The 226513-nt window shown below is 72.7% G+C and carries 208 protein-coding genes, 2 tRNA genes and 1 pseudogene (1 of these 211 cut by a window edge); 105 read left to right on the forward strand and 106 right to left on the reverse strand.

Translation table 11 applies throughout. The features are described 5' to 3' along the window. Positions 1 to 147: 147 nt before the first annotated feature. Genes CXY01_RS07110 through CXY01_RS07125 form a run of 4 tightly spaced genes read left to right on the forward strand, consistent with a single transcriptional unit; the run spans position 148 to position 5019 of the window. Positions 148 to 1371 (forward strand): glycosyltransferase, encoded by a 1224-nt coding sequence (locus CXY01_RS07110; protein WP_146926521.1) that lies wholly within the window; start codon positions 148 to 150, stop codon positions 1369 to 1371. Then, positions 1368 to 3386, forward strand: a complete 2019-nt coding sequence (locus CXY01_RS07115) for a PfkB family carbohydrate kinase (protein ID WP_146926523.1) — start codon at positions 1368 to 1370, stop codon at positions 3384 to 3386. The genes CXY01_RS07110 and CXY01_RS07115 overlap by 4 nt, the downstream gene beginning before the upstream one ends. After that, positions 3383 to 4087 carry an SDR family oxidoreductase gene (locus tag CXY01_RS07120; RefSeq protein ID WP_146926525.1) on the forward strand — a complete coding sequence of 235 codons (705 nt, stop codon included), beginning with the start codon at positions 3383 to 3385 and terminating at the stop codon, positions 4085 to 4087. Before CXY01_RS07115 ends, CXY01_RS07120 begins: the two co-directional genes overlap by 4 nt. Further along, positions 4084 to 5019, forward strand: a complete 936-nt coding sequence (locus CXY01_RS07125) for a glycosyltransferase family 9 protein (RefSeq protein ID WP_246125136.1) — start codon at positions 4084 to 4086, stop codon at positions 5017 to 5019. Before CXY01_RS07120 ends, CXY01_RS07125 begins: the two co-directional genes overlap by 4 nt. Here the strand turns inward: CXY01_RS07125 and CXY01_RS07130 are convergent. Beyond that, positions 5011 to 5997, reverse strand: coding sequence for a UDP-glucuronic acid decarboxylase family protein (locus CXY01_RS07130; RefSeq protein WP_146926527.1), 987 nt, complete (start codon positions 5995 to 5997; stop codon positions 5011 to 5013). The genes CXY01_RS07125 and CXY01_RS07130 overlap by 9 nt on opposite strands. A gap of 223 nt (positions 5998 to 6220) precedes the next feature. Here CXY01_RS07130 and CXY01_RS07135 point away from each other — a divergent pair, with 223 nt between their 5' ends. The 5 genes from CXY01_RS07135 (at position 6221) to CXY01_RS07155 (ending at position 10235) form a co-directional block, all read left to right on the forward strand. Beyond that, the gene (locus CXY01_RS07135; RefSeq protein WP_146926529.1) at positions 6221 to 6472 is read left to right on the forward strand and encodes an acyl carrier protein; all 252 of its coding nucleotides are present in this window, start codon (positions 6221 to 6223) and stop codon (positions 6470 to 6472) included. A gap of 139 nt (positions 6473 to 6611) precedes the next feature. Continuing rightward, complete coding sequence (locus CXY01_RS07140; RefSeq protein ID WP_146926531.1) at positions 6612 to 6881, forward strand: hypothetical protein; 270 nt, start codon at positions 6612 to 6614, stop codon at positions 6879 to 6881. Position 6882: 1 nt separating this feature from the next. Further along, positions 6883 to 7734: an SDR family oxidoreductase gene (locus CXY01_RS07145; RefSeq protein WP_146926533.1), complete on the forward strand. Its 852-nt coding sequence runs from the start codon at positions 6883 to 6885 to the stop codon at positions 7732 to 7734. A 16-nt stretch (positions 7735 to 7750) separates the two neighbouring features. Continuing rightward, positions 7751 to 9346 carry a RecQ family ATP-dependent DNA helicase gene (locus CXY01_RS07150; protein ID WP_146926535.1) on the forward strand — a complete coding sequence of 532 codons (1596 nt, stop codon included), beginning with the start codon at positions 7751 to 7753 and terminating at the stop codon, positions 9344 to 9346. 91 nt (positions 9347 to 9437) lie between these two features. Next, on the forward strand, positions 9438 to 10235 hold the full coding sequence (locus CXY01_RS07155; protein WP_146926537.1) for an SDR family NAD(P)-dependent oxidoreductase: 798 nt from the start codon (positions 9438 to 9440) through the stop codon (positions 10233 to 10235). 59 nt (positions 10236 to 10294) lie between these two features. On the opposite strand, the gene CXY01_RS07160 is transcribed toward CXY01_RS07155, so the two are convergent. From CXY01_RS07160 to CXY01_RS07185, 8 genes are all read right to left on the reverse strand, one after another. After that, the gene (locus CXY01_RS07160) at positions 10295 to 10513 is read right to left on the reverse strand and encodes a DUF2188 domain-containing protein (RefSeq protein ID WP_146926539.1); all 219 of its coding nucleotides are present in this window, start codon (positions 10511 to 10513) and stop codon (positions 10295 to 10297) included. Between the two features lie 16 nt (positions 10514 to 10529). Then, positions 10530 to 10664 (reverse strand): hypothetical protein, encoded by a 135-nt coding sequence (locus CXY01_RS21300; protein ID WP_281285299.1) that lies wholly within the window; start codon positions 10662 to 10664, stop codon positions 10530 to 10532. Next, positions 10661 to 10807, reverse strand: coding sequence for a hypothetical protein (locus CXY01_RS20785; RefSeq protein ID WP_186813318.1), 147 nt, complete (start codon positions 10805 to 10807; stop codon positions 10661 to 10663). The genes CXY01_RS21300 and CXY01_RS20785 overlap by 4 nt, the downstream gene beginning before the upstream one ends. 111 nt (positions 10808 to 10918) lie before the next feature. Beyond that, positions 10919 to 11782, reverse strand: coding sequence for an SDR family oxidoreductase (locus CXY01_RS07165; RefSeq protein ID WP_146926541.1), 864 nt, complete (start codon positions 11780 to 11782; stop codon positions 10919 to 10921). Between the two features lie 91 nt (positions 11783 to 11873). Continuing rightward, positions 11874 to 12572, reverse strand: a complete 699-nt coding sequence (locus CXY01_RS07170) for a GAF and ANTAR domain-containing protein (protein WP_146926543.1) — start codon at positions 12570 to 12572, stop codon at positions 11874 to 11876. Further along, on the reverse strand, positions 12569 to 13312 hold the full coding sequence (locus CXY01_RS07175; RefSeq protein ID WP_186813319.1) for an ANTAR domain-containing protein: 744 nt from the start codon (positions 13310 to 13312) through the stop codon (positions 12569 to 12571). Before CXY01_RS07175 ends, CXY01_RS07170 begins: the two co-directional genes overlap by 4 nt. 103 nt (positions 13313 to 13415) lie before the next feature. Continuing rightward, complete coding sequence (locus CXY01_RS07180) at positions 13416 to 14099, reverse strand: GAF and ANTAR domain-containing protein (RefSeq protein ID WP_146926547.1); 684 nt, start codon at positions 14097 to 14099, stop codon at positions 13416 to 13418. Positions 14100 to 14187: 88 nt separating this feature from the next. Further along, positions 14188 to 14631, reverse strand: a complete 444-nt coding sequence (locus tag CXY01_RS07185) for an SRPBCC family protein (RefSeq protein ID WP_146926549.1) — start codon at positions 14629 to 14631, stop codon at positions 14188 to 14190. Positions 14632 to 14713: 82 nt separating this feature from the next. Here CXY01_RS07185 and CXY01_RS07190 point away from each other — a divergent pair, with 82 nt between their 5' ends. The 10 genes from CXY01_RS07190 to CXY01_RS07235 all read left to right on the forward strand — a co-directional run bounded on the left by CXY01_RS07190 (position 14714) and on the right by CXY01_RS07235 (position 23500). Further along, positions 14714 to 15157 (forward strand): hypothetical protein, encoded by a 444-nt coding sequence (locus tag CXY01_RS07190; RefSeq protein ID WP_146926551.1) that lies wholly within the window; start codon positions 14714 to 14716, stop codon positions 15155 to 15157. A gap of 79 nt (positions 15158 to 15236) precedes the next feature. Then, the gene (locus tag CXY01_RS07195; protein ID WP_146926553.1) at positions 15237 to 15908 is read left to right on the forward strand and encodes a DUF6766 family protein; all 672 of its coding nucleotides are present in this window, start codon (positions 15237 to 15239) and stop codon (positions 15906 to 15908) included. Positions 15909 to 16041: 133 nt separating this feature from the next. Further along, a complete protein-coding gene (locus CXY01_RS07200; protein ID WP_146926555.1) occupies positions 16042 to 17010 on the forward strand; it encodes a carbohydrate ABC transporter permease in 969 nt (322 codons plus the stop codon). Further along, the gene (locus tag CXY01_RS07205) at positions 17010 to 17939 is read left to right on the forward strand and encodes a carbohydrate ABC transporter permease (RefSeq protein ID WP_146926556.1); all 930 of its coding nucleotides are present in this window, start codon (positions 17010 to 17012) and stop codon (positions 17937 to 17939) included. Before CXY01_RS07200 ends, CXY01_RS07205 begins: the two co-directional genes overlap by 1 nt. A 100-nt stretch (positions 17940 to 18039) precedes the next feature. Further along, positions 18040 to 19413, forward strand: coding sequence for a type 2 periplasmic-binding domain-containing protein (locus tag CXY01_RS07210; RefSeq protein ID WP_146926558.1), 1374 nt, complete (start codon positions 18040 to 18042; stop codon positions 19411 to 19413). Positions 19414 to 19727: 314 nt separating this feature from the next. Then, positions 19728 to 20525: a hypothetical protein gene (locus tag CXY01_RS07215; protein ID WP_146926560.1), complete on the forward strand. Its 798-nt coding sequence runs from the start codon at positions 19728 to 19730 to the stop codon at positions 20523 to 20525. Further along, positions 20522 to 20935, forward strand: coding sequence for a phage holin family protein (locus tag CXY01_RS07220; RefSeq protein ID WP_146926561.1), 414 nt, complete (start codon positions 20522 to 20524; stop codon positions 20933 to 20935). The genes CXY01_RS07215 and CXY01_RS07220 overlap by 4 nt, the downstream gene beginning before the upstream one ends. Continuing rightward, a complete protein-coding gene (locus tag CXY01_RS07225; RefSeq protein WP_146926563.1) occupies positions 20932 to 21585 on the forward strand; it encodes a DUF3618 domain-containing protein in 654 nt (217 codons plus the stop codon). Before CXY01_RS07220 ends, CXY01_RS07225 begins: the two co-directional genes overlap by 4 nt. 83 nt (positions 21586 to 21668) lie before the next feature. Beyond that, on the forward strand, positions 21669 to 22634 hold the full coding sequence (locus CXY01_RS07230; protein WP_146926565.1) for a manganese catalase family protein: 966 nt from the start codon (positions 21669 to 21671) through the stop codon (positions 22632 to 22634). 71 nt (positions 22635 to 22705) lie between these two features. Continuing rightward, positions 22706 to 23500, forward strand: coding sequence for an endonuclease/exonuclease/phosphatase family protein (locus tag CXY01_RS07235; protein ID WP_146926567.1), 795 nt, complete (start codon positions 22706 to 22708; stop codon positions 23498 to 23500). 79 nt (positions 23501 to 23579) lie between these two features. On the opposite strand, the gene CXY01_RS07240 is transcribed toward CXY01_RS07235, so the two are convergent. Next, a complete protein-coding gene (locus CXY01_RS07240; protein WP_146926569.1) occupies positions 23580 to 23783 on the reverse strand; it encodes a hypothetical protein in 204 nt (67 codons plus the stop codon). 58 nt (positions 23784 to 23841) lie between these two features. After that, positions 23842 to 24549 (reverse strand): ZIP family metal transporter, encoded by a 708-nt coding sequence (locus tag CXY01_RS07245; RefSeq protein ID WP_146926572.1) that lies wholly within the window; start codon positions 24547 to 24549, stop codon positions 23842 to 23844. Positions 24550 to 24744: 195 nt separating this feature from the next. On the opposite strand from CXY01_RS07245, the gene CXY01_RS07250 reads away from it, so the two are divergent. The 5 genes from CXY01_RS07250 (at position 24745) to CXY01_RS07270 (ending at position 29524) form a co-directional block, all read left to right on the forward strand. Further along, positions 24745 to 25521 (forward strand): SDR family NAD(P)-dependent oxidoreductase, encoded by a 777-nt coding sequence (locus CXY01_RS07250; protein WP_146926574.1) that lies wholly within the window; start codon positions 24745 to 24747, stop codon positions 25519 to 25521. A gap of 135 nt (positions 25522 to 25656) precedes the next feature. Next, positions 25657 to 26613, forward strand: coding sequence for an ATP-binding cassette domain-containing protein (locus CXY01_RS07255; RefSeq protein ID WP_146926576.1), 957 nt, complete (start codon positions 25657 to 25659; stop codon positions 26611 to 26613). Further along, entirely contained in the window at positions 26610 to 27455 is an 846-nt protein-coding gene (locus tag CXY01_RS07260) for an ABC transporter permease (RefSeq protein WP_146926578.1), read from the forward strand. The genes CXY01_RS07255 and CXY01_RS07260 overlap by 4 nt, the downstream gene beginning before the upstream one ends. Before the next feature lie 21 nt (positions 27456 to 27476). Beyond that, positions 27477 to 28853 carry a sensor histidine kinase gene (locus CXY01_RS07265; protein ID WP_146926580.1) on the forward strand — a complete coding sequence of 459 codons (1377 nt, stop codon included), beginning with the start codon at positions 27477 to 27479 and terminating at the stop codon, positions 28851 to 28853. After that, positions 28850 to 29524: a response regulator gene (locus tag CXY01_RS07270; protein WP_146926582.1), complete on the forward strand. Its 675-nt coding sequence runs from the start codon at positions 28850 to 28852 to the stop codon at positions 29522 to 29524. Before CXY01_RS07265 ends, CXY01_RS07270 begins: the two co-directional genes overlap by 4 nt. Before the next feature lie 66 nt (positions 29525 to 29590). Here CXY01_RS07270 and CXY01_RS07275 read toward each other — a convergent pair whose 3' ends face one another. Next, a complete protein-coding gene (locus CXY01_RS07275; RefSeq protein ID WP_146926585.1) occupies positions 29591 to 30205 on the reverse strand; it encodes a CG0192-related protein in 615 nt (204 codons plus the stop codon). 119 nt (positions 30206 to 30324) lie between these two features. Beyond that, positions 30325 to 31263 carry a hypothetical protein gene (locus CXY01_RS07280; RefSeq protein WP_146926587.1) on the reverse strand — a complete coding sequence of 313 codons (939 nt, stop codon included), beginning with the start codon at positions 31261 to 31263 and terminating at the stop codon, positions 30325 to 30327. Positions 31264 to 31646: 383 nt separating this feature from the next. Here CXY01_RS07280 and CXY01_RS07285 point away from each other — a divergent pair, with 383 nt between their 5' ends. The 3 genes from CXY01_RS07285 (at position 31647) to CXY01_RS07295 (ending at position 34237) form a co-directional block, all read left to right on the forward strand. Next, the gene (locus CXY01_RS07285; RefSeq protein ID WP_146926588.1) at positions 31647 to 32507 is read left to right on the forward strand and encodes a universal stress protein; all 861 of its coding nucleotides are present in this window, start codon (positions 31647 to 31649) and stop codon (positions 32505 to 32507) included. A 55-nt stretch (positions 32508 to 32562) separates the two neighbouring features. Next, positions 32563 to 33210 carry a hypothetical protein gene (locus CXY01_RS07290; protein ID WP_146926590.1) on the forward strand — a complete coding sequence of 216 codons (648 nt, stop codon included), beginning with the start codon at positions 32563 to 32565 and terminating at the stop codon, positions 33208 to 33210. 151 nt (positions 33211 to 33361) lie between these two features. Beyond that, positions 33362 to 34237, forward strand: coding sequence for a universal stress protein (locus CXY01_RS07295; protein WP_146926592.1), 876 nt, complete (start codon positions 33362 to 33364; stop codon positions 34235 to 34237). Between the two features lie 11 nt (positions 34238 to 34248). Here the strand turns inward: CXY01_RS07295 and CXY01_RS07300 are convergent, their stop codons facing one another. Continuing rightward, entirely contained in the window at positions 34249 to 35271 is a 1023-nt protein-coding gene (locus tag CXY01_RS07300) for an aldo/keto reductase (RefSeq protein ID WP_146926594.1), read from the reverse strand. A 304-nt stretch (positions 35272 to 35575) separates the two neighbouring features. Further along, positions 35576 to 36262, reverse strand: a complete 687-nt coding sequence (locus tag CXY01_RS07305; protein ID WP_146926596.1) for a helix-turn-helix domain-containing protein — start codon at positions 36260 to 36262, stop codon at positions 35576 to 35578. 170 nt (positions 36263 to 36432) lie between these two features. On the opposite strand from CXY01_RS07305, the gene CXY01_RS07310 reads away from it, so the two are divergent. Further along, positions 36433 to 37641, forward strand: coding sequence for a vanadium-dependent haloperoxidase (locus CXY01_RS07310; protein ID WP_146926597.1), 1209 nt, complete (start codon positions 36433 to 36435; stop codon positions 37639 to 37641). A gap of 168 nt (positions 37642 to 37809) precedes the next feature. Here the strand turns inward: CXY01_RS07310 and CXY01_RS07315 are convergent. From CXY01_RS07315 to CXY01_RS07375, 13 genes are all read right to left on the reverse strand, one after another. Further along, a tRNA-Pro gene (locus CXY01_RS07315) sits at positions 37810 to 37883 on the reverse strand. A gap of 27 nt (positions 37884 to 37910) precedes the next feature. Further along, entirely contained in the window at positions 37911 to 38954 is a 1044-nt protein-coding gene (locus tag CXY01_RS07320; RefSeq protein ID WP_146926599.1) for a hypothetical protein, read from the reverse strand. Continuing rightward, the gene (gene der / locus CXY01_RS07325; protein WP_146926601.1) at positions 38951 to 40426 is read right to left on the reverse strand and encodes a ribosome biogenesis GTPase Der; all 1476 of its coding nucleotides are present in this window, start codon (positions 40424 to 40426) and stop codon (positions 38951 to 38953) included. The genes CXY01_RS07320 and der overlap by 4 nt, the downstream gene beginning before the upstream one ends. A 56-nt stretch (positions 40427 to 40482) precedes the next feature. After that, complete coding sequence (locus tag CXY01_RS07330) at positions 40483 to 41295, reverse strand: class I SAM-dependent methyltransferase (RefSeq protein WP_146926603.1); 813 nt, start codon at positions 41293 to 41295, stop codon at positions 40483 to 40485. After that, on the reverse strand, positions 41295 to 41981 hold the full coding sequence (locus tag CXY01_RS07335) for a lysophospholipid acyltransferase family protein (protein WP_146926605.1): 687 nt from the start codon (positions 41979 to 41981) through the stop codon (positions 41295 to 41297). Before CXY01_RS07335 ends, CXY01_RS07330 begins: the two co-directional genes overlap by 1 nt. Continuing rightward, complete coding sequence (gene cmk, locus CXY01_RS07340; protein ID WP_146926607.1) at positions 41978 to 42688, reverse strand: (d)CMP kinase; 711 nt, start codon at positions 42686 to 42688, stop codon at positions 41978 to 41980. Before cmk ends, CXY01_RS07335 begins: the two co-directional genes overlap by 4 nt. Then, on the reverse strand, positions 42670 to 43779 hold the full coding sequence (locus tag CXY01_RS07345) for a prephenate dehydrogenase (protein ID WP_146926609.1): 1110 nt from the start codon (positions 43777 to 43779) through the stop codon (positions 42670 to 42672). Before CXY01_RS07345 ends, cmk begins: the two co-directional genes overlap by 19 nt. Continuing rightward, positions 43776 to 44522: a pseudouridine synthase gene (locus CXY01_RS07350; RefSeq protein WP_146926611.1), complete on the reverse strand. Its 747-nt coding sequence runs from the start codon at positions 44520 to 44522 to the stop codon at positions 43776 to 43778. Before CXY01_RS07350 ends, CXY01_RS07345 begins: the two co-directional genes overlap by 4 nt. Positions 44523 to 45160: 638 nt before the next feature. Continuing rightward, positions 45161 to 45823, reverse strand: coding sequence for an SMC-Scp complex subunit ScpB (gene scpB, locus CXY01_RS07355; protein WP_146926613.1), 663 nt, complete (start codon positions 45821 to 45823; stop codon positions 45161 to 45163). After that, positions 45820 to 46761 carry a segregation and condensation protein A gene (locus tag CXY01_RS07360; protein ID WP_246125137.1) on the reverse strand — a complete coding sequence of 314 codons (942 nt, stop codon included), beginning with the start codon at positions 46759 to 46761 and terminating at the stop codon, positions 45820 to 45822. Before CXY01_RS07360 ends, scpB begins: the two co-directional genes overlap by 4 nt. Further along, entirely contained in the window at positions 46730 to 47545 is an 816-nt protein-coding gene (locus CXY01_RS07365) for a ParA family protein (RefSeq protein WP_235523205.1), read from the reverse strand. Before CXY01_RS07365 ends, CXY01_RS07360 begins: the two co-directional genes overlap by 32 nt. Positions 47546 to 47648: 103 nt before the next feature. Beyond that, the gene (locus CXY01_RS07370; RefSeq protein WP_222594507.1) at positions 47649 to 48590 is read right to left on the reverse strand and encodes a tyrosine recombinase; all 942 of its coding nucleotides are present in this window, start codon (positions 48588 to 48590) and stop codon (positions 47649 to 47651) included. A gap of 2 nt (positions 48591 to 48592) precedes the next feature. Continuing rightward, positions 48593 to 49501, reverse strand: a complete 909-nt coding sequence (locus CXY01_RS07375; RefSeq protein WP_246125138.1) for a heme o synthase — start codon at positions 49499 to 49501, stop codon at positions 48593 to 48595. Positions 49502 to 49895: 394 nt separating this feature from the next. On the opposite strand from CXY01_RS07375, the gene tkt reads away from it, so the two are divergent. The 5 genes from tkt to pgl all read left to right on the forward strand — a co-directional run bounded on the left by tkt (position 49896) and on the right by pgl (position 57170). Further along, positions 49896 to 52067 (forward strand): transketolase, encoded by a 2172-nt coding sequence (gene tkt, locus CXY01_RS07380; protein ID WP_146926617.1) that lies wholly within the window; start codon positions 49896 to 49898, stop codon positions 52065 to 52067. A 63-nt stretch (positions 52068 to 52130) separates the two neighbouring features. Further along, positions 52131 to 53273 carry a transaldolase gene (gene tal, locus CXY01_RS07385; protein WP_146926619.1) on the forward strand — a complete coding sequence of 381 codons (1143 nt, stop codon included), beginning with the start codon at positions 52131 to 52133 and terminating at the stop codon, positions 53271 to 53273. Continuing rightward, entirely contained in the window at positions 53270 to 54811 is a 1542-nt protein-coding gene (gene zwf / locus CXY01_RS07390; protein WP_146926620.1) for a glucose-6-phosphate dehydrogenase, read from the forward strand. Before tal ends, zwf begins: the two co-directional genes overlap by 4 nt. After that, positions 54808 to 55725 carry a glucose-6-phosphate dehydrogenase assembly protein OpcA gene (locus tag CXY01_RS07395; protein ID WP_146926622.1) on the forward strand — a complete coding sequence of 306 codons (918 nt, stop codon included), beginning with the start codon at positions 54808 to 54810 and terminating at the stop codon, positions 55723 to 55725. The genes zwf and CXY01_RS07395 overlap by 4 nt, the downstream gene beginning before the upstream one ends. Continuing rightward, positions 55722 to 57170 (forward strand): 6-phosphogluconolactonase, encoded by a 1449-nt coding sequence (pgl, locus tag CXY01_RS21375; RefSeq protein ID WP_146926624.1) that lies wholly within the window; start codon positions 55722 to 55724, stop codon positions 57168 to 57170. Before CXY01_RS07395 ends, pgl begins: the two co-directional genes overlap by 4 nt. 57 nt (positions 57171 to 57227) lie before the next feature. On the opposite strand, the gene CXY01_RS07405 is transcribed toward pgl, so the two are convergent. The 9 genes from CXY01_RS07405 to uvrC all read right to left on the reverse strand — a co-directional run bounded on the left by CXY01_RS07405 (position 57228) and on the right by uvrC (position 66272). Beyond that, positions 57228 to 57575: an RNA polymerase-binding protein RbpA gene (locus tag CXY01_RS07405; RefSeq protein ID WP_055914815.1), complete on the reverse strand. Its 348-nt coding sequence runs from the start codon at positions 57573 to 57575 to the stop codon at positions 57228 to 57230. A gap of 11 nt (positions 57576 to 57586) precedes the next feature. Then, entirely contained in the window at positions 57587 to 57829 is a 243-nt protein-coding gene (gene secG, locus CXY01_RS07410) for a preprotein translocase subunit SecG (protein WP_146926626.1), read from the reverse strand. Between the two features lie 165 nt (positions 57830 to 57994). After that, the gene (gene tpiA / locus CXY01_RS07415) at positions 57995 to 58789 is read right to left on the reverse strand and encodes a triose-phosphate isomerase (protein ID WP_146926628.1); all 795 of its coding nucleotides are present in this window, start codon (positions 58787 to 58789) and stop codon (positions 57995 to 57997) included. A gap of 3 nt (positions 58790 to 58792) precedes the next feature. Next, positions 58793 to 59992: a phosphoglycerate kinase gene (locus CXY01_RS07420; RefSeq protein WP_146926630.1), complete on the reverse strand. Its 1200-nt coding sequence runs from the start codon at positions 59990 to 59992 to the stop codon at positions 58793 to 58795. Positions 59993 to 60109: 117 nt separating this feature from the next. Further along, entirely contained in the window at positions 60110 to 61114 is a 1005-nt protein-coding gene (gene gap / locus CXY01_RS07425; RefSeq protein ID WP_146926633.1) for a type I glyceraldehyde-3-phosphate dehydrogenase, read from the reverse strand. 193 nt (positions 61115 to 61307) lie between these two features. Further along, positions 61308 to 62288, reverse strand: coding sequence for a DNA-binding protein WhiA (gene whiA, locus CXY01_RS07430; protein WP_056027735.1), 981 nt, complete (start codon positions 62286 to 62288; stop codon positions 61308 to 61310). Positions 62289 to 62338: 50 nt separating this feature from the next. After that, on the reverse strand, positions 62339 to 63316 hold the full coding sequence (locus CXY01_RS07435) for a gluconeogenesis factor YvcK family protein (protein ID WP_146926635.1): 978 nt from the start codon (positions 63314 to 63316) through the stop codon (positions 62339 to 62341). Next, complete coding sequence (gene rapZ, locus CXY01_RS07440) at positions 63313 to 64257, reverse strand: RNase adapter RapZ (protein ID WP_146926637.1); 945 nt, start codon at positions 64255 to 64257, stop codon at positions 63313 to 63315. Before rapZ ends, CXY01_RS07435 begins: the two co-directional genes overlap by 4 nt. Continuing rightward, on the reverse strand, positions 64254 to 66272 hold the full coding sequence (uvrC, locus tag CXY01_RS07445) for an excinuclease ABC subunit UvrC (protein ID WP_146926639.1): 2019 nt from the start codon (positions 66270 to 66272) through the stop codon (positions 64254 to 64256). Before uvrC ends, rapZ begins: the two co-directional genes overlap by 4 nt. Before the next feature lie 73 nt (positions 66273 to 66345). On the opposite strand from uvrC, the gene CXY01_RS07450 reads away from it, so the two are divergent. After that, on the forward strand, positions 66346 to 66858 hold the full coding sequence (locus CXY01_RS07450) for an OsmC family protein (RefSeq protein ID WP_146926640.1): 513 nt from the start codon (positions 66346 to 66348) through the stop codon (positions 66856 to 66858). A 34-nt stretch (positions 66859 to 66892) separates the two neighbouring features. Here the strand turns inward: CXY01_RS07450 and uvrA are convergent, their stop codons facing one another. Then, complete coding sequence (uvrA, locus tag CXY01_RS07455) at positions 66893 to 69784, reverse strand: excinuclease ABC subunit UvrA (protein WP_146926642.1); 2892 nt, start codon at positions 69782 to 69784, stop codon at positions 66893 to 66895. Positions 69785 to 69890: 106 nt separating this feature from the next. Between uvrA and CXY01_RS07460 the strand changes: the two genes are divergently transcribed. Then, positions 69891 to 71714, forward strand: coding sequence for a glycoside hydrolase family 15 protein (locus tag CXY01_RS07460; protein ID WP_246125139.1), 1824 nt, complete (start codon positions 69891 to 69893; stop codon positions 71712 to 71714). Positions 71715 to 71741: 27 nt separating this feature from the next. On the opposite strand, the gene CXY01_RS07465 is transcribed toward CXY01_RS07460, so the two are convergent. Genes CXY01_RS07465 through CXY01_RS07475 form a run of 3 tightly spaced genes read right to left on the reverse strand, consistent with a single transcriptional unit; the run spans position 71742 to position 75152 of the window. Further along, on the reverse strand, positions 71742 to 73433 hold the full coding sequence (locus CXY01_RS07465; protein WP_146926646.1) for an AMP-binding protein: 1692 nt from the start codon (positions 73431 to 73433) through the stop codon (positions 71742 to 71744). 29 nt (positions 73434 to 73462) lie between these two features. Further along, positions 73463 to 73987, reverse strand: coding sequence for a GNAT family N-acetyltransferase (locus tag CXY01_RS07470; RefSeq protein ID WP_146926648.1), 525 nt, complete (start codon positions 73985 to 73987; stop codon positions 73463 to 73465). Between the two features lies 1 nt (position 73988). Further along, positions 73989 to 75152, reverse strand: a complete 1164-nt coding sequence (locus CXY01_RS07475) for an acyl-CoA dehydrogenase family protein (RefSeq protein ID WP_146926650.1) — start codon at positions 75150 to 75152, stop codon at positions 73989 to 73991. Positions 75153 to 75190: 38 nt separating this feature from the next. Here CXY01_RS07475 and CXY01_RS07480 point away from each other — a divergent pair, with 38 nt between their 5' ends. Further along, a complete protein-coding gene (locus tag CXY01_RS07480; RefSeq protein WP_146926652.1) occupies positions 75191 to 75475 on the forward strand; it encodes a YciI family protein in 285 nt (94 codons plus the stop codon). A gap of 4 nt (positions 75476 to 75479) precedes the next feature. Here CXY01_RS07480 and CXY01_RS07485 read toward each other — a convergent pair whose 3' ends face one another. From CXY01_RS07485 to CXY01_RS07515, 7 genes are all read right to left on the reverse strand, one after another. Further along, positions 75480 to 76487 carry a TerC family protein gene (locus CXY01_RS07485; protein ID WP_146926654.1) on the reverse strand — a complete coding sequence of 336 codons (1008 nt, stop codon included), beginning with the start codon at positions 76485 to 76487 and terminating at the stop codon, positions 75480 to 75482. A gap of 10 nt (positions 76488 to 76497) precedes the next feature. Continuing rightward, positions 76498 to 77508 (reverse strand): TerC family protein, encoded by a 1011-nt coding sequence (locus CXY01_RS07490; protein ID WP_146926656.1) that lies wholly within the window; start codon positions 77506 to 77508, stop codon positions 76498 to 76500. A 202-nt stretch (positions 77509 to 77710) separates the two neighbouring features. Further along, positions 77711 to 79816, reverse strand: coding sequence for an excinuclease ABC subunit UvrB (uvrB, locus tag CXY01_RS07495; protein WP_146926658.1), 2106 nt, complete (start codon positions 79814 to 79816; stop codon positions 77711 to 77713). Between the two features lie 36 nt (positions 79817 to 79852). After that, positions 79853 to 80491 carry a pyroglutamyl-peptidase I gene (gene pcp, locus CXY01_RS07500; RefSeq protein ID WP_146926661.1) on the reverse strand — a complete coding sequence of 213 codons (639 nt, stop codon included), beginning with the start codon at positions 80489 to 80491 and terminating at the stop codon, positions 79853 to 79855. Beyond that, positions 80488 to 81117: a dephospho-CoA kinase gene (gene coaE, locus CXY01_RS07505; protein WP_146926663.1), complete on the reverse strand. Its 630-nt coding sequence runs from the start codon at positions 81115 to 81117 to the stop codon at positions 80488 to 80490. Before coaE ends, pcp begins: the two co-directional genes overlap by 4 nt. Before the next feature lie 95 nt (positions 81118 to 81212). Then, complete coding sequence (gene rpsA / locus CXY01_RS07510; protein ID WP_146844947.1) at positions 81213 to 82718, reverse strand: 30S ribosomal protein S1; 1506 nt, start codon at positions 82716 to 82718, stop codon at positions 81213 to 81215. A 266-nt stretch (positions 82719 to 82984) separates the two neighbouring features. Further along, a complete protein-coding gene (locus CXY01_RS07515; RefSeq protein ID WP_146926665.1) occupies positions 82985 to 84010 on the reverse strand; it encodes a 6-phosphofructokinase in 1026 nt (341 codons plus the stop codon). 104 nt (positions 84011 to 84114) lie between these two features. Here CXY01_RS07515 and CXY01_RS07520 point away from each other — a divergent pair, with 104 nt between their 5' ends. After that, the gene (locus CXY01_RS07520) at positions 84115 to 84933 is read left to right on the forward strand and encodes a class I SAM-dependent methyltransferase (RefSeq protein WP_146926667.1); all 819 of its coding nucleotides are present in this window, start codon (positions 84115 to 84117) and stop codon (positions 84931 to 84933) included. A 24-nt stretch (positions 84934 to 84957) separates the two neighbouring features. On the opposite strand, the gene CXY01_RS07525 is transcribed toward CXY01_RS07520, so the two are convergent. The 3 genes from CXY01_RS07525 to polA form a co-directional block, all read right to left on the reverse strand. After that, positions 84958 to 86631, reverse strand: a complete 1674-nt coding sequence (locus CXY01_RS07525; protein WP_146926669.1) for a monocarboxylic acid transporter — start codon at positions 86629 to 86631, stop codon at positions 84958 to 84960. Then, a complete protein-coding gene (locus CXY01_RS07530) occupies positions 86628 to 86978 on the reverse strand; it encodes a DUF485 domain-containing protein (RefSeq protein WP_146926671.1) in 351 nt (116 codons plus the stop codon). Before CXY01_RS07530 ends, CXY01_RS07525 begins: the two co-directional genes overlap by 4 nt. A 141-nt stretch (positions 86979 to 87119) precedes the next feature. Continuing rightward, the gene (polA, locus tag CXY01_RS07535) at positions 87120 to 89879 is read right to left on the reverse strand and encodes a DNA polymerase I (protein ID WP_146926672.1); all 2760 of its coding nucleotides are present in this window, start codon (positions 89877 to 89879) and stop codon (positions 87120 to 87122) included. Here polA and CXY01_RS07540 point away from each other — a divergent pair. Beyond that, positions 89878 to 90282 carry a PaaI family thioesterase gene (locus CXY01_RS07540; RefSeq protein WP_146926674.1) on the forward strand — a complete coding sequence of 135 codons (405 nt, stop codon included), beginning with the start codon at positions 89878 to 89880 and terminating at the stop codon, positions 90280 to 90282. The genes polA and CXY01_RS07540 overlap by 2 nt on opposite strands. Here the strand turns inward: CXY01_RS07540 and CXY01_RS07545 are convergent. After that, positions 90198 to 90914: a GNAT family N-acetyltransferase gene (locus tag CXY01_RS07545; RefSeq protein ID WP_246125143.1), complete on the reverse strand. Its 717-nt coding sequence runs from the start codon at positions 90912 to 90914 to the stop codon at positions 90198 to 90200. The genes CXY01_RS07540 and CXY01_RS07545 overlap by 85 nt on opposite strands. Before the next feature lie 328 nt (positions 90915 to 91242). Here CXY01_RS07545 and CXY01_RS07550 point away from each other — a divergent pair, with 328 nt between their 5' ends. The 4 genes from CXY01_RS07550 to CXY01_RS07565 are packed head-to-tail and all read left to right on the forward strand — an operon-like array spanning position 91243 to position 95499. After that, positions 91243 to 92691 carry a branched-chain amino acid ABC transporter permease gene (locus CXY01_RS07550; RefSeq protein WP_246125145.1) on the forward strand — a complete coding sequence of 483 codons (1449 nt, stop codon included), beginning with the start codon at positions 91243 to 91245 and terminating at the stop codon, positions 92689 to 92691. Positions 92692 to 92703: 12 nt separating this feature from the next. Then, on the forward strand, positions 92704 to 93690 hold the full coding sequence (locus CXY01_RS07555; protein WP_146926679.1) for a branched-chain amino acid ABC transporter permease: 987 nt from the start codon (positions 92704 to 92706) through the stop codon (positions 93688 to 93690). Continuing rightward, a complete protein-coding gene (locus CXY01_RS07560; protein ID WP_146926681.1) occupies positions 93680 to 94609 on the forward strand; it encodes an ABC transporter ATP-binding protein in 930 nt (309 codons plus the stop codon). Before CXY01_RS07555 ends, CXY01_RS07560 begins: the two co-directional genes overlap by 11 nt. Next, on the forward strand, positions 94606 to 95499 hold the full coding sequence (locus CXY01_RS07565) for an ABC transporter ATP-binding protein (protein WP_146926683.1): 894 nt from the start codon (positions 94606 to 94608) through the stop codon (positions 95497 to 95499). The genes CXY01_RS07560 and CXY01_RS07565 overlap by 4 nt, the downstream gene beginning before the upstream one ends. Here CXY01_RS07565 and CXY01_RS07570 read toward each other — a convergent pair. Next, the gene (locus tag CXY01_RS07570) at positions 95496 to 96140 is read right to left on the reverse strand and encodes a nucleotidyltransferase family protein (protein WP_146926685.1); all 645 of its coding nucleotides are present in this window, start codon (positions 96138 to 96140) and stop codon (positions 95496 to 95498) included. The genes CXY01_RS07565 and CXY01_RS07570 overlap by 4 nt on opposite strands. A 59-nt stretch (positions 96141 to 96199) precedes the next feature. Here CXY01_RS07570 and CXY01_RS07575 point away from each other — a divergent pair, with 59 nt between their 5' ends. Further along, positions 96200 to 96961: an endonuclease/exonuclease/phosphatase family protein gene (locus CXY01_RS07575; RefSeq protein WP_146926686.1), complete on the forward strand. Its 762-nt coding sequence runs from the start codon at positions 96200 to 96202 to the stop codon at positions 96959 to 96961. Between the two features lie 65 nt (positions 96962 to 97026). Here the strand turns inward: CXY01_RS07575 and CXY01_RS07580 are convergent, their stop codons facing one another. Next, entirely contained in the window at positions 97027 to 98292 is a 1266-nt protein-coding gene (locus tag CXY01_RS07580; RefSeq protein ID WP_146926688.1) for an ABC transporter substrate-binding protein, read from the reverse strand. A gap of 240 nt (positions 98293 to 98532) precedes the next feature. Then, positions 98533 to 99219: an ANTAR domain-containing response regulator gene (locus tag CXY01_RS07585; protein ID WP_146926691.1), complete on the reverse strand. Its 687-nt coding sequence runs from the start codon at positions 99217 to 99219 to the stop codon at positions 98533 to 98535. 124 nt (positions 99220 to 99343) lie between these two features. Here CXY01_RS07585 and CXY01_RS07590 point away from each other — a divergent pair, with 124 nt between their 5' ends. From CXY01_RS07590 to CXY01_RS07605, 4 genes are all read left to right on the forward strand, one after another. After that, complete coding sequence (locus CXY01_RS07590) at positions 99344 to 100309, forward strand: SMP-30/gluconolactonase/LRE family protein (protein WP_146926692.1); 966 nt, start codon at positions 99344 to 99346, stop codon at positions 100307 to 100309. 28 nt (positions 100310 to 100337) lie between these two features. Further along, positions 100338 to 100411 (forward strand) — tRNA-Leu (locus CXY01_RS07595). A gap of 689 nt (positions 100412 to 101100) precedes the next feature. Next, complete coding sequence (locus CXY01_RS07600) at positions 101101 to 101295, forward strand: hypothetical protein (RefSeq protein ID WP_146926695.1); 195 nt, start codon at positions 101101 to 101103, stop codon at positions 101293 to 101295. A gap of 234 nt (positions 101296 to 101529) precedes the next feature. Continuing rightward, complete coding sequence (locus tag CXY01_RS07605; RefSeq protein WP_146926697.1) at positions 101530 to 102204, forward strand: hypothetical protein; 675 nt, start codon at positions 101530 to 101532, stop codon at positions 102202 to 102204. Here the strand turns inward: CXY01_RS07605 and CXY01_RS07610 are convergent. From CXY01_RS07610 to CXY01_RS07660, 11 genes are all read right to left on the reverse strand, one after another. Beyond that, positions 102201 to 102737: a hypothetical protein gene (locus CXY01_RS07610; RefSeq protein WP_146926699.1), complete on the reverse strand. Its 537-nt coding sequence runs from the start codon at positions 102735 to 102737 to the stop codon at positions 102201 to 102203. The two genes, CXY01_RS07605 and CXY01_RS07610, sit on opposite strands and share 4 nt — an antisense overlap. A gap of 39 nt (positions 102738 to 102776) precedes the next feature. Further along, positions 102777 to 103664 (reverse strand): HK97 family phage prohead protease, encoded by an 888-nt coding sequence (locus tag CXY01_RS07615; RefSeq protein ID WP_146926701.1) that lies wholly within the window; start codon positions 103662 to 103664, stop codon positions 102777 to 102779. Next, positions 103661 to 103930: a hypothetical protein gene (locus CXY01_RS07620; RefSeq protein ID WP_146926703.1), complete on the reverse strand. Its 270-nt coding sequence runs from the start codon at positions 103928 to 103930 to the stop codon at positions 103661 to 103663. Before CXY01_RS07620 ends, CXY01_RS07615 begins: the two co-directional genes overlap by 4 nt. Positions 103931 to 103988: 58 nt before the next feature. Then, positions 103989 to 104186 (reverse strand): hypothetical protein, encoded by a 198-nt coding sequence (locus tag CXY01_RS07625; RefSeq protein WP_146926705.1) that lies wholly within the window; start codon positions 104184 to 104186, stop codon positions 103989 to 103991. 190 nt (positions 104187 to 104376) lie between these two features. Beyond that, positions 104377 to 104736, reverse strand: coding sequence for a hypothetical protein (locus CXY01_RS07630; RefSeq protein WP_146926707.1), 360 nt, complete (start codon positions 104734 to 104736; stop codon positions 104377 to 104379). A gap of 152 nt (positions 104737 to 104888) precedes the next feature. Continuing rightward, complete coding sequence (locus CXY01_RS07635) at positions 104889 to 105275, reverse strand: hypothetical protein (protein WP_146926709.1); 387 nt, start codon at positions 105273 to 105275, stop codon at positions 104889 to 104891. 28 nt (positions 105276 to 105303) lie between these two features. After that, the gene (locus CXY01_RS07640; protein WP_146926711.1) at positions 105304 to 105933 is read right to left on the reverse strand and encodes a hypothetical protein; all 630 of its coding nucleotides are present in this window, start codon (positions 105931 to 105933) and stop codon (positions 105304 to 105306) included. Next, positions 105930 to 107048: a DNA methyltransferase gene (locus CXY01_RS07645; protein ID WP_146926713.1), complete on the reverse strand. Its 1119-nt coding sequence runs from the start codon at positions 107046 to 107048 to the stop codon at positions 105930 to 105932. The genes CXY01_RS07640 and CXY01_RS07645 overlap by 4 nt, the downstream gene beginning before the upstream one ends. A gap of 140 nt (positions 107049 to 107188) precedes the next feature. Continuing rightward, complete coding sequence (locus tag CXY01_RS07650) at positions 107189 to 107404, reverse strand: helix-turn-helix domain-containing protein (RefSeq protein WP_146926715.1); 216 nt, start codon at positions 107402 to 107404, stop codon at positions 107189 to 107191. 253 nt (positions 107405 to 107657) lie between these two features. Then, positions 107658 to 108884 (reverse strand): tyrosine-type recombinase/integrase, encoded by a 1227-nt coding sequence (locus tag CXY01_RS21390; RefSeq protein ID WP_146926717.1) that lies wholly within the window; start codon positions 108882 to 108884, stop codon positions 107658 to 107660. A gap of 381 nt (positions 108885 to 109265) precedes the next feature. Further along, on the reverse strand, positions 109266 to 110075 hold the full coding sequence (locus CXY01_RS07660) for an S-methyl-5'-thioadenosine phosphorylase (RefSeq protein WP_146926719.1): 810 nt from the start codon (positions 110073 to 110075) through the stop codon (positions 109266 to 109268). Between the two features lie 103 nt (positions 110076 to 110178). Between CXY01_RS07660 and CXY01_RS07665 the strand changes: the two genes are divergently transcribed. Continuing rightward, positions 110179 to 111183 carry an NAD-dependent epimerase/dehydratase family protein gene (locus CXY01_RS07665; protein ID WP_146926720.1) on the forward strand — a complete coding sequence of 335 codons (1005 nt, stop codon included), beginning with the start codon at positions 110179 to 110181 and terminating at the stop codon, positions 111181 to 111183. A gap of 10 nt (positions 111184 to 111193) precedes the next feature. Here CXY01_RS07665 and CXY01_RS07670 read toward each other — a convergent pair whose 3' ends face one another. Then, positions 111194 to 112342, reverse strand: coding sequence for a sensor histidine kinase (locus CXY01_RS07670; RefSeq protein WP_146926722.1), 1149 nt, complete (start codon positions 112340 to 112342; stop codon positions 111194 to 111196). Continuing rightward, the gene (locus CXY01_RS07675; protein WP_146926724.1) at positions 112339 to 113058 is read right to left on the reverse strand and encodes a response regulator transcription factor; all 720 of its coding nucleotides are present in this window, start codon (positions 113056 to 113058) and stop codon (positions 112339 to 112341) included. The genes CXY01_RS07670 and CXY01_RS07675 overlap by 4 nt, the downstream gene beginning before the upstream one ends. Positions 113059 to 113191: 133 nt before the next feature. On the opposite strand from CXY01_RS07675, the gene CXY01_RS07680 reads away from it, so the two are divergent. From CXY01_RS07680 to CXY01_RS07690, 3 genes are read left to right on the forward strand one after another with little or no spacing between them, the layout of a single operon-like run. Then, on the forward strand, positions 113192 to 113854 hold the full coding sequence (locus tag CXY01_RS07680; protein ID WP_222594509.1) for a glycosyltransferase family 2 protein: 663 nt from the start codon (positions 113192 to 113194) through the stop codon (positions 113852 to 113854). Continuing rightward, a complete protein-coding gene (locus tag CXY01_RS07685) occupies positions 113851 to 114507 on the forward strand; it encodes a TIGR04282 family arsenosugar biosynthesis glycosyltransferase (protein ID WP_146926726.1) in 657 nt (218 codons plus the stop codon). The genes CXY01_RS07680 and CXY01_RS07685 overlap by 4 nt, the downstream gene beginning before the upstream one ends. Continuing rightward, positions 114507 to 115136, forward strand: a complete 630-nt coding sequence (locus tag CXY01_RS07690) for a class I SAM-dependent methyltransferase (protein WP_146926728.1) — start codon at positions 114507 to 114509, stop codon at positions 115134 to 115136. The genes CXY01_RS07685 and CXY01_RS07690 overlap by 1 nt, the downstream gene beginning before the upstream one ends. Before the next feature lie 7 nt (positions 115137 to 115143). Here the strand turns inward: CXY01_RS07690 and CXY01_RS07695 are convergent, their stop codons facing one another. From CXY01_RS07695 to CXY01_RS07715, 5 genes are all read right to left on the reverse strand, one after another. Beyond that, positions 115144 to 115614, reverse strand: a complete 471-nt coding sequence (locus CXY01_RS07695) for a hypothetical protein (RefSeq protein WP_146926730.1) — start codon at positions 115612 to 115614, stop codon at positions 115144 to 115146. Further along, positions 115611 to 116774, reverse strand: coding sequence for a molybdopterin-dependent oxidoreductase (locus CXY01_RS07700; RefSeq protein WP_222594510.1), 1164 nt, complete (start codon positions 116772 to 116774; stop codon positions 115611 to 115613). The genes CXY01_RS07695 and CXY01_RS07700 overlap by 4 nt, the downstream gene beginning before the upstream one ends. Positions 116775 to 116843: 69 nt before the next feature. Further along, complete coding sequence (locus CXY01_RS07705; RefSeq protein ID WP_146926732.1) at positions 116844 to 118109, reverse strand: hypothetical protein; 1266 nt, start codon at positions 118107 to 118109, stop codon at positions 116844 to 116846. Between the two features lie 249 nt (positions 118110 to 118358). Further along, entirely contained in the window at positions 118359 to 119930 is a 1572-nt protein-coding gene (locus tag CXY01_RS07710; RefSeq protein ID WP_186813322.1) for a Na+/H+ antiporter, read from the reverse strand. A 117-nt stretch (positions 119931 to 120047) separates the two neighbouring features. Further along, positions 120048 to 120554: a DUF421 domain-containing protein gene (locus CXY01_RS07715; RefSeq protein WP_146926736.1), complete on the reverse strand. Its 507-nt coding sequence runs from the start codon at positions 120552 to 120554 to the stop codon at positions 120048 to 120050. A 276-nt stretch (positions 120555 to 120830) separates the two neighbouring features. On the opposite strand from CXY01_RS07715, the gene CXY01_RS07720 reads away from it, so the two are divergent. The 6 genes from CXY01_RS07720 to CXY01_RS07745 all read left to right on the forward strand — a co-directional run bounded on the left by CXY01_RS07720 (position 120831) and on the right by CXY01_RS07745 (position 128276). Beyond that, a complete protein-coding gene (locus CXY01_RS07720; protein ID WP_146926738.1) occupies positions 120831 to 122123 on the forward strand; it encodes a cation:proton antiporter in 1293 nt (430 codons plus the stop codon). Positions 122124 to 122177: 54 nt separating this feature from the next. Further along, positions 122178 to 122765 (forward strand): TetR/AcrR family transcriptional regulator, encoded by a 588-nt coding sequence (locus CXY01_RS20790; RefSeq protein ID WP_222594511.1) that lies wholly within the window; start codon positions 122178 to 122180, stop codon positions 122763 to 122765. Then, entirely contained in the window at positions 122762 to 123520 is a 759-nt protein-coding gene (locus tag CXY01_RS07730) for an ABC transporter ATP-binding protein (RefSeq protein WP_146926740.1), read from the forward strand. Before CXY01_RS20790 ends, CXY01_RS07730 begins: the two co-directional genes overlap by 4 nt. Beyond that, a complete protein-coding gene (locus CXY01_RS07735) occupies positions 123517 to 124290 on the forward strand; it encodes an ABC transporter permease (protein WP_146926742.1) in 774 nt (257 codons plus the stop codon). Before CXY01_RS07730 ends, CXY01_RS07735 begins: the two co-directional genes overlap by 4 nt. Before the next feature lie 709 nt (positions 124291 to 124999). Beyond that, on the forward strand, positions 125000 to 125278 hold the full coding sequence (locus CXY01_RS07740; RefSeq protein WP_146926744.1) for a hypothetical protein: 279 nt from the start codon (positions 125000 to 125002) through the stop codon (positions 125276 to 125278). 823 nt (positions 125279 to 126101) lie between these two features. Further along, on the forward strand, positions 126102 to 128276 hold the full coding sequence (locus CXY01_RS07745; RefSeq protein ID WP_146926746.1) for an FG-GAP repeat domain-containing protein: 2175 nt from the start codon (positions 126102 to 126104) through the stop codon (positions 128274 to 128276). A gap of 445 nt (positions 128277 to 128721) precedes the next feature. Here CXY01_RS07745 and CXY01_RS07750 read toward each other — a convergent pair whose 3' ends face one another. Continuing rightward, positions 128722 to 129522: an isocitrate lyase/PEP mutase family protein gene (locus CXY01_RS07750; protein ID WP_146926748.1), complete on the reverse strand. Its 801-nt coding sequence runs from the start codon at positions 129520 to 129522 to the stop codon at positions 128722 to 128724. 315 nt (positions 129523 to 129837) lie between these two features. On the opposite strand from CXY01_RS07750, the gene CXY01_RS07755 reads away from it, so the two are divergent. Together CXY01_RS07755 and CXY01_RS07760 are read left to right on the forward strand one after the other, a co-directional pair. Beyond that, on the forward strand, positions 129838 to 130995 hold the full coding sequence (locus CXY01_RS07755; protein WP_146926750.1) for a hypothetical protein: 1158 nt from the start codon (positions 129838 to 129840) through the stop codon (positions 130993 to 130995). Next, the gene (locus CXY01_RS07760; RefSeq protein ID WP_146926752.1) at positions 130992 to 131906 is read left to right on the forward strand and encodes an endonuclease/exonuclease/phosphatase family protein; all 915 of its coding nucleotides are present in this window, start codon (positions 130992 to 130994) and stop codon (positions 131904 to 131906) included. Before CXY01_RS07755 ends, CXY01_RS07760 begins: the two co-directional genes overlap by 4 nt. A 99-nt stretch (positions 131907 to 132005) precedes the next feature. Here CXY01_RS07760 and CXY01_RS07765 read toward each other — a convergent pair whose 3' ends face one another. The 8 genes from CXY01_RS07765 to CXY01_RS07800 form a co-directional block, all read right to left on the reverse strand. Further along, the gene (locus CXY01_RS07765) at positions 132006 to 132602 is read right to left on the reverse strand and encodes a hypothetical protein (protein WP_146926754.1); all 597 of its coding nucleotides are present in this window, start codon (positions 132600 to 132602) and stop codon (positions 132006 to 132008) included. Positions 132603 to 133122: 520 nt separating this feature from the next. Then, on the reverse strand, positions 133123 to 133509 hold the full coding sequence (locus tag CXY01_RS07770; protein ID WP_146926756.1) for a Rid family detoxifying hydrolase: 387 nt from the start codon (positions 133507 to 133509) through the stop codon (positions 133123 to 133125). A gap of 240 nt (positions 133510 to 133749) precedes the next feature. Next, complete coding sequence (locus CXY01_RS07775; protein WP_146926758.1) at positions 133750 to 134436, reverse strand: hypothetical protein; 687 nt, start codon at positions 134434 to 134436, stop codon at positions 133750 to 133752. Then, positions 134433 to 134915 carry a hypothetical protein gene (locus CXY01_RS07780; protein ID WP_146926760.1) on the reverse strand — a complete coding sequence of 161 codons (483 nt, stop codon included), beginning with the start codon at positions 134913 to 134915 and terminating at the stop codon, positions 134433 to 134435. Before CXY01_RS07780 ends, CXY01_RS07775 begins: the two co-directional genes overlap by 4 nt. After that, positions 134912 to 137377 (reverse strand): molybdopterin oxidoreductase family protein, encoded by a 2466-nt coding sequence (locus CXY01_RS07785; RefSeq protein ID WP_146926762.1) that lies wholly within the window; start codon positions 137375 to 137377, stop codon positions 134912 to 134914. The genes CXY01_RS07780 and CXY01_RS07785 overlap by 4 nt, the downstream gene beginning before the upstream one ends. A gap of 157 nt (positions 137378 to 137534) precedes the next feature. Next, positions 137535 to 138257, reverse strand: a complete 723-nt coding sequence (locus tag CXY01_RS07790) for a hypothetical protein (protein WP_146926763.1) — start codon at positions 138255 to 138257, stop codon at positions 137535 to 137537. 77 nt (positions 138258 to 138334) lie between these two features. Beyond that, positions 138335 to 138838, reverse strand: coding sequence for a GNAT family N-acetyltransferase (locus tag CXY01_RS07795; protein ID WP_146926765.1), 504 nt, complete (start codon positions 138836 to 138838; stop codon positions 138335 to 138337). Between the two features lie 95 nt (positions 138839 to 138933). Further along, a complete protein-coding gene (locus CXY01_RS07800) occupies positions 138934 to 139464 on the reverse strand; it encodes an AAA family ATPase (RefSeq protein ID WP_146926767.1) in 531 nt (176 codons plus the stop codon). 91 nt (positions 139465 to 139555) lie between these two features. On the opposite strand from CXY01_RS07800, the gene CXY01_RS07805 reads away from it, so the two are divergent. The 6 genes from CXY01_RS07805 (at position 139556) to CXY01_RS07830 (ending at position 146449) form a co-directional block, all read left to right on the forward strand. After that, positions 139556 to 139918 (forward strand): PadR family transcriptional regulator, encoded by a 363-nt coding sequence (locus CXY01_RS07805; protein WP_146926770.1) that lies wholly within the window; start codon positions 139556 to 139558, stop codon positions 139916 to 139918. After that, positions 139918 to 141267, forward strand: coding sequence for a permease prefix domain 1-containing protein (locus CXY01_RS07810; RefSeq protein ID WP_146926772.1), 1350 nt, complete (start codon positions 139918 to 139920; stop codon positions 141265 to 141267). Before CXY01_RS07805 ends, CXY01_RS07810 begins: the two co-directional genes overlap by 1 nt. Positions 141268 to 141348: 81 nt before the next feature. Further along, the gene (locus CXY01_RS07815) at positions 141349 to 142239 is read left to right on the forward strand and encodes an alpha/beta fold hydrolase (protein ID WP_146926774.1); all 891 of its coding nucleotides are present in this window, start codon (positions 141349 to 141351) and stop codon (positions 142237 to 142239) included. A 24-nt stretch (positions 142240 to 142263) separates the two neighbouring features. After that, positions 142264 to 143322, forward strand: a complete 1059-nt coding sequence (locus CXY01_RS07820) for a LacI family DNA-binding transcriptional regulator (protein WP_222594513.1) — start codon at positions 142264 to 142266, stop codon at positions 143320 to 143322. Positions 143323 to 143464: 142 nt separating this feature from the next. Continuing rightward, positions 143465 to 145462, forward strand: coding sequence for a pectate lyase-like domain-containing protein (locus tag CXY01_RS07825; RefSeq protein WP_246125150.1), 1998 nt, complete (start codon positions 143465 to 143467; stop codon positions 145460 to 145462). Between the two features lie 129 nt (positions 145463 to 145591). Then, positions 145592 to 146449 (forward strand): alpha/beta hydrolase, encoded by an 858-nt coding sequence (locus CXY01_RS07830; RefSeq protein ID WP_146926778.1) that lies wholly within the window; start codon positions 145592 to 145594, stop codon positions 146447 to 146449. 60 nt (positions 146450 to 146509) lie between these two features. On the opposite strand, the gene CXY01_RS07835 is transcribed toward CXY01_RS07830, so the two are convergent. The 3 genes from CXY01_RS07835 to CXY01_RS21305 all read right to left on the reverse strand — a co-directional run bounded on the left by CXY01_RS07835 (position 146510) and on the right by CXY01_RS21305 (position 152738). Beyond that, complete coding sequence (locus CXY01_RS07835) at positions 146510 to 148306, reverse strand: family 43 glycosylhydrolase (protein ID WP_146926780.1); 1797 nt, start codon at positions 148304 to 148306, stop codon at positions 146510 to 146512. Continuing rightward, positions 148303 to 149955, reverse strand: a complete 1653-nt coding sequence (locus tag CXY01_RS07840) for a glycoside hydrolase family 27 protein (protein ID WP_146926783.1) — start codon at positions 149953 to 149955, stop codon at positions 148303 to 148305. Before CXY01_RS07840 ends, CXY01_RS07835 begins: the two co-directional genes overlap by 4 nt. Positions 149956 to 150320: 365 nt before the next feature. Then, on the reverse strand, positions 150321 to 152738 hold the full coding sequence (locus CXY01_RS21305) for a YncE family protein (RefSeq protein ID WP_146926785.1): 2418 nt from the start codon (positions 152736 to 152738) through the stop codon (positions 150321 to 150323). Between the two features lie 386 nt (positions 152739 to 153124). Here CXY01_RS21305 and CXY01_RS07850 point away from each other — a divergent pair, with 386 nt between their 5' ends. Continuing rightward, positions 153125 to 154396, forward strand: a complete 1272-nt coding sequence (locus tag CXY01_RS07850) for a glycoside hydrolase family 16 protein (protein ID WP_146926787.1) — start codon at positions 153125 to 153127, stop codon at positions 154394 to 154396. A 101-nt stretch (positions 154397 to 154497) separates the two neighbouring features. Then, entirely contained in the window at positions 154498 to 155385 is an 888-nt protein-coding gene (locus tag CXY01_RS07855) for a phenylalanine 4-monooxygenase (RefSeq protein ID WP_146926789.1), read from the forward strand. Here CXY01_RS07855 and CXY01_RS07860 read toward each other — a convergent pair. Beyond that, entirely contained in the window at positions 155382 to 157232 is a 1851-nt protein-coding gene (locus CXY01_RS07860) for an FAD-binding monooxygenase (RefSeq protein ID WP_146926791.1), read from the reverse strand. The genes CXY01_RS07855 and CXY01_RS07860 overlap by 4 nt on opposite strands. Positions 157233 to 157332: 100 nt before the next feature. On the opposite strand from CXY01_RS07860, the gene CXY01_RS07865 reads away from it, so the two are divergent. The 7 genes from CXY01_RS07865 to CXY01_RS07895 are packed head-to-tail and all read left to right on the forward strand — an operon-like array spanning position 157333 to position 165433. Next, a complete protein-coding gene (locus CXY01_RS07865; RefSeq protein ID WP_146926794.1) occupies positions 157333 to 158979 on the forward strand; it encodes a thiamine pyrophosphate-binding protein in 1647 nt (548 codons plus the stop codon). A gap of 41 nt (positions 158980 to 159020) precedes the next feature. Then, on the forward strand, positions 159021 to 160484 hold the full coding sequence (locus CXY01_RS07870) for a fumarylacetoacetate hydrolase family protein (RefSeq protein ID WP_146926796.1): 1464 nt from the start codon (positions 159021 to 159023) through the stop codon (positions 160482 to 160484). Beyond that, positions 160466 to 161155 carry a GntR family transcriptional regulator gene (locus CXY01_RS07875; protein WP_146926799.1) on the forward strand — a complete coding sequence of 230 codons (690 nt, stop codon included), beginning with the start codon at positions 160466 to 160468 and terminating at the stop codon, positions 161153 to 161155. Before CXY01_RS07870 ends, CXY01_RS07875 begins: the two co-directional genes overlap by 19 nt. An 11-nt stretch (positions 161156 to 161166) precedes the next feature. Further along, on the forward strand, positions 161167 to 162690 hold the full coding sequence (locus CXY01_RS07880; protein ID WP_146926802.1) for an aldehyde dehydrogenase: 1524 nt from the start codon (positions 161167 to 161169) through the stop codon (positions 162688 to 162690). A gap of 45 nt (positions 162691 to 162735) precedes the next feature. Then, on the forward strand, positions 162736 to 163884 hold the full coding sequence (gene hpaD, locus CXY01_RS07885; RefSeq protein WP_371862757.1) for a 3,4-dihydroxyphenylacetate 2,3-dioxygenase: 1149 nt from the start codon (positions 162736 to 162738) through the stop codon (positions 163882 to 163884). Next, positions 163881 to 164672, forward strand: a complete 792-nt coding sequence (locus CXY01_RS07890) for a 2-keto-4-pentenoate hydratase (protein ID WP_146926806.1) — start codon at positions 163881 to 163883, stop codon at positions 164670 to 164672. Before hpaD ends, CXY01_RS07890 begins: the two co-directional genes overlap by 4 nt. Beyond that, positions 164657 to 165433 carry an HpcH/HpaI aldolase family protein gene (locus tag CXY01_RS07895; RefSeq protein WP_146926807.1) on the forward strand — a complete coding sequence of 259 codons (777 nt, stop codon included), beginning with the start codon at positions 164657 to 164659 and terminating at the stop codon, positions 165431 to 165433. The genes CXY01_RS07890 and CXY01_RS07895 overlap by 16 nt, the downstream gene beginning before the upstream one ends. A gap of 4 nt (positions 165434 to 165437) precedes the next feature. On the opposite strand, the gene CXY01_RS07900 is transcribed toward CXY01_RS07895, so the two are convergent. After that, the gene (locus CXY01_RS07900; protein WP_146926809.1) at positions 165438 to 165854 is read right to left on the reverse strand and encodes a CBS domain-containing protein; all 417 of its coding nucleotides are present in this window, start codon (positions 165852 to 165854) and stop codon (positions 165438 to 165440) included. 159 nt (positions 165855 to 166013) lie between these two features. On the opposite strand from CXY01_RS07900, the gene CXY01_RS07905 reads away from it, so the two are divergent. The 19 genes from CXY01_RS07905 to CXY01_RS07990 all read left to right on the forward strand — a co-directional run bounded on the left by CXY01_RS07905 (position 166014) and on the right by CXY01_RS07990 (position 191993). Further along, the gene (locus CXY01_RS07905; protein ID WP_186813324.1) at positions 166014 to 166625 is read left to right on the forward strand and encodes a UdgX family uracil-DNA binding protein; all 612 of its coding nucleotides are present in this window, start codon (positions 166014 to 166016) and stop codon (positions 166623 to 166625) included. A 7-nt stretch (positions 166626 to 166632) separates the two neighbouring features. After that, positions 166633 to 167502, forward strand: a complete 870-nt coding sequence (locus CXY01_RS07910) for an arginase family protein (protein ID WP_146926813.1) — start codon at positions 166633 to 166635, stop codon at positions 167500 to 167502. A 141-nt stretch (positions 167503 to 167643) separates the two neighbouring features. Next, positions 167644 to 169338 (forward strand): hypothetical protein, encoded by a 1695-nt coding sequence (locus CXY01_RS07915; protein WP_146926815.1) that lies wholly within the window; start codon positions 167644 to 167646, stop codon positions 169336 to 169338. A 10-nt stretch (positions 169339 to 169348) separates the two neighbouring features. Continuing rightward, positions 169349 to 169729 (forward strand): hypothetical protein, encoded by a 381-nt coding sequence (locus tag CXY01_RS07920; protein WP_146926817.1) that lies wholly within the window; start codon positions 169349 to 169351, stop codon positions 169727 to 169729. Between the two features lie 12 nt (positions 169730 to 169741). Further along, positions 169742 to 171043: a hypothetical protein gene (locus CXY01_RS07925; protein WP_146926818.1), complete on the forward strand. Its 1302-nt coding sequence runs from the start codon at positions 169742 to 169744 to the stop codon at positions 171041 to 171043. Then, positions 171040 to 171708, forward strand: coding sequence for a hypothetical protein (locus tag CXY01_RS07930; RefSeq protein WP_146926820.1), 669 nt, complete (start codon positions 171040 to 171042; stop codon positions 171706 to 171708). The genes CXY01_RS07925 and CXY01_RS07930 overlap by 4 nt, the downstream gene beginning before the upstream one ends. Then, entirely contained in the window at positions 171705 to 172727 is a 1023-nt protein-coding gene (locus CXY01_RS07935; RefSeq protein WP_146926822.1) for a hypothetical protein, read from the forward strand. Before CXY01_RS07930 ends, CXY01_RS07935 begins: the two co-directional genes overlap by 4 nt. Next, positions 172724 to 173380 carry a phage baseplate assembly protein V gene (locus tag CXY01_RS07940; RefSeq protein WP_146926824.1) on the forward strand — a complete coding sequence of 219 codons (657 nt, stop codon included), beginning with the start codon at positions 172724 to 172726 and terminating at the stop codon, positions 173378 to 173380. Before CXY01_RS07935 ends, CXY01_RS07940 begins: the two co-directional genes overlap by 4 nt. After that, positions 173380 to 173781, forward strand: a complete 402-nt coding sequence (locus CXY01_RS07945; RefSeq protein ID WP_146926826.1) for a PAAR domain-containing protein — start codon at positions 173380 to 173382, stop codon at positions 173779 to 173781. The genes CXY01_RS07940 and CXY01_RS07945 overlap by 1 nt, the downstream gene beginning before the upstream one ends. Continuing rightward, positions 173778 to 174230, forward strand: a complete 453-nt coding sequence (locus tag CXY01_RS20795; protein WP_186813325.1) for a hypothetical protein — start codon at positions 173778 to 173780, stop codon at positions 174228 to 174230. The genes CXY01_RS07945 and CXY01_RS20795 overlap by 4 nt, the downstream gene beginning before the upstream one ends. Continuing rightward, entirely contained in the window at positions 174227 to 176014 is a 1788-nt protein-coding gene (locus tag CXY01_RS07950; protein ID WP_186813326.1) for a baseplate J/gp47 family protein, read from the forward strand. Before CXY01_RS20795 ends, CXY01_RS07950 begins: the two co-directional genes overlap by 4 nt. Beyond that, positions 176011 to 177285, forward strand: a complete 1275-nt coding sequence (locus CXY01_RS07955; RefSeq protein WP_146926830.1) for a hypothetical protein — start codon at positions 176011 to 176013, stop codon at positions 177283 to 177285. Before CXY01_RS07950 ends, CXY01_RS07955 begins: the two co-directional genes overlap by 4 nt. Positions 177286 to 177294: 9 nt before the next feature. After that, positions 177295 to 177792 carry a hypothetical protein gene (locus CXY01_RS07960; RefSeq protein ID WP_146926832.1) on the forward strand — a complete coding sequence of 166 codons (498 nt, stop codon included), beginning with the start codon at positions 177295 to 177297 and terminating at the stop codon, positions 177790 to 177792. 13 nt (positions 177793 to 177805) lie between these two features. Then, entirely contained in the window at positions 177806 to 178753 is a 948-nt protein-coding gene (locus CXY01_RS07965; protein WP_146926834.1) for a hypothetical protein, read from the forward strand. A 12-nt stretch (positions 178754 to 178765) separates the two neighbouring features. Then, positions 178766 to 180448 (forward strand): coiled-coil domain-containing protein, encoded by a 1683-nt coding sequence (locus CXY01_RS07970; protein WP_146926836.1) that lies wholly within the window; start codon positions 178766 to 178768, stop codon positions 180446 to 180448. A 3-nt stretch (positions 180449 to 180451) separates the two neighbouring features. Further along, entirely contained in the window at positions 180452 to 181336 is an 885-nt protein-coding gene (locus CXY01_RS07975; protein ID WP_146926839.1) for a hypothetical protein, read from the forward strand. Continuing rightward, a complete protein-coding gene (locus CXY01_RS07980) occupies positions 181333 to 182772 on the forward strand; it encodes a hypothetical protein (RefSeq protein ID WP_146926841.1) in 1440 nt (479 codons plus the stop codon). Before CXY01_RS07975 ends, CXY01_RS07980 begins: the two co-directional genes overlap by 4 nt. Positions 182773 to 182782: 10 nt before the next feature. Further along, positions 182783 to 186016, forward strand: coding sequence for a hypothetical protein (locus CXY01_RS07985; protein ID WP_146926843.1), 3234 nt, complete (start codon positions 182783 to 182785; stop codon positions 186014 to 186016). Between the two features lie 4 nt (positions 186017 to 186020). Then, positions 186021 to 191993, forward strand: a complete 5973-nt coding sequence (locus CXY01_RS07990; RefSeq protein WP_146926845.1) for an RHS repeat-associated core domain-containing protein — start codon at positions 186021 to 186023, stop codon at positions 191991 to 191993. On the opposite strand, the gene CXY01_RS07995 is transcribed toward CXY01_RS07990, so the two are convergent. After that, the gene (locus CXY01_RS07995; RefSeq protein WP_146926847.1) at positions 191980 to 192693 is read right to left on the reverse strand and encodes an AfsR/SARP family transcriptional regulator; all 714 of its coding nucleotides are present in this window, start codon (positions 192691 to 192693) and stop codon (positions 191980 to 191982) included. The two genes, CXY01_RS07990 and CXY01_RS07995, sit on opposite strands and share 14 nt — an antisense overlap. Before the next feature lie 540 nt (positions 192694 to 193233). On the opposite strand from CXY01_RS07995, the gene CXY01_RS08000 reads away from it, so the two are divergent. Continuing rightward, entirely contained in the window at positions 193234 to 195672 is a 2439-nt protein-coding gene (locus CXY01_RS08000) for a lysylphosphatidylglycerol synthase transmembrane domain-containing protein (protein ID WP_146926849.1), read from the forward strand. Positions 195673 to 195690: 18 nt separating this feature from the next. Here the strand turns inward: CXY01_RS08000 and CXY01_RS08005 are convergent, their stop codons facing one another. Then, positions 195691 to 195897 (reverse strand): dodecin domain-containing protein, encoded by a 207-nt coding sequence (locus CXY01_RS08005; RefSeq protein ID WP_146926851.1) that lies wholly within the window; start codon positions 195895 to 195897, stop codon positions 195691 to 195693. A 104-nt stretch (positions 195898 to 196001) separates the two neighbouring features. On the opposite strand from CXY01_RS08005, the gene CXY01_RS08010 reads away from it, so the two are divergent. Continuing rightward, positions 196002 to 196184, forward strand: coding sequence for a DUF1918 domain-containing protein (locus tag CXY01_RS08010; RefSeq protein ID WP_146926853.1), 183 nt, complete (start codon positions 196002 to 196004; stop codon positions 196182 to 196184). A 165-nt stretch (positions 196185 to 196349) separates the two neighbouring features. After that, positions 196350 to 199085 (forward strand): beta-glucosidase H, encoded by a 2736-nt coding sequence (locus CXY01_RS08015; protein ID WP_146926856.1) that lies wholly within the window; start codon positions 196350 to 196352, stop codon positions 199083 to 199085. A gap of 72 nt (positions 199086 to 199157) precedes the next feature. On the opposite strand, the gene CXY01_RS08020 is transcribed toward CXY01_RS08015, so the two are convergent. Both CXY01_RS08020 and CXY01_RS08025 read right to left on the reverse strand, forming a co-directional pair. Continuing rightward, positions 199158 to 199316 (reverse strand): hypothetical protein, encoded by a 159-nt coding sequence (locus CXY01_RS08020; protein WP_246125181.1) that lies wholly within the window; start codon positions 199314 to 199316, stop codon positions 199158 to 199160. A gap of 231 nt (positions 199317 to 199547) precedes the next feature. Continuing rightward, entirely contained in the window at positions 199548 to 199988 is a 441-nt protein-coding gene (locus CXY01_RS08025; RefSeq protein WP_146926860.1) for an Hsp20/alpha crystallin family protein, read from the reverse strand. Between the two features lie 257 nt (positions 199989 to 200245). Here CXY01_RS08025 and CXY01_RS08030 point away from each other — a divergent pair, with 257 nt between their 5' ends. The 9 genes from CXY01_RS08030 (at position 200246) to CXY01_RS08070 (ending at position 210912) form a co-directional block, all read left to right on the forward strand. Beyond that, positions 200246 to 200821, forward strand: coding sequence for a type 1 glutamine amidotransferase domain-containing protein (locus CXY01_RS08030; RefSeq protein ID WP_146926861.1), 576 nt, complete (start codon positions 200246 to 200248; stop codon positions 200819 to 200821). A 1-nt stretch (position 200822) separates the two neighbouring features. Next, on the forward strand, positions 200823 to 201704 hold the full coding sequence (locus CXY01_RS08035; protein WP_146926863.1) for a phosphotransferase family protein: 882 nt from the start codon (positions 200823 to 200825) through the stop codon (positions 201702 to 201704). Between the two features lie 31 nt (positions 201705 to 201735). Then, complete coding sequence (locus CXY01_RS08040) at positions 201736 to 202812, forward strand: DNA polymerase IV (protein WP_146926865.1); 1077 nt, start codon at positions 201736 to 201738, stop codon at positions 202810 to 202812. 134 nt (positions 202813 to 202946) lie between these two features. Beyond that, a complete protein-coding gene (gene ggt, locus CXY01_RS08045; protein ID WP_146926867.1) occupies positions 202947 to 204740 on the forward strand; it encodes a gamma-glutamyltransferase in 1794 nt (597 codons plus the stop codon). A gap of 400 nt (positions 204741 to 205140) precedes the next feature. Then, entirely contained in the window at positions 205141 to 206655 is a 1515-nt protein-coding gene (locus CXY01_RS08050) for a glycosyltransferase family 2 protein (RefSeq protein ID WP_146926869.1), read from the forward strand. After that, on the forward strand, positions 206648 to 208213 hold the full coding sequence (locus tag CXY01_RS08055) for a glycoside hydrolase family 26 protein (protein WP_246125151.1): 1566 nt from the start codon (positions 206648 to 206650) through the stop codon (positions 208211 to 208213). Before CXY01_RS08050 ends, CXY01_RS08055 begins: the two co-directional genes overlap by 8 nt. Next, positions 208213 to 209601: a UDP-glucose dehydrogenase family protein gene (locus tag CXY01_RS08060; RefSeq protein ID WP_146926871.1), complete on the forward strand. Its 1389-nt coding sequence runs from the start codon at positions 208213 to 208215 to the stop codon at positions 209599 to 209601. The genes CXY01_RS08055 and CXY01_RS08060 overlap by 1 nt, the downstream gene beginning before the upstream one ends. Before the next feature lie 202 nt (positions 209602 to 209803). Beyond that, positions 209804 to 210373 carry an NADPH-dependent FMN reductase gene (locus CXY01_RS08065; protein ID WP_146926873.1) on the forward strand — a complete coding sequence of 190 codons (570 nt, stop codon included), beginning with the start codon at positions 209804 to 209806 and terminating at the stop codon, positions 210371 to 210373. Continuing rightward, positions 210370 to 210912: a flavin reductase family protein gene (locus CXY01_RS08070; RefSeq protein WP_146926875.1), complete on the forward strand. Its 543-nt coding sequence runs from the start codon at positions 210370 to 210372 to the stop codon at positions 210910 to 210912. The genes CXY01_RS08065 and CXY01_RS08070 overlap by 4 nt, the downstream gene beginning before the upstream one ends. Positions 210913 to 211001: 89 nt before the next feature. Here the strand turns inward: CXY01_RS08070 and CXY01_RS08075 are convergent, their stop codons facing one another. The 15 genes and pseudogenes from CXY01_RS08075 to CXY01_RS08145 all read right to left on the reverse strand — a co-directional run. Then, complete coding sequence (locus CXY01_RS08075) at positions 211002 to 212102, reverse strand: LLM class flavin-dependent oxidoreductase (protein ID WP_146926878.1); 1101 nt, start codon at positions 212100 to 212102, stop codon at positions 211002 to 211004. Between the two features lie 11 nt (positions 212103 to 212113). After that, a complete protein-coding gene (locus tag CXY01_RS08080) occupies positions 212114 to 213220 on the reverse strand; it encodes an LLM class flavin-dependent oxidoreductase (RefSeq protein WP_146926880.1) in 1107 nt (368 codons plus the stop codon). 26 nt (positions 213221 to 213246) lie between these two features. Further along, the gene (locus CXY01_RS08085; protein ID WP_146926882.1) at positions 213247 to 214413 is read right to left on the reverse strand and encodes an LLM class flavin-dependent oxidoreductase; all 1167 of its coding nucleotides are present in this window, start codon (positions 214411 to 214413) and stop codon (positions 213247 to 213249) included. Positions 214414 to 214436: 23 nt separating this feature from the next. Then, a complete protein-coding gene (locus CXY01_RS08090; protein ID WP_146926884.1) occupies positions 214437 to 215594 on the reverse strand; it encodes an FAD-dependent oxidoreductase in 1158 nt (385 codons plus the stop codon). Positions 215595 to 215690: 96 nt separating this feature from the next. Next, on the reverse strand, positions 215691 to 216698 hold the full coding sequence (locus tag CXY01_RS08095) for an ABC transporter substrate-binding protein (RefSeq protein ID WP_146926886.1): 1008 nt from the start codon (positions 216696 to 216698) through the stop codon (positions 215691 to 215693). A gap of 26 nt (positions 216699 to 216724) precedes the next feature. After that, positions 216725 to 217489 (reverse strand): amino acid ABC transporter ATP-binding protein, encoded by a 765-nt coding sequence (locus CXY01_RS08100; protein WP_146926888.1) that lies wholly within the window; start codon positions 217487 to 217489, stop codon positions 216725 to 216727. Further along, positions 217486 to 218535, reverse strand: a pseudogene (locus tag CXY01_RS08105) (amino acid ABC transporter permease). The gene CXY01_RS08100 and the pseudogene CXY01_RS08105 overlap by 4 nt, the downstream one beginning before the upstream one ends. Continuing rightward, a complete protein-coding gene (locus CXY01_RS08110; RefSeq protein ID WP_186813327.1) occupies positions 218532 to 219095 on the reverse strand; it encodes a GNAT family N-acetyltransferase in 564 nt (187 codons plus the stop codon). Before CXY01_RS08110 ends, CXY01_RS08105 begins: the two are co-directional and overlap by 4 nt. Before the next feature lie 2 nt (positions 219096 to 219097). Further along, on the reverse strand, positions 219098 to 219928 hold the full coding sequence (locus CXY01_RS08115; protein ID WP_146926890.1) for a DUF1684 domain-containing protein: 831 nt from the start codon (positions 219926 to 219928) through the stop codon (positions 219098 to 219100). Then, positions 219925 to 221589 carry a dipeptide ABC transporter ATP-binding protein gene (locus CXY01_RS08120; protein WP_146926892.1) on the reverse strand — a complete coding sequence of 555 codons (1665 nt, stop codon included), beginning with the start codon at positions 221587 to 221589 and terminating at the stop codon, positions 219925 to 219927. The genes CXY01_RS08115 and CXY01_RS08120 overlap by 4 nt, the downstream gene beginning before the upstream one ends. Next, entirely contained in the window at positions 221586 to 222479 is an 894-nt protein-coding gene (locus CXY01_RS08125) for an ABC transporter permease (protein ID WP_146926895.1), read from the reverse strand. Before CXY01_RS08125 ends, CXY01_RS08120 begins: the two co-directional genes overlap by 4 nt. An 18-nt stretch (positions 222480 to 222497) precedes the next feature. Further along, positions 222498 to 223445 (reverse strand): ABC transporter permease, encoded by a 948-nt coding sequence (locus CXY01_RS08130; protein WP_146926897.1) that lies wholly within the window; start codon positions 223443 to 223445, stop codon positions 222498 to 222500. Then, positions 223442 to 225079: an ABC transporter substrate-binding protein gene (locus tag CXY01_RS08135; protein WP_146926899.1), complete on the reverse strand. Its 1638-nt coding sequence runs from the start codon at positions 225077 to 225079 to the stop codon at positions 223442 to 223444. The genes CXY01_RS08130 and CXY01_RS08135 overlap by 4 nt, the downstream gene beginning before the upstream one ends. 30 nt (positions 225080 to 225109) lie before the next feature. Further along, positions 225110 to 226498 carry an NtaA/DmoA family FMN-dependent monooxygenase gene (locus tag CXY01_RS08140; RefSeq protein ID WP_146926900.1) on the reverse strand — a complete coding sequence of 463 codons (1389 nt, stop codon included), beginning with the start codon at positions 226496 to 226498 and terminating at the stop codon, positions 225110 to 225112. Between the two features lie 8 nt (positions 226499 to 226506). Continuing rightward, positions 226507 to 226513, reverse strand: the 3' end of a protein-coding gene (locus CXY01_RS08145) for an LLM class flavin-dependent oxidoreductase (RefSeq protein WP_146926902.1). Its footprint extends 1157 nt past the window's final position; the window shows 7 of its 1164 coding nt (coding positions 1158-1164); its start codon lies off the right edge, out of view; its stop codon occupies positions 226507 to 226509.

Consider the following 226513-nt stretch of genomic DNA (forward strand, 5'->3'; position numbering starts at 1 on the left):
CCGGCTGGTCGAGGCCGCCCGCCGGTGGCTGCACGACCCGCAGGAGGCCCACGAGCGCGGCGTCGCCGCCCGCCGGCACGCGCTGCGCTGCTTCGGCCTCGACCGTTTCCTGTCCGACTGGCAGTCCTTGCTCAAGGAGGTGACGCGATGAGGATCGCGATGGTGTCCGAGCACGCGAGCCCGCTGGCCACGCTCGGTGGCGTCGACGCCGGAGGGCAGAACGTCCACGTCGCCGCGCTCGGCGCAGCCCTCGCCCGGGCCGGGCACGAGGTCGACGTGTACACGCGACGGGACGGCCGTGAGCTGCCGGAGTGCGTCGAGCTGGTGCCCGGAGTGACTGTGGTGCACGTCCCGGCCGGCCCGGCGCGGCCGGTGCCCAAGGACGACCTGCTGCCGTACATGCCCGCGTTCGGCGACCTGCTGACGGAGCACTGGAGCGGCGACCGGGCCCCCGACGTCGCCCACGCCCACTTCTGGATGTCCGGGATCGCCACCCTGCGCGCCGCCGCGATGACCGGCACACCGGTCGCCCAGACGTTCCACGCGCTCGGCTCGGTCAAACGGCGCCACCAGGGCGACAAGGACACGAGCCCACCCGGCCGGATCGGGCTGGAGAGCTCCATCGGTCGCCGCGCGGACGTGGTGGTGGCCACCTGCTCCGACGAGGTGGCGGAGCTGTCCCGGCTCGGCGTCCCCGCCGACCACGTCCGTGTCGTGCCGTGCGGGGTCGACGTCCAGCACTTCCGCCCGGGTCCGGCCGACGGGACCACCCTGCCCCGGCGCGCCCGCTTCCGGCTGCTCTGCATCGGGCGCCTGGTGGAGCGCAAGGGGATCGAGACGGTGATCGACGCCCTCGTCGACCTCCCCGACGCGGAGCTCGTCGTCGCCGGCGGCCCGTCGGCCGACGAGCTCGAGGCCGATGCCGAGGCCGCCCGCCTGGTCGCCCTCGCCGCGGCCCGCGGGGTGCGCGACCGGGTGCACCTTGTCGGGAGGGTCGACCACGGCGACCTGCCCGCCCTCGTCCGGTCCGCCGACGTGGTGGTCGCGACGCCCTGGTACGAGCCGTTCGGGATCGTGCCCATCGAGGCCGCCGCGTGCGGCGTGCCGGTGGTCGGCTCCGCGGTCGGCGGCCTGCTCGACACGGTCCAGGACGGCCGCACCGGCCTGCTGGTCCCGCCGCGCGACCCCGCCGCGCTCGCCTCCGCCCTGCGCGCGCTGCTCGCCGACCCCGACCGGCGCGCCGCGTTCGGTGCCGCGGCACGGCGGCGGGCGGTGGCGCGCTACGGCTGGGACCGCGTCGCCGCCCAGACGGAGCTCGTCTACCGGACGATGGCGCGCCACGCCGTCCTGACCAAGGTGGCGGCGGGATGACCGGGACCGGGTGGCTCGGCACGCACCTGGCGGAGCTGAGCGATGCGCTGGCCGAGGTCGAGGGCCAGTCCTCGACCGTCGAGACGTGGGGTCGCCGGCTGGCGGAGCAGCTCGTCGCCGGCGGCCGGCTGCTCGCTGCGGGGAACGGCGGCAGCGCGGCCGAGGCACAGCACCTCACCGCCGAGCTGGTCGGGCGTTTCGTCGCCGAGCGGCGCCCGTACTCCGCGATCGCCCTGTGCGCGGAGACCTCCAGCCTGACCGCGATCGTCAACGACTACGGCGCGGACGAGATGTTCGCCCGGCAGGTCGAGGCGCACGGCCGTGCCGAGGACGTCCTCATGCTGCTGTCCACCTCGGGTCGCAGCCCGAACGTGCTGCGCGCCGCCGAGCGCGGGCGCGAGCTGGGTATGCAGGTCTGGGCCCTCACGGGTCCGGGCCCGAACCCCCTGGCCGACGCCTGCGACGACGCGATCTGCGTCCCCGCGGCATCCACCGCAGCGGTGCAGGCCGCGCACCTCGTCCTCGTGCACGCGCTGTGCGCCGCCGTCGACGACCACCTCGGTCGTCGGGACATCCCGGTGCAGGTGGTGGTCCCGGACGAGCGGCCGCACGTCGTCGTGGTCGGGGACACGGTGCTGGACCGCGACGTCGACGGCCGGATCGAGCGGCTCTGCCCGGACGCACCCGCGCCGGTGCTCGACGTCACCGCCACGCACGACTCCCCCGGCGGCGCCGGCCTGGCGGCACTGCTCTGCGCGGCCGAGGGTGCCCGCGTCACGCTGGTCACGCCCGTGGCACGGGACGCGGACGGACGCGCGCTCGTCAACGCCCTGCGCCCCGACGTCGAGGTGGTCGCGCTCGGGCACGAGGGCCCGACGCGAAGGAAGGTCCGCGCCCGCAGCGACGGCCGGTCGCTCGTGCGCGTCGACGACGGCGGCCCCGGCACGCCGACCGAGGTGCCCGAGGTCGCGGTCCGGACGGTCCTGGCCACGGCGGACGCGGTGCTGGTGTCCGACTACGGCGCCGGCGTCACCCGGGACGCCCGGCTGCGCTCGCTGCTGACCGAGGCGGCCGGACGGTGCCCGGTCGTCTGGGACCCGCACCCGCGCGGCGGTCCCCCGGTCCCCGGCGCCACCCTGGTGACACCCAACCTCGCGGAGGCGCAGCAGGCGTCCGGTGCCGTCGCGGACGAGTCGGCGCCCGACGCTCTGGCGCAGGCCCTGCGGGCGGACTGGGACGCGCGCGCGGTCGCGGTGACCGCGGGCGACCGGGGGGCGTTCCTCGCGACGACCGGTGACGAGCCCCTCTTCGTGCCCGCGGTCCCGGCTCGCGGTGGCGACACGTGCGGAGCGGGCGACCGGTTCGCCGCGACGGCGGCCGTGTCGCTGGCCCGCGGCAGCCTCGTCTCGGCGGCCGTGGGTGCCGCGGTCGCAGATGCCTCGGCATGGGTCGCCGGGGGCGGCGCCGAGGCGTTCCGCATCCGCCGCCGCACCCCGGAGCACGACACGACGGACGTCGCGGCGGACGTCCCGCCAGACGAGGACGTGGCGGCGCTCGCCGCACGGCTGCGGCTCGGTGGCCGCACCCTCGTCGCGACCGGCGGGTGCTTCGACATCGTGCACGCCGGCCACGTCGCCACCCTGCAGGCCGCCCGCCGGCTCGGCGACGCGCTCGTCGTGGTCATGAACTCGGACGATTCCGTCCGGCGCCTCAAGGGGGCCGGCCGGCCCGTCGTCGGGGCGGCCGACCGGGCACGGGTCCTCGGGGCGCTCGACTGTGTCGACGCGGTCGTCGTGTTCGACGAGGACGACCCCCGGGAGGTCCTCACGGCCCTGCGGCCCGACGTGTGGGCCAAGGGCGGCGACTACGGCGGCCGGCCGCTGCCCGAGACCGACGTGGTGCGCTCCGGCGGCGGACGCGTGGTCCTGCTGCCCTACCTGGACGGCCGCTCGACGTCGTCCCTCATCGAGCGGACGGGACGAGCCCGCACGCACCAGCCAGAGGAGGTCGCATGACCGTCACCCCGAGCACCCGCCCGATCGGCACCGTGATCGTGACCGGAGGGGCGAGCGGCCTGGGGGCCGCCGTCGTGGACGCGGTGGCGGCCGCCGGAGGGACGCCCGCCGTCCTCGACCGGGCCGCACCTCGCGACGGCGTCGCCCACGTCCTGGTCGACCTGTCCGACTCGGCCGCCGCCGCGCGCGCGGTCGAGGAGCTCGTCGAGCAGGTGGGGGCACCCACGGGACTGGTCACCGCCGCCGGAACCGACGCGTGCGGACCGCTGGCGCAGGTCGACACCGAGACGTGGGAGAAGGTGGTGCGGGTCAACCTGTTCGGCACCGTCGCGGTCGTGCGCGCCTGCCTGCCCTACCTCGAGCAGACCCGCGGGACGGTCGTCACCGTCGCCTCCACGCTCGCGCTGCGCGGGATGAGCGACGCCACGGCCTACTGCGCCTCCAAGTTCGCCGTCCGAGGGTTCACGCACGCGCTGGCGGCCGAGCTGGCCGGACGCGTCGGCGTGACGCTGCTGGTCCCCGGCGGGATGCAGACCGCGTTCTTCGACGGGCGCACCGAGCAGTACCGGCCGGGTCCGGACGCGCAGCTCAACGACCCCGCCGCGACGGCCGGTGCCGTGCTGACCGCGCTCACGCAGCCGGTCGGCAGCGAGATCCGGGAGATGCTCGTGATGTCGTCCGGGGAGAGCTCCTGGCCGTGACCTCCGACGGTCCCGACGTCCTGGTCCTGCGGGCGCTCGGGCTCGGCGACGCGCTCACCGGCATCCCCGCCCTGCGGGGCGTGCGCCGCGCCTGGCCCGACCGACGGCTGTGGTTGGCCGCGCCCACGGCCACGGGCCGCTGGCTCCAGGAGCTGGGGGTGGTCGACGAGGTTCTCGACACCGCCGGGCTGCATGCTCCTCTGCGGTGGACCGGCTCGGGGCACGTCGCCGTCAACCTGCACGGCCGCGGGCCGCAGAGCCACGCGCTGCTCCAGGCCACCGGTCCGGCCCGGCTCGTGGCGTTCGCGGCGCAGGACCACCCCGACGGACCGGCCTGGCGCGCCGACGAGCACGAGGTGGACCGGTGGTGCCGCCTCGTGCGCGGGGCTGGGGGCGACTGCGACCGCGACGACCTCCGCCTGCAGGTCGGCACCGGTCGCGCGTCCGACGAGATCCTTCTCCACCCCGGGGCAGCGTCCGCCGCCCGGCGCTGGCCGCCCGAGCGCTGGGCGGCGCTCGCCCGGCACCTGGCGTCGGACGGGCACCCCGTGACGCTCACGGGTGGGCCGGACGAGCGGGCGCTCTGCGACCGCATCCTGACGCTGGCCGGTCCCGGCGTGCGCGTCGCCGGCCCGCTGTCCCTCGCGGCGCTGGCGGACCGGGTGGCCGACGCGCGGCTCCTCGTCTGCGGGGACACCGGCGTCGCGCACCTGGCGACCGCCACGGGCACGGCGTCGGTGCTGCTGTTCGGACCCGTCCCGCCGACGTGGTGGGGGCCGGTGATCGACCCCGACCGGCACGTCGTCCTGTGGCACGGCGACCCCTCGAGGGTCGGCGACCCGCACGGCACCGTGATCGACCCCGCGCTGGCGGCCATCGGCACGGACGAGGTGGTCGCGGCTGCGGACGGCCTGCTCGCGCGGTCAGGCTGAGACGCTCGCCGCCTGCGCGAACCAGCGGACCGTCCGGTCGAGCCCGTCCGCCCACGGCACGTCGGGCGACCAGCCCAGCTCCCGGGCGGCCAGGGTCGTGTCCGGGCGCCGGACCTCGGGGTCGTCGACGGGCCGGTCCACGAAGGTGATGCCCGCCCGCGACCCGGTCGCCGCGATCACGTCCTCGGCGATCTGCCGCACGGTCAGCTCCGTCGGGTTGCCGATGTTCATCGGACCGGGGTGCCCGCAGGCGGCGAGCCCGAGGATGCCGCGCACCAGGTCGTCCACGTAGCAGACCGACCGGGTCTGGCTGCCGTCGCCCGCCACCGTCAGCGGCTCCCCGGCCAGCGCCTGCCGGATGAACGTCGGGATCGCCCGGCCGTCGTGGGGGCGCATGCGCGGACCGTAGGTGTTGAAGATCCGCACGATCGCGGTGTCGACGCCGTGCGTCGTGCGGTAGGCCGTGGTGAGGGCCTCGCCGTACCGCTTGGCCTCGTCGTAGACGCCGCGCGGACCCACCGGGTTGACGTGGCCCCAGTAGTCCTCCGTCTGCGGGTGCACCTGCGGGTCGCCGTAGACCTCCGAGGTCGAGGCGAGCACGAAGCGTGCACCCTTCTCCTTCGCCAGGCCCAGCGCGTGACCCGTCCCGATGGAGCCCACCTTGAGGGTCTCGATCGGCAGCTGGAGGTAGTCCACCGGGGAGGCCGGGGACGCGAAGTGCAGCACCAGGTCCACCGGCCCGGGGACGTGCACGAAGTCGGTGACGTCGCAGCGCACCAGGCGGAACCCGCGCCGGTCCATCAGGTGCGCGACGTTGGCGGGCGACCCCGTCAGGAAGCTGTCGAGGCAGACCACCTCCGCGCCCCGGTCGAGGAGCTCGGTGCACAGGTGGCTGCCCAGGAAGCCCGCACCACCCGTGACGACGACGCGCCCCCGGGTCGGGTCGGACGAGGTGGGTCGGACAAGGACGGTCGGCATCGGTACGTCCCCTCGCAGGATCGTCCGTCGCCGGCCCCGTCTTCGCCGGCAGGTGTGTCCACGGACAGTCCTACCGCCGTTCGCGGCCGTCCGCGCGGGGAGCGCTCCTGGCCCGGTTGCGTCACCACCGGCTCCGGATAGCGTGAAGACCGGTCAAGCAGTGGGCTGGCAAGCACGGCGCCCGGCTGCGACGCCCCGCGCCCGACCGTCGAGGAGACGGACCATGGCAACAGGTGAGACCGGTTTCGACGACGTCACGTTCGACCTGATCTCGGTGCAGTACCACTCGCTCAAGGCGGGGCACGACTACGGGCAGTACGTCCGGGACGCCCGCAACGCGGGCAAGGAGGAGATCGCCTCGTTCTTCGAGCAGGTCATGAGCGAGGACTCCCAGCGCGCCCAGCGCTGCCACGACTTCCTGGCGGAGCTCACGAAGCACGGCACGTCGGCCACGTCGCCGCAGGGCGGGCAGTAGGGGTCGTCGTGCCCCCGGGGCGGTGGGCAAGCGCTCACCGCCCCCGCACCGGCCGTGTCGCGGACCCGCGCGCCTCTGCCTACGCTGTGACCGGGGTCGAGCCGTGGCCACGCCTCTTCGCTCACGAGGGCGTGACGAGATGACAGACACCCCCCAAGCCCTGGTCCGGCTGGACCGTGGCGACGCGGCGGTCGTCGAGGTGAGCGGTCATCTCGAGCCGGACGGCCTCCTGGAGCTTGCCGCGGTGATCCGTCGCACCCAGCGTCTCTCGCGGGACGTCGTCGTCGACGTCACCGGCGCGGTCCCGGGACCCCTGACGATGGACCTGCTGACCGAGCTGTCCCTCGGCCGCCAGGGCTGTGCACCGTTCCAGGTGCTCGGCGCCCTCGACCACGCGAGCGGGTTCTGACATGTCGCCCGACCCGACCAGCACCTCCGCGGCCCTGGTACCCGACCCCACCGCAGGGCCAGGGCCGCGGCGCGTGCTCGTCACCGGGGCCAACTCCGGCATCGGCAAGGCGGTCGCGGTCGCGCTCGCGGACGACGCCGAGCACGTGACGGTGACCTGGCACGCCGACGAGGACGGCGCACGGCGGACCGCCGAGGAGATCGCGGCGCACGGTGCGACCGCCCACGTCGTGCACCTGGACCTGACCGACCCGACCAGCGCGGTGGGCGTCGTCGACGACGCCGTGGCGGCGATGGGCGGGCTCGACGCCGTCGTCCTGAACGCCGGCACCGGGACCGCGACGCCCCTGCTCGACGTGACGTGGCAGGAGTGGCGCGACGTCCTGTCGGTCGACCTCGACGGCGCGTTCGTCTGCCTGCAGACCAGCGCCCGGCACCTCGTCCGCCAGGGAACCGGGGGGCGGATCGTCGCGATCACCAGCGTGCACGAGCACGCCCCGCGCGTGGGCTCCGGGCCGTACTGCGCCGCCAAGGGCGGGCTCGGGCTGCTGGTCAAGGTCGCGGCCCTCGAGCTGGCCGAGCACGGGATCACGGTGAACGCCGTGGCGCCCGGCGAGATCGCCACCCCGATGACCGGCCAGGAGGACGAGTCGGTCCTCGAGGGCAAGGAGCGACCGGGCGTCCCGCTCGGCCGGCCCGGGGACGCCCGCGAGGTGGCTGCCGTCGTCCGGCTGCTGTGCCGTCCGGAGGGTGGCTACGTGACCGGCGCGTCCTGGCCCGTCGACGGGGGCATGCTCACCATGGGCCCGATGGCCGGGTCGCACCTCGAGTCCGACGACTGGCGCCGCCCGTGAGCCGCGCGGGTGCGCGGTGAGCACGACACTCGAGGAGGCCGCCCGACGCGTGCTGGGCCCGGGTGCGAGCCTGCGGGACGTCCAGTCCGACGCGCTGAGCGGGCTGCGCGGCCACGACACCCTCCTGGTCGCCCGCAGCGGCGCCGGAAAGACCGCGGTGTACGCCATCGCCACGCTGCTCACCGGCCGGCTCACCGTCGTCGTCTCGCCCCTCCTGTCCCTCCAGCGGGACCAGGTCGGTGCCCTGCGGGACGCCGGGCTGCGCGCCGACTCGGTGAGCTCGGCGCGCTCCCGGCCGCAGCGGCGAGCGGCGCTGCAGGACGCCGCCGCCGGGCGGCTCGACGCGATCCTGCTGGCACCGGAGCAGCTGGTGCGCTCCGAGGTGCTGGAGTGCCTGGAGCAGGCGGACGTGGGTCTCGTCGTCGTCGACGAGGCGCACTGCGTGAGCGAGTGGGGGCACGACTTCCGGCCCGACTACCTGGCGGTGGCCGAGGTGGTCCCGCGGCTCGGCCGTCCGCGGCTCCTGGCGCTGACCGCGACGGCGTCGCCGCGCGTGCAGGCCGAGATCGTGGAGCGGCTGGGCATGACCGACCCGCACGTCCTCGTGCGCGACGCCGACCGGCCGAACATCTGGCTCGGCGTCCGGCACGTGCCGACCGCGCGCGACCGCGACGACCTCGTCGTCCGCACCGTCCTCGAGCACCACGAGCCGACCGTCGTCTACGCCCGCACGCACGGGCACACCGAGGCGCTCGCGGAGGCGCTGACCGAGGCGGGCAGACCCACCGAGGCGTACCACGGTGGCCTCGCCGCCCGGGAGCGCGCCCGGGTCCAGGACGACTTCCTCAGCGGCCGGACCGACCTGCTCGTCGCCACCAGCGCGTTCGGCATGGGCGTCGACCGTGCCGACATCCGCCTCGTGGTGCACGCCGGCCTGCCACCGTCCCTCGACTCCTACTACCAGGAGGTCGGCCGGGCGGGTCGCGACGAGCGCCCCGCCCGAGCCGTCGCACTGGTCCTGCCCGGTGAGGTCGGGCTGAACCGGTTCCTCACCACGACCGCCGGACCCCGACCCACCTCGGCCCGCGCGGTGCTGCGCGCCGTCGCCGGCGGTGCGAGGAGCCGGTACGACGTGGTCGCCGCGACCGGCCTGGCCCAGCGCACCGCGTCCCGCGCGCTGGGTGCGCTCCTGGACGCCGGCGTCCTGCGGGCCGACGGTGACGGGTACCGGACCACGACCCAGGACGAGTCGGCCGCGCTGCGTGCACTGCAGGAGCGGCGCGAGCGCCTGCGTGCGATCGACCGGTCGCGCGTCGAGCTGGTGCAGACCTACGCGGACTCCTCCGACTGCCGACGGCGGCTGCTGCTGGAGCTCCTGGGCGAGTCCCACCCGGACCGGTGCGGCGCCTGCGACAGCTGCGACGCCGGGACGAGCGTCGACGTCGAGGATGCCCGGCTGTCCGGAGGGCAGCCCGTCGTGCACGCGCAGTGGGGTCCGGGCACGGTGAGCGCGGTCGAGGCAGACCGGGTGACGGTGCTCTTCGACGACCGCGGCTACGTCACGCTCGACACCGCCGTCGCCCTCGACTCGGGGCTGCTCACCCCGCGCTGACCGTTCGACGTGCGGGCGGCGGCGGTCGCGGCATACGGTCGGAGCAGGCGCGGGGCAGGCGGCGCCCACATGATCGTCCCGGGGGTTCACCATGCCTGCCAGCACCGCGCCGCACCCGTTCGCCGTCGTCACCGGAGCCTCCAGCGGGATCGGCCTCGCCCTGGCCACCACGTTCGCCGAGCACGGCTTCGACCTGCTCGTCACCGCCGAGGACGAGGCCGTCAGCACGGTGGCCGACGAGCTCGACCGGGACGGGATCACGGCGCGCGCCGTGCGGGCCGACCTGACGACCCCGCGCGGGGTGCAGACGCTCGTCGACGCCGTCCGCGAGTCGGGCCGGCCGGTCGACGCGCTCGCCCTGAACGCCGGTGTGGGGAACGGCGGCCCCTTCCTGGAGACGCCGCTCGAGGGCGACCTCGAGGTGATCGCCCTCGACGTCCTCGCGCCGGTGCGGCTCAGCAAGGCCCTCGTGCCGGCGATGGTCGCGCGGGGCGAGGGGCGGGTGCTGTTCACGGCGTCGACGGCGAGCCTGATGCCCGGGCCGTACTACGCCACCTACGCCGCCTCGAAGTCGTTCGTCCTGTCGTTCAGCGAGGCGCTGCGCTACGAGCTGAGGGACTCGGGCGTGACGGTCACGGCGCTGCTGCCCGGCCCGACCGACACGGCGTTCTTCGAGCGTGCGGACATGACGCAGACCCGGGTCGGCCAGGGGCCGAAGGACTCGCCGGTGAAGGTCGCCGCCGAGGCGTACGAGGCGCTCATGGAGGGACGGGACAAGATCGAGGTGGGCTCGCTCAAGGCGCGCTCCCAGACCGCGGCCGCGGCCGTCCTGCCCGACCGGGCGAAGGCCGCGATGCACGCGTCGTTCACGAAGCCGACCGAGGAGTGACCCGTCTCAGGGTGCCCGCACCCTGAACCGCAGGCCGGCGACGTCGAGCGCGGCCGGGCTCACCCGGGGACGTTCCGCGGGTCGTTCCCATAGCTGTTCTTCTCCGCGATCGTGCCGTCGAGGTTGTGGATCGCGTGCTCGGCGCCCCGGGCCAGCGCGGCGTCCCGGCCGGCGCGGACCGCGTCCTCCTTGCGCAGGAACCCGCCGTCGACCGGTTCGCCCTGCACCTCGTTGATCCACATCCCGTCCTTGTGCACGGTGTGCACGCTGCTGCTCATGGGCTGGCTCCTCCGCTCAGGCCGAGTTGACCGGCCCGTCCGTGACGGGCGGGTCGGTGGGGTCGTCGGGTGCCTCGGGGACGTCCGTGCGCGTGAACGGCTCGTGCTCGTCCGGCTCTGCTCGGGTCGGCTCCCCCGGTCCCTGTGTCATGCCTGGACGATCGGGCCGTGGGCGTCCGGGTTCGCCGGGTCCTCGCTGGCGGGAGGCGAGTCCTTCGGCCGGTCGTCGGGCAGGCCGTCCAGCTCGTCGGGCAGGTCAGGGACGTCGTCCCCCGTCGGTGTGCGGTCGCTCATGGTGCACCTCGCTCGCGTGAGCCTCGACGCACGTGTCCTGACGCCGCACCCCTCATCGTCAGCCTCCCGGGGCGTGGTCGCACGTCGGGCAGCCGGCCGCGCACGCTCTGCTCAGAACACCGGCTTGCCCCCGGTCACGCCCAGGACGGTCCCGGAGACGTAGGACGCCGTGGAGTCGGCCGCCAGGAACACGAACGCCGGAGCGACCTCGGCCGGCTGACCGGCGCGACCCAGCGGCGTGTCGGAGCCGAACGACGAGACCTTCTCCTCGGGCTGCGTGGCGGGCTGCAGCGGCGTCCAGATCGGCCCCGGTGCCACCGCGTTGACGCGGATGCCGCGCGGACCCAGCTCCCCGCCCAGGTTCACCGTGACGTTGTTGATGGCCGCCTTCGTCGAGGCGTAGTCGAGCAGCGACTCCGACGGCTGGTACGCCTGGATCGAGGAGACGTTGATGATGGACGAGCCCTCCCGGAGGTGCTCGAGCGCCTCCTGCGTCACCCAGAACAGGGCGTACAGGTTCGTCTTGAACGTGCGGTCGAGGTCCTCGGTGGTGATGTCGGCCATGGACTCGCGCCGCGCCCACTGGAAGCCCGCGTTGTTGACCAGGATGTCGAGCCCGCCCAGCTCGGTCGCCGCGGTGCGCACCGCCTGCCGGGCCTCGTCCTCGTCCCGCAGGTCGGCGGGCACCAGGACGCACCTGCGGCCGGCCCGCTCCACCCACTCGGCGGTCTCGTCGGCGTCGGGCTTCTCCTCCGGCAGGTACACGATGGCCACGTCGGCGTCCTCCCGTGCGAACGCGATGGCGACCGCGCGGCCGATCCCTGAGTCGCCGCCTGTGATGAGCGCCTTGCGGCCGCTCAGGAGGCCCGAGCCCTGGTAGCTCGACTCGCCGTGGTCGGGCGCCGGGGTCATCGGCTCCGTCAGGCCCGGGGGCTGCTGCTGCTGGGCGGGGAACTGCTCGTCGGACTCGGACATGCCGGCTCCTCGGTGATGCACCAACTCGTCGGCCGACTCCTTCAGCCCGTCGAGCGTCTCACCGCCGCACCCGGCCCACCACCGCTGCATGTCAGCGCCGCTGCGCCTCGCGCAGCACCTCCTGGGCCGTCTGCAGGAGGTGCGAGCCGTTGACCGCGGAGCGCCGGAGCAGCTCGTCGTAGGCCTCGGCCATGTCCAGCGACAGCTGGTACGCGAGGGCGCCCTTGGCCTGCTCGATGACGACGCGTCCCTCGAGGGCGTCGGTGACGCGCTGCGCCAGGGCGTCGTCGTCCAGACCGAGCGGCTGCACGATCGCGAGCGTGGCGTAGTCGGCGAAGTTCTGCCCGAGCAGCCTCGACTCCTCGCTGAGCCCCTCCTCGGCCGTGGAGAATACGTTGAGGCCACCGATGACGTGGTTGCGCCAGTGCATCGGGAAGGCGTGCACCGAACGGAACCCCACCTCGACGATCCTGCGTCCGACCTCGTCCCAGCGCTCGGCGATCTCCGCGGCTCCGACGGCGTTCACCGCACGCCCCGTCCGGACCGTGTCGACGCACGGACCGGCCGCCTGCTGGGCCTGGTAGACCTCCAGCTCGGCGGCCCGGTGCGACGTCGCGCTGAGCAGCTCGAAGTCGCCCTCCCCCGTCCGCACGAGCAGCGCCGCCGCGTCGGCCGGCAGCAGCTCGGCGCAGTCCCGCACCAGCTGGGCCAGCAGGCCGGTGATCTCGTGCTCCCCCACCAGCGCGCTCGCGACGTCCGCGAGCGCCTGGGCAGACGTGCGTGCGGTCATTGGTCACCGTTCCCCGTGCTGTCGTCCGTGCGGCTCTCGCTGTGGGAGTCGCCCTGGTCCGTGTTGGTGAAGCTGAGCCGCCTCTCGACGATCTCGCGGGAGATCTCGTCGAGGGTCATCGACTCGGCGTAGGCGTGCGCGCGCAGGATGGCGAGGGCGTCGTCGGGGCTGATCGCGAGCTGCGCGACGATCATGCCGGTCGCCTGGTGGACCCGGGCCCGGTCCGTCCAGGCGGCGAACGGTGCGCCGCTGGTGGAGCGGTCGTCGAGCAGTGCGGCGCCGACCGCGTCGACGAGGAACTGCGCGTCGTCGAGGCTCTGCTCCAGGTCCCCGTCCGCCCGATACACGGTGACGACGCCGACGGTGGTGCCGCCGGGGTGCATGGGGATGGCCCACACCGTCAGGGGTCCGGCGATGTCGCCGGCGAGCTCGGTGAACATCGGGAACGGTCCGCCGTGCTCGCCGTCGACGTGGGTGATGACGGTGCGGCCCTCGCGGAACGCGTCCTGGCCGGGTCCTTCGCCGAGGACGTCCTGGAGGTCCTCGATGCGCGCGGACGTGCCGTTGGAGGACGTGACGGTGAGCCGTTCGGGCCGGGTGGAGGCGAGGGTGATGGCGCCGCCGTCCGCGCCGAGGATCTCGACGCACGCGCGGCACAGGCGCACGGCGAAGGGCTGGCTCGGTGAGCTGGACGCCAGGGAGCTGGCCAGTCGCGCAAGCACGACGCTCCTGCTGCTCACGCGAGCTCCCCCCGGTCGGTGCGCCCCGTCGGCACAGCTCCATCCTCCACCCACGGGGCCTCGGGCACCGTCGGTTCGTCTCTCGGTGAGACGGTGGTGCGGCTCAGCCCGGTGGCAGCCACAGCTCGCGCAGGACCCGTCGAGCGACCTCCGTGAGCGGCAGGTGCTCCTGCGTGCTCTCCGCCTGCAGCATCGCCAGCGCCTCGGCGGCGGTGCAGTCGTGCACGGCCATCGCTGCACCGACCGCCCGGTCGATCTCCGCCTGGGCCTCGAGCGCCGCGGGGACGTGGCTGTCGCCGCCCTGCAGCCGCTCCACCTGCAGCGCGAGCGTCAGGACGAGTCCGAGCTGCTGCGCGTACACGTCGGCGCGCACGATCCGGTCGCGGTCCCACGGGTCCAGGGAGTCGCTGTAGAGGTTCAGCGCCGCGTCGGCCCGGGGACCGACGTGCACGGCGAACGCGGCCGCGGACCGGAAGCCCTCGGTCTGCGCCGCCTGGCGCCAGGCGGGCCACCGGTCCTCGACCGCCAGGTCGGGGATGAGCTCGATGCTGAGCGTGTCCATGGCGGCGACGCACGGACCGCTGTCGTCGGCGTACTCCACCTCGTCGCAGCGCGCGGCACGGGGTCCGCTGCTGGCGGCCCGTCGGCTCTGCCCGGCGTGCCGGACGGAGATGCTGCACTCGATGTCGCTGCCCAGGTGGTAGGCCGCGTGCAGGACGAAGTCCTCGAGCGCGGTCTCCAGCGTCTCGCCCAGCTCCAGGGGCTCGGTCGTCGTCTCGTCGTGCATGGTGGTGCTCCCTCCACAGGGTGGGCGCCGCACCGGTCACGGCGAGGTGTCCGCTCCAGGTCACTCTGCCACCATGCCCGCTCGCTCGTCAGGAGCGCGCGCGGCCCTCGGCCAGGAAGGCGAGGCGCCGCAGGGTCTCGGTGTTGCGCGGGACCAGGGCGGCCGTGCGCAGCGGGCGCGGCACCAGCGTCCCCGGCCCGCGCACCGCGTCCTCCGTCAGCCGGACCGTGCAGCCGCCCCCGGTGCGTGGGCGCACCTCGATCTGCACGCGGGCCTCCCCCGCGGGCCAGCCGCGCGCCTGCAGGTCGATGCCTCGCTCGGGGTCCCAGCCGCGCGCGACGGTCACGTCGTCGAGCAGAGCGGGCCACAGGCCGAACGAGTGTGCGATCTCGGTGCCGGGTGCGGGCCAGGCGGGGTCGACGGCGCGGATGCGCGAGGTGCCGACGACCCAGGTGGCGTACGACCAGCCGTCGGCGAGCACGTCCAGCACCGCCGAGGGTGGGCAGCTGAGCTCTCTGGTGACGGTCGCCATGGCTCGAACGTAACCACAGTCCCGGGATCGGCAACTCGTCCGACGAGTGCGGCGACCGCTGCGCCGTCCTACGCTCGCCAGGGTGACGTCGTACAGCAGGTGGCAGCTCCCGGTGTCGTGCACGATCGGCGCGCTGGTCGTGATGGCGCTGGTGGGCTGCGGGATCGCGCGTCCCGGGACGGAGACGGCGGGGACGACCGCCGAGGAGTTCTACCGGGCGGTCGCGGCGGACGACGGCCCAGGAGCCTGCGCGCTGCTCGCACCCACCACGGTCGAGGCCCTCGAGGAGGACTCCGGGGAGCCGTGCGACGAGGCGGTGCTCGACGGCGAGGTCGGGGACACGCTGACGGCGCGCGCCGACGACGCGGCCGGCCCGACGGCGCGGGTCGCCGGTCGGCAGGCCCAGGTGGTCCTGACGACGGACGTCGTCTTCCTGACCGTGTCGGGCGACCACTGGCTGGTCAGGGCGGCGGGGTGCGACGCCCGCCCGGACCGCCCGTACGACTGCGTGCTGGAGGGCTCCTGATGAAGCTGCTGTTCTGGACCTGCCTCGGCGGCATCCTGCTGGGCCTGTGCTACGCGGCGACGCTCGGGGTGACGCACCGATGAGGCGGCTGCGCGACAACGGTCTGACGCTCTTCTTCGGCACCATCTTCGTGGTGGCGCTGGTCGGTCAGGCGATCTCCGGCGTCGCCCTCATGAACGAGGAGCAGCGCAGCGCCGGCCTAGACCCGATCACGCTCGGCGAGTACGTGACGACGTCCGTGTTCGCCGTGGACGTCACGGAGAACTGGCAGTCGGAGTTCCTGCAGTTCCTCCTGTTCATCACCGCCACCGTGTTCCTGGTGCAGCGCGGGTCGCCGGAGTCCAAGAAGCTGGAGAAGGCGGGCCGGGAGAGCGACAAGGACCAGAAGGTCGCCGAGTTCTCGACGAAGGACTCCCCCGGGTGGGCGCGGACGCGAGGCTGGCGGCTGTCGCTGTACTCGCGGTCGCTCGGGCTCGTGATGGGCGGGATCTTCCTGCTGTCGTGGCTGGCGCAGTCCGTGACGGGTGCGGTCGCGTACTCCGAGGAGCAGCTGCGCGAGCTGGCGGACCCCGTCACCTGGACCGAGTACCTGCTGCTGCCGGACTTCTGGAGCAGGACGTTCCAGAACTGGCAGTCCGAGTTCCTGGCGGTCGCCAGCATGGTCGTGCTGTCCATCTACCTGCGCGAGCGCGGATCGCCGGAGTCGAAGCCGGTCGGGCAGCCCCACGACTCCACAGGCATCGAGGGCTGACCCCGCCGGTTGCCGAAGCACTTCTCCGGGGTTACCGTCACCGCCACGTGGTCCTCGACCACGCGCGGTGGTCATGACGCGGCCCCCCAGCGGATGTGCCGGCCCTCGGGCCGTGCGCGCGAGCGGAGGAGCCATGGTGCAGCTCGGTGCGGAGCCGACACCCGTCGCACGCGTCGACGCCCCGCAGGCGCGCCGCCGGACCGGCCGCCGTTTCGACAGGCGCGAGGCCGTCGCCGGCTACCTGTTCATCTCGCCGTGGATCGTCGGCTTCCTGGTCTTCACGGCCGGGGCGATGATCTACAGCCTCGTGATCTCGTTCAGCCACTACAACCTGGCGACCAACACCGCGAGGGCAGCCGGCACGTCGAACTACAGCCAGCTGATCGAGGATCCCCGCGTGGCCACGGCGTTGGGCAACACGCTGTTCTACGCGCTGCTCGCCGTCCCCCTGGAGATCGCGTTCGCCCTGTTCCTGGCGACGCTGCTCAACGGGGTGGGCCGCGGGGCGGGGGCCTTCCGGACGCTCTTCTACCTGCCGAAGATGACCCCCGTCGTCGCGACGGCGGCGATCTTCTTCCTGCTCCTCAACGGGAACAGCGGGGCGATCAACCAGTTCCTGCGGGCGTTCGGGATCGAGGGGCCGCAGTGGCTCGTCGACCCGATGTGGATCAAGCCCTCGATCGTGCTCATGCAGCTGTGGGCCGTGAGCGGCACGATGGTGATCTTCCTCGCCGCCCTCAAGAACGTGCCGCGCGAGCTCTACGAGGTCGCCTCGATCGACGGTGCAGGTCCCGTCCGGCGGTTCGTCAGCATCACGCTGCCGATGATCTCCAGCGCGACGTTCTTCAACGTCATCGTCCTGACGATCGCCGCCTTCCAGATCTTCGACTCCGCCTACCTGCTCTTCTGGCGCGACCAGTCGAACTCCTCGCCCGAGGCTTCGCTGTTCTACGCCGTCTACCTGTTCCAGCAGGCGTTCCGGCAGTTCAACTTCGGCTTCGCCGCCGCGATGGCGTGGCTGCTGTTCGTCATCATCATGGCGGTCACCTTCGTGCAGATGCGGTTCGGCAGCCGGCTCGTCTACTACGAGGGAGACCGCTGATGGCCACCGTCCCCCTGACCGGTGCCCGGCCGCCCGTGGTGGTGGCGCCTCCGGGGCCCGCGACCCCGCCCGAGCCGCCGCGCAGCACGGGCCGACGCATCGGGCGCGTGATCCTGTGGGTGCTGCTGATCGCGTTCGGGCTGCTGTTCCTCTACCCGTTCGCGTGGCTGCTCTCGGCCAGCCTCAAGGGCCGCGGCCAGGTGTTCGACAACGCGCTGTGGCCCGAGACGTTCCACTGGCAGAACTACGTCGAGGTGTGGAACCAGCTGCCGCTGCTCAGCTGGATCTTCACCAGCGTCTCGATCGCCGTGCTCGCCGCCGTGAGCGTCGCCCTGTCCAGCTCCGTGGTCGCGTTCGGCTTCGCCTACTTCCGCTTCCCCGGCCGGGGGCTGCTGTTCGGCCTCGTCCTGGCCACGATGATGCTGCCGGGCGCCGTGACGATGATCCCGATCTACCTGATCTGGAAGAACCTCGGGGCGCTCGGCACCTGGATCCCGCTGTTCGGCGCCAACCTGTTCGGGTCCGCCTTCTACATCTTCCTGCAGCGGCAGTTCTTCCTCGGGCTCCCCCGCGAGCTGTTCGAGGCCGCCCGGATCGACGGTGCCAGCTACTGGTCCATGTTCTGGCGGATCGCGATGCCGCTGTCCGTTCCCTCGTTCGTCATCGTGCTGCTGTTCGAGTTCCAGGCGAGCTGGAACAACCTGCAGGCCGCACTGATCTACCTCAACGCGGGCAGCGTCGAGGGGTTCACGGCACCGCTCGGCATCGCCTACGCCATGACCAAGTACAGCCCGACCGCGGGCGGGCAGGGCGACTACCAGTACGTCATGGTCGCGTCCCTGCTCGTGACCCTCCCGATGCTGGTCCTGTTCGCCTTCGGGCAGAAGTACTTCATCGAGGGGGTCGCGACCACGGGTCGCAAGGGATGACGGCCCTGACCGGGCGACGACGCGTCGAGAGCACGGCGCAGCAGATCGGAGGAGCTCCCACCGGCGACCACGCCAGGGGCGGAGCCGAAGGGAAGTCCTCATGAGAAAGACGCAGCGTTGCGCCGTCGCCGTCCTGCCCGTCCTCGCGCTGGCGCTCGCCGCGTGCAGCGGCGGCGGCGGCGGTGGCTCGGAGGCCGCGGCCGCCACCGACTTCAGCGGTGCGCCCAGCGGCACGATGAACGGGTGGGCCTTCGACAACGCCGACGACGTCGGCACCGCGCGGATGGACTACGCGGCCGGGCAGCTCGACGACGTGACCATCGACCTCGACCAGACGGCGTTCGACTCTCAGAAGTTCACCACCCGGATCGCCGGCGGTGACGTCCCCGACGTCGTCCAGATGGACCGCCGCTTCGTCACCACGTACGCCGCGCAGGACCTGATCCTGCCGCTCGACGAGTGCTTCGCCGCGCACGACGTCGACCCCGACACCCGCTGGTACCCGTTCGTCGTCGACGACGTCCGCTACGAGGACAAGGTGTGGGCGGTCCCGCAGTTCTACCAGCCGCCCGCGATCCTGCTGAACAAGGAGGTGATGGACGCCGCCGGGGTCACGGACGACCAGATCGACACGTCGGACCCCGACACCCTGCTCGCCGCCGTCACCGCCATGTACAAGGAGAGCTCGGGCGTCCCCACGACCCTCGGGTTCGACCCGGTGGCCACCGGCCAGGCCGGCCTGTGGGTGCTCGCGACGGGCGGGCGCCTCACCGACGACGAGGGGAAGCCGACGCTGGACGACCCGGCCAACGAGGCCGGGCTCGACCTGCTCAAGCAGATCACCGACGCCCAGGGCGGGTTCGCGAAGGTCAAGAGCTTCACGGACTCCTTCGACACCTTCGGCGAGGAGAACCAGTTCGTGGCCGACCAGGTCGGCGCGCAGGTCAACGCCCAGTGGTACCCGAACGTGCTCTCGCCCTACCTCGACTCGGTGCAGCTGGCCGCGGTGCCGTTCCGGGGTGCCGACGGCGAGCCGTTCTCCGTCGCGTCGGGCAGCGCGTTCGTCATCCCCGCCGGGGCGAAGAACCCGGACGCCGCATGCGCCTGGGCCGTCGAGCTCACCGCCGCGGACGCCTGGACGGCCGCCGCGGACGCCCGGAAGGCGACCCTGGAGGAGAACGGCGGGCTGAACACGGGCCTGTTCACGGGCTCCCCCGAGGCCGACCAGGCGATCCGGGACGGCTACGTCGTCCCGACGGGCAACGCCGGGTTCGACCAGGTCGTCTCGACGTACTACGAGGTGCTCGACTACGGCCAGACCTTCGGGTCCTCCCCGGCCGGGCAGGAGATCGAGAGCGAGCTGAACAACGCCGTGACAGCGACGCTGCTCGGCGACAAGTCCGCCGCCGAGGCGCTGTCCGACGCCCAGGAGGCCGCTCAGCGCGCCTACGAGACCGTCGTCGGAGGACGGTGAGCCCCCGGCGACGCCTCCACCTGGCGCTCCGGGTGGCGGACGTCACGCTTCCGGCTTAGCGTCCGAAGTGCCGGTCGGAACGCTCGACCGGCACACCGTCTCCCGGGACAGCAGCGTCACCGGGCATGGGACTGGTGGGCGGATGCACGCCTTGACGGCTCGGTCGTCGGGTTGCCTCGGCTCCTCCGGACAGTCCTGTGAGGACGGTCGCGCGGCAGAAGGTCCGCGCCCACGCCCCCGCCCCGACCGCAGCGCCCTGTCGCGTTGCGGCGATGGGCGCACCCTCCGGACGAGATCGAGACGAGGCGGACACCATGACCGAGGACTACACCAGCAGCTATCCCCAGACCGGGACCGGCCCGGTTCAGGGCTCCACCGGCAGCAACGCTGGGTACACGACGGGCGGCACGGCTGGGACCACGGCCGGCACCACGACGGGGACGACGTCCGGCACCACGTCGGGCGGCACGTCAGGGAGCACGTCGGGGAGCACGAAGGACGCCGCCAAGGAGCAGGCGTCGGACCTCAAGGACAAGGCCTCCGGAGCCGGCGAGCACCTGCTCGGCCAGGCCAAGGGTGAGGCCGCAGCCGTGACGGACGAGGCGCGACGCCAGCTGGGCGACCTGTGGTCGCAGGCTCGTGACGAGGTCGCCGGGCAGGCCAGCACGCAGCAGCGTCGGCTGGCCGGCGGCGTGACGTCGTTCGCGGGCCAGCTCAACCAGATGGCCGACTCCCCGTCCGAGCAGAACATCGCCAGCGACGTCGTGCGCGAGGTGGGCAACCGGGCCGAGGCGCTCGGCCGGTGGCTCGAGGACCACGGTCCCGACGAGGTGCTCGAGGAGGTGCGCAGCTTCGCCCGCCGCCGCCCCGGCACCTTCCTGCTCGTCGCCGCCGGCGCCGGTGTCGTGCTCGGCAGGCTGACCCGCGGCCTGAAGGACGCCTCGTCGTCGAGCTCGACCGGCTCGACGGGCTCGACGGGCTCGACGAGCTACCGCCGGACCACGTCGACGGAGCCGCTGCCGGTCTACACCGACGTCGTCGAGGAGCGCCCGCGGTTCACGGACGAGCTGGCGTCGCCCGTGCCGACGACGACCGGGTGGGAGCAGCGATGAGCGAGCCCCTGGGCGCACCGCCACAGCAGCAGTCGGTGGGCGAGCTGCTCAGCGACGTCACGCGGGACCTGTCCACCCTGCTCCGCCAGGAGATCGAGCTCGCCAAGGCGGAGACGCGCCAGTCGGCGAAGCAGGCGGCCAAGGGCGGCTCCATGTTCGCGGGCGCCGCCGTGGCCGGCCACATGGTCCTGCTGTTCCTGTCGATCGCACTGTGGTGGGCGCTCGGTGACCTCATGGACTCGCTCGCCTGGTCCGCGGTGGTCGTCGCCGTCCTCTGGGCGATCGTCGCCGCCGTGCTCGCCGCGCGCGGCCGGGCCGAGTCCAAGCGGGTCGCCGGGCTGCCCCGGACGACCGACACCGTGAAGAAGATCCCCAACGCACTGCAAGGCCACGAGGAGAAGAACACATGAGCACCGACCCGGACCAGATCCGTGAGGACATCGAGCGCACCCGTGCCGAGCTGAGCTCGGACGTCGACGCCCTGACCGACAAGGTGAGCCCCACCCAGGCCGCGCAGCGGCAGGCCGACAAGGTCCGCTCCGCCGTGACGGACGTCAAGGACCGCGTGATGGGCGGGGCCGGTGACGTCAAGGACCGCGTCATGGGCGGCGTCTCGGGCGGCGCCGACACCGCCGGAGGAGCCGTCTCGAGCATCGGCGACGCCGCGGCCGGGCTCCCCGACACCGCCCGGTCCAAGGCGCGCGGCAACCCGCTGGCGGCCGGACTGATCGCGTTCGGCGCCGGCTGGCTGGTCTCGTCGCTGCTGCCCAGCACCCGTCAGGAGCAGCAGCTCGCGCAGTCCGCCAAGGACCAGGCGGCCCCGCTCGTCCAGGAGGCGAAGGACGCCGCCCAGGGCGTCGCCCAGAACCTGCGCGAACCGGCGCAGGAGGCCGCCGCGGCGGTCAAGGACCGGGCCACGGAGGCGGGCTCGACGCTGCGCGACGAGGGGAAGTCCACGGCGCAGGACCTGCGCTCCGACGCGACGGACGCGGCCGAGAACGTCCGCGGTGCGCACGCCGCGTCGGACGAGTCGACCGGCACGGCACGACCGAGCATCTAGCGGCCGCGCGGCGGGAGCACCCGGACCGGGGCTCCCGCCGCCGGCCCCCAGCACGCAGCACCCACCCGACCCCGGAGGTACCCATGTACTTGCACGTGCAGCGACTGATCAACGAGATCGTGCCGGACGAGCCGGATCCCGCGGCAGCGAACGCCCTGCAGGAAGGTCTCGGGGGCCAGTTCGGTGAGATGCGCACGATGATGCAGTACCTCTTCCAGAGCATCAACTTCCGCGGACCGTCGGGAAAGCCCTACCGCGACCTGCTCCAGGGCATCGGGACCGAGGAGATCAGCCACGTCGAGCTCATCGGCACCACCATCGCGCGGCTGCTCGACGGCTCGCCCCGGTACAACGGCAAGAAGACCGACCCGCTGGACACCCCGGGTGCCGGCGGCGCCACCCCGCTGGAGACCGCCCTCGACCAGAGCAACATCCACCACTACCTGGTGGCCGCGCAGGGCGCCCTGCCCGTCGACGCGGCCGGCAACCCGTGGTCCGGGTCCTACGTCTACAACTCCGGCAACCTCGTGCTCGACCTGCTCTACAACCTCATGCTCGAGTCCACCGGCCGGCTGCAGAAGTGCCGCATCTACGAGATGACGGACAACAAGACCGCCCGCTCGACCATCTCCTACCTGATCGTGCGCGACCAGGCCCACGAGAACGCCTACGCCAAGGCCCTGGAGACACTTGGCGTCAACTGGTCCTCGGTGCTGCCGATCCCCAAGACCAACGCGGAGAAGTTCCCGGAGGTCAAGAAGCTGCTCGACCTCGGGCTGCAGAGCAAGCAGTACAGCTTCGACCTCACCGCGGCCTCCGAGGCGGGCAAGATCTTCCAGGGCATGTCTCCGTCGAAGGACGGCACCGAGCTCGACGCCACCGAGCAGGCACCCGCGGGCGTGCCCATCACGATCGCCGAGGAGCGGTTCGAGGAGTTCTCCCCCGGCCTCGACCCGGACCTGCTGGCGCTCATCCAGGCGACAGCCGACCTCGAGATGGCCGAGGTGCAGCCGGTGTACGGACCGATCCCTCCGGCAGCCGACTCGTGAGCGGGTCGGTCGCTCCGCCGACGGGTCGACCGCCCGCCGGAGCCGCGGTGAGGTGAGCCCCGGTGCGCGTCATGAGCTGGAACGTGTGGTGGCGCTTCGGCCCCAGCTGGTCCGCCAGGGAGGTCGGCATCCACGAGGTGGTGCGGCGCGTCCAGCCGGACGTGCTCGGCCTGCAGGAGACCTGGGCGTCCGCCGACGAGACCCAGGCGAACCTGCTGGCGGCCCGGCTCGCCGGCTACGCGGTGTTCCAGCGCAGCTCGATCCCGCCGCTGCCGGATCCTCCCGAGTCGCCCGAGCAGGACGGGATCGAGATCGGCGTGGCCCTGGTCAGCCGCTGGCCGATCCTCGAGGCCCACGGCCACCCGCTGCCCGCCGTGCACCGTGAGCCGCCGACGGCCCTCGTCGCCGCCCTCGACCACCCGCTCGGTCCCCTGCACGTCATCGTGGCCTGCACCGAGTGGCACACGGCCTTCCGCGACGACCACCTCGCCCAGACCAGAGCGCTCGCCGAGCTCATCACCGACCCCGCGTTCGACGGCGACCTGCCGGTCCTGCTGCTCGGTGACCTCAACGCGAGGCCGGGGACGCCCGAGATCGACCTCCTGACCGCGGTCGCGACCGACCTCTGGACGGCGGGTGGCGGCGCCGAGGACGCCGTGACCCTCAGCTCGTCGACTCCGTACGCCCCGCTCGAGGCCGTGCGCCAGATCGACCGGCGCATCGACTACGCGTTCGCGCGACCCGGTCGTCCGGGTCGCGCGCTCGTCGCGTCAGGCAGCGTCCTGGCCGCGACGGAACCGGTCGGCGGCACCTACCCGTCGGACCACTTCGCCACCGTGAGCGACCTCGACGAGTACGCGCGCTGAGGCGTCAGTCCTCTTCAGGCGCTGAGGCGTCAGTCCTCTTCAGGCGCTGAGGCGTCAGTCCTGTTCGCGCGCTGAGGCGTCAGCCCTCGCGCGGGTTCAGCTGGTCGGGATCGCTGTCCGGGTCCTCGCCGTCCTCCGGCTGCGCGCCGCCGGCGGCAGCGGCGCCCTCGCGCGGGTTGAGCATCCCCGGGTCGGAGTCGGGGTCGGTGGAGGCGTCGTAGGCGGCGTCGGGCTCGGTGGACGGGTCGTCGTTGGTGGGTGTCGAGTCGGGTGAGTTCGTCATGGGTCAACGCTCGCACCAGCGTCCGGCGCGCGCACCCGCTGGCAGGCGGGTGCCGTGGTCACGTGAGCGCCGACAGGCCCGCCGCCACGGCGAACCCCAGGACGGCGGCCAGACCGGCCTTGTCCTGGGCCTTCTCCGTGGCCTCGGGGATCATCGAGCCGACCAGCATGACCAGGAGCGCCCCCGCCGCGAAGCCGTCGACGCCGGCCTCGAACCGCTCCGCCGTGACCCGGGAGACCGCGTAGCCCACGACGGTCGCCGCCGTGCAGACGACGGCCACCAGCGTCCACAGCCGCAGGATGCGGCCCCGGGGCTGACCGGCTGCCTGCATGTCGCTCGACGACCCGATCGCCTCCGGCAGGTTCGACACGAAGATCGCGACCAGCAGCGCGACACCGATGCCCTCCCCCTGACCCAGCCCGAGCCCCAGCACCGTCTGCTCGGGTATCCCGTCGAGCAGCGCGCCCAGGGCGAGCGGGAGGCCGGCCACCCCGGCACGCGACCGGGCGCCCAGGCGCTGGACCACGCGGTCCGCGCCGTAGAACGCCAGGGCCCCGGCAGCCAGTCCGACCGAGAGGGCGAGCGCTCCGCCTTTCACCAGACCCTCGGCCACCAGCTCGAACGAGACGCTCGAGATCAGCGCTCCCGCGCCGAACCCCAGCACGACGCCGATCAGCGCCCGGGGCCACTGTCGGACGACGCCCAGGAGGGCGCCGAGCACCAGCGACGACGCAGCGACGGCGCCCCAGCCCAGCGCCTCCCACATCAGCAGGGCCGCCCAGCACGAAGGCGTCGCGGACCACCAGTGACTCTCATCGAGACTCCCGTCGATCGGAGCAGGACGTCCCCATGATCACGGCCCGGGGTCCCGACCGGTGGGACGACCGCGTCGTCGATTCCCCGTGCCGCCACGCGTCATCGGTTCGAGCACCTGCACGGGGTGCGTGACGGGAGGTTCGACATGGAGCTGCAGGGGTCGGTCGCGGTCGTGCACGGTGCAGCGGGTGCTCTCGGCAGCGCGATCGTGCGGGCGCTCGCGCGCGACGGTGCCACCGTGCACCTCACCGGCAGGACGCGCGCGCCGCTCGACCTCCTGGCCGCGGAGGTCGGTGGCACCGCGGCGCAGGTGGACGCCACGGACCCGCAGGCGGTCGCAGCCCACCTGGACGGTCTCGGGCAGGTCGACATCGCCGTGAACACCGTCGGCGCCGACCACGTGCAGGGGGTACCTCTGCGTGAGCTCTCCCTCGACGACTACCTCCAGCCGATCGTGGCGATGGCCACCACCCAGTTCGTCACCGCCACCGCGGCCGCGCGGCAGATGGCTTCCGCCGGCCGTGGCGTCATCGTGATCCTGTCCACCACCGCGGGGCGCGTCGGGCTCCCGTCCGACGGGTTCGGCCCGGCGTGCGCCGCCGTCGAGGCGTTCGCGCGTCAGCTCGCGACGGAGGTGGGCCCGAGCGGCGTCCGCGTAGTGTGCGTCCGCCCCGACGCGGTCCCCGGCTCGGTCGCGCACGGCTCGCACGCCGCAGCGATGTGGTCGCGTGCCGCGCACGCCCGGGGCTCGACCCTGCAGGAGGCGATCGACGGCGGCCTCGGCGTGCCCGGCGCGCTGCTGGCCGACGAGCTGACCCTCGACGCCGTCGGCGACGTCGTCGCGTTCCTCGCGTCCGACCGCGCCCGCGCGATGACCGCGACCGTGACCAACGTGAGCCGCGGCGCGCTGCCCGACCTCTGAGCAGTCGACCGGCCTCGGGTCGGACGACGTCATCCTTGCGGCGTACCCGCGGACCCGGCACAGATGCTCCTTACGGGCGTCCCGGCCACCGCGGACCCGCTCCTACGTTCGAGTCACACCGAACGAGGAGGACGCATGATCGAGGCACACAGCCTGACCAAGCGGTACGGCGCCCGGACCGTCGTCGACACCATGAGCTTCACGGTCCAGCCCGGCAAGGTCACCGGCTTCCTGGGTCCGAACGGCGCGGGGAAGTCCACGACGATGCGCATGGTCGTCGGGCTGGACCGGCCCACGGCCGGCACCGTGACCGTCAACGGCCGCCCGTACGCCCAGCACCGGGCCCCGCTGGGCGAGGTCGGGGTGCTGCTGGACGCGAAGGCCGTGCACGGCGGTCGCTCCGCCCGCGAGCACCTGACCGCGCTGGCCGCCACGCACGGCATCGGGCGGCGACGCGTCGACGCCGTCCTGGAGGTGACCGGTCTGACGTCGGTGGCGCGCGTGCGGGCCGGGCGCTTCTCGCTGGGCATGGGCCAGCGGCTCGGCATCGCCGCCGCGCTGCTCGGAGACCCGCAGACGCTCATCCTCGACGAGCCCGTCAACGGTCTGGACCCCGAGGGTGTCCTGTGGGTCCGCACCCTCCTGCGCGGCCTGGCCGCCGAGGGTCGCACCGTGCTGCTGTCCTCGCACCTCATGTCGGAGATGGCGCTCACGGCGGACCACCTGATCGTCATCGGGCGGGGCCGTGTCGTCGCCGACGCCCCCGTCGAGGAGGTCGTGTCCCGTGCCGGCGTCGCCGGCGTGCGGCTGCGCACCCCCGACGCGCCGCGGCTCGCCGCCCTGCTCGGGCGCGAGGCCGGCGTCGAGGTCACGTCCACCGGTACGGACCTGCTCCAGGTCACCGGCACCACGGCACCGGCCGTCTCGGCCGTCGCGGCGGCCGCGGGCATCGCGCTGCACGAGCTCGCCCCCGTCACGGCGTCCCTCGAGGACGCCTACCTGCAGCTCACCGGAGGCGAGGTGGAGTACCGCTCCGCCGCCACCCCCGACCCGACCGCACCGACCCGTCGCACCGCAGGAGCCTCCCGATGACCGCCGCCACCGCACCCGCCGCCCGCACGGCACCGCGCACCGCCGTGCAGCCCGTCACCTTCGGCCGGCTCGTCGCCGCCGAGTGGGTCAAGCTCCGCTCGCTGCGCTCCACGTGGTGGGCGCTCGCGCTCGCCGTCGCGTTCTTCCCGCTGCTGGCAGCCGTGCAGAGCGCGAGCGTCTCGCGGATCGCCGACGACGCACCGGCGGGGGCCTTCGTCGGCCCCGTGTACGTGACGTCCGGCCTCACCCTGAGCCAGCTGGTGCTCTGCGGGCTGGCGGTCGTGCTCATCACCGCCGAGTACCGCACCGGGCAGATCCGCTCCACCCTCGCGGCGGCCCCCCGACGGCTGCCGGTCCTGTGGGCCAAGCTCGCGGTGCTCGTCGGGGTCACGCTCGTCGCGGGGCTCGTGGGGGTCGTGGCCGGCTGGGTCGCCGCTGCGCCATGGTTCGAGGCCGCGGGCATGTCGGTGGACCTCTCGCAGCCGGAGCACCTGCGGCTCCTCCTCGGCGTGCCCCTCTACCTGGCCGCGATGGCGGCGCTGGCGTACGGGTTCGGGGCGGTCCTGCGCAGCTCCGCCGCCGGCATCGCGACCGTGCTCGGGCTCGTGTTCGTCGTCGAGCCCGCGTTCTCCTACATCCCGTGGGAGCCTCTGCAGCGGTTCGCCTCCTACCTGCCGAGCGCAGCCGGCTCCCGCCTCGTCACGTCCGACGCGATGGGCTCGGTGGTCGCCGGCTCGCAGAGCGCCGCGCTGGGTCCGTGGGCCGGGTTCGCGGTCCTGCTCGGGTGGGTCGCCGCCGCCCTGGTGGTCGCCGCGGTGCTCCTGCGCCGCCGGGACGCGTGAGCCCGGTGCGAGGATGCGGCGATGACTTCTGAGCAGATCGCGCGTCCCGACGCGCCTGGCCCGCCGGGAACCACCGGCCGGGCCGGGCGCGTCGTGGCGCACGCCCGCTCCGTCCTGCGGCGCGGTGTGGTGGCGGACGTGCTCGTCGTGGGCGGCTTCACCGGCTGGGCGCTGCTGCTGGGGCTCGGGGCGGACTCGATGTACGCGCTGTCGGAGCACCTCGACAGCGCCCAGGTGCTGCGGATGCAGCTCGTGTCGCTCGTCCTGACGATCGCGGGCGCGACGGCCCTCTGCTGGCGTCGGCGGAACCCGGTCGTCGTGGCGGCCGTCATGGGTGCCCTCGCGGTCGCCTCGCTGCTCGGCACGGGCGGGACCAACGGGTTCGAGCTGGGGATCGCGATCGCGCTGTGCTCCGTGGCGGCCACCCGACGGGCACGCGACGTGTGGGTCACAGCCGCTGCGGTGGTGCTGCCCGTGGTGGTCGTCGCCTGGTTCTCCCCGCTGGTCCAGGTGGTCGGCACCCGGGTGGTCGGGGGCGACCCCGACGACCCGGCCGCGCTCCGGTCCGGCCTGCTGCCGGGGCTGCTCGCTGACGTCGTGACGCCCGCGTGGGCCGTGACCGCGCTCCCTGTCCTGGTGCTCGCGCTGCTCGGGATCGCGTGGGGCACCCTGCTCCGCGCCCGGTGGCTCCGGCTCGCCGCGGTCGCCGAGGCCGAGCGGGCGCGCGCCGCCGAGCAGGCCCAGCAGGCCCTTCTCACGAGAGCCGACGAGCGCGCCCGCGTCGCCCGCGAGATGCACGACGTGGTCGCCCACTCGATCACCGTCATGGTCGCGCTCGGCGGGGGTGCCGCCGCGGCGCTCGACCGCGCGCCGGAACAGTCCCGGACCGCGCTCGACGAGCTCGTCGCGACCGGCCGGACCGCGCTGGAGGACGTGCGACGGATCCTCGGCGTGCTGCACGCCGACGACGACGCGACGCCGTGGGAGCCGCAGCCCGACGCCGCGGACCTCCCGCGGGTCGTCGAGAGGTTCCGGACGGCGGGACTACCGGTGCGGACGCGTGGCCTCGCGCTCACGGGGCTCGACCAGGTCGACGCGACGGTGCAGCTCGCCGTCGTCCGCATCGTCCAGGAGTCGCTCACCAACGTCCTGCGGCACGCGACCGGGACGGCGCAGGTCGACGTCGACGTCCGGCGCCTGCCCGACGCGGTCGAGGTCGTCGTCACCGACGCGGGCCCTGGAGCCGGAGCCAACACCCGCGACCCGGGGACCCGTCGCGGGCTCGTGAACCTGCAGCAGCGCGCCGCCGCGTTCGGCGGGAACGTCGAGGCCGGCCCCCACGGGACCGGCTGGCGGGTGCGCGCGCTGCTGCCGCAGCCGAACGAGGGAGAGGCATGATCCGCGTCCTGCTGGTCGACGACCAGGCGCTCATCCGCATGGGCTTCCGGCTGCTGCTGAGCAGCACCGACGACCTCGAGGTGGTCGGCGAGGCGCAGGACGGCAAGTCGGCGGTCGACCAGGTGGCAGCGCTGCACCCCGACGTCGTCCTGATGGACGTCCGCATGCCCGGCGTCAACGGGATCGACGCGACCGCGCGCATCGTCAAGGACCACCCGGCCACACGCGTCCTGGTCCTGACCACGTTCGACCTCGACGAGTACGCGTTCGCCGCGCTGCGCGCCGGCGCCAGCGGGTTCCTGCTCAAGGACGCCGCGCCCGCCGAGCTCGCCGCTGCCGTCCGGACGGTCGCGTCCGGGGACGCCGTCGTCTCGGCGCGTATCACCCGCCGCATGCTCGAGCTGTTCGCGGACCACCTGCCCGCCACGGACCAGGCACCTGACCCCGACGCCCCGCACCCCCGCCTCTCCTCGCTCACCCCGCGCGAGACCGAGGTGCTGCGCGAGGTCGCCGACGGCCTGTCCAACGCGGAGATCGCCCAGCACCTCGTCCTGTCCGAGGCGACCGTGAAGACGCACGTCGGCCGGATCCTCGCCAAGCTCGGTGTGCGTGACCGCGTGCAGGCTGTCGTGGTGGCCTATGAGACGGGACTGGTGCGGGCGGGGGCCTGAGCGACGTCCTCGGGCGTCCACCCGTCCACGTTGCGCGCCGCCCGCCCCGGCGGTGCCGGCTCGTCGTCAGGCGAGGTGGGCGAGCAGCACCGGCGCGTCCTGACCCGACCACGTGCCCGTGAGGCTGGACCCGTGGGCGACGTCTGCGGCATCCCGGTCGAGACGGCGGACGACGACCATGCGGACGTCTCGGGTCTGCATGATCGTCGTCGACCCGTCCGAGGACGCCGTCACGTCGCCGACGGGCGGCACGTCACCGGACGGTGCGCCGCTCCCCCTCACGCGCACGCTGGGCTCACGCGGTGCGTCCGTCCCCTCGACGATCTCGTCGGCCTGCCCGACGCCGGCCAGCAGCACGGACGCCAGCACCCGGGCGTAGACGGGGTCCCCCACCGCGTCGTAGACCCACCGTGGCCCGAGCACCGAGTGCTCCATGGTGCAGACCAGGAACTGTTCCGCACCGGCCAGCGGGGCGCCGCGGTAGGTCAGCGGGGCCTGGAGGAGGTGCCCACCGGCCGTCGCCACGACGTGCGTCTCGATGCCCACCTCGCCCTCGGGGTCGTCGAAGCGGAAGGCGCCGACCAGCTCGACTCCCGGCTCGCCCCAGGGCTGGGCGGGCACCCAGTCGGCGAGCAGCTCGAGCTTCGTGGGGCGGATGGTGGCGCGGTGCAGGAGGGCCATCGGCCGACCCTAGCGCGGGACCGATCATGCGCCCGAGCAGCACCCGGCCCCGGCGCCCTCACCATCCTGCGCAGCCCCTCGGCGAACCGGAACGTCGGCCTTCCACCACGTCGTCCACGTCACTGCTGCGTGACGGCGGCGGTCGCGGCATTGCTGGCCGCCGCTGCTCGTCGCTTCTCGACCATGACCTTGTGGTCGTTCTTCACGAGGTTCGCCCGCTTCCTGGTGGCCCCCAGCGCCTCCAGCTGGCGCGAGAGCTCGATCAGCTGCAGACCGAGGGCCCGCTCAGCGACGGTCGTGCCTTCCTCGGTCTCGCCCTCGCCCTCCTCGATCCACACGCGGACGTTGTGCTGCGCCTTGTTGATGCCGTCGATCACCAGGTTGATGTAGTGCTGCACGGTGTTCGCCATCCTGATGGCCTCGGCAGCCTGGCCGGCGCTGCGTGCAGCCGTGATCCAGCCGAGCAGCTGCTGCCTGTTCCCCCACACGTGGCTGCCGAGATGGACACCAGGCACGTACTGGGTGCGCTGGACGCTCTCGGTGGTCTTGAGGAACTCCTTGAGCTGCGTCTCCCACCTGTCGATCCGCTCCGGGGAGAGCGTGTCGTAGAACTCCGACCACGCGCTGTCGTCGACCTCCTCCGGCGCGTTCGGGTTGCGGGCTTCCGGCTTCCACGACGTGGACACCGGGAGCGGGGACATGATCGTCTCGTCGGGCTCGAACGGCGCAGCCTTGCAGGACTGCAGCATGTTCCAGGCTCGCTGGAGCTGGTCCTTGTCCCCACCGGCGATCAGCGCGGCCACGACCGCGCTCCTGAACTTGGCTTCGAACAGCTGGGGTCGTTCTCTCTTCGTGCGGTGTCTGCGGGAGTCCCTGGTGTACGGCCTGCCCCGCTCGTTGAACAGCGGCGCGAAGTTCGTGGCCAGGTGCTCGCGCAGCGCGCCCAGGTCGGTGAAGTGCACCTTCACCCACGTCAGTTCACCGCTCCACGGCTTCTCCTGGACGACGGAGATGGTGAGGTCGAGGCGTGGGGCGGGGCCCCATGCCAGACCGGGCACCGCATCCGGTCGGAGAGGTGCAGCGACCTCCGGAAGCCCTGGACTGCCGGACCCGAGCTCCTCGGGCTCCCGGGAACGGTCGTGATCTCGCGGGAAATCGGTCACGGTCACGTCGCAGGATCCTTCCTCGCCGCCGGCGGAGGGTTCCAGTCTCGCCGCGTCCGGACGGGCGCACAACGGCCTCGGTCCTCATCGCGTGCTCCCCACCCAGGAGGCGCGCGGCGCGCGTGCGTTGCGCCGTCGTCGTCGCGTCGACGGGAAGAACGGCAGCAGCACGACGCCGCATCTCGGGACCTCGGACTCTACGAACGAGCACCGCCGGGCCCGCACGATCGAGGTGTCCGGACGAACGGATGAGACAAAGACGTCTTCGGAGGTGCGAGATGAACCGAGAGATCGTGGTCGGCTACGACGGCTCGACCGGCGCGGACGAGGCACTGGCGTGGGCGGCGAGAGCGGCTCGACGCGAGCACGTCCCGCTCCGGATCGTGCATGTCGCGCGGTCGTTCCTCGACGGTTACGTCGTCGCCGACCGCCCTCTGGACCTGACCGCCCAGGTGGGAAACCAGGTGCTGGCCGGCGGGGTCGAGCGACTGCGAGCGATCGACCCGGACCTCGAGGTCACGACCCAGCTGGAGCCCGAGGACAGCGTCGCTGCCGTTCTCGCCGAGGCGTCGGGGCGCGCCCGTCTGCTCGTCGTGGGTTCCCGTGGTCGCGGCGGCTTCGCAGGACTGCTGCTCGGGTCCGTCAGCGTGACCGTCGCTGCGCACGCGCACTGCCCGGTCGTCGTGGTCCGCCCGCGGCACGAGGTCGAGGAAGCGTCCGTGCGACCGGTCGTGGTCGGTGTGGACGGCTCCGCGACGAGCGTGAGTGCGGTCGACCACGCCTTCGACCAGGCGTCGCGCCTGGGACGACCGCTCGTCGCCGTGCACGCCTGGGAGCTCCCGACGCTGGCCGGACCTGTACCCCCGTGGTCGCCCGACGAGGTCGAGGAGATCCGGATGGCAGAGAAGGCGGTGCTGTCCGAGAGCCTCGCGGGCCACATGGAGCGCTACCCCGACGTGACCGTGACGTCGATGGTCCACCGCGGGGGACCCGCCCACGTCATCCTCGCCGCCTCCGAGGACGCCGAGCTCCTGGTGGTCGGGTCCCGCGGCCTGGGAGGTTTCCGCGGCCTCCTGCTCGGGTCGGTGAGCCAGGCGGTGCTGCACCACGCCACGTGCCCGGTCGTGGTCGTCCGCTAACGGTCGGGAGCTCACGCACAGGGCTGCGGTTTCTGGAGAACAGAGAGGTACGGCGATGATCGACCCACGGCACACCCCGTCGGAGCTGCACGCCGGTGGCGCCACCGTGACGCTGCGCGGCGACGGCCTCGTCTCCCGCCTCGTGGTCCACACCGGTGACGGGACGGCCGCCGCCCGGTCGGCCGCTCACCTGGTCCAGCAGGCGGTCCTCGCCGGCGCCGGCACGGGCGTGCGGTCCGTCGTGATGACGCTCGACGTGTCGTCACCGGCCTGCGGGGCAGTCCTCGCGCAGCTGCACACCCTTGCCGGCGAGGGTGTGTGCACGCTCCGTCTACGACGGGCCGGACAGACGATGCTGGTCGACGTCGACCTCAGGTCCGCGTCCACGGAGAGCACCCCGTCCACGCAGCGGAGGACTGCTCGGCCCGACGACGGTCGCACGCCCGTGGGCACAGCGGCGGCAGTCCGCGGTCACGGTGCAGCTCCGACGGTGGTCAGCGCCCGCCGAGCCCAGCGACGCCTTCGTGCCCAGCTCGCGGGACGGTCCGGCATCTGCGGTGTCGGCCTGGCGAGGAAGGGCGACGGCTACGCGCTCAGGGTCAACGTCGTCGACGCGGACGTCGACGTCCCCGCCGAGGTGGACGGTCTCCCCGTCGACGTGCGCGTGACCGGCCCGCTGGTCGCGCTGCCTCGCGGATCGTGACGTCACCCGCCGCGTCCCGCCCCTGACGCGGAGACCCAGGACCGAGGTCCCGGGACGTGGCGGGAGATCGAGGCGCAGGGTGGAAGGAGCGCAGGGCGTTGCTGCCGGCCACAAGGACGGCGTCGTCCGGCGCGGACCAAGGAGGCTCCTCATGCGCACCGACGGACCGGTGGTCGTCGCTCTCGACGGGACGACGCACAGCGCACTGACGCTCCGGTGGGGCGTCGACGAGGCCGTCCGGCGGCGCGCTCGTCTTCTGCTCGTCACGGTCGTCGAGGACTCCTGGCAGGTGACCGCGTGGAGCTGGTACCCGATCATCGGGACAGGCGACGTCGACACCGTGGCGAAGGAGTACCTCGCGGACGAGGCGAACGTGGTGGAGGAGCACCACCCGGGTCTGCACGTCGAGACGCGCGTGCTGCACGGTCAGGTGGTGCCATGCCTGCGGGAGCTCAGCGTCAGCGCCCAGCTTCTCGTCCTCGGCGCGCGAGCCCGCACCGGGCGTGCGCGGACGGGCTCGACAGGCATCCATGTCGCGGCCCATGCCCGTTGCCCCGTCGCGGTCGTCCGCTCGGACCTCGCCCACCCGACGCCGACGACGGCGGCGATCGTGGTCGGCGTCGACGGATCCTCCGCATCGCTGGCAGCGGCGCACCTGGCAGCCCGAGAGGCGTGGATGCGCGGGCGACCCCTGCTCGTCGTGCACGCACGGCCGACGATCCCCGACCCCTTCGGGCGTGGGAGCGTCCCACCGCTGGAGACCGCCGACGAGAACGACCCGACGCACCGCGCGGCACACTCCCTCGCAGCGAAGGTCCGTGACGCGCACGACGGGCTCAGCGTCGAGCTCGCGCTCGTCGACGACGACCCGGCCGATGCCCTCGTCACCCTCGGCGTCGGTGCGGCCCTGCTCGTGGTGGGCTCGCGCGGCCTGGGCAGCTTCCGCGGCATGCTGCTCGGCTCGGTCGGTCACGCGGTCCTGCGCGAGGCGACAGTCCCGGTGATCGTGGTGCACGACGCCGGATGACGCGGAGTGGATCAGAAACCGCTCCGGTGGCGTTGCGCCACGCCGGCGGTGCCGTAGGGGTAGTCGTCGACCCTCGGGGCGCTGACCACGGTCAGCCGCTCGAGCTCGTCGTCCGTGAGCAGCAGATCGGCGGCGACCATGTTGTCGCCGAGCTGCTCGGTCGTCCGGGCTCCGATGATGACCGAGGAGACCGCCGGCCGACTGGCGAGCCACGCCAGCGCGACCTGGGACATGGTCACCTCGCGGGCGTCGGCCACCTCTCGGACGGCGTCGATGACACGCCACGTCCTGTCGTCGGCGTTGCGTGCCTCCCACGCCTCCATGCCTCGGGCGGGGTTCTCGCCCAGGCGGGTCGCGCCCTGCGGGGGGACGTCCCGCTCGTACTTCCCGGAGAGCCACCCGCCGGCCAAGGGCGACCACGGCAACAGTCCGAGCCCGGCGTCGAGCGCTGCTGGAACGACCTCGTGCTCGATGTCGCGGACCAGCAGGTTGTACTGCGGCTGCAGCGTGACCGGCGACGACCAGTGGTGCGAACGCGCGACGTGGACGGCCTTCGTGAGCTGCCACCCGAGGTAGTTGGAGAACCCGTAGTAGGAGATCTTGCCCGCGACGACTGCCTCGTCGAGGAACCCGAGCGTCTCCTCGAGAGGGGTGAGCGCGTCCCAGGCGTGCATCTGGTAGAGGTCGATGTGCTCGACACCGAGGCGACGCAGTGACGCGTCGAGCGCCTCGCGGAGATGGCGACGGGACAGACCGACGTCGTTCGGACCGTCTCCCATGGGGAACCGCCCCTTGGTGGCCACGACCAGCTGCCGCGCGTCGGTGGGGTGCGAGGTGAGCCAGCGTCCGAGAATCTCCTCGGAGCCGCCGCGCGAGTAGACATCGGCGGTGTCGACGAACGTCCCACCACGCTCGACGAATGCCGTCATGATCTCGGCGGACGTCTGCTCGTCCGCCTCGGCCCCGAACGTCATGGTGCCGAGGCACTGCGCCGAGACGATGGTTCCGCTGTTGCCGAGCATGCGGTACTGCATGGTGACGCCCTCCTGGCTGAGACTCCATCGAGGACATCACGAGTGCGCCGCGCCCGCCACCGCGCACGCACGGCCCCCGGCCGGCTCTACGGACAGCGATGCCCTGACGACATCGGGTTCACGCTGCGCCCGTCAATGTCAGCAAGTCCGGCGACTTCGTCGACCAGGCGGTGGGCATGGCGGCGTACGCCGATCAGCACGTGTGCCGCGCTCGGCGAGCGGCTCATCCGCGTGGACGTTGACGACCTTCCTCTCCCCATTGGCCGCCGGCGGGAAGGAGCGCGTGCACCGGCGAGCGCGGCGGTCAGGCAAGGACGTCGACGCGGTCGAGATCGGCCGGGCGGCGGCCCTCGAGAGCGCACACCGCTGCGAGGCGGTTGGTGACCCCGAGCTTCCGATACGCGTTCTCGAGGTGCTTGCGGACGGTGGCCAGTGTCACGACGAGCCGCTCGGCGATCTCGGCGTTGGAGAGACCCGCCGCGACCATGCGGAGGACGCGCCTCTCCTGCGCGGTGAGCGAGAGCAACGCCGCCGGCGTCGGACGCTCGCGCAGCAGGCGCTCCAGAGCCGGGGCGACGAGGCCGAGCAGGGCTCGGTCGCGAGCCGAGAACCGACTCCTCCGGCGAACCAGCCACAGCCGGACGACGTGGCCGGTACCGTCTCGGACTCCGACCGTCAGTACATGGGGGGTCCAACCGACGGACGAGCGGTCGCGAGCCGGTGCTCCCACGAGACCGTCGTCGCCGAGCGCGACCGGACCGGCGCCGGCAAGCAGGGCATAGCCCTTCGTCCAGTCGTGGAGCATGCCCACCCCGCCGACGATCGCACCCGTCCCGTCGAGCAGCGTGATGCCGAGCGCGTCGCAGTCAACCAACCGGGCGAGGTGGGGCAGGACGCACTCTCCAGGGAGGGCCGCGCCGGGCGCCGGCTCGGAGGCGAGCAGCGCGCGCACGACGGCCTGCTCCCTCTCGCGCAGCAGCAGGTCGGCCATGACTCGCTCTCCGTGCCCGCCGGCCTCGACGGGCGACGTCCCGAGTCTCGTCCCGATGCCCCCCGGCGTCCAGCGCCGTCGGGCGCCGCAAAGATTCGCGGAAATGCGCATGGCGGTCACGCCGCCGCCGGTTCGAGACTGGGACGAAACTTCGAGGAAAGCTGCGTCTCATGCACTCACGTCGTCGCATCGTCGCGGCTGCCGCTGCGGTTCTCCTGGCACCCATGATCGCGGTGCCGGTCGTCGGATCGGCGGCGAGCGCCAAACCGCTCGGATCATCGATCGCCGTCGACTGGCAGCGGACGGCGAACCGCACGATCTACACCGAGGCCGGCAGTGCGCCGCCGCTCGGCGCGCTCTACCTCGCCTTCACGTCGCTCGCTGTCCACGACGCTGCGACGAAGGCACAGCGGCACGGCATGCACGCAGCCGCGGCAGCGGTGGCGACGGCCGCGCACGACGTGCTCGTCGAGTACTTCCCGGCATCCGGGGCGGCACTCGACACCGACCTCGCCAACAGCCTGGCGAGGGTCCGCGACGGCGCGAAGCAGGACGCCGGTGTGGCCATCGGTGCCGCCGCCGCGGACAGGATGATCGCCTCCCGCGTCGACGACGGCCGCTTCGACCCCGCGTACGTCTACAGCAAGCCGCCCGCTCCTGGGGTGTGGCAGCCTGCGCTGGGGGGCGCGATGGCCCTGCCCTGGCTGGGCTACGTCGACCCGGTCGTGCACATCCGCCCCGTTTTCCTCGACGGGCCGGACCCCATCACCAGTGCCGCCTACGCGCGGGACTACGACGAGGTCCGCGCGGTCGGCGAGGTCGGCTCGACGACCCGCACCAGCGACCAGACGGCGATCGCGCAGTTCTTCGCGAACAACCCGATGGTCATGTACCGCACGGCAGTGTGCGACCTGCTCGCCGCCGAGCCGCTGGGTCTGCTGCCGACGACCCGCCTCTTCGCCCGGATCGACGCGGCCGTCGTGACCTCGTTCATCGCGAGCTGGCGGCTCAAGTACGAGATCGGGTATTGGCGGCCCTTCCAGGCCATCGCTGGCGCAGACACGGACGACAACTCCGCGACCACGCCCCAGGACAACTGGGTGCCCTTGGTGACCAACCCGGCGTACGCCGACTACACGAGCGGGCACGCCAACGCGACGTCGCCGTTTGCACAGGTGCTGCGCCGAACGCTCGGTGACGACACCGGGCTGGTCCTCAGGGCCGGGCCCATCACCCGCAGCTATGCCACCTTGACCGCGCTGGAGCACGACGCCCTCAACGCCCGGATCTGGGGTGGCCTCCACTTCCGGGACGCCATGGACGACGGCTACTACCTCGGCCACACGACTGCGGACCGCGTGATGGCGGCCGTCCACTGACGGCCTGGTCGCGACTGACTGCGGCCGGCGCACCCGAGATGCCGTCCGTCCCCGTATCCGAGCGAGTCCAGGTCCGTCTGCTCGTGGATAGGGCCCCGAGCAACCACCGAGACAAGAAAACGGCCCCTCGGATACTCTCCGAGAGGCCGCTGACCTGGACTTTCACTGTCGGGCTGACAGGATTTGAACCTGCGACCCCTTGACCCCCAGTCAAGTGCGCTACCAAGCTGCGCCACAGCCCGATGGCTCCCGCAGAAGCCTCGGAAACTCTACCCCACGGGCGAGGTGGTCCTGTCATCGGCGATCACGTCGAGCTCTGCGGCGACGACGCCGAGGACGAGGAGGTCCACCAGCAGGCCGATGCCGGCGTCCCAGGGTGAGAGCCGGAACAGGAAGATCTGGGTGACGAGCAGGGCGACGAGAGCAGCGCGGCGGAACCAGCGGTAGCCGGTCTCACGGTCGACGCGGACGCGGACCAGGCCGAGCACGGCGAACGCGGTCGACACGAGGCCGCTGAGCAGGATGCCCGCCACGAGCCACACGGGCTCGTCGTCGGAGGCTGTCCACCCGTAGATGCCCCGCGCGAGGGTCACGACGGACGTGGCGACGAGGACGGCGACGGTGAGCCACGGGACCCATCGCGCGCGCACCAGCCAGCGGGACGCGCCGACGACCCAGCGGGACGCGGCTCCGACGGGGTCGGGGACCTCGTCGGCGTCGTGCTCGACGGTGTCGAGCAGGGCGCGGACCTCCGCGGCGCCGGGGACGTCGCCGGCACGGGACAGGTACCACCGGGCGCGGGTGCGTTCGCGGGTGCTGAAGCCGCCGGCGAGGCCGGACACGGCCTGGTCAGCGGCGGCGGCGAGGTACTCGGCGGGGTCGCGCGGGTGGCGGCGGTGCAGCACGTCGGCGAACAGCCCCAGCCCGATGACGACGAGGTAGATCAGGGCGGCCGTGGGCTCCCAGAAGTAGTCGTAGTCGGACGTGACGAACTTGCCGATCTCGTCGATGAACAGCCCGAAGCCCACGCCGGCGACGAGGACGGCGGCGCGGCGCGCGACGGGGCCGATGAACGTCATCAGCCCGATGAAGGCGAGCGCCATGAGCAGCCCGCCCCACAGGACGTGCGAGATGTGCACTCCCCCGCCGCCGAGCTGCGGGAAACCGGTGAGGCCCAGCAGCAGGCGCGTGAGGACGACGGTCGCGAGCGTGGTCACCAGGAACCCGGTGATGTGGCTGCTCGACGCGGGGTCGCGCGGCAGGCCGAGCCTCAGCAGAGGCCGACGGCGCTGCACGGGACCGTCGGACGTCACCGCTTGCGCTTCTCCCGTACCCGGACGGAGATCGAGATCGGCGTGCCCTCGAACCCGAACGTCTCGCGCAGGCGACGCTCGATGTACCGGCGGTAGCCGGGGTCGAGGAAGCCGGTGGCGAAGATGACGAACCGGGGCGGGCGGGTGGACGCCTGGGTGGCGAACAGGATGCGGGGCTGCTTGCCGCCGCGCAGGGGGTGCGGGTGGGCCGCGACGAGCTCGCCGAGGAACGCGTTGAGGCGCCCGGTGGAGATGCGGGTGTCCCACGACTCCAGCGCCCGCTCGAGCGCGGGGACCATGCGGTCGGTGTGCCAGCCGGTCTTCGCCGAGATGTTCACGCGCGGAGCCCACTGCACCTGCACGAGGTCCTGCTCGATCTCCCGCTCGAGGAACGGGCGGCGGTCCTCGTCCATGAGGTCCCACTTGTTGTACGCGATCACCAGGGCGCGGCCGGCCTCGATGACTTGCGTGATCACGCGGGTGTCCTGCTCGGTGAGCTTGACGGAGGCGTCGACGAGGACGACGGCGACCTCGGCCTTCTCGATCGCGGCCTGCGTGCGCAGCGAGGCGTAGAAGTCGGCACCGGACGTCTGGTGCACCCGGCGGCGGATGCCGGCGGTGTCGACGAAGACCCACGGCTTGCCCTTGAGCGCGACCAGCTCGTCCACCGGGTCGCGGGTGGTGCCGGCGACGGAGTCGACGACGACGCGCTCGGCGCCGAGCACCTTGTTCAGCAGCGAGGACTTGCCGACGTTCGGACGGCCGACGAGCGCGACGCGGCGTGGTCCGTCGGGGATCGGCGTGCCGTGCGCCGAGACCTCGGGCAGCGCGTCGATGGCGGCGTCGAGGAGGTCACCGGTGCCGCGGCCGTGCAGCGCCGACACGGGGAACGGCTCGCCGAGCCCGAGGGACCAGAGGTTGGCCGCATCGGCCTCGCCGGCGGGACCGTCGACCTTGTTGGCGCACAGCACGACCGGCTTGCCGGCCTTGCGCAGCAGGCGGACCACCTGGGTGTCGGTCTCGGTGACGCCGACCGTGGCATCGACGACGAAGATCACGGCGTCGGCCAGCGAGATCGCGACCTCGGCCTGCTGCGCGACGCGCGCCTCGATGCCCGCGACGTCGACCTCCCAGCCGCCGGTGTCCACCAGCGTGAACCGCTTGCCGGACCACTCGGCGGGATAGCTCACGCGGTCGCGCGTGACCCCGGGCTTGTCCTCGACGACTGCCTCGCGGCGGCCGAGGATGCGGTTGACGAGCGTCGACTTGCCGACGTTCGGGCGGCCGACGACGGCGAGCACAGGGAAGACGACGACCGGCTCCTCGCCGATCTCGCCGACGTCCTCGGCGTGCAGGAGGGCAAGGTCCTCGTCCTCGAGCTCGTAGTCGGTGAGGCCCGCGCGCAGCGCCCGCTCACGGTCGGCGTCGCCGGCCTCGTCGGGCAGCACAAAGGTCGGATCGGGCTCAGTCATGCGCCCATTGTCCCCTGCGGACCGCCCCCGGGACGACTACCTGCGCGAGAGTCCCGTCACGGACGCCAGATGACCACGCCGACGTCGCGCGCCCGCTCGGCGAACGTGCCGGTCGGCGACGCCGATCGCAGGAGTTCCCGGAGGTCGTGCTCGAACTGCGGGAGCCGTGGGCCGAACAGGTGCGGCGCCGAGCTCGACAGGGACAGGACGGCGGAGACGACCTCCTCGGCGGACCGTTCGACAACTTCGCCACGCACGACTTCGAGCCTCTGCGGACCCCGGTAGCCGGTGGCTCGCATGACGTCCTCCTCACCGCTGCGCGGCTGGAGCAGGACCCCTTGGCCGGCTCGGCGGGCCGGACCCAGGTACGAGGCGACCAGCTCGTCGATGCGGTCCCACGGGGGACGCGGGTGCGGCAGCGGGTCGTGGCCCTCGGCACCCCGGTGCGTCGTCGCGAAGACGTGCACCCACGCACCGCCGGGCTCGATCATCGGCCGGACCTCCCGGGCGACCCGCGGCTGATCCATCCAGTGGAACGACTGCGCGAACGTGACCAGCCGGAACGTGCCGAGGTCCGCGGGGAGCTCTTCGGCGCGCAGCTGCCGCCACGCGATCGTGGCCGCGCCCGAACGGCGAGCCTCGGCGATCATGCCGGGATCGGCGTCGACCCCCACCGCGGACGAGACGAGCGGCGCGAGCAGCAGCGTCAGGGAACCGGGCCCGCAGCCGACGTCCAGGAGACGACCGGTGCCGTCGAGGCCGAGCGCGTCGCGCACGGCGTCGGCGAGGGCCGCCGGGTAGCCCATCCGCCCGACGGCGTAGTGCCGGGCGCTGCCCTCGTAGAGGCTCGGGTCCCACGCCCAGTCCATCAGAGCGCGCGTTCCCGGTTCGGGTCGTCGGTCGGCAGCAGCAGCCCTGTCCGAGCACTCGCCCGGTCGACGAGCTCGGCCAGCGCGACCCGGATCGACTCGTTCGCGCTCTCGAGGGCAGCCCGGCCCGACACGCCCGCACCGCGCTCGAGGAGCAGCGGCTCGCCGAACTCGATCGCGAGCCGGCGCCGCAGGCCGGGGACGTGACCGACGGACTCCCCCGTCCGTCGCGTGCCCAGCACCGCCACCGGGACGACCGGCGCGTGGCCGTTCAGCGCGAGCCACGCGATCCCGGCCCGTGCGCTCGCCGCGTCCCCCCTGCCGCGGTTGCCCTCGGGGAAGACGCCGACGACACCGCCGCGCTTGAGCACGACCAGCGCGCTGCTGAGGGCCGAACGTCCACCGTCGCGCTCGACGGCGATCTGGCCGGCCGCACGCAGCACCATGCCGACCGGCCCCCAGAACATCTCCGACTTCACCAGCATGTGCGACGGCCGCGGCGACACGCCGAGCAGGATCGGGCCGTCGATGATGCCCGTGTGGTTCGCCGCGAACAGGACCGGCCCGTCGGCGGGCACCCGGTGCGCACCAGCGACGTCGGTGTTCCAGAGGACCCGTGCGAGGAAGCGCCCGATCCAGCGCGACCAGAGCGGACCGCGCTCCGACGGGCCGGTCGGGACGCTCACGGGCGGGGGCCGACGACCGACTCGACGACGTCGAGGACCGCTTGCACGGTCTGGTCGAGGTCCAGGTCCGAGGAGTCCACGGTGACCACCCCGTCGGCGGCGACGTGGAACTGCACGACGGTCGAGTCGTCGGCGTCGCGACGCAGCACCTGGTCGCGCGTCGCCTCGACGGCGGCGGCGTCGTCGGTGCCGTGCACGTCACGGGCCCGCCGCGCGAGCCGGGCTTCCTCGCTCGCGGTCAGGAGCACGCGGACGTCCGCGTCGGGTGCGACGACGGTCGTGATGTCGCGACCCTCGGCGACGATGCCCGGCCCGTTGACGCGCGCCGACTCGATCTCCGCGCGCTGCAGCCGCCCGAGCTCGGCGCGGACCTCGAGGTTGGTCGCGACGGCGCTGACCGCCGCGGAGATCTCCGTGGTGCGGATCGCCTCGCCGACGTCGATCCCGTCGACGTGCACCGCCGGGTCCGCCGGGTCCACGCCCATGACGAGCGGCAGCGTCCGTACCTGCCCGGCGACCGCGTCGACGTCCGTCAGCGGGACGCCCTGGTGCAGGCACCACCACGTGGCCGCCCGGTACATCGCCCCGGTGTCGAGGTACGCCAGCCCGAGCGCGCTCGCCACACCGCGGGACACGCTGGACTTGCCGGACCCCGACGGGCCGTCGATCGCGACGACAATCGCCCTGCTCAACTCACCAGTCTCCATCCGCGGGCCGTGAGCTCCGCCTCGAGGTGCTCCACCCGTCCGGGCAGCACCGAGATCTCCGCCATGCCGACCGGCCGGCCGGCCGCGTGCTCGAGGTGCAGGTCCTCGAGGTTGACCCCCGCCTCACCGACCTCGGTGAGCAGGCGCGCCAGCTCTCCCGGCGCGTCGGGCACGAGGACCGTGACCACGCCGTACGTGCGCTGCGCGCCGCCGTGCTTGCCGGGGATGCGCGCCACGCCGGCGTTCCCGTCGGCGATCGCCTGCGCGAGCGTGGCCAGCGCACCGAGCTCGACCGTCTCCGGCCCGTCGGCCGCCGCCGCCTGCCCGAGCGCGTCGATCACGGTGTCGAGGTCGGTCCGCAGGTCCCGCAGCACGTCCCGCACGGCGGCCGCGTTCGCGGCCAGGATCGACGTCCACAGCGCGGGGTCGGACGCGGCCAGCCGGGTGACGTCGCGCAGCCCCTGACCGGCGAGGCCGAGCGCGGCGTCGTCAGCACCGCGCAGCCGGGCGGCGACGAGGCTCGCGGCCACCTGCGGCACGTGCGAGACGGCGGCGACCGCGGCGTCGTGCGCGTCGGCGTCCATCGTCACCGGCACCGCGCCGAGGTCGACGGCCAGCGAGCGGACGGCCAGCACCGCGTCCGGGTGCGACGAGCCCGAGTCGGCGATCACCCAGGGCCGGCCGAGGAACAGGTCGGGGACGGCCGCGGAGGGACCGGACCTCTCGCGGCCGGCCATGGGGTGCGACCCGACGTAGCGCGTGAGGTCCGCGCCCGCGGCCCGCAGCTCCGCCAGCACGTACCCCTTCACGCTCGCCACGTCGGTCACCACGGCGTCCGGATACGCCGCGAGCTCCGCCCTGACCACGTCCGCGGTGACGTCGGGGGGTGCCGCGACGACGACCAGCGCGGGGGCCGTGTCGTCGGGACCGGCGGGCCGTCCTGCGCCCACGTCCCGTGCCAGCGCCAGGGCGGTGCGGGACGGGTCGTGCAGGACGACGTCCACGCCGTGGGTCCTCAGGGCGAGTCCGACCGACGTGCCCAGCAGGCCGGTGCCGACGATGCGCACCGGCCCCCGCGTCGCCAGCGTCACATGCCCACCCGCGTCATCAGCGAGCCCACCTCGGTCTTCGACAGCACGCGCGTGCGACCCGGCTTGAGGTCACCCAGGCGGATCGGACCGATCTGCGTGCGCACCAGCTGCGTGACCGGGTAGCCGACCTCGTCGAAGATCCGTCGCACGATGCGGTTGCGACCCTCGTGCAGCTCGATCTCCACCAGGCTCGCCTGCGGGGTCGTCTGCACGATCTGGAACTTGTCGACCTTGGCCAGCCCGTCCTCGAGCTCCACGCCCTTGATCAGCCGCGTGCCGAGCGACGGCGTGACGCGGCCCTCGAGCTGCACCAGGTACACCTTGGTCACACCGTGCGACGGGTGCGACAGACGGTTTGCCAGGTCCCCGTCGTTGGTCAGCAGGATCAGGCCCTCGGTCTCCGCATCCAGGCGGCCGACGTGGAACAGCCGCTCCTCGCGGTCGGACACGAACTGGCCGATCGACGGCCGGCCCTCGGGGTCGTGCATCGTCGAGACGACGCCCTTGGGCTTGTTGAGCGCGATGGTCACGATCGAGGAGTCCAGCTGCACGCGCATGCCGTCCACGTGGATGACCGCCGTGAGCGGGTCCACGCGCACGCCGAGCTCGAGCACCTTGGTGCCGTCGACGGTCACGCGCCCGGCCGAGATGAGGTCCTCGCACGCGCGGCGCGACCCGAGCCCCGCCGCCGCGAGCACCTTCTGCAGGCGCACGCCGTCGGGGTCGTGGACGTCGATCGTCACCTCGGGGGTGCGGCTGGGCCTCGGCGGCCGGCTCGACGCACCGTCGCTGCGCGGCCGACCGGCACCGCCGCTGCGCGGGTAACCGCTCCCGCTCTTCGGGCGCGGGCCGCCACTGCGTGCGGGGGCGCCCGGACCACCGCGCGAGGCGCCGCCCCGGGATCCACCGCCGGTGCTCGACCCACCGCGGTACCCGCCGCTGTCGCGGGAGTCTCCCCCGGAGCTCGCAGCGCCGCGGTAGCCACCACCGCCGTCACGCGAGCCGCCGCCGCTCGAGCCGCCGCGGTACCCGCCGCTGTCGCGCGAGCCGCCGCCTGCACCGCCGCGGTACCCGCCGGCGTCGCGCGACCCACCGCTGCTGCCGCTCCGGGAGCCTCCCGCGCTGCCACCGCGGCTGTCGCCGCCGGCGCTGCTCCCCCGGTAGCCGCCGCCACCGCTGCTGCGGTACCCGTCGCCGCCACCGGTGCTGCCGCGGTAGCCCTCGCCCCCACCGGCACCCCGGTAGCCGCCGCCGCCCCGGGAGCCACCGGCGCTGCCGCCACGGCTCGCACCGGACCCACCGCTGCCCCGCGGTGCGCCGCCCCTCCCGCCCGACTGACCACCGGACTGGCCGGCGCCCCCTGACCGTCGTTCCTGCGGGCTCATCTGTTGTCTCCGATCGCCTGGTCGACGCCGTCGAAGGCGTCGATGTCCGGCAGGTAGGGCGCGAGCGGGGGCATCTCGTCCAGGCTGGACAGCCCCATCCGCTCCAAGAAGTATCCCGTGGTCTGGTACAGCACGGCACCGCTCGACGGATCCGTCCCGACCTCGGCGACGAGGCCGCGCGTCGTCAGCGTGCGGACCACCCCGTCGACGTTCACGCCGCGCACCGCCGAGACCTGTCCGCGCGTCACGGGCTGCCGGTAGGCGATGACGGCGAGCGTCTCGAGCGCCGCCTGCGTGAGCCGGGCTGTCTGCCCGTCGAGCACGAAGCGCCCGACGACGTCCGCGTAGACGGGGGCGGAGTAGATCCGCCAGCCGTCGCCGACGCGCCGCACCTCGAAGCCGCGCGGCCGGCCGCCGTTCTCGCCGCGGTACTCGGCGGCGAGCTCGTCGAGCAGCGCCTCGACCCGGGCGGTGGGCAGCGCCAGCACCGTGGCCAGCCGGACGGCCGCGATCGGCTCGTCGGCGACCATGAGCACCGCCTCGAGCGCAGCCAGAGCGCCGCCGGGGAGGTCGTCGACGTCGAACGCGAGCTCGTCGGCGGCGGCCTGCTCGTCGGTCGGCTCCTCGACGACGGTGTCGTCCGCCACGTTCTCCGTCATGCGTCCTCCTCGGCGGACCCGTCACGGGCCAGCTCTGCGTCCAGTGTGGTGTCGAGGGTGTCGAAGTCGTCGGACACCTCGATCTCGCCCTCCTCGGATCCTGTCCAGCGCACCGTCAGCTCACCGAGCGGCGTGACCTGGTCGAACGCGACGGCACCCTCCCGGAACAGCTCCAGGAGCGCGAGGAACCGGGCGACGACGACGACCGTGGCGCCGGCGTCGGCGGTGAGCGCACGGAACGACATCGCGCCGCCGTGCCGCAGCCGGTCCACCAGCACGGCGGCCTGCTCCCGCACGCTGACCGCCGGGGCGTGCAGGTGGCTGATGTCGACGCCGGGCGGTGCCGCCTTGGGCTGCTCGGCCTTCGCCGCCAGTGCGGCGAGCTGCTCGGGCCCCACCTGCCACACCAGCTCGGGCAGCAGCGCCGCGAGGTGCGGCTCGAGGGTGACCAGCCGCGGGAAGCGCCGGCCCTCGGTCGCGAACCGCTCCGCCAGGTCCGCCGCGACGAGCTTGTACGCGCGGTACTGCAGGAGGCGGGCGAAGAGCAGGTCGCGGGCCTCGAGCAGCTCCAGGTCCTCCGCGTCCTCGACGTCCGCCGACGGCAGCAGCCGCGCGGCCTTGAGGTCGAGCAGCGTGGCGGCGATGACCAGGAACTCGCTGGCCTGCCCGAGGTCCCACTGCTTCTCGGCGCCGCGGATGTGCGCGATGAACTCGTCGGTGACCTGCGCCAGTGCGACCTCGGTGATGTCGAGCTTGTGCTTGGCGATCAGGCCGAGCAGCAGGTCGAACGGGCCGCTGAAGTTGGTGAGGTGGACCTCGAAGGACTGGGTACCGACCGGGGACGGCGCAGGCGCGTTCGCACCCGCCGGCTCCGTGACCGACTGCTCGGGCGGGACCGCGCGCTCGTCAGGCGGCGTCGCCACGGGCGACGAGCTCACGTGCCAGCTGACGGTAGGCCGCCGCACCCGAGTGCGTCGGGGCGTAGGTGGTGATCGGCTCCGCGGCCACGGTGGCGTCGGGGAACTTCACGGTCCGGCTGATGACGGTGTGCAGCAGCGTGTCACCGAACGCCTCGCTGACGCGCGCGACGACCTCGCGGGCGTGCAGCGTGCGGGGGTCGTACATGGTGGCCAGGATGCCGTCGACCTCGAGGCGCGGGTTCAGCCGGTCGCGGACCTTCTCGATGGTCTCGACGAGCAGGGCGACACCGCGCAGCGCGAAGAACTCGCACTCCAGCGGGATGAGCACGCCGTGCGCGGCGGTCAGCGCGTTGACCGTGAGCAGCCCGAGCGACGGCTGGCAGTCGATCATCACGACGTCGTAGTCGTCGAGCACCGGCCGCAGCGTGCGCGCCAGCACCGACTCCCGGGCCACCTCACCCACCAGCTGCACCTCGGCGGCGGACAGGTCGATGTTGGCCGGCAGCAGGTCCAGGCCCGGCGTCGCGGTGTGCTGGATGAGCGAGTGGATGTCGGCGTCGCGCTCCATGAGCAGGTTGTAGACCGTGCGGTCCAGCTCGTGCGGGCTGATGCCCAGGCCCACCGACGCGGCGCCCTGCGGGTCGAAGTCGACGATCAGCACCTTGCGCCCGTACTCGGCGAGCGCGGCGGCGAGGTTGATGGTGGTCGTCGTCTTGCCGACGCCACCCTTCTGGTTGCAGAGGGCGATCACGCGGGCCGGGCCGTGCGACGCGAGCGGGGGCGGCTCGGGGAACGCGGGCATGGGCCGCCCGACGGCATCGAGCTGCGGGTCGGTCGTCTGCTGGCTCACCACGCGGACAACCTACCGGAGCACGGCGGCCGATGGCCGCGCGACAGTCCGATGCTCACCGTGCGCGTGGGTGCGACACCGCGAAGACCTCGCGCAACGTGTCCGGGGTCACCGTCGTGTACACCTGCGTCGTGGTCACCGACGCGTGCCCGAGCATCGCCTGGACCACGTGCACGTCGGCGCCGCCCGCGAGCAGGTGGGTGGCGAACGAGTGCCGCAGGGTGTGCGGGGAGATCTGCTCCGCACCGGCGAGCCCGGCACGTCCCGCCGCCAGGCGCAGGACCGCCCACGCGCTCTGCCGGCTGAGCCGGGCGCCGCGCGTGTTGAGGAACACCCCTGTCGGGTCCCCCGCGCTGCCGGCCGCCAGCGTGGGGCGCGCGTCGACGAGGTACGCCTCCACCGCCTCGAGCGCGAAGGCCCCCAGCGGGACGACGCGTTCCTTGGTGCCCTTGCCGACCAGGCGCACCGCCGCCCGTCCCGGGGTGCGGTCCACGTCCTCGACGTCGAGACCGACCACCTCGGAGATCCGGGCACCCGTGCCGTAGACGAGCTCGAGCAGCGCGCGGTCGCGCAGCGGCACAGGTCCCTCGCCCTGCCCGGCCGCCTCCAGCAGCCGTTCGACGTCGTCGACGGAGATCGCCCTGGGCACTCGCCTGGGCTGCGCCGGAGGCCGCACCGCGCGGGCCGGGTCGAGCCCGGTCACCCCACCCGCGAGCAGGAACCGGTGCCACCCGCGGACCGCGACGACGATCCGCGCGGCGGACGCCTCCGACAGCGGCGTGCGCCCGTCGGACCCCGCGCGCACCGCGACCAGGAAGTCCTCGACGTCGGGTCCGGCGACGTCCTCCGGCCGGTGGCGGCCCCGCGACCGGAGGAAGGCGGTGTAGCGCGTCAGGTCGCGCCGGTAGGCGAGCAGGGTGTTCGTCGACAGCCCGCGGTCGACGGACAGGTGCGCGAGGTAGTGCTCGACAGCGGTGTCGAGCGCCGGGTCCGTCACGGTCAGAACGGCAGGAACACGTCCACCGCGATCGCGACGGACAGCAGGGTGAGGTACGTGATCGACGCGTGGAACACGCTCATCGCGCGGAGCTTGCCGGCCTCTGGGTGCTCCGCGCGGCGCAGCAGCCCGATGCAGGACCACAGGAACCAGAGCCCGAGGGCCAGGGCGACGACGCCGTACACCCAGGTCATGCCCTGGACGGGGACCAGCAGCAGCGAGCAGGCGATCATCGCGACGGTGTACGCGATCATCTCGCGCGCCACCTTGGTGTCCTTGGCGACCACCGGCAGCATGGGCACGCCCGCGGCGGCGTAGTCGCGGCGGAACTTCATCGACAGCGGCCAGTAGTGCGGCGGGGTCCAGAAGAAGATGACGCCGAACAGCAGCGCGGCGGTCCACGAGACGCCGCCCGTGACCGCGGACCAGCCGATGAGGACGGGCATGCACCCGGCCGCACCGCCCCAGACGATGTTCTGCGGCGTCCGGCGCTTGAGGATCATCGTGTAGCCGACGACGTAGATGAGGATCGCCGCGGCCGTCAGCCACGCCGACGCCGGGTTGACCATGAGGGCGAGCCACGCCAAGGACGCGACGCCGAGCACCAGACCGAAGACGAGAGCCGCACGCGGGCTGACCTCGCCCGTGACGATGGGCCGCCGCTTGGTGCGGTTCATGATCTTGTCGATGTCGCGGTCGAGGTAGCAGTTCAGGACGTTGGCCGAGCCGGCCGCCGCAGCGCCGCCGACGAGCGTGGCGAGCACCAGACCGAAGCTGGGGAACCCGCCCTGCGCCAGGATCATCGTCGGGAGCGTGGTGACGAGCAGGAGCTCGATGACGCGCGGCTTGGTCAGCGCGACGTAGGGGCCGACCGTCCGGCGCAGCCGGGACAGCGGGCCGGACGGCGACACGGTGACCGTCGTGTCAGGAGCCCCCGGGGTCGACGCGGAGGACGCTCCGGCGTCGTCGACTGACAGGGGGCTGCTGAGGCGCACTCTCTGCGGTTCCGTTCGTGTTTCCGGCGGGGGTGGTTCGCGCAGCCATGCTACGGCCTGGACCTGCGCCGGGGCGCGACGCGGGCGCCGGAACGCGCACCGTCCCGTGTGAGATCGGTCGCTCCTCCGCGTGATGAGCACGCCCGGCGCCGGTGCCCAGGTGCGCTATAGGGTCGGTTTGCACGGTCAGACGACCGCCCGCGACGGCGTGACGTCCCACCCTGCTCGGCATCCGGACCTGGGTGCCGTGAGGTCGAAGATCTCGTCCGACACGACACCCGGACCCCTGCCCGGGTGGAAATGAGGTTCGGTGAACGCGAAGGCTCCTCTGGCTGAGACGGTCGGTTGGTCCGACCTCGACCTGCGGGCGGTGGACACCGTGCGTGTCCTGGCTGCCGACGCGGTCGAGAAGGTGGGCAACGGCCACCCCGGGACGGCGATCAGCCTCGCCCCCGCGGCGTACCTGCTCTACCAGAACGTGCTCCGGCACGACCCGGCGGACCCGCACTGGCTGGGCCGTGATCGGTTCATCCTCTCCGCGGGCCACTCGAGCCTCACCCAGTACATCCAGCTCTACCTCGCGGGCTTCGGCCTGGAGATCGAGGACCTGGAGGCGCTGCGCACCTGGGGCTCCAAGACGCCCGGCCACCCGGAGTTCCGGCACACGACCGGCGTCGAGATCACCACGGGTCCCCTCGGCCAGGGCCTCGCGTCGGCCGTCGGCTTCGCGATGGCGGCGCGGCGCGAGCGCGGCCTGCTCGACCCCGAGGCCGCCCCCGGCACCAGCCCGTTCGACCACTTCGTCTACGTGGTCGCGTCCGACGGGGACCTGCAGGAGGGCGTGACCAGCGAGGCGTCGTCCATCGCGGGCACCCAGGAGCTGGGCAACCTGATCGTCCTGTGGGACGACAACCACATCTCGATCGAGGGCGACACCGAGATCGCCTTCACCGAGGACGTCGTCGCGCGGTACGAGGCGTACGGCTGGCACGTGCAGTTCGTCGACTGGACCGGCGGCCCGGACGGGTACCGCGAGGACGTCGACGCCCTGCACGCCGCGATCGAGGCGGCCAAGGCCGTCACGGACCGCCCCTCCTTCATCGGCTTGCGCACCCTCATCGCGTGGCCCACGCCGACCAAGACCAACGACCACTCGTCGCACGGCTCGAAGCTGGGCGGCGACGCCATCCGCGGCCTGAAGGAGCTCCTCGGGTTCGACCCCGAGAAGACGTTCGAGGTCGCCCCCGAGGTCCTGGCGCACACGCGCGGCCTGTCCGAGCGCACGGCTCCCGCGAAGGCCGAGTGGCAGAGCGCCTTCGACGCCTGGCGCTCCGCCAACCCGGAGAACGCCGCCCTGCTCGACCGGCTGGTCGCCGGCGAGCTGCCGGACGGCTGGACCGAGTCCCTCCCCGTGTTCCCCGCGGGCAAGTCCGTCGCCACCCGCGCCGCCTCGGGCGAGGTGCTCAGCGCGCTGGCGCCGGTGCTGCCCGAGCTGTGGGGCGGCTCGGCCGACCTCGCCGGCTCCAACAACACGACGATGAAGGGCGAGCCGTCCTTCATCCCCGCCAAGCGCTCCACGCACGAGTTCGCGGGCGACCAGTACGGGCGCACGCTGCACTTCGGCATCCGTGAGCACGCGATGGGCGCGATCCTCTCGGGCATCCGGCTGCACGGTCTGACCCGGCCGTACGGCGGGACGTTCTTCACGTTCAGCGACTACATGCGCGGCTCGGTCAGGCTCGCGTCGCTCATGGGCGTCCCGGCCGTCTACGTGTGGACGCACGACTCCATCGGCCTCGGCGAGGACGGCCCGACGCACCAGCCGATCGAGCACCTCGCGGCCGTCCGCGCGATCCCCGGCCTGACGATCGTCCGCCCGGCCGACGCCAACGAGACCGCCGCCGCCTGGGCCGCCGTCCTCGAGCACACCGACGGCCCCGTCGGCCTCATCCTCACGCGCCAGAACGTCCCGACGTTCCCGCGCGGCGAGGACGGGTTCGCGACGACCGAGGGCGTCGCCCGCGGCGCGTACACGCTCCTCGAGGCGAGCTCGGGCACGCCCGACGTGATCCTCATCGGCACGGGGTCCGAGGTCCAGGTCGCCGTGGCCGCCCGCGAGACGCTCGAGGCGGCGGGCGTCGCGACGCGCGTCGTCTCGGCGCCGTCGCTGGAGTGGTTCGCCGAGCAGGACGAGGAGTACCGCGAGTCGGTGCTGCCGTCGTCGGTGCGCGCCCGGGTGTCCGTCGAGGCGGGCATCGCGCTGTCGTGGCACAAGATCGTCGGCGACGCCGGCCGGTCGGTGTCGATCGAGCACTACGGGGCGTCGGCGGATGCCGAGACCCTCTTCCGCGAGTTCGGCTTCACGCCCGAGGCCGTCGTCGCGGCAGCGCACGAGTCGATCGCGGCGACCCGCGGCGACGCGGCGCCCGCCAGCTCCGGTGCGGTCCCGACCGAGAGCGGCACGGGCGACCAGAAGGTCTGAGTCTGAACGGGCGCGCCGGTCCCGGTCCTCCCGGGGCCGGCGCGCGGGAGAAGGGGATCGACCATGGCACCGAGCAGCACCCCTCTGGCACGGCTGGCTGACGCCGGCGTCGCGATCTGGCTCGACGACCTCTCGCGCGAACGCCTGCGCACGGGGAACCTCGCCGAGCTCGTCGCGTCGAAGGGCGTCGTCGGCGTGACGACGAACCCGTCCATCTTCGCGAGTGCGCTGGCGAAGGGCGACGCCTACGACGAGCAGCTGCGCGAGCTCGCCGCCGACGGCGCCGACGTGGACGACGCGGTCTTCCGCATCACCACGGACGACGTCCGGCAGGCGGCGGACGTCCTGCGCCCCGTCTACGACGCCACGGACGGCGTGGACGGCCGCGTGTCGATCGAGGTCGACCCCCGCCTGGCCAAGGACACCGAGGGCACCATCGCCTCGGCGAAGTCGCTCTGGTCGACGGTCGACCGGCCCAACGTCTTCATCAAGATCCCCGCCACCCGCGAGGGGCTCCCGGCGATCACCGCCGTCCTCGCCGAGGGGATCAGCGTCAACGTCACGCTGATCTTCTCGCTCGAGCGGTACGGCGCGGTCCTCGACGCGTTTCAGACCGGGCTGGAGCAGGCCCGAGCCAACGGGCACGACCTCGCACCGATCGAGTCGGTCGCGTCCTTCTTCGTCTCCCGGGTGGACGCGGCGATCGACCCGCGGCTCGACGCCATCGGCACCCCCGAGGCGGCCGCCCTGCGCGGCAAGGCCGCGATCGCCAACGCTCGCCTGGCGTACGGGCTCTACCAGGAGGTCGTCGCCGACGACCGCTGGAAGGCGCTGTCCGCGGCCGGCGCGCACCCGCAGCGGCCGCTCTGGGCGTCCACCGGCGTCAAGGACAAGGCGTACCCCGACACCCTCTACGTCGACGAGCTCGTCGTCGCCGGCGTCGTCAACACCATGCCGGAGGCCACCCTGAACGCGGTCGCGGACCACGGCGGGGACGCGACGGACACGGTCACCGGAACACGGCAGGAGTCGGAGGCCGTCATCGCCGGCCTGCGGGAGCTCGGCATCGACATCGACGAGGTCACCGAGCAGCTGGAGGTCGAGGGCGTGGACAAGTTCACGGCGAGCTGGGGCGACCTCCTCACCACCGTGTCCGAGGGCCTGTCCGGTGCCGGCGAGCAGAACGCGGCCGGGGGGGCCAGGTGAGCCCCAGCAAGGTGTCCGCCGGCGTCAACCCGCTGCGCGACCCCCGCGACCGTCGGCTCCCCCGCATCGCGGGACCGTGCGGTCTGGTCATCTTCGGCGTCACGGGCGACCTCGCGCGCAAGAAGCTGATGCCTGCGGTCTACGACCTCACCAACCGGGGCCTGCTCCCGCCCGGCTTCGCGCTGACCGGCTTCGCGCGGCGCGACTGGGCGACGCAGGACTTCGCCCAGATCGTGCACGACTCCGTCAAGGAGCACGCACGGACGCCGTTCCGCGAGGCCACCTGGCGTCAGCTGTCCGAGGGCATCCGCTTCGTCCAGGGCACGTTCGACGACGACGACGCGTTCGACCGCCTGAGCGACACCGTCCACGAGCTCGACGAGTCCCGCGGCACGGGCGGCAACCACGCCTTCTACCTCTCGGTCCCGCCGAGCGCGTTCCCCGTCGTCTGCAAGCAGCTGGCGCGGTCCGGCCTGTCGCAGCCCGACGGCGACACGTGGCGCCGCGTCGTCATCGAGAAGCCGTTCGGCCACGACCTGGCCAGCGCCCGCGAGCTCAACGAGATCGTGTCGAGCGTCTTCCGGCCGGACGACATCTTCCGGATCGACCACTACCTGGGCAAGGAGACGGTCCAGAACCTGCTGGCGCTGCGCTTCGCCAACCAGCTGTACGAGCCCATCTGGAACGCCAACTACGTCGACCACGTCCAGATCACGATGGCCGAGGACATCGGCATCGGCGGCCGCGCGGGGTACTACGACGGCATCGGCGCGGCGCGCGACGTCATCCAGAACCACCTCCTGCAGCTCCTCGCCCTCACGGCGATGGAGGAGCCCGCGTCGTTCGAGGCGTCCAGCCTGACGGCGGAGAAGATCAAGGTCCTCTCGGCGGTCCGGCTCCCCCGCGACATCGGCAAGCACACCGCGCGCGGCCAGTACGCGGCCGGGTGGCAGGGCGGCGAGAAGGTCGTCGGCTACCTCGAGGAGGAGGGCTTCAACCCGGAGTCCACCACCGAGACGTTCGCCGCGATCCGCGTGGACATCGACAACCGCCGCTGGGCCGGGGTGCCGTTCTACCTGCGCACCGGCAAGCGCCTGGGACGCCGGGTGACCGAGATCGCCGTGGTGTTCAAGCGCGCTCCGCACCTGCCCTTCGAGTCGACCGCGACCGAGGAGCTGGGCAAGAACGCCCTGGTCATCCGTGTGCAGCCCGACGAGGGCGTGACCCTGCGGTTCGGCGCCAAGGTGCCGGGCACGGCCATGGAGGTCCGCGACGTCACGATGGACTTCGGCTACGGCCACGCGTTCACCGAGTCGTCCCCCGAGGCGTACGAGCGACTGATCCTCGACGTCCTGCTGGGTGACCCACCGCTCTTCCCCCGGCACGAGGAGGTCGAGCTGTCCTGGAAGGTGCTCGACCCGATCACCGAGTACTGGGCGGGCAAGGGCAAGCCCGAGGAGTACCGCTCCGGCACCTGGGGTCCGGAGTCGGCGGACAGGATGATGGCGCGCGACGGGCGAGCCTGGAGGCGGCCATGATCATCGAGATGCCCGACACGACGACGCGGGACATCAACAAGCGTCTGCTCAAGGAACGTGACGAGGGCGGCGCGATCGCCCTCGGACGCGTCCTCACGCTCATCATCTCGGTGGGCGACCGGGACCCGGACGAGGCCATCGACGCGGCGAACGACGCCAGCCGCGAGCACCCGTGCCGCGTCATCGTCATCGCGAACGACGTCCAGGACCGCGCGTCGAACCTCGACGCGCAGATCCGGCTCGGGGGCGACGCCGGCGCCAGCGAGGTCCTGGTGCTGCGGCCGTCCGGGCAGCTGGAGCGGCATCTCGACACGCTCGTGATCCCGCTGCTGCTCCCCGACGCCCCCATCGTCACGTGGTGGCCGTACGAGATCCCCGACAACCCGTCCGAGCACCCGCTCGGACGCATGGCGGCGCGGCGGATCACGGACACGACGCAGTGCGCCCGGCCGAACGCCGCGCTGCGTGCGCTCGCCGCGGCGCACGCCGACGGGGACACCGACCTCGCGTGGACGCGCGCGACGCTGTGGCGCGGCCTCATCGCGGCCACCCTCGACCAGCCGCCCTACGAGCCGGTCCAGAAGGCGGTCGTCGCCGGCGAGAGCACCCACCCGTCCGTCGACCTCATGGCGGCGTGGCTGGCCTACGCGCTCAAGTGCCCCGTGGAGATCGAGCGGATCAAGGACGCCCCGGCGATCACGCAGGTGCGACTCCAGCGCGCGTCCGGCGACATCGTGCTGGACCGGCCCGACGGCAAGACCGCCGCGCTGCGCCAGCCCGACCAGCCGGAGCACCGCATCGCCCTGCCCATCCGCCAGCTGCGTGAGTGCCTGGCCGAGGAGCTGCGGCGGCTCGACGCGGACGAGGTCTACGGCGAGGTGCTGCAGAAGGGCCTTGCGAGGATCGACGCATGACGCGCGACGTCGTCGTCCACCCGGACGCCCGTGTCCTCGCCGAGTCGGTCGCGGCCCGGCTGCTCACGCACCTGGTCGACGTCCAGTCGCACCGCTCCCCCGTCCACGTCGTCCTCACCGGCGGCACGGTCGGCATCGCCGCGCTCGAGGCGGTCGCCGCGAGCCCGGTCCGGGACGCGGTCGACTGGTCCGGGGTGCACCTGTGGTGGGGCGACGAGCGCTTCCTGCCCGACGGTGACCCGGACCGCAACGAGACGCAGGCCCGGAACGCCCTCATCGACGCGCTCGGCGAGGCGCTGCCGGTCGAGAACGTGCACCCGATGCCCGCACGGTCGGACGACGTGACTACGCCCGAGGCGTCCGCCGAGGCCTACGCCGCCGCGCTGGCCGAGGCCGGTTCCCCCGCGTTCGACGTGCTCCTGCTCGGCATGGGACCCGACGGTCACGTCGCCTCGCTGTTCCCCGGGCACGACGCTCTCGGCGTGCAGGGACAGCCGACGGTGGGGGTGCACGGCTCGCCCAAGCCCCCGCCGGAGCGCGTGTCGCTGACCTACGACGCCATCCACGGCGCTCGGGAGGTCTGGGTGGTCGCAGCGGGCTCGGAGAAGGCCGAGGCGGTCGCCTCCGCGCTGCGCGGCGCTCCGGTGACCACGACACCCGCCGCCGGCGCGATCGGCGCGGAGCGGACGCTCTGGCTCGTCGACGTCGCCGCCACCGAGGGGCTCGGCACTCCCTCCGCCCTCTCGACGACGGCGGCGGCCTTCCCCGCCCCGGTCGACACCGCGGCCGAGACCTGGACGCACGTCGACGAGTACTTCTCCGTCCTCGTGCCCGAGGATGTCGCCCTCGTCGAGACCCGGCACGCCGCCGCGGCCGGCGGCCTGCCCGACATCGCCGTGGCCGCCAACCAGGGCAAGCTGCTGCACCTGCTCGCGCAGTCCGTGGGTGCACGGCGGATCCTCGAGATCGGCACGCTCGGCGGCTACAGCACCCTCTGGCTGGCCCGTGCCCTGCCGTCCGACGGACGGCTGACCACCCTCGAGATCGACCCGGAGCACGCACGCGTCGCGACGGACTCGCTCACGCAGGCGGGTGTCGACGACCTCGTCGACGTGCTCGTGGGGCCGGCAGCCGACACGCTCGACAGCCTCGTCGGCGAAGGCGCCGAGCCGTACGACCTCGTCTTCATCGACGCCGACAAGCAGTCGATCCCCCGGTACCTCGAGCAGACGCTCGAGCTCACGCGTCCCGGGTCGGTCGTCATCGTCGACAACGTGGTCCGCGGCGGCGCCGTGGTCGACGCCGAGCACCCGGACGAGCGCGTCCAGGGAGTGCGGTCGATGGTCGAGCTGCTCACGGACCACCCGCGGTACGACGCGACGGTCGTCCAGACGGTCGGCAGCAAGGGGTACGACGGCTTCGCGCTCCTGCGGGTCCGCGACTGACGTCGACCGACGACAGAAGGCCCCCCGCAACGGTGCGGGGGGCCTTCTCGCGTCCGGTCAGCCGCCGCGCTTGGCGCGCAGTGCGGCGAGTGCCTCGTCGAGGATCGCGGCACCGTCCTCGTCGGACCGCCGCTCCTTCACGTAGGCCAGGTGCGTCTTGTACGGCTCGTTCTTGGACGGGGACGGAGGGTTCTCCTGGTCCTGCCCGGCGGGGAACCCGCAGCGCGGGCAGTCCCACGTCACCGGCGCCTCGAGAGCGGCCTCCTCGGCGAAGCTGGGGCGTGTCTCGTGCCCGTTGGCGCACCAGTACGACACCCAGATCCGCGGGGCCGTGTCGCCGCGCTCCGCCTCGCCCATCGGGCCTGCGCCGACTCGCGACCCCCTGATCGCGCTCCCGCTCGCCATCGTCTACCGCCTCAGACCGTGCGCTCGATGAGCCCGAGCAGGACGATGATCGCCGTCCACACGAGCGCGGTGCCGACAGTGATGCGGTTGAGGTTCCGCTCCGCGACTCCGGAGCTCCCCGCGCTGCTCGTGATGCCACCGCCGAACATGTCCGACAGGCCACCACCCTTGCCCTTGTGGAGCAGGACGAGCGGGACGAGCAGGAGGCTGGTCAGCACCAGCAGCACCTGGAGGGTGATACGAAGGCCAGTCACGTCGGTGTAGTTCCTCACTGGGCGGGCACATCGACGGCGGTGAAGCCAGCGACGTTGCGGTGGACCGCGGTACAGGGTAGGCGACGAGTGGGGCGATAAGCCACCACCGTGCCCGGGCAGGTTCCGGGAGGATCCCCGGAACCTGCCCAGCACATCGGTGTCGGGTCAGAGACCGACGGCGTGCGACTTGTACCGCGCGATCGCGGCGAACTCCTCGGGGTCCAGGCTCGCGCCCCCGACGAGCGCACCGTCGACGTCCGGCTTCGCCATGATCGACGCGACGTTGGAGGACTTCACGGAACCGCCGTAGAGCACGCGGACCGCGTCGGCCGTCGCGGCGTCGTACAGCTCGCCGATCCGGGCGCGGATGGCCGCGGCCAGCTCCTGCGCGTCCTCCGGGGTCGCCGTCTCGCCGGTGCCGATGGCCCAGACGGGCTCGTAGGCGACGACGATGGTGGCCACCTGGGCGGCCGTCAGACCGGCCAGGGCGCCGTCCAGCTGGGCGAGCGTGTGCGGGACGTGCTCGCCGGCCTTGCGGACGTCCAGCACCTCGCCGACGCACAGGATCGGGACGAGGCCTGCGCCGAGCGCCGACTTCACCTTCGCATTGATCAGCTCGTCGGACTCGTTGTGGTACTCCCGGCGCTCCGAGTGACCGATGGCCACGTACGTGACGCCGAGCTTCGCCAGGAACAGCGGCGAGATCTCCCCGGTGTACGCACCCGAGGTGTGGGCCGAGACGTCCTGGGCGCCGTAGACCAGCTCGAGCTTGTCGGCGTCCACGAGCGTCTGCACGCTGCGCAGGTCCGTGAACGGGGGCAGCACGCAGACCTCGACGGCCGCGAAGTCGTGCCGGGCGTCCTTCAGCGTCCACGCGAGCTTCTGCACGGTGTGCGTCGCCTGGTGGTGGTCCAGGTTCATCTTCCAGTTGCCCGCCATCAGCGGGGTACGAGTGGTCAACGCTCAGTCCTCCAGAACCGCGATGCCGGGGAGCGTCTTGCCCTCGAGGAACTCGAGGCTCGCGCCACCACCGGTCGAGATGTGTCCGAACCCGGCCTCGTCGAAGCCGAGCGTGCGCACGGCCGCGGCGGAGTCGCCACCGCCGACGATGGTGAAGCCGCCGTTCTCGCCCGCGTCGACCAGGGCCTGCGCGACGGCACGCGTGCCGCCGGCGAACGCCTCGAACTCGAACACGCCCGCCGGACCGTTCCAGACGACCGTCTTCGCGTCGACGATCTTCGACGCGAACAGGGCGCTCGACTCGGGGCCGATGTCGAGGCCGATCTTGCCGTCGGGGATGGCGTCGGCCGCGACGACCTGCGCCGGGGAGTCGGCCTTGAACTCGTCGGCGACGACGATGTCGGTGGGGAGCACGATCTCCACGCCGGCCTCCTCGGCCTGCGCGAGGTAGCCCTTGACCGTCTCGATCTGGTCCTCCTCGAGGAGCGAGTCGCCCACCGAGTAGCCCTTGGCCGCGAGGAACGTGAAGAGCATGCCGCCGCCGATGAGCAGGCGGTCCGCCTTGGTCAGCAGGTTCGCGATCACGCCCAGCTTGTCGGAGACCTTGGAGCCGCCGAGGACGACGACGTAGGGCCGCGCCGGGTCGTCGGTCGCCTTGCGCAGCGACGCGACCTCCTTGAGGACGAGCTGTCCGACGGCGTGCGGGAGCACCTGGGCGACGTCGTAGACCGACGCCTGCTTGCGGTGCACGACGCCGAAGCCGTCCGAGACGAAGACGTCGGCAAGACCGGCCAGCTCACCGGCCAGCTCGGCGCGCTCCGCGTCGACCTTGGAGGTCTCGCGCGGGTCGAACCGGATGTTCTCCAGCAGGGCGATCTGCCCGTCCTGCAGCGCTGCGACCGTGGCCTTGGCGGAGTCGCCGACGACGTCCGTCGCGAGCGCCACCGGCTGGCCGAGCAGCTCGGAGAGCCGGTCCGCGACGGGCTTGAGGGAGTACTTGTCCTCCGGAGCACCCTTCGGGCGACCGAGGTGGGCCGTCACGACGACGCGCGCACCGGCGGCGAGCAGCGCCTGGAGCGTCGGCAGGGCCGCGCGCACGCGGCCGTCGTCCGTGATGGTGGTGCCGTCGAGCGGCACGTTGAAGTCGGAGCGGACGAGCACGCGCTTGCCGCGCAGGTCGCCGAGGTCCTCGATGGTCTTCATGCGTCTTCTTCCCGTGACTCGTTCAGGGGCTGACACGGCAGCGTCCGCGTGCGCCCGGGCCGAAGGGGCCGGGGCGCACGCGGACGCATGACCGTCACTACGGGTGCAGCGAGACCGTCAGAGACGCTCGCCGACGTACGAGGTGAGGGCGACGAGGCTGTTGGAGTAGCCCCACTCGTTGTCGTACCAGGAGACGACCTTGACCAGGTCCCCGCTCACCTTGGTGAGCTTGGAGTCGTAGATGCTCTGGTGCGGGTTCGTCACGATGTCGCTCGACACGATGTCCTCGTCGACGTACTCGAGGATGCCCTTGAGCGGACCGTCGGCGGCGGCCTTGACCGCCGCGTTGACCTCGTCGACCGTGACCTCGCGGGACGCGGTGAACGTGAGGTCCGTGGCCGAGCCCGTGATGACGGGGACGCGGAGCGCGTAGCCGTCGAGCTTGCCCTTGAGCTCCGGGAGCACGAGCGCCACGGCCTTGGCCGCACCGGTCGAGGTGGGGACGATGTTCGCGGCGGCGGCGCGCGCGCGACGCAGGTCCTTGTGGGGCCCGTCCTGGAGGTTCTGGTCACCCGTGTAGGCGTGGATCGTGGTCATGAGGCCACGCTCGATGCCGATCGAGTCGTTGAGCGCCTTGGCCAGCGGGGCGAGGCAGTTCGTGGTGCACGACGCGTTCGAGATGATGTGCTGCGTCGCGGCGTCGTACTGCTCGTGGTTGACGCCGACGACGAACGTGCCGTCCTCGTTCGAGGCGGGCGCGGAGATGATGACCTTCTTGGCACCGGCGTCGATGTGCGCCTTGGCCTTGGTCGCGTCGGTGAAGAAGCCGGTGGACTCGATGACGATGTCCGCACCCAGCTCGGCCCAGGGCAGGTCAGCGGGGTTCCGCTCCGCCAGGGCCCGGATCGGCTTGCCGTCGACGATGATGTTGTCGTCGTCGTAGCTGATGCTCAGCGGGAAACGGCCCAGCACGGTGTCGTACTTGAGCAGGTGCGCGAGCGTCTTGTTGTCCGTCAGGTCGTTCACACCGACGATCTCGATGTCGGCGCCGGACGCAAGGATCGCCCGGTAGAAGTTACGCCCGATACGGCCGAAGCCGTTGATACCGACGCGGATGGTCACTTGCCCTCCTCGGCAGCGCCGACGGGGGGTCGGCGCACACATTTTGGTGATGGGGTCACGCACGCCGCTGTGCGTTCCGACCGTGTCACCGGCTCCCGTGCACAGCACGGACGCACGTCAGGCGGTCGGATAGGACGACCCTATACCCGTGACCGGGGTCACGCGGACAGCGCCCACCGGGCGGACAGGTGACTCAGAGATCGAGCAGGTCAGGGCTCAGGCCGGCCTCGGTGTCCGGGATCCCGAGCTCCACCGCACGCTTGTCCGCGGTGGCCAGCAGGCGCCGGATCCGGCCGGCGACCGCGTCCTTGGTCAGCGTGGGGACCGCGAGCTTGCCCAGCTCCTCCAGCGACGCCTCCTTGTGCGCGAGGCGCAGCTCGCCCGCCTCGCGCAGGTGCTCGGGCAGCTCGTCGCCCAGGATCTCGAACGCCCGCTCGACGCGGGCTCCCGCGGCGACCGCCGCCCGCGCGGACCGGCGCAGGTTGGCGTCGTCGAAGTTGGCCAGCCGGTTCGCCGTGCCGCGCACCTCGCGCCGCACGCGGCGCTCCTCCCAGACGAGCATCGTCTCGTGGGCACCCAGCCGGGCGAGCATGGCGCTGATCGCGTCACCGTCGCGGATGACCACGCGGTCGATGCCGCGTACCTCGCGCGCCTTCGCGGCGATCCCGAGCCGTCGTGCGGCCCCGACCAGCGCGAGCGCCGCCTCGGGACCGGGGCAGGTGACCTCGAGGGCCGACGACCGTCCGGGCTCCGTGAGCGAGCCGTGCGCGAGGAAGGCCCCCCGCCAGGCGGACTCCGCCTCCGCGACGCCGGCGGACACCACCTGCGGCGGCAGGCCGCGCACGGGACGCCCGCGGTTGTCCAGCAGACCCGTCTGGCGCGCGAGCGACTCGCCGTCCTTGACCACCCGGACCACGTACCGGCTGCCCCGGCGCAGGCCTCCCCCGGACACGACGATGATCTCGCTCTCGTGCCCGTAGACCTCCGCGATCGCCTGCCGGAGCCTGCGGGCAGCGATGCCCGTGTCCAGCTCCGCCTCGATGACGATCCGACCCGAGATGATGTGCAGCCCCCCGGCGAACCTCAGGGTGGCCGAGACCTCGGCCTTCCGTGAGGACGTCTTGTCCACCTTCAGACGGGCGAGCTCGTCCTTCACCTGTGCCGTCAACGCCATGGGGTGCATCCTGCCATTGCGGGACACGTGTCCGGGACCGGTCCGGTCACCTACTCGGGTGGCTTCGCACGCGTGCCCACGTCCCCGAGGAACCCGTCGAGCACGTCCGAATAGGCGCCGGCGAGCCGCAGAGGGTCGTGCCGCGGGGTGCCGTCCCCACGGCTGACCTGGCGCAGCAGGAGACGGGCCCCCAGGTCCGCGCTCCGCTCGGCGAGCGCCTCGACGTCCTCGACGGCCGACGGGTCCGCGACGACGGCGTCGACCCGCAGCTCCGGTGCGTGCGAGTGCAGGACGTCGAGGTACTGGTCCGCACGCATGCCCGCCGTCTCCCCCGATTCACCCGAGGCGAGGTTGAGCGTCACGATCGTCCGCGCGCTCGTCCGGTGCAGGGCGTCGCGCAGGCCCGGGACGAGCAGGTGCGGGAGCACCGACGTGTACCAGGACCCCGGACCGAGCACGATCCAGTCGGCGGCCTCGATGGCGTCCACCGCCTCCGGGCACGCCGGCGGGTCGGGCGGCTCCAGTCGGACCTGGGAGATGGTCCCGGTGGTCACGGCGACGGCGCTCTGCCCGACGACCCGGGTGGTCGCCCCCGACCGGTCGACGACGTCCGCCTCGATGAGCAGCGGGACGGCGGCCATCGGCAGCACCCGGCCGCGCGCGCCCAGCAGCTTGCCCACCCAGTCGAGACCCTCGACCGTGTCGCCCAGCAGCTCCCAGAGCGCCACGATCAGCAAGTTGCCCACGGCGTGCTGGTCCAGGTCCCCGGAGGAGCTGAACCGGTGCTGCAGCAGGTCGCGCCACGTCCGGCCCCAGTCCGAGTCGTCGCACAGCGCCGACAGAGCCATCCGCAGGTCCCCCGGCGGCAGCACACCGAGCTCGTCGCGCAGCCGGCCGGACGACCCCCCGTCGTCGGCGACGGTGACGACCGCGGTGATCCGGTCCGTCATGAGGCGCAGCGCCGACAGGGACGCCGACAGCCCGTGCCCTCCCCCGAGGGCGACGACCGCCGGCGAGGAGGCCCTCATTCCTTGCCGAGGTCGCGGGCCGAGACGGCGACGAGGTGCCCCCGCTCCCGCAGCCTCGTGGCGATCGCCTCGCTCACCGCGACCGAGCGGTGCTTGCCGCCGGTGCACCCGACCGCGATGGTCACGTACCGCTTCTCCTCGTTGAGGTACCCGGCCAGCACGGGCTCGAGGGTGTCGACGTACCGGTCGATGAAGGTGACGGCGCCGGGCAGGCTGAGCACGTAGTCGCGCACCGGCGCGTCCCGGCCGGTCAGGTGCCGCAGCTCGGTGATCCAGTACGGGTTGGACAGGAACCGCATGTCCACCACATGGTCGGCGTCGAGCGGGATCCCGTACTTGAACCCGAACGAGACGACGGAGATCCGCAGGGCGTCCTGCTCGCCGCTGGCGACCACCGCCCGCACCTCGCGCGCCAGGTCGTGCACGTTGAGCTCGGAGGTGTCGATGAGCGTGTCCGCGCGCTCCCGCAGGTCGGACAGGATCGCGCGCTCCTCGGCGATGCCGTCGAGGATGCGTCCCTGACCCTGCAGCGGGTGCGGCCGGCGCACCTGCTCGAACCGGCGGACCAGCACCTCGTCGGACGCGTCAAGGAAGAGGATGCGGTACTCCACCCCGGACTCCCGGAGCCCCGCCAGCACGGGCGCGAGGTCGCGGAAGAACTCCCGCCCGCGCACGTCGATGACGGCGGCGAGCCGCTGCGCCCGCGCGCCGGCCGACCCGCTGGTCAGCATCCCGACCAGGTGCGTGAGCATCTGGGCGGGGAGGTTGTCGATGACGTACCAGTCGAGGTCCTCCAGGACCGCGGCGGCACGGGTGCGGCCCGCCCCGGACATCCCGGTGATGATCAGGACCTGCGGCTGGCTCAGGTGGGGCGCCTCGGTGGCCGCCTCGAGGGCGGGGATCCCGGCGGGCACCGTGATCGGCGAAGGCTCGTCGCTCATGCGTCCAGCATGCCAGCCGACTCGGGCACCGGGTCCGTCGCCACACCCGGGGCGGCGAGCGCGGCGACGACCGCGGCGGCGGTCCGCTCCCCCAGGCCCTGCACCGACGCGATCTCCTCGACCGACGCGGCGCGGAGCCGCTTGACCGACCCGAAGTGCCGCAGCAGCGCGGCCTGCCGCGCCGGGCCGAGCCCGGGGACGCCGTCCAGCACCGAGGTCGTCATGCCCTTGCTCCGGCGCTTGCGGTGCGCGGTGATGGCGAACCGGTGCGCCTCGTCGCGCAGGCGCTGGAGCAGGTACAGACCCTCGGAGCTGCGCTGCAGGATCACCGGGTACTCCTCCCCCGGCAGCCACACCTCCTCGAGCCGCTTGGCGAGGCCGACCAGCGCGACGTCGTCGATGCCGAGCTCCTCCATCGCGGCCTTCGCGGCCGCGACCTGCGGCGGGCCGCCGTCCACGACGACGAGGTTCGGCGGGTACGCGAACCGCACCGGCTTGCCCGTCACCTCGTCGATCGGGCCCGAGCGCAGCGGCGTGCCGTCGTCGTCCTCACCGCCGCCCAGCTCCACGTCCCGCGCGTCGGAGCGCTCCGCCAGGTAGCGACGGAACCGCCGCGTGATGACCTCGTGCATGGCGGCGGTGTCGTCGCGGGCGCCCTGCCCCTCGGGACCGCGGATGGTGAACAGGCGGTACTCGCTCTTGCGGGCCAGGCCGTCCTCGAACACCACCATCGACGCAGACTGGTACGTCCCCTGGTTGTGCGAGACGTCGTAGCACTCGATCCGCAGCGGTGCCGATGGCAGGTCCAGCGCCTCCTGGATCTCCTGGAGCGCCTGGCTGCGCGTGGTGAGGTCCCCGGCGCGACGGGTGCGGTGCAGCACAAGCGCGTGCTCGGCGTTGCGGTGCACGGTGGCGGCCAGCTCGCGCTTGTCCCCCCGCTGCGGGATCCGCACCGACACCTTGCTCCCCCGCAGACCCGTGAGCCAGGTCTGGACCTGGTCGACGTCCGGGGGCAGGACGGGCACGAGCACCTCGCGCGGGACGGCCGACGAACCCGCACCACCGTCGCCGGCCGCGGCTTCGGAGCCGTAGATCTGCTGCAGCAGGTGCTCGACCAGCTCGGCGTCGGTGATGTCCTCGACCTTCTCGACCACCCAGCCGCGCTGGCCACGGATCCGCCCGTCGCGGACGTGGAACACCTGCACCGCGGCCTCGAGCTCGTCACCCGCCAGGGCGAAGATGTCCGCGTCCGTGCCGTCGGCGAGCACGACCGCGTTCTTCTCGGTGGCCCGCTGCAGCGTGGCGATGTCGTCGCGCAGCCGCGCAGCACGCTCGTAGTCCAGCTCGCCGGCGGCCTCCTTCATCCGCGCGGTCAGCCGGCGCGTGAACTTGGCCGTGTCGCCCGCCATGAAGTCGCAGAAGTCCTGCGCGAGCTGCTGGTGGTCGTCCGGCGAGATGCGTCCGACGCAGGGGGCGGAGCACTTGTCGATGTAGCCCAGCAGGCACGGACGGCCCTGCTGGCGAGCCCGCTTGAACACGCCCGCCGAGCACGTGCGCACCGGGAAGACCCGCAGCAGCAGGTCGACGGTCTCGCGGATGGCCCAGGCGTGCGCGTACGGCCCGAAGTAGCGCGTGCCCTTGCGCTTGGCGCCACGCATCACCTGGATCCGCGGGTACTCGTCCGCGAGCGTCACCGCGAGGTACGGGTAGGACTTGTCGTCGCGGTACTTCACGTTGAACCGCGGGTCGAACTCCTTGATCCAGGAGTACTCCAGCGCCAGCGCCTCGACCTCGGTACCGACCACGGTCCACTGCACCGACGCCGCCGTGGTGACCATCTGCCGGGTCCGCTGGTGCAGCCCGGACAGGTCCTGGAAGTAGCTGGAGAGGCGGGAACGCAGGCTCTTGGCCTTGCCGACGTAGATGACGCGGCCGTGCTCGTCGCGGAAGCGGTAGACCCCCGGTGAGTCGGGGATCTCTCCCGGAGCCGGCCGGTACGTGGCGGGATCAGCCATGTTCTCGAGCGTAGTTCGCCGTGCCGACGGTGCCCGCCGCACGGGGCCGGACGGACGCCGCTACCGTGGGCGGATGGGCCCCCTCCACACGTACTCCGTCGACGTCACCTGGACGGGCGCCGGCCGGACCGGCACCTCCAGCTACACCGCGTACAGCCGGGACCACGAGGTCCGCATCGGCTCGAAGCCGCCGTTGCTCGGCTCGTCGGACCCCGCCTTCCGCGGCGACCCCACGCGGTACAACCCCGAGGAGCTGCTGGTCAGCGCGCTCGCGCAGTGTCACATGCTCTGGTTCCTGCACCTCGCCTCCGCCGCGGGCGTCGTCGTGGTCGGGTACGAGGACCAGGCGGTGGGCACCATGCGGATCGAGGCCGCGGGGCAGGGCCAGTTCCGCGAGGTCGTGCTGCGACCGCGCGTGACGGTGGCGGCGGGCGCCCACCTGCCCACCGGTGCGGCGATCACCGACGGCGTGCTCGCCGGCATCCACCACCAGGCGCACGAGCACTGCTTCATCTCGCGGTCCGTCAACTTCCCGGTCCGGCACGAGCCCGTCCCCGTGCGCACGGCACAGCCCGTCCCGCACTAGCGCTACCTCGTCCGTACGACGCCCCACGCGACCGCTACGCCGGGATCGGCTGCTTGACGGCGCGCTTGCGCTTCACGGGCTGCGGAGCGGGCTCGAGCACCTCCGCGAGGAAGCGCCCGGTGTGGCTCGCCTCCACCGACGCGATGTGCTCGGGCGTTCCCTCGGCGATCACGAGACCGCCGCCGCTGCCGCCCTCAGGACCCATGTCGATGACCCAGTCGGCGTTCTTGATCACGTCGAGGTTGTGCTCGATCACGATCACGGAGTTGCCCTTGTCCACCAGGGACTGGAGCACCCCGAGCAGCTTGCGGATGTCCTCGAAGTGCAGGCCCGTGGTCGGCTCGTCCAGGACGTAGATGGTCCGGCCCGTCGACCGGCGCTGCAGCTCGGCCGCGAGCTTCACACGCTGCGCCTCGCCACCCGACAGCGTCGGGGCCGGCTGACCGAGGCGGACGTAGCCGAGCCCGACGTCCACGAGGGTGCGCAGGTGGCGCGAGATCGCGGGGACGGCGGCGAAGAACTCCGCGGCCTCCTCGATCGGCATGTTGAGCACGTCGGCCACGGTCTTGCCCTTGAAGTGCACCTCGAGCGTCTCGCGGTTGTACCGCGCGCCGTGGCAGACCTCGCAGGGGACGTAGACGTCCGGCAGGAAGTTCATCTCGATCTTCAGCGTGCCGTCACCGGAGCACGCCTCGCAGCGGCCGCCCTTGACGTTGAACGAGAACCGCCCCGGGGTGTATCCACGCACCTTGGCCTCGGTGGTCTCGGCGAAGAGACGGCGGACGTGGTCCCAGACGCCGGTGTACGTGGCCGGGTTGGAGCGCGGCGTGCGGCCGATGGGGCCCTGGTCGACGTGCACGACCTTGTCGAGGTGCTCCAGGCCGGTCACACGCTTGTGCCGACCCGCCACCTGGCGCGCCCCGTTGAGCTCGTTGGCGAGCACCGTGTAGAGGATCGCGTTGACGAGCGTGGACTTCCCGGACCCGGACACCCCGGTCACCGCCGTGAGCACGCCCAGCGGGAACGTCACGTCGATGCCCTGCAGGTTGTGCTCCCGCGCGCCGACGACCGTGAGCTGTCGGCTCGTGTCGACCGGTCGACGCAGCTGCGGCATCGGGATCGTGCGCCGGCCCGACAGGTACGCGCCCGTCACCGACTCGGCGGACGAGAGCAGCCCTGCGAGGTCGCCCGAGTGCACCACGCGCCCGCCGTGCTCACCGGCGCCCGGACCGATGTCCACGATCCAGTCGGCCGTGCGGATGGTGTCCTCGTCGTGCTCGACGACGATGAGCGTGTTGCCCAGGTCCCGCAGGCGCGTGAGCGTGTCGATCAGGCGCCGGTTGTCCCGCTGGTGCAGACCGATGCTCGGCTCGTCGAGGACGTAGAGCACGCCCACCAGGCCCGACCCGATCTGGGTGGCGAGGCGGATCCGCTGCGCCTCACCGCCGGACAGCGTGGCCGCCGGCCGGGTCAGCGAGAGGTAGTCGAGCCCGACGTCGAGCAGGAAGCCGAGACGCGCCTGGATCTCCTTGAGCACCTGCGCCGCGATCGCCCGCTCACGCTCGCCCAGCTCCAGACCGTCGAGGAAGGCGCGCGCCTCCCGGATGGGCAGGGTGCACACCTCGGCGATGGACTTGCCGCCGACCCGCACCGCGAGCACCTCGGGCTTGAGCCGCGCACCCTCGCAGACCGGGCACGGGACCTCGCGCATGAAGGCCTCGTACTTCTCCTTGCTCCAGTCCGAGTCCGTCTCGGTGTGCCGCCGCTCGAGGAACGTGATGACACCCTCGAAGCCGGTCGAGTACTGCCGCTCGCGACCCCAGCGGTTCTTGTAGCGGACCTTCACCTCGTGGTTCTGGCCGTGCAGCACCGCGTCCTTGGCCCGCTGCGGGAGCGCACGCCACGGCACGGACGTCGAGAAGCCCATGTCGGACGCCAGCGCGCTGAGCACGCGGGCGAAGTACTCGCTGGAGATCTGCGACCACGGCGCGACCGCGCCCTCGTCGAGCGACAGGTCCTCGTCGGGGACCACCAGGTCGGGGTCCACCTCGAGGCGCGACCCGATGCCGGTGCACTCGGGGCAAGCGCCGTACGGCGCGTTGAACGAGAAGGTCCGGGGCTCGATCTCGTCGAGGGTCAGCACGTGGTCGTTCGGGCACGCGCGGTGCTCGGAGAACCGCCGCTCGCGGTTCAGGTCGTCGATGTCGGCGTCCACCAGCTCGACGACGAGCAGCCCGCCGGCCAGCCCGAGGGCGGTCTCCACGGAGTCGGTCAGCCGGCGCTTGACACCCTCGCGGGAGACGAGCCGGTCGATGACGACCTCGATGTCGTGCTTGAGCTTCTTCTCGAGCGTCGGCGGGTCCGTGAGCTGCACGACCTCACCGTCGACGCGCGCGCGGGCGAAGCCCTTGCTCTGCAGCTCCTTGAACAGGTCCGCGTACTCGCCCTTGCGACCGCGGACCACCGGCGCGAGCACCTGGTACCGCGTGCCCTCGGGCAGCTCGAGCAGCCGGTCCACGATCTGCTGGGGCGTCTGCGCCGTGACGCGCTCCCCGCAGATCGGGCAGTACTGCGTCCCCGCGCGGGCGTAGAGGAGGCGCAGGTAGTCGTAGACCTCGGTGATGGTGCCGACGGTCGACCGCGGGTTGCGGTTGGTCGACTTCTGGTCGATGGACACCGCAGGCGACAGGCCCTCGATGAAGTCGACGTCGGGCTTGTCCATCTGCCCGAGGAACTGGCGCGCGTACGCGGACAGCGACTCGACGTAGCGCCGCTGCCCCTCCGCGAAGATGGTGTCGAACGCGAGCGACGACTTCCCGGAGCCCGACAGACCGGTGAACACGATGAGCTTGTCACGCGGGAGATCGAGGTCGACGTTGCGGAGGTTGTGCTCGCGGGCGCCCTGCACCACCAGTCGTTCGTTCACGCGGGGAGTCTACGTGGCCCCACTGACAATCGCACATCTGTTCGACGTGAGGCACCGCACATCCCGCCGAGGTGCCGCCCGCCCCGGCCCGCGTCATGCTCGGCTGGTGGAGAGCCCTGACGCCGTCGTCGACCCCCCGCTGGTGCCCGTCGAGGACTACGCCGTCCTCGGCGACGGCAAGACCGCCGCCCTCGTCTCCCGGCGCGGCTCGATCGACTGGCTGTGCCTGCCGACGTTCGACGCCGCCGCCTGCTTCGCGCGCCTCCTCGGCGACCCCGGGAACGGACGCTGGCTCCTGACGGTGCGGGACGCGACGACCGTGTCACGGCGCTACCTCGACGACTCGTTCGTGCTGGAGACCACCTACGAGACGCCGTCCGGGACCGCGGTCGCGCAGGAGACCATGCCGCTCAACGACGGCCGTGCGGACCTGGTCCGACGACTCGTGTGCACCCGCGGCAGCGTCGAGGTCGAGCACGAGTGGATCGTGCGGTTCGGCTACGGCGCCATCGAGCCGTGGGTGCGCCACATCACCGACGACGCCGGGAACGACGCGATCCAGGCGATCGCCGGCCCCGACTCGCTGCTCCTGCGCGGCGACCGGCTCCCGAAGCCGGACGACCACCGGCACGCCGACCGCTTCACCCTGCGCGAGGGAGAGTCGGTGGAGCTGGCGCTGACGTGGACCCACTCGTGGGACCCCGTCCCCCCGAGGCTCACCATCGAGGACCGGATCGACCGCACCCGGATCACGTGGGGGCTGTGGGCCCGCAGCTGCGAGTACGACGGCTCCTACCGCGAGGCCGTCGTCCGGTCGCTGCTCGTGCTGCGCCTGCTGACGGACTCGGAGACGGGCGGCATCGTCGCGGCCGCCACGACGTCCCTGCCCGAGGACTTCGGCGGCGAGCGCAACTGGGACTACCGGTACTGCTGGCTGCGCGACGCGGCGATGACCCTGGAGGCGCTGCTCGAGCACGGGTACCGCGACGAGGCGACCGAGTGGCGGGACTGGCTGCTGCGCGCGGTGGCCGGCCGGTCGTCGGACCTGCAGATCATGTACCGGGTCGACGGCGGCCGGGACCTGCCCGAGAAGGAGCTGGACCACCTGAGCGGCTACGCCGGCTCGCGTCCGGTGCGCGTGGGCAACGCGGCCGTGGGCCAGGTGCAGAACGACGTGCTCGGCGAGGTCATGTGCGCCCTGGAGCTTGCGCGCGAGGCGGGACTGCGCGAGACCGCCGACTCCTGGTCGCTCCAGCGCCACCTCGTCGACGAGCTCCTCGGCCGCTGGCGGCGCCCCGACCGGGGGATCTGGGAGGTCCGCGGCGAACCACGCCACTTCACGCACTCGAAGGTGATGGCGTGGGCGGCGGTCGACCGCGCGGTCCGCGCCGCCGAGAAGCACGGCCTCGACGGCCCGCTGGACCGGTGGCGGGCCGAGCGCGACGCCATCCACGCGGACGTCCTGGCCTACGGGTGGAACGCTGCCCGGGGGACGTTCGTGCAGTCGTACGGTGCCGAGCACACCGACGCCGCCCTGCTGCAGCTCGCCCAGGTGGGCTTTCTGCCCGCCGACGACCCGCGGATCGTCTCGACGCTCGCCGCCATCCGCGCCGAGCTCGAGATCGCGCCCGGCCTGCTGCTCCGCTATCGGCCGGAGCACACCGACGACGGCCTGGCCGGGGACGAGCACGCCTTCCTCGCCTGCTCGTTCTGGCTGGCCGACGCCCTCGCCCGCACCGACGACGTCGAGGGGTCGACCAAGGTGCTCGACATCCTCGTCGGGCTGGCCAACGACGTGGGCCTGCTCGCGGAGCAGTACGACCCCGTGGGCGGCCGGATGGCGGGCAACACCCCGCAGGCGCTGTCCCACCTGGCGCTCGTCCGCGCGGTGCACAGCCACGACCTGGCGCTGGAGCGGGCGTCCCGATGACGGCGGCGCCGCGCCCCTCCTGAGGCGTCAGCCGGCGAGCACGGACTCCCGCACGACCCGCCGCAGGACCTTGCCGACCTGAGACCGGGGCAGCTCGTCGACGACGACCAGCCGGCGCGGCAGGGCGTAGCGCGCCAAGTGCCGCTCGCCCCACGCGCGGACGGCGTCGAGGTCCACGTCGCCGGCGCCGGGCTCCAGGACGACCGCCGCGACCACGGTCTCGCCCAGGTCACCCCCGGGGATGCCGACCACGGCAACGTCCGCGACGCCGGGCATCGTGCGCAGGTGCTCCTCGACCTGCGACGGGTAGACCTTGAACCCGCCCGTGACGATGACCTCCTTGATGCGGTCGACGAGCACGACCCACCCGGTCTCGTCGACGGTCACGATGTCCCCGGTCCGCAGCCAGCCGTCGGCGAGCAGCTGCTCCGCGGTCTCGTCGGGCCGCCCCCAGTAGCCGGCGAACACCTGCGGGCCCTGGATCAGCAGCTCACCCCGCTCGCCGGGCTCCACGGCACGCGTGACGTCCTCGGGATCGACCACGCGGATGCTGGTGCTCGGGAACGGCAGACCGAGCGTGCCCGGGCGACGCGCGTCGGTGAGCGGGTTCCCCAGCGCGACCGGCGAGGTCTCCGTCATGCCGTACCCCTCGATCACCAGCCCGCCGGTGACCTCCTCCCAGCGCCGCGCCGTGGCGGCCGGGAGCGCCATCGCCCCGGAGATCGCGTAGCGGAACGACGTGAGGTCGGCGCCGGACGCCTCGGCGGCGGCGGCGAGGCGGTCGAGCATCGGCGGGACCGCCGGCAGGAACGTGCCGGGCAGGCGGTGCTGGGTGGCCAGCACGCGGTCGGGGTCGAACGACGGGAACGCGACGAGGGTGGCGCCGACGCGGATCGCGTAGCTGAGGCAGAGGGTCAGACCGAACGCGTGGAAGAAGGGCAGGACGCCGTAGACGACCTCGGTGCCCGGCTGGGTGCCGGTCCAGGCGTGTCCCTGCACAACGTTCGCGACGAGGTTCCGGTGCGTGAGCATCGCGCCCTTGGGCGTGCCGGTGGTCCCGCCCGTGTACTGCAGCAGCGCGACGTCGGACGACGACGGCGCGGCATGCGTCGGGTCCAGCGGCGACGCCTTGGCGACGAGCCGGTGCCACATCGGGAAGGCGGGCGGCACCTTGCCGCACATCGCCTCCCGCACCCGACGCGCGCTGGGCACCGGGAGCCGCAGGGCAAGACGCTTCCCGCGCGGCAGGTCCGCCGAGAGGTCGACGGCGACGACCGCCTTGAGCGCGGTCCGCGGCAGCGTCTCCAGCACGCGCGGCACGGCCTTCTCCCAGACGAGGGCGACGACGGCTCCCGAGTCGGCGAGCTGGTGGGCGAGCTCGCCTGCCGTGTAGGTCGGGTTGTGCTCGACGACGACGGCCCCGACGCGCAGCGCGGCGTAGAACGCGATGACGTGCCCGGTGCAGTTCGGCATGACGAGCGCGACCCGGTCCCCGGGCCGGACCCCCAGGTCGAGGAGCACCTGCGCCCCCCGGGCGACACCGTCCGCCAGCTCCCGGTAGGTGGTCGACGCGCCCAGGAAGTCCACGGCGACCCGTTCCGGCCACCGCTGGGCTGCGCGGTCCAGGGCCGCGGTGAGCGGCTCGTCAGGGATCTGGACGTCGCGCGGAGCACCGGTCGAGGGCAGGTCGGTCGGTCGGTGCGGGCCCACGGTCGTCATCCCTCGATCGTAACCTACGGATGCGTAAGTTACTGGTGCGTAGGGTCTGTCCGGCGGGTGCGGGTCCACCGCTCGACGGTCACCCCGAGCGGGTCCACGTCGACCCCCGAACGCTCGAACGACGCGCGCTCCAGCACCCGCTCGCTCGCCACGTTCCCGAGCATCGTGTGCGCCCGCACGTCGTGCGCGCCGTGCACCAGCGCCCAGTGCGCGACCGCACGCACCGCGAGCGTCGCGAGCCCCCGACCTCGTCCCGCCGGCAGGAACGCGTAGTGGACGTACGGACCGTCCACCCGCTCGACGAGCCCGACGGCGCCCACCCCGGCACCCGCCAGCTCGACGACGAAGCGGCCGCCCCGGCCGTCCGCTCGCAGCGCGAGGCTGCGCGACACCCGTTCCCGGGCGACCTCCTCGCTGATGTCGGCCGGGAAGTAGGTCCACCGCGGCACGTCGGGGACCTGGGACAGCGCCTGGTCGAGGGGCCAGTCGTCCGCGCGCAGGGCTCGCAGCCGAGCGCCGGGCACCGGGAGGCCCAGCACGTCCGGCAGCTCCACGTCAGGCCTCCGGCGGACCCAGCACGGACGTCGCCAGCGTGGCGTGGGCCGACTCGTCGTCGGACGGGTGGAACATGCCGGCCAGCACGTCGCGGTAGAGCCTGCCCAGCTCGCTGCCGGAGAAGTACGAACCGCCGCCCGAGACCCGGATGGCGTTGTCGACGACGACCCGCGCGGACTCGGTCGCACGGACCTTGAGCCCGACGAGCTGGGCGAACCAGCGAGCGCCGTGGTCCACCTGCTCGTCGACGTCCCGGGCGAGCGCGACGACCTGGAGCTCGGCTCCGTCCTGCGCCAGCACCGCGTCCGCGATGCGCCAGCGGATGTCGGGGTCCTGGGCGTAGCTGCGGCCGTCGGCCTTCATGGACGTCCGACGGCGGGCTGCCTCGATGCCGAGCTCGATCGCGCGCCGGCCGATGCCCGTGTAGACGGCGCCGAGCAGGATCTCGAAGACCGCGAACAGCGCGAAGACGAACGGGTCCGCGCTCGGCCCCGGCGGGAGCGAGCGGTACACCCTGTCGGCCGGCGCCAGGGCGCCGTCGAGCACCGTCGTGGCCGACTGCGTGGCGCGCATCCCGAGCGTGTCCCAGTCGTCGCGCGTCTCGATGCCGCCGTCCGCGCGCGACACCACCCCGTGCACGAGCCGCGGGTCGTCCGGGTCGGCATCGTCCAGGCCGAACGTGGCGAGCCGCGTCCACACGGGCGACAGCGACGTGAAGATCTTCGTGCCGCTGTACCGGTACGAGCCGTCCGGCTGCCGCTCCGCCCGGGTGCGTGAGCCGAACATGACCAGGTCGTTGCCCGGCTCGGAGTTGCCGAACGCGAAGACCTCCCCCGCGGCCGCGTCCCGCAGGACGAACTCCACCGAGTCGTCGCCGCGGCTGACGAGCATCGCGGCCAGCCCGGTGACGACCAGGTGCATGTTCACGGCGAGGGCGGTGGCCGGCGCTGCCGCCGCGAGCCGCACCTGCTCGCGTGCGACCTCCTCGAGCGTCAGGCCCGCGCCACCCAGGCGCTCCGGCACGAAGGCGCTCAGGTACCCGACGGCGACCAGGTCGGCGAGGTCGTCGTGCGGGAACGTGTTCTCCCGGTCGTGCACCGGGGCCCGCTCGTGGATGCGGGCCAGGACGTCGTCGGTGAGCAGCGTGCGCAGGATCCGAGCCATGTCTGCACTCTGCCACCGGCTCGGGCAGGATGACGGCCATGCCTACCTACGCCGTCCGCTACACCTACGACGAGCGCACCGACGTGCGCGACCAGCTCCGCCCCGAGCACCGCTCGTACCTGGCCGCCCTGGCCGAGCACGGCACGCTGCTCGGCTCCGGCCCGTTCACCGACGGCGACCCCGGTGCGCTGCTCGTCTTCCGCGCTGCGTCACCGGAGGTCGTCGACGCGCTCCTCGCGGACGACCCGTTCGTCCGCGAGGGCATCGTCGCGCACACCGACGTACGCGCCTGGGACGTCGTGCTCGGTCCCTGGAGCGCCTGACGCGTCAGTCGGTCTGCTCGGTCGCCGTCACGCCGGCCCGCTCGTCACGTCGCACCTTGATGACGCTGGCGACCGCGGTCACGCCGAGGATCACGACGATCGCACCCAGGGACACGCCGATGGGGATCTCCGGCGCCCACGGGACCGGCTCGCCACCGTTGATGAACGGCACCTCGTTCTCGTGCAGGGCGTGCAGCACGAGCTTGACCCCGATGAACCCGAGCAGGACCGCGAGGCCGATGTTCAGGTAGACCAGGCGCTTGAGCAGGTCGCCCAGCAGGAAGTACAGCTGGCGCAGCCCCATCAGCGCGAACAGGTTGGCCATGAGCACGAGGTACGGCTCGCTGGTCAGCCCGAAGATCGCCGGGATCGAGTCGAACGCGAACAGCAGGTCCGTGGCGCCCAGGGCGACGAGGACCACGAACATCGGCGTGATCAGCCGGCGTCCGCCCTCGACGACCGTCAGCTTGACCCCGTGGTACTGCTGGGTGGCCGGCAGGAACCGCTGCACCAGGCGCAGGATCAGCGGCGGGTGGAACTCGTCGTCCTCCCCCGCCTCGCCCTCGCGGCCGACCTTCCAGGCCGTGTACACGAGGAACGCGCCGAACAGGTAGAACACCCAGCTGAACGCGTCGATGACCGCGGCGCCCGCCCAGATGAACAACCCGCGGAACACCAGCGCCAGGATGATCCCGATGAGCAGTGCCGTCTGCTGGTACGCCTTCGGCACCGCGAACTTGCTCATGATCAGCAGGAACACGAACAGGTTGTCGACCGAGAGCGAGTACTCCGTCAGCCACCCGGCGTAGAACTGGCCGGCGTACTCGGCGCCGTTGGTCAGCCAGATGCCGATGCCGAACGCCACCGCCAGACCGATGTAGAACGCGAGGTAGCGCACGCACTCGGCCGTGGACGGCACGTGCGGCCGGCGCGCCACGACGGCGACGTCGATGAGCAGGAGCGCGCCGGCCAGCCCGAGCGAGACCGCCCAGACGAGGGGATCGATGTCCAACGGGTGGTCCTCAGCTCTCGGTGGTGGTGGACGTGACGGTCGCGTCCTTGCGGGTCTTCAGCAGGCTCAGCACCGTCGCCACGGCAAGGGTGCCGAGGATGACGGTGAGCGACAGCCAGATGGGGATCTCGGGCGCCCACTCGACGGGCTCGCCGTTGTTGACGAAGGGCAGCTCGTTCACGTGCAACGCGTGGAGCACCAGCTTGATGCCGATGAACCCGAGGATCACGGCGAGACCCTGCGACAGGTAGATGAGCCGCTCCAGCAGGCCGCCGATGAGGAAGTACAGCTGGCGCAGCCCGAGCAGCGCGAACGCGTTGGCGGTGAAGACGATGTACGGCTCCTCGGTCAGGCCGTAGATCGCCGGGATCGAGTCGAGCGCGAACAGGATGTCCGTCGACCCGATGGCGACCATGACGACGAGCATCGGGGTGAGGAACCGCTTGCCGTCGATCTTCACCGTCAGCCGGTCACCGTGGTACTCGTCCGTCGTCGGCAGCACCCGCTTGAGCATGCGGACCGCGATGCCGTCCGGCCGCTCCTCGGTGTCGAGGTGGTCGGGGTCGTGGTGCTCCCGCGCCAGCTTGACGGCCGTGTAGACCAGGAACAGACCGAAGATGTAGAAGACCCACGAGAACTGCTCGATCGCCGCCGCGCCGGCCAGGATGAAGACGGTCCGCAGGATCAGCGCGATGACCACGCCGACCAGCAGCACCTTCTGCTGGTACTCCCTCGGCACCGCGAACTTGGTCATGATGATGAGGAACACGAACAGGTTGTCGACCGAGAGGCTCTTCTCGGTGACGTACCCGGCGAAGTACTCGGTGCCGGGGCCCCAGCCCCAGACCATGCCCACCACCACGCCGAACACCAGGGCGAGCGCGATGTAGAAGATCGACCAGCGCGCCGACTCCTGGAAGCTCGGGGCGTGCGGGGTGCGCACGTGCGCGAAGAAGTCGAAGAAGATCAGTCCGACGACGAATACCGCCGTCGCTGCCCAGACCCAGCCGGACACGTCCATGCAGAAACCTCCGGTACGAGATGTGCTTCGGTACCGAAGGTCTCCCCCGCCCGCCGGTCAGTGGCTGCGGACCGATCCCACCGGGCACCGCACTAGCGGGTCCGTGATGACGACAGGATCGTGACTGGGGTACTCCCCTTCAACGCGCGCAAGCATAAAGCACGCATGTGTCAGCCTCGTGTCGTGTCCACAGCACGATGCCTCACGCCGTGGCGGCCTGCATCTGCCGGAGCTCCTTCTTCATGCCCGAGATCTCGTCGCGCAGCCGGGCCGCCAGCTCGAACTGCAGCTCCCCGGCCGCCGCGTGCATCTGGTCCGACAGCTGCTGGATGAGGTCCGCCAGCTCGCCCGCGGCGGCACCGGTGAGCCGGGTGCGCTCGTCCCGGGGTGCACCCTTGGAGCCGAACCCGGGCACGGGCGCCTTCCCGCGGCTGCTCTGCCGACCGGCTCCGCCGAGCAGCTCGGCGGTGTCGGCGTCCTCGCGGGCCAGCAGGTCGGTGATGTCGCCGATCTTCTTGCGCAGCGGGGTCGGGTCGATCCCGTTCTCGAGGTTGTACGCCACCTGCTTCTCGCGGCGGCGGGCGGTCTCCTCGATCGCCTGCGCCATCCCGTCCGTGATCCGGTCCGCGTACATGTGCACCTGGCCGGACACGTTGCGGGCGGCGCGCCCGATCGTCTGGATGAGCGAGCGGCCCGACCGCAGGAACCCCTCCTTGTCGGCGTCGAGGATGGCGACCAGCGACACCTCCGGCAGGTCCAGGCCCTCGCGCAGCAGGTTGATGCCGACCAGGACGTCGTACTCCCCCATCCGCAGCTCGCGCAGGAGCTCCACGCGGCGCAGCGTGTCCACCTCGGAGTGCAGGTAGCGGACCCGGACACCCTTCTCCAGGAAGTAGTCCGTCAGGTCCTCGGCCATCTTCTTGGTGAGGGTGGTGACGAGCACGCGCTCGTCCTTCTCCACGCGGTCGTGGATCTCCCCCAGCAGGTCGTCGATCTGGCCGGTGGTCGGCTTCACCACGACCTCGGGGTCGACGAGGCCGGTCGGCCGGATGATCTGCTCGACGACACCGTCCGAGATGGACAGCTCGTAGTTGCCGGGCGTGGCCGACAGGTAGACGGTCTGGCCGATCCGCTCGACGAACTCCTCCCAGCGCAGCGGCCGGTTGTCGGTCGCGCTCGGCAGGCGGAAGCCGTGGTCCACCAGCGCGCGCTTGCGCGACATGTCGCCCTCGAACATCGCCCCGATCTGCGGCACGGTCACGTGCGACTCGTCGATGACGAGCAGGAAGTCCTCGGGGAAGTAGTCGATGAGCGTGTTCGGTGCCGTGCCGGCGCTGCGGCCGTCGATGTGCCGCGAGTAGTTCTCGATGCCGGAGCACGAACCGATCTGGCGCATCATCTCGATGTCGTACGTCGTGCGCATGCGCAGGCGCTGGGCCTCGAGCAGCTTGTTCTGCCGCTCGAGCTCCGCCAGGCGGTCCTCCAGCTCCAGCTCGATGCCGGTGATCGCCCGCTCCATGCGCTCCGGACCGGCGACGTAGTGCGTGGCCGGGAAGATGTGCATCTGCTGCTCGGAGTGCACCACGTCGCCCGTCAGCGGGTGCAGCGTGGCGATCGCCTCGATCTCGTCGCCGAAGAACTCGATCCGGATGGCCAGCTCCTCGTACACCGGGATGATCTCGACGGTGTCCCCCCGCACGCGGAACGTGCCGCGCGTGAACGCCATGTCGTTGCGGGTGTACTGCATGGTGACGAACTTGCGCAGCAGCTGGTCGCGGTCGACCTGGTCGCCGACCGACAGCGTCACCATGCGGTCGACGTACTCCTGCGGCGTCCCCAGGCCGTAGATGCAGCTGACGGACGCGACGACGATCACGTCGCGACGCGTCAGCAGCGAGCTCGTGGCCGAGTGCCGCAGCCGCTCGACCTCGTCGTTGATCGAGGAGTCCTTCTCGATGTAGGTGTCCGTCTGCGCGATGTACGCCTCGGGCTGGTAGTAGTCGTAGTACGACACGAAGTACTCGACGGCGTTGTTGGGCAGCAGCTCCCGGAACTCCGTGGCCAGCTGCGCGGCGAGCGTCTTGTTCGGTGCCATGACGAGGGTCGGTCGCTGCACCTGCTCGATGAGCCAGGCCGTCGTCGCGGACTTGCCGGTACCCGTGGCGCCGAGCAGGACGACGTCCTTCTCCCCCGCCTGGATCCGCGCCGTCAGCTCCTTGATCGCCTTGGGCTGGTCACCCGACGGCGTGTACTCGGAGATCACCTCGAAGGGTGCGACGGTCCGCTGGAGATCGGTGACAGGACGCATGCCACAACCGTACGTGGCACCACCGACACGCGGGGATCAGGCGAGGGTGCCCGCGGACTCGCGCAGGTCGGTGCTCGTCGACAGTGCGGCGCGCAGGACGGCGTCGAGGGCCGTCGCGGCCTCGTCCACGTCCATCGCCGGCGCGCCGGCCTCGACCTGCGCGGGTGTGCGGGGCACGTGCACGAACCCGCTGCGGACCTCCGGCCGCGCGGCGAGCAGGTGCTGCAGGGCGTAGAACGTGGCGTTGCACACGTACAGGCCGGCGGTGTTGGACACCTCGACCGGCACCCCCGCACCTCGCACCGCCGCGGCGCAGGCCTTGACGGGGAGCGTCGAGAAGAACGCCGCGGGTGCGCCCGCGATGACCGGGACGTCCACCGGAGCCGAGCCGTCGGCGTCCGGGATACGGGCGTCGATCACGTTGACCGCGACGCGCTCGACACCGACCGCTGCGCGGCCACCCGCCTCGCCGACGCCCACGACCAGGTCGGGCTCGACCTCGGCGACCGCGACCCGGAGCTGCTGACGCGCTCCACGGAAGGACACCGGCAGCTCACGGACGACCAGCTCGGCCGGACCCGTCCAGCGTGAGACCAGCTGCTGCACCGCCAGGGACGACGCGTTGACGGCCTGCCCGTCGAACGGTCCGAACGCCGTGAGCAGGACTCGCGTCACGGTGTCTCGGCCGCGAGCTCGTCGGCCCGCTCGACAGCGAGCCGGTCCCAGAGGGCGTCGACCTGGGCACGCAGGTCCTCGTCGCTGCCCGTGCCGTCGAGCACGACGTCCGCGACGGCCAGCCGCTCGTCGTCGCTCGCCTGGGCGGCCACCCGGGCCTCCGCCTCGACCCGGTCCATGCCCCGCAGGCGGACGAGTCGCTCGACCCGGAGCACCGCAGGGGTGTGCACGACGACGAGCACGTGGAACGCGTCCGCCTGGCCGGTCTCGACCAGCAGCGGGATGTCGTGCACCACCACGGCGCCGTGGTCGGTCACGGCCGCCGCGGCCTCGCGCTCGGCGGAGAGCCGGCGCACGATCGGGTGGACGATCGCGTCGAGCCGTGCGCGCGCCGCCGGGTCGGAGAACACGATCGACGCGAGTGCTGCGCGGTCCAGGGTCCCGTCGCCAGCCAGCACGGTCGAACCGAACTCCTCCGCCACCGCGTCGAGCCCCGCGGACCCGGCCGCCACCGCCTCTCGTGCAAGGACGTCGGAGTCGATCACCACCGCCCCGAGCTCCGCCAGTCGCCGTGCCGCGACGGACTTGCCGGCCGCGATCCCGCCTGTCAGACCGATGCGTTGCATCCGCCCATCCTGCCCTGCTTCCCCGCCGGGCACACAGCCCGGGGACGCCGATGGCCGGCCACCTCGGAAGGTGACCGGCCATCGAGCGGGTGGGTTCAGTTACCCGTGAGCTTCTCGCGCAGAGCGGCGAGCGCCTCGTCGGACGCGAGCGTGCCCGCGGCCTCCTCGGTGGACGACGAGTACGACGACGGCACGGGGCCGGCCGACGAGCTCGACGACGAGGACGAGGCCGTTGCACCCTCGGCGGCGCCGCTGGCGGCCTCCGCGTCGGCCTTCGCGGCGTCGGCGACCTGCTTGCGGTGCGCCTCCCAGCGCTCGTGGGCCTGCGCGTACTGCGCCTCCCACACCTCGCGCTGCGCCTCGAAGCCCTCGAGCCACTCGTTCGTGGCCGGGTCGAAGCCCTCGGGGTACTTGTAGTTGCCGGCCTCGTCGTACTCGGCCGCCATGCCGTACAGCGCGGGGTCGAAGTCCTCGCTGGCCGGGTCGAAGCCCTCGTTCGCCTGCTTGAGCGACAGCGAGATGCGGCGACGCTCCAGGTCGATGTCGATGACCTTGACGAACACGTCGTCGCCGACCTGGACGACCTGCTCCGGGATCTCGACGTGGCGCACGGCCAGCTCCGAGATGTGGACCAGGCCCTCGATGCCGTCCTCGACGCGCACGAACGCACCGAACGGGACCAGCTTGGTGACCTTGCCGGGCACGACCTGGCCGATGGCGTGCGTGCGGGCGAAGGCCTGCCACGGGTCCTCCTGCGTCGCCTTCAGCGACAGGGAGACACGCTCGCGGTCGAAGTCGACGTCGAGAACCTCGACGGTGACCTCCTGGCCGACCTCGACGACCTCGGACGGGTGGTCGATGTGCTTCCAGGACAGCTCGGAGACGTGCACGAGCCCGTCCACGCCACCCAGGTCCACGAACGCACCGAAGTTGACGATCGAGGACACGACACCGGGGCGGACCTGGCCCTTCTGCAGCGTCTGCAGGAAGGTGGAGCGCACCTCGGACTGCGTCTGCTCGAGCCAGGCACGGCGCGATAGGACCACGTTGTTGCGGTTCTTGTCGAGCTCGATGATCTTGGCCTCGATCTCCTTGCCGACGTACGGCTGGAGGTCGCGGACACGACGCATCTCCACCAGCGACGCGGGCAGGAAGCCGCGCAGCCCGATGTCGAGGATGAGGCCGCCCTTGACGACCTCGATGACGGTGCCGGTGACGACGCCGTCCTCTTCCTTGATCTTCTCGATCGTGCCCCAGGCGCGCTCGTACTGTGCGCGCTTCTTGGACAGGATCAGCCGGCCTTCCTTGTCCTCCTTCTGGAGGACGAGGGCCTCGACTGCGTCGCCGACCTTGACGACCTCACCGGGGTCCACGTCGTGCTTGATGGACAGCTCACGGGAGGGGATGACGCCCTCGGTCTTGTAACCGATGTCGAGCAGGACCTCGTCGCGGTCGACCTTGACGATGGTGCCCTCGACGATGTCGCCATCGTTGAAGTACTTGATGGTGGCGTCGATCGCGGCGAGGAAGTCCTCGGCCGAGCCGATGTCGTTGATCGCGACCTGCGGGGTGGCGGGCTTCGCGGGGGTGGTGATGCTCATGTAGGGATGGGCTCCGATGCGGACAGGGAAGTTGAAGGACTGAACGTTCGTGCCGGCGGCACGGTGACATGCGTGATGGTGACCACGAGCTGGTGGGACGGCCTCCGGCTCCCGCGGAGGAGAGCCATGCACGAGCAAGCACGAGCAGTGCATTCGAGGATCGCCGCCGCATCAAGGCGCGCGGCACCGCCGTCTACCCTATCGGGGCCACGATGGGCAGGTCAAAGCCGTTCACGCGGTCGATCAGCAGTCGGCGAGGACGACGGTCACGCCAGGGCCCGCGCCACGGAGAGCAGCTCGTCCGGGACGTACTTGACCTTGCCGGCCACCTCGCTGAGCGGCACCATCTCCACGCGCTCGCCGCGCAGCGCCGTCATGACGTCCGACTGCCCGCCGCTGGCCGCGTCGATGGCCGCCACCCCGAACCGCGAGCCGAGGATGCGGTCGACGGGCGTCGGGATGCCGCCGCGCTGCACGTGCCCCAGCACCACCACGCGGGTGTCGAACCCCGTGCGCCTCTCGATCTCGGCCTTGAGCCGCTCGCCGATCGCTCCCGCGACGATGTCCCCGAACTTCCCGACCGGCGTCTCGTAGTGCATCGACGTGCCCTCGGCGGGGACGGCGCCCTCGGCGACGACGATGATGGAGAAGCTGGCGTGGGCGCGGTGCCGGTGCTTGAGGAACCGCTCGATCTTGTCGATGTCGAACGGCGCCTCGGGGACGAGCACGAGCTCCGCTCCGCCGGCGATGCCGGACGTCGCGGCGATCCACCCCGCGTGCCGGCCCATGACCTCGACGATCATCACGCGGTTGTGGCTCTCGGCGGTGGTGTGGATGCGGTCGATGGCCTCGGTCGCGATGGTCACCGCCGTGTCGAACCCGATGGACTGGTCCGTGCCCCAGACGTCGTTGTCGATGGTCTTGGGGATGGCCACGATCCGCACGCCGGCCTCCGCGACCTTGCTGGCGGCGTGCAGCGTGCCGTCGCCGCCGATGCAGATGAGGGCCTCGATCCGCTCCGACTCGAGCGTCGACAGGACGGCGTCGAGGCCGCCGTCGGAGGCGTGCGGGTGGTACCGCGCAGTCCCGAGCAGGGTCCCGCCGACGGCCAGCTGGTTGCGGATGTGCTGGCGGGTCAGCGGCAGGCTGAACCCGTCGACCACGCCGCGCCACCCGTTGCGGAACCCGATGATCGTGTGCCCGTACTCGCCCTCGCCGCGCTTGACGACGGCGCGGATCGCGGCGTTCAGGCCGGGGACGTCGCCGCCGCCCGTGAGCAGACCGACTCGCACGCTGCACTCCTTGATCGCGGTGACTGGGATCGGAGCGCGTCGTCGGGCCGCCGGAGGGACAGCGTATCGGCGTGCACCGGGCGCGGGAGGGGACACTGGTCCCCATGTCCGACGATCCGCTGGCCGAGGCCGGCTACCTCGACGTGCCGCCGTCGGCGGGCGGGGCGGCGAGCCGGCCGTGGTGGGACGCCAACGCCGAGGAGTACCTGGACGAGCACGGCACGTTCCTCGGGCCCGCGGACTTCTGCTGGTGCCCCGAGGGGCTGCGGGAGAAGGACGCGCGGCTGCTCGGCGACCTGTCCGGCCGGCGCGTGCTGGAGGTGGGCGCGGGCGCCGCGCAGTGCGCGCGCTGGCTCGTCGGCGAGGGCGTCGACGTCGTCGCGACGGACGTGTCGGGCGGGATGCTCGCCGCAGGCGCCCGCTACGACGCCGAGGTGGGACGGGTGACTCCCCTGGTCCAGGCGGACGCCCGGGTGCTGCCGTTCGCCGACGAGTCGTTCGACGTCGCCTTCACGGCGTTCGGTGCGCTCCCCTTCGTGCCGGACGCCGACCGGGTGCACGCGGAGGTCGCCCGGGTCCTGCGTCCCGGTGGGCGGTGGGTCTTCGCGGTGACGCACCCGGTGCGCTGGGCGTTCCCCGACGACCCCGGCGAGGCGGGCCTGACCGCGACGCGCTCGTACTTCGACCGGACGCCGTACGCGGAGCTGGGCGAGTCGGGCGGCGTGCTGTACGCCGAGTACCACCGGACGCTCGGGGACCACGTCGGCGAGCTCGTCGCGGCCGGGTTCGTGCTCGACCGGCTCGTCGAGCCCGAGTGGCCCGCCGGGCACGACCGGACCTGGGGCGGCTGGGGACCCGTGCGCGGTGCCCGGCTGCCGGGGACGGCGATCTTCGTGACGCACCTCGGGCGGCCACCCGGCTGAGGGTGGCCGCCCGAGGTCAGGGCGTCAGTGCGCGACCGTCGCCTTCTCGGAGCCGGCACCGGTGAGGGACCGGACCTCCATCTCCGCGTACTTCTCGGGGCTGCTCCCGTCCTTGCTGAGGAACGTGCCGAGGATCCCGAGGAGGAACGCCAGCGGGATCGAGATCAGGCCCGGGTTCTCCAGCGGGATGATCGCGAAGTCGACGTCCGTGTTCTTGATCATCGACAGGCTCGCTCCCGACACCGGGTCGACCTTGCCCGACACCACGGGCGAGAACGTGATGAGCACCAGGCAGGAGATCAGCCCGCCGTACATGCTCCAGAGCGCACCCGAGGTGTTGAACCTCTTCCAGAACAGCGAGTAGAGGATCGTCGGGAGGTTGGCGCTCGCGGCGACCGCGAACGCCAGCGCCACGAGGAACGCGACGTTCTGCCCGTTGGCGAAGATGCCGCCGATGATGGCCAGGATCCCGATGACCACCACGGTGATCCGCGCGACGCGCACCTCACCGTCGGGCTTGACCTCGCCGTGCTTGATCACCGAGGCGTAGATGTCGTGCGCGAACGAGGCCGCCGCCGTGATGGTCAGACCGGCGACCACGGCGAGGATCGTCGCGAACGCGACCGCCGAGATGAGGCCCAGCAGGATCGTCCCGCCCAGCTCGTACGCCAGCAGGGGGGCTGCCGAGTTCACACCTCCTGGCGCCGCCTTGATGGTCTCCGGGCCGACCAGCGCCGCAGCGCCGTAGCCGAGCACGAGGGTGAACAGGTAGAAGATCCCGATCAGCCAGATGGCCCACACCACCGAGCGGCGCGCTTCCTTGGCCGTCGGCACCGTGTAGAAGCGCATGAGCACGTGCGGGAGGCCCGCCGTGCCCAGGACGAGGGCCAGGGCGAGCGAGAGGAAGTTCAGCTGGCTCATCGCGCTGACGCCGTACTGCTTGCCCGGCTCGATCACCGCCTCGCCGCCCTCGCCGGCCATGTCGATGGCGCCCTGCAGGAGGTCGGAGAAGTTGAAGCCGAACTGCGCCAGGACCCAGAGCGTCATGACGGCCGCGCCGGCGATCAGCAGCACCGCCTTGATGATCTGCACCCAGGTGGTGCCCTTCATGCCGCCCACCAGGACGTACAGGATCATCAGCGCGCCGACCACGGCGATGACGAGCCCCTGCGCGGCGGTGCCGTCGACCCCCAGCAGGAGAGCCACGAGGCCGCCCGCACCCGCCATCTGGGCGAGCAGGTAGAAGAACACGACGGTCAGGGTGGCCAGCGCCGCGGCCATCCGCACCGGGCGCTGCTTGAGGCGGAACGACAGGACGTCCGCCATGGTGAAGCGGCCGGTGTTGCGCAGCAGCTCCGCGACGAGCAGGAGCGCCACGAGCCACGCGACCAGGAAGCCGATCGAGTACAGGAAGCCGTCGTACCCGTTGACCGCGATGGCGCCGCAGATGCCGAGGAAGGAGGCTGCCGACAGGTAGTCGCCCGCGATCGCGGTGCCGTTCTGGGGGCCGGTGAACGAGCGTCCGGCCGCGTAGTAGTCCGCGGCCGTCTTGTTGTTCCGGGAGGCGCGGAACACGATCACGAGGGTGATGGCGACGAAGCCGCCGAAGATCGCGATGTTGACCCACGGGTTCCCGATGTCCTCGGTCTCAGCAGTGCGCAGCACCGCATCGAGGGCGGTGGTGAGGGAGGCGCTCATGCGCGACCACCGTCCAGCGCGTCGCCGTTCTCGATGTGCAGACGGAGGCGCTCGGCCACCGCGTCCTGCCGGTTGTTCGCCCACCGCGCGTAGATCATCGTGATGGCGAACGTGCTGACGAACTGGCCGAGCCCCAGCAGCAGCCCGACGTTGATGTTGCCCCACACCTTGGTGGACATGAAGTCGTGGGCGTAGGCGGCGAGCAGCACGTACAGGAAGTACCAGGCCAGGAAGAAGGCCGTCATGGGGAAGACGAAGCGACGGAACCGGCGCTTGAGCGCCTGGAACTCCTCGCTGTTCTGCACGCGTTGGTAGTCGGTCTCAGGTTGTCCGACGGTGTCGGTCATCAGCGCCTCCCGGGTGGGGGATGTCGGTGGCTCCGTTGCCACTGTGTGCCCGACACTGTGGCGTAGATCACCCCAAAGTGCACCCGATACTTACGACGAGCCGGCCGAAACCCGGACGAAACCCACGATCGGGCGACAGGCTCAGTGCCCGGCGTCGTGCCAGGACGCCCCCGCGCCGACCGTGACGTCCAGCGGCACGTCGAGCGGACCGTCCGCGGCAGCGTCCCCCGCGGCACCCATCTGCTCCCGGACCAGGGCCTCGAGCTCGTCCCGCTCCCCCGGCGCCACCTCGAGCACGAGCTCGTCGTGGACCTGCAGGAGCACCCGCGACCCCAGCCCTCGACGTGTCAGCTCTCGGTCGACACCGAGCATGGCCACCTTGATCAGGTCGGCGGCGCTGCCCTGGATCGGGGCGTTGAGAGCCATCCGCTCGGCCATCTCGCGGCGCTGTCGGTTGTCGCTGGTCAGGTCGGGCAGGTACCGGCGGCGACCGAGGATGGTCGCCGTGTAGCCGGTCTGCCGGGCGACGTCGACCACACCGGTCAGGTAGTCGCGCACGCCGCCGAACCGCGAGAAGTAGTCCTGCATCAGCGCCGCGGCCTCGGACACCTCGATCGAGAGCTGCTGCGAGAGCCCGTAGGACGACAACCCGTAGGCGAGGCCGTAGCTCATCGCCTTGATCTTGGACCGCATGGCCGGGGTGACCTCGTCGGTGGGCACGCCGAACACGCGCGAGCCGACGTAGCTGTGCAGGTCCTCGCCCGACCGGAAGGCGTCGATCAGACCCTCGTCGCCCGACAGGTGCGCCATGATGCGCATCTCGATCTGCGAGTAGTCGGCGGTCAGCAGCGTCTCGTAGCCGTCGCCGACCACGAACGCGCGCCGGATCTGCCGCCCGGCCTCCGTGCGGATCGGGATGTTCTGCAGGTTGGGGTCCGCCGACGACAGCCGGCCGGTGGCCGCGATCGTCTGCTGGAACGTCGTGTGGATGCGCCCGTCCGGGGCGACGGACCGCAGGAGTCCCTCCACGGTCTGCCGGAGCCGGATGGCGTCACGGTGCGCGAGCAGGTGCTCCAGGAACGGGTGCCCGGTGCGCGCGAACAGGTCGGTGAGGGCGGCGGCGTCGGTGGTGTAGCCGGTCTTGTTCCGCTTGGTCTTCGGCATGCCCAGCTGGTCGAACAGCACGTCCTGGAGCTGCTTGGGCGAGCCGAGGTTCACCTCCCGGCCGATCACCGCGTACGCCTCCGCGGCGGCGTTCTGCACCTGGCCGTCGAACGACTTCTCGAGGCTGGACAGGTACGTCGAGTCGATCGCGATCCCGGTGCGCTCCATCCGGGCCAGCACGTCGACCAGCGGCAGCTCGAGGTTCTCCAGCAGCCCCGTGGCCCCGCGGTCGGACAGCTCGCCACCCAGCACGTCGGCGAGGTCCCGGACCGCAGCGGCCCGGACGGCGGCTCGGCGGCCCTCGTCCGTCCCGTCGAGCTCGAGGTCCAGCGCTCCCTGGCCGCTGCTCGAGACCTCGTCCGCGCCGAGCTCGCGGTGCAGGTACCCGATCGCCAGGTCGGTGAGGTCGTACGCGCGGCGGTCCGGCTGGCACAGGTACGCGGCGAGCTCGGTGTCGAGGACGACCCCGGCGACGGGGAGCCCCCGGCCGCCCAGCGCGTGCCACGCCTCCTTGGCCGCGTGCACGATCTTGGGCGCGGCCGGGTCCGCGAGCCAGGCGGCCAGCGCGGCCTCGTCCGCCGGCTGGATCTCGGCCAGGTCGAACGACGCCGCCTGGCCGTCGGGGTCCGCCAGGGCGATCCCCCACGCGTCGCCGCTCGCGGGTGACCCCGAGCCACGGACGTCGATGCCCAGCGGGACCCCGGCACGGGCGTCGAGCCAGCCGGCGAGCTCGCCGGCCCCGAGGACCGTGTGGTCGATCTGCGCCGCCGCGACCGTTCCCGGACCCTCGCCGCTCTCGTCGGGGAGCATCGCGAACAGGCGGTCCCGGATGGCGCGGAACTCCAGCTCCTCCAGGATCGCGTGCAGGGCGGGGCGGTCCCACGGCCGCGTGGCCAGGTCCTCCGGACCCAGCGGCAGCTCCAGGTCCGTCAGCAGGGCGTTGAGCTGACGGTTCAGGCGCACCTGCTCCAGGTTCTCGCGCAGCGACTCCCCCGCCTTGCCCGGCACCTTGTCCGCGGACTCGAGGATCCCCTGCAGGCCGTCGAACTGACCGATCCACTTGGCCGCGGTCTTCGGGCCGACGCCCGGGATGCCCGGCAGGTTGTCGCTGGACTCCCCGACGAGGGCGGCGAGGTCCGGGTACCGCTCCGGTGGCACGCCGTACTTGGCCTCGACGGCTGCCGGCGTCATGCGCGCCAGCTCGGAGACGCCCTTGACCGGGTAGAGCACCGTGACGTCGTCGTTCACCAGCTGCAGGGCGTCGCGGTCGCCGGTGCAGATGAGGACCTGCATGCCCTGCGCGCGCGCCTGGACGGACAGCGTGGCCAGGATGTCGTCGGCCTCGAACTGCGGCTTGCTCAGCGACGGGATGTGCATGGTCTCGAGCACCCGCTCGATCACCGCCACCTGCCCCTTGAACGGCGCGGGGGTGGCGTCACGGTTGCCCTTGTACGCCTCGTAGACCTCCGTGCGGAACGTGGTCCGGCCCGCGTCGAACGCGACGGCGACGTGCGTCGGCTCCTCGTCGCGGAGCAGGTTCGCGATCATCGAGAAGAACCCGAAGACGGCGTTGGTGGGCTCGCCGGCCGACGTCGCGAACTTGTCCACCGGGAGGGCGAAGAACGCCCGGTAGGCCATCGAGTGACCGTCGATCAGGAGAAGTCGGGCAGGCGTTCCGGGAGTGGCCGGCGGAACCGCTGGCAGTGCGTCGCTCACGGGTGCCAACCTATCTGCCATGTCCGACACGACCCCACCGGTCCACCAGTACGCAGGCACCCTCATCGAGCGCATGGGGATCGAGGTGCTCGAGGCCTCCGCGCAACGGGTCGTCGGCACCATGCCCGTGGCGGGCAACACCCAGCCCTACGGCCTGCTGCACGGCGGCGCGTCGGCGGTCCTGGCCGAGACGCTCGGCTCGATCGCGGCGATGGCCCACGCGGGCGAGGGCCGGGCGGCGGTCGGCATCGAGCTCAACGCGACGCACCACCGCTCCGCGCGCTCCGGCCTGGTCACCGGGACCGCCACGGCCCTGCACCTGGGCGGGCGCCTGGCGACCTACCAGGTGGTCCTGGTGGACGAGGACGACCGGCCGGTCTGCACGGCACGGCTGACCTGCATGGTGATCGACGCCCGCCCCTGATCCGCGCCGGAGGCCCGAGCGGGGGTCCCCGGCTCCTCGACGGCGGGCTGCCGGGCTGCGCGGGCCTGGCGACGCCGCGCGATGAGGTCCTCGAGGCCACGCGGGCCCGAGCGGCGCACCGCGCCGCCGGCGTGGGCGTGCTCGTGCGTGAGCTTGCGCTGCAGGGCTGCCGTGGTGACCACGCGGTGCGACGCGGCCGGCGCGAAACCCAGCCGGGCGAGGAACCGCTGCATCCCGCGGGCGCCGGGCAGCGGCGAGGAGTACAGCTCCGTCGCGCCGGCCTCGTCGGCCACGGTGGTCGCGCCGACCAGCAGCGCGTGCCCGAGGCCGCGGCGGCGGGCGGACGGCAGGACGTAGACGGCCTCGATGTCGAGGCTGACCAGGTCGGTGAACGGACCCGGGCCGACCACCCGCGCGAGCAGCAGACCGGCCGGCTCGTCGTCGAGCAGCGCGACGAGCACGCGCCCGCCCTGGACCGCCAGGAGCGCTCCGAGCTGGTCGCGCAGCCGGTCGGCGTCGTCGGTGCACAGCTGGGCTCCGACGGCGGCCTCCTGCCGCGCGGCGAGGCAGAGCGCGACGAGGCTGTCCATGTCGCCCGGCAGGGCTTCGCGGACCTGCACTCCGAGTCGCACGGCTGCAGCACCTCCAGACGGGACGAGGGGGATCCGGTCAGGACGGCGCCCCTCGGTCGAGGTTGGCGCCGCCCTCGATCATGGACCAGCCTGGTCCGAGGTGCCAGTCCTGGATGATCGCTCATCCGAATGACGGGGCCACAAACTGGACGAACGCCCAGTAAAGTCCGACACGCGGGTCTCTCCGACCTCAGGGCCTCGCGTTCACGAAATGAACGCGACACAATCCCTGCCTATCGTCCTGCCACCCGGCAGACGTCGAACGTGTGCGGCAACGATGCCGCCGCGCACGGCACGCCACACCCGAACAGACGGACGGAGGTCCCAGGTGCGATCAGCCGTCCTGGACCCCGGCGGCACCACCACGCCGCCACTTGCCCGACGCATCGCTGCCCTGCTCCTGCTCGCCCTGACGTCCGTGACCCTGATGCTCGTCGCCGGACCGGCACGCGCGCAGGGGCCCGTGACCTCGGCCACGGCGGCGTGCGTCGCCGACGCGGCCACGGGATGCATCGTCGGCACGCTGCGCACAGCAGCCGGAGAGCCCGTCGTCGGCGCCACCCTGAGCGTCGTGGGGCCCGAGGGTGACCTCACCGCCACGAGCGACGCGACCGGCCGCTGGTCGATCGCCGTCACCGAGCCCGGCGAGTACGAGGTGACGCTCGACGTCGCGACCATCCCCGCCGGCGAGTCGCTGCGGGACCCCTCCCAGAACCCGCGCACCGTCACGGTGGCCCTCGGCGCGTCGCAGGCTGCGCTGTTCGCGCTCGGCGCCCCGACGGGCGGCGGCGGTGGTGGTGGCGACACGGGCGACGACCCCAGCAGCTCGCCGACCACCGATGCCGAGAACGGGACCGCGGTCCCCGAGGCCCCCGCGTCCTCCGGCTCCGGCGTCACCGCAGCCCGGGTCGCGCAGCTCACGGTCAACGGGCTGGTCTTCGGCACGCTCCTCGCGCTCGCGAGCGTCGGGCTGTCCCTCATCTACGGCACCACCGGGCTGAGCAACTTCGCGCACGGCGAGCAGGTGTCGCTCGGCGGCATCCTCGCGTACGTCGGCACGCAGCTCGTGGGGCTCCCGCTCATCCCGTCGGCGATCATCGCGGTCGCGCTCGGCGCGGCCACCGGGTGGTTGCAGGACGCGGGGCTGTGGAAGCCGCTGCGTCGACGCGGCGTCGGGATGATCCAGCAGATGATCGTCACGATCGGTCTGTCGATGGCCATCTCGTACGTGTTCCAGTTCTTCTTCGGCGCGGGCCCGCTCCGCATCGTCACGGCGACACCGACATCGGTGTCCCTCGGACCGGTGCGGATCACGACGACCACGCTGTGGTCGCTGGCGATCGCGGCCATCGTGCTCGGCGGCGTCGCCTTCTTCCTGCTCGGCACCCGGGCGGGTCGGGCGACGCGAGCGGTCGCGGACAACCCCGCGCTGGCCGCCGCGTCAGGCATCTCGGTCAACGGCATGATCAGGATCGTCTGGACGCTCGGGGCCGGCCTGGCCGCGCTGGGCGGCGTGCTGATCGGCCTCTACTTCGGAGCCACGTCCTGGTACTCGGGCGGCGCGCTCCTGCTGCTGATGTTCGCCGCGGTGACGCTCGGTGGCCTCGGTGCCGCCTTCGGGGCGCTCGCCGGCTCGATCGTCATCGGCCTCGTGGTCGAGCTGTCGAGCCTCTGGATCCCGACGGACATGCGGTACGCGTCCGCCCTCGTGATCCTCATCCTCGTCCTGCTGGTACGACCGCAGGGCATCCTCGGCCGAGCGACGCGCGTCGGATAACGGAGACCCCTCATGGACTGGACACGCATCCTCACCAACGTCGCCGGCGAGTTCTTCGCCCCGACGACCGCCGCCTACGCGCTCGCCGCGATCGGGCTCAACATCCACTTCGGGCTCACGGGCCTGCTCAACATGGGCCAGGCCGGCTTCATGCTGCTCGGCGCCTACGGGTTCGCCATCGCGACGATCGCCGGCTGGCCCCTGTGGGCCGCCGTCCTCATCGCCATCGCGGCCGCGACGATCTTCGCGCTCATCCTCGGCATCCCGACGCTGAAGCTGCGCGGCGACTACCTGGCCATCGTGACGATCGCCGCCGCGGAGATCGTCCGCCTCGTCGGGCGCTCGACGGCCCTCACCGAGCTCACGGGCGCCTCCAGCGGCCTGCGGGGCAACCAGTACAAGGACACCTTCCAGGACGCCTCACCGTTCGACGACGGGACGTGGGCCCTCGGTCCGTTCGAGTACGCGGTGAACGCGTCGAACAGCTGGTGGATCCGGATCGTCGGCTGGACCGTCGTCGCGCTCGCCTGCCTGCTGGTCTGGCTCCTCATCCGCAGCCCGTGGGGCCGGGTGCTCAAGGGCATCCGCGAGGACGAGGACGCCGTCCGCTCGCTCGGCAAGAACGTCTACAGCTACAAGATGCAGGCGCTCGTGCTCGGCGGCGTCATCGGCTCCCTGGCCGGGATCCTCTACGTGCTGCCACGAGCGGTCCAACCCGACTCCATGGGCAGATCCATGACCTTCTTCATCTGGACGATCCTGCTGCTCGGCGGGGCGGCGACCGTGTTCGGTCCGGTGCTCGGCTCGATCATCTTCTGGGCCGTGCTGGCCCTCGTGAAGCTGACCCTGCGCGACGTGGTGCCGACCACGCTGGTGCGGAGCGAGCAGATCGAGCAGTTCGGCTGGATCATCGTGGGAGTCGCCCTGATGCTGCTCATCATCTTCCGACCACAAGGCATCCTCGGCGACAAGAAGGAGCTGGCGATCAATGCCCACTGAGCCCTCGCCCGCCGCCGTGGACGCCCGCGCGGCCGTCGCGGCCGCTCTGCGCGACGTCCCGCACGTCCCCGGCGCCCCCAAGCCCGACCCGGTCCTCGTGGCCGACGACGTCCGCCGGATGTTCGGTGGCGTGAACGCCGTCGACGTCGAGCACGTCGAGGTGCAGCGCGGTGCCATCACGGCCCTCATCGGCCCCAACGGCGCCGGCAAGACGACGTTCTTCAACCTGCTGACGGGCTTCGACAAGCCCAACAGCGGGAAGTGGACGTTCGACGGCCGGTCGCTGGGTGGCGTCGCCGCCGCCCGGGTGGCGCGTTCCGGGATGGTCCGGACGTTCCAGCTCACCAAGGCGCTCAACCGGATGACCGTCATGGAGAACATGCGGCTCGGCGCCACCGCGCAGCCCGGCGAGAACCTCTTCGCCGCGCTCGTGCCCGCGGTCTGGCGACCGCGGGAGAAGGCGATCACCGAGCAGGCCGAGGAGCTCCTCGCGCGGTTCAAGCTCGACACCAAGCGCGACGACTTCGCCGGCAGCCTGTCCGGCGGTCAGCGCAAGCTGCTGGAGATGGCCCGCGCGCTCATGGCGAAGCCGCAGATGATCATGCTCGACGAGCCGATGGCCGGGGTGAACCCTGCGCTGACCCAGTCGCTCCTCGGGCACATCCAGGCGCTGCGCGACGACGGCATGACCGTGCTGTTCGTCGAGCACGACATGCACATGGTCCGGCACATCTCGGACTGGGTGATCGTCATGACGGAGGGCCGGATCGTGGCCGAGGGTCCGCCCGACTCGGTGATGAACAACCCCGCGGTCATCGACGCGTACCTCGGTGCGCACCACGACACCGACCTCGGCGACGACGCCCTGCTGGACGACGCCGTGCTCGAGCAGCTGCGCACCGAGGAGGAGGCACGATGAGCGAGGACGCGATGGACGCGGTCACCCGCGACGACCACGGCACCCCTGCGCCGGCGTCCTCGTCGACGTCCGTCGCCGTCGGTGACCGGGCCGGCCTGCACCGCGGGGCCCCGGAGGGCGAGCCCCTCCTGGCCGCGACGGACCTCGTCGCGGGGTACCTGCCCGGCGTGAACATCCTCAACGGCTGCGACCTCGTGCTGCACCCCGGTGAGCTGATCGGGATCATCGGCCCGAACGGTGCCGGCAAGTCGACGCTGCTCAAGGCCCTGTTCGGCCTGGTCAACGTCCGCTCCGGCTCGGTGACGCTGGCCGGCGAGGAGATCACCAACCTGCGCGCGGACCACCTGGTCCAGCGCGGGGTGGGCTTCGTGCCGCAGAACAACAACGTGTTCCCCTCGCTCACCATCGAGGAGAACCTGCAGATGGGTGCGTTCCAGGCCCCCAGGAGGTTCGCCGAGCGGTTCGCGTTCGTCGCCGACCTGTTCCCCACGCTCGCCGAACGTCGGCGCCAGCGCGCCGGCTCGTTGTCCGGCGGTGAGCGCCAGATGGTCGCGATGGCCCGGGCGCTCATGATGGAGCCGTCCGTGCTCCTGCTGGACGAGCCCTCCGCCGGCCTGTCGCCGGTCAAGCAGGACGAGACGTTCCTGCGGACCCGCAAGATCAACAAGGCCGGTGTCTCGGTCGTGATCGTGGAGCAGAACGCACGTCGCGCCCTGCAGATCTGCGACCGCGGCTACGTCCTCGACCAGGGCCGCAACGCCTACTCGGGTCCGGGCCGTCAGCTCATGCACGACCCCAAGGTGATCGAGCTGTACCTGGGCACCCTCGCCACGGACGTCGAGGCCGCCTCGACGCACGGTCCGCTGGTCCCGCCCGCCGAGAAGCCCTAGTCCGCGTCGGACCCGGTCGGTGCTGCCGCCCGGCCGGGTTCGACGTCGACGGCGGCCGGCCGTCCCGCGTCAGTGATGCCCAGCTCGTCCGCCAGGTAGAGGAACGCCTTCGCGTACGGGTGCCCCTGCACGTCCTGACGGATCACCTCCCAGTCGATCTGCTCGCGCAGCGCGCGCACGATCGCCAGCAGGCGTCCGAAGTCGCACGCGTGCTCCCCCAGCACCCGCATCTTCGCCGAGACGATGTCCGTGGCCGCCAGCACCGGCATCCGCACGGCGAGCACCTCGAGCTGATCGGCGCGGGCCAGCAGCTCCTCGGTGACGGGCTCGCCCACCATCCGGTAGAGCACGTCGACCAGCTGGCCGTGGTGGAACGCCTTGAACAGCCAGTTCTCGGCGGGCTGCTCCACCACCAGACCGGCCGCCGCGATGGCCTCCTTGGCCCGCTGGACGTCCTTCTCGGTCACGGCGAAGTCCGCGTCGTGGCTCGGTTCCGGTGCCCCGCGGGCCCAGGACGCGTAGCCGCCCACGAGGGCGAACGGGATCTCCGCGTTCGTCAGGGCCACGGCCGTGAGCCGGAGGCCGTCCTGGAGCGCGGTGCGGTCGTCGGGGGGATCGGCGAGGGCGCCCTGCTGCGTCATGGCACCAGTGTCTACACGTCGACGGGCGGCCTCGCAGGTCGACAGGAACAATCGACGGGATGCGACTCGCCACCTTCAACATCCTGCACGCGCGCTCGCTGGCTGACGGGCAGGTGGACCTCGACCGGTTCACCGCAGCCGTGCGCGACCTCGACGCCGACGTGCTCGCGCTCCAAGAGGTGGACCGCGACCAGCCGCGCTCGCACGGCGCCGACCTGACCGTCCTGGCCGCCGAGGCGATGGGCGCCCCGGAGCACCGGTTCGCTGCCGTGCTGCACGGCGAGCCGGGTCTCTGGACGGCCGCCACGGGTGATCAGCAGCCCGCCACCGCGTCCTACGGCATCGCGTTGCTGAGCCGCTACCCGGTGCGCGAGTGGAGGGTGCTCAACCTCCCTGTGCTGCGCCGCAAGGCGCCCGTGCTGTGGCCCGGCAGCCGCTGGCCGGCATTCGTCAGCGACGAGCCGCGCGCTGCCCTCGCGGCCGTGATCGAGGGACCGCACGGCGACCTCACGGTGGTGGCGACGCATCTGACGTTCATCCCGGGGTGGAGCACACGCCAGCTGCGCACGCTCGTCTCGTACGTCGAGCCGCTCCCCCGGCCGCTCATCCTGATGGGTGACCTCAACATCGGCGGCGACCGCCCGGCACGCGTCTCGGGGATGCGCCCCCTCGCGACGGCCACCACCTTCCCCGTGGCGCACCCGCTGCGGCAGCTGGACCACATCCTCGCGGACGGTCCCGTGGAGCCGCTGGGGGCCGCCCGGGCGGTCGACACGGGCCTGTCCGACCACCGCGCGCTCGTCGTCGACGTCTCGTACTGAGCGGACATGCCGGAGGCCGGCGCGGATCGCTCCGCGCCGGCCTCCGGTCCGTCGTGCAGGCGGGGTCAGCCGACCTCGCCGAACTCCGACTTGGTGAACGTGTACGTGTTGTCCGCGCCGAAGGTGTAGACGCCGATGTAGGCGGACGACGGGTCGTTGTCCGCGTTGAACGGACCGACACCCGACTGGGCCTCGTAGTCGATGTCCTCACCGGCGTCGAGCAGCTCGACGCACTCCTCGAACGTGGCGCACTTCTCGCCACCGTCGGCACCGGAGACCGCAGCCATGTTGGCCTGGATGGTCTCGCCGTCCGTGGCGCCACCCTTCACGGCCGCGAGGGCCGCGAGGATCGTCGCGTCGTAGGACTCGGCCGCGTAGGAGAAGTCCGTCAGACCGTCGTTGATCTCGAGGAGCCGAGCCTGGAACTCGTCGCTCGGGTAGGCACCGGGCAGCGTGCCCTGGGCGCCCTCGAGCAGGCCGGCCTCGAACTCGTCACCGAACTGCGTGAGGTTGCCGTCGACGAAGTAGACCTTCGACATGTCGTAGCCCTGAGCGGCGAGCTCGGAGACGATGAGCGGCGTCTGCGTCGTGAACGCGATGATCGCGATCGCGTCGGGGCTCGTGGCGAGCGCACCGCTGACGATCGTGTTGAAGTTCGTCTCGTTCGGGTCGAACTCCTGGCCGGCGGTCCCGTAGGCCAGCGTGGCGCCGGCTTCCGTGACAGCCGTCTCGACGACGTTGCGCAGCGAGGTGCCGTAGTCGTCGTTGAAGACGATGACGCCGGGGTTCACGGCGCCGTCACCCAGGATCAGGTTGGCGAGAGCCGCACCCTGCACCGTGTCCGGCGGAGCGGTCCGGAAGTAGAAGTCGTTGTAGCCCGAGAGGTCGGTGGCCGTGTTGGCCGGCGAGATCTGGACGATGTTCGCGCCCGTGATGTCGTCGATCACGTTGCGCGTCACCGAGGACGACGCCGCACCGATGATGACCGAGACGTCCTGGCTGATGAGGTCCTGGACCGACTGGGTGGCGACCTCGGCGTGCTCGGCGTCCGAGGAGTCCGTGTGCTCGACCTCGACGTCCGTCCCGAGGACACCGCCTGCGGCGTTGATGTCCTGGACCGCGAGGTCCACGCCGGCGATCTCGGGCGGGCCGAGCTGGGCGAGCGAACCGGTCTGCGGGAGCAGGGTGCCGACGATCAGCGGGCTGCCCGAGTCGGCGCTGGCGCCGTCAGTCGCGTCGTCGCCGCTGTCGCCGGAGCTGCAGGCGGCGAGGACCAGCGCTGCTGCGCCGGCCAGGGCCGCGGCCCGAACTGCGTGTGTCGAACGAATCATGCGTGGTACCCCTCTGTGAAGTACTGCGATCCGCGGAGCCCGGTAGGGCCCCTGCAGGTATGGCGCGAAAGTACTCATTGTTTGTGTCCGCGATGTGAATCGACATGTCTCAGAGCGGGTTGTTGCCGAGTTGTGACCAACCAGTAACTATCGAACTGGACGCTTGACCGACAAATCCGGGGGTCCCGGACATGACGAAGGCCGCCCCGACGTGCGTCGGAGCGGCCCTGTCTGCGCCCGTCAGGACGACGCGCCACCCACCTGCTCGATGACCGCGTCGGCCACCTCGCGCATGGTCAGACGGCGGTCCATCGACGTCTTCTGGATCCACCGGAACGACTCCGGCTCCGAGAGACCCATCTTGGTCATGAGCAGACCCTTGGCCCGGTCCACGCGCTTGCGCGTCTCGAACCGCTCCGCCAGGTCCGCAACCTCGGACTCCAGCGCCGTGATCTGCGCGTAGCGGGAGATCGCGATCTCCACGGCGGGGAGCAGGTCCGCCGGGCTGAACGGCTTGATGACGTAGGCCATCGCCCCGGCGTCGCGTGCACGCTCGACGAGCTCCTTCTGGGAGAACGCCGTCAGGAGCACCACGGGAGCCAGGTGCGCCTTGCCGATGCGCTCCGCGGCCGAGATGCCGTCGAGGACGGGCATCTTCACGTCCATGACCACGACGTCGGGCTTGAGCTCGGTGACCAGCTGCACCGCCTGCTCACCGTCGCCGGCCTCGCCGACCACGTCGAAACCTGCGTCACGCAGCGTCTCGACGACGTCCATGCGGATCAGCGCCTCGTCCTCGGCCACGACCGCGCGGCGCGCCGCACGGGCCGGGGCGGGGGTCGTCGGCTCGCCCGTCGGAGCGGGAGTGCTCAGGTCGAGGGCGTCGGGGGCCGCCTCGGTGGGTTCGGGGGTCGCGTCGGTGCTCACGTGCACAGAGTAGTGGCCGCTGCCGCTCGCTTCCCATCGGTTGCCCCTGTGAGGCAGCCCACGCAGTGCCGGCATCAGGGCGCGGACGTAGCCTCGAGAGACCGGATCCGCGCGAGGAGGCCCGATGATGCGCAGCCACCGACTCGTCCGGGCGGCGTTCGCCGCCCTGCTCCTGATCGGCGTCACCGTCCCCACGGCCAGTGCCCACGACACGCCGACGGAGTACCTGCTCGACCCCGCGGGCACCGCGGCGCAGGACATCTACCCGGAGGGCATCGCCGCCCGCGGGGACACCTTCTACGTCGGGAGCACGACCGACGGGACCGTCTACCGCGGTGACCTGCACTCCCCCGTCGCCACACCGTTCCTCCCCGGCGGCGCCGACGGCCGCACGAGCGCGGTCGGCATGAAGGTCGACGGTCGCACGCTGTTCGTCGCGGGCGGCGCCACCGGTCGCGTCTTCGCCTACGACGTCCGCACGGGCGATCTCACCGGATCCTGGCAGGTCGAGCAGACCGGCGCGCCGACCTTCCTCAACGACATCGCGGTCAGCCCGCGCGGCGACGTCTACGTCACCGACTCGCTGCGGCCCACGCTCTACCGGATCTCGCACCACGACCGCCGCACCACCGCGACAGAGACGCTGCCGACCTTCCTCGACTTCACCGGAACCGCCCTGACCTACACCACCGGGTTCAACGTCAACGGCATCGTCGTCACGCCCGACGGCCGGTACGCCGTCGTCGCCCAGTCCAACACCGCCACGCTGTTCCGGGTCGGGCTGCGCGACCGGAGCGTCACACCCGTCGCCGGGGTGAGCGTCGCGGGCGACGGCCTCGTCCTCGCCGGACGTACCCTCTACGCCGTCGAGCGTCAGGGCGACGTCGGGTACGTCGTCACGGTCGCCCTCGACCGGCGGTCGACCAGTGGCACCGTCGTCTCCCGCACCACCGACCCCGGGTTCGACGACCCGACCACCGCGGCGCTCGTCGGGCGGTCCCTGCTCGTCGTGAACAGCCAGTTCGGCGAGCGCGCCGCCGGCGAGGAGCCCGGACCGTTCACCGTCAGCCGGATCCGCGCACCGAGGTGACGTTCGTGCCGGGCTATCCTGCTGCACGGCCCCGATAGCCCAACCGGCAGAGGCGTTCGGCTCAAACCCGATCCAGTGTGGGTTCGAATCCCACTCGGGGCACACGTCTGACCTGCAGGAATGATCGAACGTTGCGCACACGTTGCGCAAGCGCGAAAATGCTTGGTTCGGCACACGTCTGACGCTGTCCGCGCCGTTCTGACGTCTCGTGGTCGGCGCTCCCCCGTACCGTCCGGCGCATGGACTACTCGCAGTGGATACGCACGCACGGTGACCCACCCGTGCCGACCCCGATCGAGCCGTACCGGTCCGCCACGGTGCGCAGCGATCTCTACTCCGGCGAGACCGTGGGCATCCCCGTGGTCGTCGTCTCGCGAGCACCCGCACCACCGTCCCCGGCGGAGTGGTTGTGCGTCCGGCCGACGATCGGCCCTGATCGGCATTGGCTCGCGTGGGTCCCAGCGGATCGTGTGCAGTCGAGATGACCGTGCAGGGGCGTACACCATGAGTCGTGACACAGTCGCCGGACACTGTCACCCAATCGGGTGAAGAATGACACGGTTGTGATCTTTGTCGTAGTAGCGCCGGGTTTTCGACCACCCCGCCGGTACCCTGGAGATGCACGAACGCCCCGGTCGACGAACGTCGGCCACTAGGGCAACGGTCGACCGGGGTCGTTTGCGGTTCTTGGGTGAACGCTTTCGACTCTAGCGCCGTGGCAGTCCTCGCCGTCAACCCGTCGGCGTGAACTGCTACGGCGTGTCGGCCGCGTGTAGATATGGATCACTGCCGTGGCAGACCTGCAGAAGCCCGGAGAGCGGGCACCCCGATCGGGTCAGTACGAGATCGTCGGTCCTCGTGGTGGTGACGCTGGAGGGCGCGAGCGGACGGTGACGCGGGGCGAGCCCCTGCCGCCTACGCCGCAGTCCGGTCAGCGGTACCGCATGTCGGACCCGACGAACAACGGGTCGGGCAAGAAGAAGTAGCACCGCGACCCGTGCCGGGCGGCGCACAACCGCGCTGCCCGGCACTGGCGTCTGATCTTGAGGGTGCGCTGCTCGGAGACGCGGAGTCGCCCGAACGGCATAGACCATGCGCGATCGTGTGCACGGCTCCCAGATCGCCACCGGTGAGCCCACGACGGCGACGTGCCGGCGTCGTCACCCGGACGCGTCGGCGATCCGACCCGTCGTGTCGGCCGGACCCACTACGTTCGGCCCATGGTTCGTAAGCCGCGCCGGGAGATGCGCCCACTCCGGATCGTGATGCGTGACGCCGCGCTGGACGCGGCCGCACGGCTCGACGGCCAGGCATGGGTGCAGGCCGCCGACGGCATGGGGTGGGTTCGGCGTCGTCGCGTCGTGTTCTCCGACCGGGACATGCTTCTGAAGCTCATGTACGCGCTCAGTGAGGTGTGCGGCGGGACGCCCGTCACAGTGGGGAACCGCAACCAGAACCCTCTAGGCCCTCCGTACGACGACGCAGTCGATGCGATCACGACCGCCGCGCCCGGCGACCGTTCGGTCATCGTCATCAACGGGACGTGCAGCGCCACTCCCGGAACCATGGGGTTGGGCTGGCACATCTATCTCACCGCCGAGCGACACCACATGTTCCCCAGGCTGTCCAGCACCGGTGACATACCCGACAAGGACGAGATCCTGCGGAGACTGATGGCAGAGGTCGACAGGTTCACCGTCCCCGCGCCACGGCGACTCCGGTCGAACGCCCCGATCATCGAGAACATCTCCATGCAGGACGCGAACCAACGCGCCCATGACGCAAAGATCGCATCGCGCGCTGCACGCGTCGGTGGGTGGTGGGGTGCGCTCGGCGGCGGCGTACTCGCAACGATCGTGGCGATCGTCGCGGCGATCGCCCAGCGTCCGACCTAGTCAGCCCAGGCGTGCGGCACCCGCACCTCGAGCCCGCCCGCGATCTCCAACGCCAACGCCGACGGACGCACCCGCTCCACCGTCGTGAACTCGACCGCGTACTCCCACACCCGCCGCGCATCCTCTACATCGCCGCGCGACACGAGCGTGCGGAACCGCCGCGACCAGAACGGCTCACCCGGCAACGCCGCCACCAGTGGACGCGTCGGCGGCGGTGCAGCATCCGCCACCGCCTGCGGCACCCGCGCCGCATCCCGCTCCCGACGACGAGCCCGCTGCGCCGACATCGAGCACGCATGCGAGCAATACCGCGCCAGGTGGTGCGCCCGCACCACGTCCAAATCGACCACGCACCCCGCCCGCGCGCACACACGCGCCGACGAGCTCGTGGGCGCGAACGCCGACATCGCGTCCCGGCCGTCGCCACGGTCCGACGCCGATCGGCTCACATCGGACGACATCGCCGACCTTTCATCGATCTCCGTGAATGTGTGTGTGGAAAACCACGGCGCGGGCTCATGCTCGATCCCCACCAGAAAAAGACGGCCCCCTACTTGGTCAAGCGTTGGCAATCACGTGGGGTACTTCTCGCGCATGAGTCGGTCGTACTCGCGTTGCCATCGGTCCCACCCGCGTTGGTCGCGTGGCCGGTGGTCGAGGAGTTCGGCCATGCGCTGGTCCCACGTGGCGGCGGCGCGGTGCATGCCGTGCTGCGCGTCGATGATGGATCGGATGCGTGGGCTCGGTTCGGTGGTGCCGATGTCGGCGGGCTGCACGTACTGCTGCCAGCGCTCGCCGGCGGCGGCGAGGCGGTCGGCTTCCGCGAGGATCTCGCGTCGGCGTTCCTGTTCCTGGTGGTCGGCGATCTGCTTGTCGAGAATGAACCGTGCCCCGTACCCGCCGTGCACCACACGGTCGGCCTCGTCGAGTATCGGGTTCACGGGTGGTGGGGTGGGTGGCTTGGCGATCTCCAGGACGCGGCTGCCGGGGACCGCGCCCTGCCAGACGAGCGACGCCTCTCGGACGCGTGCTCCGCGTCGTGTGACGGTGGGTAGTCCGTTGCGGGTGGTGGGTCGGGTCCAGATGTCGTGGTCGTTGTTCGGTGTGAACGCGACGGACGCGGCGGAGTGCAAGCCTTCGCGGACGAGTTCGCGCGTGTGCGCCTTGGCGGACGTGGACCCGACGAGCCGCCCCCAGCCTTCCAACCCGGCGTCGGTCGGCTTGATCGTGGTGAGCACCCCGACGGCGCGTGCGGCGTCGTGCGCGACCAGCAGTCGTGTCCTGGTGGCGGTCACGGGCTCGAATGAGTCCGCGTCCCACTGCTCCCGGTAGAGCATCACGGTCCCGTCCGGTGCGCGGTCACCCACGGTCGCGGTGCCCCAGGCGGTGATGAGCACGTGCACGTCGTCGGCTTCGAGCTCGACGCGCGGCAGCGGCATCTCGGCCGCCGTCGTGGTCATGGTCGTGCGTCCCGCGTGGTGGCGTTCTTGGCGTTCTCGGCGACGACCGGTGCGGCGATGTCGAGCGCGGTCGTGATCCTGCCGCCGTCCCGGTGGCGCACGTACAGCCGTTCCTCCCCGGCGTGCTGGCGGCGGATGACTTCCCCGGCGGATGCGCGTGCGGCGCGTGCTCGGACGTCGTCGATGCTGGTGTCGGCGGGCATGGCGAGTGCGGCCAGCCAGGGTTCGGCGGCGAGCACGTCGGCGGGGATCTGCAGGCGTGGCATGGGGTGCGCCTCTCGTCGGCGGGTGTCATGCGGCGCACCGTTGCGCTTGCGTGACAGATTAGCGGTCGTCCTCACCGGTGGTCAGACGCGCGTCGATCGCGGCCGGACACGTGATCTCGTGTGCCCATGTGGACGCGTACGGGTGGCCGTTGCCGTCCATGTGGAGGACACCGGGCAGTTCGCGGCAGGTGCACATGCCGAGCATGACGACGGTGTCGACGACGAACCGTTGTGTGGGTTCGGGGATGAGGCTCATCGGCGTCGTCGTGCTCGTCGTCGCGCTTCGGAGACGGTGGCGTCGGTGCCGTCGCGGCGGACGGTGCGCAGCAACGCCTCGAGCCGGTCCCCGGTGGTGCGGGTCGCGCCGCACATGGGGCACCGGTCGGTCGTGGCGTCGTTCCGTATCCACCGGTGGCTGCACGGCGGTCGGTCGTCCGTGGTCACGGTCATGGCGCGTTCTCCTCGGAGTCGTCGACGGCAATGAGCTCGGAGCGGCACGCCGAGCAATTCGTGACTGGGTAGGAACCGTGACCGGGCAGTGGGCATCGGTCGAAGTGGATGGTCCGGCCGGGGTCCTCGCCGCCGCTCTGCGCGACCGCGTCCCACCACGGCCCGTGCTCCGACAGTCGGCGGGGGGTGGCGGTGGCGGCGTCTGCGGCGACGTAGGCCAGTGCGACGGCGAGATCCCGGAACGGACGGCGTGCGTGTTCGCGGGTGAGGAACGTCAAGATGCTCTGGACCGGCCAGTCCGGTCTGAGCACGTTCGCCGCTCCGGCGAGCAGTTCCAGTTGCTTCGCGGTGGGCATGCCAACACCAATCCGATCGGGTCGCGCGCGGTCAGGAACTAGACGGTTTGGACTTGGTCTCCATGTGTCTTAGGGGGAGGGAAAGGGAGGGTCCGGCGTGGCCGGACGGTTCGCCGACTGTTGGCCGACGGTTGGTGATGGTCGATGACGGTTCAACCGTCCGGCGACGCTGGACGGTTTGGCTGGGTCCAACCGTCAGACGACGCCGGACGGTTGGGCGTCATCGGTTTTGGAAGATCGAGCAGGTACGTCGTCCTCATTCGGCCGCGCGAGGCGTCCTTGCGGGCCAGCAGAGCGGGCCGAATGTCGGTCGGCGCGCACAACTGGTTGATCAGCTCGATCACGGACGAGCGGTGCATCCCCGTCCACGCGGCGAGTTGCTCGGCACCGGGCTTGTCGGTCTCGCCGTCGAACGAATCGCACGCGAGAACCAGCAGCAGGAGGCGCTGTCCCTGTGTCACCCAGTTCGGTGGCAGCGCCGCGACGCGGGCCACGGCAGGGCGAGCACCGTCAACCACGAGCGGACCGATGTTCGTCATGTCGGACGCCGTGCGAGGCATGCGCGGGTCACGGCAACGCCTGCCACACCATGAGTTCGTCGATGAGATGGCGCGCGGCCGTCAGGTTGTCACGCGCGAGCGCGCGCGCAATCTGTGGCGGGTCGAGTTCGTCGGGACCGAACTCCGCCATGAGTGCGTCGATGTCGGCGTATCCGCCGTACGCGCCGACCGTCTGCACGGCGCGGCAGATCCCCGTGTACAGGTCCGACCGGGCCTGCCGCTCGGCGTCGGCGCGCTCGCGCTCGGGGTCGATGACGGGCGGCCGGCGGGGCAGACGCGATCCATCTGGATCAATCCGCGTGTCGGCGTGAGCGTCCGGAACGACGGCCGGTGATCCATCTGGATCGCTCACGTCTCGTTGAACGGTGGCCTGACCGACGCCGAGCACGGCGGCGGCTTCACGCTGCGACAGACCTTCGCCGCCCTGGTCCACGGGCGCGACGAGCTCGCGTGCCGCTTCGCGCCGCTCGTCGATCTCGACGCGCACGTACCCGCCGATCGAGCGCACCCACTCCTGCGTCGACATGCCGAGCGCCGCCGGGACGCCCATGCGCTGCGCGAGCAGCACGAGCCGCCACCCGCCCGTCATCGACTGCCCGAGCGCGGCCGTCCACTCCTCGGCGTCGTCGCGGTTCACGGGATGACCGCCCCGCCGAGATCGGACCCGAGCCACCGGCGGTTCATCGACTGCGCGAACGCGCCCCACGCCGCCGTGCCCGCGAACGGGTCCACGATCAGGTCGCCGGGGTCGGTCAGCGACTCGATCAGACCTTCGATCTGCGCGACCGACTGCGCCCACCGGTGCGTCGTCTGGTCCGGCGGACGCTCGGACTTGATGACGTCGTTCAACATGCGCGGGTGCACGCGGGTGCCGCCGTTGACGAACCAGAGAATCGGTTTCCACCCGACGAACACGCCGACGCCGGGGATCGCGGGTGTCGGCGACCCCTGCAGGAGACAGATCGTCCACCAGTACCGCAGGTGCTCGGCCATGTTCGGGATGACCTCGTGCAGCGTCGACTGCCCGGCGTACGCGATCAGCGATCCGCCGGGCTTGAGCACGCGCGCGGCGAACACGGCCAGGTCCGTGTACAGCGGCACGGCGCGCCGCCCGTATGGCGGGTCGGTCAGGATCAGGTCGACCGATCCGGGCTCGAGGTCGGCGAACACTTCCCGGAAATCGCCGATCCGAACCGGTGCCCGGTAGGTCGGGGCGGTGTCGTATTCCTGGCGTTGCGCGGCGAGCTCATCCCGCCGCCGCTCGGTCCGGTATTCCTTGAGGGTGAGCGGCCGCTTGTCGTATTTGCGTGGCCGAACCTTCCCGTCGCGGCCCACGGCGCCTTTCGGCAACTTATCGGGACTGATAAGTTGCTTGGCATTCCAGACCGTGCCGTAACTGACGCCGAGCGCCTTCGCGACTGCCGTCAATATCATTCCTCGTTCGACCACCAGAATCTCGACATGCGCGCGCAGGACGTCCCTCGTCATGTGCCGGCGGACCAGGTTCAGTTCGGCGGCGAGACGCATCGCGTGCTCGTCGTCATCGACGACGACGACCATCGACTCGCATGGCACACCGAGCTCGGAGGCGATCCGGATGCGGTGGTGCCCGTCGATGATCCGGCCGTGCTGGTCTACGAGTACGGGCACCTTCACCCCGAACTCGGCGATCGATGCGCGCAGCGCCGCCTCGGTCGCGGCGTCGAGCGTGGGCATGAGTTGGAACGGTGCGGAGTCTTCCTGAAGTGACATGCTGGTTCCCGTCGGTGGTCATGGTCGTCCGCAGACAACGGAGTCGGGGTGCGTGAGCACCCCGGCTCTCGTCGAGTCGGGGGGCGCTTGGGGGCTGTGGCCGTCATGAGACGTCGCGCTCGGCCGTGTCCTCGTTCACGTCAGCCCCGAGCACGTGTCCCCACGTGCCGGACCGAGACGGGTTCCAGGAGCGCGTCGAGATCCGACCGCCGGAAGCGGACCACCCGCGATCCGATCCGGTACGCGGTCAACTTGCCCGCGTCGACGAGCCGGTCGAGCGTGCGCGGTGAGACGTCGAGATACGCGGCACTGTCGAGCCGTCGCACCCAGGTCGTGTCGTTGAGATCGTCATTCATGGGAACGTCCCCGCTCTCTGATTGTTGGCCGGTCCAGGCTCAATCCATCACGAGATCGAGGCCGGAACAAGAGACGCCGTGCGTCGCTGTGAAAGTCTCCGCGGGACTACCGGTGGCACCGTCCGCGCATTACAGGCCTGCAAGGTCTTGCGGCGATCTAAAGCGGCTTTAAGCGGTTTTTTGCCGACAACGCAGTACGGCTCCCGAGACAAGAAATGTCCGGGAGCCGTACTGGAGGAATCTCACATCGTGGTCAGCCGGTGGCGTCCTTCACGACGCGCAACCTCTGCGTCTTGCCGACGAGCGCGGACAGCGCGGCGGCGAGATCGCGGTCCCGCTCGGTCGTCGCGTGCTGGTATCGCATCGCGGTCGAGGGCGTGCTGTGTCCGGCACGGGCCTGAAGTTCGGCCACGGTCGCGCCGGTCTGCGCGGCGAACGTGAGCCCCGTGTGTCGTAGCCAGTGGAACCGGAACGTCGTCGGCAGGCTCGTCTGCTCGACGGCGCGCTTGAAGATCGTCGCGAACGTGTTCTGGTGCAGGTGCTCAGACCCGAACGGTGTCGCCGGGAACAGGAGTGCGTCGTCGTCGGCCGCGACGAATCGGTCCATGTGCTCGACCACGTCCTGAGCCACGTGTGGCGGCAGAGCGACTACGCGCTCCCCCGCAGTCGTCTTGGGCGGTCCGACGTGCGCGCCGGTCTTGTCGAACGTGACGCCTCTCGCGATCCGGATGCTCGACGTCGTCACGTCGCCGCGCCGCAACTCCAGAACCTCCCCGTTCCGCATCGACGCCCACGTGCCGAGCGCGACGGCGAGCCGCAGCCGTTCCGGCATTGCGGCGGCCAGTTCGTCGAGTTGCTCGACGGTCGCGGTGTAGACCTTCGTCGCGGGCTCGACGGAACCGGCACCACGCATGCGGCACGGGTTGCTCGTGAGCATCCCGTCCGCAGTCGCGTCGGCGAGCACTGTCCGCAGGAACGAGTATGTGCGGGCGCGGACCGTCGGCCGTGTGGGGTCGAGCGTGCGCCACCACGCCGCCACGGCCTCGGGCGTGAGCCGGACGACCGGCGTCTTGCCGAGCGTCGGTGCGATGTGGTGGTCGAGATAGTGCCGGTAGACGCGCATGGTCGACGGCCGCAGCGGAGATCCGGACTTTGACAGCCGGGTGTCTAGCCACCGCTCCGCGTACTCGGTGAGGGTCGTGCGGTCGGCGAGCACCTTCGGCGGGAGCGTGACCCCGTCGACGATGTCGACACGCTGCCGAGACAGCCACGTCGCCGCCTCTGCCTTCGTGTTGAACGTCGCCGGCGCGGTCACGTACGCGCGCGGCTTGCTGTTGGGCACCTGGTAGCGGGCGCGCCATCTGCCGCTCTTTAGTTTTGTGAGCTCGCCGAAGCCGGACCGTTTCACCGGGTGGGTTTCCTCTCCACACTGCACGCCGCGTTGCGCAGGCGTTGCGCAAGCAAAGTCTACGCCAGTCATCGAGCGGCAACGAGTGTCGAGTATCCTCGCAGATCAACCGTTGTTTCTGACGTCGAGAGTCACCATCAGACGTCATGCACGTGTGGGTTCGAATCCCACTCGGGGCACGTTGTCGCACTGCAAGGCGGCAGGCGAGCCGGGGACGTCTCGCCTCGACAACACATGCTTCCGCACGGGGACAGAGCCGGGCTGCGGTGCGGCCAGCCACAGCGACGAGCGAGTCATGGCAGCCCTCAGGCGTGCCGACCTGTCAACCGGACGCACGCCCGGCTCGCTCGTCCAGCCCCCGGGGTGGACGACGTCGGTTCGCGTTGGCGGTGAGCCGCGGACGCCGTTTCTCCACCCAGGAACGTGGCCAGCCGAAGCACGACAGACGACCTGTCAGGGGAGCTCGAACGGTAGCGTCAGTCCGTCGAGGGCGTGCCGGCAGATGCACTCCTCCTCGAGCGGGAGCGCCTCGACGAGGTGCTGGAGAAGTATCCGCAGTCGGTCGACGCTTCGCGCGAACTCTGCCAGGACTGCCTGGTGCGAGACCGCGCCGGACGCCTCGACACCGGCGTCGGCGTCGGTCACGACGGCGAGGCTGGTGTAGCACAGGGCCAGCTCACGGGCGAGCGCCGCCTCGGGCATCCCCGTCATCCCGACGACGGTGCCACCGGCCGCGGCGTTCCTCCGTGACTCGGCACGCGTGGAGAACCGGGGGCCCTGGATCACGACCAACGTGCCGCCGTCGACGACCGGCATGGCAGGGTGGGGCAGAGAGACGGCCACGTGACGGCCCTGGGGGCAGTAGGGGTCCGCGAAGCCGACGTGCACGACTGCCCCGACCTCGTCGTAGTACGTCGACGCGCGCCCCCAGGTGGTGTCGACCACCTGGTCCGGGACGACGAGCGTGCCGGGTGGGAGGTCGGCGCGCAGAGCGCCCACCGCCGAGGGAGCCAGGACGCGGCGCACGCCGAGCGAGCGCAACGCCCACAGGTTGGCCCGGTAGTTGACGCGGTGCGGGGCGAACCGGTGGTCCGCACCGTGGCGCGGCAGGAACACCACCTGCCGGTTCCCGAGCCGGCCGACCACCGGAGGATCGCTGGGTTCGCCGAACGGGGTATGCACTGGCACGTGTTCCGCGTCGTCGAGGAGGCGGTAGAGGCCGGAGCCTCCGAGGATGCCGACGGGCGACGCGCTGCTGACCATGCGATCGACCGTAACGGGCCGTCCGGACGGAGGGGCGGTGCCCATGGGATCCGTCAGCCTCCTGTCATGCACCGGGTCTCGCAGTCCGGGGCATGCTGGCCGGATGCGCATCCTTGTCACCGGCGGAGCCGGGTTCATCGGTCGGCCCACGGTCGCGCGGCTCATGGCGGACGGCCATGACGTGGCCGTCGTCGACCTCGTGCGTCCGGACGCGCCACTGTCGGGGGCGCACCTGGTCGTGGGCGACGTGCGGGACGAGGAGACGCTCGTCCCGGTCATCACAGGTGCGGACGTCGTCGTGCACCTGGCAGCGAAGGTCGGGCTCGGTGTGGACGTCGACGACATCGTCGACTACGTCTCCTCCAACGACCTGGGCACGGCCACGCTGCTGCGCGCGGCGCACGGTGCAGGCGTCGGTCGAGTCGTGTTCGCGAGCTCGATGGTGGTGTACGGGGAGGGCGCGTACGACTGCCCGGACCACGGCCGCGTCGCTCCGGGGCCCCGGCGGCTGTCGGACCTCGAGGCGGGAGTCTTCGATCCTCGCTGCCCGCGGTGCGACGCCGTACTTGTCCCCACCGTGGTGACCGAGGACGCGCCCCTCGATCCGCGCAACGTCTACGCCGCGACGAAGGTCCATGGCGAGCACCTGCTGCGGGCGTGGGCGCGGGAGACCTCCGGTGGAGCGTTCGCACTGCGGTTCCACAACGTCTACGGGCCGGGGATGCCCCGTGACACGCCGTACGCCGGGGTGGCCTCCCTGTTCCGGTCGGAGCTCGCTGCGGGACGGGCGCCACGGGTGTTCGAGGACGGCGCCCAGCGTCGGGATTTCGTGCACGTGGACGACGTCGCCCGGGCGGTCGTCGCGGCCGCGACGGCGGAACCCGGTCCCGGGCTCGTCGTCCCGCTCAACGTGGGCTCCGGCGCCGTGACGACGGTGGGTGGACTGGCACAGGCGCTGGCGGACACTCTCGGCGGGCCCGCACCGGTCGTGACGGGCGAGTTCCGGATCGGTGACGTCCGGCACGTGACCGCCTCGTCGGACCGTGCCGCGCAGGTGCTGGGCTGGACGACGCAGATCGGGCTGCGCGCCGGCCTGAGGACCTGCTGACCGGCTGCACTCAGTCCTGGAGCACCGTGGCGGTCGTCTGTCCCGGTGCTGGGAGCCGGACCTCGAACAGGCATCCTGCGTCGGTGGGCTCGACGTCGACCCGGCCGCCGTGTGCCGCGACGACGGTCTCGACGATCGCCAGCCCGAGCCCGGTCGAGCCGGTCTCGCGTCGCCGTTCGCCATGGGCGCCGCCGCCCTGGAACCCCTCCTCGAACACGTGCGCGCGTTCCTCGGCCGGGATGCCCCCGCACGTGTCCTCCACGGCAACACGCACCTGCCCGTCGTGCCGGTAGCCGGCGACACGCACCGTCCCGCCTCCCCCGCTGCTCCGCACGGCATTGCCGACGAGGTTGTCGAGGACCCGGGCGAGCTCGTCGGGGCGTCCCATCACCTCGAGCCCGGGCTGGACGTCGACGACCAGGGTGACGTCCTGGGCGACCGCCGCCGGCGCGGAGTGGGCGAGCACGTCGGTCAGGACCGTGCTCAGCTCCACCATCTGCGGCCGGCGGGAGGGTGCCGGCCCGTCGGGGCGCGACAGGTCGGTGAGGTCGTCGATCATCCGGCCCATCCGCTCCACGGCGGCACCGATGCCGAGGTAGGCGGTCGTGGTGTCCGTGATCACGCCGTCCTTGAGGCCCTCGATCGTCGCGCCGACGCCGGACAGCGGTGATCGCAGATCATGCGTGACGAAGGCAACGACCTGCCGACGCGCGGACTCCAAGGCGCGTTCCCGCTCCCGCGACGCCTCGAGCCGTCCACGGGTTCTCGCCAGCTCGGACGAGAGTTCCGCAAGCTCAGCCGTCACGGGGGATGCTGCAGGAAGACGCGCCCCGGTCCCGAGGCCGCGGGCCTGCGCACCGACTGCACGGACGTCGGCCAGGACGAAGCGCCCGAGCACGACCGCCAGGACGACCGCAGGCAGGGACGACAGGCCGAGGACCAGGCGCGCGACCGCGGCGTCGTGCTCCGAGAGAAACATCGCCCCCACGTTCACCCAGACCGCCAGTGCGACGACGGCGACCGGGACGAGGGCCGTCACCACCATCGCGGCGACGAGGGACACGCGGCGCACCCGGTTGACGACGAGCGCGCCGACCACCCCGACACCGACGGCGCACAGTGCGGTCATCCCGGCGATGAACCAGAGGTCCCGGCTCATCTCGAGGCCTCGGCCAGTGACGCCGTCAGCTCGTCGGCGGTGCCGAGCCGGTAGCCGGTCCCCCGCACGGTCGTCAGCAGCGTCGGCTCCGACGGGTCGGGCTCAAACTTCCGGCGGAGGCGTCGGACGTGCACCACGACCGTCGAGTCGTCACCGAAGTCCCAGCCCCACACCCGACGGAGCAGCTCGCGCGTGCCGAACGTCGCCCCTGCGTGCTGTGCCAGGAAGAGCAGCAGGTCGAACTCGCGCGGGGCCAGCACCTGCTCGGACCCGGCCAACGAGGCCGACCGAGTGGACGGTTCCAGCGTCAGCGGGCCGACGGTGACAGGTCGCAGGCCGTCTCCGGGATGGATGTCACCTCGCCGCAGCAGGGCGTGCACGCGCAGGACGAGCTCACGCGGACTGAAGGGCTTGGTCAGGTAGTCGTCGGCACCGAGCTCGAGTCCGACGATCCGGTCGTCCACGCTGCCCAGCCCCGAGAGCAGGACCACCGGGGTCCGGTCGGCATCGGACCGCATCCGGCGCAGGAGATCGAGCCCCGAGACGCCGGGAAGCCGCACGTCGAGCACCACGGCATCGGGCCGGGTCTCCCGCCAGAGGCGTTCGCCCTCGCGAGCGTCGCCGGCGACGCGGGACCGCACACCGTCCGCCTCCAGGTACGCGGCCACGCTGCGCGCCACGAGCTCCTCGTCGTCGACCACCAGCACACTGGGCATGGTTGTCACGCTAGCCCGCGTCCCGATGTGCGGCGGACCCGAACCGGCCTGGGGAGCCGTGCGGAGCGGATCCGTCATCGAACGGTCATCACGGCCGCGCCCGCCGGTCGGCGGAGCCACCTAGCGTGGACGGGTGACACATGGCGACCCGACGGTGGACCTGGTGCTGCCCTGCCTCGACGAGGCGGCCGCGCTCGCGTGGCTCCTCCCGCGGGTGCCGCCTGGTCTGCACGTGATCGTTGTCGACAACGGGTCGACCGACGACACCGCCGCAGTCGCACGCGAGCTCGGCGCTCGGGTCGTGCGCGAGGACCGCCGTGGGTTCGGAGCGGCCTGTCACGCAGGCCTGCTCGCCGCGACCGCGGACGTGGTCGCGTTCATGGACGCGGACGGCAGCCTCGACCCGCGCCAGCTGCACCGTGTGCTCGACCCGCTGCTCGAGGGGGCCGACCTCGTCCTGGGGCGCCGGCGGCCCACGTCTGGGGCCGCCTGGCCCTGGCACCTGCGCGTCGCGAACAAGGTCCTGGTCCGCCGACTGGAAGACCGTACCGGAGTGCGTCTGGGGGATCTCGGACCGATGCGAGCGGCCCGCCGGGCGGCGCTGCTGGAGCTCGACCTGCACGACCGGCGCTCCGGATACCCGCTGGAGATGGTCGTCCGCGCGGCGGACGACGGCTGGCGGATCACCGAGGTTGAGGTCGACTACGGGCTCCGCACCGGCCGCTCGAAGGTGACCGGCACACCCCTCGGCGTGATCCGCGCGGTGCGCGACATGTCCGCGGTGCTGGCGTCATGACTGGCCCGGCCGAGCCCGCACGGACGGTCGTGCTGCTCGCCAAGGCACCCGTTGCCGGGCGGGTCAAGACGCGGCTGCACAGCGCGTTCAGCCCGGTCGACGCGGCGACGCTGGCCCAGGCCGCGCTCGAGGACACCCTCGCCGCGATGTCCTCGACCTCGGCGATCCACCGGGTCGTCGCCCTCGAGGGAGATCCCGGCCCATGGCTCCCTCCGGGTTTCGACGTGGTGGCGCAGCCGCAGGGCGGCCTCGGTGTCCGGTTGGCTGCCGCCTTCCGGGACATGCTCGAGCGCGCGGGGCACTCCCCCGCCCTGTTGGTCGGGATGGACACCCCCCAGCTCGGGGCTCCCCTCGCGGCCGTCGACTTCGCCGACTCCGACGCCGTCCTCGGGCTGACCGACGACGGAGGCTACTGGGCCATCGGGTTGCGAGAGGCGGACGACCGCGTCTTCGACGGAGTGCCGATGTCGACGGCCCTGACCGGAGCGACCCAGCTCCGTCGGCTCCGAGACCTCGGGCTCCGGGTGCGGCTCCTCCCCCGGCTTCGCGACGTCGACGTGCCCGACGACGCGCGCGCGGTCGCACTCGCCGCGCCCGGGACGCGGTTCGCGGCGGCGTGGCGGCGCCTCGCCGACGACGGGGCGCCGCACTGATGCGCCCGCACCCGATGACGCTCTACGAGGCTGCGCTCGACGGAGAGCCTGTCGTCGCCCTGGGATCGGGCGGCATCGTCGCGCTCGCCGTGGCGCGCTGGAGGGACGAGCCGGACGCCATCGACGACCTGATGCTGGCGCGGTGCGAGGCGCCCGTCCTCGACGTCGGCTGCGGCCCGGGTCGGCTCGTCGGCGCCCTGAACGCCCGCGGCGTCCCGGCTCTCGGGATCGACATCTCCACCCGTGCCGTCCAGCACGCGCGCCGTCGAGGGGCGACGGTCCTGCGGCGTGCCGTCGAGCACCAGGTCCCGGGCGAGGGCCGCTGGGGCACCGTGCTGCTCGCGGACGGGAACATCGGGATCGGCGGCGACCCGGCGGCGCTGCTCGACCGGTGCCGCAGGTTGCTCGCCGCCCGGGGCCTCGTCCTGGTGGAGACCGACGTCGACGACGACGCCGACGACACCGCGCCGCTGACGCTGCGCCGTTCCGACGGGCGGACGAGTCGTCCGATGCCGTGGGCGCGGACCGGCGTGCACGCCCTCGTGCGGCTCGCCCCTCGGTGCGGGTTCGACGTCCAGGAGCGGTGGCACCTGCAGGGTCGGACGGTCGTCGCGCTGCGGGCGCTCTGAGGGCCGGTCAGTCGACGTCCTCGCGCGGCCGGAGCTCGGGGTCCGCGGGGTCGCGTCCCCGCGCCGGGCCGCGCGCCGTGCCGACGGCCGCGCCCACCAGGACGGCCAGGACCAGGACCGCCGTCGCGACGACGAGAGAGGTCGTGAGCGGCACGGGAACCACCGACGGGTCACGTCGGACCCCGGCGGCCACGACGATGACGGCGGCGAAGATCGCCAGGACCACCGCACCCAGAGCCCCGGCCCGCAGCGCCGGACGCCAGCCCACGGGCACCCTCGGCAGGACGAGCGCACCGAGGACCACCGCAGCCGGTGCCAGCACGACGTCGTGCACCGCGACCCCACCGGCCAACCAGAGCAGGACGGACGGCCACTGGCCCTGCGGCACCGACGTCAACCCGACGACGACGCCGACACCGATCAGCACCACTCCGGCGCCCATTAGGACCAGACGCCCGGTCGTCCACGTCTCGGTCATGCCGGGACGACCTCGATCCGGTCGAGCCACTTGGTCTGCAGGACGCCCGGCCGGTTGGGCGCGATCAACCGCGCCGGATACCCGTGGTCGACGTGCAGGGGCTCACCGCCGAGCCGGAGCGCGACGACGCTGTCGGGGTGCCGGGCGTAGGCGCCGGGCAGCACGGACTCGTTGTACGAGCCGGCTTCCTGCAGGCTGACGAACCGGACGTCGGCGTCGTCCCGGTCGCTCACGGCGGCGACGAGGTCGGCGACCCGCACCCCCTGCCACGTCGCGGTGGTGCTCCAGCCCTCCACGCACGCGATCGGGAGGACGACCGTGACCTGAGGCATCGCCTCCAGGGCGGCGCGAGAGAGCCGGACGGTGCCGCCCGGTCCACGGACGGTGAGCCGCCAAGCGGGATCGGTCGCGCGGTCGAGCACGCCCGCGCCCCGAGCCGTGCGGTTCACGGGCACGCCCTGGACGCCGACCCCGGCCTGGCGGGGCGAGAGGACCGCCGCCCCGGACAGCGGCGTGACCGTCTGCCCCACGGTCAGCGCGGTCAGGCCGAGGACGGTCACCGCGATGCCCGCCAGGAAGCCCCGTCGTGTCGGCCCGTCGTGATCGCCGTCCACCTCCTGATCGAGCGGACGCCGCAGCGCGGCAGCGATGGTCGGGAGCTTGACCGCGACGTGGATGACGACCGATCCCACCAGCACCCAGGCGACGGCGAAGTGCACCCGCACGAACGAGAACGACCACGGGTACCACTGGAAGATGTTGAGCAGGCCGGTGACCAGCTGGAAGATCGCGGTGGCGACCAGGACGGCCACCGACCCCCGCTCCAGCAGGTGCAGTGGACCGCGCAGCCGTGGGCGCTGGAAGAGTGCCGGGTAGGCGGCGTACAGCTTGGCCAGCAGCAGCGGCAGGGCCGCCAGACCGGCAGCGACGTGCAGACCCTGGCTCAACCGGAATCCCCAGGCCGGCAACGGCGAGAACGGGAGCCAGGCGACGGGATGCTGGTGCAGGTGCGACACCAGTCCTGTGACGAACGCCGTGCCGATCGCCGCGGCCAGCAGGACCCCGACCCGTGCCACGACCCGCGGGTCGTGCACCGGGGACCGGAAGTCCGCCTGGGACGGCGGCTGCCGCCGGAGGTCGCTGAGCCGGGTGCGGGCCACACCTCGACACTAGGTCGGTGGCTGTACGACCGACCGGCTCACGCGATGACGGCTACCTGACGGTCCGCGTCACCACGGCGAGACCAGCACGATCTGCAGTGCGATCGTCGCGGTCGCCTGCGCGACGAGCCACCACCGCCTGTCCGCGAGCGTGGCTGCCACCGGCAGCACCCAGCACGCGAGAGGGAGCCAGATGCGCTCCACCTCTCCGCGCTCCACGCCGGACAGGGCACCGACGAGCGCCGCGCCCAGAGCGACGACCACGAGGAGCTGGACGGCCCGCGGCAGGAGACGCAGACCCACGAGTCCGCCGACGCCGGCCGGGCCGACGACAGCCCCGAGCAGGACCAGATCGGCGACCAGGAAGTACAGGTAGGGCCGGTCCGCGGCACGGCCCAGCGTGGATGCCACGTGGGTGACGGCGATGCCGTCCCACAGCCAGAACCCGGCCGCCCCCCAGGCGGCCGCGGAGGCCAACACGACGGCGCCGGCCACGACGGTAGGAGCCCACCGCCTCGTGACGAGCCAGACGACCAGAGCGAGCGCACCCATCGGCAGCAGCCCGTAGGACAAGAACGGGCACAGACCGAGGACGAGCCCCGCGGCGAGGGCCCACGGCCATGAGCGCCCCTCCCGGGTGGAGGCGATGGCCAGGAGCGCGACGCCCCACGCCAGGACACCCGCGAAGAGCGCGTCGGCCGACGTCGCCAACCAGAGCGCCGCCGGTGCGAGCACGACGGCCGGCAGGGCGCGCCGCACCGTCGCCTCGCCGTGCGTGCCCGCGAGAGCCCGCACCGTCACACCTACCGCCACGAGCGAGCTCGTCCCCACGACCACGACCAGCGCCGCCATCCACCACTCGCCGCCCAGCCCCAGGCGGTCCAGCCCGCCGAGCAGCATCGGTAGGCCAGGTGGGTGGCCGCGCACGTGCACCGGGTAGCTCAGGACGCGATCGGTGAAGGTGCGCAGGAACTCGCCGGGATCCTGGGCCACCAGGGGCACGACCGCCAGGTAGTCGTTCTTGTCCGTCAGCGGCGCTGCGATCGCGGTGAGACCGTCCGTCGCGGCGAGCAGCACGGCGAACGCGGTCAACGCTCCCCACCCGGCCAGAAGAAGGGGACGCCAGCCTGCGGCGCGCGCGAGGCGAGGTCCCTGCAGGACGACGAACGCGGCGACGAGCACGGCGAGGACGGTGCCGATCGACACGCGACCGTGCAGATAGCCGATGAACGGCGGCGCGCTCCCGTAGGTGACGACCGCTCCGCGGTCCGCGAGGGCGAGCCCCGCGGCCCAGAGGACGCCGAGCGCCACCAGCCACAGTCCGACAGCGAGCACGGCTCGTCGCGTGGCGAGCACCGGTGCTGCTCGCCCTGCTTCGGCAGTGCCTGGCGGCCGTGGTCCCACACGCTCACCCTGGCACGTCGTGACCTCCGTCGACATGACGGCCGGGTGACGGCGCCGCGCCCACGGGCACCCACCCGGTCGGTCCGCGATGGATGCCGGGCGGTGACCGCAGCGGGCGACGCAGATGCCGACGACGGCGGCCTGGGAACCGATCGCACCCTCGACCGCGGGAGATCTGCGCTACTCGAGCTGGCGCAGGGCGCGGCGCTCGACCTCGTCGAGGAGGTCGTCGGCAACCTCCGGGGTCACGTCCCCCCGGGCTCGTGCGTCCAGGACGACGGCGCGCTCGACCCCGCTGACCGCTCGCAGCAGTGCGCCGACGGCGTCGTCGTCGCCGGTGTCGGAGTCGTCGTGCGTGCTCCCCCGCCGGGCCGTGCCGATGGCCTCCTGCGCAGCCAGGTATCCCTCGTACTGGAGCCGGACGGCGTGCCGCACCCGGTCGGGGTAGGCGGCACCCGTCGCACCGTCGAGGGCGTCGAGAACGGCGCCGGTCGCCCGGCGGCGCAGCGTCCGTCGCTGGTCGTCCCCGTCCGCCGCGGAACCGACGTGCAGTCGCTTCACCAGGGGCGCGAGCGTGAGGCCCTGCAGGACGAGCGTGACCAGCACCGTGACGAGGGCGATCACGATGACCGAGTCCCTGCCCGGGAACGGCTCACCGGTCGACGTCGCCGCGGGGATGGCCAGGGCGGTCGCGACGGTGACGACGCCTCGCATCCCGGCCCACGAGGTCACCACCGACTCCCGTCCTCCGACCGGCACGGCGACCGGGACGCCGCGGCGTCGACGGAAGAGCGCGGTCGCGCCCAGCACCCACGCGAAGCGCACCGCGATGAGCACGACGCAGGTCCACCCGGCCAGCGCGAGCGCCGAGGTTCGGTCGGGGCTCGTGCCCAGGATCTCGGTCAGCTCGAACCCGATGAACACGAACACCGTGCTGGTGATGAGGTAGTCCAGGTAGCGCCAGACCGCGCGACCGAGCAGCCACCCCTCCGACGTGAGGGAGTGATGGGCATAGGTCCGCAGGTAGAGGCCCAGCGTCAGGACCGCGAGCACGCCCGAGCCGTGCAGCTGCTCCGCGCCGAGGTAGACCGCGAACGGGACCGCGATCGTCACCGTCGTCTCGGCGGCGGCCGCGTGCAGCCGCGCCAGCGCGAACCGGGTGAGCACCGCCGCCGCCAGGCCCAGCCCGACCCCGACGCCCACCGCGAGCACCAGGCTGAGGCCGAGCTCGCCGGCGGTCACGGCTCCCGCGACGACCGCGGCCACGGCGACGTTGTAGAGGACGAGCGCGGTGGCGTCGTTGAACATGCCCTCGCCCTCGAGGATCGTCACGAGCCGCCCGGGGAGGCGCAGCCGGCGCGCGACCGCCGTCGCCGCCACCGGGTCGGGGGGTGCGACCACGGCCCCGAGCACGGCCGCCACGCCCCACGGCATGCCGGCGGCGTGGGCCAGGACCGCCACGGCGGCCGCGCTCGCCAGCGTCAGCCCGACGGCGAGCAGCAGGATCGGACGGGCGTTCTCCCGGAACTCGCGTGCGGTCGCGCGCTGGGTCGCGGCGAACAGGAGCGGGGGCAGCACCAGCGGGAGGATGAGGTCCGGCTCGACGGAGAGGTGCGGCACACCGGGGATCAGCGGGACCGCCAGCCCGAACACGGTGAGCAGCACCGGGAACGGGACGCGGAGGCGGTCCGCGAGCGGTGTGAGCACGACGATGCCTGCGACCAGGACGGCGATCAGGAGCTCCGACGACACGTGCGACCTTTCTCGGTGGTCCGGGCGGGGGTCCGGCCGGAGCGATAGGGGAACTCTCGTCCACCGGCGGTCAGGGCACGGTGGAAGCAGACGTCGACAGCCTCCGGTGCACGGTTTCTACCGGTCGTCGGGCTCGAGGGCGGTCGCGTCGCCCAGGGCGCTCGCTCGGATGACGCTGAGGGTGCCGTCCGTCTCGAGCACCACGCGAGCGACCTGGTCCAGACCTCCCTCGCCACTGCCGCGCACGGCCTGACGCACCTCCGCGGCGGTGAGACGCTGCGTCGCGATCGCCTCCTGGTCCAGCACGCCGTCCCGCAGCACGGTGGCCGGGGCCGCGGTCACGACCGACCGGCCGGGCCCGAGGAGAGAGGTGCTCCAGGACACCAGCAGCTGCAGGAGGACGAGGACGAGCATGGCGGTGACGCCCTCGGCCCAGGCGACGTCCGGGCTGAGCAGGATCGTCGCCAGGGTGGAGCCGAGGGCGACGGTGACCACCAGGTCGAACGCGTTGAGCTCGGCGAGCGTGCGCTTGCCGGAGAGACGGAGCACCACGACGAGGGCCACGTACGCAGCCGTCCCCACCACGACCACCCGCAGCACGTCGGCCCACGCGTCGAAGAACATCTCCGACTCCTCCCGGTTCGAGTCCCTCCACTGTGGGCGCACATCACCTCGTCGGCCAGCGCGCCCCGGGCACCGCCCTGCGCCGTGGACGCCTGTGCCGCGTGCGGTCGCCCGAGAGCGGGTGGCCGGCTCAGCGACGCGCAACCATCGGGGACGGCGTACGTCGCGACGGACCAGGGCAGGCGGGCGCCTGGCCCGGGCACCCGGTGACGCGCACCCTGGTGCAGTCCGAGCGCCCACCGGGCTCCGCCGTCGTCGCGCCCGTACGGTGTGCTGGTGTTCGCTGTCGACGGCCCAGCCGCGATCTTCCTGGCGGTCGGCCTGGCCACGTTGGCTGCGGCCGTGCTCCCGCGACTGCTGCGCCGTGCGCCGATCTCGATGCCGGCCGTGTTCCTCGCAGCAGGTGCCCTGGGTTTCTGGCTCCTCCCCCAGCTCCCCGACCCGAGCCCGACCGACCATCCCGAGATCGCGCTCCACCTGACGGAGATCTGCGTGATCGTCTCGCTGATGGGCGCGGGCCTGGCGATCAACCGCCCTTTCGCGTGGCGCACCTGGGGCACGACCTGGCGCCTGCTGGCGATCACCATGCCGCTGTCGATGATCGCCGTCGGGGTGATGGGGTGGGCGGGCCTCGGCCTCGGTGCCGCGAGCGCCATGCTGCTCGCCGCGGCGGTCGCCCCGACCGACCCAGTACTTGCGACCGAGGTCCAGGTGAGCGAACCGGTCGACGAGCCGGGGACGCAGGACGACGAGGCCCGCTTCGCCCTGACCTCGGAGGCGGGCCTCAACGACGGCCTTGCCTTCCCTTTCACCTATGCCGCGATCGCCGTCAGCCTCTCGGGTCTGGCGCCCGGGGGCTGGCTCGGCCGCTGGGTCGTGCTGGACGTCGTGTGGCGGCTGGGCGTGGGCGTCGCGATCGGGTTCCTCGTGGGGTGGTTGCTCGGCCGCCTGTTCTTCTCCTCCGTCGCGGAGAGGCTGCGGATAACCGAGCACACGCAAGGCTTCGTGGCGCTCGCGGCGACGTTCCTCGCCTACGGCACGGCCGAGCTCGCGGAGGGGTACGGGTTCGTCGCGGTCTTCGTGTGCGCGGTCACCTTGCGCGGGACGGAGCGCGAGCACGAGTACCACAAGGTGCTGCACGCGTTCGTCGAGCAGATCGAGCGGCTGCTGACCGTTGCCGTCATCGTGCTGGTGGGTGGAGCGGTCGCGCGCGGGGCGTTCACCGAGCTCGGCTGGGCAGAGGTGGGAGTCGTCCTGGCATTTCTTCTGGTGGTCAGACCGCTCGCGGGATGGATCGCGCTGCGCGGTGGCCGGACCGGGCCGCGGGAGCGTGCGGTGGTGGCGTTCTTCGGCGTGCGCGGGATCGGGTCGCTGTACTACGTCGCCTACGCCGTGCAGGAGGGCGAGTTCGCGGACGCCGACCGGCTCTGGGCGATCACCGGCCTGGTGGTTGTCGGATCGGTGGTGATCCACGGCGCGGCGGCCACTCCCGTCATGCGCGCGCTCGACCGTCGCCGCGAGCGACGTGCAACGGCGGTGGGCGACGACGTCGCCGAGACTCCCGTCTGACGCGGATTCGAACGAGCCCTGGACTACCCGTTAGTTACTAACTAACATTTGATTGTGCCTTCTGCTCCCACTCCTCCCTCGTCGCGTGCTGCCGACACCAGGCGATCCCTCCAGACCCACGCCCTGCACCTCTTCGAGGAGCAGGGCTACGAACAGACGACGGTCGCGGAGATCGCGAAGGCCGCCGGCGTGTCGCACATGACGTTCTTCCGGAACTTCCCGACCAAGGAGGACGTCGTCCTCGACGACCCGTACGACCCGATGCTCGCGGAGGCCGTCGCCGCGCAGCCGCGGGATCTGGTGCCGCTCGAGCGGGTGCGGCTCGGCCTGCTGAGCGCCCTCGCCGGACTGCAGTCGGCCGAGTTCGACGAGGAATCGCGACGCCGGCTGCGACTGGCGACCGGAGTCCCCGCGTTGCGAGCGCGGATCTGGGAGAGCATGACGAGGACCCAGGACGCCGTGGTGACCGTGCTCGTGGCCCAGGACGTCGAGCGGTCCGTCGCCGAGGCGTCCGTCGGGGCGGTGCTCGGCGCCATGACCTCGGGCCTGATGCACTGGGGTGCCGCGCAGCCGGCCACGGACGGGCCCATGCTGGCCGACGCCCTTGCCACGGCCCTCGACGTGCTCGGTCCCCCGCGATGACGACGCTGGAGGCCAGGGGCCTGGTACGCCGGTTCGGCGAGGTCACGGCCGTCGACGGCGTCGACCTGGACGTCGCTGCCGGGCAGGTGCACGCCCTCGTCGGGCTCAACGGCTCGGGAAAGACGACCCTGCTGCGCATGCTGGCCGGCGTCCTGCGTCCGGACGCCGGAGTCCTCCGTCTCCGCTCCGGCGCCGAGCCGTCCGGCGCCGTGATCGGCCACCTCATCGACGTTCCGGCTGCCTACGCCGAGCTGACCGTGGAGCAGAACCTGAGCTCGGCGGCACTCCTGCGGGCAGTCCCTCGCGCGCTGGTCCCCCGCGCCGTGTCCCGGGCCGCCACTGCGCTCGGGATCGCCGACCTGCTGACCCGACGGGCGGGAGGCTTGTCGCTCGGCAACCGGCAGCGGCTCGGCCTGGCGGCCGCACTCGTGCACGACCCGCAGCTGCTGGTGCTCGACGAGCCGACCAACGGGCTCGATCCCGCGGGCGTGCTGGTGGTCCGCCGGCTGGTGGTGGAGCGAGCCCGCACAGCTGGCTGCGCCGTGCTCGTGTCCAGCCATCACCTCGACGAGCTTGCGCGCATCGCGGACCGGATCACGGTTCTCCACCGCGGGCGGGTGGTCGGTCGCCTCGATCCCCGGACGCCCGACCTGGAGGTCCAGCTGTTCGCCATGGCGGCTCGGGCCGACGGGATCGACGTCACCGCCGAGCTCGGCAGGCCGGCTCCTGCTCGGAAGCCCGAGGCGCGCTCATGAGTCCCGCGTGGACGGTCGAGCTGCTCAAGGTGCGCAGGTCACCGGTGGCCCGGACGGCCTTCGGCGCGATGGCCGTCATCGCGGCGTTCTTCTCCGTCGGCGCCGCGCTGCTTGCCGCGCGGGGCACGGCGGAGGGCTCACTGGCCGGGGCGAAGGTGGCGGCCATGGTCGAGGGCGTGGGCTGGTCCGCCGTCAGCGGCGCCTTCGGACAGATCGTGTCCGTCCTCTGGCTCCTGGGAACAGGGGTCATCGCGGCGTGGAGCTGCGGCCGGGAGTACTCGGACCGGACGCTGGGGCAGCTGCTGGCACTGCCGACGCCGTCCTCGCGGATCGCCGCGGCCAAGCTCGGATCGGTGATGCTCGCGTCATCGACCGCAGCCGTCGGAGCGGCCCTCCTCACCCTGGTCGGCGGTGTGGTCGCCGGCATGGGCCTCCCGGGCTCCGGCGACCTTCAGACGCTGGGTACCGGGGTGCTGGCCGGCGTGGCCGGAGCGTGGCTGGCGCTGCCCTTCGCCTGGGTGGCAACCGTGGGCAGGGGGTACCTGCCTGCCGTCGGCGCTCTCCTCGGCATCGTCATGGTCAGCCAGGTCGTCGTGCTGCTCGGCGGCGGCTCGTGGTTCCCCTGGGCGGTGCCCTCGCTCCTCGTCGGGGCGGGCGGGGCCGAGGCGGCCGCCGACGTCAGTGGGCTCGGCGTCGCGCTCGTCGTCAGCGTCGGGGCCGCGGCCTGGGCATCCACCGTCAGAACCTGGTCGCGGTTGCAGCTGGACTGATGATGCTGCCAGGCGGGCGCTCACCCCTCCGTAGCTCCGCGCGGTAGGTCAGTCGTCCCGCAGCCGCAGATCAGGGGTCCGCCGCCGACGGTAGGCATCGGGGATGCCGTCACCACCCTCGTCAGCGAGCTCAGCCCGCCCCGATCCGTCGATACGCGCGGTGGCTGCTCAGCAGCTCAGCAGGACGCCACTGGCCGGGACCGCGGAGATCAGCGAGGGTTCGCGGCGGCATCCCTCGCCCCTGCTAGCCCGATCCGCCGCCGTGGCCGGATCTGCGGCGCGGAAGCCCGCACGTCGCTCCCGCCGTCGAAGGTCAGCCGAGCACCGACGCGGACGAAGCTCGGGACGGGCGCGAACCGCCAGCAACGGGCATCTCCGCCTGGACGAGCGACGGCGACGGGGCGAGCATGCCGGTGGGTGCGAATCCGAAGACCGCGGCCAGCTCACCGAGGTCACCGCGGGAGCTCATCCGCATGAGAGCGAGCTTGTCGCACCGCGACATCACCCGCGGGTGGTCTTGGAAACCCAGGTCACGCGGCCATGTCCCCGCCCTCGACCGTGGCCGCTTCCTCTGTGGATCCCGCATCTTGCGTCCAGTCCCGCCTACCCGCTCGTAGCGGATCGTTCACGACCCGGATGTCGGCCGCTGTGCGGTGGCGCTGCGCTCCGCACAAGACACCGGGTGGCGCTGCTTGGAAGGAGCCGGGCCATGGGATGGAGCGCCCCTGTCTCGGAACTGCTCGAAGGGACTCAGTCGACGTGGGCCGTGCTGTGGTCTCTGCTGTACACGGCGGGCCACTCAGCTCTGCGGCTCAGTCTCGCTTCGCCGCTCGACTCTGGGGTCGAGCTCGCCTACGTGGCGATGGACCTGCGCGAGGCGCGCGACGAGCTGGAGCGGTTGCGCTTTCCCCCGACTTGTACGGTTGATCGCGAGGGACGTGGCGCGAGCAATGGAGCCAGCGATGTTTCTCTACAAACCCTGAGATGACCTCGAGCCGGACCCGGCCGACCTCTTCACCGTCGACCAACTGACGACTTGGCAGGTGGTCAACGACGAGAACACCGCGAACGCCCAGCGCCAGATGGACCCGCGCCGGGAAGGACCCCACGCCGGCGGCCGCCATCGATGTCGTTCACCGCACTAGCATGCGGGCGCGAGCCATACCGTCCGGCCCGTCATCTCGCTGTCGCCTGCGGTCGGGCAGCGCGCAGACCAGCTCCCACCAGGGGCCGCGACGTCGGGCGACAGAGCGCTGGAAGTGTGGTCCGGGCTCGCATGTGCGGGGGACGGTGTGCGGGGGTCCGCCGACGCTAGTCGCCGGGTTCGCGCCTCACCATCCCGTTGCTGCCACCAACGCTTCGTCTGGCCGGTCGGCGCGTTTCCATCACCAGGCTCTGGCTGACCGTCGTCCTAGGGGCGCCGTGGTACTCGCTGCGGGTCCTCTCCCGCAGCGAGCGTGCCCGCCGTGGGTAGATTCCGACCGGTTCCCACTAGCGATGTATTGGAACTGCTCTTGCAGATCAAGAGCTTGGCCTGTCCAGTCTTCCAAACTGGCGACGCGGGGTGCGCGACTCCCGTTACCCCCTGACGGGCGGCCGCATGGCCGCGTGTCAGTCTTCCCCTCCCGCGGTGTCCGCGCGCCATGGTCTTGAGACCGCGCCTATGCGCGGCTACGGTGCAGATAGTTGCGGCTGACGCTCGATCAACTGATTTGGCGCACGATTGCGCCAAAGACTCAGGCGCAACCATGCGCCTTCAGTGGAGTCGGTTCTTCGTCCGCTCAAGGGCGAACCGGATGATTGGCGGACCAGTGGCCGATCGTATTTTTACAGACGCAGAGTGGGGACAGGTTTCACCGAGCTCTGGATGGCAGTTCCGCTCCGGGGTGTTCGTCGGCTCTGGAAAGGCCGATCTCTTCGGCTATCACCCGATCAATGGCAGTCTGTGGGTCGGCACCAACGCCGGAGACGGCTTCGACTTCCAACACTGGGGTTCAGTGTCGCCGCCGGACGACTGGTGGTTCGGGGTGGGGAACTTCACTGCAGGTCCTCGAGCCGATGTCGTCGGCTATCACCCCAGCAACGGCGGCTTGTGGGTCGGAAAGAACACAGGCACCCACTTCGAGCTGGAGCAATGGGGTGCGGTGCAGCCGGCATCGAGCTGGAAATTCGGGGTCGGCCGCTTCACGGGTGGAGCCAAGGACGACCTGTTCGGCTATGACCCGAGCAACGGGAGCCTGTGGGTGGGCAAGAACACCGGAGCGGGGTTCTCGTTCGCCCAGTGGGGCACCGTGGCGACGACCAGCGTGTGGCAGTTCGTCGTCGGAGATTTCACCGGCAGCGGCCGCCCGGACGTGGTCGGGTACGACTCCAGCGACGGCTCGATCTGGGTGGGAGAGAACGAAGGAGGGAATTTCGTGCTGGCACAGCGCGGCATACTCCAGCCTGCAGCGGGGTGGCAGCTGTGCCCCGGATACTTCACGGCTCGAGCCAAGGCGGACCTTTTCGCGTTCCACCCGAGCAACGGCAGGATGTGGGTCGGCACCGATGATTCGACTGGATTCGCGTTCAAACAATGGGACACGGCCATCCCCGCGGCCGGCTGGGAGTTCTGTCCCGGGCAGTTCACCGAAGACACCTGGGTCGACCTGCTCGGATATCAGCCGGCCACAGGACAGCTGCGGCTGTGGCGTTCGACGGTGCGTCCCGTCGAGGGGTACTGCTGGCCGCTGTCAGCCGCGCCAGGACAGCGCATCTCCTTCATGACGTCAGGCGGCAACGCGTGCACGGCAACGATACGAAGGTATACATCGACATCCGCGGACATCGAGTCGGAGACCGTGCAGCAGGTCGACTTCCAATCACCGGTGCAGCCGACCCCGGCCGAGCCGTGGCGCGTCGGGTGCGGTTGGAACGAGACGTTCGGGTTAGACGTGGGTGACACGTGGAGGTCGGGGATCTACGCTGCGGCGTGCGTCGACGCCGAGGGACTCGGTTCCGAAATACCCTTCGTGGTCAGACCGGATCAGTCGCAGCGATCACAGGTAGCGCTGCTCGCGAACACCAACACCTGGCTTGCCTACGACGGCTGGGGCGGAGCATCGAAATACACCGGCCTGGCACAGATCAGCCTCATGCGTCCCATGGTCAACGCCGCGCCCACGACCCCATTCCTTACGGACTGGCACCTCAGCCGAGGCGAGCTCTGGATCCAGGGCTGGTTGGAGAGTGAAGGCTACCGCCCCGACATGTACACCGATCTCGACTTCCATGAGAACGGGTGCGACGCCGGGCAGTACCCCATCCTGGTGTGCGGAACCCACCCGGAGTACTGGACGCCGGAGATGTACGACAACCTCCTCGCCTATCTTGATGACGGCGGAAGCTTCGCCTACCTCGGCGGGAACGGCCTCTTCGAAACGTGTGTCTACGACGCCCAGGCCCGCGAGATGACCTACCTCGAAGGGGTCGAAGGTGGCGACCGCGTGCCCGCGTTGCTGCGGGCGCGTCAACCACTGCGTCCCGAGCGCGCGGTGATCGGTGTCGCCACCGAACGCTGTGGAGTGACAGGTTCGCCCTACGAAGTGCTCGACGCCGATCACCCCCTTTTCGACGGCATGAACGTGGCAAACGGGGACCGATTCGGTCAGGAGGGTCTCAATACGGGATTCGGCAACGGCAAGGCGAGCGCCTGGGAGGTCGACACTGCGCACGGTCTGGGGGCGATCTCGATTCCTTACGGCTGCGCCATGGAGTCGCCCGCCGTCATTCCCCCATCCGACGTGCCCGACGGTTTGGCCATCCTGGCTACTGGCGTGTTCGACGGAGTCGGACCGGGCGCCGACATCGTCTGTTACGAACATCCAGGGGGCGGCTTCGTGTTCTCCGTCGGCTCGCTGACCTTTGGGGGCAGCCTCGTGGTGGACCCCACTCTCCAGCAGTTGATGCGCAACGTCCTGAGCAAGGCCGGGGTCGTGTCTGTGTAGGCGTTACCGCGCAAACTGGATCCGAGTGACTGACGACCCCATCGTGGCCGCGGCGCGCGGACCGACTTCCTCCGTTGGCAGCAGATCGAACGCGGATGCTGCCGCGCTTCCGCATCGGCCTTTGATCCGCCTCGCCTCGAGACCCTGGGTCACGTTGCCGTTGCGCCGCCAGCCACGTCACGAATCCGGTTCCGGCGACGAGTCGGACCGTGAACGCCACAGAGAGCGGGAGGTCGAACGATGCCGCCCACGTGCCGAGATAGATCGCGGCGAGCCAGTTGACTGGCTTCCAGTGGGCGTCGGGCGACTTGGCCATCGAGCCTCGCGGCCACGCGATGGCCCGTGTCGGCGGCCGACGCTCCCGGCGAGCTCCCGGACCGGGTGATCGAGTCCGCGGCGGCTACCGGGACTTCGCCGAACGAGGGGCGGACGGCGGTCGAGACGCTCAGTCGGCGAACAGTGCCTCGACGTCGGGGAGGCGCTCGAACCGCGAGAACGTCCCCTGATCCGCGATCTCCCTGGCGGCCGACAGGACTCCGTCCCACGCAGTACGCGCGAGCGTGCCCCCCACGCTGATCCTGCGGACCCCGAGCTGTGCGGCCGCAGCAACGGTGGTGAACGGAGAGTTGATCAGGAGGTTCACGGGCTTCGGTGACACCGCGGCCACGATCGCGGACACGTGGTCCAGGTCGTCGATCCGCGGAGCGTAGAGGCAGTCAGCGCCTGCGTCCGCGTACGCACGGAGCCTCCTGATCGTCTCGTCGATGTCGGGACGGCCGCAGACGAACCCCTCGGAGCGGCCCGTCAGGACGATTCCCGTGCCGCTCTCGTCGATCGCCTGTCGTGCTGCGGCCACCCGCTCCACGGCCAGCTCGAAGTCGTACAGCGGGTGGGCGTCATCCCCCGACGAGTCCTCGATCGAGAGTCCGGCGATCCCGGTCGCCGCGGCCAGCGTGACGTTCGCCGCGACGCCGGTGGGATCCACCGCGTAGCCGTCCGTGAAGTCAGCGTTGACGGGCACCGAGACGGCCTCGGCGATCTGACGGAGGTGCTCGATCGTCTGGTCGCGGGTGACCTGGGCGTCCGGGAGGCCGAGCGACCAGGCCAGGCCGGCGCTCGTCGTGGCCAACGCCCTGAACCCGAGACTCTCCAGGAGCCGTGCGCTCCCGACATCCCACGGGTTCGGCATCACGAAACATCCCGAACGATGCAACCGATGGAACTCGGCGACCCGATCCTCGACCATGTCCGCACCACATTCCGTCACGCGTCAGGTCTCCGCACTCTATTCCGGTTCATTCGACCCGTGTGCGGTCAGGTGGGTCTGGGCACGGGCGCCTGCGACGCCCACACGGACCCGTCCTGTACTGGTGGTCATGAGCAGTCCGGGGTTCGAGCTTCGCGCAGGGTTGGCGGCTGGATGCATGCGCATGCACGGGCAGAGCCAAGACCACGTCCCCACTCCACAGGAACGCGCGGATGATCTGGCATGGTCGAGTGTCGGGTCCTTGTCGCGTGGCGCCAATGCGACTTAGCCTCGAACGGACGGCGGGGGCCCGACATGACATCCACGACCAGAGCGCAGCGTGCGAGCACAGGCGTCCTGCTCCTCGGGATCGCACTGCTGGTGTCAGCGTGCGCGCCGACCATCGACGCCGACTCACCGGACGCTCCCCAGGCGCTGCGGGCGGACGGCGCCCCGTTCGCTGGGCTCACCCAGTGCGAGGGCCAGCCGTTCGTGGCCGTCTTCCGTGGCTTCACGGCCGACGGTGAGCTGATGGAGAAGGCGGGGTCCTCACCGTCCTCCGACATCTACGGGGTCCGGCCGGACGGTTCCGTGGCACGGGTGACCACCGACCTCGGCTCCTACGAGTTCGGCATCGCTGACGATGCCGCGACCATCTATGCGTCGCCCGATCCCTCGCCTCCCGCCTCCCCGCCGCCGTCCACCGCCGACGCGACGACGGTGACGCCCTCGCCCCCCGCGGACCGGGTGCTGGCGATCGTCCCGGCGTCCGGGCAGCAGACCCTCGTGCTGGAAGCGCCGGACGTCGGTGGGGTCGCGCCCGCGCCGGACGGGTCCCGGCTCGGGCTGACCGTCTTCACCGCCGGCGAGCAGCCGGACGTCGGGACCTCGGCACCCGCACTGGTGGACCTGCCCGCCGTGGCGGCCCCGCGCAGCCTGCCCCCGGCCGCTTCGGCAGCACGTCGCGCCGAGCCCGCCGCGGTGGCGACACGTGAGCTCACGTGGAGTTCCGACGGGCAGCGGCTGGCGTTCGTCGCGACACTGCCCGACGCGACCCAGGAGGTCCGGGTCGCGAACCCAGTGAACGGGGACAGCACCACGCTCCACCGGTCGGACGCGATGACCGCCCTGCTCTCGTTGGACTGGTCGCCCGACGGCACGACGCTCCTGACCGTGGAGGGTCGGGCGCCCACCGAGGCGGGGAGATCACGGGACCGGGTCGTCGAGATCGACGTCGCCACGGGGCGGTCGGCGATAGTGCTGCGGGGCGTGCGCGGTGACCTGGTGTACTCGGCCGCCGACGGCTCCCGTCTGACGATGTTCGACAACAGCGCCGAGTCGTCCACGGTTGCCCGCACCTGGTCGCGCAGCCGGGGCGGACGCTTCGTGGAGACGTCGATGGCCGAGATCGGGGCGGACGTCTCCCTGGTGAGCGGGGACCGGCTCGACATCCCACGGTGCGCCCTCCGATGAGCGCCCGACGCCCCCGTCCGCGACACGTTCCCTGGCTCCTGGCACTGCTCGTGCTGGTCGTCGGGTCCCTGACCGGCCTGACCGCCCACTCCCCTGCACACGCCGCGACGCTGCGAACGAAGGTCTTCGAGTTCAACGCGTGCGACCGGTACGGGCGCAGCCCCGAGTGTGACGCCACCGCCGCCCAGCGTGCGGAGGCGATCGCGACCAGCGTGGTGAGCGGCGGCAGCAACGTCGTGACGCTGCAGGAGGTGTGTCGCTACACCTACGACCGGCTGCTCGCGCGGCTCGGTCCGTCCTGGAGCGGCACGTTCCTGCAGACCACCCCCGTCTGGGACGACCGGTGCGCGCCCGGTGCCCGCAGCTGGGGGATCGCGCTGCTGGTCCAGGCCGCGCCACCGACCAACGTGACCGCGACCCAGCTGCCGAAGCCGTTCTGGGAGATCGAACGGCGGTACCTGCTGTGCGGGGACGTCGTCCTGGGTGCCGCGTTGCGGGTGTGCAGCTCCCACTTCTCCGTCCCCGCGTCGATGTCTGACGACCAGGCCGCTGCCGTCGGAAGCAGGCTGGCGACGCATGCGGCGAACGGCGGCGCCGCCATCCTCGGGGCGGACACCAACATCAACGTGCGCAGCTGCACCGCGGCCGTCGCACTGAAGCCTCTCTACGCGGGCGGGTTCGGGGGCACGTCGAGCACGCCCTGCCAGGTGGGCACCGGTGTCATGGTGGAGGCCGACCAGCCTCGCGCCGGCGGGGACGGGACCTACAACGCCCCCACGGTAGGGACCCGGAAGCTCGACTACGTGTTCTTCACCGCCCGGCGGTGGGCCCCCGACTTCGGCGGCGTGTCGACGTCCTCGTGGGTCTCCGACCACAACGTCCTCCGCGGGGAGGGCACGCTCACCTGGTAGATCGACGACGGTCGGCCTCGGTGGGACGGTCCGGACGTCGTGAGACTGCATCCCACCCGCCGACCGGTGTGCGCGCCTGGCGCGCACGGGAGTGCGACGTCAGGTTCGGGTGCGCACGACCTCGCCCTGCTTCAGGATGCCGATCGCTGCGAACCCGAAGGCCACGTCGGGTTCACCCGTGGCGGTTGCCGAGCGTGACGTGCTTCGGTCGGTGAAGGTGTACGTCGTGCCACCGGTGGGGTCGGTCACGCTCTGGCGGAAGTGCGTACGGGTGGTCGCGCCGGTTCCGGTGAACGTCAGGTCCAGCTCGACGGTCCCGGCCGAGCGCCCGTCGGGCGTCAGCAGCGGCACGCTGGCGACCAGGTGCGCAGACGACAGACTCGGGTGCACCTGCAGGAGGGTCGGGACCGCTGTTCCCTCGGCGAAGCTGCCGCCATTGCCGCCGCAGACGTCGACCCGCGAGTCGAGGACCAGGACGAGGGGTTGCCCGGTGCTGTCCTGCATGGCCTGGACGTACAGGTGCTGCTCGATGCATCCGTCGAGGACGTCCGCTTGGGCCTGGATGAGCGGGCCGCGGATGACTGTGCGCGTCACGTGGGTCGCGGCGCTCGTGGGACTCGCGATCCCGAGCGTGGCGGATGCCGCGATGACGAGGACTGCAGCCACAGCTCTCAGCCGGTGCGTGACGGTCGTCATGGTTCCTCCTGCTCTCGATGTACGGCAGCGCGATGGCCGGGCGCGGCACTTGCCGCCCGGGTCGGCTGAGTGCCGTCCGGCGAGGTCCGCGGTGCTCGGACGACAAGCACGACGTCGCGCTTCGATGAGGGCCGCGGTCGGGCTGACGGGCTTCGGTCGGGACCGCAGCGTGGTGCCGCCGGGTGGTGCCCGGTGGACGATGAGCGCGCCTTGCGCTCGATGGGCTCGGCGTGGTCCTGCGTGCAGCGACGCTGGCCGTCTCTGCCACGCTAGCGGCTACCGACCGACTCGGACCAGGCCGAGTCGGCGGCACCGACAACTGCCCGGACGGTCGCTGAGGTGGGCGTCGTGTCCATCGTCGCCCACTCAGAGTCGGGATCGCTTCCGGGGCGGGCCTACCGGGACTGCGACCTGTTTCGCATCTCACTCGGGCCACCCGTCCGACCTGCGGAGACATGCTCCCGTGGTACCTGCGTCGTCCTGCAGGTGCGCGTGGACGTGCTCGGCTGGATCTCGACCGTCAGGCCTCGGGCGCGAGAGCGACGGCCTCGATCGAGACCAGCAGACCGCGAGGCAGGACCACGTTCGCGGGCGCCGACCGGGCCGGCGGCGGCGTCGGCATGTGGCGCGCGTACACGGCGTTGAGCGCGGCGAAGTCGGCGACGTCCGCGTAGAAGATCGTCGTCTTGACCAGGTGGTCCATCGACGACCCCGCCGCCTCCAGGATCGCGGCAAGGTTGCTCAGCGCGAGCTCCGTCTGCGCCTCGATCCCCTCGGCGACGGCGCCGGTCACCGGGTCGATGCCGACGGTGCCGGAGACGAAGACGAAGCCGCCCGCGACGATCGCCTGGCTGTAGGGGCCCAGCGCTGCCGGCGCCTGGTCGGTCTCCACGGACTGTCGGTCCATGGGACCTGCCTACCACTGCAGACCCCCACCGGACCACGGCCTGCCCTGCGCGTGAGGGGTCCGCGGCCTCCGGTGGACAGGAGGTAGCGACTTCCTGGCCCCGATGGAACGTCCCCTCGGCTCCCGAGCGGCTGGACGCTGCTCGGGAGCCGGGGCAGGGCGCGGCGCTCGACCTCGTCGAGGAGGTCGTCGGACTCGTGCGTCCAGGACGACCGCGCTCGACCCCGGGTGGTGCTAGCCCTACAGCTGCTTGCGCACCCCGGCCTCGTGGACCACGTCCGCGAGCTCGCCCTCGATCGTTCCGCTCAGGGTGTCGGAGCCGGCGCCCCGGCGGCCGGTCGGGATCAGGGTCCGGTGCCGGGCGTCCTCGAGCTCGAAGCCGAGTGCCGCGTAGAGCGCCACCGCGGCGAGGACGAGCCCGGTCACGCCCGCCACCGTCGACCACAAGGGTTCGGCGGTGATCTGTGCGACACCCGTGAGCGCGAACCGCACGGCCGACAGGCCCATGACGGCCGCCGCAGCGACCTTGGTCACGGCGGCCGCGGCGGGTACGAGCATCGCGACCCCGGCGGTGACGAGGAGGACTCCGAGCCCCGCGCTGGACGCACCGGGTGGGCTCGTGAGCGTGACGAGGCACGCAGCGGCCCACGACCCGGCGAGGACCCCCATGCCCGTCCCCGCGACCGGGTCCCGGGCGAGGAACCCGAAGACCGACGAGACGAGCTGCAGCGGGACGGTGAACGCCAGCACACCGAGCGCGACGGCATGCCCCTCCGACGGGGGGATCCACCCCAGCTGCAGGGAGCTGAACGCCGTCGTGGCGACGAGCAGGCCGAGGAAGCCGAGCGGCAGGGGCGTCCCGACAGGACGGACGACGATGCGGCTGATCGCGAGGTGCCGGTCGGTGCCGGAGTCGTCGGCAGTCAACTGACGAGCACCTGCGTGGACGACTCCTTGAGCTTCCCGTTGGCCCAGCGCACCTGTCGCAGGGTCTGCGGGTGGCACCGCGCGGTCACGTCCAGGAGGTCCGTGTGCTTGATACCCTGCGCCGCCTGCGCCAGCATCTCCCAGTCGACGGAGACGCCGGACGCCTTCACGTACACCTCCCGCAGGTCCCGCAGGAGCAGCAGACCGGGGATGCTCAGACGGCCGACGAGCTCGCTCGCCCTGTCCCTGACGGCGGTGGCGACACCGCCTTCGCCGTCCGCGTCGGGGTCCAGCTCCTCGCCGTAGTCGCGGGCGACCTGGGCGATCTCGCGGACGTGGTCCTGGGACCAGGCGGCCAGGTCGCGTGCCACGTAGAAGATCTCGTGGTCCACCTTGTGCCGGTCGGAGACCTGGAGGAGCTCGTGCGCCAGGTCGCTCTCCGACCGGTGGAGCTCACGCAGCACGAGCCCGATCTTCATCGTCCACCTCCCGTCGAGCCGGGCACGTCCTCCAGGACCGCGGCGGACGACCCGCCCCGGGTGGCGGGCACGTGGCCCCGGACCGGGGCTGACCCGGTGGTCGTCGGGGCTGCGGACGGGCGTCCGTCACCGCTCTCGACCCGGCGCAGCGCCGCTGCCGCCGTCTTGAAGATCGGCTGCTTCGACGCCGGGTCCCACTCGGTGATGGTCAGCTCGTTGGCGGCACGCCCGTGCTCGGCCGGCTCGTGCCCGCCCGGGGTGTCCCAGTAGCCGTAGTGGAACGGCAGGAACAGCACGCCCGACCGGATGCCGCTGACGCGGACACGCGCACGCACCGTCCCCCGCGGCGTCGCGACCTCGGCGAGGTCCCCCTCGTCGACCCCGTGCAGATCAGCGTCGTGCGCCGAGACCTCGACCCACACCTCCGGAGCGGCGTCCCGCAGCTGCGGCACCCGTCCTGTCTTGGTGCGGGTGTGGAACTGGTACAGCGTCCGCCCGGTGATCAGCTGGAGCGGGTACTGCTCGCTCGGCATCTCGTGCGGCCGTGTGTACTCCGCAGCCTTGAGGACGGCCTTGCCGGCCGGGTTCATCGCCTTGTACTCCGAGGGCTCGAGCGGCGCACCCGTCAGCAGGTCGCGTCCGTAGCTCTCGCAGTACTCGGGGTCGGACCAGAACCGGCCGTCGACGTAGAGCCGCTCGGTCCCGTCCGGGTGCTCCTCGTTGCAGGGCCACTGGATCCCGCTGCCCCCGCGGAGCGTGTCGTAGCTCAGGCCCGTGTAGTCGCACGGGCGCCCCCGGGTGCACTCCTTCCACGCCTCGAACGCGGACTCCGGGTCGTGCCACTTCACCAGGGGCTCGCCGTCCTTGTCCTTCAGCCCGAGCCGGTCCGCGAAGTCGACGAGGATGTCGAGGTCCGCCCGGGCGTCACCCGGGGGGTCCACGGCCTTCTCCGAGAGGTGGACCGTGCGGTCCGCGTTGGTGAACGTGCCCGTCTTCTCCCCCCACGTCGCGGCAGGCAGCACCACGTCCGCCAGCTGCGCGGTCTCGGTGAGGAAGAGGTCCTGCACGACGAGGAAGAGACGCTCCTGCGACAGGATCGAGCGGATGCGCCGGAGCTCGGGCAGCGACACGGCGGGGTTGGTCGCGGTGATCCACATCATCCGGATCGACCCGTCCTCGATGTACCGCATCATCTGCATCACGTGGGTCGGTGGCGAGTAGTGCGGGATGTCCATCGGGTCGATGTTCCACACGCGTGCGAGGTCCTTGACGTGCGCGTCGTTGGACCAGTTGCGGAACGCCGGCAGGTCCCCGTCAGCACCGCACTCGCGGGTGTTCTCGGCGGTCGGCTGGCCGTTCATCTGCAGGACGCCGCACCCCGGGCGACCCAGCATCCCGCGGATGACGTGCAGGTTGTTGACCTGGACCGCCGCCGCGGTGGCCTGGTGGGACTGGTAGAAGCCCTGCAGCACCGTGGAGAGCAGCCGCTCCGCGGTCCCCAGCAGCCGCGCACCCGCCCGGACCTGCTCCTCGGGCACGTCGCAGATCCGCGCCACGACGTCGGGCGGGTAGTCCGCGACCCTCGCCTCCAGCTCGGCGTAGCCGACCGCGTGCGCCTGCACGTAGTCGTGGTCCACCCAGTCGTGGGCGATGACCTCGTGCAGGAGGCCGTTCATGAGCGCGACGTTGGTCCCCGGACGCGGAGCGAGGTGGACCGTCGCGGCGCGAGCCACGGGGGTCAGTCGAGGATCGACGCACAGGATGGCGGGCGGGTCGTCGCCTGCGAGTCGGTCCAGGATCCGCATCCACAGGACGGACTGCGTCTCGGCCATGTTGTTGCCGAACAGCGCGACGACGTCGGCGTGGTCGACGTCCGTGTACGAGCCGGGCTGGCCGTCGCAGCCGAAGGTCTCCTTGAGGGCCTCCGCCGCGGTCGCCGTGCACAGCCGGGTGTTGCCGTCGACGTGGTTGGTCCCGATACCCCCGTGCGCGACGATCCCGAGGGTGTAGTACTCCTCGGCGAAGAGCTGTCCGGTCGTGTAGAAGCCGATCGCGCTGGGGCCCTGCTCGTCGAGCAGCTCCTTGGTGCGCCCGACGACCCGGTCCATCGCCGTGTCCCAGTCCGTCTCGACGAGGACACCGTCCTGCCGGACCAGCGGACGGGTCAGGCGGTCCGGGGAGGCGTTGGCCTGCCAGCCGTACAGGTCCTTGACGCCGAGCCGGCCGTGGTTGACGCGGTCCTGCCCGCGGCCCCGCACCCCGACGATGCGCCCGTCCTTGACGGCGATGTCCATCGCGTCGCCGTTCGAGTGCAGGATCGACGCGGTCTGCACCCACCGGTCCACGTCCGGCGGCGACACTCCTGCGTCCAGGTACGTGTCGACGCGCACGGGCCACTGCTGTCCCCGCCCGTAGGGGGTCCGCGCACCCCACGGCTCGCCGATCCGGTCCGACGTGACCATGCGCAGGCTCCCTGCCGTCGCGGGTGTCGGGCGGACCTCTTCGCCAGGACCACCAAACCGCCGACGGGACCGCGCCGCAACAGCGGGCACTGTCGCCGGGACGCGCGCCGCCGCGTCGGTCACCACCGGGGCGGGTCGCTGCCGGTCCCCTGCGCCGTCACGATGGCCCGCGAGAACGACGAGCCGGTCGCGCGAACCGCGGTCCGAGCCTCCCGACGTGGCCCACCGTCGGCGCCATCACGACGAGCGCGGCCGCCGCCAGCACGTGCCAGGCACCGTGCCCCTGCCAGGGCGACGAGGGGTCGCACCACGGCCACCCCGCTCGCGACATGGTCCCGATGCCTGCCCCGACCGCGAGCAGCGCGAGACCGACGGTGACGGGTCGCCGCAGGCGGGGCTGCGCGCGAGCCCGGAGCACGGTCAGGAGGACGGCGGCGGCGGCCAGCGCGACCTGCGCGACGTCGCCGGCGCGCGGTGCCAGGGCCACGACCGGCAGGACCACGGCGGTGGGAAGCGTCCACATCCACCACGACCGGGTCCGGCCCGCCAGGTCGGCGGCGGCGTCCGCGCCGAGGAACGCGAGGGTCGCCAGCAGCGGCAGGTCGTGAGCGACGTCGGACCACGCCGGGTCGGGGCCGTGCTCGACGAACGAGCCGATGCCGACCGCCGCGACCAGCACCGCGTAGGTGCGGACGCGGACCCACGAGGCACGCGTGTCGACCGTCGGCCGAGCAAGGGCGACGATGAGGACGGCACCGACGACGAACGACCAGCTGGTGAGCGCCGAGACGGGCTCGACCCACGGGCCCTCGGTCACTCCTTCGCACTGCGGGCCGCGCACGACCTCGGTGCCCCGCAGCCCCCAGGACGCGACGGTCATCGCCTCACGATAAGCGGCCCGAGGACCCTGCGCCCCGCCGCCCCCGCGCCCTCCTCAGGGCCGAGAAAGCCCGGCGCTCAGTGCCCCGCGGCGTCGAACGCGCGCGCGAAGCGGAGCTCGCCGCGCGGCGAGGGACCCCCGAAGGTGACGTGCTGGACGGCGGTGGGGTCCAGGTCGAGGTGCGTCAGGGCCCCGTCGGCCGTGAACCCCATCCGGCGGTAGATCTCCGGGTCACCGATGAGCGCGCAGCCGCGGGCGCCCTGGTCCCGCAGCCGGCGCAAACCTTCAGTGACCATCGCCCGGCCGATCCCCCGCCGCTGCAGGTCGAGCCGGACGGAGATCGGCCCGAGCCCGAACCAGCCGTCGTGCGACCCGTCGATCGTCACGGGCGAGAACGCGACGTGCCCCACGACGCCGCCGTCGTCCTCCGCCACCAGCGAGAGCGTCAGATCCCCGGACGCCCGCAGCGCCCGGACGATCGGAGCCTCGGAGCCGTCGCTGAACGGCTGCGGCTCGAACGCGACGGTGGTCAGCCGATCGATGGCGTCGACGTCGTCGGGGCGTTCGGGTCGGATCAGCATCGTCGTCTCCCGGGTCGCGGACACGCCCGGCCCGGGCGCGATCGCAGCGTAGGGCGGGGTGGTGCGGAGCCGAAGCGGATATGAGGACGCGGTTCCTACGTCGCCACACCGAGCCGATCACGGGCGAGGGCAGCGAGCGCGAGGTCCGCGACCTCGTGCGGGTCGTCCGGCGGGTCGGCGAGCAGGTGGCGGGCCTCGACGTCCGCGCGCGCGAACTCGTCGTGCATCAGGCGCGCCGCGTCCGGGTCCGTGAACCCGTGCCCCTGGCGCGAGCGGACCCGGTCCACACATCGGTGCACCGACGGCAGCAGGACGAGGTAGTCGAGCCGGCGCATACCGGTCGCGGCCGCGAACGTCGGGAGGAACCACGGACCGACGACGCCGTCGTAGACGGTCGCGTAGCCACCGGCCGCATACCGCCCGGCAGCCGCGGCCGCGGCCTGCGTCACGACGGTGTTCTGCGCGTCGGCCTCCGGGAGCCAGGGCGCGATCGCCCCGCGCGCCAGGAAGCTGAAGAACGAGTCACCGTCGACCAGCACGCTCCGCTCGAGGCGGTCGGCCACGATCCTGGCCACCGTCGACTTGCCTGCTCCGGGTGGCCCGGTGATCACGAGGAGCTGCCCCATGGACGGATTGTGCCCGACCGCCGCCGTGGTTCGGCGAGATACCTAGAGCCGCTAGGGTTCATACCTAGCAGCACAAGGTAGAGGAGACATCGTGCGCATCGACAAGGACCTGGTCGCCGCCTCGGCGACACCGCTCGTGCTGGGGATCCTGGCGGACGGCGACCTCTACGGGTACGCGATCCTCAAGCGCGTGGGCGAGCTGTCCGGCGGGCGCATGCAGTGGACGGACGGCATGCTCTACCCGCTCCTGCACCGCCTGGAGCGGCTCGGCCACGTCTCGTCGTCGTGGGGCACGTCCGAGGCGGGCCGGCGACGCAAGCACTACGCGATCACGGCGACCGGCCGGGCGGCGCTCGCCGACCGGCACGCACAGTGGAGCGTCGTCGCGGACACGCTCCGGCAGGTCTGGGAGTCGGCGCCGCGGCCCGCCACCGTCGCGGAGGTGTGGGCGTGATGACGCACGACGACGAGCTCGAGGCCCAGATCGACCGGTGGCGTGGCTACGTGCACCGACGGCAGGTGATCTCGGCGGCCGACGTCGACGAGCTCGAGGACCACCTGCGTGGCCAGGTGACGGACCTGCGCGCCACCGGGCTCGACGACGACGAGGCGTTCCTCGTCGCGATCAAGCGACTCGGCAACCTGGACGCCGTCTCCCGCGAGTACGCCCGTGAGCACTCGGACCGGCTGTGGAAGCAGCTCGCCCTCGTCCCGGACGACTCCCCCGGCTCACCGGCGCCGCGGTGGCGCGAGCTCGCGGTCGTCATCGGGCTCGCGGTCGGTGCGGGCGTCGCCGTGCGGGCCGGCATCGCGTGGTTCGACGACGAGCTCGCGCTCGTGCGCAACGTCGCCCTGCTCGTGGTGCCCTTCCTCGCCGCGTACCTCGGGTGGAAGCGCCAGGCCGGCCTGCGGACCGTCGCGGCGATCGCCGTCCCGTTCGTCGTGCTCGCCGTCGTGCTCAACGTGTACCCGTTCGTGCCCGAGGGGTCGACCGAGGTGCTGGCGATCCTGCACGCGCCCGTCGTCCTGTGGCTGCTGGTGGGGCTCGCCTACGTCACCGCCTCGTGGCGCTCGGACGCCCGGCGCATGGACTTCGTGCGGTTCACGGGTGAGCTCGCGATCTACTACACGCTGCTCGCACTCGGCGGCGGCGTCCTCGTCGGCCTCACCGCCGGCGTGCTGCAGCTCGTCGGCGTGGACCCCGAGCCGGTCATCACGGGCTGGGTGCTGCCGTTCGCGGTCCCCGGCGCCCTCGTCGTCGCCGCCTGGCTCGTCGAGGCCAAGCAGGACGTCGTCGAGAACATCGCCCCCGTCCTGACCCGGATCTTCACGCCCCTGACCATCGCCATGCTCCTGGCCGTCCTCGTCGCACTGATCACGTCCGGGGGCCTGGTCCAGGTCGACCGCGAGCTGCTCATCCTCATGGACGCGATCCTCGTGCTGGTCCTCGCGCTCCTCCTCTACTCGATCTCGGCGCGGGACCCGCTCGCGCCACCCGGGCTGACCGACTGGCTCCAGCTCGTCCTGGTGGGCACCGCCCTCGCGGTCGACGCGGTGATGCTGACCGCGATGCTCACCCGGATCGCGCAGTTCGGCACGAGCCCCAACAAGATCGCCGCCCTCGGTCTGAACCTGCTCCTGCTCGTGCACCTCGGGGTCTCGGCCTGGCGGAGCGCCCGGTTCCTGCGGGGCCATGGCACGTTCTCGGAGCTCGAGCGGTGGCAGACGCGGTACCTGCCGGTCTACGCCGCCTGGGCCGCGGTCATCGTGATCGTCTTCCCGCCGCTGTTCGCCTTCGCCTGAACCGCTCGCCGGTGGGCTCCACGAGCGTGCTCGGCGTCGGCTCGACTGGCGGCTGCCGATCGGCCTGGTCACAGTGGGCCCATGTTCGATGGCTTCACCGAGGACCTGCTGCCGGTCAACGGGACGACGTCGTTCGTGCGCCATGCCGGCTCCGGGCCCGCCGTCGTGCTGCTGCACGGCCACCCACGGACCTCGGCGACGTGGCACCGGGTGGCGCCCGCGCTGGTCGACGCCGGCCTCAGTGTGGTGTGCCCGGACCTGCGGGGCTACGGCCGGTCGGGCAAGCCTGCCACCGACGCGGAGCACACGCCCTACTCGAAGCGAGCCGTCGCCTCGGACGTCGCGGCGGTCATGGAGCACCTGGGCCACGACCGGTACGCCGTGGTGGGGCACGACCGCGGCAGCTACGTCGCCCTGCGCCTGGCTCTGGACCAGCCCCAGCGGGTCGAGCGCCTGGTCGTGCTCGACGGCGTGCCGATCAGCGAAGCCGTCGAGCGGGCCGGCGTGGACTTCGCGACGGCCTGGTGGCACTGGTTCTTCTACGCCCAGCCGGACGTGCCCGAACGCGTGATCGGCGCCGATCCCGACGCCTGGTACCACGTCGACCCCGCGCGGCTGTCGGATCCCGCCTACGCGGAGTGGGTGCACGCGGTACGCGACCCGGCGACCGTGCACGCCATGCTCGAGGACTACCGAGCAGGTCTCGGGGTCGACGTCCGGGACGAGCTGGCCGACCGTGCCCGCGGGGTCCACTGCCCGACCCTGCACCTGTGGGCACGTCGCGACGACCTGGCGGACCTCTACGGAGACCCCCTCGCCGTCTGGCGTGGGTGGGCGCCCGACCTGCGGGGGCACGACATCGACTCCGGCCACCACATGGCCGAGGAGGCCCCGGAGGAGCTGGCCCGCGCGCTGCTGTCGTTCGTGCTGCCGGACGGCACGGAGAGTGACGGATCCGCCGCTACGGTGTGACCCCAACGTGCGGTGGAGGGGGTCGTGGACGTGGCGGTGGACATCCGGGAGGTCGCGCGCCGCAGCGGGGTCTCCGTCGCCACCGTGTCCCGCGCTCTCAACGACCGTCCCGGCGTGAGCGCCGACACCCGGGCGCGGGTCGCCCGGGTCGCGCGCGAGCTCGGCTACCTGCCCAACCTGCAGGCACGGTCGCTGGTCCGCCGACGGTCCGACACCGTGGGGCTGATCTGGGAGACCGGCTACGCGGCTGCGGGCCGCCGGGTGCTGTTCCTGCAGGACCTGCTCATCGGGTTGAAGCTGGCCCTCGCGGAGACTGGCTACCACCTGATGCTGGTGTCGCCGGAGCCGGCCGACGAGGACGTGCACGCGTTCGAACGGACGGCCGCGCAGCACAGCCTCGACGGGGTGGTGCTCATGGGCGTGGACGAGCACCTGCCCGCAGTCGACGCCCTCATCCGCTCGGGCCTGCCGGTCGTCGGGCTCGACCTGCCGGTGCGCGGCGACCGCGCGAGCTATGTCAGCACCGACAACAGGGCCGGTGCGGCCGTCGCGGTGCGGCACCTCGCCGCTCTCGGGCACCGACGCATCGCGACCATCGCCGGTCCGGCGGACCAGCTCCCCGCCATGGAGCGGCTGGCGGGTTATCACGACGCCATGGCCGACCTGGGGCTGGCCGTGCCGGACGGGTACGTCGCGCACGGTGACTACTTCCTGGACACGGGGCACGCCGTGATGCGCGGCCTGCTCGCGCTGGACGAGGCGCCGACCGCCGTCTTCGTCGCCGGCGACAGCATGGCGGTGGGCGCGTGCCGCGCGATCAGCGAGGCCGGGCTGCAGGTTCCCCGCGACGTCTCGGTCGTCGGCTTCGACGACGTCGAGATCGCCGCGATCGTCCAGCCGTCGTTGTCGACGATCAAGCAGGACCACCTGGCGATGGGCGCGGCCGCAGCCGAGCTGCTGGTGGACCTGATCACCGCCCGGCACGCAGGTGGGTCGGACGGGGACGGTAGGACCCTGCCGCGCCTGGTCCCGGCGGCACTGGTCGCCCGGGAGTCGTCGGGCCCTGCACCTACCGCCAGGTAACGGCGCGGCTCCCTCGCTCCGCTGCGTCGCGGCGTGCCCGAATCGTCGCGATTGACTCGACTTGGCACCCTGTCGCACCTATATTGCGACCGACCGGAAACGTTTCCATCGGTCCCCTCATCCGACAGAAGGTAGGACGACGATGTCCGTGCCCATGCACTCCCCCGGCGCGCGCCGACGGCTCCGCCAGGTGCTGATCGGCGTGACCGCCGTGTCGCTCGGCCTCGCGGGAGCCTCCGCCGCGGCCGCGCACCCGAAGCCGGGACCGGGCGGGACGAATCCCGACCTCGGGCCGAACGTCACGATCTTCGACCCGAGCATGTCGACCAGCGAGATCAAGGCGACGTTCGACGCCATCACCGCAGAGCAGTTCGACAACGAGTTCGGTCCTCGTCGGGACGCCGTCTACTTCCTCCCGGGCACCTACGGGACCCCGGAGGCCCCGCTCAACGTCCAGGTCGGCTACTACACGGAGGTCGCCGGCCTCGGCGCCTCACCGACGGACGTGGTCATCAACGGGACGATCAACGTCTACAACCGCTGCCTGGAGGCCGAGCAGACGAGCAACTGCATCGCCCTGACCAACTTCTGGCGCTCGATGTCCAACCTGACGATCAACGTCAAGGGCGGGCTGACCGACGTGCTGGGAGAGGCCGCACCGCGTCCCTCCTGGTGCACGGACACCCAGTTCTGGGCCGTCTCCCAGGCCGCTCCCCTGCGCCGCGTGAACGTCAACGGCGGCTTCTCCTTCATGGACTACTGCTCCAACGGCCCGCACTTCGCCAGCGGTGGGTTCATGGCGGACTCCCGCAGCAACGCGGCCGAGGTCGTCAACGGCTCGCAGCAGCAGTGGTACACCCGCAACAGCGAGATCACGGGCTGGTCGAACGCGGTGTGGAACGCCGTCTTCTCCGGTGTGGTCGGGGCGCCTGCGGAGACCTTCCCCACGCCCAACCCCTACACGGTGCTGGACACCACACCGGTCAGCCGGGAGAAGCCGTACCTGTTCGTCGACGCGGCGGGCAAGTACAACGTCCGGGTCCCCTCGGCGAAGACGGACAGCCGAGGCGTCAGCTGGGCGACCGGCCTGACACCGGGTCGCACGGTCCGCATCAAGGACTTCTTCGTCGCGAAGCCCGGTGACTCGGTGCAGAAGATCAACGCTGCGCTCGCCCAGGGCAAGAACCTGCTCCTGACGCCGGGCGTCTACGACATCGCGAAGACCATCCAGGTCAAGCGTGCCGACACGGTCGTCCTCGGGCTCGGCTACGCCACCCTGCACTCGGTCCGCGGTGCGGTCCCGCTCGAGGTCGCTGACGTGCCCGGCGTCGTCATCGCCGGCGTCACGCTCGACGCCGGCGAGGTCAACTCCCCGGCTCTCCTCCGGGTGGGCAAGAAGCACGGGCACGGGCACGGCCACGGCCACGGCCGCTCGCACCACTCCGGCGCCACGAACCCGACCACCCTCAGCGACGTCTTCTTCCGCGTCGGCGGCCCGTACATCGGCCGCACGGACGTGGCCCTCGAGGTCAACAGCGACGACGTCCTGCTCGACCACGCGTGGGTGTGGCGCGCCGACCACGGCGACGAGGGCTTCCCGAAGGACACCGTCGTGCGGTCCGACATCGACCGTCAGCGCACCGCGGACGGCCTGCCCCTGCTCAACGACGACGACACGCGCTGGGTGACGAACACGTCGGCCAACGGCGTCATCGTCAACGGTGACGACGTCACGGCGACCGGCCTGTTCGTCGAGCACTTCCAGGAGTACAACACCATCTGGAACGGCGAGAACGGCACCACGATCTTCTACCAGAACGAGCTGCCGTACGACCCGCGCACGCAGGCGGACTGGATGGCCGGCGAGACGCTCGGCTGGGCCGCCTACAAGGTCGACGACGACGTGACGACGCACCACCTCTACGGCGCAGGTGCGTACGCCTACAACCAGAACGACCCGTCGGTGGTCACCGAGAACGGCTTCGAGGTGCCGACCACCCCGGGCGTCCAGGTCCACCACGCGCTGACCGTGAACCTCAGCCAGGGCACGATCCGCCACGTCGTCGACGGCGTGGGCACCCAGGCCGACAACACCAACACGGGCACGCCCCAGTTCGTCACCCACTACCCCGTGCCGTGACGGGCGTCGGGTAGTCAGTCAGGCCGGTCCGGCGCCGGTGCGTCCGAGTCCCTCGGTCGCACCGGCGCCGTTGCCGTGCCCCCTCTCGTCGGCCGCGACGGAGCGACGGCCCGGTGCGACGATCGGACCATGGCGCAGCGCGCGCGTGGCCGTCGGGTGCTGGTCCGGGGCGCGGTCGTCGTGACGGTCGGGCTGCTGGTCGTCGTCGGCCTCGTCGTCGCCTTCTCGCGCTCGCTCGTGTTCGTGCCGGACCGCAGCTCGCCTCCGCCGGTGTCGGACGCGCTGCCCGGTGCGCAGGAGGTCGCGTTCCGGACCTCCGACGGTCTGACGCTCGCGGCCTGGTACCTGCCTGCGCCGACCGGCTGCACGGCCACCGTCCTGGTGGCGCCCGGCAACGGCGGTCATCGCGGCTCGCGGGCGCCGCTCGCGGCAGCGCTCGGCGAGGCGGGCTTCGGGGTGCTGCTGCTGGAGTACCGCGGCTACGGCGGCAACCCCGGAGCGGCGTCGGAGACGGGGCTCCTCCGCGACGCCCGCGCCGCCCGGGCGTACCTCGTCGGGTCCGGCGTCCCCGCGACGGCCATCGTGTACCTCGGGGAGAGCCTCGGCGCGGCGGTCGCGGCCGGGCTGGCCGCCGAGCACCCCCCGGCAGCGCTGGTGCTGCGCTCCCCGTTCACGACGCTCGCCGACGCCGCGCGCGCCGCGTACCGCGTGCCCGTGGGCCCGCTGCTGCGGGACCGGTTCGACGTCGTCGCGGCCGTCCGCCGGACGACGGTGCCCGTGGCCGTCGTCCTGGGCGACCGGGACGCGACCGTGCCGCCGCGCCTGAGCCGGGCCGTCGCCGACGCGGCGCGCGAGTCGCCCCGGTCCGTCGCCGAGGTCGTGGTGCCCGGGGCGGACCACAACGACGCGGCACTCACCTCCGGCCGGGACCTCGTCGACGCCGTGGTGGACGTCGCGATCGTCGGGGGTGCCGAGCCGTGCCCGTGACCAGCCGGTCCGGGGCGACGGTCTGCACACCGTCGCCCCGGGCTGGTCAGCGGTCCCGTCTCAGGACCGGGTCCACTGCATGCTCGTCGCCCCGCTGCAGGTCCGCTGCTCCAGCGCCGCCCCGGCAGCGGTGGAGCCGTTGACCACGGTGAGGCACTTGGCGCTGTTGAGGTTCACCAGCTGCGCGTAGCCGTCGCCGGTCGAGCGCCAGGTGAAGACCTGGTTGGGACGGTCGTGGCAGGTGTACTGGATGACCGCCGCGCCGTCGGCCGTGGAGGCGCCGGTGACGTCGACGCACTTCCCGCTGTGCACGCTCTGCAGCCGCACGGTGCCGTTGCCGGCGTCGAGGAAGCGCCACTGCTGCCAGGCCGAGCCGTTGCTGCTCCACTGGCCGATCACCGCGAGGTCGGCGGTGTTGGGCTGCTGGACGTCCATCACCTGCCCGCTGTTGCGGTTGGTCACCCGGTACGCCGTCGGGGTGCTGCCGCCCCGACCGAAGTGCCACCAGCCCACGTTGAACAGGTTGCCGCTGCCCCCGGCGAAGCGCAGGTAGAGGTCGTGCGTGCCCGTGGCCCCGGTGACCGGGCACGTGGTGGTCGTCCAGGTCTGCCACCCGCCGGTCCCCCCGACTGTGCACGTGCCGACGACCGGGCCACCGGCGCCGTCCAGCCGCAGCTCGATCCTGCCGCCGCTGGTCGCGGAGGCCACGCGTGCAGAGAACGTGGTGGCGCCGGTACCGAACGCGACACCCTTGACCTTGACGTAGTCACCGTTCTCGATCCAGCCGAGGTTCATGCCGCCCTCGCTGGACGGCTCCGTCTCGATGCCGGAGCCCCACGCGATCGTCTCGGCCTCCTGCCGGACGAACGGGTCGAGGGTGCCCACCTGGGGCGCACCCGCCGAGGTCATGGAGATCGTCGGGATGCTGCCGTCGGCGTTGTAGCTGAACTTCTCGACCGCGACGGAGCGCGTGAAGCCGCCACCTCCTGGCAGCGCACCGTTGTGGTAGAAGAAGTACGACCCACCGTTGAAGTCGACGATGCCGGCGTGGTTGGTGAAGCTGCTGCCCTGCGTGGGCATGATCGTCCCGCGGTACGTCCACGGCCCGGTCGGGCCGGGCGCCGTGGAGTAGCCGAGGAACTCCGAGCAGCACCGGGCGGCGAAGACGTTGTAGTAGAGCCCGCCACGCTTGTAGACCCACGGCCCTTCCTCGTAGAGGGTCGGGCGGCTCGCGTTGCCGGTGCGCGCGCCGAACCCCGCGGTGGTGAGGGGGATCTGCGTCGGGCTGCCGGAGAACGAGATCATGTCGGCGTTCAGCCGGACGTACCAGAGGTTGGGGTTGCCCCAGTAGAGGTACGCCTGACCGCCGTCGTCGATGAGGACGGTCGGGTCGATCTCGTTGTTGCCGACGAGAGGACGGCCGATCGCGTCCCGGAACGGGCCCGTCGGGCTGTCCCCCACGCCCACGCCGATCACCATCTGCCCGGTCGACCGCTGGCGCACCGGGACGTACCAGTAGAACGTCCCGTTGCGCTCGACGACCTGCCCCGCCCACGCGTTCGCGTCCGCCCAGGAGAACGTCGCGAGCGACATGGGCGAGCCGTGGTCGGTCCAGTTGACCATGTCGGCCGACGAGAAGACCCGCCACTCCCGCATGGTGAAGTACGTCGACGCGTCCTCGTCGTGACCCGTGTAGAGGTAGACCCGGCCGTCGTGCACCAGCGGCGCCGGGTCGGCCGTGTAGAGGTGCTGGACGATCGGGTTGTCCGCCTGCGCCGGGGCCGCCAGGAGGGTCAGCCCGCAGACCAGCGAGGCGAGCAGCGCGACGGCCGACCGGAGCCTCGTCGCGGCGGTCACGACCGGCTCCAGCGCTGGTTGGGGCTGCCGTGGCAGGACCAGAGGATCACCGGCGTGCCGTTCGCCGCCCCGCCGCTGCTGACGTCCAGGCACAGGGACGGGAAGCGGACGTTGCTCACGGTGCCGGTGCTGTTCAGGGTCCACTGCTGGTTGGTGCCGCCGTTGCAGTCCCAGACCTGCACCCGGGTGCCGCTGACGGCGTTCAGCGGGACGTCGAGGCACTTGCCGAGGATCCGCAGCGTCCGGCCGTCCTGCGTGACCTGCTGGTTGGCGTTCGTGTGGCAGTCCCAGACCAGCGTGCCCGTGCCGTTCGCGCTGTTGCCGCGGTCGACGTCGACGCAGCGCCCGGCCGACACGCTGCGCAGCCGGAAGGTGCTGGGCGTGGACGGGTCGGTCGTCGTCCCTCCGCTGACCCGGTAGACGACCGTGCCGTGCGCCGGGACCGTGGCGGAGATGGTCCCGGTCGTGGTCGAGGTGCCGTGGGTCCACGCGTCGCGCAGCGTGAACGAGGTGCCGCTCTTGCCGATGGCCGCGGCCGTGGTGGAGATCGTCGTGGCCGAGCTCCCCTGGTTGAACAGCGCGACCGCGACGTCGCCGTCGGCCAGCCGCTTGGCCAGCACCCGGCGGGTTCCGTCGTGCGACACCTGGACCGCCTGCCGGCCGAGGGTGTCCTGGTTGATCGCGATGAGGTTGGCGTTGCGCAGGATGTCCAGCGTGCCGGTGCTGGCCGAGCGCACGTCGTTGCCCATCATGAGCGGCGCGGCGAGCATGGCCCAGAGGGCGAAGTGGCTGCGCATCTCCGTGTCGTTCATGCCGCTGTTGCCGACCTCGAGCATGTCGGGGTCGTTGAACCCGCCCGGCCCGGCGTGGCCCGCCAGGGGCACGGTGACGTCGACGATGTTCTGGATGCCCATCGGGTAGCCGTTGGTCTGGCCGGAGTTCCACGTGTTGGTGATGTCCTCGGTGGTCCGCCAGAGGTTGGCGACGTCGCTCCAGCTGCGCTCGGGGCCGGTCTTGGAGTGGATGCTGTTCGAGTTGATGCTGTAGACGATGGGCCGACCCGTGGCCGCGAGCGCGTCCCGCATGATGGCGAAGCGCGAGACCTGCTCTGCGATGGTGCCGGTGGGAGAGCACCAGTCGTACTTGAGGTAGTCCACGCCCCACGCGGCGAACTGCCGGGCGTCCTGGTACTCGTGGCCGAGGCTGCCCGTCGAGCCCGGGTAGCTGTCGAAGTACTGCGCGCACGTCTGGTCCAGTGGGCCCTGGTAGATGCCGAACAGCAGCCCGCGCGCGTGCAGGTAGTCGCCGAGCGCCTTCATCCCGCTCGGGAACCGCTGCGGGTCACCCTGGAGGTTGCCCTGCGCGTCCCGGTTCGGGTTGAACCAGCAGTCGTCCACGACGACGTACCTGTAACCGAGGTCCCGCAGGCCGCTGCTCACCATGGAGTCGGCCATCTGCCGGATGAGCGTCTCGTTGATGTTGCATCCGAACGTGTTCCAGGTGTTCCAGCCCATCGGGGGCGTCCGTGCGACGCCGTTGTCCAGTGCCCGGGCGGGGCTCGGCGCGACGAGCGTCTCGGTCGCCACGTGGGCGAGCGTCAGGGTCAGGACGCCCAGGACGGCCGCGAGCCATCTGTGCGGTCTGCGCATGTCTGCATCTCCTCGTTCCGGGACGCGGACGAGACCGGCGGCGGCCGGCACTCGGCGTCCGTCGTGGGCGGACGCCGGTCACGACCGGCGCGTCCGCCCGACTGGCGTACGGGGCGTACTCCAGGGAGGTGCAGCCCTTCCCCGGCGACGGGACGCCGGGTCGCGGCGTCGTCGTCGTCGCGCTCCGGGAGCTCCGGTCCGGCGTCGTTGCCAGCGCGACGGCGCGATGTTATCGCTAACATCCGGCCGAGAATCCTTTAGGTCGGGCAAGTTCCCGAGGTCGACGGCGACGATGCCCCGGCGGGGCACCGCCTCGGCATCCTGGGCACTCGCGGTGCGACGGGCCGCTCAGGTGCCGGCGCCGGTCACCAGCCGATCACGTCCGGAGGGGGCGGGTCGTCCCGGGAGAAGAGGTAGTGGACGGTGTAGTCCGTGCGCCCGTCCGCGGCGGTGAAGTCGCCGACGAGGGTCACCCGCAGACCCGCTCCCTCGCGCGTGATCGTCACGATGTGGACGGCGAACCCGTGGTCCCAGGACGCGGTCATCGATCCCCCCGAGACGGTGCCGGGCGCGGGGCCCCACTCGCAGTGGTCGGGCGAGCACGAGGCCGAGAAGTCCATCGTGCCGGAGGTCGCGCCGGAGGCGTCGACGACGACGCGCTGGTCGCCGCCGCCGTCGCTCTGCGTCCACGACCCCGCGAAGACCCCGATCGGGTAGTCCGCGTAGGTGGCGCCGACCGCGGGATCCGCGTCGATCGTGAGGTCGCACGTCGCGGAGCCGCCGGCGCAGTCGCCCGTCCACCCGGTGAACTGCCTGTCCTCGAACCGGCGCGCCGTCAGCGTCAGCGTCGACCCGACCGGGAGGAGCTCCTCGCAGTCGACCGGGCAGTCGATGCCCGCGCCCGTGATGCGTCCTCCGTCGGGCGGCGCGACCTGCAGGGTGGCGAAGTCGGTGAACGTGGCGGTCACCCCCACGCCCGGGGCGACCAGCAGCGCGCACGGCCCCGTGCCCGCGCAGCTCCCGCTCCACGCGACCTCGCCGGAGTCGGCGTCCCCGTGCCCGGTGAGCGTGACCGCGCTGCCCGCCGCGAAGCTCGCCTCGCAGGGGCTGGAGGCGGCGTCGCACGACAGGCCCGCCGGCTCGCTCTCGACCGTGCCGCCGCCGACGACGGTCACGGCGACCGGCACCTGCTCGGGCGCCTCCGCGAACGCCGCACCCACCTCGAGCGCACCGGTGACGACGAGCACGCAGCCGTTCGCGGCCATCGCTCCGCTGCACGCCCGGGACCAGCCCAGGAGCGTCGACGACTCCCCCGGACGTGCCGTGAGCGTGACGTCGGCGCCGGCCTCGAAGGCGGCCGTGCACGTGCCGGGGCAGTCGATGCCGGCGGGCGAGCTCGTGACCTGCCCATCGCCTCCCACGACCACGGTGATGCTGCCCGGGCTCGGCGACGACGTGGGCTCCGGCCTGCTCGTGCTCGGCGGGGTCGGGGCACGGGTCGGCTCGGTCCCGGTGGCCGGGTCCGGCGCGGGGTCGGGTGTCTCCGGCGGGACCTCCGCCGGGTCGGGCGGGGCCGGCGGGTCGACCGCCGGAGCTGGCGGCGCGGGCTCCGTCGCGGGCGGCCCTGCGTCCGGCGCGCTGCCGGCGACCGGGCCGGAGCCCGGGGCGTCGTCCGCGGTGGGTGGAGTCAGGACCTCGGCCGGCGTCCCGTCGGCCGGGTCGTACTTGGCCAGCGACTCCCCCTTGACCCAGGTCGCGCCGTCGAACTGCAGGACCCCGGCCTCGTGTCCGTCGAGGTCGTTGTAGAACACGAGGCGGTCCTCGCCGATGAGCTGGACCCTGTTGCCCGCGGGCGCCAGGTCGAACGTCCCGGCGACCGTGTCGTCGGCGGTGTCGATCACGACGGTCTGACCCGTGGCCTCGTTGGGGACGAACACGAACCTGCCGGACTGCGCGAGGGGCCCGAAGTCGACCTCCGTGCCGGGCGCGACGACGGACACGACCCGTCCGCAGTCGTCCTTGCCCACCCGGGCGATGACGAGGGTGCCGGTCTCGGCGATGGCCGCGTAGACCTCGTCGCGGTCCGTCGACCCGAGCAGCTCCACGGCGTCCTCGGCGCGCACCTCGAGGCACGACCGGGCGTCGACCGCACCCCCGTCGGTCAGCGACGTCAGCGTCCTGTCGGACTGGCTGACCAGCACCGGCCGACCCCGGACCAGGACGAGCTGGTCGTCGGCGGACGCCCGGTCGCGCGCGACGTGGTGGGCGCCGTCGAACCAGGTGAGACCGCCGCGCTCGGCGTCGACCACCCAGAGGCGGCCGGCGTCGTCGACGACGGCCTGCCCCGGACCGGGCTGCGCGTCGAGCGAGACCACCTGCTGGCCGGCCAGCGTGACCGGGTCCACGACGGTCGCGGTCCGACGGGTCGCGTCGAGCACGTAGACGTGGTCGACGCCCTGCAGCACGGAGAGCGACCCGTCCGGGGCCCCGAAGGCGATCGGCTGCGTGGCCTCCCACGTCGCTCCGTCGATGCGCGCCACCGTCCCGGCCGCATCGTCCACGACGAACGCCGACGCGCCCGACTGCTCGACGTCGACGGAGGCCGCCGCGGTGACCCGGACGGTCGTGGCCACCGCGTCGGACGGCCCGTCGATGAGGGACACGATGCCCCGCTCGGGCGAGGCGACCCAGGCGCTCCCGCTCGACTGTGCGAGCTCCTGGACGTCGTTGCCCTCACCGAGGACGGCGGCGAGGACCACGGGCAGGGCGACGGCGGACGCCACCGCGGCAGCGGCCCACGGACCCGGGGACCGCACCAGTCGTGTCCGGACGCGGTCCAGCGCCGATCGCGCGACGCCGACCGGTCGTGGCTGGAACCCTCCTGTGAACACCGTTCCCCCTGTGCGCAGCCCCGACGTGGCCGGGCCGGCTGCCCCACCACTGAACACCCGGGGCCGGTAGCGGTGGAAGGGCGCACCGGAAAGTTCGCCCGTCGAGGCGGAGACCGGTCGCCGCTGCTGTCACAGTTACTTGCCAGTCAGTAAGCCATCGCGTTACTGTCGCGCAAAACGGACAGGCCGCCCCCACACGTGCGCAGCGTCGTGACACGTGTCACCGGGTGGCGCCGACCCCCGGCCCCGTCCGTTCGCCGAGGTTCCAGGAGGCAACGATGCATCCCGCACACCCACGCACCCCCACCCGCCGAGCGCACGGCCTCGCCGCAGTCCTCGGGGCCGCGGCCCTCGTCGCCGCAGGCCTCGTGGCATCGACGTCGACCCCCGCCGAGGCCGCGATCGGCGACGTCCTGTGGTCCCAGGAGTTCAACGGGTCCGCCGGCAGCGCCCCCGACCCCGCCGTCTGGAGCTACGACACGGGGGCCGGCGGGTGGGGCAACGCCGAGCTGCAGAGCTACACGACGTCCCGCAACAACTCCGCGCTCGACGGGCAGGGCAACCTCGTCATCACCGCCCGCCGCGAGGCCGACGGCTCGTACACGTCCGCACGTCTGCAGAGCAACAACAAGGTCGAGCTGACGTACGGCCGCATCGAGGCACGCATGCAGATCCCCCGCGGCCAGGGCATCTGGCCGGCGTTCTGGATGCTCGGCGCCGACTTCCCCCAGACGTCGTGGCCGTCCTCGGGCGAGATCGACATCATGGAGAACGTCGGCAAGGAGCCGCACCGCATCTACGGCACGGTGCACGGCCCCGGGTACTCCGGCGGCAGCGGCATCACCGGCATGTACCAGCACCCGCAGAACTGGTCGTTCGCCGACGCCTTCCACACGTACGCCGTGGACTGGAAGCCGGGCTCCATCACGTGGTCCGTCGACGGGAACGTGTACCACCAGGTCACGCGGGCCAGCGTCGGCGGCAACGCGTGGGTGTTCGACAAGGCCTACTTCCTCATCCTCAACGTCGCCGTCGGCGGCCAGTGGCCCGGCTACCCCGACGGCTCGACCGTGCTCCCGCAGCAGATGAAGGTCGACTACGTCCGCGTCTACGACAACGGCTCCGGGTCCGGCGGCGGGGGCGGTGGTGGCGGCGCCCTGCCGACCGGCACCGGGACCCTGCGCGTCGCGAACACGCTGTGCCTCGACGTGCCCTGGGCGCAGACGCACGACGGCAACCCCATCCAGGTGGTCGGCTGCAACGGCAACGCCGCCCAGCAGTGGACCCGTGGCTCCGACGGCACCGTCCGCTCGCTCGGCAAGTGCCTCGACGTGAGCGGGGGCGGGACCGCCAACGGGACCGTCGTGCAGCTGTGGACGTGCAACGGCACCGGCGCCCAGAAGTGGGCGTACGACTCCGGGACCCGCGCGCTGCGGAACCCGCAGTCGGGCCGCTGCCTCGACACCGTGGGCGGCACCCCGCTGCACGACGGGCAGCGCGTGCACCTGTGGGACTGCCACCGCGGGTCCAGCCAGCAGTGGTACCTCTGACGCACTGAGCCGTCCGGCAGCCCGGGTCCCGGCCCGGGCTGCCGGACGAGACAGCCGATCGGGGGATGCGTCGGGCCGACTTCAGGCGTAGAACGGATCGTATGTTCGACGAAGGACAGCTGTATGCCCCCGTCACCGCCGACGAGGACGGCAAGGCCACCGTGCACCTGGCCGACGACCACCCCGGCGCGAACGACGACGCGTACCGTCGCCGCCGCAACGAGATCGCCGCACCGGCGCTCGCCTGGCAGCCCGGCGAGCCGGTGCCCCAGGTCGACTACACGGACTCCGAGAACGCGATCTGGGAGACGGTGTGCCGCGAGCTCGCGCCCAAGCACGAGCGGCTGGCGATCCGCGGCTACCTGGAGGGCAAGGAGTCCCTCGCCCTGCCGACGGACCGCGTGCCGCAGCTCGACGAGGTGAGTGCGGGTCTCGGTCCGCTCAGCGGCTTCCGGCTGCACCCGGCCGCGGGGCTCGTCCCGCTGGACGTCTTCTACGGGTCGCTGGCGGACGGGGTGTTCCACTCCACCCAGTACCTGCGGCACCCGTCGCAGCCGCTGTACACGCCGGAGCCGGACATCCTGCACGAGGTGGTCGGGCACTGCAACCTGCTGGCGAACCCGGCGATCGCCGAGGTCAAGCGCCGGGCCGGCGAGGCCGCGCGACGCTGCGAGACGGCCGCGGGCCTGCAGTACGTGGCCGACGTCTTCTGGTTCACCATCGAGTTCGGGGTCATGTACGAGGACGGCGAGCTGCGCGCGTACGGCGCCGGTCTGCTGTCCTCCTACGGCGAGATCGAGGAGTTCCGCGGGGCCGACATCCGCCCGGTGGACTTCGACCAGATGGCCACGCTGGCGTACGACATCAGCCACTACCAGCCGATCCTCTTCGCGTGCGACGGCATGGGCGAGCTGACCGACCGGGTGGCCGGGTTCTTCGCCGACTTCGACGACGAGGTGGCCGCCCGGCTCGCGCGGAGCTCCGCCTAGACCATCAGGTGCTGCCGGCAGAACGCGGCGAGCTCGTCGGTCGCATCCAGCGGCAGGACGGCCGCGACGTACTGGTCGGGTCGCACGACGACGACGCACCCCGCACGGTCCACGCCGCGCAGGTCGAAGATGTCGTCGTCGGGGTGCGTCGCGAAGACGTTCTCGTAGTCGACGAGCTCGAACCGTCCGGTGCGGGGCAGGAAGACCGCCGGGACGCTCGCGATGTCCACGTCGACGTGCCGCTGCTGGTAGACGACCTTGACGTCGAAGATCTCGCGCGGGTGCACCACCAGCGGGGAGCCGGGCGAGCCGGCCATCCAGCCGGCCCAGGCCGTCAGCGCGGGGGTGTCCCCGGCATCGGCGAACGCGTACAGGCGCCAACGGCCGTCGGCGCGGTGCTGGTGCCCGAGGTGCAGGGGGTTGGCGTCGGCGACGCGGACGACGGGCACCGACTTGAACCTCTTGCCGACCGGGAACCCCGTGGCCAGGGCCTGGTGGGCCGGCTCGGCGACGACCATCGACGGCGGGTACTGCGTCATGAACCCGAAGAGGAACTCGGTGGTCCGCACGTAGAACTCGGCGAGCCGGCCGGGATCGCCCAGCTCCTCGGGCGGCGTGGCCATGAGCGTCGACCACTCCTTGTCGAAGTCGATGAGGTTCTGCGCGACCACCTGGCGCTCGGCGGAGTACGTGGCGAGCAGGCTCGCGGGGCTGCGGCCGGTGAGGACGTAGCCGAGCTTCCAGGCGAGGTTGAACCCGTCCTGCATGGAGACGTTCATGCCCTGGCCGGCCTTGGCGCTGTGGGTGTGGCACGCGTCGCCGGCGATGAAGACCCGCGGGGTCCGCGTCCCCGAGTCCTCCGGGGCGACGTCGTCGAACCGGTCGGTGAGCCGGTGCCCCACCTCGTAGACGCTGTGCCAGGCGACGTCGCGCACGTCGAGCGTGTACGGGTGCAGGATCTCGTTCGCCCGGGCGATGATCTGCTCGACCGTCGTGCTGCGCACCTCGTGGTGGGCGTCCGGGTCGGTCTCGCCGAGGTCCACGTACATGCGGAAGAGGTGGCCGCCCTCGCGCGGGATGAGCAGGATGCTGCCGCCCGCCCCCGACTGGATCGCGCACTTGAGCCGGATGTCCGGGAAGTCGGTGACGGCGAGGACGTCCATGACGCCCCACGCGTGGAACGCCGAGTCGCCCTGCATGGTGCAGCCGATCGCGGTCCGCACCCGGCTGCGTGCACCGTCGGCGCCCAGGACGTACTTCGCCCGCACGACCTTCTCCTCGCCGGCCCGCTCCCCCGCCGTGCGCACGAGGGTGACGGTCACGTGGTCGTCGGCCCGCTCGAGACCCCGGAACTCGTACCCGTAGTCCGGCTCCATGCGGCTGGGTGAGCACGCCATGTACTCGGCGAAGTAGTCGAGCACACGCGCCTGGTTCACGATCAGGTGCGGGAACTCGCTGATGCCGCCCGGGTCGTCGGCCGGCCGCTCGCCGCGGACGATGCGCGACGGGTCGGCCGGGTCCGGGTGCCAGAAGCACATCTCGGTGATGCGGTAGGCCTCCTCGGCGATCCGGCCGGCGAACCCGAACGCCTGGAACGTCTCGACGCTGCGAGCCTGGATGCCGTCCGCCTGCCCGATCGGGAGCCGCCCGGCACGGCGTTCGACGATGCGCGTGTTCACCTCGGGGAACTGCGAGAGCTGGGCGGCCGCGATCATCCCCGCCGGGCCGGTGCCGACGATGAGCACGTCGACCTCGTCGGGGAGCTCGGCCGGTCGGTCGAGGCCGACGCCTGCCGCGGGCTGCACGCGCGGGTCGCCCGAGACGTAGCCGTGATGGTGGAACTGCATGGACCGACTCCCCTGACGCCGCTGTCGAGGTGGTGCGGATCGTATATTATCCCTACCGAGCCGCGACGACGCGGTCGCCCCGGAGCAGGAGGGCCACGTCATGCCGACGGTCTCCGCGCACGTCGCCATCACGCTCGCCGCGCACGTCGACCACGTCTTCGGGGTCATGGGCAACGGCAACGCCTACTTCCTCGACGCGCTGACGTCCCAGACCGCCGCCCGCTTCACCCCCGTCCGGCACGAGGCCGGTGCGGTCGTCGCCGCCGACGCGTTCCACCGTTCCTCCGGACGGCTCGCCGCGGCGACGACGACCTACGGGGCGGGGTTCACCAACACGCTCACCGCCCTGGCCGAGGCCGTGCAGGCGCACGTCCCCCTCGTCCTCGTCGTCGGCGACGAGCCCACGTCGGGCCCGCGACCCTGGGACGTCGACCAGATCGCGATGGCCTCCGCCGTGGGCGCCCGGACCTACACCGTGGGCCGCGCGGACGCCGCCGCCACCACCGTCATCGCCGTCGAGCACGCGCTCACCTACCGGGTGCCCACGGTGCTCGCGATCCCCTACGACGTCGCGGTGCTGGACACGGGGCCCGTCCCCGAGACGCCCGCCCCCCGCCTGCCCGCGCCGCTCGGCGTGCGCGGCGCGTTCGCCGACGGGGTCGTCCGGGAGATCGCCGCCGCCCTGGCCGCCGCCCGCCGGCCGCTGCTGCTCGCGGGACGCGGCGCGTGGGTCGCCGGCGCGGGCGAGGCCCTCGGCGCCCTGGCCGACGCCACGGGTGCCCTGACCGTGACGACGGCCCTCGGCCGCGGGATCTTCCCCCGGCCCGAGTTCGACCTGGGGGTCGCCGGCGGGTTCGGCGCGAAGGACGCGATGGAGCTCGTCCGCGAGGCCGACGTCGCGGTCGTCGTGGGCGCCGCCCTCAACCAGTTCACGATGCGGTTCGGCGAGCTGTTCGCGCCCGGGTGCCGGGTCTTCCAGGTCGACATCGCCCCCGCGGCGACCCACCCGCACGTCGGCGGGTACGTCCGGGGGGACGCGGCGGTGGTCGCAGAGCAGATCCTCAAGGAGCTCGACGACGCTGCCTCCAGCGGCTGGCGCGAGTCCGTCGACGTGGCCGCCGCGCGACGGCAGGAGCCCGGGGACGGGACCGCCGCGGACGGGCGTCTCGACCCGCGCTCGGCGGCGGCACGCCTGGCGGAGCTGCTCCCCGAGGACCGGGTGGTCGTCTCCGACGGCGGGCACTTCCTCGGCTGGTCGAACATGTACTGGCCCGTGTCGGCCCCGGACCGGGCCGTCATGGTGGGCACCGCGTTCCAGGCCATCGGGCTCGGGTTCCCGAGCGTTGTCGGGGCGGCGCTCGCCCGGCCCGAGTCCACCGTGGTGCTGACCACCGGCGACGGCGGCGGGCTCATGGCGCTGTCCGACCTGGAGTCGGCCGTGCGGGTCGCGGGCGGTCGTGGGATCGCGGTCGTGTGGAACGACGGGGCGTACAGCGCCGAGATGCACCTCTACGGCCGCAAGGGTCTGGCGCAGGAGCCGATGCTGATCCCCGACGTCGACTTCGCCGGGGTGGCGACCGCGCTGGGCGCCCACGGCGTCGCCGTCCGGTCGGTGGAGGACCTCGACGCCCTGACGGCGTGGCGCGCGCGGCCGGTGACCGAGCGACCGTTCCTGCTGCTCGACCTGCGCGTCTCCGGCACGGTGGTCGCCCCGTTCTGGGAGGAGATCGCCCGCGCGAGCGGCTGACCCGACCGACGACCACCGACCACCAGACGGGCGAGGAGCACATGACCGACAGCACAGGCGCAGACCCCCGGTTCTCCGCCCTGCCCGGCCGTCCCGGCAAGATCGTCGCGATCCACCTGAGCTACGCGTCGCGCGCCGACCAGCGGGGCCGCCGCCCCGCGCACCCCTCGTACTTTCTCAAGCCCTCCAGCTCGGTGGCACCGTCGGGCGGCACGGTCGAGCGTCCGCACGGCACGGAGCTCCTGGCCTTCGAGGGTGAGATCGCCCTCGTCATCGGCACCACGGCGCGGCGCGTCCCGCTCGAGCGCGCGTGGGAACACGTCGCGTGGGTCACGGCGGCGAACGACCTCGGGTTGTACGACCTGCGCGCGAACGACAAGGGCTCCAACGTCCGGTCCAAGGGCGGGGACGGGTTCACGCCCCTCGGCCCGGGCCTCGTCGACGCCCGGACGGTCGACCCCGGAGCCCTGCGCGTGCGGGCGTGGGTCAACGGCGAGCTCCGCCAGGACGACACCACGGCCGGGCTCCTGTTCACGCTCCCCCGGCTCGTCGCCGACCTCTCGCAGCACCTGACGCTCGAGCCGGGCGACGTCATCCTCACCGGCACCCCCGCCGGCTCGTCCGTCGTCGGACCCGGGGACGTCGTCGAGGTCGAGGTCGACGCGCCCGAGGCCGCCGGCACGCCGACCTCGGGCCGGCTCGTCACGACCGTCGTCCAGGGTGAGCACCCGTTCGACGGCACGCTCGGTTCCCTGCCCGCCGTCGACGACCTCCAGCGCGCCGAGGCGTGGGGCACACCGCCGGCACCACACCTGACGGCGGAGCTGCGCGAGAAGCTGCTGCGGGCACCGGTGGCCGGTCTCACCGCGCAGCTGCGCAGGCGCGGGCTCGACCGGACGACGGTCGACGGCGTGCGGCCGATGCATCCCGACGCGAAGCTCGTCGGCACCGCCCGGACCCTGCGGTTCGTGCCGGGCCGCGAGGACCTGGTCGCCCGCCACGGCGGCGGCCACAACGCCCAGAAGCGCGCGTTCGACACGGTCGCCGAGGGCGAGGTCATCGTCATCGAGGCGCGCGGCGAGACCGGGTCCGGCACGCTCGGCGACATCCTCGCCCTGCGGGCCCACGTGCGCGGCGCCGCCGGCATCGTCACCGACGGCGGCGTCCGCGACCACGCCGCCGTCGCCGCCGTGGGGATCCCCGTCTACTCGGCGGGCGCGCACCCTGCCGTCCTCGGCCGCCTGCACGTGCCCTGGGAGGTCGACGTCGCCGTCGCGTGCGGCGGGACGACCGTCGAGCCCGGCGACGTGGTGGTGGGTGACGGGGACGGCGTCGTCGTCATCCCGCCCGGCCTGGTCGAGGAGGTCGTCGACGCCACCCTCGCCCAGGAGGAGGAGGACGGCTGGGTCGCCGAGCAGGTCGCCGCCGGTCACGCCGTCGACGGCCTCTTCCCCATGGACGCACGGTGGAGAGCGAGGTACGACGCATGGCGCGCGAGCCGGTGAGCGACACGGCGGCACGGAGCAAGTCGCAGCACGCGTACCACTCCCTCAAGGAGCGGATCGCGACCGAGGAGCTCATCCCCGGGCACCGCCTCGTGCTCGCGTCCGTCGCGAGCGAGCTCGGCATGAGCGTGGTGCCGGTGCGGGAGGCGATCCGCCGGCTCGAGGCCGAGGGCCTGGTGACCTTCGAGCGGAACGTCGGCGCCCGGGTGTCGATGATCGACGACTCCCAGTACCGGCACAGCATGGAGACGCTGGCGATCCTCGAGGGAGCGGCCACCGCGCTCGCGGCCCGGCACCTGACCGCCGGTGACGTCCGGCAGGCCCGCGAGCTGAACCGCAGCCTCGTCGAGTCGCTCGACCACTTCGACCCGCGACTGTTCACCTCGATGAACCAGCGGTTCCACGCGGTGCTCTTCGCCGCCTGCGCGAACCCGCGCCTGCTCGCGCTGGTGGAGTCGGAGTGGGTCCGCCTGGGCCACCTGCGCGACTCGACGTTCAGCTTCGTGCCCGGCCGCGCGCAGGAGTCGGTGCGTGAGCACGAGACCCTCCTCGACCTCATCGAGTCCGGTGCGCCCCTGGCCGACATCGAGCACGCGGCCCGCTCGCACCGCTCCGGCACGCTCGCCGCCTACCTGAGCCACCAGCACCCCGACGAGACGACCGCACCGTGAGAGGCGACCCCATGCCTGCCGACCTTCCCGAGCACGTCCAGCACTACATCGGCGGTGAGCACGTCGACTCCGCGGACGGTGCGACGTTCGCCGTGCTCGACCCGGTGTCGAACGAGACGTACCTGCACGCCGCGGCGGGCAAGGCCGCGGACGTCGACCGTGCGGTCGCCGCGGCCCGGCACGCCTTCGACGAGGGCCCCTGGCCGCGGATGCTGCCGCGCGAGCGCTCGCGGGTCCTGCACCGCGTCGCCGACATCGTCGAGTCGCGGGACGCCCGGCTGGCCGAGCTAGAGAGCTTCGACTCCGGGCTGCCGATCACCCAGGCGCTGGGCCAGGCGCGCCGTGCCGCGGAGAACTTCCGGTTCTTCGCCGACCTGGTGGTCGCCCAGACCGACGACGCGTTCAAGGTGCCCGGCAAGCAGCTCAACTACGTCAACCGCAAGCCGATCGGCGTCGCCGGCCTCATCACGCCGTGGAACACGCCGTTCATGCTCGAGTCGTGGAAGCTGGGCCCCGCGCTGGCCACGGGCAACACCGTCGTCCTCAAGCCGGCGGAGTTCACGCCGCTGTCGGCGTCCCTGTGGCCCGGGATCTTCGAGGAGGCGGGACTGCCCGTCGGCGTGTTCAACCTGGTCCACGGGATCGGCGAGGAGGCGGGCGACGCGCTGGTGAGGCACCCGGGCGTCCCGCTCATCTCCTTCACCGGGGAGAGCCGGACGGGCCAGCTGATCTTCGCGAACGCGGCGCCGCACCTGAAGGGCCTGTCGATGGAGCTCGGGGGCAAGTCCCCCGCGGTGGTGTTCGCGGACGCCGACCTGGACGCCGCCGTCGACGCGACGATCTTCGGGGTGTTCTCGCTCAACGGGGAGCGGTGCACGGCGGGCAGCCGGATCCTCGTGCAGCGGGAGATCTACGACGAGTTCGTCGAGCGCTACGCCGCGCAGGCGAGGCGCGTCGTCGTCGGTCCCCCGCACGAGGCACGGACGGAGGTCGGCGCGCTCGTGCACCCGGAGCACTACGACAAGGTCATGCGCTACATCGAGATCGGCCGGACCGAGGGGCGCCTCGTCGCCGGCGGCGGACGGCCGGACGGCTTCCCGACGGGCAACTACGTGGCGCCCACCGTCTTCGCCGACGTCCCGCCGGACGCCCGGATCTTCCAGGAGGAGATCTTCGGCCCGGTGGTGGCCATCACGCCGTTCGACACCGACGAGGAGGCCCTCGCGCTCGCCAACGGTGTCGCGTACGGGCTCGCCGCGTACGTGTGGACCACCGACCTGCGCCGGGCGCACACCTTCGCGCAGGCGGTCGAGGCCGGGATGGTGTGGCTCAACAGCAACAACGTCCGGGACCTGCGCACGCCGTTCGGCGGGGTCAAGGCGTCCGGCCTCGGCCACGAGGGCGGGTACCGCTCGATCGACTTCTACACGCACCAGCAGGCCGTGCACATCACGCTCGGCGGGGCGCACAACCCGACCTTCGGCAAGGCCGAGGTGCACCCGCCGACCGACCTGGACGACCCGGACCCCCGCTGACCCTGCGGCACGAGAGGCAAGGACGCTGACGTGAGCGCGACACCCATCACCCCCGCCGGGCCCGAGCCCGTCGTGACGGCCGACGACCCGATCCGGAGCGGCGACCCGATCCCGACGCCGTCGTCCCCGCCGCCCGACATCCTGCGCGCCGCCTCCATGGAGCTCGTCGTCACCGACCTCGCGGCCTCGCGCCACTTCTACGTCGACGTCCTCGGCCTCGTGGTGACGCAGGAGGACGACACCTGCGTCTACCTGCGCAGCTTCGAGGAGTTCATCCACCACAACCTCGTCCTGCGCGCCGGTCCCGTCGCGGCGGTGGCCGCCCTGTCCTACCGGGTGCGCTCGCCGGCGGACCTCGACCGGGCGGTCGCGTTCTACGGCGAGCTCGGGTGCCGCGTCGAGCGGCGGCCCGAGGGGTTCGTCGCCGGCGTCGGGGACACGGTGCGCGTCCAGGACCCGCTCGGGTTCCCGTACGAGCTCTTCCACGACGTCCAGCACGTCGAGCGGCTGGCGTGGCGCTACGACCTGTACACCCCGGGCACGCTCGTGCGCCTCGACCACTTCAACCAGGTCACGCCCGACGTGCCGCGGGCCGTGGCCCACCTGGAGGACCTCGGGTTCCGGGTGACCGAGGACATCCAGGACGAGGCCGGCACCACCTACGCCGCGTGGATGCGTCGCAAGCCCACGGTGCACGACACCGCCCTGACCGGCGGCGACGGCCCCCGCCTGCACCACGTGGCGTTCGCCACCCACGAGAAGCACAACATCCTGGCGATCTGCGACAAGCTCGGCGCGCTGCGGCTCTCCGACCGGATCGAGCGGGGGCCGGGGCGCCACGGGGTGTCCAACGCGTTCTACCTGTATCTGCGCGACCCCGACGGCCACCGCATCGAGATCTACACGCAGGACTACTACACGGGCGACCCGGACAACCCCGTGGTCACGTGGGACGTGCACGACAACCAGCGCCGGGACTGGTGGGGCAACCCGGTGGTCCCCTCCTGGTACACCGAGGCGTCCCTCGTCCTCGACCTCGACGGCGTCCCGCAGCCGGTCCGTGCCCGCACGGACACCAGCGAGATGGAGGTCACGATCGGAGCCGACGGGTTCTCCTACACCCGCAAGGGCGACTCCCCCGAGGAGCTGCCGAGCTGGAAGCAGCGCGAGTACAAGCTGGGGCACCAGCTGTGAGCCCGCTCCCGCCCGACACGCTCACGGCGATCGCCGACGAGCTCGCCGTCGCGGAACGGGACCGGACCACGGTGCCGCTGCTGACGGCACGCCACCCGGGCATGACCGTCGACGACGCGTACGCGGTGCAGCGCGAGTGGCGGCGCCGGGGCGTGGCCGCCGGGCGGCGGCCGGTCGGGCGCAAGATCGGCCTCACCTCGAAGGTCATGCAGGCGGCCACCGGGATCGACGAGCCCGACTACGGCGCGATCTTCGCGGACATGGTCTATCCGAGCGGCTCGGTGATCGAGCACGGGCGGTTCTCCAACGTCCGCATCGAGGTCGAGCTCGCGTTCCGGCTGGCCGAGCCCGTCGACGGCCCCGGCGCGACGCTCGACGACGTCCTGCGCGCGACCGAGCACGTGGTGCCCGCCCTCGAGATCCTGTCGTCACGCATCGCGCTGGAGGGCCGCACGATCGTCGACACCATCAGCGACAACGCCGCGATGGGCGCCATGGTCCTCGGGGACACCCCCGTCGCGCCCGAGGACGTCGACCTGCGCTGGGTCGCCGCGCTGCTGTACCGCAACGGCACCGTCGAGGAGTCGGGCGTCGCGGCGGCTGTGCTCGACCACCCCGCGCGGGGCGTCGCCTGGCTGGCCAACAAGCTGGCCCAGCACGGCGACCGCCTCGAGGCCGGCGAGCTCGTGCTCGCAGGCTCGTTCACCCGCCCGATCTGGGTGCACCCCGACGACACCGTGCTGGCCGACTACCGCGACCTGGGGACGATCACGTGCCGCTTCATCTGATGCCGACGTTCGGCGCCGCCCTTGCCGCGGCCGAGGCTCCGCTCACCGGCATGTGGGTGTGCACCGGCAGCCCGCTCGTCGCGGAGATCTGCGCGGGCTCCGGGCTGGACCTGCTCATGATCGACATGGAGCACTCGCCCAACGGGCTGCAGTCGGTGCTCGCGCAGCTCCAGGCGGTCGCCGCCTACCCGATCACCCCGGTCGTGCGCGTACCCGCCGCCGACGTCGTGACGATCAAGCAGGTCCTGGACCTCGGCGCCCAGAACCTGCTGGTGCCCCTGGTCTCCTCGGCGGCCGAGGCGGAGGCGGCCGTCGAGGCCGTGCGCTACCCGCCGCGGGGGCGACGCGGCGTCGGTTCGGCGCTCGCCCGCTCGGCCCGGTGGAACCGGGTCGAGGGCTACCTGGCGGACGCCGACGAGCACGTGTCCCTGGTCGTGCAGGTCGAGACGGTCGAGGGCGTGGACGCCGCCGGGGCGATCGCGGCGGTGGACGGCGTCGACGGCGTCTTCGTCGGGCCGGCCGACCTCGCCGCCTCGATGGGGCTGCTGGGCCAGCAGGGTCACCCCGACGTCGTCGCCGCCGTCCACCGCACGGTCGAGGCCGTGCGCGCGGCCGGCAAGCCGGTCGGCGTCAACGCGTTCGACCCGGCCCTGGCGCGCTCGTACGCCGACGCCGGCGCCTCGTTCCTGCTGCTCGAGGCGGACGTGACGCTCCTGGCGCGCGGGTCGGAAGCGCTCGTCGGGCGGCTCGCCGGCTCCTGACGCGTCAGTCGTTCGGCGGCGCGGCGGAGATGTCGGCGAGCGCCGAGTCGGAGTCGAGCGCCACGGCGAGGTCACCGATCGAGACGATGCCGACCGCGACGTCGCCCTCGACGACCGGGACCCGTCGGACCGCGTTGTCCCGCATGAGCTGGACGACCTCCGCCACGCCGTCGTCGGGGCCGACGGTGACGAGCGCGCCCGTGGTGAGCTGCCCGACCGGGGCGTCGAGACCGACCCCGGTCGCCAGACCGCGGACCACGAGGTCGCGGTCGGTGATGATCCCGGTGACCGCGCCGTTCTCCGCCACGACGAGGGCTCCGACGTCCTGGCTCGCCATGGTCTCCGCGACGGAGCGCAGCGTGTCGGTCACCTCGACGACGGTCGGGTGCGCGGTCATGTAGTCGGACACTGTGTGGGCCATGACAGTCCTCCTGGGGCCGTACCGAGGACCGACGGGCGGGGCACCCTCGGTCCGGCGGCACCTCCTTGACCGCCTGACCACTGTCGGCCAGGACGCAGGTCTCCGCATCCGGACCGGCCGCGGTGGCGGCTCCTCCCGGGCGGGTCGATGCTCGGAGGGATGAGCGACACGTCCGCACCCGGCGCCGCCCGGTGGGTCCCGCCGACCGCCGGGCTCGAGGACCTGCGCGCCGCCGCGCCGGCCTGCCGCGGGTGCGAGCTGTGGCGCCCGGCGACGCAGGTGGTGTTCTCCCGCGGCCCGGCCGCGGCCCGGGTGGTGCTCGTCGGCGAGCAGCCCGGGGACCGGGAGGACCTGGAGGGCGAGCCGTTCGTGGGACCGGCGGGACGCCTACTGAGCGACGCGCTGCGCGAGGCGGGGATCGACGAGGACGCGGTGTACCTGACCAACGCCGTGAAGCACTTCCGGTTCGAGCAGCGCGGGAAGCGCCGCCTGCACAAGACCCCGACCGTCACGCACCTGCGCGCGTGCGCGCCGTGGCTGGAGGCCGAGCTCGCCGTGCTCGACCCGCAGGTCGTGGTGGCGCTCGGCGCGACAGCAGGTCACGCGGTGCTCGGCCGGCCGGTCAAGGTGGCGCAGGAACGCGGCCGGCTCCTCGAGGGCCGCTACGTGCTCACGGCCCACCCCTCGGCGGTGGTCCGGCTGCGGGGCCGGGACGGCTTCGACGAGGCGTTCGCGGAGCTGGTGAGCGACCTGCGGCTCGCCGCGAGCTGAGCACCGGATGGCCGCACCGACACCTTCCCTGCGCCTGATCACCGTCCCGTACGACTCCGGCCGGCGCGGCGTACGGCACGGCGCCGGCCCGGACGCCCTCGTCGCGGGGGGCGCCGTCGCACGCCTGGCACGCGCGGGCCGCCCCGTCGACCGGCGCGAGGTCACCTGCGGTCCGCTCGCCGCCGGCGAGGCCGCGGCGGACGTCGAGGTGATGCGGGCGGTCCGGGCGCTCGTGGCCGACGCGGTCGAGGACCGTGCCGCGCCTGTCGTCCTGGCCGGGAACTGCGGTGCGACCCTCGGGGTCGTCGCTGGGCTCCCGGCCCCGCGCGTCGGCGTCCTGTGGCTCGACGCGCACGGCGACCTGAACGACCCGCGGACCTCGGCGAGCGGGTTCGTCGACGGGATGTCCCTCTCGATGCTGACCGGCCGCAGCTGGACCGGGCTCACGCAGCGCGTGCCCGGGTTCGCGCCGGTCGCCGACGCGGACGTGCTGCTCGTCGGCGCCCACGAGCTCGATCCCGCCGAGCGGGAGCTCCTCGACCGGTCCCGGATCGGGCTCCTCACCGTCGACGCCCTCCGGGACGACCCGGCAGCGGTGACCCGAGCGGTCACCGCCCTGGTCGACGGCGTCGACGCCGTGCACGTGCACGTCGACCTCGACGTGCACGACCTCGACGTCGGGCGGGCGAACTCCTGGTCGGCCCCGGGGGGCCTGCGGCCCGAGGAGGTGCGCGCGGTGATCCGTGCCGCCGCGGACCGTGCGCCGGTCCGCTCGGCGACCCTCGCCTCGTGGGACCCCGCGCTCGACGACGACCACCGGATGCGTGACGTGGCGCTCGACCTGGTCGAGCTGCTCGGAGCCGCCCTGACGCACTGAGGGCCCCGCGGGCGCCGTGACGCGGGCGTGACGCGGCTGAGGCGCCGACCGGCGGATGCTCCCGGACGGGGGCGTTCTGCTGGTTCCCCGGGGTCGCCGCAAGCCGCGGCGACCGGTCGTTGCGTGAGACCGGAGGATGCCATGGCGACGCTCGTCGTACCCGGGGTTCAGGTCGAGACGAGGTTCGACGTCCTGCCACCGCTGCCGGCGTCGTCGGGCGTGGTCGGCATCGCCGCGATCGTCGACCGACCACCGACGCCGACGGCCCTCGTGGGCCTCAGCCGGGCTGCCGAGATCCACGGCAACCTCGGACCCGGCACGGTGGCCTCGGCTCCCGAGATCGTGCACGCGCTCGGCAACGGGGCGTCGGAGGTGCTCGTCGCGCCCGTCGGCGGCGGCGGGGCCGCCTCGCTCGTCCTGCGCAACGCGGTGTCCACCGACGCGGTGCTGCTGCGGGCGCGGTCCGTGGGCACGTGGGCCCACCAGGTCGCGGTCGACGTGCGCACCGTGCTCAACGCCGCGGGCGAGACCGTCCGGGTCAGCCTGCGGGTGTTCCGCGCCGGCCAGGTGGTCGAGGAGTTCGCCGACCTCGTGGTGGAGCCGGGCTCGCACCAGGACCTGTTCAACACCCTCAACACCCGCTCGCTCTACCTCGTCGCGCTCGACCCGTCGCTCGCCGACGGCCTGCCGACCGCGGGGACGTACGTGCTCCCGGCCGACGGCACCGGGGTGGCCGTCCAGCGCAGCGGTGTCGCGCAGACGCTGTTCACGCTGCTGCCCGAGCCCGAGGTCGATCCCACCGGGCTGACCGTGGAGATCCTGTCGCCCTCGGCGGACAACGTGCGCGTGCGGGTGTTCCGCGACGGTGCGCAGGAGGAGGAGTTCACGCGCCTGACCATGAACCCCGACTCGGCGAACTACCTGCCTGCGGTGATCCTGCGCGAGAGCGCCCTCATCCACGTGGTCCAGGCGTCGTCGCTCGCGGCGGCGGACCGGCTCCCCGTCGCCATCAGCCCGACGCTGCTCAGCGGCGGCACGTCCCCGTCGGCGGCCGACTACCAGGACGCCATCAACCTCCTCGGCGAGGACCCGCGCATCAGCCTCGTGCTGGCCGCCCTCGAGCCGACGCGCACCGAGGCGTTCGTGCAGACCGTGCACCAGGCGCTCGTGGCGCACGCCGTCGCACAGTCCGACGCGGGCGCCCCGCGCATCGCGTTCGGGTCCGTCACCGCCGTCGAGCAGCCGAGCCTCGACCGCATCCGCGACCACGCCGCGGGCGTGCGCAACCGGCGCTTCGTGCTCGTCAGCCCGGCCGGTGCCGCAGGCGCGGTGCTCGGCGCGATCGCCCGCACGGGTCCGTCCGTCTCGCCGACGTTCAAGCCGGTCCCCCTGTTCGGGCTCACGCCGGCCAAGTACTCCGACAGCGAGCTGAACCGTCTCCTCGGGCCGACGCACAACGTCGTGGTCGTCGCGGCGCGGGCGGGCCGGGGCGTGATCGTGCTGCGCGGCCTGGACACGAGCGGCGACCAGATCTCGGTCACCCGCGTGGCCGACGCGTGCGTGCGCGAGGTCAAGGCCATCGCGGAGAACTTCATCGGCCAGCTCAACACCGTCGACGCCCGCACGGCGCTGCGCCAGCAGATCGTCGCGACGTTCACCCGCATGGAACGCGCGGGCGAGCTGGTGCCGTCGACCGACGGGACCGACCCGGCCTTCCTGGTCGACGTGTACTCGACCCAGCTCGACTTCGCCCAGGGCAACGTCCGCATCGACATCGCCGTGCGCCCCGTCCGGGCCATCGACTTCGTGTACGCCACCATCCGCGTGAAGAACTGAGAGGCACGCCATGCCCACCGTGTACGCAGCCAACGAGAGCTCCGTCCTGGTCAACGGCACCGCCGTCGAGGGGGTGCGCTCCGTCGAGCACCGCTCCACGACCGTCCGTCAGGACCTCTACGCGCTCGGCTCGTCCGAGCGGATCGGGGTGGTCACCGGCCCGCGCAACGTCGAGGGCCGCATCCGCGTGGCCTCGTCGGCACCCGACCTGGACGGGCTGGTCGGCGACGACTTCTTCCAGATCACCGCGCCGCTGCGGCAGGGCGGCACCACCGTGACGGTCAGCTTCGACGAGTGCCTGCTCACCGAGAAGTCGTTCACGATGAGCGCGGGCGGCCACGGCGAGACCGTGTACGCGTTCACCGCGACGCGCGTGCGCGAAGAGCGGTGAGGTCACCCCACCATGAGCGGTCCGGTCAGGCTCCTCGCGGGTGACGGGCACGTGCGCGTCGGCGCCGCGACGTTCCCTGGTGGGCCCCTGCCCGACGGGCGCGTCGGGCTGCTCGGCGTGGCGCTGCGCAGGCTGGCGCTCGCCGAGCGTGACCAGCTGGTCGCGCTCGCGGAGGACGACCCGCGCGCGCTCGGCCGGCTGGTCGGTGGCGCCGCGAGCGACACCGAGCTCCCGGACGACGACCAGGCGGTGGCGGCGATCGAGGCCGTCGCGCTGGACCTCGCCGGGGCGTCGCACGACGGGCCGCTGGCCCGGACCCGCGTGCTGACGGCCCGCGCCGTGGGGCCGGGGGCCGACGGGCTCGCCGCCACGGACGCGGACGACCTCGCGGCGGAGCTCGCCCGCGCCGTCGAGCAGGACGACGGGTGGACCCGGATCCCGCTCGGCGACCTGTGGGACGACGAGTCGGGCGAGCCGTCCGAGGTGCGCGACCGGCTCGCCCGGGCGCTGCTCGACCGCGCGCGGCAGCCGCTCGACGTGACCCTCGTCCGCCGGCTGCTGGTCGAGGGCGTCGGCCCGGAGCCGCAGAGCCCGGTCGCGGTCGGCCTCCCGCTTCCTCGGCCGGCAGCGACAGCCCCGACGACCCGCCCGTGGACCGCGCCGTCCGTGGAGCACGGGCAGTCCGGAGGGCCGACGACGACGCCTCCTGCCTCCTGGGTCCGCGCCGGCGGGACCGCGACAGCGACCGCCTCGGACCGCGCCGCGCCGGACCCAGAGGCACTCACGACCGGGTCCCCAGGGACGCCGGGCGTGTCGGGCGCATCAGGCGCGTCGGGCGCGACCGGTGCGGCGGGACCGCTGGGGCCGGCCGGGATCGGGGGCGACTGGCCCCACCCGAGCGCGGCACAGCGCCTCGGCACGGGCGTCCAGCAGGTCTCCGCACCGACGCCCGGCGCGCTCGCCGGGCCGTGGGCCGCCGCGACACCGTCCGCGCCCACGGTCGGGTCCCCGTGGGTCGCGTCCGACCGATGGGGTGCGCCGGTCGCCGTCGGCGCGCGACCGTCCGCCCCGACGGGCCCGGACGCGCGGTCGCCGTGGAGCACCGCGCCGCCGCTCGCGGCGACGACAGCGCCGGCCTGGTCACCCTCCTCGTCCCTGGACGCACTGGCTGCGACGACCGGCCCGGCGTCGGGTGCGCAGCCGGCCGCAGTCGCCGGGCGCGTGGCTCCGGCTGCCGTCGCGGCCCGCGGCTCCGTCGACGACGTGGCGCTCGCTCTGCACCGCGCGGCCGACCTGCGCGGGGTGCGGCGATGAGCGAGACCGCGGCGCGCCCGATGCCCGTCATCGGCGACGTCACCCTGACCGCCGCCCAGCGCGTCGACCACGCCCTCGATGCCGGGTTCGTCGACGTGCCGGTGCTGGGCCTGCAGGGTCACGCGCAGCAGCGCAGCGGACGCCCGAGCCACCGGGTGGCGATCGCCGCGCTGCTCACCGGTCCCGCCGCGCTGGACGACCTGGGAGCGCTGCAGACGCTCGCGGCGTCGGGTGAGGCGACGACCTTCACCGCGGACATCGTCACGGCCCTGGACCTCCAGCAGGTCGTCGTCACCCGTCTCGCCGCCCGCGAGGTGGCCGGTCGGCCCGGTGTCGTCGAGATCCACCTCGACCTCGCGGAGAGCCCTCCCCTGCCGCCGCCCGCGCAGCTGTCCGGGTTCGGCGGGCTCGACGACTTCGGTCTCGGCGACCTCGGCTTCGACACCGACCTGCTCGGCGACCTGGCCGACCTCGCGTCCGACGTCGCGGGAGCCGTGGAGGGTGCGCTCGCGGCCGTCGACGCGCTGTCCGCGCTCGCCGGTCTCGCCGACCTCGACTTCGACGGCCTCCTCGCCCCGGTCCAGGACGTGACGCGCTCGATCGAGAGCGCGGGCGGGCAGCTGGGCACCGCGCTCGAGGCGCTCGGCGAGGTGTTCGGCACATGACGCTCACCACCAGCGCGACCGTCACGCTCGACGACCTGCGCTACACCGTCCAGGTCCGGTCGGTCGCGGCCGAGCTCACGCTCCTGCCCGGGGTCAACCGCGTCGAGGTCGCGATCGCCGCGGGCGTCGACGTCCCGGCGGCCGCGGGGTCCCGCGCGAGCGTCGAGCTGGACGGCGGGGACGGCGGGGCGGTCGTCGTCACCGGCGTCGTGGACCACCTCGAGCGCGCCACGACCGGCGCGGTCGTCGTCATCACCGACGCGGGTGCCGCCCTCGCCGCGGCGCGGCCCGCCGAGACCTACAACGGGCTGACCGGCGTGCAGGTCGTCGGCAGGCTCGCGGACCTGGCGTCGGCGGACACCGGCCTGATCGCGGCGCTCACCCAGACGGCCGCCTACGTGGCGGACCCGCGGCGGACCGCCGCCGAGCACGTCGCCGCCATCGCACGCCGCTCGGACGCGGTCGCCGCGGTCGACGCCGACGGGCGGCTCACCGTGGTGGCGTGGCCGGTGGGGCTGCCGACGGCGGCGATGCGCCTCGACCGGGAGTTCACGTCGTTCACCACCTCGGCCCACCAGCCCGGGCACGACTTCGCGCCCGTCGGCGCGGGCGGGTCCGGGGCGGCGCTCGCGCCGGACGCCTGGGTGCCCAGCACGGACGCGGTCACCGGCGCCGACGACCCGGACGCGTCCCGCAGCTGGAGCCCCGACGCGGTGCTGCGCACCCGGACCGACGTCGACCTCGCGGCCCGCGGCGCGGCGAGCAGGCGTGCGGCGGCCACCATCCGCATGCGCGGCACGTGCTGGCTCCAGCCGGCGCGCCGGCCCGGCGACGTCGTCCGGATCGACGAGACGACGTCCGCGGACCAGGCCGGGCCGTGGCTGCTGGTCTCGGTCCGTCACGAGCTGGCCCCCGGTGTGGCGACGACCGTCCTGGAGGGTGTCGCCGCCGGCGCCGCCGACGACCTGCTGGGCGGGCTGCTCGGCGCGGCGCTGGGCGGAGTGGGAGGACTGCTGTGACGGACCTGCTGTACGACGCGGTGGCGCGGATCGCGCGGCACGAGGCCGACGCGCGCTCCTGGGTCACGATCGGCACGGTGACCGAGGCGCACACCAGCGTCGCCGGCGGCCACGACCACGCGGTGAGCGTCGAGCTGCGCGACAGCGGCGTGGTGGTCCCCCGGCTGCCCGTGGCCGTCGGGGCGCTCGGCCTCGTCGCGATCCCGGCCGTCGGCGACCTCGTCGTCGTCGCGTTCGCGGACGGTGACCCGCACGCGGGCATCGTCGTCGGCTGCCTGTACCACCGCGACCTGCGCCCTCCGGAGCACACCACCGGCACGCTCGTGCTGCAGCTTCCCCCGGGCTCGGACGACCCGGCGATCGACCTCCAGGTCGACCCGGCCGCACCGGTCCTGACGCTCACCGTGGGAAAGACCGTCATCGAGCTGGCCGAGGACAAGGCCACCGTCACCATCGGCGACTGCGAGCTCGTCGTCGACGGCGCCTCGCCCGGCACGGTGACCGCCAAGGCCTCGGACAGCGTGCTGACGCTCGGCGGCAACGGCGAGGTCAGCATCGAGGCCTCGGCCAAGCTCACGCTCACGGCGCCCGAGATCGTCATCGACGGGTCGAGCAAGGTCAAGATCTCCGGCGCAGCGGTGGAGATGAACTGATGGGCACCCCCGTGGTCGGCAAGAACGCCAGCGTGGTCGCGGTCGACACGCACATCGTGCTCGTCCCCACGCCCGCGGGCAGCGTGCCGACGCCGCTGCCGCACCCGTTCGTCGGTGCGGTGACCAGCGCGACGGTGCCGACCGTCAAGGTCGGCGGCCAACCGGTCGCGACGCTCGACAGCGTGGCGAAGAACAACCCGCCGCACATCGCGATGCCGCCGGGCGTCTCGTTCCAGTCGCCGCCGTCCGACGAGGGGACCGTCACGCAGGCGTCGAGCACCGTGACGATCGGCGGCAAGGGCGTCGCGCGCGTCGGCGACCAGGTGACGACGTGCAACGACCCGGCCGACCAGCCGGTGGGCACGATCGTCGGACCGGTCGGGACGGTGAGTGCCGGATGAGCGACGTCCTCGGCACCGACCTGCGCGTGCTGCTCGGCCCCCCGGCGATGGGCGCCCACGACAGCGCCCCGCTGGACCTGCGCATCGGCGCCGGGGTGGTCGACCGCACGCTCGACGGACCCCAGCTGCTCGACGGCCGGCACAACCTGGGCCAGGCCCTGGTCCTGCGCCTCCTCACCCCGCGCGGCGCGCTCGCCGACCTCGGCCACGGCGACTACGGCTCACGGCTGCACGAGCTGATCGGCGAACCCCGGAACGAGACGAACCGCGCCCGGTGCAAGGCGTTCGTCCTCGAGGCCGTCGCCGCCGAGCCCCGGGTCCTCGACACCGTGGTCGGGCTCGAGTTCGACCTCGGGTCCGAGGGGCCGTCCGAGCTGCGCTTCGTGCTCACCGTCCAGCCCGTCGAGGGCGGCGAGCCGCTCACCGTCGGACTGGGGGTGGACCTGTGACCGGCCTGCCGGACGGCTTCTCGCCGCGCCCCTACCCGGAGATCGTGCGCGACACCCTGACGACCCTCACGGGAGGCACGGTCCGCGAGGTGGTGACCGTCCCGGCCGGCGAGCTCGTGGTGCTCGACACCCTCGCCGACCGCCCGATCCGCCGGGTCAGCCACCTGCAGGGCGTCGTCGACGTGGTCCGGCCGCTGCGCGACGCCAACGGCGACGTCGTGCGCGACACCCAGGGCGCCGCCGTCAGCGAGACGGTCCCGGTGCCGTACCGGTTCACGGACGCCGACTTCGAGGTGGTCGCCACCGGCCAGAACGGCACCGAGCGGGACGCCATCCGGTTCCGCCCGACGGGTCGGCGCCCGCCCACGGGCTCGACGGTCGTCGTCAACTACTACCCGTCGCAGGCGCGGCCCGCCCCCGTCACGGACCTCAACGTCGGGTCGGTCGCGCGGACGCTGCTGGAGTCGGTGGCGCGCGAGCTGGCCCTCGTGGAGCTCCAGCTCGACGCGGTGTACCGCTCGGCCTACCTGGACACGGCGCAGGGCACCTCGCTGGACAAGGTGGTCGCGCTCGTTGGGGTGACGCGCCGGCCCGGCGGCGTGCCGACCGTCCGTGTGCGGTTCGCCCGCGCCGCCGGATCGACCGGCCGGGTCGCCGTCCCGGTCGGGACCGTGGTGTCCGACGCGGACAGCAACCGCTACGCCACGACCGTGCCGCTGGTGCTCGAGCCGGGCGAGGACTCGCGCGAGGTGCTCGCCGCCGCTGTCTCCCCCGCGACGCCGGCCGCCGCGGCCGGTGCGCTGGACCGGCTGGAGGTGCTGATCGCCGGGGTCGGCACCGTGACCAACGAGTCCCCCGCCGCCGCCGCGGGCAGCGCCGAGACCGACGACGACCTGCGACGCCGGTCCCGCGGCGCGCTCGCCGTGGCCGCCCGGGGCACGCTCGACGCGCTGCGCCTCGGCGTGCAGAACATCGAGGGCGTGCTCGACGTGACCGCGACGGAGTTCCCGCACGGGGTCCCCGGGGAGGTCGCCCTGTCGATCAGCTACGACGGCGAGCCGACGCCCGAGCTCCTCGCGCTCGTCCGCGAGCGCATCGACGACCTGCGCCCGGCCGGGATCCGGGTGAACCCGGTGAGCACGGCGCAGCAGCCGGTCCAGGTCACGGCGACGGTGGTGCTGGCCGGGTCCGGGGTCGGCGGGGCGGAGCTGGTGTCGCTGCAGGAGGCGCTCGAGGAGCGGGTGTCCGCCGTGCTGCGCGACGTGCCGCCGGAGGGCACGGCCCGGCAGGGGCCGTTGTCGGCCGCGGCGCTGTCCGACCCGCGCGTCGTCGACGCGACCTTCACGCTCTCCCTCGGCGGTGACCCGCAGCCGAGCGTGACGGCACCGGCCGGCACCGTGCTGGCGCCGGTCCGGCCGTTCACCCTCCTGGTCACCACGGAGAGCGGCGCCGGGCCGAGCGCCGACGTCCTGGTCGACGCGCTCGTCCCGCTGCACCTGGCGCCGGGTGTCACGGCGGCGGACGCCGAGCAGGCCCTGAGCCTCGCGGCACGCTCGTGGGCGGCGACCCTCGGCGCCGGGACCGCGGTCACGGTCGACGGCTTCATCGCGGCGGTGCGGGACGACACGCGCTACGCGGTGGTGCGGGCGGACGTCGCGCTGACCACGGAGGCGGGTGAGCGCTTCCTGCGGCTCGGTGACGGTCTCGGGGCGCATCCGGTGGGCACCGACGACAAGGTCGAGATCCGTTCCGTCGCCCTGGACGTCCGGGAAGGCGGTGCGTGATGCGGACGGACGCGGTCCTCTCGCACCTGCCCACGCTCTACCGCGAGGGGGAGGTCGTCGGCGCGTTCGCCGGCACGTGGGGCGTGCAGCTCGACGGCCTCGACGAGGCGGGCGTCAGCGTCCAGCGTGCGCACTGGTTCGACTCCACCCCGGACCTGGACGAGGCCGTCGCGCTCGCGGCGCTCCTGGACATCGGGCCGGAGGCGTTCCACGCCGGGCTCGGCGAGTTCCGGGCGTGGGTGCACGCTCTCGTGCGGGCGCGCCTGCAGCTGGGCGCGGTCACGCGGGAGGCGCTGCGGGTGCTGGTCGCGGACTACGCCGCCGGCTTCCAGCGCGCCGCGGGCATCGCGGCGGTCGCGCCGGTCGACGCCTGGGCGCCGGATGCGGCGGGGCCCCAGCTCCTCGACAACCCGCCCCGGTCGCGTGCCGCCCGGCTGCCGGGGGCCGGCGGCTGGGAGCCGCTCGCGCAGCTGGAGGTGGACAACGGCGGGATGGACCCCGCGCCCTGGGCCGTGGTGCTGCGGGGCGTCGGCGACGCGCCCGAGCACTCCCCCCTCGTCGTGAACCGGACCACCGGGCACGCGGTGCTGTTCCGGGGGTCGGTGGCGCTGGGGCAGCGCCTGACGATCGCGCCGTCCGCGGCCGACCGCTCCGTGCTGCACGCCGACCTGGACGGCGCCGACGTCACCGAGCGGCTCACGGTATGGACCGACCTGGTGGCGGGGGCCGGCGGACCGGGCGAGCCGGCGCCGAGCCTCGCGGCGGGTGCGCTGGCCCGCGGACGGAACACGCTCTGGTTCCTGCCGCTCGCGACGTACGACGCCCCGGGCCTGGGCCGGTACCTGCTCGCCATGGCGGACGACACGCTCGCGCAGGGCCGGTTCGACACGACGACCTTCGACCGCTCGTTGTTCGCGCAGCCGGCGCAGATGGCGGCACGTGTGGCGTGGGTCGAGGCCCAGCCGGCGACGCTCGAGATCCGCCTGCCGGCGCACGCGCTGGTCACCGACCCGGGGCTGACCGAGGACGGCGTCCTCGCCCGTGGCCGCCTGGAGGCCGGGCTCGACGCCGCGGTCGACCGCACCGCGGGCGCCGGGGTGGGGACCGACGTCGTGCTGCGTGCCCTGACCGACCGTCAGCCGGGCGACGCGCGGCTCGTCGGCATCTGGCCGCGCACCTTCCGGTCGGCGGGGCCCACCGGCGCCGACTCCCTGCCCGACTCCGGCGCGTCGTTCGACGTGACCGACTTCGACAGCTCTGTTCTCACCTAGGAGGACACGATGAAGGCCCGACTGCACCTGCAGCTCACGGACCCCGGAGGACGGGTGGTCGACGAGCGCCGCGCGCACAACACGGTGATGGCCACCGGCGCGCAGCTCGTCGCCGACCTGTTCGCCGGGACGGGGGCTCCCATCACGCACATGGGGGTGGGGACCAACGACGACACCCCGGACGACGTCGGCGTCACCGCGCTGACCAACGGCGGCGGGGACGACACGGCCCTGGTCGGCGAGACGCTGGCCGCGATCCCGGCGACGGCGTTCACCGCCACGGTCGACGAGGAGCGGCGCGTGGTGCAGGTGCGCGTCCGGGCGACGCTGCCCGACGACGCCGCCGTCGGACGGATCCGCGAGGCGGGCCTGGTGTCCCAGGGCGACGGCGATCCCGTGCTCTACAACCGGGTGGTCTTCGCACCCGTCGACAAGGGCGACGACCACGAGCTCACGCTCTTCTGGGAGGTCGAGTTCCCGTACGGCGACCTGCAGTGGCTGACATGAAGGGGGCCTCCTGATGGCCAGGGCATCGTTCGACATCCGCCTGCAGGGGTACACCCCGGCGAACCGCGACGCGGTGGTGAGGCTCGTCAACCAGTCCACCGGGCAGAAGGTGGAGCGCAAGCCGTTCCTCGACGGGTCGCTGCTGGTGCGCGACCTCGACCCGGGCGCCTGGGAGATGACGGTCACCCACCCGAACCTCATCAACGCGATCGACAAGCGCATCGTGCGGCTGTTCCCGCAGGACATCCCGACGCGGGTGCCGGTGATCGTGCCGCCCGACCTGTTCCGGAACACGCCGATCCGCGACATCGTCGACGCCGACCTCGGGCCGGTCCAGCAGCAGGCCGGCGCCATCACCGCCGGCGTCGGGCGGCTGGCGGACAAGGCGCCGGGCGAGGTCATCCGGGCGGAGGACTGGAACGTGCTCGCCGGGGCGGTCGCCGACCTGGCGCGCGCCGTGGGCGAGCTGACGCGGCTGGTCTCCCCCGTCGGGCACGACCACCCGGAGCTGGCCGAGAAGTTCGCGGAGGTGCAGGGCAACATCCTGCGCTTCAGCGAGTCGTTCGGCCGCAGCCTGCTGGAGCTGCGCCGCGAGGTGGAGAGCCGCAACCTGCGGGGCCGGCTGACCTCGGTGCTGGACAAGGGGGCGGCCTCGACGGTCATCCGCGACCGGGTGCTGCGGCGGGTGACCGAGCTCGAGCAGTCGACGCTCGTGACCACCGCGCAGTGGTCGCCGCTGATCGCCAACCACTCCAACGCCGTGATCCGCGAGGTCCTGGAGCTGGCGAACGAGCAGGGCGCGGGCGCGGACGACTTCCTGGCGGCACCGGAGGTCAGCGGCGCGCTCACGCTCCTGCAGAACTTCTCCGGAGCCGGCGGCCAGAGCAAGCCGGAGGACGAGCTCGAGACCTACCGACGCGGCATCGCGGCCACCGGACCCGCGCTGTTCCGCACCCTGTGACGAGGAGTCGCCATGCCCACCGCCGTCGAGATCGAGCAGCTGCAGGCCCTCATCGAGCGACTGGCACCGCTCGCCGCCAAGGCCCGTGGTGAGCTCGTCGCGGCCGACGACTGGAACACGGTCGTCGCCGCCATCATCGAGGTCGGTCGCGCCACCCTGGCGACCGGCACGCCGGAGGTGCCGCAGCACGAGCACCCGGACCAGGTGTCCCTCGGGTGGCTCGACCCGCAGCTGCGGCAGATCGTCACGGGCGGCGGGCTCAAGGACCCTGCCCTCGACAGCGCGCTGATCAAGCTGCGCCGGGACGTCAGCGTGCTCGACACGCGACTCGGCCGGGTGGGCGAGGACCTGACGTCGACCCGGTCGCGGCTCGACGTGGTGGCGACGAACGACGTGACGCGCTCCGCGACGCTCGACCGGCTCAACCGCAAGGTGCTGGGCGCCGCCGAGGGCCGCGGCGACATCGCCGACCTGCGCGTCACGCTGCGCACCCTGCAGACCGAGGTCGGCCGCGCGGTCGAGGTGGGCAGCCAGCTCGAGGTGGACGGGGAACCCCTCGACGTCGCGGGTCTGGTCCAGCGGGTGGGCGCCGTCGAGCAGCTGCGCGACCGCCTGACCCGGCCGGACGGCTCCCTGCTCGACGCGTCCGGCCTGGAGGTGCGGCTCACCGAGCTGCAGGCCGCGCTCGTCACCCAGGAGCAGCTCACCGAGGCGATCGACGAGGTGCGCACGGGACGGGGACCGCTGGACCTGGACCAGGTGCTGGACGCCGCGCGCGGTGCCGCGCGGGCCGAGGCCGGGTCCGCCGTCGAGACGCTCGGCACCGACCTGCGCTCGCAGCTGGCGAGCCGGTTCGCCCAGATCGGGCAGGTCGTCGACGACACGGTCCGGCGCGAGACCGCGGCCGTGGTCGAACAGGTCCTCACCACCACCCGCACGGAGCTCGCCGAGTCCCTGAAGACCGTGGACGGTGCCCTGCGCGAGCAGCTGACCGCGGACCTCGACGCCCGGCTCGCGGTGGCGACCGAGGAGACCCGCGCCGCGCTGGCGTCGTTCTCGGACTCGATCGGCGCGCAGGTGGAGCGGGCCGTCGACGGCAGGCTCGCGAACGCGCTCGGCGAGGTCACCGGCCGGCTGTCCGCGCTGGACGAGCGTCAGGGCGCGCTCGACGCGCTCCTCAAGGACAACGGCGCTCGCCTGGACCAGCTGGACGAGCGCGTCGAGGTCAACCGCCGCGCCGAGCTCGAGCAGCGCGAGCAGCTGCGCAAGGACCTGCTCGAGCAGATCGGGCGCCTGGAGGTCCGGATCGACGACCGCGTCGGCCGCGGGATCCTCGACGCCCGGACGGCCCTCGCGCTCGACCTGGAGGCGGACGTGGCAGCCGCCCGGCGCGACCTGGAGGCGAGGCTCGGCGACGTCGCCCGGCAGGCGGCCGCGACCGAGGTGCAGGTGCTCGGCAACGGCCTGCGCGCCGACGTGCAGGGCGTGGTCCGCCAGCAGGTCGAGGCCGAGACGGCAGGCGTGAAGGACACCGTCGCGGGAGAGCTCGACGGGTTGCGCCAGCAGGTCGCCGGACTGGTCACCAACGAGGTCGCGCGGCAGACGGAGAACGTGCCGCAGCTCGTCGAGAAGCAGTTCGCGACGCTCCGCCCCGAGCTGGAGCGCCTGGTCGACACCCGCATCGGGCGGGGGTGACCCGTGCTGACGGAGCTCGAGTCCCGGCTCGCGGACGTGCTGGGGGCGGCACTCCCGGCACCGTTCGGCGGCCGGGTGCGCCGCCTGGGTGCACCCGCACCGGCCGGGCCGGGACCCGTCGTGCGCCTCGGCGTGCAGGGCTGGACGCCGCTCGAGCCGGACGTCTTCTCGACCCGCCCCGAGCTCGGCGCCGGCGCCCCGACGCTGCGCCGCGTGGTGCGGCTCCGGGTGGACATCGGGCTCGACGTGGCCACGGACCCACCGGGTGACCGGCTCGGCGAGCTCGCGGGCGCCGACGCGCTGCTGTACGCGCTCCAGGACCCGGGCGTCCGCACGGCGACCGCCCTGGTGGCGCCCGGAGACCAGGGGTTCCGGCTCGACAGCCTCGAGCTGGCGCCGGTCGGCGAGCAGGACGACGACCCCGACGTGCTGGTGCGTGCCGAGGGCTGGTTCTGGCCCGTGGGCGTGCCCGGTCAGGAGGGCCGCGAGATCGCCCGCGCGCTCGTCCGCGAGGTGCGCCTGCCCGTGCGGCTCCTGCTGGGCGCCGCCCTCGAGGCCGGCGGACCGGAGGTCACCTGCGACCTGGTGTTCGGGGCGACCGGCACGCTCGACGTGTCGGCCGGCCCGGCGGTGGCGGCGCCGTTCGGGGCGGTGGCGCTGCGGGTGCTCGACGCGGGCGGTGGCCCCGGGGTCGGCGTGCTGGGCGCCGACGGGTCCCCGTCCGGCTCGACGGTCGTCGCGGTTGTGGAGGGCGCCGGCACCACGTTCACCTACACACCCCCGGCCGCGGCGGCGCGCGAGCACCTCGTCGTCCTCGCGCACGCGGGCGACGGCGGCGACGCGCGGACCGGCATGGAGCTGGCGCGGTTCGAGCTGGTGACGCCGTGACCGCGCTCGCCGTCGGCACCGCGGCCGCAGTCAGCGTCACCCTCGACACCGTCGCGCTGCTGCCCGCCGTCGCGATCACCCCCTCGGGCCTGCAGCTCACCACCCCGTGGCGCGCGGTGACCGGAGCCACCGGGGCGCGCGTCGCGAGCGCCGTGCTCACGGTCGACCCCGTGACGCACGGCTCCGGCCGGGACGTCGGGACCGTCAGCCCGGGCGCGACCGGCGTCCAGACCCTCACCGTCCGGCCGCCGGACCCCGCAGTCCCGACCCGCGCGCTCACCATCCCGGGCCTGCCCGCCGTGCTCGACGCCAACCCGGCCCTGCGCGTCGTGGTGCAGCAGGGCGGGCAGCCGGTGGTCGCCGTCCCGCCCCTGCCGGGCAACGGACAGCTCCTCCCGGCGCAGCTCACCGGCGGGTCCCGGTCCGGGGCGCAGGTCACGGTGCCCGACCTGCTGGGCACCCTCACGGTGAGCGTCGCGCTCGGCAGCACGCTCCAGGACCTGGTGAAGCAGCCGTTCACGCACCAGGACGTCCGCCTGCGCGTCGCCCCCATGCCCGTCGGGGTGCACGTGCTCGGCCCCGACGGCGACGAGCAGCTCGCGGTCCCCGGGCCGGTCCGCGCCCGGATCACCCACGACCTCGCCCCCGCGCTCCAGCGCCACCTCACCGCGGCGGTGACCGCCGCACCCGGCGGCACCGCGCCGATCACCGTGCGCAGCGACGCGCAGGGTGAGGCCCGGCTGCAGCTGCGCGTGGACGGGGTCGTGATCGAGCGCACGCTCGACGGACGCCTCACGGTCGAGTGCGACGGCGCCCCGACGACGGTCGCCCGACCGGGACCACCCCCCGGCCGCCCCCCGACGCGCACCGTCGCCGACGTCACGATCACGCACCACGGCGCCGCGATCCACCCGGCCTCCGACCCCGTGCCGGCGGTGGACGCGGACACCGCCGGTCTCGCCGTGCGCGACGCACCGGTGGTCCGCCGGATCGCGGCCGCGACGCTCGCGGGCGAACGGGTCGCGCGTGTGGCGGTCGTCGGCTGGCCCCACGGCGAGACGGACCTCGCGCTCGTGGTGGCCGGGCGGAGCCTGACCCGCACGGCGCTGCCGGCGGCCGACGGACGCACTCCCGCACGGGTCGTGTGGTTCGACCTGGGCGAGCCCGCAGCCGTGGAGGGGCCGCTGGAGCTCTCGCTGCGGGCGACCCGCGGGGCGTTCCGGTGGCTCGCAGCGCCGGAGCCCGCCTGCCGGATCGCCGTCGCGACCGCGCCCGAGGGCACGCACGTCACCGTCGGCGGGACCACCGTGGCGCTGACCGGCGCCGAGACGCACGTGCCGGCGGCGGTGCTCGACGGCGTCGACGGCTGGGTCGTCGCGACCGACCAGCTGTGCGCGGTCGCGCTGTCCGGCGCCGTCATGGAGTTCGCGCCGTGAGGGGGCCGTCGTGACGCTGCTGGACGACCTGTCCGCCCTGGACCTCTCGTCGATCCTCGACGCGAAGGTCGACATCGCCGTCGCGCTGGACACCGACGACCTGCAGGCGCTGCTCGGCGACGGTGCCGTGGCCGGGGTGCTGGGCGACCTGGGCACCGTCGTGCAGACCGCGCGCGCCGCGGTCGACGACCCCGCCGCGCTGGTCGAGCCTCTCGCGGAGGCCCTCACCGGGCTGCTGGACGCGCTCGGTACCGACCTGCCCGTGACGCAGTACGCCGCCGCGGTCGCCGACGGAGCGCGGGTGATCGCGGCCCTCATCGGTGCGCTCTCCGGCGACCCGCTCCGCCTGAGCCTGCCGGGCTCGCTCGACGCGGGCGCCGCCCTGGGCAAGGTCGCCGACGGCCTGGGCGACCACGCGAGCGTCGTCTCCGGCGGTCTCGCGCGCGTCCAGTCGCTCGTCACGCAGGTGGACCAGGGCCTGCCGTCCGACCCGGGCGCGCTGGTCGGGATCGCGATGGAGATCCTGCTGCCCTTCGGCGCGTCGGTCGTCGACCCGGTGCGGTCGTGGTCGACCACCCTCGACGCGCAGCTCGCCCGCGTCCGGATCGACCCGCGGCTCGGCGACGGGCTCGTGGTCGCGCTCGGGCGCCTGCGGGTGGCCGCCGACGCCGGCGACGTCGAGGCCGTCCGCACCGCGCTGACGACGCTCGACCAGGTGCGCACCGCGACGGTCGCGCAGCTCGCGTCGGCGCTGCGGACCGCGACCGGCGTCCTGTCCACCACGCGGGTCGGCGACCTGGCCGCGCCCGTGCGCGCGCTGCGCGGCGCCCTGTCGACGGTCGAGCAGGGCGCGCTCGACGTGCTCGACGACTGGCGCGGGATGGTCGCCGACGCCCGGGGCTTCGTCGACGGCCTGGATGCCCAGCAGGCGATGGACGCGGCCCGGGACCTCATGGACCAGGTCGAGCAGGCCGCGCGCGAGATCGTCCTGGGCGCGGTCGACGGCTCGGTCGAGGTGGTCAAGGGCTGGCTGCGCGACCTGCTGCGCGAGCTGCCCCTGCGGCCGCTGCGCCAGGCGCTCTCGGACGCGATCGCCCGGCTGGCCCGCACGATCGACGACGCCGACCTCGACGCCCCCGTCGTCGCGGTGCGCGCGACGCTCGCGGAGGTGGCTCAGACGCTCGCGGCCGCCGACCCCGCCGCGCTCGTCGCCGCCGCGGTGGACAAGCTCGAGCAGGTCGTGCGCGACCTCCTCGACACGCTCGAGGGAGCGCTCGGGCAGATCACGGCGGGGGTCGAGGCGGTCGCCGGAGAGGCCCAGGTCGTCCTCGAGCGCGCCGTCGCGGGCCTGCGCGCGTTCTCGGAGGCGGCGACGGCGATCGCCGCCGCGGTCGGTGGCACCCAGATCACGGACGCCGCGGCGGCCGTGACCGCCCAGCTCCGCGAGCTGCGCGAGGAGGTCAGCGCGGTGCTGTCGACGGCCGAGCTGCCCGAGCCGTTGCGTGCCGGGGTGGACCAGCTCGTCTCGCTGCTGGAGTCCATCGACCTCGACGACGCCGTCCGCCGGCCGCTCGAGGGGGCCGCCGCCGAGCTCCGGGTGCCCGACGGGGTGGGCGCCACCGTGCGTGACGGCCTGCAGGCGGTGAGCGACGCCATCTCGTCGCTGGTGCCGACCGACCTCGTCGCGGACCTCGACGCGATGCTCGCGGACGCGCTCGCCGAGCTGGGCTCGCTCGACATCTCGTCGCTGACCGCCGGCGTCACCGAGGTGCTCGACGACGCGGCGTCGGCGCTCGAGCAGGTGCACGTCGCCGAGCTCGTGGCGCCGGTCAGCGCGGTGTTCGCCCAGGTGGTGGGCGCGGTGGACCGGGTGCACCCCCGGGTGCTGCTGGCCCCGGCGATCGACCTGTACCGGCAGATCACCGGCGCCATCCCGGTGCCCAGCCCGGACGTGATCAGCACCCGCGTGGGCACCGTGGCGTCGCAGGCGGGCGAGGCGGCGGCGCGTGCGGCCGTCGAGCCGACCCTGGGGGCCGTCGGGGTCGGCGGGTCCAACGCGTCCCCCGACCGCCCGCAGCCCGCTCCCCCGACCGACCTGCGCCTCGGCGACATCGTGCGCCTCGTCGGCTACCTGCCGGCCCGGCTGCGCGAGGCGCTGGCCGACCTCGGCGACGGACCCGTGGGCGAGGTCCTGGCGAGCCTCGAGTCGGCGACGGCCGGCACGGCACGGACGCTGCGGGCGACCCGCGACCGGCTGCTCGGTCTGCAGGCCGAGATCGACCGGGCGCTGGACGTCGCACTCGCGCCCGTCGCGGCCGCCCAGCTGGACGCCCAGCTGGCGCTGCGCGGCTCGGCCGCTCTGACCGCGGGCGGCCTGGACGTGTCGGTCTCCGTGGACCTGGTCGGGGCGGCGTCGCCCGGTGCGCTGCTGGGCGCGGTGCAGGGAGATCTCGCGCAGGTCGCCGCCGGCGCCCGCGGGCTGTCGTCGGCACTGACCGGGACGGTCGCGGACGACCTCGACACGGTCGCGGACCTGCTCGAGACTGCACTGCCGTCGGCGCTGCTCGCCGACGTCGACGGCCTGCTCGCGGCCCTCGACCCCGAGCCGCTCGCCCTCGAGCTGGACGCGTTCTTCGCGTCGCTGGTGGCCGCGATGCCCGCCTTCCTCGGTGCGGCGGGCGCCGCGCTCCAGGAGCTGGTCGCGCGGGTCCGGGCGCTCATCGACGAGTTCAACCCCGGCACCCTCGCGCAGCGCTACCTCGCGGTGATCGACGTGGTGCGCGAGGAGCTGGCCCTGCTGGACCCCGCCCGGCTGGCCGACGAGCTGGGCGAGGTGCACGCCGTGGTCCGCGCGACGATCGCCGCGTACGACCCGGCCGTGCTCGCCGGTGACCTCGACGGCCTGATCGCCCAGGTCGCGGCAGCCGTCCGAGGGTTCGACCCGGCCGGCCTCATGCCCGACCTGTCGGGGGTCGCCGCGCAGGTCGCCCGGGTGTCCGACCTGCTGCCGATCGCCGCGCTCGAAGGTGTCGGCACCCAGCTGGTCGCGGTGGGCGACGAGCTCCGCGAGCTCGACGTCGACGGGATGCTCGCGACCATCGACGCGATCCCGCCGCAGGTCGCCGACGCCGCCTCCACGCTGGTCGAGGCCGTGCGCGACGAGCTCGTCGCCCTGCTGGAGTCGATCAGGTACGCGGGCGCCGGGGCTTCCGGGTCCGTCTCCGTCTCGGGCTCCCTGGGGTGACGCCATGACGACGACCGACCTGCCCACCGGGCCCGCGCTCGGCACCGCCACCGAGACCCTCGTGCTGCCCGGCGCGGGCGTCCTCGAGCTCGAGCGCGACGGGTCCTCGGGCGTGCTGGTCGCGCTGCGCGGCGGGGGCCGCGACTACCTGACGGTGGCGCGCGACGGCGTGCGCACGTGGCACGGCGTCTGCACGGTCGCGGACCGGATCGGTGAGGGCTCCCTGCTGCGGGACGTGCGACCCGTCACCGCGGCGTCGTTCACCGAGGAGTACCGCTGGACCGGGGACGACCTCACCCTCGTCGACGGCGTCGAGGTGCGCCGGGACGCGGTCGGCCGGGTGGTGGCGTGCCTGCCCGGCGGCGCCTCCCACGCGGACCGGGCGCCGTCCACCCACCGCTGGTTCTACACGCACGACGACCGCGGACTGGTCGAGGTGCGGGGGCCCGGCGTCGGACGTCGCCTGGCGCTCGGGCCGGACGGCCGCGTGCGCGCGGTCCTCACCGAGACGGGCACGACGGCACCGGCCTACGACGCGCGCGGCCACCGGACCGCCGCGACCCGGCCCGCGCGGGACCACGTGGACGCCGAGGGACGCACGTGGGTGGTGCGGGACGGCTCCGGCGGCGTGCGCGCGGTCTACCTCTGGGACGGGATGCGCTGCCTGGCCCGCATCGACGGCCCCCTCGGCGCGCCCACCGCCGCCGTGTTCAGCCTCGACCCGTCCGGCACCCCCGTGCGCGTGGTCGGCCCGGGGGGCGTCACCCGGATCCCCCGCGACGCCTACGGCGAGGGTCTCCTGGCCCATCCCGGTGTCCCCGGCCTGTTCGGCGGCTTCGTGCACGCCGGTCTCGTGCACCTGCCGCTGCGGCGGCTGGACCCGGCGACGGGCACGTTCTGCGAGCCCGACCCGCTCGACGGGGGCGACGCCGACCCGCGCCGGCCGGACGGCTTCGAGGGTCCCCTGCCGGTCGAGAGGGAGCCGCGGTCGGCCTACGAGGTGTGCCGGGGCGACCCCGTGGGCCGCTCGGACCCGACGGGCGGTGTCTCCGCGGGCCTCGTGCTGTCCACGCTCACCTGGTCGTTCCAGAACAACATCCTGTCGTTCTTCGGGATCGACTGGTGGTTCAACCTGTTCCTCAGCCTGATCGTCGCCCCCTTCAAGGGCGTCGGCGGCGGCATCGACTACGACTTCTTCAGCTCGACGGGCCTGTCGTCGACGGACCGGCTCGGCTCGTTCGGGGTGCGGCGCGACGGCTTCATGAACGTGATCACGGGCGGCCGCGCGTTCACCACGCAGCACATCGTCTGGAGCCCCGACAGCGAGTTCGCGCTGCTGGAGCGCGGGGAGGTCGTCGACCCGCGGGGCCGCTACGAGCCCACGCACTACGGCACCGTGCTGGCGCTGGCCCCCACCGGTGCCGCGACGTCGTTCCTGGCGTGCGGTCCGACCGACGCCCCGTGGCTACCGGGCACGCTGCCGGCGTGGTCCCGCCACGGCGGCCCCGGTGAGGCGGTGGCACCCGGCACCCTGACGCCGTGGTTCCCCTCCGGCGGGCTGCACCTGGATGCCCCGCGCATGGACACGCGGCGCGACGTCCAGAGCACCCTGACCGAGCTGCGCGCCGGCGCGGTCGCGATCGGCGACTTCGAGGTGCGGACCGTCCTGGCGGCCTCCGCACCGACCGGGCTGGCGGCGGGCGCGCTCGTGCTCGTCGACGACGGCACGGCGCTCGCCATGGCGACCGTCGTCGCGGTGGTGGCCTCCGGCGGCGGCGAACGCCTGCAGCTCGCCGAGAATCTGGCCCTGACCGGCACCCCGCTGCGCGTGACCCCGCTGGCCGCCGCGCCCGCGTCCTCGGAGCCGCGGCCGGCCGGCGGGCCCGCGGACTCGCTCGACGCCCGCGGGACGACCACGACGTACGCGGCGGGCGACCTCCTGCGCCTGACGGCCTCGACCGGCGAGGTCCTGGTCGCGCGCGTGGCCCGCCTCGAGGCACGGCTCCCGCTGGAGCGGCCCCTGCCTGCCGGGACCGCGGCACCGCTCTCCGTCGCGACAGGCACCCTCGCCGCGGCGACGACCGTCACCGCCGCCGGGACGACGCTCGACTTCGGCGCCGCGCCGCCACCGGGGCCGGGCAGCACGGGCGTGCTCGAGGGCGGCACCGTGACCGGCGTCCGCGTCGAGGGGCCCGCCACGGGCAGCACGGTCGCGATCGACGTCGCGGCACCGGCGGGCACCACGGCGTTCCGCACGGTCGTGTCCGGCACGGTGCTGGGTGCGCGCGCGGACGCCGTGGAGGCCGACCCCGCGCTCACCTACACGCCGGTGACGGCGGGCTCGGCACCCGACGGGTCGTCCGGGGTGGTAGTCGTCCGCGTCGACGGCGGTGGCGTCTCCCACGTGCGCGTGGTTCCCGGCGCGCCCGCGCACGACGTCGTCGTGGTCGACCGTCCCCTCGTCGGGACGGGTCCGTGGACCACCGAGCGGTGGACGACGACGGGGCCGGCGATCACGCCGGTCACCCGCGCCGACGTGCTGGGCATCGTCGTGCCGCAACCGGAGCGGTTCGAGGGCGCGTCGATCATGCTCGCGCAGGTCGAGGCCGCGACGAGGGCGGTCCTGCTGACGGCTGTGGACGTCGCCGCCGGGGTGGTCGACCTCGCTCCTCCGGTGGTCCGCGCCGGGCTGCGGGCCGGGGCACCCGTCGAGGTCGGGACGGAGGTCTCCACCATCCGCGCCCTGCGCTCGCAGGTGTCCTTCACGCCGGCGCAGGACCTCGCCGCGACGGGTCTGCGGCTGGTCCCGCTGGGCGCCACCGGCTACGCGTACGACGCGACGGTCGCCGCCGGGGGCACGGTCGACGTGCAGGCCGCGGTGACCGTCGGTGGCGCGGCGGTCGCCGCGCCCTTCCTGCGGGTGGCGACGAACGACCTGGTGAGGGTGCGGGCCGGCGGCACGGACACCTGGCACCGCGTGCTCGGGGAGTCCGCCGGCCGGCTCACCCTGACGGACACGGCAGCGCTGCCGGCCGCCGGCACGGCCGTGACGGTGCGCCAGGTCGAGGTCACCGACCCCGGCACGGGAGGCCCGTTCCTGGGTGTCGACGGCACCCGCGACGGCACCGGCGCCACGGGCACGGCGACGTTCTCGCTGTGGAGCTCGGAGCACCTGGACGTCCCCGGGACCGTCGTCGGCATCGTCGACGGCGCCGTGACGCACCCCGCGACGATCACGGCGGCCGCGGCCGTCTCGCAGGTGACGTTCTCCACCCCGGTCACCGCCACGGGCGTCTCGGTCGCGACGTTCACCCACGACGGGGCGGAGCTCCTCACCGCCCTGGCCCGCGACGGCGGCGTCCTGCTCGCCGAGGCTCCGCCGGGCACCACGCTGACGCTGGCGACTGCCGCGGACCGGGACATCCTCGTGGTCGCTCTCGAGCCCGTGGGCGACGCCCGGACCGTGACGCTGGGGCCGGGGACGCTGCTGGTCCCGGACGAGGAGACCACCGAGATCGACCGCAGCCAGTCGCTGACCAACCACGAGCTCACGCACACCGTGCAGTACGCGCGGTGGGGTCCGCTGTGGTTCAACGCGTTCCCGATGATCGTCCTCGAGCTGCCCGCGATCCTGACGAGCGACACCGAGCTGCCGGAGTTCTCGCAGTTCCTCGACGCGACCGTCGCCACGGGGACCGGCAGCACGTGGGCCGTGACCATCCCGCAGCGTGCCGGCGTCGCGATCGCGGCGGGCGACACGCTGCAGGTGGTGCAGGGCGCCCGGATCGTCGAGACGACCGTGGCGTCGGTGGCGGGGGACGTGTTCCAGGTGCGCGTGCCGTCCGGGACGCTGCCGACCGGAAGGGTGGCCACGCGCAAGAAGCAGCGCTCGGCGGGCTGGGACGTGTCGATCGCGATCATGGACGCCCTCACGCACGGCGGGCTGGTCAACCTCGTCGCCGGCTCCACCTGGGGCGGCATCTTCTGGCTCGTCGGCAAGGCGTTCTACGGGCTCGGCCGCGCGATGGTGGGCACGGGCGACCTCTTCGCTGCCACCGTCGGGGCGGGCGGGGGGTCGCTCACGCTCACGGCGGCCGCCGACGCCGAGAAGCTGCCCGCGAGCGGGCGCGTGACCGTCCGCCAGGGTGAGGACACCGTCATCCGGTCGGCCACCAAGGCGGGCACCGTCCTCACGCTCACCGAGAACGTGCCGTTCACGGGCGGCGTGCGCGTCGGTGGCTACGACTCGCACGAGCCCGAGAGCGCGTTCGACTGGTACTCGTACACGGCCGGCACCGTGGACGCGACGAACCCGTTCGTCGTCGACCTCGGCGCGGGCCACGGCCTCGAGCCCGAGGACCGGGTGGTCGTGCGGTACCGCTCGAACGCCCCCCGCAAGACGGACGTCCTCGCGGTCGACGGGCCGCGCGTCCAGCTGGCCGACGCCGTCACCCTCACCGGCGACGAGGTCTCCGTGCGCATCGCCCGCGTCGGTGCGAGCGACCCCCTGGGCAACGCCGACTCCACCGCCATGGTCGAGATGGGCATGGGGTGGATGAAGTGGGTCTTCGACCCGTACGGGCAGGTGGAGCCAGCCGTCGCGCCGGGCGACTGGACCCGCTGGCTGCTGCGCGTCATGCGCTGGCTGCTGGGCACCCAGAACTTCTCGCTGCTGCCGTTCGGCTACGTGTGGTGGAAACGGCTGTTCGGCCTGCAGAAGGAGCACGAGGCGCCGATCGAGCAGGAGGCGTCGAGCGAGTCCGGCGACGTCTACTCGCCGCTCGGCCGGCTGACCGGAGAGGTGACGCACGACGCGGACACGTACGCGCAGGCGCGTACGACGGTCGGCGACGTGCTGCGCTACCGGTTCACACCGGGCGACCGCTCGCGCACGTTCGTGGTCCGGGGCCGGCTCGACGCACCCGGGGTGCACTTCGCGCGCAACCTGCGTGTCATGCCGACCCGCGCGTCGTCCGGAGCCGCCACCGCACCCAACGGAGACACCCGCGTCGACCCGGCGACGCCGGACCCCGGCACCTTCGTCGCGAGCCCGCTGTCGGACCGTGCCGCCGACCCGCGTGCCCTCGCCACGAACGGCGCCGCCACGGCGGACGTCCTCGGGTTCCGCGCGTCCGCGCTCGGCGAGGTGCCGGTCGGAGCCCGGCTGCAGCGCAACGAGAGCATCTACGCGTCCTTCACGCGTCCGGGCGCGCACCGGGTCACCACGATCAACGGCATCCAGAGCGGTCAGGACTCGGTCGAGGCCGACGCCGCCGAGCTGCAGACCTTGTGGTTCGACCTGGTGGTCGACGACGTGACGGTGACCGTCGCGGGCCGCGCGGTCGACGACTCCGCCCCCGGCACGAGCGACCTCGTGACTCTGGTCCCGTTCCAGGTGGTCGACGTCGTCGTGGCTCCCGGGATCCCGCGCACCTACCGCGTCGCCGTGCTCGACCCGGCCGGTGCGGTGACCGTCACGGGCGCCCGGGTCTCCGCCCTCGCGCAGACCACCGCACCCGTCCCCGTGGAGGTCAGCCGGCACTACGCGGTCACCGCAGGCAGCTACACCGGCGGGCTCGCGTTCGCGGGGATGCACCTGGCCCGCGAGCTCGACGTCCCCGTCCGAAGGCTCGCGGTCGAGGTGGTCGCGACGCTGCCGGTGCGCGACGCGCCACGGCCCGACGCCGGCGTCGTCACCACGCTGGCCCCGGGTGCCGAGGCGTTCGTCCTGGTCCCGGCGCCCGTGGTCTCCCCGCCCGTCGTGACGAGCGTCAACGGGGTGCCGCCCGCGCCCACCGCTCCCGACCCGGTGACGCGCGTCGACGCGCCGGACGCCGCAGTGTTCCTCGGCACGGGCGGTGCGGCATTCCGGGTGTCGTTCCCCGCGGGGACGCCGGCCGGACCCGTCACCATGGCGGTCACGGTCGGCACACCCGGTGCGTCGGCCGTGCTGACCATCGCCTTCACGCTCGGCTGAGCAACCCCGTCGCGGGCCGCAGCAGCAGCCCCGCGGTCCGCGCCGACGGCTCGATCCCGAGCTCGCGCCGCAGGAGGGTGCGGCACACGTCGAAGGCGCGACGGGCCTCCGCGACGTTCCCCTCAGCCAGGTGCACCGCGATCACCGTCCGGTGGGCGCTCTCGCGCATGGGGTCGGCGCGCAGCGCGGTGAGCGCCACGTCGACCGCGGCCGCGAACCGGGACTGGTCGGCGAGCCGGCGGGCCACCGACTCGAGCAGGTGCAGCCGCAGCTGGCGGACCCGCTCCCGGTCGGGCGCCACCCACTCGTCGTCCCAGTCGGGCAGCAGGTCCGCGTCGGCGAGCTGCGACATCGCGGCGACGTCGTCGCTCCCGGCCCGCTCGGCCAGGGCACGGACCGTGAGCTCGCGCACGTCCACGGTGACCTCCGGCGCGACGTCGATCCAGCCGCGATCGGTGCGCAGCACCCCGTCCGCCGCCAGCCCGACGCGCCACAGCGCGGTCCGCAGGTTGGCACCCGCGCGCTGCTCGGTGACCTCCGGCCACAGCGTGCCCGCCGCACGGGCACGCGGGACTGCGCCGCGCAGGCAGATCAGCGCGACGACCCGCCGGCACGCCGTCCCCAGCTCCACGGACCGGTCCCCCACCTGGAGCCGGAAGTCGCCGAGCAGGGTGATGCGCGGCCGTACGACCTGATCCACCGAGCGCCCCCGTCCTACTCCGGCCCGAGGGCCTACGCGTCGCGCCGTCGCACGGACGGCCCGATCCCCCCGACCGACCGCGCCACCTGCTCGCTGCCCCGCACCAGCGTTCCGCCACCCGTCGTCCGGACCGGTGACCCGCCCGAGAGGAAGAGCGCGGACGTGGGCGGCGTGATACCCCGGACCCGGACGGACGCGTGCTCGTCGACGCGCACCGTCCGGATGCCGTCCACTGTGCTCCCGCACCGGCACAGATCGGGACATCTCGCCCTCCCTCCGGCGCGAACGGGCAGACCAGCGGCGGGGCCCTCGACGCTGCTGGACGGCGGACCGACCTGGACGCGTCTCGACGACGTCGAGCCGCTCCTCGTCCCTCCTTCGGGACCCGGTCCGGGAGCAGGACGGCGCGAACGCGGGCGCGCAACTCGTCGCCGAATCACGAACTCGCTGGTCAGGGGGGCGGTACGCTCACCGCAGGTCCGCACGGTGCTGACCTCCGTAGGCGTCAGCTCCCCTTCGTCGTTGTGCCCAGGAGGCTCGATGGCCGACCGAGCGGACCAGGCCCGCACGCGACTGCACGGACTCGTCCGCGTCTGGTCCTCGGCGGCGGGCGCCCCGCGGCTGCGCCGTCCGACCGACATCCTCCTGCTCGTCGTCTCGATCCTCGCCCTCGGGCTGCTCGCGCTGGCGGCGCCCGGCCCGTCCGGTGCGGACGACGCGCTGGACACGCTGCTGGCGTGGCTCCAGCCGCTGTTCGGCTGGCTGTGGAGCGTGGTGTACGCCGTGATGACGCTGTGGGCGGTGGGCGTCGTCCTGCTGGCCGCGGCGAGCCGGGGCCGGCGCAGGCTGCTCGTCGACCAGGCGACCGCCTCCGTCCTCGCCTTCGCCGCCGCCGTCGGGGTCGGCGCCCTCGCGGGGACCCACCCGTCCGCCATCGTCGAGGGCATGGTGTCGTCGGGTCCCCCGGTCGTCTACGTGGCCAGCCGGGTCGCCATCCTCACGGCGATCATCGTCACGGCCTCGCCGCACCTCGCACGGCCGTGGCGGTACGCGAGCCGGCTCGTCATCGGCCTGGGCGCCGTCGCGGCCATCGGCCTGAACGCGACCAACCTCATCGGGGCGAGCGCCGCGATCGCCGTCGGGATCGCGGCCGCGGCCATCACCCACCTCGTCCTGGGGTCGCCGCAGGGGCGCCTCACCGACGCACAGGTCGGGGTCGCGCTCGCCGACCTCGGCGTGCCGACGACGGAGGTGTCCGGGGCGGGCGACCCGACGGCCGTGGACCTGCTGCTCGCCCGCACGGAGCAGGGCGAGGACCTGCGCGTCACGGTGTACGGGCGCGACGCGTGGGACAGCCAGCTCGTGGGCTCGCTGTGGACCGCGATGACGCGCCGCGGCGAGCGCGCCCAGCTCTGGGGCACCCGCCGCTCGCGGGTCGAGCACGAGGCGCTCTTCACGCTGCTCGCGTCGCAGGCGAGCGTGCCGACCCTCGACGTCGTCGCGGTCGGCGTGGCGGACCAGGGCGACGCCCTGCTCGTGACGACGAGCCCTCGCGCGTCGCTGCGCGACCTCGACGCCGACGCGCTGGACGACGACCTGCTCGCGCGGACGTGGCAGGCCCTCGTCACGCTGAACGGCGCCGGGATCGCCCACGGGCGCATCGACAGCAGCCGGGTCGTCGTCCGGCTCGACGGCAGCCCCGCGCTGGCCGACTTCGACGCCGCCGGGCGGGCGTCCGACGAGCGCGACGTGCGCACCGACCAGGTGCGGCTCCTCGTCTGCACCGCCCTCGTCGTCGGACCCGACCGGGCGCTCGCCGCGGCCGTCCACGCGATCGGGGCGGACGGCCTCGCCGACCTCCTGCCCTACCTGCAGCCCGCCGCGCTCGGACGCGGGACGCGCGCCGACGTCCGCGCGGCAACCTGGACCCTCGACGAGCTGCGCTCGGCCGCCGTCGCCGTCGCGGGCGTCGAGGAGCCTCCGCTCGAGCGCCTCCGCCGCGTGACGCCGAGGTCGGTCGGGTCCCTCCTGGTGACGGCGCTGCTCGTCTACGTGCTCGTCACCCTGCTCGCCGGTGTCGACCTGGCCAGCGTCGCCTCCGCGCTCGCGTCCGCCGACTGGGCGTGGCTGGTCGCGGCGCTCCTGCTCTCGCCGTTCATCCAGGCGTCGATGGCCGGCGCCACCCTCGGCGCGGCGCTCGCCCGGCTGCGCTACGTCCCGGTGCTGATGCTGCAGTACGCGATCCAGTTCATCTCGCTGGTGCTCCCGGCCACCGCCGCACGGCTGGCGCTCGAGGTCCGCTTCTTCCAGAAGTTCGGCATCCCGCCCGGGTCGGCCCTGTCCTTCGGTCTGATCGACGGCGTGTCGGGGTTCGTCGTGCAGGCAGGGCTCATCCTGCTGATCCTCGTCAGCGGGTTGCCCGGCTTCACCTCGAGCCTGGCCAGCGGGTCGAGCACCGACGGGTCCGGCTCGACCAGCCCCTCGCTCCTCGTCGTGCTGCTCGCGGTCGCCGTCCTGGCGGTCGTCGTCACGCTCGTCGTCCCCCGGCTGCGTCACCGCGTGACCGCGCGCATCCCCGCGATCCGCGCCGCGATCAGCGAGCAGGCGCGCTCGGCCCAGTCCGCGCTCGGCGTGCTGCGCCGACCGGGAAAGGTGTGCGCCATGCTCGGCGGGAACCTCGGTGCACAGCTGCTCCAGGCGGGTGTCCTGGCCCTGTGCCTGCAGGCGTTCGGGCAGACCGCCCACTTCTCGCAGCTCGTCCTCATCAACACCGCGGTGGCGCTGTTCTCCGGGCTCATGCCCGTACCGGGTGGCATGGGCGTCACGGAGGCCGGCTTCACCATCGGCCTGCAGGCCATCGGGGTGCCCAGCGCGATCGCGGTCTCGACGGCCATCACGTACCGACTCGTCACGTTCTACGTGCCCCCCATCTGGGGGGCGGCCGCGATGCGCTGGCTGCGCCGGAACGAGTACGTGTAGCGGGCGGTCGGGGCAGGCCTACTCGGGCTTGTACTTGAACGACAGCTGGAGCCGGGTCCGGTACAGCAGGTCCCCCGCCTCCCCGACGACGACGTCCTGCTTGGTGACCTCCGCCACCCGCAGGTCGTGCAGCGACCCGCCGGCCGTGGTGATCGCCTCCGCGGCAGCCGCCTCCCACGACGTGGTGCTCGTCCCGATGACGTCGATCACGCGGTACACGCTCATGGTGATGGCCTCTCCTCGCTCGGAACCGACGAGTCCATAGTGGTCGCGGGCGGTGGACACCACCACAGGGAGGCGTTCTAGCCTGGGCGGTGAGGTGATCGACGATGCACGCAGAGGTCGGTGACAGGGTCGTCATCCACGGCCGGACGGTCGGGACGTCGGACCGCGGCGGGACGGTGATCGAGGCGCGGGGACCGGACGGTCCCTACGTCGTGCGGTTCGACGACGGGCACGAGACGCTCGTGCACCCCGGCCCGGATCTCACGGTGGTCCCCCCACCGTCCTGAGAGGGTCGCCGACCGGCGGCCGTGACACAGCGTGGGACCGGTGTCCGCCCTGTGATCCGCCGGGCTTGCGGCCCTGCCGAGCGGGTGAAGACTGGGCCGTTCGGCAGGGGACCGCCGAACGGCAACGACGCCCACAGGCACCTCTGCACTGCTAGGGGGTGTCCCATGCGTTCTCGTCGTCCTCTCGCGCGGTCCCGTTCCGCGCACGCGTCCGCGCTCGTCGCGCTCTGCGCTCTCGCGCTCGCCGTCCCTGCCGGCGCCGCGTCGGCTGCCCCGGACGATCCCGACGGCGAGGCGGCCGTCACCCAACGACTGCAGGACGCCGAGGTGCAGTCGCTGCCGTCGCAGTGGTGGTGGGACGAGTCCAGCCCCGACACCCGGCGCGCGCGGGCGCTGCTGCGGCAGATGACCCTCGACGAGAAGGTCGACATGCTGCACGGCGAGCTCAACAACTACTACGGCTTCTACAACGGCCCGATCGAGCGCCTCGGCATCCCCGCCCTGACCATGGCGGACGGGCCCGCCGGGGTGCGCATCGCGAACCCCGACGTCAACGACCAGGAAGCCACCCAGCTCCCTGCCCCGATCGCGCTGGCCGCCACGTGGGACACCGCGCTCGCGGAGCAGTACGGGCAGGTGGCCGGCGACGAGGCCTTCCGGACCGGTCACAACGTCCTGCTCTCCCCCGCGGTCGACATCGCCCGCGTGGCGCAGGCCGGGCGCGCGTTCGAGGCGCTCGGCGAGGACCCGCTGCTGTCCGGGACGGTCGCCGCGGCCGAGATCCGGGGCATCCAGTCGCACCCCGTGGTCGCGGACATCAAGCACTACAACGTGTACACGCAGGAGGTGAACCGGCTCAGCGGCGGGAACGCCGTGGTCGACGAGCGGGCGTTGCAGGAGATCTACACGCGCCCGTTCGCGATCGGCGTCGAGCAGGGCCGGCCGGGCTCAGCGATGTGCGCGTTCAACAAGGTGAACGGCGTGTACGCGTGCGAGAGCGACGAGCTGCTCAACCAGATCCTCAAGGCGCAGCTCGACTTCGAGGGCTGGGTGATGAGCGACTACGGCGCCACGCACAGCACCGTCCAGGCGATCCTCGGCGGCATGGACCAGGAGATGCCGGGCAACACCACCCCGCAGACCGGCCCGGGCACGTGCTTCTTCTGCGGACCGCTCCTCGACGCCGTCCGCGCCGGGCAGGTGCCGGTCTCCCGGATCGACGACGCGGTCCTGCGGATCCTGCGGCCCATGTTCGCGCTCGGGCTGTTCGACAACCCGCCCGTCGTCTCGGCACTGCCCGAGGCGGAGCACGGTGCGTTCGCGCGGCAGGTGGCCGAGCGGTCGGCGGTGCTGCTGAAGAACGACGCGTCGGCGCTGCCCCTGCAGAGCACCGTCGGGTCCATCGCCGTGATCGGCGCGGACGCCGACACCGTCGTCGCCGGTGGCGGCAGCTCGCTGGTCAGGCCCACGTACACGGTGAGCCCGCTGGAGGGCATCCAGGCGCGCGCCGGCGCCGGTGTGCTCGTCCGGCACGTCGCCGGAGCCGACCCCGTCACGTCGGCGGCCCTCATCCCCGGCCCGGACCCGATCCCGTCGGACTTCCTGTCCAGCGGGACGGAACGGGGCCTGCGGGCGGAGTACTTCTCCGACCTCGGCTTCACCGGTGAGGTGCTCGGAGACCGCACCGACCCGTACGCGGCCATCAATGCGGGGTTCTTCCTGTTCGAGGGGTTCAACGCGCAGTCGCCGCACTTCCCCCTGCAGACGCGGGACATGGCCGGGTCCATCCGCTGGACCGGGACGCTCACCGCCCCGGTCGACGGGACGTACAGCCTCGCCGTCACGACGACCGGCAGCGCGACCGTCACGCTCGACGACGTCGAGGTCCTCGCCGCGACGCCGACCGGTGACGTGTCGACGACGACCGCCGACGTCGAGCTCGTCGCCGGCGTCCCGCGCGAGCTGACCGTCGAGTACGTCAACAACGGCCCGGGCGGCACCGACGCGGGTGCCGTGTTCCAGCTCGGCTGGACCACCCCGGAGGGCGTCGTCGCACCGCAGGCGCTCGCCGCTGCCGACCTCGCGCGCTCGTCGCAGGCCGCCGTGGTCGTCGTCCGCGACTACTCCAGCGAGGGCGGGGACAAGCCCGACCTCGACCTGCCGAACGGCCAGGCCGAGCTCGTCCGGCAGGTGGCGGCGGCCAACCCGCGCACGATCGTCGTGCTGGCCGCCGGCGGCGCCGTGCAGACCTCCGACTGGGAGACCGGCGTGCCGGCGATCATCCACTCGTGGTTCGGCGGGCAGGAGCAGGGCAACGCGCTCGCCCGCATCCTGTTCGGCGACGTCAACCCGTCCGGCAGGCTGCCGATCACGCTGCCCGTCGACGAGGACAGCACCCCGGTGAGCACGCCCGAGCAGTACCCGGGCGCCGGGCTCGACCAGCTCTTCACCGAGGGCATCTACGTGGGCTACCGCGGGTACGAGGAGTTCGACATCACGCCCCAGTACCCGTTCGGGCACGGGCTGTCGTACACCACGTACGACTACCGCAACCTGCGGACGGCACCGGCCGCGAACGGTGCGCTCCAGGTCAAGGTCGCCGTCCGGAACACCGGCGCCCTGGCCGGCACCGAGACGGTCCAGGTGTACGTCGGCAACCTGCCCACCCGGCAGGTGCAGAGCGCACCGAAGGTGCTGGCCGGCTGGGCGACCGTGACGCTGCAGCCGGGCGAGCGCCGGCAGGTCACCGTGCCGATCAGCCCCGAGTCGGTCTCCTACTGGGACGTCGACCGGGACCGCTGGCGCACGCCGCGGGGTGAGATCCCGGTGTTCGTCGGCTCGTCGTCGACCGACGACCGGCTGACCGGCACCCTGCAGATCGGGGGCCGCGCCCAGCGCTGACAGCACGACTGCGGCGCCCCTCCACACGGGTGGGGCGCCGCAGTCATGTTCACGGTCGGGCCTCGGTCTGCCTCACCGCAGCATGGAGCGAGCCCTCCGCGCCGACGACTCGACGACCCGGAGGCCGCGCGAGCCGAGAGTCTGGCCCTCCTGCCGGCGCTCGACCCGCTCAGCGAGACGGCGGGCGACGGACGCCACCACGGGCAGCAGCACGATGACGAGGATCATCACGCGTACACGTCGAAAGAGCAGAGCCCACATGGTTCCTCCGGCGGTCGGTCGGTCATCGGCGCACGGTGCCCGACGCCGGTCTCCATGGTCGGTCCCGAGCGCCAGGGGCGCACGCCGACGTGCTCGTGGACCGGCGGTGGGGGTGCGGGGGTCGGCTCGCCCGCACAAGGCGTCCCGGGTCTCCCGACGGTGCTCTCGCACCGGTCGCGCCCCCACCGGCGTCCGAGCCCGTCAGGCGTCGGCGTTCGCCTCGGACGTGATCTGGTTGGCGTCGGCGACGTGCTGGACCTCGATGCGACGCGGCTTGGCCTCCTCGGCGACCGGGATGCTCAGCGTGAGGACACCGTCGGCGTAGGTGGCGGAGATGGCGTCGAGGGCGAGCCCGCGGCCCACCGTCAGCTGTCGTGCGTAGGTCCCGACGGGCCGTTCCTTGGCCAGCCACTGGACGTCCTGCTCGGTGCGCGCGGTGCGCTGCGCCCGGATGGTGAGCGTGCGGTCCTCGACGTTCACGTCGATGGTGCCGGGGTCCGCTCCCGGGAGGTCGACGTGCAGCACGTAGTGGTCGCCGGAGCGGTACAGGTCCATCGGCATCGTCGCCGATGCCCGTTCGGCGGACGCGACCTGCGCGAACAGGCGGTCGAACTCCTGGAACGGGTCGAAGCGGGTAGCCATGACCGTCACCTCCTTCACTGCGAGGCGCCGGACCATCCGGGCCTCGGGTCCTGCCCGGCCCCTGGCCGGACTGGCTACAGGACAAAGAATTAGCACTCTCAGAGTGCGAGTGCCAGTGGTGCGGAGGACGTGTTCGCGTGCGGCGAACGGGCGCCCTGACGCGCGGCACGAGGGCCCTCGGCGTAGCGTCGGAGACCCGCGTGAGGCAGCCGCGCTGACCGCGAGCAGCGGTCGACACACAGCCGGAAGGACCCCCCATGAGCGAGACGACCCTGAGCGGATACCGCGTCCTCGTGATCGTGACCAGCTACGGCGTCGAGCAGGACGAGCTCGTCGTTCCGGTCGAGCACCTGCGCGAGCGCGGGGCGACCGTCGTCGTCGCGTCCGTGTCGACGGACCCCGTCCAGACGCTGGTCGACGACAAGGACCCGGGACGGGTCGTGCAGCCGGACACGACGTACGAGGACGCGGGCTCGGACTTCGACCTGCTCCTGGTCCCCGGCGGCACCATCAACGCGGACGCGCTGCGCCTCCAGAGCGGCGCGGTCGACACCGTCCGCACCTTCGCCTCGTCGGGCCGGCCGGTCGCGGCGATCTGCCACGGCCCCTGGGCGCTGGTCGAGGCCGGCGTCGTCGAGGGCCGGACCGTGACCTCCTACCCGTCGCTGCAGACCGACCTGCGCAACGCGGGAGCCACCTGGGTGGACCAGTCGGTCTCGGTCGACGACTCCGGACCGTTCACGCTGGTCACGTCGCGCACCCCCGACGACCTCGGCGACTTCCTGCCGGCGGTGGAGAAGGCGCTGGCCAGCAGCGTCGACGCCCCGAGGTGACGTGACCGGGGCGGACGGGTGGCTCCGGCTCGGGCGCGAGATCGCGACCCGCCACGCCGGGCGGGCGCAGGTCGAGGTGCTCGGGTCGACCTCCGCGCACGCGGTGCTCCTGGTCCGCGGCGGCGCCACGCGCCTCGTCCTGAAGGTGGCCGCCGCCTCCGCCCGGCCCGGGCTGGACTACGCGCGGTCCGCGGCCGCCCAGAGGCTCGCCGACCACGCCGGGGTTCCCGTCGCCGGCGTGGTGGCGGCCGGTGCCGACCCGGAGCTCCCGGCGGTCCAGTACCTGCTCCACGAGCACGTCGACGGCGTGCAGTGGCGTGCGGTCCGCCCGGCACTCGACCCCGTGGGCCGGGCAGCGGCGTCCACGGACATCGCCCGTGCGGTGCTCGCGCTGCAGTCCGTGCGGCCGGCGTCGTACGGGGTCCTCGGCGGACCGCCCACCGCGAGCCTGCTCGACGCCCTGGGCGACCGCATCACCGCACGGATCCCGCCGGGGCGGCAGCGGGTGCTCGCCCAGGACGTGCTGGCGCGGCACGCGTCCCTGTTCGACGGGCCGGTGGGACGGCCGACGCTCACGCACGACGACCTGCACCACGCCAACCTCCTGTTCCGGCGCCGCACGGACGGTTCCTGGCGGCTGGTCGCTGTGCTCGACTGGGACAAGGCCTGGGCGGGTCCGGCCGAGTCGGACGTGGCCCGGATGGGTTTCTGGGACGACATGACGGACCCCGTGTTCTGGTCCGTCTACCGCGAGGCCGTCCCCGAGCGCGACGGCTGGGCGCAGCGGGCCGCCGTCTACCAGCTGCTCTGGTGCCTGGAGTACGACGTCGACACCGACCGGCACCGGCGGGACACGGCGGAGCTGGTCGAGCGGCTGACCTGAGGTCCGGGGCTCGGTCCGGCAGACTCGGGCCATGACCGAGCCCGGCTCCTGGGTGCTGCACGTCGACCTCGACCAGTTCGTCGCGGCCGTGGAGGTCCTGCGTCGCCCCGAGCTGGCCGGCAGGCCCGTGGTCGTCGGCGGGCGCGGCGACCCGACCGAGCGCGGCGTCGTCTCCACCGCGTCCTACGAGGCGCGCGTCTTCGGCGTCCGCTCCGGCATGCCGCTGCGGATCGCCGCCCGCAAGCTTCCCGACGCGGTGTTCCTGCCGGTGGACGCCCCCGAGTACGAGGCGGTGTCCGAGCGCGTGATGGCGACGTTGCGCTCGCTCGACGTCGTCGTGGAGGTCCTCGGCTGGGACGAGGCGTTCCTGGGCGTGCGGACCGCCGACCCCGAGGACGTGGCCAGGCGCGCCCAGGAGGCCGTGCTGCGCGAGACGTCGCTGCACTGCTCGGTGGGCATCGGCGACAACAAGGTGCGCGCGAAGATCGCCACCGAGTTCGGCAAGCCGGCGGGCATGTTCCGGCTGACGGCCGCGAACTGGTTCGACGTCATGGGCCATCGCCCGACCATCGACCTGTGGGGCGTCGGGACGAAGGTGTCGCGCCGCCTGGCGGCGCTGGGGGTCACCACCGTGCAGGAGCTGGCCGACGCACCGGCCGACGCCCTGGTCGCCGAGTTCGGCCCGAAGATGGGCGTCTGGTACCACGAGCTCGGTCAGGGCCTCGGGCCGGCCACGGTGGACGACGCCCCGTGGGTGCCGCGCGGTCACAGCAGGGAGACGACCTTCCAGCAGAACCTGACCACCCCGGAGCAGGTGCGCGACGCGGTCCGGGCGATGGCGCACGAGGTGGTCGAGGACACCGCGGCGGACGGCCGGCCCGTCGTCCGGGTCGCGATCAAGGTGCGGTACGCGCCGTTCGTCACGACGAGCATGAGCCGCAAGCTCCCGGACGCCACCCGGGACCCGGCGACGATCGTCGACGCGGTGATGGCCCTGGTGGACAAGATCGAGGACCGCGAGATCCGGTTGCTCGGCGTCCGCGCGGACATGGCGATGCCCGACGACGCGGACCCCGCCGACCGCACCCCGGTGCGCGGCCGGATCTAGCCCTGGTGCACCGTCCGAGGGCTGCGGCGCGCCGTGGTGGGCCGGCGCCTGCCCACCTGACCTGGCACCGGGGGCGCCCGGGTCGGACGAGTGGTAGACCGGGTCTCACCCGCTCCCTCGCCCGAGGAGATCTCATGCGATCGTCCAGGCTGCCCCGCTCGCTCGTGGCGCTCGCCGCCGCCGTCGCACTCGCGGTGGGGGTGGGCGTCGCGCCGGCCTCGGCCCACCCGCCGCGCCCGGGCCACGGCGACAAGGTGCCGGTCGCCACGGGGTACGGGGGTGCCGTCGCGACGGTCGACGCCGACGCGACCCGGGTCGGGATCGACGTGCTGCGTCAGGGCGGGAACGCGGTCGACGCCGCCGTCGCGGCTGCGGCGACGCTCGGGGTCACGGAGCCGTTCTCGTCGGGCATCGGGGGCGGCGGCTTCTTCGTGTACTACGACGCGGCGAGCGGCCAGGTGCACACCATCGACGGTCGCGAGACCGCGCCGATGGCGATGACCAGCGACGCGTTCGTCGAGGACGGCGTGCCGATCCCCTTCGCCGACGCGGTGACGTCCGGCCTGTCCGTCGGTGTGCCCGGGACACCCCGGACCTGGGCGACGGCTCTCGAGCAGTGGGGCTCCCTCGACCTGCGCCGGGCGCTGCGCGGAGCCACGGAGGTGGCGCGCCGCGGGTTCGTCGTCGACCAGACGTTCGCGGACCAGACGACCGCCAACGCGGCGCGGTTCGCGGCGTTCCGCTCCTCGTCCGACCTCTTCCTGCGCCGCGGCGCTGCACCGGAGGTCGGGTCGGTGTTCCGTAACCGCGACCTCGCCAAGACGTACGACCTGCTCGCCCGCAGGGGCGTCGACGCCCTCTACACCGGCCGGCTGGCCGAGGAGATCGTCCGGACCGTCCAGGACCCGCCGGTCCGCCGCCACAGCCCGCTCGTCGTCCGCCCGGGCCTGCTGGAGCTCGGTGACCTGGCGTCCTACGAGGCGCCGCTGCGCGCCCCCACGACGGTGTCCTACCGCGGGCTCGACGTGTACGGCATGGCGCCGCCGTCGTCCGGCGGCTCGACGGTCGGCGAGGCGCTGAACATCCTGGAGGCCTCGCTCCCCGAGGACGCCGACCCGACCCAGACGCTCCACCACTACCTGGAGGCGAGCGCGCTGGCGTTCGCGGACCGCAACCGGTACGTCGGCGACCCCGCGTTCGTGGACGTGCCGCTCGAGCAGCTGCTGTCCGACGGGTTCGCGAAGGAGCGCGCCTGCCTCATCGACCCCGAGGCGGCCCTGCCCAAGCCGGTGGCGCCGGGGGTGCCGGACGGCGTCTACGACGCCGAGTGCCCGATTGCGAGCACCGGCACCGAGGGCTCCGACGGACAGTCCACGACGCACCTGACGACCGCGGACCGCTGGGGCAACGTCGTCTCGTACACCCTCACCATCGAGTCCCTCGGTGGCAACGGGATCGTCGTGCCGGGCCGTGGCTTCCTGCTCAACAACGAGCTGACGGACTTCAACTTCACCGACACGCAGGGCGGGGTCGACCCGAACCTGCCGGGTCCGGGCAAGCGCCCCCGCAGCTCGATGGCCCCGACGATCATCCTCGAGGACGGCAGGCCGTTCCTGGCCCTCGGGTCACCCGGAGGATCGACCATCATCACGACGGTCCTGCAGGTGCTCGTGAACCGTCTGGAGCTGGAGATGGAGCTGCCCGACGCGGTCGCCGCGGCGCGCGCCAGCCAGCGCAACACGGTGGCCGTCCAGGCGGAGCCGGCCTTCGACCGGGCGGCTCTGCAGGCGCTGGGCCACACCTTCACGGACACCCCGGAGATCGGCGCGGTGACCGGCATCGAGTTCCAGGACGACGGCTCGCTGCTCGCGGTCGCCGAGCCCGTGCGGCGCGGCGGGGGCAGCGCGGCCGTCGTGCACGGTCGCTGACCGTCACCACCCTCGACGAGCCCCGGACGCGACAAGAATTCCATGTAAAGTTCCGGTAAATTTGCCCTGGGCAATTGGGACATTCTTGGACGAGACAGCAACAATGCCGGTGACCGCTGTCACACTTGGACGAGCGTCCGTCTGATTCCTCCGTTACCGCCTGGTACGTTCTCTTCTACCGAGCGAGCCCGGGGCCTCCTGACGAGGTCGGCCTGCGGCATCCGCTCCATGCGCCTCCTGGGGAGGTGCAGTCGCCACGTCACCCACCTGCCTCCGGGCACGCGTGTGACATCCGACGCGAGGAAAGCGCCTACCACCGCGCTCACCTTGACGTTCTCGCTGGATCGCCACCGTCGCCGGCCAGTTGACAGATCCGTTGAGCCAGTAGCGGGGTGCCGCAATGTTCGTCTTTGTTCTTCAGCTCCGGCAAATGTTCGAGGGCCAGTCCGAGTTCTACCTGTTCGCATTCTTCTCCATCATCATCTGGGCGTTGTGGCTGCTCAAGGTGCTGTTGTCACGGCGCTACAAGCCCTACACCGGCGAATACCACGGCACCACCAGCGTGGTTATTCCGGTCGTCGACGAGCCGCTCGACCTCTTCCGCGACGTGCTGACGCGGATCGTCGACCAGCGCCCCGACGAGGTCATCGTCGTCATCAACGGCGCGGTCAACCCGGCCCTGCAGGCGGTCAGCGAGGAGTTCGCTCCCCTGGTCCGCTGGGTGCACACCCCCGTCCCCGGCAAGCGCAACGCCGTGAAGATCGGGACCGAGCTGTCGCGCGGCGAGATCACCGTCCTCGTCGACTCCGACACCGTCTGGACCGACGGCACGCTGCCCGAGCTGGTCAAGCCGTTCGCCGACGCGTCGGTGGGCGGGGTCACCACCCGGCAGCGCATCCTCGAGCCCGAGCGGTCCTGGATCACCCGCTGGGCCGACTGGCTGGAGAACACCCGGGCGCTCTACTCGATGCCCGCGCAGTCCGCGCTCGGCCAGGTGGGCTGCCTGCCCGGCCGCACCATCGCGTTCCGCCGGCACATCCTGGTCCAGGTCATGGACGACTTCATGCACCAGAAGTTCCTGGGCGTCTTCCTCGAGGTCTCCGACGACCGCACGCTGACCAACCTCACGCTCAAGGCCGGCTACCGGTCGGTCTACCAGTACACGAGCCTCGTCTACACGGACGCCCCGCTGCAGGTGAAGAAGCTGGCCAAGCAGCAGCTCCGCTGGGCCCGCGGCAGCCAGTACAACACCCTGCGGATGCTTCCCTGGATGGTCGGGCACGCCCCCGTCCTGGCGATCTTCTTCGTCGCCGACATCGTCCTGCCGTTCCTGCTGTTCGGGACGATCGCGGGCTGGATCTACCGGGCCGTGTCCGGGACCGGGGTGAACCTCTACCAGGCCATCCTGGAGACCTACACGGGCCTGAGCGGCTGGGTGTGGGTCGTCGCCACGATGATCGTGTCGTCCGTCCTGTCGATGGCCATCCGGCAGATCCGGCACCTGCACGAGAAGCCGTCGGACTTCCTGCGGCTACCGATCTTCATCGTCGTCTCGACGCTCTTCCTCATGCCGATCCGGCTGCTCGGGTTCCTGCGCATGGCGCACGCGAGCGGCTGGGGCACCCGCGCCGGGGCCTACTCGGGAGGCTCCGACGACCTGATCGCGGAGCTCGAGAACGCCCCGACCGGACCGGCCGACGTCGTCGACCGCGCGCCCGCCGGAGTCGTGCCCACCCAGCGCACGGCCCCCGACGGCACCCTGCTGACCGCGAGCCCGGCACCCGCGCGGACCCGCCGCGCCACGGCGCCGACCCCGGCGGCCCCCGCCCGGCGCCGCCGCCTGAACCCCCTGGCTGCGATCCCCTACGGCATCGCGCTGGTCATCTTCGCCCTGGAGGCCCTCGTCTATGTCTGAGCACCTGACCGAGAACACGTCGCACTGGTGGATCCGCGCCATCCGTCCCTCGCCGCGCAAGCGGCTCGCCGCCGCCGGGGTGGCCATCGCGCTGGTCGCGGTCACCGCGGGCGTCTGGCTGTCCCCGTCCGTGGCCGTCACCGAGTCGTCGAGCGTCAGCCCCGCCGAGCTCCGGCTGGCTGCCGAGAACGAGAAGCTCCGCAACTCCCTCGAGGCACGTGAGGACGAGGTCGACTCCCTCGAGCGCTCGCAGGCCAAGGCTGCGGCCGAGCGCAAGGCCGCCGCCGAGAACGGCAAGGCCAAGGCTGCCGCCGAGCAGGAGGCGGCCGCGGCGCAGGGCGCCCAGAAGGCGGAGGAGGAACGCGCCGAGGCCGCGGCGCGCACGCAGGCCAAGGTGGCCGCCGAGAAGGCCGCCGCGGCCGCTCGCGGCAAGGCGGAGTCCGCCGCCACCCGCGCCGAGCAGGCCGAGGCAGACGCCGCCCGCGCGCGCGCCAGTGCGGCGGCGGCCGCTGCCGCCGGCTCCGAGCCCTCAGCGCCGGCGCCGGCCGTGAAGCCGTGGGCACCGACCCTCGCCAGCCTGCGCAACCCCCAGGCGCGCCTGCTCGGGCTGTACACGCCGCAGGCTCCGTTCAGCTGGGCGGAGACCGACGCGGTCACCGCCCGTCTCGGGCAGCAGCCCACCGTCACGGGCTACTTCCAGGGCTGGGACGGCGCGTTCCGGCCCGACGCGGTGACGCGGTCCTGGGAGAAGGGCACCCTGCCCCTGCTGACGTGGGAGTCGCGCCCCATGCTTGCCGCCAACGACCAGGCGCAGGACCCCGACTACTCGCTGCCCCGGATCATCGACGGCGCCTTCGACGAGTACCTGCACCAGTACGCGCGGGACGTGGCAGCGCTGGGCCTGCCGATGGCCATCCGGCTGAACCATGAGATGAACGGCAGCTGGTACCCGTGGGCCGAGAAGAACCTCAAGGGCGAGTCGAACAACGGCAACCGCCCCGGGGACTACGCGGCCTCGTGGCGCCACGTGCACGACATCTTCGAGGCCGAGGGGGCCAACCAGTACGTGCTGTGGGTCTGGTCGCCGAACATCGTCAACACGATGCCCGGCTGGCAGCAGGACGGTGCGTACCTGGCCAGCCTCTACCCCGGTGACGAGTACGTCGACTGGGTCGGACTGTCCGGGTACTTCCGGCCGCCGTACCGCGCCGACCAGACGCCGACGTTCGACTACACGTTCGGCCGGTCGCTCGCCCAGCTGCGGGCCCTCACGGGCAAGCCGATCTACCTCGCCGAGATCGGGGCGTCGGAGACGGGCAACAACAAGCCCGCCTGGGTCACCGACCTGTTCGACGCCCTGGCCCGGCCGGAGAACGCGGACATCCGCGGCATCGCCTGGTTCAACCACGCGGTCACCACCATCAGCGGTGGCCAGCGCGTCACCAACGACTGGCGCATCGAGTCCCGCGAGGACTCGCTCCAGGCCTTCGTGGACGGCCTCCACGACCCGGCCGCCGGCTTCACCACCTCGATCACCACCATCTCGCAGGAGTCCTGATGACCGACCGGAAGAACGACCTGACCGACCTGTTCCCCCGCGCGACGTTCGACCCCGACGGTCCGGCACCCCGGATCGCCGTGCTCGGCACCGGCTACCTGGGCGCGACCCACGCCGTGGCCATGGCCCAGCTGGGCATGGAGGTCGTGGGGGTCGACACCGACCCGCACAAGGTCGAGATGCTGACCGCCGGCAAGGTGCCGTTCTACGAGCCCGGCCTGCCCGAGTTGCTCACCGAACAGCTGGCCACCGGCCGCCTGCGGTTCACCACCGACGTCGCCGAGGCGGTCGGCTGGGCCGACGTGCACTTCGTGTGCGTCGGCACCCCGCAGTCGAAGACGAGCCACGCCGCCGACCTGCGCTTCGTCGAGGCGGCGACCGAGTCCATCGCCCGGAACCTCACGCACGACGCGCTCATCGTCGGCAAGTCCACGGTGCCCGTCGGGACGGGTGCGCGGCTCCGCGAGCTCGTCGCGGCGACGGCGCCGGCCGGGGTCCGGGCCGAGCTCGTCTGGAACCCCGAGTTCCTGCGCGAGGGCAAGGCCGTGCAGGACACCCTGCACCCCGACCGCATCGTCCTGGGCGGCACGACGGCCGACTCCGAGGCGCTCCTGCGCCGCGTCTACGCGGGGCCGATCGCCGAGGGCAGCCCGGTCGTGGTCTGCGACCTGCCGACCGCGGAGCTGGTCAAGGTCAGCGCGAACGCGTTCCTGGCCACCAAGATCTCGTTCATCAACGCGATCTCCGGGGTCTGCGAGGCCGCGGGCGCGGACGTCACCGTGCTGGCCGACGCGCTGGGCCACGACGTGCGGATCGGTCGGCAGTTCCTCGACGCCGGGCTGGGCTTCGGTGGCGGGTGCCTGCCGAAGGACATCCGCGCCCTCATGCACCGGTCCAACGAGCTCGGCGCGTACCCGGCGTCGGCGCTGCTCCAGCAGGTCGACGAGATCAACATGGGCCAGCGCTCGCGGGTGATCGACCTCGCGCTCGAGGCCTGCGGCGGGTCGGTCCTGAACCGCCGCGTCGGCGTCCTGGGTGCCGCGTTCAAGCCGCACACCGACGACGTGCGGGACTCCCCGGCGCTGAACGTGGCGGCCGCCCTGCACCTGCGCGGCGCGCAGGTCACGGTCTACGACCCGCAGGCCGGCGACACCGCTCGGTCCAGCTTCCCGACGCTCGGCTACGCGACGAGCGTCGACGAGGCGGTCGAGGGTGCCGACGTGGTGCTGGTCCTGACCGAGTGGGACGAGTTCGTGGACGCCGAGCCGGCCCGGCTCGCGCAGCTGACCCAGCAGCCCAGCCTGATCGACGCCCGCGGCAAGCTCGACGCGGCGCGGTGGCGGGAGGCGGGCTGGACGTTCCGCGGGCTGGGGCGCGCAGCCGCCTGAGAGCTCAGGCGCACCCCGCCTGAGTGCTCCTGGACGGCCCCGACGCACTCGCGTCGGGGCCGTCTTCGCGTCGCCGCCCGTCCGGCATTCAAGAAAGTCGACTAAACCCTCTGGTCAAGTCGGGATTGTTGTTATACCCGGTGCATCGAACCCGCGCGGACCGTGCGGCGGGTTCACGAGAGCCGAGATCGAGGACCCCGCCATGAGCCATCAGACGTCGTCGCAGCACCCCGGAGCGCGAGTGGTGGTGCTGTCCGGCAACCCACGAACCTCGTCGCGTACCACGACCGCCGCGGTGCACGTCGCGCAGGAGACTGCGCGGCGCCTCGGTGCGGAGCAGCCCGTCCAGACCGTCGAGCTCGCCCGGTTCGCCGCCGAGATCCTCGCCGAGGCGCACCCGACCGCCGACGCCGCGCTGGGCACGGTCGCCCGCGCCACGGTGCTCGTCGTCGCGACCCCCGTCTACAAGGCCTCCTACACGGGGCTGCTCAAGGCGTTCCTCGACCTGTACGGCCCCGGCGGGCTCAGCGGGGTGGTCGCGGTCCCTCTCGTCGTCTCGGGCAACCCGGCCCACGCGCTCGTCGGCGAGGTGCACCTGCGCCCGCTGCTCGTCGAGCTCGGCGCCGTCGTGCCCACGCCGTCGCTGACCCTCGTCGAGTCCCAGCTCACCGACCTCGAGCCGGTGGTCGAGCGCTGGTGGACCGACGGCGGCCCCGCGCTCACGGCACAGGTCGCCGCCGGCCGCGCCGAGCTCGTGGAGGTCCTCGCATGACCGCCGAGACGTTGCACGCCCTGGACCGCCTGCTCCGGGACCAGGACGAGCCGCAGCTCTCGCCGCAGCAGTACAAGGAGGTGTTCCGCCAGCACCCCGCGGGCGTCGCGGTCATCGCGCTGCGCGACGGCGAGCGCCGGGTCGGGTTCACCGCGACGTCGGTCATCTCCGTGTCCGCCGCCCCTCCGCTGCTCGCGTTCTCGCTGGCGTCGACGTCGTCCTCGTGGGACGCCCTGTCCCGCGCACGCACCCTGACGGTCAGTTTCCTGTCCTCCGACCAGGACGACGTGTCGGCGCGGTTCGCGACGAGCGGCATCGACCGGTTCGCCGCCGGCGGCTGGTCCGACCTGGACACCGGCGAGCCCGTCATCGACCGCGCGGTGTCCTGGGTCCGCGGGCGCGTGCTGCAGCGGACGCCTGTCGGCGACAGCTATCTCGTCTCGCTGCGTGCCCTCGAGCACGGCACGTCGCAGGACACGACGCCGCTGGTCTACCACGACCGCAGCTACCACCGGATCGGCACGCACACGGCGATCTGAGGCTCCTGGCCCGGCCGTCGCGTGCGGGGCCGGGGTCCGGGAGCGCCCACGCAGAAGCCCCCCGCCGCAGCGGGGGGCTTGTGCGTGTCTCAGTCGGCCGCGGTGAACCCGGCCGGGCGCCGGGCGTCGGCCGGCCCCCACAGGTCGGTCTTCACCTCGGCCTTCACCAGCGGGACGACCTCCTCCGCGAAGCGCCGCAGCACGTCGTCCTGGTGGGCCGGCTCCAGGACGTGGTTGATCGAGACCGACTGCAGGTCGTGGCCGTAGCTGGCGTGGTAGTCGAGGATCTTCTCCGCGACGCGCTCGGGCGATCCCACGAGCGCCGGGCCCCGCTCGACGGCCTCCTCGATCGTCCGGAAGCTGGTCACCTTGCCCACGGCCGCGGGGTCGTGCCTGCGCAGGTCCTGGCGCGCGACGGCGCCCTCGTAGAACGGGCGGTACTGCGCGATGGCCTGCTCGGTGGTGTCCGCGAGGAACAGCCCGCCGGAGCCGGACCCGACGAACGCGTACGCCGGGTCGTGCCCGTGCGCCGCGTACTGCTCCCGGTACCGGTCGATGAGCACCTGGTAGTTCTCCCGCGGCTGCAGGGCGTTGGCGCTGACGACGGGGTCCCCGTGCCTCGCCGCCAGGTCGACGGCGAACTGCGAGGTCGCGGACCCGTGCCAGATCCGGAACGGTCCGGCGAACGGCCGCGGCAGCGTCGTCGCACCGTGCAGGTCCGGCCGGTGCCGGCCCACCCACTCCACCTGCTCCCGGCTGAGCAGCAGGCTCAGCAGCTCGTAGTTCTCCTCGAGGTACTCGTACTGCTTCTCGAGGTCGAGGCCGAGCAGCGGGTATTGCAGCGCCTCGTTGCCCTTGCCGATGACGATCTCGAGCCGCCCGCGGCTGAGCTGGTCGATCGTGGCGTAGTCCTCGGCCACCCGGATCGGGTCGAGCAGAGACAGCACGGTCACGCCGGTGCTGAGCAGGATGCGGGAGGTGCTCGCGGCGAGCGCGCCGAGCAGCACGGTCGGCGACGACGAGAGGACTTCGCCGGCGTGCCGCTCCCCCACCGCGAACGCGTCGATGCCGAGCTGCTCGGCGAGCACGGCCGTCTCGACCACGCGGGCCAGCCGGTCGGCCGGGGGGACCGCCTCGCCCGTGACGGGGTGCGGCGGGTTGAAGACGATGTCGAGGAGCTGGAAGCGCACGTCGTCCGCCCTCAGGCCGCAGCGCGGGCGGCGTCGCGGGCGGCGACCTCGTCGCGGACCAGCGGGATGACGTAGCGGCCGAAGTCGATCGCGTCGTCGAGCAGGTCGTAGCCGCGCGCCGAGATCACGCTCACGCCGAGGTCGTAGTACGCGAGCAGCGCCTCCGCGACCTGGTCGGGCGTGCCGACGAGCGCGTTCGAGTTGCCGGCGCCGCCGGTGGCCTTCGCGGTCGCCGTCCAGAGCACGGAGTCGAAGCGGTCGCCCTGGGCCGCGATCTCGAGCAGCCGCTGCGAGCCGGCGTTCTCGGGCTTGTCGATCGGGTGACGGCGGCTCAGCACGCCGCCGGCAGCCGCCTTGCGGGCCTCGATCGCGCCCAGGACCCGATGCGCCTTCTCCCAGGCCAGCTCCTGGGTCGGGGCGATGATCGGGCGGAACGCCGCGTGGATGCGCGGCGGCGTGCCCCGACCGGCGGCAGCCGCCTCCCGCCGGATCCGCGCGATCTGCTCGGCCGTGCGGTCCAGCGGCTCGCCCCACACGGCGTAGATGTCCGCCTCCGCGGCACCCACCCGGAACGCCGCGTCCGACGACCCGCCGAACGAGATGGTGGGAGAGCGGCCGTCGACGGCCTTGGCGTCGAGCACGAAGTCCCGGAACTGGTAGAACTCGCCGTCGTGGTCGAAGGGCTCCGCGCTGGTCCACGCACGCTTGACGATCTGGATGTACTCCTGGGTGCGCGCGTACCGCTGGTCCTTGGTGAGCGTGTCACCCTCGCGCTGCTGCTCGTGGTCGTTGCCGCCGGTGATGAAGTGCACCGACAGGCGCCCGCCCGAGAGCTGGTCGAGCGTCGCGAACGACTTGGCGGCGAACGTCGGGTAGGAGACGTTCGGGCGGTGCGCGAGCAGCAGCTCGATCGAGTCGAGGCGTGCGGCCGCGTGCGCGGCGAGCACCGACGGCTCCGGGCCGCTGGAGCCGTACGCGAACAGCACGCGGGTCCAGCCGTTGTCCTCGTGGGCGCGGACGATCCGCTCCAGGTAGCGCAGGTCGAACGGCGCCGTGGTGGCGGCCTGCGTCTCGGAGGCGTTGCTGGTGGTGGCGATGCCGAGGAAGTCGACGGGCACGGTGGGGCTCCTTCTCGTGGTGGGTGTCAGGCGCCCGAGGGCACCAGGTCGTAGGCGTCGTGCGGTGCGTCGGCGGGCAGGCCCCACGCGTCGGCGAGCAGCTCGAAGGAGCGCACGCGGTCCCGGGCGTCGTGGGTCTCGGTGGTCACCAGGAGCTCGTCGGCCCCCGTCACCCGCTGCAGGGTGGACAGACCGGCGGCGACCTCGTCGGGCGTCCCGACGATCCGGGTGTCCACCCGGTCGCGCAGCACGTCCCGGTCGGCGGCGCTGCGCTGCTCCCACGGCGTCGTCGTACCGGGCTCCGGGTAGGCGATCGCCCCCTGCGCGCCGCGGCGGATCGAGAGCACCCACTCTGCGAACGGGTCGGCCAGGTGCCGTGCGCGCTCGGTCGTCTCCGCCGCGAGCACGTCCGCGGACACCACCACGTACGGCTCGGCCAGCACGCCGGGCCGGAACGCGGCGCGGTACGCCTCGACCGTGCCCAGCACCGTCGACGGGCTGACGTGGTAGTTCGCCGCGAGCGGTAGGCCCAGGGCACCGGCGACGCGTGCGCTCTCGCCCCCGCTGGACGCGAGCACCCACAGGGCCAGGTCCGCGCCGGCGACGGGCGGGCTCACGTACGCGTGCCCGGCGCCGTCCACGTGCGCGCCGGCGCGAAGGTCGAGGACCAGCTGGAGCTCCGCGCGGAAGTCGTGTCCGGTGCGACCCGCGCCGATGACCTCCTGCTGCGCGACGACGCGTGCCCGCAGGGCGGGGTCCGTGAAGTCGATCGGCGGCGTACCGGGCACGTGCAACCCGTCGACGTCACGGGCGGCCGTCCGCGGCGGAGCCGCGGCGCCGGGCCGTGGCGGGGTGAACGCGCGACCGAGCCCCAGGTCGACCCGGCCGGGGTGCAGCGCCGCGATCGTGCCGAACTGCTCGGCGGCGACCAGCGGGCTCGTTGTCCCCAGCAGCACGGCGCCCGACCCCACCCGGAGGCGCCGGGTGCGCTCGGCGGCGAGCGCCGCGAGCACCGCAGGAGCCGCCGAGGCGACGCCAGGTGCCAGGTGGTGCTCCGCGAACCAGAGGCGGTGGTAGCCGAGCCGGTCGGCTGCCACGGCGAGGTCGAGCGACGCGCGCAGGGCCGTCGCGCCGGTCTGGCCGGCACCGACGGTCGCCAGCTCGAGGATGGACAGCGGGACGTTCGTGGTCATGGGGGTCCTCCGAGGGGTGGGAATCAGGCCGGCAGGGCGGCGAGCCGTGCCGCGGCGAAGGCCGGGTGCGCCGCGCGCACAGGAGCGTCCGCGGGTTCCGACGCCAGGTCCGCGAGCACGCGTCCGACGGCGGGCGCGAACTTGAAGCCGTGCCCCGAGAACCCGGCCGCGACGACCACGGATCCGCGGCGGTCGAGGACGAAGTCGTGGTCCGGCGTGGTGGTGTACGTGCACGACACCGGGACGAGGTGATCGGGGTCGGCGCCCGGGACCCAGCGAGCCACGTAGTCGCGCAGCTGACGCAGCTGTCCGGGCTCGGCGGTGAACGTGCGCTGGTCCGGGTCGGTGCGGGGACCGACCCCGTGGAACCCCACCTTGATCCCCTCACCCGGCGTGGCCAGACCGTAGACGCCGCTGGGCCAGCGGTGCGGTGCCGCAGGGTCGTGGGTGAACGACGGCCACAGCTCGGCGGCGGGTGCGTCAGGCCGCAGGGCGAAGTGCGCGGGCTGCTCCTGGGTCACGACCAGACGGCGTGCCGCGCCGTCGAGGTCCGGCTCCCGGGTCAGCAGCCCGGCCGTCCAGGCGCCGGCTGCGACGACGACGCGCCTCGCGTCCCACGTGCCGGTGTCGGTGACCACCCGCACGCCGTAGACGTTCTGCTCGATGAGGCGCACCGGCGTCTCGTGCAGCACCCGCGCACCGGCGTCCGCCGCAGCCTGGAGGAACGCCTCGACGGCGCGGTCGGCGTGCAGCCGTCCCGCGGTGTCGGTCTCGTGCAGGACGTCACCCTCGAACGCGAGACCGGGCCAGCGCGCGTGCGCGTCGGCGGCAGAGAGCCACTCGTGCGGGATGCCGCGCTCGACGAAGGCGTCGGCCACCTCGCGCGACGCGAGCGAGCCGTGGCTCACCCCGCCGGTGATCCGGAGCAGCTCCCCGACCGTGGGCGCCTCGTCCTCCAGCACCCGCCACAGGTCGAAGGCCTCCTGCACCAGGTCCAGGTACTCCGGCCGGGCGTAGGTGTTCCGGTAGATGCGGGAGGCGCCGTGCGACGCCCCCCAGCTGTGCCCCCGGCCGAACCGCTCGAGCAGGACGACCTGCCTCCCGCGCCGGGCCAGCTGCCACGCGGTCGCGGCACCCATGACCCCGCCGCCGACGACGACGTGGTCCACGTGCTCGCTCATCTGCTCCTCCTGTACGTGTGGGTCGGCCGGCTGGGCGACCCCCGTCCACCCAGCCGGCCGTGTGAGGCGACTCCCCCAGCCGCCCCGTCTGTGGGGTCAGTCCGTCTTCGGCAGCCCGGGCGGGTTCGTCTCGGACTGCTCGATGGCCTCGTCCTGCAGCCCCCAGCGCTCGAGAACCTGCGTGTAGCTGCCGTCCTCGAACGCGTGGTTGAGGGCGGCGGTGACCGCCGGAGCCAGCCCGTTGCCCTTGAGCGTCCCGACGGCGATCTGCGCGGTCGCGGGCCAGCCGCCGTTCAGCGTGCCGACGACCGTGAAGTCGTCCGGGGACACCGCGGCCTTGTACGCGGCGGTCGCGTTCGGCCCGAACGAGACGTCGATGCGGCCGGACTGGAGCGCGAGGATCGTGTCGCCGTCGTTCTCGAAGTACTCGACCTTCGCCGCCTCGAGTCCCGCCTCCTGGTTCTCCGCGTCCCAGGCGAGCAGGATCTTCTCCTGGTTGGTGCCGGAGCCCACGGCGACCGTGAGGCCGGCGATGTCCTTCGGCTCCGAGATCTCGGTGAGGTCCTCGTTGTCCGCGCGGACGAGCCAGCCCAGCTGGTCGGTGCGGTAGGAGGAGAAGTCGTAGAGCTCCTTGCGCTCCTCGGTGACCGTGACGTTCGAGATGACCGCGTCCACGGAGCCGGACTGCACGGCGAGCGGCCAGTCGGCCCACGCCTTGACCTCGTGCACGAGCTCCAGGCCGAGCGCGTCGGCCACCAGCTGGGCGATGTCGGTCTCGTTGCCGATCGGCGTCTTCTCGTCGTCGGCCAGGAACGCCAGCGGCGCCACGTAGGCGCTCACGGCGACCGTCAGGGTGCCCTTGTCCTTCACCGCCGGAGGCAGGAGCGCGATGGCCTCGGCGGACTCGGTCGTGCGGATGCGGTCCTGGTCCGCGGTGGTGTTCACCGTGAGGCCGGCGGCCTTCGCGGCCTCCTGGAGGTCACCGCCGCCGCCGGGCTCGGCCTCGGCGCTCGTGGAGCACGCCGCGAGGCCCGCGAGCAGGGGCGTCAGGACGAGCGCGGCGAGCAGCCGGGTGCGGGACGGGCGGAGGGTGGTGGTGGACATCAGCTTCTCTCTTCGGGGTGGGGCGGTCAGAGGACCTTGTCGAGGAACGCGCGGGTGCGGGCGTGCTGCGGGTGGTCGAGCACCTGGGCGGGCGTGCCCTGCTCGACGATCCGGCCGCCGTCCATGAACACGACGGTGTCGGCCAGCTCGCGGGCGAAGCCCATCTCGTGCGTGACGACGACGAGCGTGGTGCCGCTGTGCGCGAGGTCCCTGATGACGTCGAGAACCTCGCCGACCAGCTCGGGGTCGAGCGCGGACGTCGGCTCGTCGAACAGCAGGACCTCGGGGCGGGTGGCCAGGGCCCGGGCGATCGCCACGCGCTGCTGCTGGCCGCCGGAGAGCTGGCGGGGCCGGGCGTCGGCCTTGTCGGACAGCCCGACGCGCTCGAGCAGGACGCGCGCCTCGGCCTCGACCTCGCGTCGCGGGCGGCCCTGCGCGTGGACCGGGGCCTCGACGACGTTCTCCAGCACGGTGAGGTGCGGGAACAGGTTGAAGCTCTGGAACACGAAGCCGATCTGGGTGCGCTGCCGCAGCACGTCCTTCTCGCGCAGCTCGCGCAGGGTGTCGCCGCGCCGCTCGTAGCCGACGACCTCGCCGCCGACGGCCACGAATCCGCGGTCGACGCGCTCCAGGTGGTTGATGACGCGCAGCAGCGTCGACTTGCCGGACCCGGACGGTCCGATGACGACCGTCACCTCGCCCGGCTGCACGACGAGGTCGATGCCCGCCAGCACCTCGAGCGTGCCGTAGCTCTTGTGCACGCCGTGCACCTCGACCAGGCCCGCGCTCATCGGTCGCCCCCCGTCCGGAGCAGGTGGCCGGCGCCGAGCGTCGAGCGCGTCGCGTAGCCGGGCGGGACCGACGCGGGCAGCGGGCGACCGGTCACCGTGCTCACGCCGGCGAGCACGGACCACCGCAGCCGCTGCACCGGCGTCGGCGGCAGCGTCCGCAACGCACCCTTCGCGTAGTGCCGCTCCAGGTAGTACTGCCCCACGGTCAGCGCCGTCGTGATGACCAGGTACCAGATCGCCGCGACCATGAGCAGCGGGACGACCTTGAGGTTGCGTCCGTAGATGACGCCGACCGTGTAGAACAGCTCGCCGTAGGCCAGCACGTAGACCACCGACGTGCCCTTGACCAGCCCGATGATCTCGTTGATCGACGTCGGCACGATCGTTCGCATCGCCTGCGGGAGCACGATCCTCAGCTGCTGGCGCGAGCGCGGGATGCCCAGGGCGGCCGCGGCCTCGTGCTGGCCCTGGTCGACCCCGAGGATGCCGGCACGGACGATCTCCGCCGAGTACGCGGCCTGCGAGAGCCCGAGGCCCAGCACCGCGGCCCCGAACTTGCCGACGATCGACAGGGTGTCCACCTCGGTGAATGCCGGGCCGAACGGGATGCCGACGGAGAGCTGCGGCTAGAGGTAGGCGAGGTTGTACCAGAGCAACAGCTGCAGGATCAGCGGCACGGACCGGAACACCCAGGTGTAGCCCCACGCGACGCTGCGCAGCAGCGGCGAGCGCGACAGGCGCATGAGGGCGAGGACCGTGCCCAGCCCGAAGCCGATGACGGCGGCGGCGAACGTCAGGCGCAGGGTGCCCCACAGCCCTGTCAGCACCGACGGCCAGGTCAGGTACTGCGCCACCACGGACCACTGCCACCGGTCGTTGGTCACCAGCGAGCTGACGACCATCGCGAGGAGCACCGCGACCACCGCGGTGGCGAGCCACCGGCCCGGGTGCCGGGTGGGCACCACGCGCAGCCCGGCCAGCGTCGACGCGTCGGTCTGCGCCTGCGGCAGCGCCGCCACGCGGGACTCGTCCTGGACGATGCTCATGAGGTCCCTCCCAGCCACTTCTCGAACGGGAGCGGACCCGTGGCCTCGGCGGCCGGGTCGAACAAGGGCGTGTACCCGGCGCGCAGGTAGAGGCCGACGGCCTCCGGCTGCCGCGGCCCGGTGGTCAGGTACAGGCGCGGGTAGCCCTGGTCCGCGGCGCGCTGCTCCAGCTCGGCGACGACGCGCGCGGCCAGGCCACGGCGGCGGTGCGCGTGATGGGTCCAGATGCGCTTGAGCTCCGCGGTCGGGACGGTCGGCAGCCCCGCCTCGTCCCGCCCCTCGACGCGCGGGCGACGGGCGGCGTCACCGAGCTCCGGCTCGACGCGACGGCGGAACGCCCCGCCCGCCACCGGGGCACCGTCCTCGAGCAGCAGGACGAGTGCGCCGTCCGGCTCCGCGAACTCGGCGGCCGGGTAGGTCTCCAGCTCGGCACGGATCTGGTCGACCGCGAGGATGCCCTCGTACCGGGTGGCGTACTCGAACGCCAGCTCGTCGAGCAGCGGGCGCACGAGCGGGTCGGCCAGGTCGGTCCAGCGGACCGTCAGGGTCGAGGTCGGCACGGTCACGAGGCGCGCCCGCGCGGGTCCCGCTCGCCGGCGGCCACGGCGAACGGCAGGTGGTTGCCCTCGACGGGAGCCGGGCACGTGCCGAAGTCGCTGAAGGCGTACGGCAGGTTCACCGTCCGGTTGAGGTCGATCCGTAGGGTGGCCGCGGCGCGGTCGATGACCTCGACGGACAGGATCCGCCACGGCGCCAGGTCGTCGGCCTCGTCGCTGAACAGGACACCGACCGAGTCCGGAACCTGGCCACCGCTCAGCCGCAGGGTGTGCCGCACGCCGTCGCGCTCGACGTCGATCTCCCCCACCAGCCGCACGTGGTGCACGAGCCCGCGCTGCGCCGCACCGACGGTCACCTCGACGGGCTCGTCGTACCAGCGCACCGGCGCGTCGAGAACCCAGGACGGGTCGTACGGGTAGCTCGGGACGCCGGTGAACCCTGTGCGCGCGGTGCCGCGCGGGTCACGCACCCGCACGTACAGCCGGCCGGTCCGCCGGGCCAGCTCGACCACCACGCGGTCCTCGTCGCTGCGGCCCGCCGGCACGAACGCCGCCACGAGCGTCGACGAGCCCTCGCCGGCCGTCCGGTGCCACGTGCCGACGAGCGGCTCGCGGGACTGCGGGTCCGTGACGCCGTCAGCAGCGTCGGTCTGCACGTGTGCGTCGACGCCGTCGGACGACCAGAGGCCGGGCACCCCCGGTACGGCTCGTGGCGCGGCAGTCAGCGCGTGCAGGCCGACCAGGCTGAGCCAGCCGTGCGGCTGGCGCAGGGCGGACTCGCGGTCGCTGCGCCAGGCCAGCAGGTCGGCGGTCGGGTCGATGGTGAGCGTGGTCATCGGGTGCTCCTCTCGAGCGTTGGGGTGCTGGTCCTGACGGGGTCGGCCTGCCGGCCGGGGACCGCGCCGACGAGCTCGGCGGTGTACGGGTCCTGCGGGTGGTCGAAGACGTCGTCCGTCGGTCCCACCTCGACCAGCCGGCCGTCGTGCAGGACCCCGACCCGGTCGGCCACCTGCCGCACGACCGCGAGGTCGTGGGAGATGAACAGGTAGGTCAGGGCCCGGTCGCGCCGCAGCCGGTCGAGCAGCGCGAGGATCTGCGCCTGGACCGAGACGTCGAGCGCGCTGGTCGGCTCGTCCAGCACCAGCAGGTCGGGCTCGAGCGCAAGTGCACGGGCGATCGCCACCCGCTGCCGCTGCCCGCCCGACAGCTCTCCGGGCCGGCGCGACGCGTAGGCCGCACCGAGGGCCACCTGCTCGAGCAGCTCCACCACCCGGTCGCGCCGTTGCGCACGCGAGCCCGCGCGGTGGGACCGCAGCGGCTCGTCGATGATCCTTGCGACCGTGAAACTCGGGTCCAGCGACGCGAACGGGTTCTGGTGCACCAGCTGGGACCGGCGGCGCAGCACGGCCCGGCCGGCGGCGTCGGAGACGGGGACGCCGTCGAGGAGCACGGTCCCGGAGTCCGGGGCGGTCAGCTGGAGCACCAGCCGGGCGACGGTCGACTTGCCCGAGCCGGACTCGCCGACCAGACCGAACGCGCCGCCGCGCGGGACCGACAGGCTCACGTCGTCGACGGCCTGCACGGTGCGGCCGGCGTGACCCGGCAGCCGGAACGTCTTGCTGACGGACAGGACGTCGAGCAACGGCGTCTCCCCCGCCGGCGGCGCGGCCGGGCCGACCCGCTCGCGGACCGCGAGCTGCGGCGCGGCCGCCAGCAGGGACCGCGTGTACGGGTGGCTCGGCGCACCGAGCACCTGCGCGGTCAGCCCCTGCTCCACGATCTCGCCGTCCTTCATGACGACCACCCGGTCGGCGCGGTCGGCCGCGACCGCCAGGTCGTGCGTGATGAACAGGACGGCCGAGCCGGTCCGCGTCGTGAGGTCGTCGAGGAGGTCGAGAACCCGTCGTTGCACCGTGACGTCGAGGGCGCTGGTGGGTTCGTCGGCGATCACCAGGGCCGGTTCGAGCGCGAGCGCGATCCCGATCAGGACGCGCTGCCGCATGCCGCCGGAGAGCTCGTGCGGGTACTGGCGAGCGCGCGACTCGGGGTCGCTCAGCCCGACGGCCCGCAGGATCTCGACCGCCTGCCGTGCTGCGACCGCCCGCCGCACCCGGCCGTGGATGCGCAGCACCTCGGCCACCTGGTCGCCGATCCGCACCACGGGGTTGAGCGCGATGCCCGGGTCCTGCGGGACCAGGCCGATCCGCGCTCCGCGCACCTGCTGCCACGCCTTCGCCCCGAGACCGACCAGCTCGCCGCCGTGCAGGCGGACGCTCCCGCCGACCACCCGGCCACCGGCGGGCAGCAGCCCCACGACGGCGTGCGCGGTCGTGGACTTGCCCGACCCGGACTCGCCGACCAGCGCGACGACCTCACCGGCGTGCACGTCGAAGCTGACGCCGCGCACCGCCTGGACCTGCTCGCGGCTGCTGCGACCTGCCTCGTACCCGACCACCAGGTCACGCACCTGCAGGACGGGGGCTGCCGGGGCGCTCATCGGTGCTCCCTGCCTTCGAGGAGGTGACCGAGCCGGTTGGCGGCCAGGACGAGCGCAGCGATCACGAGGCCCGGCAAGGTGGTGAACCACCAGGCGACGGACAGGTAGTTGCGCCCCTCGGCGACGAGCGAGCCCCACTCGGGCGTGGGCGGCACGGCCCCGAAGCCCAGGAAGCTGAGCGAGGACACGGCGAGCATGACCACGCCGAGCTGCACGGTGGCGAGCACGAGGATCGGGGCGGCCGCGTTGGGCAGGACGTGCCGCGCGAGCACGGCGGGGCGCCGCGCCCCGGCCAGCACGGCAGCCTCCACGTACGTGGTGGTGCGCACCCGCAGCACCTCGGCGCGCATGACGCGGGCGAAGGTCGCCACCTCGGCGACACCGACCGCGATCGCGACCTTGAGGGTGCCGAACCCGAGGGCGGTGACGACCGCCAGGGAGAGCAGCAGGCCGGGGATGGCGAGCAGCACGTCGGTGGTCCGCATGAGGACGGCGTCGACCACGCCGCCGAGGTATCCCGCGACCAGCCCCGCCACGGCGCCCACGACCAGGCCGAGGCCGAGCGCGAGCAGCGCCGCCTGCAGCGAGAGGCCCGTGCCGTGCACCGTGCGTGCGTACAGGTCGCGGCCCAGGTTGTCGGTGCCGAACCAGTGCGCCGCGCTCGGCGGGCTCAGCTTGTCGGCCGGCACGCCCACGAGCGGGTCCGCGGCGGTGAACAGCCCGGGGGCGAGCGCCCAGCCGAGCACGACGAGCACGACCGCGAACGAGGCCAGCGCGCCCGGCCGCAGGAACGGGTGCCGCGCCCGACGCGCCGGGCGGACGGGAGGGGTCGGGACGGGGGCGACGCTGGGTGCCGTGACCGCGGCCGGTGCCTGCGAGACGAGTGTCATGACGGTTCCCTCCGTGTCTCAGGCCGTCGCCGGGGTGCGGGCGATCCTCGGGTCGAGCGCCGGGTAGGCGAGGTCGACGACGAGGTTGACGACGACGAACACCAGCGCGCCGACCACCACGACGCCCTGCACGACGGGGATGTCCTGCGCGCGGACCGCCTTCTCCACCAGGCCGCCGAACCCGGCCCGGGAGAACACGGTCTCCACCACCACGGCACCGGCCAGCAGGTTGCCGACCGCGATGCCCAGCAGGGTCAGCGCCGGCAGCGCGGCGTTGCGCGTGACGTGCCGCCACTGCACCCGCCCGCGGCTCGCCCCCTTGGCCAGCGCGGTCTCCACGTACGGCGCGTCCCAGGCGGTCCGCATGGACCGGGCGAGCACCTGCGCGACGACCGCGGACAGCGGGATGGCGAGCGTGACCGCGGGCAGCACCAGGCTGGCGACGCCCTGGTTGCCGACCGCCGGGAAGATCGGGAGCCGGAAGGAGAACAGCTGCAGGAGCAGCAGCCCGATCCAGAAGGTCGGCATCGAGACGCCCAGCGGGGGCAGTGCCAGCAGGGCACCGCGCAGCCGGGTGGACCGCGACCAGGAGGCGAGCGTGGCGATCGTGCCGCCGAGCAGCAGCGCGACCCCCAGGGCGACGCTGGTCAGCGCCAGGGTCTGCGGGAACGCGTCGGCGAGCAGCTGCGACACCGGCGCACCGGAGCTCACCGACACGCCCAGGTCACCGGTCAGCGCCTGCCCGAGCAGCACCAGGTACTGCTCGAGCGGCGGTCGGTCGAACCCGTACCGTGCGCTGAGCTCGGCCACCTGCGCCGGGTCGACGGTGCCGCCCGGGTTCGCGGCGTCGAGCATGATGCTCACCGGGTCGCTGGGCAGCAGGTACAGCACCGCGAACGAGACCGTGAACGCCGCCCAGAGCACCAGCGCCGCGGCGCCCAGCCTGCGCAGCACGTAGCCCGTCACCGGTCCGCACCGATCCAGGTGTCGTGGAACAGCAGCCGGGAGGACGCGTCGAACGCGAGCCCGTGCACGTCCGGGCCGACGCCGATCGACTGCGCGAGCTCGAACAGCGGGATCGCGTAGCCGTCCTCGAGGATCGCGCGCTGCGCGGTGCCCAGGTCCTCGGCACGTCTCGCCGGGTCCGCCTGGGCCAGCTGGGCGTCCAGGAGCGGGTCGAGGACGGTGTCGGCGGGTCGCTTGTTGATGTTGCGGAACTTCGAGGAGAACTGCGTGCGCAGGATGTCTCCGTCGGCGCGCGTGACGTTGTAGTAGTACGTGTCGTAGTCGCCGGCCGCCAGCGCCGCCTGCTGCTCGGCGGGCGTCTGCTGCCGCACCTGGAGGTCGACACCGACGGCCTTGAGCTGCTGCTGCGTGAGCTCGAGCACCGCCTGGCTGCCCGTGAACAGCGGCGCGTAGACGACGTCGAACGACAGCTTCTCGCCGTCCTTCTCGCGGATCCCGTCGGCGCCGGGGGTCCAGCCCGCGTCGTCCAGCGCGTCGGCGGCGCCGTCCTGGTCGAACGCGAGCTCGTCGGACAGGTCCACGTACCCGGGCGTCGTGCTGGCGAGCACGCTCGTGGCGGGCAAGAACGCCTCGCTGAGGACGGTGTCCACCAGCTCCTGGCGGTTGATCGCCACCTGCACGGCGGCCCGCACCTCCGGGTCGGCCAGCGGCCCGGCGCTCACGTTCGGCTGGAGCACGAAGGCGACGCCGGGGTTGGTCCGGGTCAGCACCGCACCCCCCGACCCCTCGACCTGCGGGACGTCCTGCGGCAGCACGTCACCGACGGCGTCGAACTGGTCGGACGCCAGGCCTCCGGACCGCACGCCCGACTCCGGCACGATCGAGAAGTCGATCTGGTCCAGGTACGCCTCGCCGGGGTTCTCGGAGACCTCGGACGGCCACGCGTACCCGCCGCGGCGCACGATCGTCGCGCCCTGGTCCTGCGTGTAGCTCTCCAGCTCGAAGGGGCCGGAGCCGACGACCTCACCCTGCAGCCGTGCCGCCGGGTCGACCGCCGCGGTCGCGTCGGACAGGATCGCCAACGACACCGTGGAGGTCGCCTGCAGGAACTGCGCATTCGGCGTGGTGAACACCACGGTCACGGTGTGCTCGTCGTCGACCGTCGTCTCCTGGTAGCCCGCGAGGTAGGAGCCGGCCAGCGGCGCGGACGCGGCGAGCGGGCCGACGAGGGCGTCGAGGTTCGCCTTGACCGTGGTGGCGGTCAGGGGCGTGCCGTCGGAGAACGTCACGTCGTCGCGCAGGTGGAACGTGAAGCGCGTCAGGTCGTCGCTGACCTCCCAGCTCTGCGCGAGCCACGGCACGATCTCGCCCGTCTCGGGATCTTGGTCGGTCAGGGAGTCCGCCAGCTGGCGCGCGATGTAGATGCTGACGTTGGAGCCGACCTGCTGCGGGTCGACCCCGCTGGGTGAGGCGCCGAGCGCGAAGCGCAGCGTGCCGCCGGGCGTCGCCGTCGCGCTCGACGAGGAGGTCGGCGCCGATGCCGGGGCACCGCTGGAGCTGCACGCGGTGAGCAGGAGCGCGGGGACGACGAGGGTGGTCAGGAGCACGGATCGGGCGCGGGTCGAGCGGAGCATGACAGGGTCCTTCGTTCAGGGTGGGCGCGGTCAGCCGACGAGCGCGCGGTCGGCGTGCGAACGGGTGGCGCGGGGAGCCGGTCGAGCCAGGCCGAGGTGGTGGCGCAACGTCGGCCCCGTGTACTCGGTGCGGAACGAGCCGCGCTCCTGGAGCAGTGGCACCACCTGGTCGAACACGTCGTCGAGACCGGTGGGGGTCAGGTGCGGCACGAGGATGAAGCCGTCGGAGGCGTCCTCCTGCACGTGCCGGTCGATGGCGTCGGCGACCTGCGTGGGCGTGCCGACGAACCCGCCACGGGACGTCACCTCGATGACGAGCTGCCGGATCGACCAGCCGTTCGCGTCGGCCTGCTCACGCCACGCCGCCGCGATCGTGCGCGGATCCTTGACGTGCCGCACCCGGCCGCGGGTGATGTCGAGGTTCTCGACGTCCGGGTCGATCCGCGGCAGCGGCCCCTCGGGGTCGTGGTCCGTGAGGTCGCGGCCCCAGACCTGCTCGAGGAAGGCGATCGCCGTCGGCCCGGGCACCTGCTGGAGGCGGATGTGGTGCGACCGCTCGGCGGCCTCCTGCGCGGTCGCACCGAGCACCACGGTCGTGGCAGGCAGGATCAGCAGCTGGTCGGGTGTCCGTCGGTGGGCGGCGAGGCGGCCCTTGACGTCGGCGAAGAACGCCTGGCCCGCCTCGAACGTCGAGTGCGCGGAGAAGACGACGTCCGCCGTGGCGGTCGCGAAGTCGCGACCGTCGGCCGAGTCACCGGCCTGGAACAGCACCGGGTGGCCCTGCGGCCCGCGGGGTGTGGTGAACTCGCCGCGCACCTGGAAGTGGGCGCCGTCGTGGCGCACCTCCCGGATCGACCCGGGCCGCACGAACTGCCCGGTGCGGGCGTGCGCGACGACCGCGTCGTCGTCCCACGAGTCCCACAGCGCCCGGACGACCTGCACCAGCTCGGCGGCCCGCTCGTAGCGCTGCTCGTACGGCAGGAACCCGCCGCGCCGGAAGTTCGCGCCGGTGAAGGCGTCCGAGCTGGTGACCAGGTTCCACGCGGCACGCCCGCCGGACAGGATGTCGAGGGTCGCGAACTGCCGGGCCAGCTCCCACGGCTCGTTGAACGTCGTGTTGATCGTCCCGGCGAGCCCGAGCCGGTCCGTGACGGCGGCCAGCGCAGCGAGCACGGGCAGCGTGTCCGGCCTGCCCACGACGTCGAGGTCGTGGAGCTGCCCCTTGTGCTCACGCAGGCGGAGCCCCTCGGCGAGGAAGAAGAAGTCGAAGCGGGCGGCCTCGGCCCGTCGCGCGAGATGCTCGAACGACGCGAAGTCGATCTGGCTGCCGGAGCGGGGGTCGCTCCAGACGGTGGTGTTGTTGACGCCCGGGAAGTGGGCACCGAGGTGGATCTGCTTGCGGGGGGCGGGGGTGCTCATCGCGCGGCTCAGGCG

It is taken from the genome of Cellulomonas xylanilytica (assembly GCF_007989805.1).
Lineage (GTDB): Bacteria > Actinomycetota > Actinomycetes > Actinomycetales > Cellulomonadaceae > Cellulomonas > Cellulomonas xylanilytica.

What these genes read in the sequence shown, in the direction of transcription:
- CXY01_RS07110 (WP_146926521.1), top strand. Translation starts at nt 148, where the DNA reads ATGAGGATCGCGATGGTGTCCGAGCACGCGAGCCCGCTGGCCACGCTC.
- CXY01_RS07115 (WP_146926523.1), top strand. Translation starts at nt 1,368, where the DNA reads ATGACCGGGACCGGGTGGCTCGGCACGCACCTGGCGGAGCTGAGCGAT.
- CXY01_RS07120 (WP_146926525.1), top strand. Translation starts at nt 3,383, where the DNA reads ATGACCGTCACCCCGAGCACCCGCCCGATCGGCACCGTGATCGTGACC.
- CXY01_RS07130 (WP_146926527.1), bottom strand. Translation starts at nt 5,997, where the DNA reads ATGCCGACCGTCCTTGTCCGACCCACCTCGTCCGACCCGACCCGGGGG.
- CXY01_RS07135 (WP_146926529.1), top strand. Translation starts at nt 6,221, where the DNA reads ATGGCAACAGGTGAGACCGGTTTCGACGACGTCACGTTCGACCTGATC.
- CXY01_RS07140 (WP_146926531.1), top strand. Translation starts at nt 6,612, where the DNA reads ATGACAGACACCCCCCAAGCCCTGGTCCGGCTGGACCGTGGCGACGCG.
- CXY01_RS07145 (WP_146926533.1), top strand. Translation starts at nt 6,883, where the DNA reads ATGTCGCCCGACCCGACCAGCACCTCCGCGGCCCTGGTACCCGACCCC.
- CXY01_RS07155 (WP_146926537.1), top strand. Translation starts at nt 9,438, where the DNA reads ATGCCTGCCAGCACCGCGCCGCACCCGTTCGCCGTCGTCACCGGAGCC.
- CXY01_RS07160 (WP_146926539.1), bottom strand. Translation starts at nt 10,513, where the DNA reads ATGAGCAGCAGCGTGCACACCGTGCACAAGGACGGGATGTGGATCAAC.
- CXY01_RS21300 (WP_281285299.1), bottom strand. Translation starts at nt 10,664, where the DNA reads ATGACACAGGGACCGGGGGAGCCGACCCGAGCAGAGCCGGACGAGCAC.
- CXY01_RS20785 (WP_186813318.1), bottom strand. Translation starts at nt 10,807, where the DNA reads ATGAGCGACCGCACACCGACGGGGGACGACGTCCCTGACCTGCCCGAC.
- CXY01_RS07165 (WP_146926541.1), bottom strand. Translation starts at nt 11,782, where the DNA reads ATGTCCGAGTCCGACGAGCAGTTCCCCGCCCAGCAGCAGCAGCCCCCG.
- CXY01_RS07170 (WP_146926543.1), bottom strand. Translation starts at nt 12,572, where the DNA reads ATGACCGCACGCACGTCTGCCCAGGCGCTCGCGGACGTCGCGAGCGCG.
- CXY01_RS07180 (WP_146926547.1), bottom strand. Translation starts at nt 14,099, where the DNA reads ATGCACGACGAGACGACGACCGAGCCCCTGGAGCTGGGCGAGACGCTG.
- CXY01_RS07185 (WP_146926549.1), bottom strand. Translation starts at nt 14,631, where the DNA reads ATGGCGACCGTCACCAGAGAGCTCAGCTGCCCACCCTCGGCGGTGCTG.
- CXY01_RS07195 (WP_146926553.1), top strand. Translation starts at nt 15,237, where the DNA reads ATGAGGCGGCTGCGCGACAACGGTCTGACGCTCTTCTTCGGCACCATC.
- CXY01_RS07200 (WP_146926555.1), top strand. Translation starts at nt 16,042, where the DNA reads ATGGTGCAGCTCGGTGCGGAGCCGACACCCGTCGCACGCGTCGACGCC.
- CXY01_RS07205 (WP_146926556.1), top strand. Translation starts at nt 17,010, where the DNA reads ATGGCCACCGTCCCCCTGACCGGTGCCCGGCCGCCCGTGGTGGTGGCG.
- CXY01_RS07210 (WP_146926558.1), top strand. Translation starts at nt 18,040, where the DNA reads ATGAGAAAGACGCAGCGTTGCGCCGTCGCCGTCCTGCCCGTCCTCGCG.
- CXY01_RS07215 (WP_146926560.1), top strand. Translation starts at nt 19,728, where the DNA reads ATGACCGAGGACTACACCAGCAGCTATCCCCAGACCGGGACCGGCCCG.
- CXY01_RS07220 (WP_146926561.1), top strand. Translation starts at nt 20,522, where the DNA reads ATGAGCGAGCCCCTGGGCGCACCGCCACAGCAGCAGTCGGTGGGCGAG.
- CXY01_RS07225 (WP_146926563.1), top strand. Translation starts at nt 20,932, where the DNA reads ATGAGCACCGACCCGGACCAGATCCGTGAGGACATCGAGCGCACCCGT.
- CXY01_RS07230 (WP_146926565.1), top strand. Translation starts at nt 21,669, where the DNA reads ATGTACTTGCACGTGCAGCGACTGATCAACGAGATCGTGCCGGACGAG.
- CXY01_RS07235 (WP_146926567.1), top strand. Translation starts at nt 22,706, where the DNA reads ATGAGCTGGAACGTGTGGTGGCGCTTCGGCCCCAGCTGGTCCGCCAGG.
- CXY01_RS07240 (WP_146926569.1), bottom strand. Translation starts at nt 23,783, where the DNA reads ATGACGAACTCACCCGACTCGACACCCACCAACGACGACCCGTCCACC.
- CXY01_RS07245 (WP_146926572.1), bottom strand. Translation starts at nt 24,549, where the DNA reads ATGTGGGAGGCGCTGGGCTGGGGCGCCGTCGCTGCGTCGTCGCTGGTG.
- CXY01_RS07250 (WP_146926574.1), top strand. Translation starts at nt 24,745, where the DNA reads ATGGAGCTGCAGGGGTCGGTCGCGGTCGTGCACGGTGCAGCGGGTGCT.
- CXY01_RS07255 (WP_146926576.1), top strand. Translation starts at nt 25,657, where the DNA reads ATGATCGAGGCACACAGCCTGACCAAGCGGTACGGCGCCCGGACCGTC.
- CXY01_RS07260 (WP_146926578.1), top strand. Translation starts at nt 26,610, where the DNA reads ATGACCGCCGCCACCGCACCCGCCGCCCGCACGGCACCGCGCACCGCC.
- CXY01_RS07265 (WP_146926580.1), top strand. Translation starts at nt 27,477, where the DNA reads ATGACTTCTGAGCAGATCGCGCGTCCCGACGCGCCTGGCCCGCCGGGA.
- CXY01_RS07270 (WP_146926582.1), top strand. Translation starts at nt 28,850, where the DNA reads ATGATCCGCGTCCTGCTGGTCGACGACCAGGCGCTCATCCGCATGGGC.
- CXY01_RS07275 (WP_146926585.1), bottom strand. Translation starts at nt 30,205, where the DNA reads ATGGCCCTCCTGCACCGCGCCACCATCCGCCCCACGAAGCTCGAGCTG.
- CXY01_RS07285 (WP_146926588.1), top strand. Translation starts at nt 31,647, where the DNA reads ATGAACCGAGAGATCGTGGTCGGCTACGACGGCTCGACCGGCGCGGAC.
- CXY01_RS07290 (WP_146926590.1), top strand. Translation starts at nt 32,563, where the DNA reads ATGATCGACCCACGGCACACCCCGTCGGAGCTGCACGCCGGTGGCGCC.
- CXY01_RS07295 (WP_146926592.1), top strand. Translation starts at nt 33,362, where the DNA reads ATGCGCACCGACGGACCGGTGGTCGTCGCTCTCGACGGGACGACGCAC.
- CXY01_RS07300 (WP_146926594.1), bottom strand. Translation starts at nt 35,271, where the DNA reads ATGCAGTACCGCATGCTCGGCAACAGCGGAACCATCGTCTCGGCGCAG.
- CXY01_RS07305 (WP_146926596.1), bottom strand. Translation starts at nt 36,262, where the DNA reads ATGGCCGACCTGCTGCTGCGCGAGAGGGAGCAGGCCGTCGTGCGCGCG.
- CXY01_RS07310 (WP_146926597.1), top strand. Translation starts at nt 36,433, where the DNA reads ATGCACTCACGTCGTCGCATCGTCGCGGCTGCCGCTGCGGTTCTCCTG.
- der (WP_146926601.1), bottom strand. Translation starts at nt 40,426, where the DNA reads ATGACTGAGCCCGATCCGACCTTTGTGCTGCCCGACGAGGCCGGCGAC.
- CXY01_RS07330 (WP_146926603.1), bottom strand. Translation starts at nt 41,295, where the DNA reads ATGGACTGGGCGTGGGACCCGAGCCTCTACGAGGGCAGCGCCCGGCAC.
- cmk (WP_146926607.1), bottom strand. Translation starts at nt 42,688, where the DNA reads ATGGAGACTGGTGAGTTGAGCAGGGCGATTGTCGTCGCGATCGACGGC.
- scpB (WP_146926613.1), bottom strand. Translation starts at nt 45,823, where the DNA reads ATGACGGAGAACGTGGCGGACGACACCGTCGTCGAGGAGCCGACCGAC.
- CXY01_RS07365 (WP_235523205.1), bottom strand. Translation starts at nt 47,545, where the DNA reads ATGCCCGCGTTCCCCGAGCCGCCCCCGCTCGCGTCGCACGGCCCGGCC.
- tal (WP_146926619.1), top strand. Translation starts at nt 52,131, where the DNA reads ATGGCACCGAGCAGCACCCCTCTGGCACGGCTGGCTGACGCCGGCGTC.
- CXY01_RS07395 (WP_146926622.1), top strand. Translation starts at nt 54,808, where the DNA reads ATGATCATCGAGATGCCCGACACGACGACGCGGGACATCAACAAGCGT.
- pgl (WP_146926624.1), top strand. Translation starts at nt 55,722, where the DNA reads ATGACGCGCGACGTCGTCGTCCACCCGGACGCCCGTGTCCTCGCCGAG.
- CXY01_RS07405 (WP_055914815.1), bottom strand. Translation starts at nt 57,575, where the DNA reads ATGGCGAGCGGGAGCGCGATCAGGGGGTCGCGAGTCGGCGCAGGCCCG.
- CXY01_RS07420 (WP_146926630.1), bottom strand. Translation starts at nt 59,992, where the DNA reads ATGAAGACCATCGAGGACCTCGGCGACCTGCGCGGCAAGCGCGTGCTC.
- whiA (WP_056027735.1), bottom strand. Translation starts at nt 62,288, where the DNA reads ATGGCGTTGACGGCACAGGTGAAGGACGAGCTCGCCCGTCTGAAGGTG.
- CXY01_RS07435 (WP_146926635.1), bottom strand. Translation starts at nt 63,316, where the DNA reads ATGAGGGCCTCCTCGCCGGCGGTCGTCGCCCTCGGGGGAGGGCACGGG.
- rapZ (WP_146926637.1), bottom strand. Translation starts at nt 64,257, where the DNA reads ATGAGCGACGAGCCTTCGCCGATCACGGTGCCCGCCGGGATCCCCGCC.
- uvrC (WP_146926639.1), bottom strand. Translation starts at nt 66,272, where the DNA reads ATGGCTGATCCCGCCACGTACCGGCCGGCTCCGGGAGAGATCCCCGAC.
- CXY01_RS07450 (WP_146926640.1), top strand. Translation starts at nt 66,346, where the DNA reads ATGGGCCCCCTCCACACGTACTCCGTCGACGTCACCTGGACGGGCGCC.
- CXY01_RS07465 (WP_146926646.1), bottom strand. Translation starts at nt 73,433, where the DNA reads ATGACGACCGTGGGCCCGCACCGACCGACCGACCTGCCCTCGACCGGT.
- CXY01_RS07475 (WP_146926650.1), bottom strand. Translation starts at nt 75,152, where the DNA reads ATGGCTCGGATCCTGCGCACGCTGCTCACCGACGACGTCCTGGCCCGC.
- CXY01_RS07480 (WP_146926652.1), top strand. Translation starts at nt 75,191, where the DNA reads ATGCCTACCTACGCCGTCCGCTACACCTACGACGAGCGCACCGACGTG.
- CXY01_RS07490 (WP_146926656.1), bottom strand. Translation starts at nt 77,508, where the DNA reads ATGGACGTGTCCGGCTGGGTCTGGGCAGCGACGGCGGTATTCGTCGTC.
- uvrB (WP_146926658.1), bottom strand. Translation starts at nt 79,816, where the DNA reads ATGCGTCCTGTCACCGATCTCCAGCGGACCGTCGCACCCTTCGAGGTG.
- coaE (WP_146926663.1), bottom strand. Translation starts at nt 81,117, where the DNA reads ATGCAACGCATCGGTCTGACAGGCGGGATCGCGGCCGGCAAGTCCGTC.
- rpsA (WP_146844947.1), bottom strand. Translation starts at nt 82,718, where the DNA reads ATGAGCATCACCACCCCCGCGAAGCCCGCCACCCCGCAGGTCGCGATC.
- CXY01_RS07520 (WP_146926667.1), top strand. Translation starts at nt 84,115, where the DNA reads ATGTCCGACGATCCGCTGGCCGAGGCCGGCTACCTCGACGTGCCGCCG.
- CXY01_RS07525 (WP_146926669.1), bottom strand. Translation starts at nt 86,631, where the DNA reads ATGAGCGCCTCCCTCACCACCGCCCTCGATGCGGTGCTGCGCACTGCT.
- CXY01_RS07530 (WP_146926671.1), bottom strand. Translation starts at nt 86,978, where the DNA reads ATGACCGACACCGTCGGACAACCTGAGACCGACTACCAACGCGTGCAG.
- CXY01_RS07540 (WP_146926674.1), top strand. Translation starts at nt 89,878, where the DNA reads ATGTCCGACACGACCCCACCGGTCCACCAGTACGCAGGCACCCTCATC.
- polA (WP_146926672.1), bottom strand. Translation starts at nt 89,879, where the DNA reads ATGGCAGATAGGTTGGCACCCGTGAGCGACGCACTGCCAGCGGTTCCG.
- CXY01_RS07555 (WP_146926679.1), top strand. Translation starts at nt 92,704, where the DNA reads ATGGACTGGACACGCATCCTCACCAACGTCGCCGGCGAGTTCTTCGCC.
- CXY01_RS07560 (WP_146926681.1), top strand. Translation starts at nt 93,680, where the DNA reads ATGCCCACTGAGCCCTCGCCCGCCGCCGTGGACGCCCGCGCGGCCGTC.
- CXY01_RS07565 (WP_146926683.1), top strand. Translation starts at nt 94,606, where the DNA reads ATGAGCGAGGACGCGATGGACGCGGTCACCCGCGACGACCACGGCACC.
- CXY01_RS07570 (WP_146926685.1), bottom strand. Translation starts at nt 96,140, where the DNA reads ATGACGCAGCAGGGCGCCCTCGCCGATCCCCCCGACGACCGCACCGCG.
- CXY01_RS07575 (WP_146926686.1), top strand. Translation starts at nt 96,200, where the DNA reads ATGCGACTCGCCACCTTCAACATCCTGCACGCGCGCTCGCTGGCTGAC.
- CXY01_RS07580 (WP_146926688.1), bottom strand. Translation starts at nt 98,292, where the DNA reads ATGATTCGTTCGACACACGCAGTTCGGGCCGCGGCCCTGGCCGGCGCA.
- CXY01_RS07590 (WP_146926692.1), top strand. Translation starts at nt 99,344, where the DNA reads ATGATGCGCAGCCACCGACTCGTCCGGGCGGCGTTCGCCGCCCTGCTC.
- CXY01_RS07605 (WP_146926697.1), top strand. Translation starts at nt 101,530, where the DNA reads ATGGTTCGTAAGCCGCGCCGGGAGATGCGCCCACTCCGGATCGTGATG.
- CXY01_RS07615 (WP_146926701.1), bottom strand. Translation starts at nt 103,664, where the DNA reads ATGACCACGACGGCGGCCGAGATGCCGCTGCCGCGCGTCGAGCTCGAA.
- CXY01_RS07620 (WP_146926703.1), bottom strand. Translation starts at nt 103,930, where the DNA reads ATGCCACGCCTGCAGATCCCCGCCGACGTGCTCGCCGCCGAACCCTGG.
- CXY01_RS07625 (WP_146926705.1), bottom strand. Translation starts at nt 104,186, where the DNA reads ATGAGCCTCATCCCCGAACCCACACAACGGTTCGTCGTCGACACCGTC.
- CXY01_RS07630 (WP_146926707.1), bottom strand. Translation starts at nt 104,736, where the DNA reads ATGCCCACCGCGAAGCAACTGGAACTGCTCGCCGGAGCGGCGAACGTG.
- CXY01_RS07635 (WP_146926709.1), bottom strand. Translation starts at nt 105,275, where the DNA reads ATGACGAACATCGGTCCGCTCGTGGTTGACGGTGCTCGCCCTGCCGTG.
- CXY01_RS07645 (WP_146926713.1), bottom strand. Translation starts at nt 107,048, where the DNA reads ATGTCACTTCAGGAAGACTCCGCACCGTTCCAACTCATGCCCACGCTC.
- CXY01_RS07650 (WP_146926715.1), bottom strand. Translation starts at nt 107,404, where the DNA reads ATGAATGACGATCTCAACGACACGACCTGGGTGCGACGGCTCGACAGT.
- CXY01_RS21390 (WP_146926717.1), bottom strand. Translation starts at nt 108,884, where the DNA reads ATGACTGGCGTAGACTTTGCTTGCGCAACGCCTGCGCAACGCGGCGTG.
- CXY01_RS07660 (WP_146926719.1), bottom strand. Translation starts at nt 110,075, where the DNA reads ATGGTCAGCAGCGCGTCGCCCGTCGGCATCCTCGGAGGCTCCGGCCTC.
- CXY01_RS07665 (WP_146926720.1), top strand. Translation starts at nt 110,179, where the DNA reads ATGCGCATCCTTGTCACCGGCGGAGCCGGGTTCATCGGTCGGCCCACG.
- CXY01_RS07670 (WP_146926722.1), bottom strand. Translation starts at nt 112,342, where the DNA reads ATGAGCCGGGACCTCTGGTTCATCGCCGGGATGACCGCACTGTGCGCC.
- CXY01_RS07675 (WP_146926724.1), bottom strand. Translation starts at nt 113,058, where the DNA reads ATGCCCAGTGTGCTGGTGGTCGACGACGAGGAGCTCGTGGCGCGCAGC.
- CXY01_RS07685 (WP_146926726.1), top strand. Translation starts at nt 113,851, where the DNA reads ATGACTGGCCCGGCCGAGCCCGCACGGACGGTCGTGCTGCTCGCCAAG.
- CXY01_RS07690 (WP_146926728.1), top strand. Translation starts at nt 114,507, where the DNA reads ATGCGCCCGCACCCGATGACGCTCTACGAGGCTGCGCTCGACGGAGAG.
- CXY01_RS07695 (WP_146926730.1), bottom strand. Translation starts at nt 115,614, where the DNA reads ATGACCGAGACGTGGACGACCGGGCGTCTGGTCCTAATGGGCGCCGGA.
- CXY01_RS07715 (WP_146926736.1), bottom strand. Translation starts at nt 120,554, where the DNA reads ATGTTCTTCGACGCGTGGGCCGACGTGCTGCGGGTGGTCGTGGTGGGG.
- CXY01_RS07730 (WP_146926740.1), top strand. Translation starts at nt 122,762, where the DNA reads ATGACGACGCTGGAGGCCAGGGGCCTGGTACGCCGGTTCGGCGAGGTC.
- CXY01_RS07735 (WP_146926742.1), top strand. Translation starts at nt 123,517, where the DNA reads ATGAGTCCCGCGTGGACGGTCGAGCTGCTCAAGGTGCGCAGGTCACCG.
- CXY01_RS07740 (WP_146926744.1), top strand. Translation starts at nt 125,000, where the DNA reads ATGGGATGGAGCGCCCCTGTCTCGGAACTGCTCGAAGGGACTCAGTCG.
- CXY01_RS07750 (WP_146926748.1), bottom strand. Translation starts at nt 129,522, where the DNA reads ATGGTCGAGGATCGGGTCGCCGAGTTCCATCGGTTGCATCGTTCGGGA.
- CXY01_RS07755 (WP_146926750.1), top strand. Translation starts at nt 129,838, where the DNA reads ATGACATCCACGACCAGAGCGCAGCGTGCGAGCACAGGCGTCCTGCTC.
- CXY01_RS07760 (WP_146926752.1), top strand. Translation starts at nt 130,992, where the DNA reads ATGAGCGCCCGACGCCCCCGTCCGCGACACGTTCCCTGGCTCCTGGCA.
- CXY01_RS07765 (WP_146926754.1), bottom strand. Translation starts at nt 132,602, where the DNA reads ATGACGACCGTCACGCACCGGCTGAGAGCTGTGGCTGCAGTCCTCGTC.
- CXY01_RS07770 (WP_146926756.1), bottom strand. Translation starts at nt 133,509, where the DNA reads ATGGACCGACAGTCCGTGGAGACCGACCAGGCGCCGGCAGCGCTGGGC.
- CXY01_RS07780 (WP_146926760.1), bottom strand. Translation starts at nt 134,915, where the DNA reads ATGAAGATCGGGCTCGTGCTGCGTGAGCTCCACCGGTCGGAGAGCGAC.
- CXY01_RS07785 (WP_146926762.1), bottom strand. Translation starts at nt 137,377, where the DNA reads ATGGTCACGTCGGACCGGATCGGCGAGCCGTGGGGTGCGCGGACCCCC.
- CXY01_RS07790 (WP_146926763.1), bottom strand. Translation starts at nt 138,257, where the DNA reads ATGACCGTCGCGTCCTGGGGGCTGCGGGGCACCGAGGTCGTGCGCGGC.
- CXY01_RS07795 (WP_146926765.1), bottom strand. Translation starts at nt 138,838, where the DNA reads ATGCTGATCCGACCCGAACGCCCCGACGACGTCGACGCCATCGATCGG.
- CXY01_RS07800 (WP_146926767.1), bottom strand. Translation starts at nt 139,464, where the DNA reads ATGGGGCAGCTCCTCGTGATCACCGGGCCACCCGGAGCAGGCAAGTCG.
- CXY01_RS07810 (WP_146926772.1), top strand. Translation starts at nt 139,918, where the DNA reads ATGACGCACGACGACGAGCTCGAGGCCCAGATCGACCGGTGGCGTGGC.
- CXY01_RS07815 (WP_146926774.1), top strand. Translation starts at nt 141,349, where the DNA reads ATGTTCGATGGCTTCACCGAGGACCTGCTGCCGGTCAACGGGACGACG.
- CXY01_RS07825 (WP_246125150.1), top strand. Translation starts at nt 143,465, where the DNA reads ATGTCCGTGCCCATGCACTCCCCCGGCGCGCGCCGACGGCTCCGCCAG.
- CXY01_RS07830 (WP_146926778.1), top strand. Translation starts at nt 145,592, where the DNA reads ATGGCGCAGCGCGCGCGTGGCCGTCGGGTGCTGGTCCGGGGCGCGGTC.
- CXY01_RS07840 (WP_146926783.1), bottom strand. Translation starts at nt 149,955, where the DNA reads ATGCGCAGACCGCACAGATGGCTCGCGGCCGTCCTGGGCGTCCTGACC.
- CXY01_RS07850 (WP_146926787.1), top strand. Translation starts at nt 153,125, where the DNA reads ATGCATCCCGCACACCCACGCACCCCCACCCGCCGAGCGCACGGCCTC.
- CXY01_RS07855 (WP_146926789.1), top strand. Translation starts at nt 154,498, where the DNA reads ATGTTCGACGAAGGACAGCTGTATGCCCCCGTCACCGCCGACGAGGAC.
- CXY01_RS07860 (WP_146926791.1), bottom strand. Translation starts at nt 157,232, where the DNA reads ATGCAGTTCCACCATCACGGCTACGTCTCGGGCGACCCGCGCGTGCAG.
- CXY01_RS07865 (WP_146926794.1), top strand. Translation starts at nt 157,333, where the DNA reads ATGCCGACGGTCTCCGCGCACGTCGCCATCACGCTCGCCGCGCACGTC.
- CXY01_RS07870 (WP_146926796.1), top strand. Translation starts at nt 159,021, where the DNA reads ATGACCGACAGCACAGGCGCAGACCCCCGGTTCTCCGCCCTGCCCGGC.
- CXY01_RS07875 (WP_146926799.1), top strand. Translation starts at nt 160,466, where the DNA reads ATGGCGCGCGAGCCGGTGAGCGACACGGCGGCACGGAGCAAGTCGCAG.
- CXY01_RS07880 (WP_146926802.1), top strand. Translation starts at nt 161,167, where the DNA reads ATGCCTGCCGACCTTCCCGAGCACGTCCAGCACTACATCGGCGGTGAG.
- CXY01_RS07900 (WP_146926809.1), bottom strand. Translation starts at nt 165,854, where the DNA reads ATGGCCCACACAGTGTCCGACTACATGACCGCGCACCCGACCGTCGTC.
- CXY01_RS07905 (WP_186813324.1), top strand. Translation starts at nt 166,014, where the DNA reads ATGAGCGACACGTCCGCACCCGGCGCCGCCCGGTGGGTCCCGCCGACC.
- CXY01_RS07910 (WP_146926813.1), top strand. Translation starts at nt 166,633, where the DNA reads ATGGCCGCACCGACACCTTCCCTGCGCCTGATCACCGTCCCGTACGAC.
- CXY01_RS07915 (WP_146926815.1), top strand. Translation starts at nt 167,644, where the DNA reads ATGGCGACGCTCGTCGTACCCGGGGTTCAGGTCGAGACGAGGTTCGAC.
- CXY01_RS07920 (WP_146926817.1), top strand. Translation starts at nt 169,349, where the DNA reads ATGCCCACCGTGTACGCAGCCAACGAGAGCTCCGTCCTGGTCAACGGC.
- CXY01_RS07925 (WP_146926818.1), top strand. Translation starts at nt 169,742, where the DNA reads ATGAGCGGTCCGGTCAGGCTCCTCGCGGGTGACGGGCACGTGCGCGTC.
- CXY01_RS07930 (WP_146926820.1), top strand. Translation starts at nt 171,040, where the DNA reads ATGAGCGAGACCGCGGCGCGCCCGATGCCCGTCATCGGCGACGTCACC.
- CXY01_RS07935 (WP_146926822.1), top strand. Translation starts at nt 171,705, where the DNA reads ATGACGCTCACCACCAGCGCGACCGTCACGCTCGACGACCTGCGCTAC.
- CXY01_RS07945 (WP_146926826.1), top strand. Translation starts at nt 173,380, where the DNA reads ATGGGCACCCCCGTGGTCGGCAAGAACGCCAGCGTGGTCGCGGTCGAC.
- CXY01_RS20795 (WP_186813325.1), top strand. Translation starts at nt 173,778, where the DNA reads ATGAGCGACGTCCTCGGCACCGACCTGCGCGTGCTGCTCGGCCCCCCG.
- CXY01_RS07960 (WP_146926832.1), top strand. Translation starts at nt 177,295, where the DNA reads ATGAAGGCCCGACTGCACCTGCAGCTCACGGACCCCGGAGGACGGGTG.
- CXY01_RS07965 (WP_146926834.1), top strand. Translation starts at nt 177,806, where the DNA reads ATGGCCAGGGCATCGTTCGACATCCGCCTGCAGGGGTACACCCCGGCG.
- CXY01_RS07970 (WP_146926836.1), top strand. Translation starts at nt 178,766, where the DNA reads ATGCCCACCGCCGTCGAGATCGAGCAGCTGCAGGCCCTCATCGAGCGA.
- CXY01_RS07990 (WP_146926845.1), top strand. Translation starts at nt 186,021, where the DNA reads ATGACGACGACCGACCTGCCCACCGGGCCCGCGCTCGGCACCGCCACC.
- CXY01_RS08000 (WP_146926849.1), top strand. Translation starts at nt 193,234, where the DNA reads ATGGCCGACCGAGCGGACCAGGCCCGCACGCGACTGCACGGACTCGTC.
- CXY01_RS08005 (WP_146926851.1), bottom strand. Translation starts at nt 195,897, where the DNA reads ATGAGCGTGTACCGCGTGATCGACGTCATCGGGACGAGCACCACGTCG.
- CXY01_RS08010 (WP_146926853.1), top strand. Translation starts at nt 196,002, where the DNA reads ATGCACGCAGAGGTCGGTGACAGGGTCGTCATCCACGGCCGGACGGTC.
- CXY01_RS08015 (WP_146926856.1), top strand. Translation starts at nt 196,350, where the DNA reads ATGCGTTCTCGTCGTCCTCTCGCGCGGTCCCGTTCCGCGCACGCGTCC.
- CXY01_RS08025 (WP_146926860.1), bottom strand. Translation starts at nt 199,988, where the DNA reads ATGGCTACCCGCTTCGACCCGTTCCAGGAGTTCGACCGCCTGTTCGCG.
- CXY01_RS08030 (WP_146926861.1), top strand. Translation starts at nt 200,246, where the DNA reads ATGAGCGAGACGACCCTGAGCGGATACCGCGTCCTCGTGATCGTGACC.
- CXY01_RS08040 (WP_146926865.1), top strand. Translation starts at nt 201,736, where the DNA reads ATGACCGAGCCCGGCTCCTGGGTGCTGCACGTCGACCTCGACCAGTTC.
- ggt (WP_146926867.1), top strand. Translation starts at nt 202,947, where the DNA reads ATGCGATCGTCCAGGCTGCCCCGCTCGCTCGTGGCGCTCGCCGCCGCC.
- CXY01_RS08050 (WP_146926869.1), top strand. Translation starts at nt 205,141, where the DNA reads ATGTTCGTCTTTGTTCTTCAGCTCCGGCAAATGTTCGAGGGCCAGTCC.
- CXY01_RS08055 (WP_246125151.1), top strand. Translation starts at nt 206,648, where the DNA reads ATGTCTGAGCACCTGACCGAGAACACGTCGCACTGGTGGATCCGCGCC.
- CXY01_RS08060 (WP_146926871.1), top strand. Translation starts at nt 208,213, where the DNA reads ATGACCGACCGGAAGAACGACCTGACCGACCTGTTCCCCCGCGCGACG.
- CXY01_RS08065 (WP_146926873.1), top strand. Translation starts at nt 209,804, where the DNA reads ATGAGCCATCAGACGTCGTCGCAGCACCCCGGAGCGCGAGTGGTGGTG.
- CXY01_RS08070 (WP_146926875.1), top strand. Translation starts at nt 210,370, where the DNA reads ATGACCGCCGAGACGTTGCACGCCCTGGACCGCCTGCTCCGGGACCAG.
- CXY01_RS08085 (WP_146926882.1), bottom strand. Translation starts at nt 214,413, where the DNA reads ATGACCACGAACGTCCCGCTGTCCATCCTCGAGCTGGCGACCGTCGGT.
- CXY01_RS08090 (WP_146926884.1), bottom strand. Translation starts at nt 215,594, where the DNA reads ATGAGCGAGCACGTGGACCACGTCGTCGTCGGCGGCGGGGTCATGGGT.
- CXY01_RS08095 (WP_146926886.1), bottom strand. Translation starts at nt 216,698, where the DNA reads ATGTCCACCACCACCCTCCGCCCGTCCCGCACCCGGCTGCTCGCCGCG.
- CXY01_RS08100 (WP_146926888.1), bottom strand. Translation starts at nt 217,489, where the DNA reads ATGAGCGCGGGCCTGGTCGAGGTGCACGGCGTGCACAAGAGCTACGGC.
- CXY01_RS08115 (WP_146926890.1), bottom strand. Translation starts at nt 219,928, where the DNA reads ATGACCACGCTCACCATCGACCCGACCGCCGACCTGCTGGCCTGGCGC.
- CXY01_RS08120 (WP_146926892.1), bottom strand. Translation starts at nt 221,589, where the DNA reads ATGAGCGCCCCGGCAGCCCCCGTCCTGCAGGTGCGTGACCTGGTGGTC.
- CXY01_RS08125 (WP_146926895.1), bottom strand. Translation starts at nt 222,479, where the DNA reads ATGACACTCGTCTCGCAGGCACCGGCCGCGGTCACGGCACCCAGCGTC.
- CXY01_RS08135 (WP_146926899.1), bottom strand. Translation starts at nt 225,079, where the DNA reads ATGCTCCGCTCGACCCGCGCCCGATCCGTGCTCCTGACCACCCTCGTC.
- CXY01_RS08140 (WP_146926900.1), bottom strand. Translation starts at nt 226,498, where the DNA reads ATGAGCACCCCCGCCCCCCGCAAGCAGATCCACCTCGGTGCCCACTTC.